General features: G+C 65.6%; 203 protein-coding genes. 94 read left to right on the forward strand and 109 right to left on the reverse strand.

The genetic code is table 11. The features are described from left to right. Window positions 1–240: 240 nt before the first annotated feature. Window positions 241–624 carry a cell division protein ZapA gene (locus tag ACQR10_RS24530; RefSeq protein ID WP_315804786.1) on the reverse strand — a complete coding sequence of 128 codons (384 nt, stop codon included), beginning with the start codon at window positions 622–624 and terminating at the stop codon, window positions 241–243. Continuing rightward, window positions 621–971, reverse strand: coding sequence for a DUF4164 domain-containing protein (locus ACQR10_RS24535; RefSeq protein WP_315804785.1), 351 nt, complete (start codon window positions 969–971; stop codon window positions 621–623). Before ACQR10_RS24535 ends, ACQR10_RS24530 begins: the two co-directional genes overlap by 4 nt. Window positions 972–1,239: 268 nt before the next feature. Between ACQR10_RS24535 and tkt the strand changes: the two genes are divergently transcribed. The 10 genes from tkt (at window position 1,240) to ACQR10_RS24585 (ending at window position 11,662) form a co-directional block, all read left to right on the forward strand. Beyond that, window positions 1,240–3,225 (forward strand): transketolase, encoded by a 1,986-nt coding sequence (gene tkt / locus ACQR10_RS24540; protein ID WP_316216509.1) that lies wholly within the window; start codon window positions 1,240–1,242, stop codon window positions 3,223–3,225. Window positions 3,226–3,470: 245 nt separating this feature from the next. After that, window positions 3,471–4,478: a type I glyceraldehyde-3-phosphate dehydrogenase gene (gene gap / locus ACQR10_RS24545; RefSeq protein ID WP_316216508.1), complete on the forward strand. Its 1,008-nt coding sequence runs from the start codon at window positions 3,471–3,473 to the stop codon at window positions 4,476–4,478. 103 nt (window positions 4,479–4,581) lie between these two features. Then, window positions 4,582–4,725 (forward strand): hypothetical protein, encoded by a 144-nt coding sequence (locus ACQR10_RS24550; RefSeq protein ID WP_316216507.1) that lies wholly within the window; start codon window positions 4,582–4,584, stop codon window positions 4,723–4,725. A 27-nt stretch (window positions 4,726–4,752) separates the two neighbouring features. Then, window positions 4,753–5,943, forward strand: coding sequence for a phosphoglycerate kinase (locus tag ACQR10_RS24555; protein ID WP_316177327.1), 1,191 nt, complete (start codon window positions 4,753–4,755; stop codon window positions 5,941–5,943). A gap of 45 nt (window positions 5,944–5,988) precedes the next feature. Continuing rightward, window positions 5,989–6,246, forward strand: a complete 258-nt coding sequence (locus ACQR10_RS24560) for a hypothetical protein (RefSeq protein ID WP_315804781.1) — start codon at window positions 5,989–5,991, stop codon at window positions 6,244–6,246. 194 nt (window positions 6,247–6,440) lie between these two features. Then, the gene (gene fba / locus ACQR10_RS24565; RefSeq protein ID WP_315804780.1) at window positions 6,441–7,508 is read left to right on the forward strand and encodes a class II fructose-bisphosphate aldolase; all 1,068 of its coding nucleotides are present in this window, start codon (window positions 6,441–6,443) and stop codon (window positions 7,506–7,508) included. Window positions 7,509–7,933: 425 nt separating this feature from the next. After that, window positions 7,934–8,956 (forward strand): class I fructose-bisphosphate aldolase, encoded by a 1,023-nt coding sequence (locus tag ACQR10_RS24570; protein ID WP_315804779.1) that lies wholly within the window; start codon window positions 7,934–7,936, stop codon window positions 8,954–8,956. After that, window positions 8,956–9,633 carry a thiamine phosphate synthase gene (locus ACQR10_RS24575; RefSeq protein ID WP_316216506.1) on the forward strand — a complete coding sequence of 226 codons (678 nt, stop codon included), beginning with the start codon at window positions 8,956–8,958 and terminating at the stop codon, window positions 9,631–9,633. The genes ACQR10_RS24570 and ACQR10_RS24575 overlap by 1 nt, the downstream gene beginning before the upstream one ends. 10 nt (window positions 9,634–9,643) lie before the next feature. Continuing rightward, window positions 9,644–10,741, forward strand: coding sequence for a tetratricopeptide repeat protein (locus ACQR10_RS24580; RefSeq protein ID WP_316216505.1), 1,098 nt, complete (start codon window positions 9,644–9,646; stop codon window positions 10,739–10,741). Window positions 10,742–10,870: 129 nt separating this feature from the next. After that, a complete protein-coding gene (locus tag ACQR10_RS24585) occupies window positions 10,871–11,662 on the forward strand; it encodes an inositol monophosphatase family protein (protein ID WP_315804776.1) in 792 nt (263 codons plus the stop codon). A 228-nt stretch (window positions 11,663–11,890) separates the two neighbouring features. On the opposite strand, the gene ACQR10_RS24590 is transcribed toward ACQR10_RS24585, so the two are convergent. The 5 genes from ACQR10_RS24590 to ACQR10_RS24610 form a co-directional block, all read right to left on the reverse strand. Continuing rightward, the gene (locus tag ACQR10_RS24590; protein WP_316216504.1) at window positions 11,891–12,481 is read right to left on the reverse strand and encodes an outer membrane protein; all 591 of its coding nucleotides are present in this window, start codon (window positions 12,479–12,481) and stop codon (window positions 11,891–11,893) included. Window positions 12,482–12,849: 368 nt separating this feature from the next. Next, window positions 12,850–16,005, reverse strand: coding sequence for a multidrug efflux RND transporter permease subunit (locus ACQR10_RS24595; protein ID WP_316216503.1), 3,156 nt, complete (start codon window positions 16,003–16,005; stop codon window positions 12,850–12,852). Window positions 16,006–16,011: 6 nt separating this feature from the next. Then, window positions 16,012–17,208 (reverse strand): efflux RND transporter periplasmic adaptor subunit, encoded by a 1,197-nt coding sequence (locus tag ACQR10_RS24600; RefSeq protein WP_315804844.1) that lies wholly within the window; start codon window positions 17,206–17,208, stop codon window positions 16,012–16,014. 283 nt (window positions 17,209–17,491) lie between these two features. Then, window positions 17,492–18,520 (reverse strand): SAM-dependent methyltransferase, encoded by a 1,029-nt coding sequence (locus ACQR10_RS24605; protein ID WP_316216502.1) that lies wholly within the window; start codon window positions 18,518–18,520, stop codon window positions 17,492–17,494. Next, window positions 18,517–19,332, reverse strand: coding sequence for a DUF1295 domain-containing protein (locus ACQR10_RS24610; protein ID WP_316216501.1), 816 nt, complete (start codon window positions 19,330–19,332; stop codon window positions 18,517–18,519). Before ACQR10_RS24610 ends, ACQR10_RS24605 begins: the two co-directional genes overlap by 4 nt. A 181-nt stretch (window positions 19,333–19,513) precedes the next feature. On the opposite strand from ACQR10_RS24610, the gene ACQR10_RS24615 reads away from it, so the two are divergent. Genes ACQR10_RS24615 through ACQR10_RS24625 form a run of 3 tightly spaced genes read left to right on the forward strand, consistent with a single transcriptional unit; the run spans window position 19,514 to window position 22,032 of the window. Beyond that, a complete protein-coding gene (locus ACQR10_RS24615; RefSeq protein ID WP_315804771.1) occupies window positions 19,514–20,503 on the forward strand; it encodes a flagellar motor protein MotA in 990 nt (329 codons plus the stop codon). 54 nt (window positions 20,504–20,557) lie between these two features. Beyond that, window positions 20,558–21,586 (forward strand): peptidoglycan -binding protein, encoded by a 1,029-nt coding sequence (locus tag ACQR10_RS24620; protein ID WP_315753304.1) that lies wholly within the window; start codon window positions 20,558–20,560, stop codon window positions 21,584–21,586. Continuing rightward, window positions 21,583–22,032: a GNAT family N-acetyltransferase gene (locus ACQR10_RS24625; protein ID WP_316216499.1), complete on the forward strand. Its 450-nt coding sequence runs from the start codon at window positions 21,583–21,585 to the stop codon at window positions 22,030–22,032. The genes ACQR10_RS24620 and ACQR10_RS24625 overlap by 4 nt, the downstream gene beginning before the upstream one ends. Before the next feature lie 200 nt (window positions 22,033–22,232). Here ACQR10_RS24625 and ACQR10_RS24630 read toward each other — a convergent pair whose 3' ends face one another. Both ACQR10_RS24630 and ACQR10_RS24635 read right to left on the reverse strand, forming a co-directional pair. Beyond that, a complete protein-coding gene (locus tag ACQR10_RS24630; RefSeq protein WP_006614616.1) occupies window positions 22,233–22,433 on the reverse strand; it encodes a hypothetical protein in 201 nt (66 codons plus the stop codon). Between the two features lie 143 nt (window positions 22,434–22,576). Continuing rightward, complete coding sequence (locus ACQR10_RS24635) at window positions 22,577–24,433, reverse strand: ABC transporter ATP-binding protein/permease (RefSeq protein WP_316216498.1); 1,857 nt, start codon at window positions 24,431–24,433, stop codon at window positions 22,577–22,579. A 223-nt stretch (window positions 24,434–24,656) separates the two neighbouring features. Between ACQR10_RS24635 and rpmE the strand changes: the two genes are divergently transcribed. Then, window positions 24,657–24,884 carry a 50S ribosomal protein L31 gene (gene rpmE / locus ACQR10_RS24640; protein WP_012046762.1) on the forward strand — a complete coding sequence of 76 codons (228 nt, stop codon included), beginning with the start codon at window positions 24,657–24,659 and terminating at the stop codon, window positions 24,882–24,884. A 158-nt stretch (window positions 24,885–25,042) separates the two neighbouring features. Here the strand turns inward: rpmE and ACQR10_RS24645 are convergent, their stop codons facing one another. Together ACQR10_RS24645 and ACQR10_RS24650 are read right to left on the reverse strand one after the other, a co-directional pair. Next, entirely contained in the window at window positions 25,043–25,555 is a 513-nt protein-coding gene (locus ACQR10_RS24645) for a DUF1465 family protein (RefSeq protein ID WP_315804767.1), read from the reverse strand. A 615-nt stretch (window positions 25,556–26,170) separates the two neighbouring features. Beyond that, window positions 26,171–26,362: a DUF1192 domain-containing protein gene (locus ACQR10_RS24650; RefSeq protein ID WP_315713892.1), complete on the reverse strand. Its 192-nt coding sequence runs from the start codon at window positions 26,360–26,362 to the stop codon at window positions 26,171–26,173. An 86-nt stretch (window positions 26,363–26,448) separates the two neighbouring features. Between ACQR10_RS24650 and ACQR10_RS24655 the strand changes: the two genes are divergently transcribed. After that, window positions 26,449–27,447 (forward strand): NAD(P)H-quinone oxidoreductase, encoded by a 999-nt coding sequence (locus ACQR10_RS24655; RefSeq protein ID WP_316216497.1) that lies wholly within the window; start codon window positions 26,449–26,451, stop codon window positions 27,445–27,447. 166 nt (window positions 27,448–27,613) lie between these two features. Further along, window positions 27,614–30,493 carry an EAL domain-containing protein gene (locus ACQR10_RS24660; protein WP_315804765.1) on the forward strand — a complete coding sequence of 960 codons (2,880 nt, stop codon included), beginning with the start codon at window positions 27,614–27,616 and terminating at the stop codon, window positions 30,491–30,493. 164 nt (window positions 30,494–30,657) lie between these two features. Here ACQR10_RS24660 and ACQR10_RS24665 read toward each other — a convergent pair whose 3' ends face one another. Continuing rightward, window positions 30,658–31,137 carry a MarR family winged helix-turn-helix transcriptional regulator gene (locus tag ACQR10_RS24665; RefSeq protein WP_316216496.1) on the reverse strand — a complete coding sequence of 160 codons (480 nt, stop codon included), beginning with the start codon at window positions 31,135–31,137 and terminating at the stop codon, window positions 30,658–30,660. 300 nt (window positions 31,138–31,437) lie between these two features. On the opposite strand from ACQR10_RS24665, the gene ACQR10_RS24670 reads away from it, so the two are divergent. Further along, window positions 31,438–33,294, forward strand: a complete 1,857-nt coding sequence (locus ACQR10_RS24670; protein WP_316216495.1) for a feruloyl-CoA synthase — start codon at window positions 31,438–31,440, stop codon at window positions 33,292–33,294. A gap of 165 nt (window positions 33,295–33,459) precedes the next feature. Then, window positions 33,460–35,445: a cache domain-containing protein gene (locus tag ACQR10_RS24675; protein ID WP_315804762.1), complete on the forward strand. Its 1,986-nt coding sequence runs from the start codon at window positions 33,460–33,462 to the stop codon at window positions 35,443–35,445. Window positions 35,446–35,461: 16 nt separating this feature from the next. On the opposite strand, the gene ACQR10_RS24680 is transcribed toward ACQR10_RS24675, so the two are convergent. The 7 genes from ACQR10_RS24680 to ACQR10_RS24710 all read right to left on the reverse strand — a co-directional run bounded on the left by ACQR10_RS24680 (window position 35,462) and on the right by ACQR10_RS24710 (window position 43,575). Next, entirely contained in the window at window positions 35,462–36,460 is a 999-nt protein-coding gene (locus tag ACQR10_RS24680) for an ABC transporter ATP-binding protein (RefSeq protein WP_315804761.1), read from the reverse strand. Next, the gene (locus ACQR10_RS24685; protein WP_315804760.1) at window positions 36,460–37,458 is read right to left on the reverse strand and encodes an ABC transporter ATP-binding protein; all 999 of its coding nucleotides are present in this window, start codon (window positions 37,456–37,458) and stop codon (window positions 36,460–36,462) included. Before ACQR10_RS24685 ends, ACQR10_RS24680 begins: the two co-directional genes overlap by 1 nt. After that, window positions 37,458–38,399 (reverse strand): ABC transporter permease, encoded by a 942-nt coding sequence (locus ACQR10_RS24690; RefSeq protein ID WP_316177309.1) that lies wholly within the window; start codon window positions 38,397–38,399, stop codon window positions 37,458–37,460. Before ACQR10_RS24690 ends, ACQR10_RS24685 begins: the two co-directional genes overlap by 1 nt. Then, window positions 38,365–39,324, reverse strand: a complete 960-nt coding sequence (locus ACQR10_RS24695; RefSeq protein WP_316177308.1) for an ABC transporter permease — start codon at window positions 39,322–39,324, stop codon at window positions 38,365–38,367. The genes ACQR10_RS24690 and ACQR10_RS24695 overlap by 35 nt, the downstream gene beginning before the upstream one ends. A 40-nt stretch (window positions 39,325–39,364) precedes the next feature. Further along, the gene (locus ACQR10_RS24700; protein ID WP_316216494.1) at window positions 39,365–41,158 is read right to left on the reverse strand and encodes a peptide ABC transporter substrate-binding protein; all 1,794 of its coding nucleotides are present in this window, start codon (window positions 41,156–41,158) and stop codon (window positions 39,365–39,367) included. A 246-nt stretch (window positions 41,159–41,404) separates the two neighbouring features. Next, window positions 41,405–43,198: a peptide ABC transporter substrate-binding protein gene (locus ACQR10_RS24705; RefSeq protein ID WP_316216493.1), complete on the reverse strand. Its 1,794-nt coding sequence runs from the start codon at window positions 43,196–43,198 to the stop codon at window positions 41,405–41,407. A gap of 119 nt (window positions 43,199–43,317) precedes the next feature. After that, window positions 43,318–43,575: a DUF7662 domain-containing protein gene (locus ACQR10_RS24710; protein WP_316177305.1), complete on the reverse strand. Its 258-nt coding sequence runs from the start codon at window positions 43,573–43,575 to the stop codon at window positions 43,318–43,320. A 142-nt stretch (window positions 43,576–43,717) separates the two neighbouring features. Here ACQR10_RS24710 and ACQR10_RS24715 point away from each other — a divergent pair, with 142 nt between their 5' ends. Beyond that, on the forward strand, window positions 43,718–45,226 hold the full coding sequence (locus ACQR10_RS24715) for a sensor domain-containing diguanylate cyclase (RefSeq protein WP_316216492.1): 1,509 nt from the start codon (window positions 43,718–43,720) through the stop codon (window positions 45,224–45,226). A 46-nt stretch (window positions 45,227–45,272) separates the two neighbouring features. On the opposite strand, the gene galU is transcribed toward ACQR10_RS24715, so the two are convergent. Further along, window positions 45,273–46,154: a UTP--glucose-1-phosphate uridylyltransferase GalU gene (gene galU / locus ACQR10_RS24720; protein ID WP_315804753.1), complete on the reverse strand. Its 882-nt coding sequence runs from the start codon at window positions 46,152–46,154 to the stop codon at window positions 45,273–45,275. Window positions 46,155–46,372: 218 nt separating this feature from the next. On the opposite strand from galU, the gene ACQR10_RS24725 reads away from it, so the two are divergent. After that, window positions 46,373–47,767, forward strand: coding sequence for a lytic murein transglycosylase (locus ACQR10_RS24725; protein WP_316216491.1), 1,395 nt, complete (start codon window positions 46,373–46,375; stop codon window positions 47,765–47,767). Window positions 47,768–47,906: 139 nt separating this feature from the next. Continuing rightward, window positions 47,907–49,649 carry a DUF459 domain-containing protein gene (locus ACQR10_RS24730; protein ID WP_316216490.1) on the forward strand — a complete coding sequence of 581 codons (1,743 nt, stop codon included), beginning with the start codon at window positions 47,907–47,909 and terminating at the stop codon, window positions 49,647–49,649. Window positions 49,650–49,779: 130 nt separating this feature from the next. Here the strand turns inward: ACQR10_RS24730 and ACQR10_RS24735 are convergent, their stop codons facing one another. From ACQR10_RS24735 to ACQR10_RS24745, 3 genes are all read right to left on the reverse strand, one after another. Beyond that, entirely contained in the window at window positions 49,780–50,151 is a 372-nt protein-coding gene (locus tag ACQR10_RS24735; RefSeq protein WP_315804750.1) for a CsbD family protein, read from the reverse strand. A gap of 74 nt (window positions 50,152–50,225) precedes the next feature. Next, window positions 50,226–50,960 (reverse strand): SDR family NAD(P)-dependent oxidoreductase, encoded by a 735-nt coding sequence (locus ACQR10_RS24740; protein ID WP_315804749.1) that lies wholly within the window; start codon window positions 50,958–50,960, stop codon window positions 50,226–50,228. Window positions 50,961–51,081: 121 nt separating this feature from the next. Continuing rightward, on the reverse strand, window positions 51,082–52,224 hold the full coding sequence (locus ACQR10_RS24745; RefSeq protein WP_316216489.1) for a PQQ-dependent sugar dehydrogenase: 1,143 nt from the start codon (window positions 52,222–52,224) through the stop codon (window positions 51,082–51,084). A 136-nt stretch (window positions 52,225–52,360) separates the two neighbouring features. Between ACQR10_RS24745 and ACQR10_RS24750 the strand changes: the two genes are divergently transcribed. After that, complete coding sequence (locus ACQR10_RS24750) at window positions 52,361–53,140, forward strand: SDR family NAD(P)-dependent oxidoreductase (protein WP_316216488.1); 780 nt, start codon at window positions 52,361–52,363, stop codon at window positions 53,138–53,140. Window positions 53,141–53,273: 133 nt separating this feature from the next. Next, window positions 53,274–54,161, forward strand: coding sequence for a TauD/TfdA dioxygenase family protein (locus ACQR10_RS24755; RefSeq protein WP_315804746.1), 888 nt, complete (start codon window positions 53,274–53,276; stop codon window positions 54,159–54,161). Window positions 54,162–54,347: 186 nt separating this feature from the next. Here the strand turns inward: ACQR10_RS24755 and ACQR10_RS24760 are convergent, their stop codons facing one another. Further along, window positions 54,348–54,998, reverse strand: coding sequence for a YqgE/AlgH family protein (locus tag ACQR10_RS24760; protein ID WP_315713870.1), 651 nt, complete (start codon window positions 54,996–54,998; stop codon window positions 54,348–54,350). Between the two features lie 136 nt (window positions 54,999–55,134). Here ACQR10_RS24760 and ACQR10_RS24765 point away from each other — a divergent pair, with 136 nt between their 5' ends. The 3 genes from ACQR10_RS24765 (at window position 55,135) to ACQR10_RS24775 (ending at window position 58,293) form a co-directional block, all read left to right on the forward strand. Then, window positions 55,135–55,980 carry a protein-disulfide reductase DsbD domain-containing protein gene (locus tag ACQR10_RS24765; protein ID WP_316216487.1) on the forward strand — a complete coding sequence of 282 codons (846 nt, stop codon included), beginning with the start codon at window positions 55,135–55,137 and terminating at the stop codon, window positions 55,978–55,980. Between the two features lie 112 nt (window positions 55,981–56,092). Beyond that, complete coding sequence (locus ACQR10_RS24770) at window positions 56,093–57,469, forward strand: lipopolysaccharide biosynthesis protein (RefSeq protein ID WP_315804744.1); 1,377 nt, start codon at window positions 56,093–56,095, stop codon at window positions 57,467–57,469. Window positions 57,470–57,633: 164 nt separating this feature from the next. After that, window positions 57,634–58,293, forward strand: a complete 660-nt coding sequence (locus tag ACQR10_RS24775; RefSeq protein ID WP_315804743.1) for a L,D-transpeptidase — start codon at window positions 57,634–57,636, stop codon at window positions 58,291–58,293. Window positions 58,294–58,308: 15 nt separating this feature from the next. Here ACQR10_RS24775 and ACQR10_RS24780 read toward each other — a convergent pair whose 3' ends face one another. From ACQR10_RS24780 to ACQR10_RS24815, 8 genes are all read right to left on the reverse strand, one after another. Next, window positions 58,309–58,560, reverse strand: coding sequence for a SemiSWEET transporter (locus ACQR10_RS24780; protein ID WP_006614646.1), 252 nt, complete (start codon window positions 58,558–58,560; stop codon window positions 58,309–58,311). A gap of 112 nt (window positions 58,561–58,672) precedes the next feature. Continuing rightward, the gene (locus ACQR10_RS24785; RefSeq protein ID WP_315804742.1) at window positions 58,673–59,464 is read right to left on the reverse strand and encodes a 3-hydroxybutyrate dehydrogenase; all 792 of its coding nucleotides are present in this window, start codon (window positions 59,462–59,464) and stop codon (window positions 58,673–58,675) included. A 4-nt stretch (window positions 59,465–59,468) separates the two neighbouring features. Then, window positions 59,469–60,644, reverse strand: coding sequence for a patatin-like phospholipase family protein (locus ACQR10_RS24790; RefSeq protein WP_316216486.1), 1,176 nt, complete (start codon window positions 60,642–60,644; stop codon window positions 59,469–59,471). Between the two features lie 145 nt (window positions 60,645–60,789). Continuing rightward, window positions 60,790–61,305, reverse strand: coding sequence for a CAP domain-containing protein (locus tag ACQR10_RS24795; protein WP_315804740.1), 516 nt, complete (start codon window positions 61,303–61,305; stop codon window positions 60,790–60,792). Window positions 61,306–61,750: 445 nt separating this feature from the next. Then, the gene (locus tag ACQR10_RS24800; protein ID WP_315804739.1) at window positions 61,751–62,788 is read right to left on the reverse strand and encodes a sulfate/molybdate ABC transporter ATP-binding protein; all 1,038 of its coding nucleotides are present in this window, start codon (window positions 62,786–62,788) and stop codon (window positions 61,751–61,753) included. After that, the gene (cysW, locus tag ACQR10_RS24805; RefSeq protein WP_315804738.1) at window positions 62,778–63,686 is read right to left on the reverse strand and encodes a sulfate ABC transporter permease subunit CysW; all 909 of its coding nucleotides are present in this window, start codon (window positions 63,684–63,686) and stop codon (window positions 62,778–62,780) included. Before cysW ends, ACQR10_RS24800 begins: the two co-directional genes overlap by 11 nt. Window positions 63,687–63,694: 8 nt before the next feature. Further along, entirely contained in the window at window positions 63,695–64,531 is an 837-nt protein-coding gene (cysT, locus tag ACQR10_RS24810) for a sulfate ABC transporter permease subunit CysT (RefSeq protein WP_315804737.1), read from the reverse strand. Between the two features lie 207 nt (window positions 64,532–64,738). Then, the gene (locus tag ACQR10_RS24815; RefSeq protein ID WP_434838584.1) at window positions 64,739–65,728 is read right to left on the reverse strand and encodes a sulfate ABC transporter substrate-binding protein; all 990 of its coding nucleotides are present in this window, start codon (window positions 65,726–65,728) and stop codon (window positions 64,739–64,741) included. Between the two features lie 293 nt (window positions 65,729–66,021). Here ACQR10_RS24815 and ACQR10_RS24820 point away from each other — a divergent pair, with 293 nt between their 5' ends. Then, complete coding sequence (locus ACQR10_RS24820; protein WP_434863942.1) at window positions 66,022–66,618, forward strand: hypothetical protein; 597 nt, start codon at window positions 66,022–66,024, stop codon at window positions 66,616–66,618. On the opposite strand, the gene ACQR10_RS24825 is transcribed toward ACQR10_RS24820, so the two are convergent. Genes ACQR10_RS24825 through cysG form a run of 5 tightly spaced genes read right to left on the reverse strand, consistent with a single transcriptional unit; the run spans window position 66,615 to window position 71,253 of the window. Continuing rightward, the gene (locus tag ACQR10_RS24825; protein WP_316177279.1) at window positions 66,615–67,340 is read right to left on the reverse strand and encodes a phosphoadenylyl-sulfate reductase; all 726 of its coding nucleotides are present in this window, start codon (window positions 67,338–67,340) and stop codon (window positions 66,615–66,617) included. The genes ACQR10_RS24820 and ACQR10_RS24825 overlap by 4 nt on opposite strands. Next, window positions 67,337–67,855, reverse strand: coding sequence for a DUF934 domain-containing protein (locus ACQR10_RS24830; protein WP_316177277.1), 519 nt, complete (start codon window positions 67,853–67,855; stop codon window positions 67,337–67,339). Before ACQR10_RS24830 ends, ACQR10_RS24825 begins: the two co-directional genes overlap by 4 nt. Then, the gene (locus ACQR10_RS24835) at window positions 67,842–69,497 is read right to left on the reverse strand and encodes a nitrite/sulfite reductase (protein ID WP_316177275.1); all 1,656 of its coding nucleotides are present in this window, start codon (window positions 69,495–69,497) and stop codon (window positions 67,842–67,844) included. The genes ACQR10_RS24830 and ACQR10_RS24835 overlap by 14 nt, the downstream gene beginning before the upstream one ends. Window positions 69,498–69,507: 10 nt before the next feature. After that, a complete protein-coding gene (locus tag ACQR10_RS24840) occupies window positions 69,508–69,822 on the reverse strand; it encodes a DUF2849 domain-containing protein (protein ID WP_316177273.1) in 315 nt (104 codons plus the stop codon). Then, window positions 69,823–71,253 carry a siroheme synthase CysG gene (gene cysG, locus ACQR10_RS24845; RefSeq protein WP_434848576.1) on the reverse strand — a complete coding sequence of 477 codons (1,431 nt, stop codon included), beginning with the start codon at window positions 71,251–71,253 and terminating at the stop codon, window positions 69,823–69,825. Between the two features lie 204 nt (window positions 71,254–71,457). Here cysG and cysD point away from each other — a divergent pair, with 204 nt between their 5' ends. Further along, complete coding sequence (gene cysD / locus ACQR10_RS24850; protein WP_316216480.1) at window positions 71,458–72,282, forward strand: sulfate adenylyltransferase subunit CysD; 825 nt, start codon at window positions 71,458–71,460, stop codon at window positions 72,280–72,282. Between the two features lie 15 nt (window positions 72,283–72,297). After that, entirely contained in the window at window positions 72,298–74,214 is a 1,917-nt protein-coding gene (gene cysC, locus ACQR10_RS24855) for an adenylyl-sulfate kinase (RefSeq protein ID WP_316216479.1), read from the forward strand. Between the two features lie 297 nt (window positions 74,215–74,511). Here cysC and ACQR10_RS24860 read toward each other — a convergent pair whose 3' ends face one another. Beyond that, complete coding sequence (locus ACQR10_RS24860) at window positions 74,512–75,495, reverse strand: cytochrome-c peroxidase (protein ID WP_316216478.1); 984 nt, start codon at window positions 75,493–75,495, stop codon at window positions 74,512–74,514. Window positions 75,496–75,868: 373 nt separating this feature from the next. On the opposite strand from ACQR10_RS24860, the gene ACQR10_RS24865 reads away from it, so the two are divergent. From ACQR10_RS24865 to ACQR10_RS24885, 5 genes are all read left to right on the forward strand, one after another. Then, on the forward strand, window positions 75,869–76,597 hold the full coding sequence (locus ACQR10_RS24865) for an MgtC/SapB family protein (RefSeq protein WP_316216477.1): 729 nt from the start codon (window positions 75,869–75,871) through the stop codon (window positions 76,595–76,597). 118 nt (window positions 76,598–76,715) lie between these two features. Continuing rightward, window positions 76,716–76,973, forward strand: coding sequence for a hypothetical protein (locus ACQR10_RS24870; protein WP_316216476.1), 258 nt, complete (start codon window positions 76,716–76,718; stop codon window positions 76,971–76,973). Then, the gene (locus tag ACQR10_RS24875) at window positions 76,970–77,224 is read left to right on the forward strand and encodes a ParE family toxin-like protein (RefSeq protein ID WP_316216475.1); all 255 of its coding nucleotides are present in this window, start codon (window positions 76,970–76,972) and stop codon (window positions 77,222–77,224) included. Before ACQR10_RS24870 ends, ACQR10_RS24875 begins: the two co-directional genes overlap by 4 nt. Window positions 77,225–77,370: 146 nt before the next feature. After that, on the forward strand, window positions 77,371–77,829 hold the full coding sequence (locus ACQR10_RS24880; RefSeq protein WP_316216474.1) for a DUF1493 family protein: 459 nt from the start codon (window positions 77,371–77,373) through the stop codon (window positions 77,827–77,829). Window positions 77,830–78,112: 283 nt separating this feature from the next. Further along, a complete protein-coding gene (locus tag ACQR10_RS24885) occupies window positions 78,113–78,568 on the forward strand; it encodes a hypothetical protein (RefSeq protein WP_316216473.1) in 456 nt (151 codons plus the stop codon). 160 nt (window positions 78,569–78,728) lie between these two features. Here the strand turns inward: ACQR10_RS24885 and ACQR10_RS24890 are convergent, their stop codons facing one another. After that, window positions 78,729–79,082 carry a hypothetical protein gene (locus tag ACQR10_RS24890; RefSeq protein WP_316216472.1) on the reverse strand — a complete coding sequence of 118 codons (354 nt, stop codon included), beginning with the start codon at window positions 79,080–79,082 and terminating at the stop codon, window positions 78,729–78,731. Between the two features lie 1,066 nt (window positions 79,083–80,148). On the opposite strand from ACQR10_RS24890, the gene ACQR10_RS24895 reads away from it, so the two are divergent. Continuing rightward, on the forward strand, window positions 80,149–82,311 hold the full coding sequence (locus ACQR10_RS24895; protein ID WP_316216471.1) for a malate synthase G: 2,163 nt from the start codon (window positions 80,149–80,151) through the stop codon (window positions 82,309–82,311). Between the two features lie 64 nt (window positions 82,312–82,375). On the opposite strand, the gene ACQR10_RS24900 is transcribed toward ACQR10_RS24895, so the two are convergent. Then, window positions 82,376–82,531: a Thivi_2564 family membrane protein gene (locus ACQR10_RS24900; RefSeq protein ID WP_315804721.1), complete on the reverse strand. Its 156-nt coding sequence runs from the start codon at window positions 82,529–82,531 to the stop codon at window positions 82,376–82,378. A 173-nt stretch (window positions 82,532–82,704) separates the two neighbouring features. On the opposite strand from ACQR10_RS24900, the gene ACQR10_RS24905 reads away from it, so the two are divergent. Then, window positions 82,705–84,798, forward strand: coding sequence for a methyl-accepting chemotaxis protein (locus tag ACQR10_RS24905; protein ID WP_316216470.1), 2,094 nt, complete (start codon window positions 82,705–82,707; stop codon window positions 84,796–84,798). Window positions 84,799–84,811: 13 nt separating this feature from the next. Here ACQR10_RS24905 and ACQR10_RS24910 read toward each other — a convergent pair whose 3' ends face one another. Together ACQR10_RS24910 and ACQR10_RS24915 are read right to left on the reverse strand one after the other, a co-directional pair. Then, window positions 84,812–85,471, reverse strand: a complete 660-nt coding sequence (locus ACQR10_RS24910) for a DUF2865 domain-containing protein (protein WP_315804719.1) — start codon at window positions 85,469–85,471, stop codon at window positions 84,812–84,814. A 15-nt stretch (window positions 85,472–85,486) separates the two neighbouring features. Then, window positions 85,487–86,239: a L,D-transpeptidase gene (locus tag ACQR10_RS24915; RefSeq protein WP_316216469.1), complete on the reverse strand. Its 753-nt coding sequence runs from the start codon at window positions 86,237–86,239 to the stop codon at window positions 85,487–85,489. 222 nt (window positions 86,240–86,461) lie between these two features. On the opposite strand from ACQR10_RS24915, the gene ACQR10_RS24920 reads away from it, so the two are divergent. From ACQR10_RS24920 to ACQR10_RS24930, 3 genes are all read left to right on the forward strand, one after another. Further along, complete coding sequence (locus tag ACQR10_RS24920) at window positions 86,462–87,580, forward strand: AI-2E family transporter (protein WP_316216468.1); 1,119 nt, start codon at window positions 86,462–86,464, stop codon at window positions 87,578–87,580. 80 nt (window positions 87,581–87,660) lie between these two features. After that, on the forward strand, window positions 87,661–88,032 hold the full coding sequence (locus ACQR10_RS24925; RefSeq protein ID WP_315804716.1) for a DUF883 family protein: 372 nt from the start codon (window positions 87,661–87,663) through the stop codon (window positions 88,030–88,032). 103 nt (window positions 88,033–88,135) lie between these two features. Continuing rightward, the gene (locus tag ACQR10_RS24930) at window positions 88,136–88,579 is read left to right on the forward strand and encodes a hypothetical protein (protein WP_315804715.1); all 444 of its coding nucleotides are present in this window, start codon (window positions 88,136–88,138) and stop codon (window positions 88,577–88,579) included. A gap of 57 nt (window positions 88,580–88,636) precedes the next feature. Here ACQR10_RS24930 and ACQR10_RS24935 read toward each other — a convergent pair whose 3' ends face one another. Beyond that, entirely contained in the window at window positions 88,637–89,077 is a 441-nt protein-coding gene (locus ACQR10_RS24935; protein ID WP_316216467.1) for a hypothetical protein, read from the reverse strand. 375 nt (window positions 89,078–89,452) lie between these two features. Between ACQR10_RS24935 and ACQR10_RS24940 the strand changes: the two genes are divergently transcribed. Further along, window positions 89,453–89,908 carry an energy transducer TonB family protein gene (locus tag ACQR10_RS24940; RefSeq protein ID WP_316177249.1) on the forward strand — a complete coding sequence of 152 codons (456 nt, stop codon included), beginning with the start codon at window positions 89,453–89,455 and terminating at the stop codon, window positions 89,906–89,908. Window positions 89,909–89,989: 81 nt separating this feature from the next. Here ACQR10_RS24940 and ACQR10_RS24945 read toward each other — a convergent pair whose 3' ends face one another. Then, window positions 89,990–90,793 carry a response regulator gene (locus ACQR10_RS24945; protein WP_315713838.1) on the reverse strand — a complete coding sequence of 268 codons (804 nt, stop codon included), beginning with the start codon at window positions 90,791–90,793 and terminating at the stop codon, window positions 89,990–89,992. 195 nt (window positions 90,794–90,988) lie between these two features. On the opposite strand from ACQR10_RS24945, the gene ACQR10_RS24950 reads away from it, so the two are divergent. Both ACQR10_RS24950 and ACQR10_RS24955 read left to right on the forward strand, forming a co-directional pair. Continuing rightward, entirely contained in the window at window positions 90,989–91,225 is a 237-nt protein-coding gene (locus ACQR10_RS24950; protein ID WP_315713837.1) for a NepR family anti-sigma factor, read from the forward strand. Beyond that, window positions 91,226–91,774, forward strand: coding sequence for a sigma-70 family RNA polymerase sigma factor (locus ACQR10_RS24955; RefSeq protein ID WP_006612137.1), 549 nt, complete (start codon window positions 91,226–91,228; stop codon window positions 91,772–91,774). 126 nt (window positions 91,775–91,900) lie between these two features. On the opposite strand, the gene ACQR10_RS24960 is transcribed toward ACQR10_RS24955, so the two are convergent. The 15 genes from ACQR10_RS24960 to urtA all read right to left on the reverse strand — a co-directional run bounded on the left by ACQR10_RS24960 (window position 91,901) and on the right by urtA (window position 105,891). Next, window positions 91,901–93,556: a CHASE domain-containing protein gene (locus tag ACQR10_RS24960; protein WP_316216466.1), complete on the reverse strand. Its 1,656-nt coding sequence runs from the start codon at window positions 93,554–93,556 to the stop codon at window positions 91,901–91,903. 293 nt (window positions 93,557–93,849) lie between these two features. Next, on the reverse strand, window positions 93,850–94,473 hold the full coding sequence (ureG, locus tag ACQR10_RS24965; protein WP_315804711.1) for an urease accessory protein UreG: 624 nt from the start codon (window positions 94,471–94,473) through the stop codon (window positions 93,850–93,852). Window positions 94,474–94,542: 69 nt separating this feature from the next. Next, the gene (locus ACQR10_RS24970) at window positions 94,543–95,265 is read right to left on the reverse strand and encodes an urease accessory protein UreF (protein ID WP_316216665.1); all 723 of its coding nucleotides are present in this window, start codon (window positions 95,263–95,265) and stop codon (window positions 94,543–94,545) included. Next, entirely contained in the window at window positions 95,252–95,863 is a 612-nt protein-coding gene (locus ACQR10_RS24975; protein WP_316216465.1) for an urease accessory protein UreE, read from the reverse strand. The genes ACQR10_RS24970 and ACQR10_RS24975 overlap by 14 nt, the downstream gene beginning before the upstream one ends. A 42-nt stretch (window positions 95,864–95,905) precedes the next feature. Continuing rightward, window positions 95,906–96,205 carry a putative quinol monooxygenase gene (locus ACQR10_RS24980; RefSeq protein WP_316216464.1) on the reverse strand — a complete coding sequence of 100 codons (300 nt, stop codon included), beginning with the start codon at window positions 96,203–96,205 and terminating at the stop codon, window positions 95,906–95,908. Window positions 96,206–96,252: 47 nt separating this feature from the next. Further along, window positions 96,253–97,968, reverse strand: coding sequence for an urease subunit alpha (gene ureC, locus ACQR10_RS24985; protein WP_316216463.1), 1,716 nt, complete (start codon window positions 97,966–97,968; stop codon window positions 96,253–96,255). A gap of 54 nt (window positions 97,969–98,022) precedes the next feature. Next, window positions 98,023–98,562: an HD domain-containing protein gene (locus ACQR10_RS24990; RefSeq protein ID WP_316216462.1), complete on the reverse strand. Its 540-nt coding sequence runs from the start codon at window positions 98,560–98,562 to the stop codon at window positions 98,023–98,025. 3 nt (window positions 98,563–98,565) lie between these two features. After that, a complete protein-coding gene (locus ACQR10_RS24995; protein WP_315804707.1) occupies window positions 98,566–98,871 on the reverse strand; it encodes an urease subunit beta in 306 nt (101 codons plus the stop codon). 124 nt (window positions 98,872–98,995) lie between these two features. Beyond that, on the reverse strand, window positions 98,996–99,298 hold the full coding sequence (locus ACQR10_RS25000) for an urease subunit gamma (RefSeq protein WP_015669637.1): 303 nt from the start codon (window positions 99,296–99,298) through the stop codon (window positions 98,996–98,998). Between the two features lie 48 nt (window positions 99,299–99,346). After that, window positions 99,347–100,183 carry an urease accessory protein UreD gene (locus tag ACQR10_RS25005; protein WP_315804706.1) on the reverse strand — a complete coding sequence of 279 codons (837 nt, stop codon included), beginning with the start codon at window positions 100,181–100,183 and terminating at the stop codon, window positions 99,347–99,349. A 58-nt stretch (window positions 100,184–100,241) separates the two neighbouring features. After that, window positions 100,242–100,937, reverse strand: a complete 696-nt coding sequence (urtE, locus tag ACQR10_RS25010; protein WP_315804705.1) for an urea ABC transporter ATP-binding subunit UrtE — start codon at window positions 100,935–100,937, stop codon at window positions 100,242–100,244. Window positions 100,938–100,940: 3 nt separating this feature from the next. Continuing rightward, complete coding sequence (gene urtD, locus ACQR10_RS25015) at window positions 100,941–101,702, reverse strand: urea ABC transporter ATP-binding protein UrtD (protein WP_315804704.1); 762 nt, start codon at window positions 101,700–101,702, stop codon at window positions 100,941–100,943. A 4-nt stretch (window positions 101,703–101,706) separates the two neighbouring features. After that, window positions 101,707–102,870: an urea ABC transporter permease subunit UrtC gene (gene urtC / locus ACQR10_RS25020; protein WP_315804703.1), complete on the reverse strand. Its 1,164-nt coding sequence runs from the start codon at window positions 102,868–102,870 to the stop codon at window positions 101,707–101,709. Continuing rightward, window positions 102,867–104,465, reverse strand: coding sequence for an urea ABC transporter permease subunit UrtB (gene urtB / locus ACQR10_RS25025; protein ID WP_434848598.1), 1,599 nt, complete (start codon window positions 104,463–104,465; stop codon window positions 102,867–102,869). Before urtB ends, urtC begins: the two co-directional genes overlap by 4 nt. A gap of 103 nt (window positions 104,466–104,568) precedes the next feature. Next, the gene (gene urtA, locus ACQR10_RS25030) at window positions 104,569–105,891 is read right to left on the reverse strand and encodes an urea ABC transporter substrate-binding protein (RefSeq protein ID WP_315804702.1); all 1,323 of its coding nucleotides are present in this window, start codon (window positions 105,889–105,891) and stop codon (window positions 104,569–104,571) included. Between the two features lie 508 nt (window positions 105,892–106,399). On the opposite strand from urtA, the gene ACQR10_RS25035 reads away from it, so the two are divergent. The 3 genes from ACQR10_RS25035 (at window position 106,400) to ACQR10_RS25045 (ending at window position 108,638) form a co-directional block, all read left to right on the forward strand. After that, on the forward strand, window positions 106,400–107,809 hold the full coding sequence (locus tag ACQR10_RS25035) for a DEAD/DEAH box helicase (protein ID WP_315804840.1): 1,410 nt from the start codon (window positions 106,400–106,402) through the stop codon (window positions 107,807–107,809). 24 nt (window positions 107,810–107,833) lie between these two features. Beyond that, window positions 107,834–108,124, forward strand: coding sequence for a translation initiation factor IF-1 (infA, locus tag ACQR10_RS25040; protein WP_315713821.1), 291 nt, complete (start codon window positions 107,834–107,836; stop codon window positions 108,122–108,124). A 301-nt stretch (window positions 108,125–108,425) separates the two neighbouring features. Further along, window positions 108,426–108,638 (forward strand): cold-shock protein, encoded by a 213-nt coding sequence (locus ACQR10_RS25045; RefSeq protein WP_006612155.1) that lies wholly within the window; start codon window positions 108,426–108,428, stop codon window positions 108,636–108,638. A gap of 172 nt (window positions 108,639–108,810) precedes the next feature. Here the strand turns inward: ACQR10_RS25045 and ACQR10_RS25050 are convergent, their stop codons facing one another. From ACQR10_RS25050 to ACQR10_RS25065, 4 genes are all read right to left on the reverse strand, one after another. Beyond that, a complete protein-coding gene (locus ACQR10_RS25050; RefSeq protein ID WP_315804700.1) occupies window positions 108,811–109,371 on the reverse strand; it encodes a TadE/TadG family type IV pilus assembly protein in 561 nt (186 codons plus the stop codon). 68 nt (window positions 109,372–109,439) lie between these two features. After that, a complete protein-coding gene (locus ACQR10_RS25055; protein WP_315804699.1) occupies window positions 109,440–109,985 on the reverse strand; it encodes a TadE/TadG family type IV pilus assembly protein in 546 nt (181 codons plus the stop codon). 530 nt (window positions 109,986–110,515) lie between these two features. Further along, window positions 110,516–111,016, reverse strand: a complete 501-nt coding sequence (locus ACQR10_RS25060) for a pilus assembly protein N-terminal domain-containing protein (protein WP_315804698.1) — start codon at window positions 111,014–111,016, stop codon at window positions 110,516–110,518. Between the two features lie 134 nt (window positions 111,017–111,150). Next, entirely contained in the window at window positions 111,151–111,978 is an 828-nt protein-coding gene (locus ACQR10_RS25065) for a sterol desaturase family protein (protein ID WP_315804697.1), read from the reverse strand. A 451-nt stretch (window positions 111,979–112,429) separates the two neighbouring features. On the opposite strand from ACQR10_RS25065, the gene ACQR10_RS25070 reads away from it, so the two are divergent. From ACQR10_RS25070 to ACQR10_RS25115, 10 genes are all read left to right on the forward strand, one after another. Further along, window positions 112,430–112,594 (forward strand): Flp family type IVb pilin, encoded by a 165-nt coding sequence (locus ACQR10_RS25070; RefSeq protein WP_231317342.1) that lies wholly within the window; start codon window positions 112,430–112,432, stop codon window positions 112,592–112,594. A 326-nt stretch (window positions 112,595–112,920) separates the two neighbouring features. Then, complete coding sequence (locus tag ACQR10_RS25075; protein WP_316216461.1) at window positions 112,921–113,445, forward strand: A24 family peptidase; 525 nt, start codon at window positions 112,921–112,923, stop codon at window positions 113,443–113,445. A 126-nt stretch (window positions 113,446–113,571) separates the two neighbouring features. Next, on the forward strand, window positions 113,572–114,372 hold the full coding sequence (gene cpaB, locus ACQR10_RS25080; protein ID WP_315713815.1) for a Flp pilus assembly protein CpaB: 801 nt from the start codon (window positions 113,572–113,574) through the stop codon (window positions 114,370–114,372). Between the two features lie 17 nt (window positions 114,373–114,389). Beyond that, window positions 114,390–115,871: a type II and III secretion system protein family protein gene (locus ACQR10_RS25085; protein WP_316177235.1), complete on the forward strand. Its 1,482-nt coding sequence runs from the start codon at window positions 114,390–114,392 to the stop codon at window positions 115,869–115,871. Between the two features lie 22 nt (window positions 115,872–115,893). Continuing rightward, complete coding sequence (locus ACQR10_RS25090) at window positions 115,894–116,634, forward strand: CpaD family pilus assembly protein (protein ID WP_316216460.1); 741 nt, start codon at window positions 115,894–115,896, stop codon at window positions 116,632–116,634. Beyond that, window positions 116,631–117,899: an AAA family ATPase gene (locus ACQR10_RS25095; RefSeq protein WP_315804695.1), complete on the forward strand. Its 1,269-nt coding sequence runs from the start codon at window positions 116,631–116,633 to the stop codon at window positions 117,897–117,899. The genes ACQR10_RS25090 and ACQR10_RS25095 overlap by 4 nt, the downstream gene beginning before the upstream one ends. A gap of 21 nt (window positions 117,900–117,920) precedes the next feature. Then, window positions 117,921–119,384 (forward strand): CpaF family protein, encoded by a 1,464-nt coding sequence (locus ACQR10_RS25100; RefSeq protein WP_316177231.1) that lies wholly within the window; start codon window positions 117,921–117,923, stop codon window positions 119,382–119,384. 11 nt (window positions 119,385–119,395) lie between these two features. Next, window positions 119,396–120,370 carry a type II secretion system F family protein gene (locus ACQR10_RS25105; RefSeq protein WP_315804693.1) on the forward strand — a complete coding sequence of 325 codons (975 nt, stop codon included), beginning with the start codon at window positions 119,396–119,398 and terminating at the stop codon, window positions 120,368–120,370. Between the two features lie 8 nt (window positions 120,371–120,378). After that, on the forward strand, window positions 120,379–121,353 hold the full coding sequence (locus tag ACQR10_RS25110) for a type II secretion system F family protein (RefSeq protein ID WP_315753445.1): 975 nt from the start codon (window positions 120,379–120,381) through the stop codon (window positions 121,351–121,353). Window positions 121,354–121,437: 84 nt separating this feature from the next. Beyond that, complete coding sequence (locus ACQR10_RS25115; protein ID WP_315804692.1) at window positions 121,438–122,679, forward strand: Zn-dependent hydrolase; 1,242 nt, start codon at window positions 121,438–121,440, stop codon at window positions 122,677–122,679. 25 nt (window positions 122,680–122,704) lie between these two features. Here ACQR10_RS25115 and ACQR10_RS25120 read toward each other — a convergent pair whose 3' ends face one another. After that, window positions 122,705–123,511, reverse strand: a complete 807-nt coding sequence (locus ACQR10_RS25120; protein ID WP_315804691.1) for a tetratricopeptide repeat protein — start codon at window positions 123,509–123,511, stop codon at window positions 122,705–122,707. Between the two features lie 193 nt (window positions 123,512–123,704). Here ACQR10_RS25120 and ACQR10_RS25125 point away from each other — a divergent pair, with 193 nt between their 5' ends. Both ACQR10_RS25125 and ACQR10_RS25130 read left to right on the forward strand, forming a co-directional pair. Beyond that, window positions 123,705–125,087: a leucyl aminopeptidase family protein gene (locus tag ACQR10_RS25125; RefSeq protein ID WP_316216459.1), complete on the forward strand. Its 1,383-nt coding sequence runs from the start codon at window positions 123,705–123,707 to the stop codon at window positions 125,085–125,087. Continuing rightward, complete coding sequence (locus ACQR10_RS25130) at window positions 125,080–125,919, forward strand: NlpC/P60 family protein (protein WP_316216458.1); 840 nt, start codon at window positions 125,080–125,082, stop codon at window positions 125,917–125,919. The genes ACQR10_RS25125 and ACQR10_RS25130 overlap by 8 nt, the downstream gene beginning before the upstream one ends. Before the next feature lie 909 nt (window positions 125,920–126,828). Here the strand turns inward: ACQR10_RS25130 and ACQR10_RS25135 are convergent. The 8 genes from ACQR10_RS25135 to ACQR10_RS25170 all read right to left on the reverse strand — a co-directional run bounded on the left by ACQR10_RS25135 (window position 126,829) and on the right by ACQR10_RS25170 (window position 136,286). Beyond that, the gene (locus tag ACQR10_RS25135; RefSeq protein ID WP_316177224.1) at window positions 126,829–127,122 is read right to left on the reverse strand and encodes a hypothetical protein; all 294 of its coding nucleotides are present in this window, start codon (window positions 127,120–127,122) and stop codon (window positions 126,829–126,831) included. Between the two features lie 244 nt (window positions 127,123–127,366). Then, window positions 127,367–127,669, reverse strand: coding sequence for a hypothetical protein (locus ACQR10_RS25140; protein ID WP_316177223.1), 303 nt, complete (start codon window positions 127,667–127,669; stop codon window positions 127,367–127,369). Window positions 127,670–127,708: 39 nt separating this feature from the next. After that, entirely contained in the window at window positions 127,709–129,346 is a 1,638-nt protein-coding gene (locus tag ACQR10_RS25145) for an ABC transporter ATP-binding protein (RefSeq protein WP_316216457.1), read from the reverse strand. A 5-nt stretch (window positions 129,347–129,351) separates the two neighbouring features. Beyond that, window positions 129,352–130,530 (reverse strand): ABC transporter permease, encoded by a 1,179-nt coding sequence (locus tag ACQR10_RS25150; RefSeq protein WP_316216456.1) that lies wholly within the window; start codon window positions 130,528–130,530, stop codon window positions 129,352–129,354. Next, a complete protein-coding gene (locus tag ACQR10_RS25155) occupies window positions 130,530–131,642 on the reverse strand; it encodes a microcin C ABC transporter permease YejB (RefSeq protein WP_315805766.1) in 1,113 nt (370 codons plus the stop codon). Before ACQR10_RS25155 ends, ACQR10_RS25150 begins: the two co-directional genes overlap by 1 nt. Before the next feature lie 3 nt (window positions 131,643–131,645). Beyond that, entirely contained in the window at window positions 131,646–133,523 is a 1,878-nt protein-coding gene (locus ACQR10_RS25160; protein ID WP_316216455.1) for an extracellular solute-binding protein, read from the reverse strand. Then, window positions 133,520–135,364 carry an extracellular solute-binding protein gene (locus ACQR10_RS25165; protein WP_316216663.1) on the reverse strand — a complete coding sequence of 615 codons (1,845 nt, stop codon included), beginning with the start codon at window positions 135,362–135,364 and terminating at the stop codon, window positions 133,520–133,522. The genes ACQR10_RS25160 and ACQR10_RS25165 overlap by 4 nt, the downstream gene beginning before the upstream one ends. A 373-nt stretch (window positions 135,365–135,737) precedes the next feature. Continuing rightward, window positions 135,738–136,286: a c-type cytochrome gene (locus ACQR10_RS25170; protein WP_315805764.1), complete on the reverse strand. Its 549-nt coding sequence runs from the start codon at window positions 136,284–136,286 to the stop codon at window positions 135,738–135,740. Between the two features lie 250 nt (window positions 136,287–136,536). On the opposite strand from ACQR10_RS25170, the gene ACQR10_RS25175 reads away from it, so the two are divergent. Both ACQR10_RS25175 and ACQR10_RS25180 read left to right on the forward strand, forming a co-directional pair. Beyond that, on the forward strand, window positions 136,537–137,277 hold the full coding sequence (locus ACQR10_RS25175) for a 3-deoxy-manno-octulosonate cytidylyltransferase (RefSeq protein ID WP_315805763.1): 741 nt from the start codon (window positions 136,537–136,539) through the stop codon (window positions 137,275–137,277). Between the two features lie 33 nt (window positions 137,278–137,310). Next, complete coding sequence (locus tag ACQR10_RS25180; RefSeq protein ID WP_316177211.1) at window positions 137,311–138,171, forward strand: prephenate dehydratase; 861 nt, start codon at window positions 137,311–137,313, stop codon at window positions 138,169–138,171. Window positions 138,172–138,178: 7 nt separating this feature from the next. Here ACQR10_RS25180 and ACQR10_RS25185 read toward each other — a convergent pair whose 3' ends face one another. Then, complete coding sequence (locus ACQR10_RS25185) at window positions 138,179–139,069, reverse strand: LysR family transcriptional regulator (RefSeq protein WP_316216454.1); 891 nt, start codon at window positions 139,067–139,069, stop codon at window positions 138,179–138,181. Between the two features lie 103 nt (window positions 139,070–139,172). Between ACQR10_RS25185 and ACQR10_RS25190 the strand changes: the two genes are divergently transcribed. Both ACQR10_RS25190 and ACQR10_RS25195 read left to right on the forward strand, forming a co-directional pair. Beyond that, window positions 139,173–140,042: an SDR family oxidoreductase gene (locus ACQR10_RS25190; protein ID WP_316216453.1), complete on the forward strand. Its 870-nt coding sequence runs from the start codon at window positions 139,173–139,175 to the stop codon at window positions 140,040–140,042. Between the two features lie 66 nt (window positions 140,043–140,108). Next, window positions 140,109–140,774, forward strand: coding sequence for an NAD(P)-dependent oxidoreductase (locus ACQR10_RS25195; RefSeq protein ID WP_316216452.1), 666 nt, complete (start codon window positions 140,109–140,111; stop codon window positions 140,772–140,774). A gap of 17 nt (window positions 140,775–140,791) precedes the next feature. On the opposite strand, the gene ACQR10_RS25200 is transcribed toward ACQR10_RS25195, so the two are convergent. Beyond that, window positions 140,792–141,811: an LLM class flavin-dependent oxidoreductase gene (locus ACQR10_RS25200; RefSeq protein WP_315805758.1), complete on the reverse strand. Its 1,020-nt coding sequence runs from the start codon at window positions 141,809–141,811 to the stop codon at window positions 140,792–140,794. A 372-nt stretch (window positions 141,812–142,183) separates the two neighbouring features. On the opposite strand from ACQR10_RS25200, the gene metF reads away from it, so the two are divergent. From metF to ACQR10_RS25225, 5 genes are all read left to right on the forward strand, one after another. Beyond that, on the forward strand, window positions 142,184–143,101 hold the full coding sequence (gene metF, locus ACQR10_RS25205; protein ID WP_315805757.1) for a methylenetetrahydrofolate reductase [NAD(P)H]: 918 nt from the start codon (window positions 142,184–142,186) through the stop codon (window positions 143,099–143,101). Then, window positions 143,101–146,970 carry a methionine synthase gene (metH, locus tag ACQR10_RS25210; RefSeq protein ID WP_316216451.1) on the forward strand — a complete coding sequence of 1,290 codons (3,870 nt, stop codon included), beginning with the start codon at window positions 143,101–143,103 and terminating at the stop codon, window positions 146,968–146,970. The genes metF and metH overlap by 1 nt, the downstream gene beginning before the upstream one ends. A gap of 337 nt (window positions 146,971–147,307) precedes the next feature. After that, window positions 147,308–148,441, forward strand: coding sequence for an ABC transporter permease (locus ACQR10_RS25215; RefSeq protein WP_316216450.1), 1,134 nt, complete (start codon window positions 147,308–147,310; stop codon window positions 148,439–148,441). Beyond that, a complete protein-coding gene (locus ACQR10_RS25220) occupies window positions 148,438–149,157 on the forward strand; it encodes an ABC transporter ATP-binding protein (RefSeq protein ID WP_315805754.1) in 720 nt (239 codons plus the stop codon). Before ACQR10_RS25215 ends, ACQR10_RS25220 begins: the two co-directional genes overlap by 4 nt. Beyond that, window positions 149,154–150,176, forward strand: coding sequence for an HlyD family secretion protein (locus ACQR10_RS25225; RefSeq protein WP_316216449.1), 1,023 nt, complete (start codon window positions 149,154–149,156; stop codon window positions 150,174–150,176). The genes ACQR10_RS25220 and ACQR10_RS25225 overlap by 4 nt, the downstream gene beginning before the upstream one ends. Before the next feature lie 255 nt (window positions 150,177–150,431). Here ACQR10_RS25225 and ACQR10_RS25230 read toward each other — a convergent pair whose 3' ends face one another. From ACQR10_RS25230 to ACQR10_RS25270, 9 genes are all read right to left on the reverse strand, one after another. After that, window positions 150,432–151,064 carry a glutathione S-transferase family protein gene (locus tag ACQR10_RS25230; protein WP_315805752.1) on the reverse strand — a complete coding sequence of 211 codons (633 nt, stop codon included), beginning with the start codon at window positions 151,062–151,064 and terminating at the stop codon, window positions 150,432–150,434. 60 nt (window positions 151,065–151,124) lie between these two features. After that, window positions 151,125–151,718: a GNAT family N-acetyltransferase gene (locus tag ACQR10_RS25235; RefSeq protein WP_315805751.1), complete on the reverse strand. Its 594-nt coding sequence runs from the start codon at window positions 151,716–151,718 to the stop codon at window positions 151,125–151,127. 9 nt (window positions 151,719–151,727) lie between these two features. Beyond that, window positions 151,728–153,230, reverse strand: a complete 1,503-nt coding sequence (gene glpK / locus ACQR10_RS25240) for a glycerol kinase GlpK (protein WP_316216448.1) — start codon at window positions 153,228–153,230, stop codon at window positions 151,728–151,730. A gap of 355 nt (window positions 153,231–153,585) precedes the next feature. Next, complete coding sequence (locus tag ACQR10_RS25245; protein ID WP_316216445.1) at window positions 153,586–154,359, reverse strand: SDR family NAD(P)-dependent oxidoreductase; 774 nt, start codon at window positions 154,357–154,359, stop codon at window positions 153,586–153,588. A 214-nt stretch (window positions 154,360–154,573) separates the two neighbouring features. Then, window positions 154,574–155,716: a pimeloyl-CoA dehydrogenase small subunit gene (pimD, locus tag ACQR10_RS25250; RefSeq protein ID WP_316216444.1), complete on the reverse strand. Its 1,143-nt coding sequence runs from the start codon at window positions 155,714–155,716 to the stop codon at window positions 154,574–154,576. 145 nt (window positions 155,717–155,861) lie between these two features. Further along, window positions 155,862–157,052: a pimeloyl-CoA dehydrogenase large subunit gene (gene pimC / locus ACQR10_RS25255; protein WP_316216443.1), complete on the reverse strand. Its 1,191-nt coding sequence runs from the start codon at window positions 157,050–157,052 to the stop codon at window positions 155,862–155,864. A 226-nt stretch (window positions 157,053–157,278) separates the two neighbouring features. After that, window positions 157,279–158,466 carry an acetyl-CoA C-acyltransferase gene (locus tag ACQR10_RS25260; RefSeq protein ID WP_315805746.1) on the reverse strand — a complete coding sequence of 396 codons (1,188 nt, stop codon included), beginning with the start codon at window positions 158,464–158,466 and terminating at the stop codon, window positions 157,279–157,281. Between the two features lie 19 nt (window positions 158,467–158,485). After that, the gene (gene pimA / locus ACQR10_RS25265; protein ID WP_316216442.1) at window positions 158,486–160,150 is read right to left on the reverse strand and encodes a dicarboxylate--CoA ligase PimA; all 1,665 of its coding nucleotides are present in this window, start codon (window positions 160,148–160,150) and stop codon (window positions 158,486–158,488) included. A 175-nt stretch (window positions 160,151–160,325) separates the two neighbouring features. Next, window positions 160,326–162,419 (reverse strand): 3-hydroxyacyl-CoA dehydrogenase NAD-binding domain-containing protein, encoded by a 2,094-nt coding sequence (locus ACQR10_RS25270; RefSeq protein ID WP_315805744.1) that lies wholly within the window; start codon window positions 162,417–162,419, stop codon window positions 160,326–160,328. 213 nt (window positions 162,420–162,632) lie between these two features. Between ACQR10_RS25270 and ACQR10_RS25275 the strand changes: the two genes are divergently transcribed. The 9 genes from ACQR10_RS25275 (at window position 162,633) to ACQR10_RS25315 (ending at window position 172,566) form a co-directional block, all read left to right on the forward strand. Further along, window positions 162,633–163,529 carry an IclR family transcriptional regulator gene (locus tag ACQR10_RS25275; protein WP_315805743.1) on the forward strand — a complete coding sequence of 299 codons (897 nt, stop codon included), beginning with the start codon at window positions 162,633–162,635 and terminating at the stop codon, window positions 163,527–163,529. Between the two features lie 66 nt (window positions 163,530–163,595). After that, window positions 163,596–164,393 carry an ABC transporter ATP-binding protein gene (locus ACQR10_RS25280; protein WP_316177188.1) on the forward strand — a complete coding sequence of 266 codons (798 nt, stop codon included), beginning with the start codon at window positions 163,596–163,598 and terminating at the stop codon, window positions 164,391–164,393. Continuing rightward, window positions 164,390–165,103, forward strand: a complete 714-nt coding sequence (locus ACQR10_RS25285) for an ABC transporter ATP-binding protein (protein ID WP_315805741.1) — start codon at window positions 164,390–164,392, stop codon at window positions 165,101–165,103. Before ACQR10_RS25280 ends, ACQR10_RS25285 begins: the two co-directional genes overlap by 4 nt. Window positions 165,104–165,116: 13 nt before the next feature. Continuing rightward, window positions 165,117–165,995 carry a branched-chain amino acid ABC transporter permease gene (locus ACQR10_RS25290; RefSeq protein WP_315805740.1) on the forward strand — a complete coding sequence of 293 codons (879 nt, stop codon included), beginning with the start codon at window positions 165,117–165,119 and terminating at the stop codon, window positions 165,993–165,995. Between the two features lie 2 nt (window positions 165,996–165,997). Next, window positions 165,998–167,014 carry a branched-chain amino acid ABC transporter permease gene (locus ACQR10_RS25295; protein ID WP_316216441.1) on the forward strand — a complete coding sequence of 339 codons (1,017 nt, stop codon included), beginning with the start codon at window positions 165,998–166,000 and terminating at the stop codon, window positions 167,012–167,014. 10 nt (window positions 167,015–167,024) lie between these two features. Beyond that, complete coding sequence (locus tag ACQR10_RS25300; protein ID WP_315805738.1) at window positions 167,025–168,248, forward strand: ABC transporter substrate-binding protein; 1,224 nt, start codon at window positions 167,025–167,027, stop codon at window positions 168,246–168,248. A 312-nt stretch (window positions 168,249–168,560) separates the two neighbouring features. Next, the gene (locus ACQR10_RS25305; protein WP_315805737.1) at window positions 168,561–169,784 is read left to right on the forward strand and encodes an ABC transporter substrate-binding protein; all 1,224 of its coding nucleotides are present in this window, start codon (window positions 168,561–168,563) and stop codon (window positions 169,782–169,784) included. 249 nt (window positions 169,785–170,033) lie between these two features. Further along, window positions 170,034–171,257, forward strand: coding sequence for an ABC transporter substrate-binding protein (locus ACQR10_RS25310; protein ID WP_316216440.1), 1,224 nt, complete (start codon window positions 170,034–170,036; stop codon window positions 171,255–171,257). Between the two features lie 28 nt (window positions 171,258–171,285). Then, complete coding sequence (locus ACQR10_RS25315) at window positions 171,286–172,566, forward strand: glycerate kinase type-2 family protein (RefSeq protein WP_316216439.1); 1,281 nt, start codon at window positions 171,286–171,288, stop codon at window positions 172,564–172,566. Window positions 172,567–172,584: 18 nt separating this feature from the next. Here the strand turns inward: ACQR10_RS25315 and ACQR10_RS25320 are convergent, their stop codons facing one another. After that, window positions 172,585–173,091: a MarR family winged helix-turn-helix transcriptional regulator gene (locus ACQR10_RS25320; protein ID WP_315713766.1), complete on the reverse strand. Its 507-nt coding sequence runs from the start codon at window positions 173,089–173,091 to the stop codon at window positions 172,585–172,587. Window positions 173,092–173,287: 196 nt separating this feature from the next. Between ACQR10_RS25320 and ACQR10_RS25325 the strand changes: the two genes are divergently transcribed. Genes ACQR10_RS25325 through ACQR10_RS25335 form a run of 3 tightly spaced genes read left to right on the forward strand, consistent with a single transcriptional unit; the run spans window position 173,288 to window position 176,823 of the window. Then, window positions 173,288–174,328, forward strand: a complete 1,041-nt coding sequence (locus tag ACQR10_RS25325; RefSeq protein WP_316216438.1) for a branched-chain amino acid ABC transporter permease — start codon at window positions 173,288–173,290, stop codon at window positions 174,326–174,328. Window positions 174,329–174,331: 3 nt separating this feature from the next. Further along, a complete protein-coding gene (locus ACQR10_RS25330) occupies window positions 174,332–176,101 on the forward strand; it encodes a branched-chain amino acid ABC transporter ATP-binding protein/permease (protein WP_316177175.1) in 1,770 nt (589 codons plus the stop codon). Next, entirely contained in the window at window positions 176,098–176,823 is a 726-nt protein-coding gene (locus ACQR10_RS25335; RefSeq protein ID WP_316216437.1) for an ABC transporter ATP-binding protein, read from the forward strand. Before ACQR10_RS25330 ends, ACQR10_RS25335 begins: the two co-directional genes overlap by 4 nt. 29 nt (window positions 176,824–176,852) lie before the next feature. Here the strand turns inward: ACQR10_RS25335 and ACQR10_RS25340 are convergent, their stop codons facing one another. From ACQR10_RS25340 to ACQR10_RS25365, 6 genes are all read right to left on the reverse strand, one after another. Beyond that, a complete protein-coding gene (locus ACQR10_RS25340; protein WP_434912102.1) occupies window positions 176,853–177,659 on the reverse strand; it encodes a shikimate dehydrogenase family protein in 807 nt (268 codons plus the stop codon). Window positions 177,660–177,758: 99 nt separating this feature from the next. Next, on the reverse strand, window positions 177,759–178,904 hold the full coding sequence (locus tag ACQR10_RS25345; RefSeq protein WP_315805730.1) for an ABC transporter substrate-binding protein: 1,146 nt from the start codon (window positions 178,902–178,904) through the stop codon (window positions 177,759–177,761). A 213-nt stretch (window positions 178,905–179,117) separates the two neighbouring features. Further along, complete coding sequence (locus ACQR10_RS25350) at window positions 179,118–179,537, reverse strand: acyl-CoA thioesterase (protein ID WP_316177169.1); 420 nt, start codon at window positions 179,535–179,537, stop codon at window positions 179,118–179,120. Window positions 179,538–179,687: 150 nt separating this feature from the next. After that, window positions 179,688–180,452, reverse strand: coding sequence for an SDR family NAD(P)-dependent oxidoreductase (locus ACQR10_RS25355; RefSeq protein ID WP_434846259.1), 765 nt, complete (start codon window positions 180,450–180,452; stop codon window positions 179,688–179,690). Window positions 180,453–180,478: 26 nt separating this feature from the next. Then, entirely contained in the window at window positions 180,479–182,380 is a 1,902-nt protein-coding gene (locus ACQR10_RS25360; RefSeq protein ID WP_434912103.1) for a feruloyl-CoA synthase, read from the reverse strand. Window position 182,381: 1 nt separating this feature from the next. After that, window positions 182,382–183,185 carry a crotonase/enoyl-CoA hydratase family protein gene (locus ACQR10_RS25365; RefSeq protein WP_315805726.1) on the reverse strand — a complete coding sequence of 268 codons (804 nt, stop codon included), beginning with the start codon at window positions 183,183–183,185 and terminating at the stop codon, window positions 182,382–182,384. A gap of 784 nt (window positions 183,186–183,969) precedes the next feature. On the opposite strand from ACQR10_RS25365, the gene ACQR10_RS25370 reads away from it, so the two are divergent. Next, window positions 183,970–184,299: a hypothetical protein gene (locus ACQR10_RS25370; protein ID WP_316216432.1), complete on the forward strand. Its 330-nt coding sequence runs from the start codon at window positions 183,970–183,972 to the stop codon at window positions 184,297–184,299. 201 nt (window positions 184,300–184,500) lie between these two features. Here ACQR10_RS25370 and ACQR10_RS25375 read toward each other — a convergent pair whose 3' ends face one another. The 4 genes from ACQR10_RS25375 to ACQR10_RS25390 all read right to left on the reverse strand — a co-directional run bounded on the left by ACQR10_RS25375 (window position 184,501) and on the right by ACQR10_RS25390 (window position 188,087). Beyond that, window positions 184,501–184,980, reverse strand: coding sequence for a DUF3237 domain-containing protein (locus ACQR10_RS25375; protein ID WP_316216431.1), 480 nt, complete (start codon window positions 184,978–184,980; stop codon window positions 184,501–184,503). Beyond that, window positions 184,980–186,299, reverse strand: coding sequence for a TRAP transporter large permease (locus tag ACQR10_RS25380; RefSeq protein WP_315805176.1), 1,320 nt, complete (start codon window positions 186,297–186,299; stop codon window positions 184,980–184,982). The genes ACQR10_RS25375 and ACQR10_RS25380 overlap by 1 nt, the downstream gene beginning before the upstream one ends. Before the next feature lie 6 nt (window positions 186,300–186,305). Further along, window positions 186,306–186,815, reverse strand: coding sequence for a TRAP transporter small permease (locus ACQR10_RS25385; protein ID WP_315805177.1), 510 nt, complete (start codon window positions 186,813–186,815; stop codon window positions 186,306–186,308). Between the two features lie 252 nt (window positions 186,816–187,067). Next, on the reverse strand, window positions 187,068–188,087 hold the full coding sequence (locus ACQR10_RS25390) for a TRAP transporter substrate-binding protein (RefSeq protein ID WP_316216430.1): 1,020 nt from the start codon (window positions 188,085–188,087) through the stop codon (window positions 187,068–187,070). 397 nt (window positions 188,088–188,484) lie between these two features. Here ACQR10_RS25390 and ACQR10_RS25395 point away from each other — a divergent pair, with 397 nt between their 5' ends. Then, window positions 188,485–188,898, forward strand: a complete 414-nt coding sequence (locus ACQR10_RS25395; protein WP_315805179.1) for a PaaI family thioesterase — start codon at window positions 188,485–188,487, stop codon at window positions 188,896–188,898. 5 nt (window positions 188,899–188,903) lie between these two features. Here ACQR10_RS25395 and ACQR10_RS25400 read toward each other — a convergent pair whose 3' ends face one another. Next, complete coding sequence (locus ACQR10_RS25400) at window positions 188,904–189,788, reverse strand: LysR family transcriptional regulator (RefSeq protein ID WP_316216429.1); 885 nt, start codon at window positions 189,786–189,788, stop codon at window positions 188,904–188,906. Window positions 189,789–189,908: 120 nt separating this feature from the next. Here ACQR10_RS25400 and ACQR10_RS25405 point away from each other — a divergent pair, with 120 nt between their 5' ends. After that, window positions 189,909–190,532, forward strand: a complete 624-nt coding sequence (locus ACQR10_RS25405; protein ID WP_316216428.1) for a pyridoxamine 5'-phosphate oxidase family protein — start codon at window positions 189,909–189,911, stop codon at window positions 190,530–190,532. A 189-nt stretch (window positions 190,533–190,721) separates the two neighbouring features. On the opposite strand, the gene ACQR10_RS25410 is transcribed toward ACQR10_RS25405, so the two are convergent. Continuing rightward, window positions 190,722–191,450 (reverse strand): glutathione S-transferase family protein, encoded by a 729-nt coding sequence (locus ACQR10_RS25410; RefSeq protein WP_316216427.1) that lies wholly within the window; start codon window positions 191,448–191,450, stop codon window positions 190,722–190,724. 219 nt (window positions 191,451–191,669) lie between these two features. Here ACQR10_RS25410 and ACQR10_RS25415 point away from each other — a divergent pair, with 219 nt between their 5' ends. Together ACQR10_RS25415 and ACQR10_RS25420 are read left to right on the forward strand one after the other, a co-directional pair. Further along, on the forward strand, window positions 191,670–192,368 hold the full coding sequence (locus ACQR10_RS25415; protein WP_315713748.1) for a helix-turn-helix transcriptional regulator: 699 nt from the start codon (window positions 191,670–191,672) through the stop codon (window positions 192,366–192,368). Beyond that, entirely contained in the window at window positions 192,361–192,681 is a 321-nt protein-coding gene (locus tag ACQR10_RS25420) for a YkgJ family cysteine cluster protein (RefSeq protein WP_316216426.1), read from the forward strand. Before ACQR10_RS25415 ends, ACQR10_RS25420 begins: the two co-directional genes overlap by 8 nt. A gap of 24 nt (window positions 192,682–192,705) precedes the next feature. Here ACQR10_RS25420 and ACQR10_RS25425 read toward each other — a convergent pair whose 3' ends face one another. The 4 genes from ACQR10_RS25425 to ACQR10_RS25440 form a co-directional block, all read right to left on the reverse strand. Then, window positions 192,706–193,098, reverse strand: coding sequence for a hypothetical protein (locus ACQR10_RS25425; protein WP_315805267.1), 393 nt, complete (start codon window positions 193,096–193,098; stop codon window positions 192,706–192,708). 139 nt (window positions 193,099–193,237) lie between these two features. Next, entirely contained in the window at window positions 193,238–193,588 is a 351-nt protein-coding gene (locus tag ACQR10_RS25430) for a DUF3307 domain-containing protein (protein WP_315805268.1), read from the reverse strand. A gap of 316 nt (window positions 193,589–193,904) precedes the next feature. Further along, window positions 193,905–194,786 carry a DUF6537 domain-containing protein gene (locus ACQR10_RS25435; protein ID WP_434912104.1) on the reverse strand — a complete coding sequence of 294 codons (882 nt, stop codon included), beginning with the start codon at window positions 194,784–194,786 and terminating at the stop codon, window positions 193,905–193,907. Between the two features lie 20 nt (window positions 194,787–194,806). Next, window positions 194,807–195,475, reverse strand: coding sequence for a Crp/Fnr family transcriptional regulator (locus tag ACQR10_RS25440; RefSeq protein ID WP_315713745.1), 669 nt, complete (start codon window positions 195,473–195,475; stop codon window positions 194,807–194,809). Window positions 195,476–195,768: 293 nt separating this feature from the next. Between ACQR10_RS25440 and ACQR10_RS25445 the strand changes: the two genes are divergently transcribed. The 4 genes from ACQR10_RS25445 (at window position 195,769) to ACQR10_RS25460 (ending at window position 199,331) form a co-directional block, all read left to right on the forward strand. Beyond that, window positions 195,769–196,881 carry an ion transporter gene (locus ACQR10_RS25445; RefSeq protein ID WP_316216425.1) on the forward strand — a complete coding sequence of 371 codons (1,113 nt, stop codon included), beginning with the start codon at window positions 195,769–195,771 and terminating at the stop codon, window positions 196,879–196,881. After that, a complete protein-coding gene (locus tag ACQR10_RS25450; protein WP_316216424.1) occupies window positions 196,878–197,672 on the forward strand; it encodes an enoyl-CoA hydratase/isomerase family protein in 795 nt (264 codons plus the stop codon). The genes ACQR10_RS25445 and ACQR10_RS25450 overlap by 4 nt, the downstream gene beginning before the upstream one ends. A gap of 158 nt (window positions 197,673–197,830) precedes the next feature. Then, entirely contained in the window at window positions 197,831–198,565 is a 735-nt protein-coding gene (locus tag ACQR10_RS25455) for a helix-turn-helix transcriptional regulator (protein ID WP_316216423.1), read from the forward strand. 82 nt (window positions 198,566–198,647) lie between these two features. Beyond that, complete coding sequence (locus tag ACQR10_RS25460) at window positions 198,648–199,331, forward strand: acyl-homoserine-lactone synthase (protein WP_316216422.1); 684 nt, start codon at window positions 198,648–198,650, stop codon at window positions 199,329–199,331. Between the two features lie 636 nt (window positions 199,332–199,967). On the opposite strand, the gene ACQR10_RS25465 is transcribed toward ACQR10_RS25460, so the two are convergent. The 8 genes from ACQR10_RS25465 to ACQR10_RS25500 form a co-directional block, all read right to left on the reverse strand. Then, complete coding sequence (locus ACQR10_RS25465; RefSeq protein ID WP_315805269.1) at window positions 199,968–200,615, reverse strand: nitroreductase; 648 nt, start codon at window positions 200,613–200,615, stop codon at window positions 199,968–199,970. 184 nt (window positions 200,616–200,799) lie between these two features. Next, window positions 200,800–202,047 carry an acyl-CoA dehydrogenase gene (locus ACQR10_RS25470; RefSeq protein WP_316216421.1) on the reverse strand — a complete coding sequence of 416 codons (1,248 nt, stop codon included), beginning with the start codon at window positions 202,045–202,047 and terminating at the stop codon, window positions 200,800–200,802. 122 nt (window positions 202,048–202,169) lie between these two features. Next, complete coding sequence (locus ACQR10_RS25475) at window positions 202,170–203,414, reverse strand: acyl-CoA dehydrogenase (RefSeq protein WP_316216420.1); 1,245 nt, start codon at window positions 203,412–203,414, stop codon at window positions 202,170–202,172. Window positions 203,415–203,569: 155 nt separating this feature from the next. Beyond that, on the reverse strand, window positions 203,570–204,697 hold the full coding sequence (locus tag ACQR10_RS25480) for an acyl-CoA dehydrogenase family protein (RefSeq protein WP_316216419.1): 1,128 nt from the start codon (window positions 204,695–204,697) through the stop codon (window positions 203,570–203,572). Window positions 204,698–204,832: 135 nt separating this feature from the next. Next, the gene (locus tag ACQR10_RS25485; RefSeq protein ID WP_434912105.1) at window positions 204,833–206,701 is read right to left on the reverse strand and encodes an AMP-binding protein; all 1,869 of its coding nucleotides are present in this window, start codon (window positions 206,699–206,701) and stop codon (window positions 204,833–204,835) included. 41 nt (window positions 206,702–206,742) lie between these two features. After that, entirely contained in the window at window positions 206,743–207,549 is an 807-nt protein-coding gene (locus tag ACQR10_RS25490) for an enoyl-CoA hydratase/isomerase family protein (RefSeq protein WP_316216417.1), read from the reverse strand. Between the two features lie 156 nt (window positions 207,550–207,705). Beyond that, on the reverse strand, window positions 207,706–208,464 hold the full coding sequence (locus ACQR10_RS25495) for an SDR family NAD(P)-dependent oxidoreductase (protein ID WP_434912106.1): 759 nt from the start codon (window positions 208,462–208,464) through the stop codon (window positions 207,706–207,708). A gap of 90 nt (window positions 208,465–208,554) precedes the next feature. Beyond that, window positions 208,555–209,214: a TetR family transcriptional regulator gene (locus tag ACQR10_RS25500; RefSeq protein ID WP_315805195.1), complete on the reverse strand. Its 660-nt coding sequence runs from the start codon at window positions 209,212–209,214 to the stop codon at window positions 208,555–208,557. Between the two features lie 138 nt (window positions 209,215–209,352). On the opposite strand from ACQR10_RS25500, the gene ACQR10_RS25505 reads away from it, so the two are divergent. The 4 genes from ACQR10_RS25505 (at window position 209,353) to ACQR10_RS25520 (ending at window position 214,018) form a co-directional block, all read left to right on the forward strand. Next, the gene (locus tag ACQR10_RS25505) at window positions 209,353–210,525 is read left to right on the forward strand and encodes an acetyl-CoA C-acetyltransferase (protein ID WP_315805196.1); all 1,173 of its coding nucleotides are present in this window, start codon (window positions 209,353–209,355) and stop codon (window positions 210,523–210,525) included. Between the two features lie 171 nt (window positions 210,526–210,696). Next, a complete protein-coding gene (locus ACQR10_RS25510; RefSeq protein WP_434912107.1) occupies window positions 210,697–212,235 on the forward strand; it encodes an acyl-CoA synthetase in 1,539 nt (512 codons plus the stop codon). 230 nt (window positions 212,236–212,465) lie between these two features. Then, entirely contained in the window at window positions 212,466–213,536 is a 1,071-nt protein-coding gene (locus tag ACQR10_RS25515; RefSeq protein ID WP_315805270.1) for an alpha/beta fold hydrolase, read from the forward strand. Window positions 213,537–213,631: 95 nt separating this feature from the next. Continuing rightward, window positions 213,632–214,018 (forward strand): hypothetical protein, encoded by a 387-nt coding sequence (locus ACQR10_RS25520; RefSeq protein ID WP_316216414.1) that lies wholly within the window; start codon window positions 213,632–213,634, stop codon window positions 214,016–214,018. A gap of 73 nt (window positions 214,019–214,091) precedes the next feature. On the opposite strand, the gene ACQR10_RS25525 is transcribed toward ACQR10_RS25520, so the two are convergent. After that, complete coding sequence (locus ACQR10_RS25525) at window positions 214,092–214,814, reverse strand: hypothetical protein (protein ID WP_315805199.1); 723 nt, start codon at window positions 214,812–214,814, stop codon at window positions 214,092–214,094. A gap of 201 nt (window positions 214,815–215,015) precedes the next feature. Between ACQR10_RS25525 and mbfA the strand changes: the two genes are divergently transcribed. From mbfA to ACQR10_RS25540, 3 genes are all read left to right on the forward strand, one after another. Continuing rightward, a complete protein-coding gene (mbfA, locus tag ACQR10_RS25530) occupies window positions 215,016–215,987 on the forward strand; it encodes an iron exporter MbfA (protein WP_315805200.1) in 972 nt (323 codons plus the stop codon). Between the two features lie 77 nt (window positions 215,988–216,064). Continuing rightward, window positions 216,065–216,595, forward strand: coding sequence for a cytochrome b (locus tag ACQR10_RS25535; RefSeq protein WP_315805201.1), 531 nt, complete (start codon window positions 216,065–216,067; stop codon window positions 216,593–216,595). A gap of 82 nt (window positions 216,596–216,677) precedes the next feature. Next, window positions 216,678–218,147 carry an amidase gene (locus ACQR10_RS25540; protein ID WP_434912108.1) on the forward strand — a complete coding sequence of 490 codons (1,470 nt, stop codon included), beginning with the start codon at window positions 216,678–216,680 and terminating at the stop codon, window positions 218,145–218,147. Window positions 218,148–218,278: the final 131 nt, after the last annotated feature.

Consider the following 218,278-nt stretch of genomic DNA (forward strand, 5'->3'; position numbering starts at 1 on the left):
AAAGCGATTCGTCAGTCACTCGACCGAGGAATCATCCATTTCCGGCAGCAAAATGGTAAGTTAGCGCCAATGGGGGTTTCTCTCCACGAACAACGCTCGCCGCGAGAGACCCCTCACCCAACCGCGCTCGCCGCACTGTCATACATGCCCTCTCCCACAAGGGGCGAGGGCACACTCATAAGCACCGCGAAATGAGGCGGTCCACGTTGACTGCACTAGGACTGACTTGTTAGTTCCGCCCTATCCGATCGCCACCCCGCCACCGATGGTCCGGTTGAGCACCTGCGTCGTGCGCTCGATGCGCTCGGCGGCGGCGTTCAGCGCCTTGGCCACCGCGACTTGCGTGGCGCGGGCGCGGTCGCTCGCCTGGTTGCGCACGTTGCGCAGGCCTTCCAGCTCCTGCTCCAGCATCTGCACGCGCTGATTGGCGTCGATCAGCTCATCGCACACGGTGAGCGCAGCCATCACGGTCAGGCGGGCGTCGCCGATCTCGCCGAACTTGCCGCGCAGATTGGTGATGCGCGATTCCAGACTCTCCGCGAGCTTCAGCAGCCTGAGCTCCTGGCCCTCCTCGCACGCCATGCGATATTGGCGGCCGTTGATGGTGACGTTGATGTGGCTCATTCCTCGTCCTCATCGTCTTCAGCGGCGCCCTGCCCGTCGCCGCCAGCGAGCACGGCGCGGATGGTGCCGATCGCGGTGTCCAGACGTTCGGCGATCTCGCGATTGGTGCGCTCGAGCCGGCGCGTCTTCATCAGGGAGCCGTCGAGCTCGTCGGCGAGACGCGAGCGGTCGGCGCCGAGCGCCTGGATGCGCGTCGCCAGCTCGTCCTCGTCACGATCCGCCTCACGCCGCCGCTCGACCGCGCTCTCCAGCGCGTCGAGTGCCGTCATCAGTCGCCGCGTCGCCGCCTCGAGATCGGCGGCGCCGGGTTCCACCTGGCCGGCAAGATTGGCAGGGTGATCGTTCATGGCGCGGATGCGAGGCCCTCGGAGCAAGCGGGACGCGACAAAAGCGCTGTCCGGCAAGCGGTTACGGGCAAAATCTTACGTGCTGGGCGAGCCAAGCGCAACGCTCGGCCGAAACTATGCACTACTAAGCAACTTTTGGGACGTCCGGGACGTTGCATTGCCTTTGATTCCCGGAACCGAGGTGCTAATCAGCCCGCAAAATCCCGGCCCGCCAGCAATACCGGCGGCGTCCCTGTCATCAGCATTTCACGTTTGGACGGATTCCAGCATGACGCAGGTCGATCATTCCCGCATGGCCAACGCCATCCGCGCGCTCGCAATGGATGCCGTCGAAAAGGCGAAATCGGGCCATCCCGGCCTGCCGATGGGCGCCGCCGACGTCGCCACCGTGCTGTTCACCCGCGTGCTGAAATTCGATGCCGCGGCGCCCGCCTGGCCGGACCGCGACCGCTTCGTGCTGTCGGCCGGCCACGGCTCGATGCTGCTCTACGCGCTGCTGTATCTGACCGGCAACGAGGAGATGACGCTCGACCAGATCAAGCGCTTCCGCCAGGTCGATTCGCTCACCCCCGGCCATCCGGAGAATTTCCGCACCAAGGGCATCGAGACCACCACCGGCCCGCTCGGCCAGGGCATCTCCACCGCGGTCGGCATGGCGCTGGCCGAGAAGATGCTCCAGGCCGAGTACGGCAAGAAGATCGTCGACCATCACACCTATGTGCTGGCCTCCGACGGCGACCTGATGGAGGGCATCTCCCAGGAAGCGATCGCGATGGCCGGGCATTGGAAGCTCAACAAGCTGATCGTGCTGTGGGACGACAACGGCATCTCGATCGACGGCCCGCTGTCGATCGCCGACTCGGTCGACCAGGTGAAGCGCTTCAAGTCTGCCGGCTGGGCCGCCGAGCTGATCGACGGCCATGATCCCGAGGCGATTGCCGCCGCGATCGCACGGGCGCAGAAGTCGTCGAAGCCGTCGCTGATCGCCTGCAAGACCACGATCGGCTATGGCGCGCCGACCAAGGCCGGCACCTCCAAGGTGCATGGCGAGGCGCTCGGGGCGGAGGAGCTGAAGGGCGCCAAGGAGAAGCTCGGCATTTCGCAGGAGCCGTTCTCGGTGCCCGACGACGTGCTCGCCGCCTGGCGCGAGGCCGGCCGCCGCGGCGCGGCTGCGCGCACGGAGTGGGAGACCCGGCTCGGCGAGATGGGCCCGCGCAAGCGCGCCGAGTTCGAGCGCCGGCTGCGCCACGAGCGCCCGGCGTCGCTGGCGAAGGCGCTGAAGGACCACAAGAAGGCGCTGCTGGAGACCCCGCTCAACGTCGCCACCCGCAAGTCCTCGGAGGCCGCGATCGAGGTGATCGCCGCAGCGATGCCGTTCGAGTTCGTGGCGGGCTCGGCCGACCTCACCGGCTCCAATAACAACAAGGCGAAGTCCGCGACCTCGTTCTCGGCCAAGACGCCGAAGGGCCGCTTCATCCATTACGGCATCCGTGAGCACGGCATGGCGGCGTGCATGAACGGCATCTTCCTGCATGGCGGCTTCGCGCCGAACGGCGCCACCTTCCTGGTGTTCTCGGACTACGCGCGCGGCGCAATGCGCCTGTCGGCGCTGATGGGCGCCGGCGTCGTCTACGTGCTGACTCACGACTCCATCGGCCTCGGCGAGGACGGCCCGACGCATCAGCCGGTCGAGCATCTCGCCGCGCTGCGCGCGATGCCGAACATGCGCGTCTTCCGCCCGGCCGACGCGGTCGAGACCGCCGAGTGCTGGGAGCTGGCGCTGAACCGCACCAACGGCCCGACCGTGCTGGCGCTGACGCGGCAGAACCTGCCGCAACTGCGCACGTCCGCGCCGGCTGACAATCCCTGCGGCCGCGGCGGCTACGAACTCGTGACCGCCCAGGGCGAAGCCAAGGTGTCGCTGTTCGCGACCGGCTCCGAGGTCGAGATCGCGGTCGCCGCGCAGAAGCAGCTCGCCGAGCGTGGCATCCCAGCCCGCGTCGTCTCGGTGCCGTCGCTCGAGCTGCTGCTGGAGCAGCCGGCCGAGACCCGGGCCGCGATCATCGGCAAGGCGCCGGTCAAGATCGCCATCGAGGCCGCGGTGCGCTGGGGCTGGGACGCGGTCATCGGCCAGGATGGCATCTTCATCGGCATGCATTCGTTCGGCGAGAGCGGCCCGGCCAAGGAGCTCTACAAGCATTTCGGCATCACCGCCGAGGCGGCTGTCGAGGCCGCCGTACAGCGGCTGGCGTAAGGCCTTCGGTCCCCCGCGCGGCCGTCCATCACGTCTGAGCGACCGGACAGCCGCGCTGGCGGATCCCTGATTCGCGACGGTTGAGCGAGCGCAAAAAAAGGACTACGAAAGGGCCATATCGTCCGCTCCCGCCCGGCAGAACCGGGCGTCAACAGGTCCAAACCCTCGTAGAGCCCTTGCCAGGGGCCGGCTACGAGGGACGAGAAAACGTTATCGAACGAGAAACGTCATTGAAGGAGACGAAAATGGCAATCCGGGTCGGGATCAACGGGTTTGGCCGCATCGGCCGCAACGTTCTGCGCGCCATCGCGGAATCGGGTCGCAAGGACATCGTGGTGGTCGGCATCAACGATCTCGGCCCGGTCGAGACCAATGCCCATCTGCTGCGCTTCGACAGCGTGCACGGCCGCTTTCCCCACACCGTGACCGTCGACGGCGACACCATCGATATCGGCAGCGGCAAGATCAAGGTCACCGCCGAGCGTGATCCGTCGAAGCTGCCGTGGAAGGATCTCGGCGTTGACATCGCGCTGGAATGCACCGGCATCTTCACCTCCAAGGACAAGGCCTCCGCGCATCTGACCGCCGGCGCCAAGCGCGTGCTGGTCTCGGCCCCGGCCGACGGCGCCGACGCCACCATCGTCTACGGCGTCAACCACACCTCGCTGACCAAGGATCACCTCGTCGTCTCCAACGGCTCCTGCACCACCAACTGCCTGGCGCCGGTCGCCAAGGTGCTGAACGACACGGTCGGCATCGAGACCGGGTTCATGACCACGATCCACGCCTACACCGGCGACCAGCCGACGCTGGACACCATGCACAAGGATCTCTATCGCGGCCGCGCCGCGGCGATGTCGATGATCCCGACCTCGACGGGCGCCGCCAAGGCGATCGGCCTGGTGCTGCCTGAGCTGAAGGGCAAGCTCGACGGCGTCGCGATCCGCGTGCCGACGCCGAACGTCTCGGTGGTCGACCTCAAGATCGTCGCCAAGCGCAACACCGAGCCGAAGGAGATCAACGAGGCGATCAAGCGCGCCGCCGAGCAGGAGCTCAAGGGCGTGCTCGGTTACACCAATTCGCCCAACGTCTCGATCGACTTCAACCACGACCCGCACTCGTCGACGTTCCACATGGACCAGACCAAGGTCATGAACGGCAACCTCGTGCGCGTGATGTCCTGGTACGACAACGAGTGGGGCTTCTCCAATCGCATGGCCGACACCGCCGTCGCGATGGGCAAGCTGCTGTAACTCTCTTCAGTCATTCCGGGACGATGCGCCGCATCGACCCCGGAATCTCGAGATTCCGGCTGCGTTCCTCGGACCGCTCCGGAATGACGGCTGAGGAAGCGCCATGACCCTTCCTAATTGGCTCGGAATCCCCGGGGCGCTGCTGCTGATTGGCTTGATTGCCTATGGCTTCCGCCAAGGCATGCGGGTGACGACGAAGCAGGAAGGCCATCCGCCGGAAAACACCGACGGATATAATCACCACTGATTAGTCCCTCGTTTTACGGTGGCTTCAATGAAACAATTCCGCACCCTCGACGACGTCGATCCCAAGAGCAAGCGCGTGCTGCTGCGCGTCGATCTCAACGTCCCCATGGAGAATGGCCACGTCACCGACGCCACGCGCCTGGAGCGCGTCGCGCCGACCATCAATGAGCTCGCCACCAAGGGCGGCAAGGTCATCCTGCTCGCGCATTTCGGCCGGCCGAAGGGCCGCGACGCCAAGGACTCGCTGAAGCCGGTCGCCGCCGCGCTCTCGCAAGTGATCAAGCGCCCGGTCGCCTTCGCCGACGACTGCATCGGCGAGCCGGCGGCGACCGCCATCGCCGCGATGAAGGACGGCGACGTGCTGTGCCTGGAGAACACGCGCTTCCACAAAGAGGAAGAGAAGAACGATCCGGCCTTCGTGGCCGAGCTCGCCAAGCTCGGCGACATCTGGGTCAACGACGCCTTCTCCGCCGCGCACCGCGCCCATGCCTCGACCGAGGGCCTCGGCCACAAGCTGCCGGCCTATGCCGGCCGCACCATGCAGGCCGAGCTCGACGCGCTCGACAAGGCGCTGGGCCGCCCGGCCAAGCCGGTGATCGCGATCGTCGGCGGCGCCAAGGTCTCGACCAAGATCGACCTGTTGGAGAACCTCGTCACCAAGGTCGATGCGCTGGTGATCGGCGGCGGCATGGCCAACACCTTCCTGCATGCCCAGGGCGTGCAGATCGGCAAGTCCCTGGCCGAGAAGGATCTGGCAGCGACCGCGCTCAGGATCATGGAGAAGGCGGAAGCCTCGAACTGCGCCATCATCCTGCCGGTGGACGCGACCGTCTCCTATCACTTCGCAGCCAACTCGCCGTCCTTCGCCTATGGCCTCGACGCGATCCCGCCGGACAGCATGATCCTCGATGTCGGCCCGCAATCGACCGCACGCATCCATGCCGCGATCGACGATGCCGCGACGCTGGTCTGGAACGGTCCGCTCGGCGCCTTCGAGCTGACGCCGTTCGACCGCGGCACGATGGTCGCCGCCAAGCACGCAGCGGAACGCACCAAGACCAAGAAGCTGGTCTCGGTGGCCGGCGGCGGCGATACCGTCGCGGCCCTCAACCAGGCCGGCGTGGCCGCCGACTTCAGCTACGTCTCGACCGCCGGCGGCGCCTTCCTGGAATGGATGGAAGGCAAGCCGCTGCCGGGCGTGGAAGTGCTGAAGGCCTGATCCTCAGAGCTTGTCGGCCATGGATGTTTCTGTTATGTTCCATTCATGGCTGACACTCCGACAGACGCCGTGCACTCGATCCTGATCAAGATTCAGGAGAGCATTGCTGCGTTCCGATCGGAGTTTGGACAGTTCAGACAATCGACCGAGACGCGGCTCGATAGCTTGGAAACCTTGATCCGCAAGCAGCGGCGTGATTCCGCCGGCATGCTGGTCATGATGCGCGCGGCCGCCAGCGACTTCGACGAGCGTGTCACCGAGGTCGAAGAGCGCATCGCGGCTCTCGAAGCCAGGAAGAGCTGAGCCAGCTCTTACGTGCTGTCCGTTGCGACGGATTTGGCTGATAACCTATGAATGGCCGCTGACAGCGCGGTCTGGTGGCCTGCGTCGCCCGCAACCCTTGGAATCTCCCGACCACCGCGTTATGCACGGTGCAGCAGTTTCGACACGTGCGCATCCTGCCGCACGGTCCAATTCTTAATCAGGGAGTTCCAGCCATGGCTCGTATCACGTTGCGTCAATTGCTCGATCACGCGGCGGAAAATGACTACGGCGTCCCGGCCTTCAACATCAACAACATGGAGCAGGCACTGGCGATCATGGAGGCGGCCAATGCGGTCGACGCTCCGGTGATCATCCAGGCCTCGCGCGGCGCCCGCTCCTATGCCAACGACGTCATGCTCAAGCACATGATGGACGCGGTCACCGAGATCTATCCGCACATTCCGGTGTGCGTGCATCTCGACCATGGCAACGGTCCCGACACCTGCATGACCGCGATCCAGTCCGGCTTCACCTCGGTGATGATGGACGGATCACTGAAGGCCGACGGCAAGACGCCGGCTGACTGGGACTACAATGTCGGCGTCACCAAGACGGTCGCCACCATGGCGCATCTCGGCGGCATCTCGGTCGAGGGTGAGCTCGGCGTGCTCGGCTCGCTCGAGACCGGCATGGGCGACAAGGAGGACGGCCACGGTGCCGAAGGCAAGCTGTCGCACGACCAGCTGCTGACCAACCCGGACGAGGCCGTGAAGTTCGTGCGTGAGACCCAGGTCGACGCGCTCGCGATCGCGATGGGCACCTCGCACGGCGCCTACAAATTCACGCGCAAGCCCGACGGCGACATCCTCGCCATGAACGTGATCGAGGAGATCCATCGCAAGCTGCCGAACACGCATCTCGTGATGCACGGCTCGTCCTCGGTGCCGCAGGACCTGCAGGAGATCATCAACGCCTATGGCGGCAGGATGAAGCCGACCTGGGGCGTGCCGGTCAGCGAGATTCAGCGCGGCATCAAGAACGGCGTGCGCAAGATCAACATCGACACCGACAACCGCATGGCGATGACCGGTCAGATCCGGAAAGTTCTGTCGGAGCACCCGGAGGAATTCGATCCGCGCAAGTACCTGAAGCCGGCGATGGAGGCGATGGCCAAGCTGTGCAAGCAGCGCCTGCAGGAGTTCAACACCGCCGGCCAGGCCTCCAAGATCAAGCGCGTGCTGACCACGGCCGAGATGGCCAAGCGCTACGCCAAGGGCGAGCTGGCTCCGAAGGTGGCGTGAGGCAGCTGCCGCCGCGCTGCGTTGAGCTTCTCGACCCCAGCAGCCGCCGCAACGGCGGTAAGCTCCCCTCCCCCTTGCGGGGAGGGGTCGGGGGGGTCCGGGGCGTACTATCAGTGATGAGATCGAAGGCGCATATCGACCATCGCGCTTGCGATTGAAGTGGCCGAACGCGTGCGCGCGACAGCGTTCACCACTTACGATCTCAACGCGTAACTCATTGAGTTCAGTGCGTGTGGACCCCCACCCCCAACCCCTCCCCGCAAGGGGGAGGGAAGCCGACCACCGGTGACGTGATCGCTTGCTCCGATCAGCAACCTCCCCTTCACCTCTTCGAGAGTCCGCCTCACCGGCGGCCAATGTTTGCTCGGCATCCGCCCGAGAACCGTCTATTTTGATGGGCAGGGCAGGTGCGTCTGGAGCCAAGCATGAATCTCTCCGCACTGAACACCACGGCCCTTGCCATGGTTGCACCGGGCAAGGGCATCCTCGCCGCCGATGAATCCACCGGGACGATCAAGAAGCGCTTCGATGCCATCAAGGTCGAATCGACCGAACAGAACCGCCGCGACTATCGCGAGATGCTGTTTCGCAGCGAGGGCATGTCGTTCATCTCCGGCGTCATCCTCTATGACGAAACCATCCGGCAGCATGCCGCCGACGGCACCCCGCTGGTGAAGCTGATCGAAGCGGCCGGCGCCATTCCCGGCATCAAGGTCGATGAGGGAACACAGCCGCTGTCCGGCTGCCCCGGCGAGCGGGTCACGGTCGGCCTCGACAGGCTTGCGGATCGGCTGGCGACGTACTACGCGCTGGGTGCGCGCTTCGCCAAATGGCGGGCCGTGATCGATATCGACAAGGACAACATCCCTTCGATGACAGCGATCCATGTCAACGCGCATGCGCTCGGCCGCTATGCCGCCCTGTGCCAGGCAGCGAACATCGTGCCGATTGTCGAACCGGAGGTGCTGATGGACGGCGATCATGACATCGGTCGCTGCTTCGACGTCACGCGCCGCGTGCTGAACGAGGTGTTTCGTGAATTGCGCATCCAGCGCGTCGCGTTGGAAGGCATGATCCTGAAGCCCAACATGGCGGTCGCGGGCAAGCAGTCGCCGGACCAGGCTGGGGTGCAGGAGGTCGCCGAAAGGACCGTCCAACTGTTGAAGGAATGCGTGCCTGCGGCGGTGCCCGGCATCGCCTTCCTGTCCGGCGGACAATCCGACGAGAGCGCGACCGCGCATCTCGACGCGATGAACCGGCTCGGACCGCTGCCCTGGAAGCTGACCTTCTCCTACGGCCGCGCGCTGCAGGCGGCGCCGCAGCAGGCATGGGCAGGCAGGGCGGCGAACATCCCCGCCGGCCAGCGCGCCTTCACCCACCGCGCCCGCATGAATGCGCTTGCCAGCCGCGGCCAGTGGACCGCAGCGCTCGAGAAAGAGGCCGCCTAGTGTCCGGCAAGACGACATCCGCGCGGCCCGCGCCGCGCCTCTATCTGGCAACGCCGGTCGTGACCGATGCGGCGGCGCTGGCCGCCGGCCTGCCCGAGATCCTCGCCAGCGCCGACATCGCTGCGGTGCTGGTGCGGCTGAAGGACAGCGATCCGCGCAGCATGATCACGATGGTCAAGACGCTGGCGCCGGCGATCCAGGGCGCCGGCGCAGCGCTGCTGATCGACGGCCATCCCGACATCGTCGCCCGCGCCGGCGCCGATGGCGCGCACCTGACCGGCATCGCCGCGCTGGAGGAGGCGCTGCCCGGCCTGAAGCCGGACCGCATCGCCGGCTGCGGCGGCCTGTCCACACGCCATGATTCGATGCGCGCCGGCGAGCTCGGCGCCGACTATGTGCTGTTCGGCGAGCGCGATGCGCAGGGACGGCGGCCCTCGCCGGATGCCGTCAACGAGCGCCTCGCCTGGTGGGCGGAGCTGTTCGAGCCGCCCTGCGTCGGCTATGCGATCTCGCTCAAGGAGGCCGCGGACTTCGTCGCGGCGGGAGCCGATTTCGTGCTGGTCGACGACCTCGTCTGGAACGACGCCCGCGGCCCGGCCGCGGCGCTTGCTGAGATCAGCACCGCGATCCGCAGCGCCCATACGGCCGCGCCAGCCGACGCGCCAGGACAGAGCTGAACGGCGGCCGATGACGATCCTGCGCCTGACATGTGTCGTTGCTGCGCTCGCCATGGCGATGCCGGGCGCACGCGCGCAGATCTCGTTGACGCCGCCGGCCCTGCAGCCGGCCCCGGCGGAAAAGCCCAAGCCGGTCGAACGGCCGGCGGAGAAGGCGGCCGAGAAGGCCAAGCCGCCGGCAACGTCCGCGGCCAAGAAGCCGGCCCCCGCCCCGTCGGCCAAGCCGGCCGCTCCAGCGCCGGCCGCGACGCCACCGCCCGCCACCAATGATCCCAATGTCGACCTGGTCTACGGCGCCTATCAGCGCGGCCAGTACAAGACCGCGTTCGATCTCGCCACGCCGCGGGCGCAGGCCGGCGATCCCAAGGCCATGGCGATGCTCGGCCAGCTCTACGAAAACGCCCAGGGCATCCGCCGCGATTACGAAAAGGCGGCGATCTGGTACAAGCGGGCCGCCGAGGCCGGCGACCGCGAGGCGATGTTCGCGCTGGCGATGATGCGGCTGGCCGGGCGCGGCGGCCCTGTCGACAAGCTCGAGGCGGTCAAGCTGCTGGCCTCCGCCGCCAAGCTCGGCGAGCCCAAGGCGGCCTACAATCTCGCGCTGCTCTATCTCGACGGCCAGACCTTGCCGCAGGACCTCAGGCGCTCGGCCGAGCTGCTGCGCCTGGCTGCGGATGCCGGCAATGCCGAGGCGCAATACGCGCTGGCGACCTTCTACAAGGAAGGAACCGGCGTGCCGAAAGACCTCGAAAAGGCCGCGCAATTGCTGAAGGCGGCCGCGATCGCCGACAATATCGACGCCGAGGTCGAATACGCCATCGCGCTGTTCAACGGCACCGGCGTGCCGAAGGACCAGCCCGCGGCCATCGCGCTGCTGCGCCGGGCCGCGCGGCAGAACAGCCCGGTCGCCCAGAACCGGCTGGCGTGGGTGCTGCTGTATGGAATCGCCACCCCGATGGACAAGGTCGAGGCCTACAAATGGCACCTGGTGGCCAAGACCGCCGGCAAGGGCGATCCCAAGCTCGACGAGAAATTCGCCGACATGCCCCCCGAAGACCGCGCCAAGGGCGAACAGGCCGCCAAGCACTGGCTGGGCACCATCAAGTGATCGGCCGCTGATCCGGCCTTGACGCGGCCGCCCCGGCAGGGCACCCACAGCCAGCCATTTCACCCGCCTTCGTCCGCTTCCGGGGAAGGCGCGCACCGCGAGGTGCGGTCAGCCCAGCGCATCGAGCTCATGATCCATTCCGCCCTCATCAACGTCATGGTCAAGGCCGCGCGCCGCGCCGGCCGCAACCTCAAGCGCGATCTCGGCGAGATCGAGCACCTGCAGGTGTCGCTGAAGGGGCCGGCCAATTTCGTCTCCCGCGCCGACAAGAAGGCCGAGGAGATGCTCTACGAGGATCTCTCCAAGGCCCGGCCCGGCTACGGCTTCCTCGGCGAGGAGGGCGGCAAGCGCGAAGGCAGCGACAAGTCGCACACCTGGATCGTCGACCCGCTCGACGGCACCACCAACTTCCTGCACGGCATCCCGCAATTCGCGATCTCGATCGCGCTGCAGCGCGAGGACACCGTGATCGCCGGCGTGATCTACAATCCCGCCAATGACGAGCTCTACATCGCCGAGCGCGGCAAGGGCGCGTTCCTCAACGACCAGCGGCTGCGCGTCGCCGCGCGCAAACAGCTGCATGAATGCGTCATCGCCTGCGGCCTGCCGCATATCGGCCGCGGCGATCACCAGCTGTTCCTGCGCGAGATGACCTCGCTGCAGGTCAAGGTCGCAGGGCTCCGCCGCTTCGGCGCCGCCTCGCTCGACCTCGCCTTCGTCGCCGCCGGCCGTTTCGACGCCTATTGGGAGCGCGACCTGCAGCCCTGGGACATCGCCGCCGGCATGATCCTGGTGCGCGAGGCCGGCGGCACCGTGTCCGGCATCGACGGCAAGGAGGACGCGCTGGCGACCGGGCACGTGGTGTGCGGCAACGAGGTCATCCACCGCGAGCTGGTGAAGGTGCTGAAGGCGGCGGCGTAGCTTCCGTTGTGGAGTGGCATTGCCACGGCGCTCGCCTCACATTCGGTGTCGTCCCGGCCTCGAGCCGGGACCATAGCCACAGGCCGTGCCGATTGACCGAGACGGCTCGACTGGCGTGCCCCGCAGATCTCCCTGGGGGTATGGGTCCCGAATCTGCGCGCGCGTGCCGCGCGCTTGTCCGGAACGACAGCGAAGCGGTGCGGCCGGCAGCGTCTCTTTTCGACGAAGCTACCGCCGTCCGCTGGTGAAGGCCTGCGGCGTGGCACCTGGCAGCGCCGGAGAGTTGATGTCGCTGTCGACGCGATCGGACGACTGGCCGGCGTAGCTGAAGCCGAGCGACAGGCTGACATTGGAGGTCGGCTTGAACTCGACGCCGCCATTGATCGCGTAGGCCGGCGTCGAGGTCGAGCGCCCGTCGAACGTCGCGAACGGGCCACCGAGGCCGGGATTGTATTTCAGCGTCTCGAAGCCGCCATAGAAGCTGACGCCGCTCTTGAAGGTGTAGCCGTATTGCGCGCCCTCGGTCGTGTACGACCCGAGCCCGCCGTAACGGTTGACGAGGTTCGAGCTCAGGCCGACGCCCGACAGCGCCGCCCAATTGTTCGTCACGCTGTAGCTCCGCGCGAAGAAGCCGCTGTCCCTGCCGCTGCCCGTGAAGCTCGGGTAGTCGCCGTAGGACTCGAGACTGCCGGAGTCGCTGAAGCCGACCGGCCAGCCCGGCAGCCAATATTTGACGGGACCGGATTGGGCGTGGGCGGCTGAGGCGCCGAGAGCAGCGAACACCAACGCGAGAACAGATTTGCGAGAGACCATCGACATGCCGTACCCGTCACGTGTCGTCGCAGCATACACGGACGGACCAAGAAACTCCAGTCGCGGGGATTGCAGCATCATGTCCCAGCGCCGGCGGTGCTCTCCCCTCCCCCTTGCGGGGAGGGGTCGGGGGTGGGGGTCCGCGAACTCCGAACGCCGATAAGGGAACATATCTTCGGGCGCCCACGAATGAGCAAGCGGCTTGCGTTTCTCGCTCAAGCAAATGAGCCGCGTCGTGGATGGGAGTAGATTTCATCACATTGAGCGGGACTGGTGGACCCCCACCCCCAACCCCTCCCCGCAAGGGGGAGGGGAGCGAACCGACGGCTTGGCGAGATTGCGGCTCGCTTGATCGAGCGAGGTAATTCGATCGCCTACGGCTTCGCCGGCGCCGGCGGCCCGTACACCTCGCGCCCCGCCGCGGGCTCCGTCTTCTCCCGATCGCCCGCGAGCACGCGCTGCACCGAGACGAAGAACACCGGCACCATCAGCAGCGCCAGGATCACCACCGCGATCATGCCGCCCATCACGTTGGTGCCGAGCGCCTGCTGGCTGGCACCGCCGGCGCCCGTCGCCATCGACATCGGCAGCACGCCGCAGACGAAGGCAAGGCCGGTCATGATGATCGGGCGGAAACGCAAGGAGCAGGCCTCGATCGTCGCCGCGACCAGCGGCTTGCCGTGGGCGCGCAGATCCTTGGCGAACTCGATGATCAGGATCGCGTCCTTTGCGGCGAGGCCGATGATGGTGATCAGCGCCACCGTGAAGTACACGTCGTTCGACAGGCCGCGCAGATTGGCGGCGACGACGGCGCCGAGGATGCCGAGCGGCACGGTCAGGAGCACCGCGAGCGGGATCGTCCAGCTCTCGTAGAGCGCAGCGAGACACAGGAACACGACCAGCGCCGAGAGACCGAGCAGCAGCGGCGCCTGCGAGCCCGACAGCTTCTCCTGCAGCGACTGTCCGGTCCATTCATAGCCGAAGCCGCGCGGCAGCTTGCCGGCGAGCCGCTCCATCTCCTTGAGCGCATCGCCCGAGGTGTAGCCCGGCTTGGCCTCGCCGGAGATGCGAATCGCCGGATAGTAGTTGAAGCCGGCGATCTGGGTCGGTCCCTTGGCCCATTGGATGGTCGCGAACGACGAGAACGGCACCAATTGTCCCTTGGCGTTCTTGACGCTGTAGTTGAGGATGTCGTCCGCGTTCATGCGGCTGATGCGGTCGGCCTGCACCACGACGCGCTGCATGCGGCCGCGGTTGGGGAAGTCGTTGACGTAGGTCGAGCCGAGATTGGTCGAGATCGTGTTGTTGATGTCCTCGAAGGTGACGCCGAAGGCACCGGCCTTCTCGCGGTCGATCATCAGATTGACCTGGGGACCCTGCGGCAGGCCTTCGATGAAGACCTTCTGCAGCACCTGGCTGGCATTGGCCTCGGCGATCAGCTGGTCGGCGGCCGCGGTCAGCGCGGCATAGCCCTTCTGGCCGCGGTCCTGCAGGCGGAAGCTGAAGCCCGAGGAGTTGCCGAGATTGTCGATCGGCGGCGGCTGCAGCGCGGTGATCTTGGCGTCGCGCAAGCCGGCGAGATCGCGGTTGATGTCGGCGACCAGCGCCGCGGCGCTGTCATGCTTGCCGCGCTCCGACCAGTCCTTCAGCGAGATGAAGGCCTGCGCGGTGTTGACGCCCTGGCCGGCATAGCTGAAGCCGGTCAGGAAGGTGACGTCCTCGATGCCCGCGCGCTTGGCGAGATACCTCTCGACCGCCTCCACCGCCGCCTGCGTCCGCGCGTAGGACGAGTCCGCCGGCGTCTGCACGTCCGTCGTGATGAAGCCCTGATCGTCGACCGGCAGGAAGCCGCCCGGCAACCGGATGAAGGCGAAGGTCAGCCCGACCAGGAAGATCGCATAGATCAGCATCAGCCGGCCGGTGCGCTTCAGCGCGCCGCCGACCACGCCGGTGTAGCGGTTGCGGCTGTTGTCCATGAAGCGGTTGAACCAGCCGAACAGGCCTTTCTTCGCGTGACCGTGACCGGCCGTGACCGGCTTGAGCAGGGTCGCGCACAGCGCCGGCGTCAGCGACAGCGCCAGCAGCGCCGAGAAGCCGATCGCCGCCACCATGGTAACCGAGAACTGCCGGTAGATGATGCCGACCGAGCCGGGGAAGAACGCCATCGGCACGAACACCGCCATCAGCACCAGCGTGATGCCGATGATCGCGCCGGTGATCTGGCCCATCGCCTTGCGCGTCGCCTCCTTCGGCGACAGCCCCTCCTCGGTCATGATGCGCTCGACGTTCTCGACCACGACGATGGCGTCGTCGACGAGGATGCCGACCGCGAGCACCATGCCGAACATCGTCAGCATGTTGATGGAGTAGCCGACCAGCATCAAGGTGGCGCAGGTGCCGAGCAGCGCCACGGGCACCACGATGGTCGGAATGATGGTGTAGCGGATGTTCTGCAGGAACAGGAACATCACCACGAACACCAGCACGACGGCTTCGACCAGGGTCATCAGCACCCGCTTGATCGAGGCCTTCACCACCGGGGTGATGTCGTAGGGAATCTCATAGGTGATGTTGGAGGGGAAGAAGCGCGACAGCTCCTTCATCTTGGCCTCGACCGCACCAGCGGTCGCCAGCGCATTGCCGGTCGGCGACAGCAGCACCGAGAGACCGGCGGTCGGCTTGCCGTTGAGGCGGGTGTTGAACTGATAGCTGAGGCCGCCGATCTCGACGCGCGCGACGTCGCGCAGCCGCACCGTCGAGCCGTCGGGGTTGGCGCGCAGGATGATCGCGCTGAACTCGTCGGGTGAATCGAGCTGGCCCTTGACCAGCACCAGCGCCGAGGTGCGCTGCGAGGTCGTCGCGGGCTCGGCGCCGATGCTGCCGGAGGCGACCTGCGCGTTCTGGGCGCCGATCGCCTTGGTGACGTCGTCGGCGGTCAGACCGTAGCCGATCAGCTTGGCCGGATCGAGCCAGACGCGCAGCGAGCGCTCGGTCGAATACAGCGTGGCACGGCCGACGCCGGGGATGCGCCGGATTTCGCCGAGCACGTTGCGGATCATGAAGTCGCCGAGGCCGACCTCGTCGAGGCTGCCGTCGGTCGACTGCAGGGTGATGATCTGCAGCACCGCGGCGGAGGCTTCCTCGACCAGGATGCCCTGCTGGATGACGGCGCGCGGCAGCCGCGCCTCGACACGCTTGAGGCGGTTCTGCACCTCGACCGAGGCATCGTTGGTCGACGTGCCCGGCACGAAGTTGGCGGTGATCTCGACCTGGCCGAGCGAGTCGCTGGTGGATTCGAAATTGAGGATGCCGGAGGCGCCGTTGAGCTCCTCCTCGATCAGCCGCGTTACGCTGTTGTAGAGGTTCTCCGGCGACGCGCCGGGATAGCTGGTCGAGATCGAGATCGAGGGCGGCGCGATGATCGGATATTGCGCCACCGCCAGCAGCGGGATCGCGATCGCGCCGATCAGGCAGATGAACAGCGCGACCACCCAGGCGAAGATCGGCCTGTCGATGAAGAAGCTCGGCATGGCGAATTACCGCGACGTCGACTTCGATTCGAGCTGCGTCGCGGCGCTGACCTCGGTCCAGACCTGCGGCGCGACCCTGTCGCCGGCGGCAAACTTCTGGAAGCCGTCGACCACGACCTTGTCGCCGGCGCGCAGACCGTCGGTGATCAGCACCAGGCCGTCCTGGATCGGACCGGTGCGGATCGGCCTCGCGATCGCGCGGTTGTCGTCGCGGATGACGTAGACCTCGGAGCCGCCGGCCGCATTGCGCTGCACCGCCTGCTGCGGCACGCCGACGGAGTCGCTGTCGATGCCCTGCTCGATGCGGACGCGGACATACATGCCCGGCAGCAGCTCGCGCTTGGGATTGGCGAACTCGCCGCGCAGGGTGACCTGACCAGTGGCGGCATCGACCTTGGCGTCGGAGAACAGCAGCTTGCCCGGGATCGAGTACGGCGTGCCGTCGTCGAGCACGAGACGGACCTTGATCGCGTCGGGCGAGATCTGGTCGAGATCGCCGGACTCGAACGCGCGGCGCAGGCGGTTCAGCTCGCTCACAGACTGGGTGAAGTCGGCATAGATCGGGTCGAGCTGCTGGATCGTGACCAGCGAGGTCTCGTTCTGGACCGCGATGGCGCCTTCGCTCACCTGGGCCGCACCGACGATACCGTCGATCGGCGCGCGCACGGTCGCGTAGTCGAGATTGAGCTGGGCGCGCGCGAGATCGGCCTTGCGGGCCTCGATATCGGCCGCAGCCTCGCGTTCCGACGAGATCGCCTTCTCGTTCTCGACGGCTGGCGCCGCGCGCTCCTTGAACAGCTGCGCGATGCGATTCGCCTGCTGCACGGCGCGCTCATGCACCGCTTCGGCCTTGGCCAGCGCCGCACGGCTCGACAGGATCTCGACCTCGAAGGGTCGCGGATCGATCCGATAGAGCGGATCACCCGCCTTGACCTCGCTGCCCTGACGGAACAGCCGCTCGACGACGATGCCCGAGACGCGCGGGCGCACGTCGGAGACGCGGGTCGGCGCGATGCGGCCGGGCAGCTCGCGCACGATCGCGCGCGCCTTCTGCTCGACGGTCACGATGCCGACCTCGGGGATGACGATCTGCTCATTGGCGGAGGCCTGAGCCTGGATGGGGTCGTTGCAGCCGGCCAGCAGCGGCGCGGCGGCCGCGAGCATCAATGCACTGCTGACCAGCGACGCGCGAAAACGAGACATGAGTGGAGGAGCCCCCTCGATGATGATGAAAACCAGTCGACCGGATGACCCAGTCATGGCGCCATTCTGGCGCTCGCCTCGCGTGCAACATAGAAAACAGCTGCTGCGACGCAACGCGGAACCTGGGCGGCTTGATGTCACACGAACTACGTAGCTGATAGATTTAGCTTTTTCGCGACTCACCTGATTGTGAGCGCTTTGTGGCAACAAGTTCCAGGCAGGTTCCGCAGAGCGAAACGCGAATCCCATGACGGCGCTGCGGCATCCCGCCGCAGCGAACAAATTAGTTGGCCGGCCGCAGACGGTAATGGCTGACGCCCCATTCGCGGCCTTCGTCATGGCCGAACAGACCCGCGGTGGCGAGGAAGAACCAGCGCCAGCGGCGCATCCACAGCGTCGCGTCGTCGCCATAGACGGGCTGCAGCACCTGCAGGATGCGGTCGCGGTCGGCGTCGAAATTGGCGAGCCAGTCCCGCGCCGTGCGCTGATAATGCGCGCCGCTCCAACGCCATTCTTTCTCGACCGCGAACAGATCGCCGTACTGCCGGATCAGCCCGTGGCTCGGCATGATGCCGCCGGTGAAGAAGTGCTGCGCGATCCAATCCTCGCGATCGTTGCGGTCGAACAGGTAGGATGCGGTGCGATGGGTGAAGATGTGCATGAACAGCCGGCCATCCGGCAGGAGCCATGCCCGGACCCGCGACAGCAGCTCGCGCCAGTTCATCATGTGCTCGAACATCTCCACCGAGACGATGCGATCGAACCGCGCGTCGGGAGCGAACCCGTTCATGTCGGCGGTGACGACCCGCAAATTGAGCAGGCCGCGCGCGGCCGCCATCTCCTCGATGGCGCGGCGCTGCGAATGTGAGTTGGAGACCGCCGTGATCTTCGCACGCGGGAACTGCCGGGCCATGAACAGCGACAGCGAGCCCCAGCCGCAGCCGAGCTCCAGAATGCTCTGGCCGTCCTGCAGATCGGCATTGGCCACCGTCTGGCGCAGCGCCTCCTCCTCCGCCTCCTGCAGGGTCGAGACCGGCTCCTTGTAGAAGCAGCAGGAATATTTGCGGTTCGGCCCTAGCACGCGGGCGAAGAACGCCGCCGGCACCTCGTAGTGCTGGCTGTTCGCCGCGTCGGTATGCTCGGCGATCGGCCGGGTCGTCAGCAGGCGGGCGAACTCTGCGTCGCCCATCGCATCGGCCCCGCCGAGCCGCGCCGCCGTGCGCGCGCACAATTCGGAGATCGCCGAGCGGACGACGGCATCGGGCAGCGGCACGCGCTCGGCGGCGCCGATGATGGTCGAGATGAAGCTCATGCTGTGGCTCCGTTGCGGGGCGGCAGGGGAAAGAACGCGCTGGTGCGCGCCTGGTAGGCCCGGTAGCGATCGCCGCGCGAGCGCAGCATCTGCTGCTCCAGCGGCGGGATGCCGGTGACGTGGACCAGGATCCAGTACATGAACAGCGGCGCGAGCAGGCTGGCGAAGCCCCACGGGTGGTCGAACGACAGCGCGATGACCGGGTAGGACAGCCAGCACACCCATTCGAAGAAATAGTTGGGATGGCGCGACCAGCGCCACAGGCCGACGTCGCACACCTTGCCCTTGTTGGCGGGATCGGCACGGAACGCCTTGAGCTGAGCGTCGGCGACGCCCTCGCCGGCGATCCCTGCGAACAGCACGAGGATGCCGAGATAGTCCTGCAGCCGCAGCTCGGCGGCCGGCGCATGGGCGGCGACGAACATCGCGAACACCAGCGGGATCGAGCCCCAGGCCTGCTGCTGCAGGAACAGGAACATCTTTCGCGGTGCGGCCGCGCCCCATTCCCGGGCAAACTCCGCGTAGCGCGGGTCGTCGGAGATGCCGCGGCTGCGCGCCGCCACATGGCCGCCGAGCCGCAGCGCCCAGACCGCCACCAGCACTGCGACCAGCCATTGTCGCGCGTTGGGGGCGGCACCGCCGGCGGGCCAGATCGCGCCGACAGCGCCGACCAGCCCGACGGAAAACGTCCAGATGGTGTCGACCCAGCCGGAGTTGCCGCTGCGCTGCTGCACGACCCAGGCGAGCCCCATCAGCACCGACATCGCCACGGCCATCGCCAGCAGCGCTTGCAGATATTCAACGACGGTCATGACAAAGCCAGGGCGTTCCCGCTAGATATGAGCCACGGGACTAACTACGCCGCGGGTGCCCGCCGGTTTCAGCCATAGTTCCGCGCAGGGGACGGGATTGCGCCGATCGCGGCTTTTTTCCCGCTGCTGCTGTGCCATAGTGGATTTCAGGGACCGGTCCCCGCAACGGATGTCATCGACAATGCCTCAAGGCTCCCCCTCCCGCTCCGCGATGGACGTCGAACGGACCAAGCTGTCCACGCCCCGGATCTTCCTGGTGCGGATGCTGGTCTTCCTGGTGCTGTGCGCCCTGGTCGGCGTCGTGCTCTACAAGCAGATCGTCATGGCGTTCTTCGCCAATCCCGGCCTCAACGCCCTGATCGGGGCCGTGCTGCTGATCGGCGTCATCCTGTCGTTCCGACAGGTGGTCCGGCTCTATCCGGAAGTGTCCTGGGTCAACAATTTCCGCATCGCCGATCCCGGCCTGGCGGTGCCTCGCCACCCGGTCCTGCTGGCGCCGATGGCGGCCATCCTCGGCCGCGAGCGCTCCGGGCGGATGTCGATCTCACAGCAGACCATGCGCCATCTGCTCGACTCGATCGCCACCCGGCTCGACGAGGCCCGCGACATCTCGCGCTACATGACCGGCCTCCTGGTGTTCCTCGGCCTGCTCGGCACGTTCTGGGGCCTGATCGAGACGGTCGGCTCGGTCGGCAAGGTGATCGAAGGGCTGAAGGTCGGCGGCGACGCCGGTGCGCTGTTCGACACGCTGAAGGGCGGCCTTGCCGCGCCGCTGGGCGGCATGGGCATCTCGTTCTCGTCCTCGCTGTTCGGCCTCGCCGGCTCGCTGATCCTCGGCTTCCTCGACCTGCAATCGAGCCAGGCGCAGAACCGCTTCTATACCGACCTGGAGGACTGGCTCGCCGGCACCGTGCGGGAATATGGCGGCAGCGGCGACACCGGTGCCGACCTCTCGGTTGCCATCGAGCGGCTGCGCACCGCCATGGAAGAAGGCTCCAACCGCGGCGCCACCGCGGCGATGGCCAACCTCGCCGAGGCGATCCAGGGCCTGGTCGGGCACATGCGCACCGAGCAGCAGATGATCCGCGAATGGGCCGACGGCCAGGGCGAGCAGAACCGCGAGATCAAGCGGCTGCTGGAGCGGCTGGCGCGGCAGACGGAGAAGAGTTGAGCTGCTCCGTCGGCCGGCCCAGGCCGAACTACTAGACGAGCTAGGAGACGCTGAATGGCGCTTGCCCGTACCCGCCGCGGAGATTCCGGCCTCAACTACTGGCCGGGCTTCGTTGACGCGCTGTCGACGCTGGTGCTGTCGATCGTGTTCCTGCTGACCGTGTTCCTGGTGGTGCAGTTCTTCCTGTCGCAGGAGGTCACCGGCAAGGACAAGGCGCTGGAGCAGCTCAACGCCAAGATCGCGCAGCTCAACGAGATGCTGTCCCTGGAAAAGCTCGGCAAGCTCTCGCTGGACGACCAGGTTGCGCAACTGCGCGCCGGGCTTGCAAGCGCCGAAGCGGAGCGCGATCGCGTCAAGGGCCTCTATGACGGGCTCGCCAATGCCGGCAGCAATGCCGCCGGCCGCGCCAACGAGCTCAACCGGGCGCTCGACTCCGAGAAGCAGGTCACGGCGCGGGCGCTGGCCCAGATCGAGGTGCTCAACCAGCAGATCAGCGCACTGCGCCGCCAGCTCGCCGCGCTCGAGGATGCGCTCGATGCCTCGGAGAAGCGCGACAAGGAATCGCAGAGCCGCATCGCCGATCTCGGCTCGCGCCTCAACGTCGCGCTGGCACAGCGGGTGCAGGAGCTGACCCGGTACCGCTCGGAGTTCTTCGGCCGGCTGCGCGCCATCCTCGGCAACCGTCCCGACATCCGCGTCGTCGGCGACCGCTTCGTGTTCCAGTCGGAGGTGTTCTTCGACACCGGACAGGCCACCCTGCTGCCCGAGGGCCAGCAGGAGCTGAACTCGGTGGCGACCGCGCTGGTCGACCTCGACAAGCAGATCCCCGCTGAGATCTCCTGGGTGCTGCGGGTCGACGGCCACACCGACGTTCGTCCGATCAACAGCCCGGTGTTCAAGTCGAACTGGGAATTGTCCTCGGCGCGCGCCATCTCGGTGGTGCAATATCTGATCTCGCTCGGCGTACCGGCCCAGCGCCTGGTCGCGGCGGGCTTCGCCGAATTCCAGCCGCTCGATCCTGCGAACACCGAGGAAGCGTTCCGCCGCAACCGGCGTATCGAGCTGAAGCTGACGGAGCGGTGACGTCGAACTCCACCCTGCGCCCCTATCGCGCCGAGGACGAGGACGCGGCGATCGCGCTGTGGCAGGAGACGTGGCAGCTCGCCTATCCCGCCATCGATTTTGCCGCGCGCGTGCCGTGGTGGCGCGAGCGCTGGCGCAATGAGCTGGTGCCGAAGGCAGAGGTGATCGTCGCCGAGACGGAGGGGACGCTCGCCGGCTTCGTGACGATCGACGCAACAGGCTATCTCGATCAGCTCGTGGTCTCGCCCCAACATTGGGGCTCGCCGCTCGCCACGCAGCTGGTCGATGCCGCCAAGCAGAAATCTCCTCGAGGCATCACGCTGCTGGTCAACAAGGATAACGCTCGCGCGATCAGCTTCTACAGGCGCAACGGCTTCGTCGATGCCGGCGAGGACGTCAACCCGACCTCGGGCCGTCCCGTGCTGCGGATGGCGTGGACGCCTTAGTCGCCGCGACGGGCCGCATCACGGTCACATCAACGCTGTCGTCCCGAACGACCGGGCGCAGCAAGGGCAGATCCGGCACCCATACTCCGCAGCAGACGTTTTGAAGGACGCGGCCACGGGCATTTGCCCGTCAAATATCGGGCTGGGGTTATGGGCCCCTGCTTTCGCAGGGGCGACACCGAGTGTGGGGTGGCCAGCAACTACACGCCGCGGAACAGCACGCCGATGGTCAGCACCACGAAGGCAATCGCCAGCGCATCGAAGGCGTGCGCTGCCGACAGCAGCGGCACCGACGCGTGCATGTAGTGCGCGAGCATCGCGACGAGCGCGAGCACCAGCGCGATCGCGAAGATGACGAACGAGGGTGGGGTGAGGGCAAAACTGCCACGACGATAAGGCATGCGCGTTGCTCCTGTGCGGTTGGGCGCGCAGCAGGACGGCGCGCCATCTGTTCCGGCAGGGAACGTATAAAGCGGGAGAAAGGTTGCAGGGTCGGGAACAAGAATTCCGAGAGTGTTGCCGCTCATCCACGGTGTGGCCGAAACTACACGCCCTCGAACTGCAGCCGGGCCAGCCGCGCATAGAGGCCGTTGGCCGCAACCAGCGACGTATGGGTGCCCTGCTCGACGATACGGCCGCGATCCATGACCAGGATGCGGTCGCAGGAGAGCACCGTCGCAAGGCGATGCGCGATCACCAGCGTGGTCCGGTCCTTCATCAGCCCCTCGAGCGCGGTCTGCACCAGCGTCTCGCTCTCGGCGTCGAGCGCCGATGTCGCCTCGTCCAGCAGCAGCAGCGGCGCATCGCGCAGGATGGCGCGCGCGATGGCGATGCGCTGGCGCTGGCCGCCCGAGAGCGTGACGCCGCGCTCGCCGAGCGAGGTGTCGAAGCCATCCGGCAGGCGGCGGATGAATTCGCTGGCATGAGCGAGATCGGCAGCGCGCTCGACCTCGGCGTCGGCCGCCTCGGGCCGGCCGAAGCGGATGTTCTCGCGCGCGCTTGTCGCGAACACCACGGATTCCTGCGGCACCAGCGCGATGCGCTCGCGCATCCTGCGCGGGTCGGCCGCGCGCACCGGCACACCGTCGAACGAGATCGAGCCGGAGGCGGGATCGTAGAAGCGCAGCAGAAGATGGAACAGCGTGCTCTTGCCGGCGCCGGAGGGGCCGACGATCGCGACCTTCTCGCCGGCGCGGATCGCAAACGAGACGTCATCGAGGACGCGGACGTCGGGGCGGCCCGGATAGGCGAAGCTGACGTGGTCGAAGCCGAGGTCGCCACGCGCCGGCTCCGGCATCGGGCGCGGCTGCGCGGGCGCCGTGATCTCCGGCTGCACATGCAACAGCTCGAACAGCCGCTCGGCCGCGCCGGACGCCGCCGACACTTCGCCCCAGACTTCCGAGAGCTGGCCGAGGCCGGCGGCGGCAAAGGCCGCGTAGAGCACGAACTGACCGAGCCGGCCGGCGCTGATCGCGCCGGTCAGCACGTCGTGCGAGCCGACCCAGAGGATCGCGACCACGCTGGAGAAGACGATGAAAATGATGATCGCGGTGAGCACGCCGCGCGCCTGGGTCGAGACCCGCGCCGCCTCGTAGGCCTGCTCGACCTCGCCGCCGAAACGCGCCGCGGCGAGCTTCTCGCTGGTATAGGCCTGCACGGTCCTGATCGAGCCGATCAGCTCGGACGCATAGGCCGAGGCGTCGGCGAGCGTGTCCTGGGCGTTTCGCGACAGCCGCCGGACCCAGCGCCCGAACGCCACCAGCGGCAGCACGATCAGCGGGATCGCCAGCAGCACGAAGCCGGACAGCTTCGGGCTCGTGATCACCATCATCGCGGTGGCGCCGATGAACAGCAGCAGATTGCGCAGCGCGATGGACACGGAGGCCCCCGCCGCCGATTTGATCTGGGTGGTGTCGGCGGTGAGCCGCGACACCAGCTCGCCGGAGCGGGCGGAATCGAAGAAGGACGGCGACAGCGACATCAGATGCGCGAACACGTCGCGCCGGAGATCGGCGACGATGCGCTCGCCGATCGTCATGACGAGGTAGTAGCGGGCCGCGCTTGCCAGCGCGAGCACCGCCACGACGGCGATCATGACGCTGAAATAGCTGTTGATCAGCTCGATGCCCTTCGGCGTGAAGCCGAAATCGATCATGCGGCGGACCGCGATCGGCACCAGCAGCGTGGTCAGGGCCGCGACCGTGAGCGCGATCAGCGCCAGGAGGGCGCGGCCGCGATAGCGCAGGACATAGGGAGACAGCGCCAGCAGCGGGCGCAGCTTCGAGCGCCGCACAGGGCTTGCCGGCTCGGCCAATGCCTCGACGGCCGCAACGGCATCTCCGACCGGATCCTGCCCTGGGGCAGCGCCCTGCCGTTCGTCAAGCCGTTCCACTGCGCTCATGGGCCACCTGAGAATTCTTCCAAATACCGATCTGCCGTCCTGATAGGCCTGCCGGGCCGGGCTTGGCAAATCCGGAAACGTACCAAGGTGTTCAACCGCGACCTTGGCTTGTTTTGGGCAGAACCTTGGGCTATAGAGCCGGCCAATTGTCCCCCTTCAGTGACGACAGGATCAGGCGCGGCCGCGCCGCATCATGTCCTCGCATCGTGCCGCAGGATCAGCCATGAAAGCCGACATTCACCCGAATTATCATACGATTACGGTCGTGATGACCGATGGCACCGAGTACCAGACCCGCTCGACCTGGGGCAAAGAGGGCGACAAGCTCAACCTCGACATCGACCCCAAGTCGCACCCGGCCTGGACCGGCGGCACCCAGCAGATCATGGATCGCGGCGGCCGCGTCTCGCGCTTCCAGAAGAAGTTCCAGGGCTTCCTCAAGAAGGATTGATCCTTCCTGGGCCCTCGGCACCGGCCATCCTGGCCTGCGCCCATGGACAGCTCACAGCAAAACGCCCCCGGACACGGGGGCGTTTTTGTTTCTGGGCTGGACGCAACGAGACCTCCGGGTGAGGCGAGCGGCCCGGCAGGGCCGCCCGATGCCGCGGCCTACTGCTCGAACGCAGCCTTCAGCCGGTTGAGATGCGGCACCAGCGGATTGCCGATCGCGCTCTGGTCCGGCGGCGGGGAATGAATGGTCGAGTCGAGGCGGCGGACCCGCACCTGCAGGCTCATCGAGCGCGAGATCAGGCTCTGCAGCTGCTGCGGCAGCTTCTCCAGCAGATCATCCGGCCCGGGATCTGCGGCGGTGAGCTTGACCTTGGTCTTCTCGCGGTTGGCCTGGCTCAGGGTCATCTCGCCTTCCTTCACCGCGCGGTGCAGGAGCAGCCAGGACGCCAGCTGCATCAGGCGGGTGGTGAGGCGCATGCTCTCGGTGGCGTAGGTCAGGCTGACGGCGCGGTCGAGCGCCTTGGCTTCGTTGCGGCCGTCGCCATCCAGATAGGCGGCGGTCTCCTCGACCAGATCCATGCCTTCCCGGAACAGCGCGCCGAATGCAGCAGAATTGGTGAGCCGCTCGTTGAACTGAACCAGAGCGCCATCGCTCAGCAAACGGTCCGACATGGTTAACGCCTCTTAAACGCGACTGTTTACGCAACCCGGCAACGGCGCCGGTATGATGAACAAATCATTGCGCGGCCGGTTTCGAGAGTCCAGCAGCAACGCCTTTTATGGTTTCCACGGCGTGGGCCATGCCGTGCCCTCGTACCACTTGCGACTGCCACACGGCCGTTTCAGGCCGAGTCGCACGATCAGCTCAACTAGCAACCATGATCACGGCAATAGTTTGCAGTGGTCGAACCAGGATCGTCACGCCTGCCGCGGCGCACAGGATTTTCGCGCGTGACCGGCTGGCGACCGAAGACCGGCACGGGCGCAATGAGCAGGTACGACAATCGTTCCACGATCGCCCGCCTGCGGATGGACGAGCGCGCCACGGGCGACCGCCCGGTTCGCCCGGCTCGGCGAGCGCGCAAAAAAAAGAGCCGCCGTTTCCGGCGGCTTTGAAGTTGATAACAGGGAGGCGTCAAACAGAGTGGACAGGAGCCACTCGGTGTCCAAACGAGGACGGTTCCGGTTGTAAACGCGAAAGCTTAATCAACCGTAAATGGCGAAAATTTTTCAATCTTCGTTAGCCATGTCGGCCACTGGCCGACCGTGTTTCCACGGCCGCGAGGCTCACGACTTGAAGATGCTGGCGGCGGCATCACGCGAGGCGCGCTTTTTCGCCACCGCCTGCTCGATGCGCTCGATCTCGGCGCGGAGCAGCGCCACCCGGCTGGTCAGCTCCTCGACCGACAGCATCGACAGATCCTGCCCGATCTCGTGCGAAACGGCCTTGCGCGGCCGGTCGTCGTCCTCGTTGGCCATCTCACCCTCCTCCCGGTTGCCAGCCATGCCCCGGCTGGCTTAAGCACGCGGCAGCATCGCTTTCAGCCCTCGCCGAAGGATTTCTCATGGAACAGCTGCCCGCGCAAATGACCGTGGTCGCCATCAGCCAGCCGGGCGGACCCGAGGTGCTCAAGCCGGAAACCCGGCACCTCCCCAAGCCGGGCCCCGGCGAGATCCTGATCAAGGTGAAGGCCGCAGGCGTTAACCGTCCCGACGTCGCCCAGCGCTCCGGCAGCTACCCGCCGCCGCCAGGCGCCAGCGACCTGCCCGGGCTGGAAGTGGCCGGGGAGGTCGTGGCGCTCGGCGAGGGCGCCGTCCGGCACAAGCTCGGCGACACCGTGATGTCCCTGGTCGCCGGCGGCGGCTATGCGCAATATTGCATCGCACAAGACGCGCAGGCGATGGCGGTCCCCTCCTCACTCTCCATTCTGGAGGCCGGCGCCCTGCCCGAGACCCTGATGACGGTCTGGCACAACGTATTCGAGCGCGGCGGTCTGAAGGCGGGTGAGACCCTGCTGATCCATGGCGGCTCTTCGGGCATCGGCACCATGGCGATCCAGCTCGCCACGGCATTCGGCGCCAAGGTGCTGGTCACCGTCGGCTCGCAGGACAAGGCCGACGCCTGCGTCAAGCTCGGCGCCATCAGAGCCATCAACTACAAGACGGAGGACTTCGTCGCCGTGGTCAAGGAGGCGACTGGCGGCAAGGGTGCCGACGTCATCCTGGACATGGTCGGCGGCGACTACATCGAGCGCAACTACGACGCCGCGGCGATCGATGGCCGTATCGTCCAGATCGCCTTCCTCGCCAGCCCCAAGGCGTCAGTCAATTTCGTCAAGCTGATGGTGAAGCGCCTGACCCATACCGGATCCACGCTGCGCCCGCGCAGCAACGCCGACAAGGCGGCGATGGTGGCGGCGATCGAGGCCAAGGTGATGCCGTTCCTGCGCGAGGGCCGCATCAAGCCGCTGATGGACTCGACCTTTCCCCTCGTGGACGCCGCGAAAGCGCATGCACGCATGGAGACCAGCCAACATATTGGCAAAATTGTGTTGGAAATCTAGGCGCAGTCTAAACAGAGCGTGTTTGGAAACTCTTTGATTCTCCTCGCTTTCGTGCCAATGATCGCGCACATCTGAACCGTGCCTGGAACGGCTCCAATTAGCCCGGCGACGACCTCTTTCGATTTGTGTTTCGCTTTGGATTGGTGTCGAACGCGGAGATTTGACATTGCGTCTGATCAGGTGCCTCGCGTCGTTGGCGGCGCTGGGCCTCGTGATGTGTGGTGCCGCTGCCCCCGCTCAGGCCGTTGACGCCGTCAGCGTTCGCAGCGACGCGCCTGCGATCGACCTCACGGGCATCCTCGATCATCAGCGCAGCGAGAACGACCGCATCCAGGTCTCGACCGCGCCCGGCACCGACGGCATCGTCCGCCGCATCGAGGTGCGGGCCCGCGAGGGCGGCCAGAACTGGATCGTGTTCGCGCTGGCCAACAACACCGACGACCAGCTCGACCGCCTGATCGTGGCACCGCACTACCGCGTGGTCGGCTCCGGCGTGTTGTGGCCCGATCTCGGCCTGTCGCGCATCGCCACCATCACGCCCTCGGTCGGCGATCTGCCGGAGCGGCAGGAGAGCCCAACCGCCGACGTCTTCCGCGTCACTCTCGATCCCGGCTCGGTCGTGACCTTCGTGGCCGAGCTGCGCACTGACAAGCTGCCGCAGCTCTATCTGTGGGAGCCCGAGGCCTACAAGGACAAGGTCAACTCGTTCACGCTGTACCAGGGCATCGTGATCGGCATCTCCGGACTTCTCGCCCTCGTTCTCACGATCCTGTTCGTGGTCAAGGGCAGCATCATGTTTCCGGCGGCCGCGGCGCTGGCCTGGGCGGTGCTGGTCTATATCGGCGTCGACTTCGGCTTCTGGGGCAAGGTCCTGGACATGTCGAACAATGCCGAGCGCGTCTGGCGCGCGGCGGGCGAGGCGATCCTCGCTGCGACCCTGCTGGTGTTCCTGTTCGCCTATCTCAACTTGTCGCGCTGGCACGTTCGCTACTCGCACATCACGCTGGGCTGGCTGTTCTTCTTAGGGTCCCTGGTCGCGGTGGCGCTGTTCGACCCGGCGGTGGCCTCGGGCATCGCGCGGATGTCGCTGCTCCTGATCGCCGTGCTCGGCTTTGCGCTGATCGTCTATCTCTCCAGCCACGGCTTCGACCGCGCGGTGCTGCTGATACCGACCTGGTTCCTGCTCACGGTGTGGGTCGCCGCCGCCGGCATGACGGTCGCGGGCCAGGTCACCAACGACATCGTCGGCCCCGCTCTGCTCGGCGGCCTCGTGCTGATCGTGATGCTGATCGGCTTCACGGTGATGCAGCATGCCTTCGCCGGCGGCGGCGCCACCACCGGCATCGTCTCCGACGTCGAACGCCGCGCGCTGGCGCTGGCCGGCTCCGGCGATTTGATCTGGGACTGGGATGTCTCCGCCGACAAGGTGTTCACCAGCCCGGAGACCGAGAGCCTGCTCGGCCTCAAGCGCGGCACGCTGGAAGGCCCGGCCGCCAAATGGCTCGAGGTGCTGCATCCGCTCGATCAGGACCGCTTCCGCGCCGCGCTCGACAGTGTCCTCGACCAGCGCCGCGGCCGCCTGGTGCAGGACTTCCGGCTGCGCACGCCCGACGGCCATTTCATGTGGTTCGCGCTGAAGGCGCGCCCCGTGGTCGGCTCCGACGGCGAGGTCTCGCGCGTGGTCGGCACCTTGACGGACGTGACCGAGTTCAAGAATGCCGAGGAGCGCCTGCTCCACGACAGCGTGCACGACAACCTGACCGGCCTGCCCAACCGCAAGCTGTTCATCGATCGTCTTGCCGCCGTCGCCAATTTCGCCAAGTCGATGCCGGCCATGCGGCCGACCCTGATGGTGATCGATCTCGACCGCTTCAAGCAGGTCAACGACTCCGTCGGCATCGCGGTCGGCGATTCCATCCTGCTGACCCTGGCGCGGCGGCTGTCGCGCATCCTCAAGCCCCAGGACACGCTGGCGCGGCTGGCCGGCGATCAGTTCGGCCTGATCCTCTTGTCGGAGCAGGACCCCGCCCGCATCACCGCGTTCGCCGAGACCATCCGCAAGACCATCCGCGCGCCGATCGCCTTCAACGAGCGCGAGATCTTCCTGACCGCCTCGATCGGGCTCGCACTGTCCGATCCGCAGACGCAGCTGTCGGAGGACATCATCAAGGATGCCGAGCTTGCGATGTATCACTCCAAGCGCATCGGCGGCGACCGCATCGACGTCTACAAGCCGGCGATGCGCGCGCGCAAGAACGACCGCCTGACGCTGGAGAGCGAGCTGCGCCGCTCGATCGAGCGCCAGGAGATCACGATCCTGTACCAGCCGATCGTGCGGCTGGAGGATCGCTCGGTCGCCGGCTTCGAGGCGCTCGCGCGCTGGGATCACCCCAAGCTCGGCCGGATGTCGCCGATCGAGTTCATCACCATCGCGGAAGAAATCGGCCTGATCGTCGATCTCGGCACCTTCGTGCTCGACCAGACCGCGCGGCAGCTCTCGGTGTGGCAGCGCGCAACGCGGCTGCGCGAGCCGATCTTCGCCAGCGTCAACGTCTCCTCGCGCCAGCTGCTCCGCCACGACCTGATCCACGACATCCGCTCGGTGCTGGCGCGCTCGTCGGTGGCACGCGGCTCGCTCAAGATCGAGCTGACGGAATCGCTCGTGATGGAAAACCCCGAGCACGCCGCGCAGATGCTGGCGCGCATCCGCGAGCTCGGCGTCGGCCTGTCGATCGACGATTTCGGCACCGGCCATTCGTCGCTGGCCTATCTGCAGCGCTTCCCGTTCGATACCTTGAAGATCGATCAGTCGTTCGTGCGCACCACGGCGCGCGGCACCCGTCCCGTGATCCTCAAATCGATCATCGCGCTGGCGCACGACCTCGGCATGGACGTGGTGGCCGAAGGCGCGGAGACCGACTCCGATGCCGTCGAGCTCTACCAGCTCGGCTGCGAATACGCCCAGGGCTACGCCTTCGGCGAGCCGATGGATGCCGATGCCGCGATGCGGCTGCTGACCGAAGAGCGGCTGGAAGCGGCGAGCTGAGGGCCGCAATGCATCCATGATGGCAACAGCCTCAGGATGCATCTTTCCTTTTGCCTCGTTTGAGGTAGAGTTACCACGGTACCGCGTAAAGGGTGCCGTGTGAGTGATGACCAATGCGTGCTTGCGGGGCAGAAGGCTCGCGACATGGCCCGTTCGCGACGAGCCTAGTCCGTCTCGAACTGCGACAGCGCGGTGAGCGCGCGGCGATAGTTGTCGGCACCGAGCCGGCGTGCCACCCGCTTCTCGTGCGCGGCGACGAGTGCATTGGCCTTCTTCAGGATCAGGCGGCCACGCGGCGTCAGGCCGAGCGCATGGGCCCTGCGGTCGTGCGCGGAGCGTTCGCGCACGATCAGGCCGGCCTGCTGCAGGTCGTCGAGCAGCGCGACCATGCGCGCGCGCTCGATGCCCAGCGCGCCGGCGATCGCGATCTGCGCGGCGCCGGGATTGGCGGCGATCGTCTCCAGGATCGAATAGAGGATGACGTCGAGGTCGATCGTTGCGAGCGCGGCGTTGACGTCGCGGAAGATCCAGTGCTGCAGGCGGCGGACGAAATAGCCGAGATGGTTCTCGAGCTCACCGAGACCGATCCCGGACTCCCGGCTGGTTGCGTCTCGCTGCGCTCCGGCGCTCGCGCTCTTGGGCATGCTGGCTCGCTGACATGAAGCATCCCTGCCTAGACCGATGCCGTCGCCAGGGCAAGCCGCCCCAATTGGTCACATCCACAATAATTGCAAAGTACAACCATTCTGTTAGTCTCGCGCTCAACGACTACACCATGGGAGGGAAACGCATGCCGTCAAAGACGACGACGGCTGCCTGCATTGCGACCGCAATGCGGCGGCAGATGGCACCCGATCGCGGCGCCTGCCGCGCGGCATCCTCCCTCCCCGCCTCCTCCCGCATTGCGGCTTCCGCGATCACGTCCCGCAGCCCGGAGACACGCCATGGCTGATGCAGAACGCCGCGCCTCCGAGCCTGCGATGTTCGCCGAGCCGTCGATCGAGGCTGTCAGGCGCGACGACGGCACGATCATCCTGCGCTCGCGCATGCCGCTGCAGCCGGCCGCGCGCTGCACCGGCGAATGGCTGGAGCATTGGGGCCGCCATTTCCCGGATCGCACGTTCCTGGCCGAACGCCGTGGCGACAACTGGACCTGGCTCACCTACGGCGAAACATTGATGCAGGTCCGCGCCGCCGCGGCCTGGATGCTCGCCCAGGGCCTGGGTCCCGAGCGTCCGCTCGCGATCCTCTCCGACAACAGCATCGCCCATGCCGTGCTGGCGCTCGCCGCGCAACATGTCGGTGTCCCCGTCTGCGCGATCTCGCCGGCCTATTCGCTGATGTCGACGGATCACGAAAAGCTGCGTGCGATGATCCGTCTGCTCGATCCAGGCGCCATCTCCGTCGCGCAGCGCGAGCCGTTCGCGCGCGCGCTCGCGGCCATCGACGGCCTGCACCGGGCAACGATCATCGCCGGCGATGGCGATGGAACGAGCGCGGTGCCGCTGCAGACCCTGCTCGCGACGAAGCCAGGCGCCGAGGTCGACCGCGCCTTTGCCGCCGTCACGCCGGACACGGTGGCCAAGCTGCTGTTCACCTCGGGCTCGACCGGGCAGCCGAAAGCGGTGATCAACACGCACCGGATGCTGACCATGAGCCAGCAGGCCAAGGCGCAGCTCTGGACGTTCCTGCGCGAGGTCGAGGGCGGCCCCGTCATCGTCGACTGGCTGCCATGGAGTCACACCTTCGGCGCCAACCACAATTTCAACCTGGTGCTGAGCCATGGCGGGTCGATCTACATCGACGGCGGCAAGCCGGCGCCCGGCCTGTTCGAGACGTCGCTCGCCAATCTGCGCAGCCTAGTGCCGACGATCTATTTCAACGTCCCGCGCGGCTTCGACATGCTGGTCGCCGCACTCAGGGCCGATGACGATCTGCGCCGCAGATTTTTCTCCGGCGTCAGGTGCATCCTCTATGCGGCCGCGGCCTTGCCGCAAAATCTGTGGGATGCGCTCAACGAGATGAGCCGCGCCACGATCGGCCGTCCTGCGCCGCTGGTGTCGGCGTGGGGCGCCACCGAGACATCGCCGCTCGCGACCGACTGCCACTTCTTCGCCGAGCGCGCCGGCAACATCGGCGTGCCCATCCCCGGCACAGAGCTCAAGCTGGTGCCGACCGGCGAGAAGCTGGAGGTCCGCGTGCGCGGGCCGAACGTGATGCCCGGCTATTGGAAGGCGCCCGAGATCACGACCGCGGCTTTCGACGAGGAGGGCTTCTACAGGATCGGCGACGCGGTGAAGCTCGCAGATCCCGAGCATCCGGAGCGCGGCCTGTTCTTCGACGGCCGCATCACCGAGGATTTCAAGCTCAGCTCCGGGACATGGGTGAACGTCGGCGCGCTACGCGTCGCCGGCATCGCGGCGCTGGCACCGTTGGCGCAGGATATCGTGATCGCCGGCCACGGCACCGACGAGGTGCACTTTCTCGTCGTGCCCAACATCGCAGCGTGCCGCAGCGCTGCTGGGCTGGCCGAGACGGTCCCGGCCAGCGACGTTCTGGCGCATCCGTCGGTGCGCACCGCCATCGCGCGAGGATTGGCCAGGCTTCGCACTGAGGCGGTCGGCTCGTCGCGCTATGCGAGCCGTGCGCTGTTGATGGCGGAGCCGCCCTTGCTCGATGCCGGCGAGATCACCGACAAGGGCTATATCAACCAGCGCGCGGTGCTCAGCCGCCGCGCCGATCTGGTCGCACGACTGAAGGATGAAACCGCGACCGAGCTGATCAGGCCCGACATGTCCTGATCCGGAACTACACGACTACTCGACTCACTCACAAAATGTCGCACGTATAATTACGGAAACGCCTCGCGAATACGGCAATTAGCTACCAGTCACACTTAACCGGGCATCAACTGCGAATCCTTAAAATGGCTTGCATCTAGCTCCCTCATTTGTCCGGACCGCCCCATGGCCAAGCCGCGTTTCTCTCTCGCCCTCCGCATCTACGCGATCATCGGCCTGTCATTCTGTGGACTGGTCGGGCTCGCCGCAACGCAGAGCCAGAACCTCGAGACCGCTCTCAAGGATCAGCGGCAGAGCGAGCTGAGCCATCTGGCACAGACGGCAGTCAGCATCGCCCGCGAGGAATATGACGCGATCGCGCGCGACAAGGTGGCGCCCGAGGTCGCGCAGAAGAAGGCGGCCGAGCGGATCGGCAAGCTGCGCTACGGCAGCGGCGACTATTTCTGGATCAACGACATGGGTCCGAAGATGGTCATGCATCCGATCAAGCCGGAGCTGAATGGCCAGAACCTCGCTGACAACAAGGACCCGACCGGCAAGCGGCTGTTCGTCGAAATGGTCGATGTCGTCAAGCGCCAGGGTGCCGGCGTCGTCGACTACATGTGGCCGAAGCCAGGCAAGGATGCGCCGCAGCCGAAGATGTCCTATGTCGCCGGCTTCGAGCCCTGGGGCTGGATCATCGGCACCGGCGTCTATGTCGACGATCTCGAAGCCCAGATGTGGGAGAGCAAGCGCAGCGTGTTCATTGCCGCCATGCTGGTGATGCTGATCATCGGATCGATCACGCTGATCATCGCGCGGCGGATGTCGTCGGCGCTGGCCGCGATGAGCGGCGCGCTGACCGAGCTCGGCAACGGAAACTTCGACATCAAGCTGCCGGGGCAGAACCGCAGCGACGAGCTCGGCGACATGGCGCGCTCGATCGAGCAGTTCAGGCAGAAGACCGAAGAGAAGGCGCGGCAGACCGCGATGCTCGAAGACGAGCAGCGCCAGGTCGCCGAGCGCATCAAGACCAGGGCGCTGCAGGAGATGGCCGAAGCCGTCGAGCAGGCCGCCAGCAACGCGGTCGGCGAGGTCGCGCAGGGCACCGGCCACATGGCCGACAATGCCAAGTCGATGACCGACAGTGCGCTGACGCTGGAGCGCAACTCGAGCAGCGTTGCGGCAGCGGCCGAGCAGGCTCTCGCTACCACCCAGACGGTCGCCAAGGCGTCCGCCCAGCTCGCCGCCTCGATCTCGCAGATCTCCAGCCAGGTCAGCTCGTCGCGCGAGCTCACGCGCAAGGCCGTCGCCGCCTCGTCCGATGCCCAGGCCACCATCGCGAAGCTGTCGGAGGCCGCCGACAAGGTCGGCGCCGTGACCAGTCTGATCAGCGAGATCGCCGGCCAGACCAATCTGCTGGCGCTGAACGCCACCATCGAGGCCGCCCGGGCCGGCGATGCCGGCCGTGGCTTTGCGGTCGTCGCCTCCGAGGTCAAATCGCTCGCCGAGCAGACCGCCAAGGCGACCAGCGAGATCGCGCAGCAGATTGCCGAGATTCAGGACTCGACGCGCGCCTCGGTGACCTCGATCGGGGCGATCGGCGAAGTCATCCGCAACGTCGAAGCCGTATCCTCCGGCATTGCCGATGCGATCCAGGCGCAGAACGGTGTGACCATCGAGATTTCGCGCACGGTCGAAGAGACGTCCGCCGCCGCGCGCGAGGTCGCGAGCCAGATCGCCGAGGTCTCGCGCGAGGCCAGCGAGGCCGGCCGGCGCTCGACCGACATCCGCGACGGCTCGACCGTTGTCGCCGACAAGGTACAGCGACTGCGCACCGAGCTGGTGCGGGTGATCCGGACCTCGACGGCCGACGTCGATCGCCGGCTGTCGACGCGGCTCAACATCAATCGCCCGGGCACGCTGCAGGTGAACGGCGAAGCGATCCCCGTCACCGTGCGCAACCTCTCGCTCGGCGGCGCCCTGCTCGAAGCCGTTCCGGTTCGTCTGACGATGAACACGTCGGTGACGCTTGCCATCACCGGCATGGTGTCCGATCTGCCGGGGACCGTGACCCGCGTCGGCGACCGCACCGCGCTGGTGCAGTTCGCACTGAACCCGGAGCAATCGGCGCGGCTGACGGCGCTGGTCTCGGACCGTCAGGCGGCGTAGCGCGCCGACCTCCGCCTCAACGGAAATGGCAGGCGACGAGATGCCCCTCGGCGCTCGCCTTCAATGGCGGCACTTCCTTGCTGCAGACGTCCTTGGCGATCGGGCAGCGGGTGTGAAAGTGACAGCCCGATGGTGGATTGATCGGGCTCGGCACCTCGCCCTTGAGCCGCACGCGCTTGCGCTTGATGCTCGGGTCCGGGATCGGCACTGCCGACAACAGCGCTTCCGTGTAGGGATGTTTCGGCGCCGAATAGAGCTGGCGTGACGGCGCGGTCTCGACGATGCGGCCGAGATACATCACCGCGACGCGGCGGCTGATGTGCTCGACGACCGAGAGGTCGTGCGCGACGAACAGATAGGCGATGCCGAACTTCTGCTGCAGGTCCTCGAGCAGGTTGATGACCTGGGCCTGGATCGAAACGTCGAGCGCCGACACCGGCTCGTCGCAGATGATCAGCTTGGGCTCGACCGCGATCGCACGCGCAATGCCGATGCGCTGGCGCTGGCCGCCGGAGAACTCGTGCGGATAGCGCGTCATGTGATCGGCCTGCAGGCCGACGGTCTCCAAGAGATGAACGATGCGCGCCTCGTATTGCTGGCGTGAAGTCGCCAGCCCGTGGATCGTCAGCGCCTCGCCGATGATGGCGCCGATGGTCATGCGCGGGTTGAGCGAGGCATAGGGGTCCTGGAAGATGATCTGGATGTCGCGGCGGAGCGCGCGCAGGCCTTCGCCGGACAGCGCGATGACGTCCTTGCCTTCGAAATTCAGCTCGCCCGAGCTTGGCTCGATCAGCCTGAGCACGCAGCGCCCGGTGGTCGACTTGCCGCAGCCGGACTCGCCGACGAGGCCGAAGGTCTCGCTCGGCTCGATGTGGAAGTTGACGCCGTCCACCGCGCGCACGCTGCCGATCTGGCGCTTCAAGAGCCCACCCCGGATCGGGAACGCCTTGGTCAGGTTGCGTACGCTGAGCAGCGGCGCGGGTGCGGCGGGCGTGGCAATGGCAGCTTCGGTCATCACAGCAACGTCTCTTCGGCGCGGATGCACGCCACCTTGTGGCCGGGCTCGATCTCGCGCAGCAGAGGCTGCGCGGTCCTGCAATCGGGAATGGCGAAGCGGCAGCGCGAGGCGAAGCGGCAGCCCTCCGGCGGATTGACCAGCTTCGGCACGCTGCCGGGAATGCTCTCCAGCCGGCTCTTCCTGACCGCGTCGAGATCGATGCGCGGGATCGAGCGGATCAGGCCCTGCGTGTAGGGATGGCGCGGATTGGCGAACAGACGATCGACCGGCGCCTCCTCGGCCACCCGGCCCGCATACATCACCACGACGCGCTGGGCGACCTCGGCGACGACGCCCATCGCGTGGGTGATCAGCATGATCGACATGCCGAGCCGCTCCTTCATGTCGAGCAGCAGATCGAGGATCTGCGCCTGGATCGTGACGTCGAGCGCGGTGGTCGGCTCGTCGGCGATCAGGAGCTTCGGGTTGCACGACAGCGCCATCGCGATCATCACCCGCTGGCGCATGCCGCCGGAGAAGTGATGCGGATAATCGTGCACGCGGGCTTTCGGATTGGGGATCTGCACCAGCGCCAGCATCTCCGCCGCCCGATCCATCGCCGCCTTCTTGGACAGGCCCTGATGCAGCCGGATCACCTCCGCGATCTGATCGCCGACGGTGTAGACCGGGTTGAGCGAGGTCATCGGCTCCTGGAACACGATCGCGATCTCGCTGGCGCGGATCTTGTTCATCTCGGACGAGCCGAGCGACACCAGGTCACGACCCTGCCACAGGATCTGGCCCCCGGCGATGCGGCCGGGCGGCATCGCGATCAGCTTCAGCACCGACATCGCGGTGACGGTCTTGCCGGAGCCGGACTCGCCGACCACGCACAGGGTCTCGCCGCTGCCGATCGAGATGTCGACGCCGTCGACGGCCTGGACCTCGCCCTCGTCGGTGTTGAAATAGGTCTTCAGCCCCTTGATCTCGAGCAGCGGAGCTACGCGCGCGTCCATCACATCACCTTCCGCGGATCGAGCGCATCGCGCAGGCCATCGCCGATGAAGTTGATCGCGATGACCGTGAGGAAGATCGCGCCGCCGGCGAACAGCGCCCAATGCGGCGCGATGTCGAGATAGTCCTTGGCGTCGAACAGCAGCCGGCCCCAGGTCGGAATGTCCGGCGGGAAGCCGAGACCGAGGAACGACAACGTCGATTCCGCGATGATCGCCGCCGCGACGTCGATGGTGCCGGCGACGATCACGGGTCCCAGCGCGTTCGGCAGGATGTGGCGGACGACGAGACGGGCGTTGGAGGCGCCGAGCGCGCGCGCCGCCTCGACGAACTCCTTCTCGCGCAGCGACAAGAACTGCGCGCGCACCAGCCGCGCCACCGGCATCCAGCGGAAGCCGCCGATCACGAGCACGATCAGGACGAAGGTGCCGCCCTCCGGCCCGACAAGGCCCTTCAGCAGGTCGCGGAACAGATAGATCACGAGCAGCAGCAGCGGCAGCTGCGGCAGCGACAGGAACAGGTCGGTCAGCCACATCAGCGCGGCATCGACCGGCCCCTTGGAGTTGCCGGCAATGGCGCCGATGACCACGCCGACGAACAGGCCGACCGCCATTGCCGCAAAGCCGACGGCGAGCGAGATGCGGCCGCCATAGATCATGCGCGCCAGGAGATCCTGCCCGAGATCATCGGTGCCAAACGGATGGTCCCAGGACGGCGCCGCGAGCCGCGCGGTGAAATCGATCTCGTTGATCGGCACGCGCCAGATCCACGGGCCAACGACGATCGCAAGCGCCAGTAGCGCCAGCACGACAATACTGACGGCCGCGAGGCGGTGACGCAGGAAGCGCCTGACCGCATCTCGTCCGGGCGAGAATCGGCGCTTCGTCGAAGCCGGCGCGAGCGGCGTCTCAACGGAAGGAGATGCGTGGGTCAAGCCAGCCATACAGGATATCGGCGATAAGGTTGAATAGGACGACGAGGCAGGCGAACACGAAGGTCACCGCCATGATGACGGGCGTATCGTTCGCGAGGATCGCGCTGATCAGGAGCGAGCCGATGCCGGGAATGCGGAAGATCTGCTCGGTGACGATGGCGCCGCCGAACACAGTCGGCATCTGCAGCGCCACCAGCGTCACCACCGGAATCAGCGCGTTGCGCACCACGTGCTTGACAATGACCTTGCTCTCGTCGAGCCCCTTGGAGCGCGCCGTCGTGACGTAATCGAGCTTGATGACGTCGAGCACGGCCGAACGCACGTAGCGCGTATACGACGCGGCCTGGTAGAGGCCGAGCACGGTAACCGGCATCACCGCCTGCTTGAAGTTCTCCCACCACCACATCCAGCCCGTGGCCTGGATGTCGGCACGATAGACGAATGGCAGCCAGCCGAGATTGACGCTGAAGATCAGGATCAGCAGCAGCCCGGTAAAAAAGGTGGGCAGCGAGAAGCCGATGAAGGCGAAGGTGTTGGCGATCTGGTCGAAGATCGAATAGGGCCGGCGTGCTGCAAGCACGCCGACCGGAATCGCCACGATCAGCGCGAGGAGCTGAGCGGTTCCGACCACGTAGAGCGTAGCCGGAATGCGCTGCAGGATCAGTGTGTCGACGTTGACGCGGCTGGCGAAGGAGAAGCCCCAGTCGCCATGCATCATCGCAATCAGCCAGTGGAAGTAGCGCACCATGATCGGGTCATCCATGCCGAACTTGACGCGCAGCGCCTCGCGGACCTCCGGGGGAATGTTCGGGTTGCTCGCGAGCTCGCCGAACGGATCGCCCGGTGCGAGCGCCAGCAGCACGAACAGGATGACGCTGATGCCGAGCAGGCTCGGCACCGCGACGATGAGGCGCCTGAGGAGGTAGTTTCCCATCGCTCAGCCTCTCGGATGTCTAATCATGCTGGTGGCGCAATCAGGTCTCGCGATACCAGTTGGCGATCTGCCAGAGATCGTTGTCCCAACCGCTCTTGTTAGCGACCATCCCGTTCTTCAACCCGATGCAGTTGCGGCGATTGATCTCGGGCAGGATGTAATTGTCCTGAACGACGAGATCGTTGAGCTTAATGAACAGCGCCGCGCGCTTGACCGGGTCGAGCTCGCTCGAGGCCTGCTTGTAGGTCTCGTCGTATTCCTTGTTCTGCCAGCGCGAGACATTGCGGCCCTGCCACTTGTTCTCCTTGTTCGAGACCTCCCATGAGGTGAACTGGTTCATGAAGAACTGCGGATCCGCCTGCGGCATGGTGGTCTGGTACATCTCCATGTCGCAGTAGAAATGGGTGTAGGTGTCGGGGTTGGCCGCGTCGGAGGAGAAGAACACCGACGCGACGACCGATTTCAGCTCGACCTCGATGCCCGCCTTCTGAAAAGCCTGCTTGATGATCGCCTGGTTCTTCTGGCGCGGCGCGTTGATCGACGTCTGGAATACCAGCTTGATCGGCTTGCCGTCCTTTTCGCGAATGCCGGACGAGTTCTTCTTCCAGCCCGCCTCCTCCAGGATCTGATTGGCCTTGTCGATGTTGAACTCGAACTTGTTGTTCGGCGAGCGGAAGCGCTCGGGATTGTTGAGGAAGTTCGGCGTCGCGACGCCAGCGCGCCCGTAGATGAACTTCTGCACCGAGGCGCGATCGATCAACAGGTTGATCGCCTTGCGGACGGCCGGATCGGAGAACACCGGATGCTTGGTCTTGATGCTCGCGCGCTCGCCGTCGACCTCGGTCCAGGGATCGGTGACGTTGAGCGCGATATATTCGATGTGACCGGTCACCGTGAGCTGCGCCTTGCCCTGGCCGCCGGTCTCCAGCTTGGTCAGGATCTCGTCCTCGACCTGGAGATTGTAGGCGTAGTCGTATTCACCGGTCTGCAGCACCGCGCGTGCCGCCGACACCGCGTCGCCGCCGCCCTTGACCTCGACCGTGTCGAAATACGGGCGGTTTTCCTGATGATAATCGGGGTTGCGCTTGGCGGAGATGGAATCGCCGGGCTTGAAATCGACGTAGACGTACGGGCCGGTGCCGACCGGCTTCAAATTTGCCGGCGCCTCACGCGACTTGCCGCCGATATAGTCGGCGAACAGATGCTTCGGAATCACCGGACCGTAGGCTGCGACGAAGGCATCCGCCCAGAACGGCGTCGGCTGCTTGAACGTCAGCTTGACAGTATGGTCGTCGATCTTCTCTGCCGATTTGATACCCCGGTAGCTGCCGATCGAAACCGCAGCGGTGTCGGGATTGACGGAATATTCCCAGTTGAAGATCACGTCGTCTGCGGTGAACGGCTTGCCGTCGTGCCATTTCACGCCCTGCTTCAGCTTCCAGGTGACCGACAGGCCGTCGGCGCCGAGCAGGCCGTTCTCCTTGCTCGGAATCTCGGCCGCGAGAATCGGCACGAGATTGCCGTCGGCGTCCCAGCCGGCGAGCGGCTCGTAGAACAGCCGGCAGGCCTCCTGATCCTTGGTGCCGTTGGCGAAGTGCGGGTTGAGCAAAGTCGGCGCCTGCCAGAACAGCAGCTTGAGCGGGCCGCCGCCGCCGGCCTTGGTCGGCTTGTATGCGATCGGCTCGGCGGCCATCGCAACGCCGGAATGGGCGAGCATCGCGCCGGCCATCGGCGCGGTCAGCCCCACGGCAATCATCCGCTGCACAAATTCGCGCCGTGACAGGCGTCCTGCTTTGACATCAGCGATCTGGCTACGGAGGTCACGCTCGTTCATTCATCGACTCCAAAGTGGTGCTGAATGCCAAAAACGCGTCCCCGTCATGCATCGATCGGGAACTGCACAAAATTGGATCAGCCTTCGAAGCGACTGTCAAAGCAGAATCCGGGCCAATTCCGCAATAAAGAATGGATCGATTGTCGCACTTCGCAGATGCGGGAAGAATGATTGCCAGAGCATCCCGGAAAATGGAACTACGTCGTCAACGACGGTCGCCCCGCACCGGGACGCCGTAAGGAGTGCTCAGCTCTCGCGATACCAGTTGGGCAGCTGCCAGAGGTCGTTGTCCCACCCCGAGGAATGGGTTTGCAGACCCTTGCGGATGCCGCTGACGCGCGGACGATTGAGCTCCGGCAGCACGTGACGACCGGCGCAGACCGTGTCGTTGAGCTTGATGTAGAGCGCCGCACGCTTCACCGGATCGAGCTCGCGCGTGAGCTCGTTGTAGAGATCGTCATACTCCTTGCTCTGCCAGCGCGAGATGTTGCGACCCTGCCATTTGTTGGCCTTGCTCGCCACTTCCCACGACACGTACTGAGTCATGAAGGCCTGCGGCTCGGGCGACGACATCGTGATCATCAGCATTTCCATGTCGCAATAGAAGTGCGTGTAGGTGTCGGGATTGGCGACGTCGCTGGAGAAGAACACCGAACCCACCACCGACTTCAGCTCGAGCTCGATGCCGGCCTTCTGGCAGGCCTGTTTGACGATCGCCTGGTTCTTTTGCCGCGGCCCGTTGGTGGAGGTCTGGAAGACGAGCTTCAGCGGCTTGCCGTCCTTCTCCCGAATCCCGCTCGTCCCCTTCTTCCAGCCGGCGTTCTCCAGGATCTCGTTCGCCTTGTCGATGTTGAACTCGAAGCGCGTGTTGGGCGAGCGATAGCGCGCGGGATTGTTGACGCAGTTCGCCGTGGCGATGCCGCCGCGGCCATAGACGAATTTCTGGATCGATGCGCGATCGATCAGGAGGTTGATGGCCTCGCGCACCGCCGGGTCCGAGAACAGCGGGTGCTTGGTCTTGAGGCTCGACCGCTCGCCGTCGACCTCGACATTGGGATCGGTGGCATTGAGCAGGATGAATTCGAGATTGCCGGTCGGCACGATCTCGGCGACCCCGGTCCCGCCGGTCTCCAGCTTGACGAGGATCTCGTCCTCGACCTGCAGATTCCAGGCGTAGTCATATTCGCCGGTCTGCAGCACCGCGCGTGCCGCCGATACCGCGTCGCCGCCGCCCTTGATCTCGAGCGTGTCGAAATGCGGCCGGTTCGGAACGTGGTAGTCGGGATTGAGCCTGCCGGTCAGGATGTCGCCCGGCTTGAAGTCGACGAACAGATAGGCACCGGTTCCGACCGGCTTGAGATTGTTCGGCGCCTCGCGCGACTTGGCGCCGATGTAGTCGCTGAACAGATGCTTCGGAATGATGGCACCCCGGCCGCCGACGAACGGCGTGAACCATTGCGGCGTCGGCCGGCTGAACACGAGGCGAACGGTGTGGTCGTCAAACTTCTCGATCGTCTTGAGGTCCCTGTAGTCGCCGATGGTGACTGCGGACGTCTCGGTATTGGTGGCATATTGCCAGTTGAAAATCACATCGTCCGCAGTGAACGGCTGGCCGTCGTGCCACTTCACGCCCTGCTTGAGCTTCCAGATGACCCAGGTGCCGTCGGCCGCGACGGTGCCGTTGGCCACGCTGGGAATCTCGCTCGCCAGCACCGGGACGAGATTGCCGTCGGCGTCCCAGCCGGCCAGCGGCTCGTAGAAGGCGCGCGCGGATTCCTGATCCTTGGAGCCGATGGCAAAATGCGGATTGAGCAGGGTTGGCGCCTGCCAGAACAGGAGCTTCAGCGCGCCGCCGCCACCCGCCTTGGTCGGCTTGTAGGGGAATTCCTGCGCCGCCATTGCCACTCCCGAATGCGCCAGCATCATGCCGGCCAGCGGCGCCGTCAGTCCGGCCGCCAGCATCCGCTGCACGAAGTCACGGCGCGATAGCCGCCCGTCCTTGACCGCGGCGATCTCGTGGCGCAGGTCCTGCCCGTTCATGTCCGTCTCTCCAGATCCTCGGTCACAATGCGGGCTCGATCGCGCTCTGAAAGCTCAACCACACTGCAGCACCGCCCGGAAAGCAGGATGTAGGCCAATTGCGCGGACACTGATGCAGCTCAGCGCTCCGGCTTCAGCTTGCGGAAGCGGACGCCCTTGCCATCGGGCAACCGGGTCGCGACATAGCCTGCCGCCAGGCAGGCCTCGCGCTGCGGCATCTTCTCCTGCGGACTCCGCAGGCTGTCCCACCACGAGGCGCGCTGCGCGGCGCGCGGCAGGCCGTCGCCGATCAGCTCCTCGATCTCCTCGAGGCTGAGCACCAGTTCGGGGCGGGTCTGCCGCTTGAGATAGTCTCGAAGCGCATCATAGTCCGGCAAGTCTCGACTCCCTCATACCAGCGCGTGTGCGGCCGCCTTGACGACAGGCGCAGCGAACGCAACCGCTCGTTAACCTAACATGCGTTACTTCGGCCTGATCCGTCAGTCTACGGACGGGGTTTCACGGGGACGGGACGAGCCGATGCGCTGGACACGCCGAACGGGCCGGGCGACGCAGCCTTGGCGGCTCTCGGCGCGCACGCTGATCACCTGCTCCATCTCGACCATCATCGGTTTCTCCGCCATCTGCGCCAGCGTCATGATCGACCTGCGCCGGAGCGAGGAGGTCCGCGCCCGGCAGGCGCTGGAGAACATGGCCGCCAGCATCGGCGCCGACATCAGCCGCAACGTCGAGCTCTACGATCTCTCGCTGCGGGCCGTGGCCAGCAACATGTTGCTGCCCGAAATCAACGAGGTCAGCAAGCCGGTCCGCCAATTGATCCTGTTCGACCGTTCGTCGACCGCGAAGAATTTCGGCATCATCCAGGTCTTTGACGCCCGCGGGCGGCTGTCGCTCGAATCGTCGACGCTCGACCCGCTGCCGGAGGACCGCAGCGACGCCGATTTCTTCCAGGTGCATCGCGACGGGCCCGACACCGGGCTCTATGTCGGGCGGCCCGCCCAGCATCATGGCCAATATTCCATCGTTCTCAGTCGCCGCATCTCGACGCCGGACGGACGCTTCGCCGGCGTCGTCGCCGGCTCGATCCGCCTCGGCTATTTCCGCGACCTGTTCGCGCGGCTCACGCTCGGAACGGGCGACAACATCACCGTGCTCCGGCGCGACGGCACCGTCATCGTCGGCGCGCCGTTCGATCCTGCCGCGATCGGACGCAACCTGGCGCGGGCGCCGGCCGTGACCCGCGCGCTCACCGAGCCGGCCGGCTGGTCGAGCAGCCATGGCGCGCTCGACGATCTGCCGCGGCTCCTGGTCTGGCGCAACGCCAATGAGCCGCTGGTCGTGATCGCCAGCAAGTCGTGGGACAGCGTCTATGCCTACTGGCGCCATGAGGCTGCGGAGATCGGGGCGATGATGCTGGCGCTGATCGTGTTCGTCCTGGCCGCGACGCAGGTCGCCGCGCGCGAGATCCAGCTCCGGGCGAAGGTCGAATCCAGACTGGAGCAGCTCGCGACCACGGATCCGCTGACCGGCCTGAAGAATCGGCGCAAGTTCGACGAGACCATCGAGCTCGAATGGCGGCGGGCGCAGCGCGCCGGCGCGCCGCTGGGGCTCTTGATGATCGATGCCGATCACTTCAAGAGCTACAACGACACCCACGGGCACCAGGCCGGCGACCAGGTGCTGGTCGGCATTGCCGTGTGCATTTCCGATTCGGTGCGGCGCGCCGGCGATTGCGCCGCGCGCTATGGCGGCGAGGAGTTCGCGGTGCTGCTGCCGGGGACCTCGGAAGCGGATGCGCTGCGCGTCGCGGAGACGATCCGCAGCAAGGTCAAGCTGTGGGCGGGAGAGGCGTGCACCACCTCGATCAGCATCGGTGCCGCCAGTGTCACGCCGTCGCGCGACACGGATTGGACCGGCCTGCTCAATGCCGCCGACCGCGCCCTCTACATGGCCAAGGCCGCAGGCCGCAACCGCTGCGCCAGCGCAGCGGTGCATAACCCGTCACCCGCGGCCTCGCTGGCGGCGTGATGCCACCAACTGTCTCGAAGGCGCGGCATTTCTCGTCGGCTTGGCCTCAGCCCTTGCCGTCGAGATAGCGCTTCATGTCCTCGCGCAGGCCATCGCGCAGGTCGGGCCGCGCCATGGCGAAGGCGATGTTGGCCTTCAGGAAGCCGGACTTCGAGCCGCAATCGTGCCGCTCGCCGTCGAAATCCACGCCGTAGAATTTCTGCGTCTTGGACAACCCGATCATCGCGTCGGTGAGCTGGATCTCGCCGCCGGCGCCGCGCTCCTGCGTCGCCAGGATCTTGAAGATCTCCGGCTGCAGGATGTAGCGGCCGGTGATCGAGAAGTTCGACGGCGCGGTGCCCTTGGCCGGCTTCTCGACCATGCCGTCGACCTCGAAGATCTTGCCGTCACGCTTGCCGACGCCGCAGATGCCGTATTGATGGGTCTGGTCGGCCGGCACCTCCTGCACCGCGAGCACATTGCTCTTCTCGGGCAGCTTGTTCGCGGCGGCGATCATCTGCGCCAGGCACCCCGGCGCGTTCAGCACCAGTTCGTCCGGCAGCACCACCGCGAACGGCTCGTCGCCGACGATGTCGCGCGCGCACCACACGGCATGGCCGAGCCCGAGCGGGGCCTGCTGGCGGGTGAAGCTGACGGCGCCAGCCTCCGGCTGGTCGCGCGCCAGGATTTCCATCTCGGTCTTCTTGCCGCGCGCCGCGAGCGTCGCGTCGAGCTCGTACATGCGGTCGAAATGATCCTCGATCGCGGTCTTGTTTCGCCCGGTCACGAACACGAAATGCTCGATGCCCGCCTCCTTGGCTTCATCGAAGACGTATTGGATGAGCGGCTTGTCGACGATCGTCAGCATTTCCTTCGGCATCGCCTTGGTGGCGGGAAGGACGCGGGTGCCGAGACCGGCGACCGGAAAAACGGCTTTGCGGATCTTCATGGGGATGACTAGACCTTGTGGCGATATGAATGCGAAATCGATCGCATTTTAGGTAGCTCGTTTGCAGCCGAGAACAAAGGCGGATGTTGGTCCGGTGTTCCGCTCGACATGGACCGAACGGCTAAATTTCGCTGCGGAAATCGTTAACCTTGTTAATCTCCCGTTAAGCAGGACCGGGCCTCGTGGAGGCCGATCTTCCATGCGATCTGGATCGAGACATGATGCGACGGAACGTGATGCTGACAGCTCTGAAGGCGGGTGCCGGCGCGGCGGTTGTGGTCACGGCGTTGACGGTGGTGTCCGGTTCCGCTGTCGCGCAATCCGGCGGCGGGCCGCTGAACTTTCTCGACGGCCTGTTCACGGGCACCTTGACCAAGGGCAACCCCGCCCCCACCCAGCCCCCTGCCGCCGGCGGGCCGCAGCCGTGGAGCGGCGAGGACGGCGCCTCCGGCCATCCGCTGATGACGGCGGCGGCGATCCGCGAGGCCGCCGGCAATTTCGACAATTGCGTCGCCGGCATGTGGCCAGATGCCGCAAGGCGCAACATCACGCAGGACAATTTCCAGCGCTTTACCGCCGGCCTGTCGCCGGACCTGCGCATCATGGACCTGCTCGACGCGCAGCCCGAATTCACCAAATCGATCTGGGACTATCTCGACATCCTGGTGAACGACAACCGGCTGGCGAAGGGCCGCGAGGTGCTGGCGAAGTACAAGCCGCAGTTCGATGCGGCCGAGCGCGCCTACGGCGTCGACCGTTACATCGTCGCTTCGATCTGGGGCATCGAGTCCAACTACTCGACCCAGATCGGTGACCGCAGCGTGCTGCAGTCGACCGCGACGCTCGCCTGCATCGGCCGCCGCCAGGCCTATTTCAAGGATGAGTTCCTCTCCGCCCTGGAAATCCTCAATCGCGGCGATCTGCGCCCCGAGCAGCTGCGCGGCTCCTGGGCAGGCGCCTTCGGCCCGACCCAGTTCATGCCGACCGCGTTCAAGCGCTTCGCCGTCGATGCCGATGGTGACGGCCGCCGCGACGTCGTCGACAATCCGGCCGACCTGATCGCCTCGACCGCCAACAATCTGAAGAAGGACGGCTGGCAGAGCGGCCAGAGCTGGGGCTACGAGGTCGTGGTGCCCCAGGGCTTCAACTACATGCTCGCCGACCGCGCCAAGAGCATGAGCTTCCGCCAGTGGGAACAGCTCGGCCTGCGACGGGCCAATGGTCGGCCGTTCCCGACTAGCGCCGAAAAGGCCTATCTGCTGGCGCCGGCCGGCGCCCAGGGCCCCGGCTTCCTGATGCTGCAGAACTTCCGCGTCATCATGAAATACAACCCTGCGGAAGCCTATGCGCTGGCGATCGGACACTTCGCCGACCGCCTGCGCGGCGCGCCGCCGTTCGTTCAGGCCTGGCCGCGCGAGGAGCGAACGCTGTCGCGCGGCGAGCGGCTCGAGCTGCAGCAATTGCTCGCCGAGCGCGGATTTTACCGCGGAACGCCGGACGGCCAGTTCGGTGGCCAGACGCGCGAGGCGCTGCGGAACTTCCAGGCCTCGATCGGGGCGCCGGCGGACGGATTTGCCACCTCGGACGTGCTCGAACGGCTGCGGGCGCGCTGATCGCAGCCCAACCTGCCCTGCCGGTAACCTTCTGGGGTGATTACCGGCGCCGTCAACACCATCCGGTGAATGCCCGTTTGCGGCCTGATTCGCGTCCTATTATATGGATCGTCAGGATCACGCCGCGCGACGGGTGCGCATGTCAAAGCTGAAGTCCATCCTCAAGCTGTTGAACGAGCCCGGCCCGCTGGTCGTGCTGGCGGTCGTCATCGCCATGCTCGTCGGCATCGCCGGCCCCGCCTCGGCCCAGTTCTTCAACTTCAACCCGTTCGCTTCGCCCCGCCCGGCCCCGCGCGGCGGTGGAGGTGGCGGAGGCTGGTTCGGCGGCGACTTCTTCGCTCCGTTCCCGCAGCAACAGCCCAAGCGGGTGATCCAGGACTATTCCAAGGCGCCGCCGCCGGAAAAGCGTGACGGCGCGCCGGACCGCTACGTGCTGGTGCTGGGCGACGCCATGGCCGACTGGCTCGCCTATGGCCTGGAAGAGGCCTATGCCGAGCAGCCCGACATGGGCGTGACCCGCAGGATCAGGACCACGTCGGGCCTCATCAAGTACCAGCCCAGGGGCGAGCCGGCCGACTGGGCCGCCGCCGCCAAGGGCATCCTGGCGACCGAGCGCGCCGACGCCATCGTCATCATGCTCGGCCTCAACGACCGCATCTCGCTGCGCGAGCCTGCGGTGGAGAAGACCGAGAAGCCGGACGACAAGAAGGGCGACAAGGCCAAAAAGGATGCCAAGGCCAAGCCCGGCGAGACAAAGCCCGGTGAGGCCAAGCCGGGCGAAGCCAAGCCGGACGGCAAGGCCGACACGGCGGCCAAGCCCGACGACAAGGCTGCCGATACCGATCTGCCGCAGGACGAGGTCGACAACGACACGCCCGCGGTCGCGGGACCGGAGAAGGCCGCCCGCTCGCCGGGCGGCCTCTATGAGTTCCGGGACGAGCGCTGGGTCGAGCTGTATGCGAAGAAGATCGAGGAGATGATCGCGATCGCCAAGAGCAAGGGCGTGCCCGTGCTCTGGGTCGGCCTGCCCGCGGTTCGCGGTCCCAAGGGCACGGCGGACACGCTGTTCCTCGACTCGCTGTATCGCGATGCCGCCGGCAAGGCCGGCATCACCTATGTCGATGTCTGGGACGGCTTCGTCGACGAGTCCGGCCGCTTCCTGCAGAAGGGCCCGGACTTCGAGGGCCAGATCCGCCAGTTGCGCTCCTATGACGGCGTCTATTTCACCAAGCCGGGCGCGCGCAAGCTCGCCCACTATGCCGAGCGAGAGATCAACCGGCTGCTCGCGGCCCGTTCTGCGCCGCTCGAGCTGCCAAACGAGCCGGCGACGCCGGACGCCAATGCCGTGCCCGGCCAGCCGGCGCCGCGGCCGGTCGCCGGCCCGATCCTGCCGCTGGTGGCGTCATCCGTCGGCACCGACCAGTTGCTGGGCGGCCCCGGCTCCCGACCTGCGGCGGTCGACGCGCTGGCGGCCCGAACCCTGGTCAAGGGCGAGGCCCTGAGCCCGCCGGCCGGCCGCGCCGACGATTTCGTCTGGCCCCGCCGCGAGGTCGGCCGCGAACAGGCCAAGGAGCCGCCGAAGGAGCTGACCCGGCCCGAAGCGCCGATGGCAGCGACCACGCCGGCGGAAGCAACGCCGGCCGCGCCGACACCGGCGCCACCGAGACAGAAGCGGCTGACCGCGCCGACGGCCCCCGGCCAGCAGCCGCCAGCCCAGGCACAGCAGCCGAATCAGCCAGGTCAGGGCGTCCGTGAATTCTTCGGCTTCGGCGCGCCTCAGCAGCCGGCACGGCCCCCTGCCGCGCGCAATCCGAACGTGCCGCCGCGGCCGCCAGCATCGGTCGGCCGCTCGGCGGCAGCGCTGGAGTCCCAGGGACGCTGATCGTGGCCGCGCCTGAGCGCCAGGGGTGATCGACGCGATCGTCCGAAACGAAATGCCCACAACAAGATCGGCCCGCATTCGCGGCGAATGCGGGCCGATTGTCATCTGATCGTCAGGGGGACTTACGGATTCAGTAGCGCCAGCGCTGCGGCGGCTGCGGCCGACTCGGCGAGCGCATCAGCATCGCCAGCAGGAAGCCGATGCCGCCGGCGACCAGGAGCGCGCCCATCGGATTGTCCTGAACCCGCTTGGTCAGGGCCTGCGTGCCGTCACGCAGCGTCTCGGAGCCGTTACCGAATTTATCCTTGGCGAAATCCATCGCCGCATCGCCGGCCTCGCGCGCCGCGTCCTTGGCCTGGCCATACATGTTCTGCACGACGCCCGCGGCCTCGCGTGCACGGCCCGAGGCCTGCGTGCTCTTGTCGCCCAACATCTCGCCGACGCCGCCCTCGATCTTGCCTGCGACATCCTTGGCCGTACCGGTCAGCCGATCCTGATCCATTGCCGCTCTCCTTCTCTGCACTGTGCGGGATTGCTGGCCTGCTAACCGGCCAGCGCGGCGCAGGTTCCGAACGACTACAAAATCAGGCCGCCGTCGACGACGAGGGTCTGGCCGATGATGTAGGACGACAGTGGCGAGGCCAGGAACAGCGCCGCACCGGCCATGTCCTGCGGCGTCCCCAGCCGCCGCAGCGGGATGCGCTGCAGCGCGCCCTCGAGGCGCTTCGGATTGGCGGTCGTCACTTTGGTCATCTTGGTGTCGACGAGCCCGGGCGCGATCCCGTTGACGCGGATGCCGTCTTCCGCCCACGCCTCAGCCAGGGTTCGCGTCAATCCCATCGCGCCGGTCTTCGAGGCGTTGTAGGCCGGATTGCCCATGGTCGAATGATAGGCCGCAGTCGACGAGACGATGATGAGCGCGCCCCTGGCATCGCGCAGCAGGCCGTGAAATTTCGTCGCACAGGCCATCAGGCTGATGAGGTTGACCTCGACCACCTTGCGGAAGCCCTCCATGGCGAATTCGCCGCGGCGGTACAACACCGCGCCCTGCGCCAGCACCAGCACATCGAGCCGATCGAGCCGCGGCGCGAAGCTTTCGATCGCGCCGGGATCGCTCACATCGAGCTGATGGTAGTTCACCCCTGCGAGATCGGAGCCCTCTCCTTCGGCATAATCGGCAGCGCTCGCCCGCGTGCCGCTGATGTCGACGCGCGCGCCCTGCGCGCGAAACGCCTGCGCGATGCCGTTGCCGATGCCGCTCGATCCGCCGATCACCAGCACCGAACGTCCCGTGAAATCGAGTGCGTTCATCTCCCCACTCCTTCCATTGTTGTTTGTCGGATGGTGTGGGGATCGGCGCAGGCCCTGTCAACGGCATCGCGGCTGTGGCGACACCGGCATCGGCACCTTTCGCATCAATGCTGCTGCGCAGCTAATTCATCGGCGTCAGCCGCAGCAGGCGGCCGGGCGAATCGTCCTCGATCACCCAGACAGCGCCATCCGGCGCCACGGCGACATCTCGGATACGCTCGCCCATGTCCCAGCGCTCGGCCTCGTCAGGCTGACCATCGGGCCGGAAGGCAACGCGGACCAGCGCCTGCGCCCGCAAGCCTCCAATCAATGCCGATCCCTTCCATTGCGGAAACATCGGACCATCATAGAAGACGAGGCCGGCCGGCGCGATCACGGGATCCCAATACAGCGGCGGCGGCGCGAGGTCGGGCCGCGTCGCATGCCGCGGGATCGGCGTGCCGTCGTAGTTGTCGCCGTTGGACACCAGCGGCCAGCCGTAGTTCTTGCCCGGCTCGATCAGGTTCAGCTCGTCGCCGCCGTGCGGTCCCATCTCGTGCAGCCAGAGCTTGCCATCTGATGCGAAGGCGAGCCCGTACGGATTGCGGTGGCCGCTGGTCCACGTCTGGGCCGGCACGCCCTTGTCCTCGGCCCTGGGATTGTCCGACGGAGTCGCGCCGTCGAGATTGAGCCTGAGCACCTTGCCGCGGGCCTGCCGTGGATCCTGGGCGCTGTTCGGCTGCATACGGTCGCCGACGGTCAGGAACAGATGCGTTCCCGACGGATCGAACGCGATGATGCCGCCGGGCTGGCCGCCGCCACCGGCCGGCGTCTGGCGCCAGATGACGACGGGGTCGGTCAGCGTGGCGCTGTCGTTTGCGAGCAACAGCACCGCGCGGGTCAGCACGAGCCGGCTGCCCTCGCTGCCCGGCTCGGTGTAGGTGAGATAGATCTGCGACGTCGCAGCGAAGCTCGGCGATACCGCAATGTCCAGCAGACCGTTCTGTCCGCGCGCCGCGACGGCGGGCACGTTGCCGATCTGGATCTTCTTTCCACCTTGCGTAACGAGAAAGATCCGGCCGGGCTTCTCCGTGATCAGCATCCGCCCGTCGGGCAGGAAGGCGATGGCCCAGGGCGTATCGAACTCGGCAACGCTCCGCGACTCGAACGGCCGCACCGCGCTTGCCTTGCGATCGCCGGCATTGATGCTCTCGGCTCGCGCGGCCGTGGTCGCAACGAGTCCCATCACCAATGCCAAGCGCATGAAGGTCGTGGAGAGCACCATGATCACTCCGGTTTGTTGATCCGTGTCGTCAGCAACGAGAATTCGGCCATGCCGGATCGGTGCCTACCGAATGCGTTCGATCAGTGATAATCTCAACGGCGCGCATGCGATGCGCATTTTTCCGTGAGCCGCAAATATGCACCAGCACAGGCAACTCAGCCGCTCGGTCAAGGGATTGATCGTCCTGATCACCGGCGCAGCGTCGGGGATGGGGCGCGCGACCGCGCGCGTGTTCGCCGATGAAGGCGCCAGGGTCGCAGTCACCGATGTCGATGAGGACGGGGCCCGCGCCGTGGCGGCGGATATCCTGGCCGGCGGCGGAACGGCGCGTGGCTGGAGGCTCGACCTCGCCGACCGCGACGCCATCAGCGCCGTCGTCGGCGACGCTGCCGCGCATTTCGGCGGACTCGACATCGTCGTCAACAATGCCGGCATCTCGGTGCGCGTCGCGATCGACGACGAAGCCTACGACGAGGCCTGGGCCAGAGGGCTTGCCATCATGCTGACGGCGCAGCAGCGCGTCATCCGTGCCGCGCTGCCACATCTGCGCCGCTCGAACAGCCCGCGCATCGTCAACATCGCCTCGACCGAGGCGCTCGGCGCAACTGCGCTGCACAGCGCCTATTCGGCTGCAAAGGCCGGGGTGACCGGATTGACGCGCGCGCTCGCGGTCGAGCTCGGCCGCGATGGCATCACCGTCAACTGCATCTGTCCGGGACCGATCACGACCGCCATGACCGCGCGCATTCCGGACGAGCAAAAGGCGGTCTATGCGCGGCGCCGCACCGCGCTTGGCCGCTATGGTGACCCCGAAGAAGTGGCGCACATGACCTTGAGCCTGAGCCTGCCGGCCGCCTCGTTCCTCACCGGAGCGGTGATCCCGGTGGATGGCGGGCTGATGGCCCGCAGTGCGTGATGTCTGCCGCCCCGGCATGACAGCCGTGCACGCGGCGCTCCGCGCCTTGCGTTGACTTCGCACATCGCCGGCGTAGCCTCCATCAGAAGAAGCGGACAGGAGTCCGCCCTCATGAGGACGCGAGGAGGACACCATGGCAATCGCCATCCGACAGCTGCACCCGCATTTCGTCGGCGAAGTGTCCGGTATCGATCTGCGCAAGCCTCTCGCCGGGGACGACGTCGCGCAGCTGCAGGCCGCGATCGATCACTACGCCGTTCTCGTATTTCATGATCAGGACCTCACCGACGCGCAGCAGCTCGGCTTTGCGCTCAGCTTCGGCGAGCGCGAGCAGGCGCGCGGCGGCACCGTCACCAAGAAGGAAGACTACCGCCTCACCACTGGCCTCAACGACGTCTCCAATCTCGGCAAGGATGGCAAGCCGCTGCCACCGGACCATCGCACGCATCTGTTCAATCTCGGCAACTGCCTGTGGCACTCCGACAGCTCGTTCCGGCCGATCCCGGCGAAATACTCGATTCTCTCCGCGCGCATCGTGAACCCGAAGGGCGGCAACACCGAATTCGCCGACATGCGCGCCGCCTATGACGCGCTCGACCAGGAGACCAGGGACGAGATCGAGGATCTCGTCTGCGAACATTCGCTGATGTATTCGCGCGGCGCGCTCGGCTTCCTCGACTACACCGATGAGGAGAAGGAGATGTTCAAGCCGGTCAGGCAGCGACTGGTGCGAACGCATCCCGCGCACGGCCGCAAGTCGCTGTATCTGTCATCGCATGCCGGCGCCATCATCGGCATGAGCATGCCGGAGGGCCGGCTCTTGCTGCGCGACCTCACCGAGCATGCGACACAGCCCGAGTTCGTCTACGTCCACAAATGGCGGCTGCACGACCTGATCATGTGGGACAACAGGCAGACCATGCACCGCGTGCGCCGCTATGACCAGTCGCAGCCGCGCGACATGCGCCGCGCCACGGTCGCCGGCACCGAACCGACGGTGGCGCAGCAGGCGGCGGAGTAGCGCCCTTTCACACACTGTCGTGAGAGATGCCGTCATTGCGAGGAGCGAAGCGACGAAGCAATCCAGAATCGCGGGCGGGACTCTGGATTGCTTCGCTCGCAATGACGGTTGGAGAAACAGGCGATACCTCGATAACGCGCTTCTTCGATCCTGGCGCGCGCCGGACCATCAGCAGGATGATCGCCTCTACGCGTGCCCGGCGGCGTTGGACAGCATGCCGGGATCGATGCCGATCTTGCGCAGCGCGAGATCGTATTTGGCGTCGACATTGTCGCCGAAGATCAGCTCCGGATCGGCGTCGCAATGCAGCCAGCCATTGTCCTGGATCTCTTCTTCCAACTGGCCGGCGCGCCAGCCGGCATAGCCGAGCGCGAGGATCGCGTGCTTCGGACCGTCGCCCTTGGCGATCGCCTTGAGAATGTCGATGGTCGTCGTCAGGCAGACGCCGTCGTTGATCTTCAAGGTCGCGTTGGCGATGAAGTAGTCGCTCGAATGCAGCACGAAGCCGCGGCCGGTATCGACCGGGCCGCCGCTCAGCACCTTCATCGTCTCGGCGCTGTCGGGCAGGCTGATCTGATCGCTCTTCTCGATGATATTCAGTTGCATCAGGAGCTGAGGGAAGTCGATGCTGCCCGCCGGCCGGTTCACCATGATACCCATGGCGCCCTCAGCCGAGTGCGCGCAGAGATAGATCACCGAACGCTCGAAACGGGAATCGCCCATCACGGGCATTGCAACCAGCAGCTGGCCGTCGAGGTAACCACCGTGAGAGGTGTGATCCCCGATCCCCGTCACTTTGCGGCGAATGTCGCCCAGCCTTTTTGCCTCAGGATTCATCCGCAAGGACTCTCATGATCATCGATATCCTGATATTGGGATGCGCATCTGTCAATCAAGGTTCAGGTCCTCGCGAGGAAATCTGCTCACAAGCATTTCAATGGTTTGCGCCCGAACCGCACTCTAAAGACGTCTCATGTCCGCCTTGGTTCCTCACCACTCTGCCACACTGCTGGTCGCGACCGTCGTATCATCCTGCCTTGCGTTCGGCGCGCAGGCGCAGGATTCCTCGCCCTGGCAGCGCGACAGCCACTCCGCGGTGCGCCTGCTCGCGGGCTCGCGCAGCGGTCCGGTCATGCTGGGCGGCATCGCCCTTGCGCTGCAGCCGGGATGGAAGACCTATTGGCGGACGCCCGGCGATTCCGGCGTGCCGCCACGGTTCGACTTTTCCAAGTCGGAGAACGTCGAAGCGGTGACGGTTCTGTGGCCCGCGCCGACAAAGTTCGATGACGGCGCCGGTGGACACTCGCTCGGCTATCATGATCAGGTCGTGCTGCCGCTGCGCATCGTCGCCAAGAACCCCGACAAGCCGATGACCCTGCGCGCCGACATCAGCTACGCGGTTTGCGAGAAGATCTGCATTCCCGTCGAGGCAAAGGCCGAGCTCGCCTTCACCAGCGTCGCCAGCACCGAAGATACGACGCTCTCGGCGGCCCTCGACACGGTGCCGAAGCCGGCCACTGTCGGCGATGCCAATCCCTTGACGATCCGCGACGTCAAGCGCGACGGCCAGAAGGACGTCGTCGTCGACGTCGCCGTCGCCGTCGCCGATCCGCGCAGCGTCCAGCTCTATGTCGAGGGTCCGACGCCCGACTGGGCGCTGCCGATCCCGACCGTGCGCGACAGCGGCATGCCGGGCATCAAGCGCTTCGCCTTCGAGCTCGACGGCGTTCCGCCGGGCGTGAAGCCGGACGGCGCGGCGCTGAAATTCACGCTGGTCGGCCCCGACAAGTCTTACGAGTTCAATTTCACTCTGCGGTGACGGCTGGTGCGCCGCGCGACCGACGCGGCGCCGGTCCAACTCAATCTTAACGTTGCGTTGATAGGGAGGACCATCGCCGCCATCCGCGCGGCCGTGGAGCCGGACCCCCGCCGTGGCCGTGATGGATGCCCGCAATGACCCCGCACCGACCGGCCTCGCGGCCCGCCTGAAGGCGCGCTTGGCCGCGCTCGGCGGCAGCGGCGAGGCTTCGCTGACGCGCCGCCTCGCCGGCACCATCTTCCTGATCCGCGTGCTCAGCGCCGGCCTGGCCTATCTCAGCCAGATCCTGCTCGCGCGCTGGATGGGCGGCTCGGACTACGGCACCTACGTCTATGTCTGGACCTGGGTGCTGCTGCTCGGCAGCATGCTCGATGTCGGCATCGCCTCCTCGGCGCAGAAGATCATTCCGGACTACCGCACCTCGGGCCAGCAGGCGCTGCTGCGCGGCTTCCTCTCCGGCGGACGCTGGCTGACCTTGGCGACCTCCACGGCTGCCGCGCTGCTGCTCGCCGGCCTGGTCGCGCTGCTGTCGCCCTGGATCGACGCCGGCGAGCGCATGCCGCTCTATATCGGCTGTCTCACCCTGCCCGCCTTCGTCGTCGCCAACACCCAGGACGGCATCGCCCGCTCGCACGACTGGATGACGCTCGGGCTGATGCCGCAATTCATCATCCGCCAGACGCTGATCATCGGCTTCACCGCCGGCGCCGTCGTGCTCGGTCTCGATCTCGGCGCCACCGCGGCGATGGCCGCGAGCGCGGCCGCGGTGTGGCTCGCGATGCTCGGCCAGATGCTGGTGCTGAACGACAGGCTCCGCCTCCACATCGAACCGGGACCGAAGCAATATGATCTGCGCGGCTGGCTCGCGATCTCGCTGCCGATCCTCTTGGTCGAGAGCTTCTATCTGCTGCTGTCCTACACCGACGTGCTGGTGCTGCAGCAGTTCCGCTCTTCCGAGGAGGTCGGCATCTATTTCGCAGTGGTGAAGACGCTCGCGCTGGTGTCGTTCATCCACTACGCGATGTCGGCGACGACGGCGCATCGCTTCGCCGAATATCACGCGCTCGGCGACAAGGTGCGGCTGTCGGCCTATGTCGCGCATGCCATCAAGTGGACGTTCTGGCCGTCGCTCGCGGCGACGCTGGTGCTGCTCGCGCTCGGCAAGCCGCTGCTGTTTCTGTTCGGCGCGCAGTTCACCGCCGGCTACGACATCATGTTCATCGCCGCGATCGGCCTCGTCGTGCGCGCCGCGATCGGGCCGGTCGAGCGGCTCTTGAACATGCTGGGCCAGCAGCGCGCCTGCGCCATGGCCTATGCGGCGGCCTTCGTCATGAACCTCGTGCTCTGCATTCTGCTGGTGCCGCAGTTCGGCGGCCACGGCGCCGCGGCGGCGACCTCGCTGTCGCTGGCCTTCGAGACCGTGCTGCTGTTCCGGATCGTCAAGCAGCGGTTGGGGCTGCATGTCCTCGCCTTCGGCAAGGCATCTTGAGGAAACCATGTTGACGCATCTGTTGCGTCATCTTGTCCTCGTCTTGTCGGAACTGCGAGCGCAGCGCGCCGCGCGCGGCGATCACGCAAGTGTTGGGTGCAACGCCTTGATATTGGCGCGATCCTCCAGGCACATGATTTGATCGCGCGCTGGGGGAGAATGAGATGTCGAGACTGGGGGTCGCACTCTCGCTGGCCGGAACCGTGATGCTGGCCGGCTGCATGGAAGCGACGCTGTCGCCGACGTCGGACGCGGCGTTGACGCCGCGCGACCGCCAGTTGCTGTCGCGCGCGCCTTATGCCGAGGCGCAGATCCCGCAACAGTTCCAGCGGCACATCGTCGACTACACAAGGCAGGAGCAGCCGGGCACGATCGTCGTCGATACCGATGCGCGCTTCCTGTACTACGTTCTGCCGGACCGCAAGGCGATCCGCTACGGCGTCGCCGTCGGCGAGGAGGCGATGGCGTTCTCCGGCGTCGCCACGGTCGGCAAGCTCGCCGAATGGCCGGACTGGGTTCCGACCGCCGACATCCAGGCGCGCCTCGGGCCGTATCCCAAGCGCGTCGCCGGCGGCCCGGCGAATCCGCTCGGCGCCCGCGCGATCTATCTGTACGAGGGCAACAAGGACACCCTGTACCGCATCCACGGCACCAACCAGCCCGAATATATCGGCCAGGCGATCTCGTCGGGCTGCATCCGCATGACCAACACCGACGTCGCCGACCTCTACACCCACGTCCAGCTCGGCTCGACCGTGGTCGTGCTGCCTCCGGGCCAGAGCGTCGCCTCCACCACCCCGAACGTCTTCGCGCGCCGTAGCTGATCGGCTGGCGTCCCGCTAGCCGTAGCGCAGCTTCAAGCCGAGGATCGCCGCCACCAGGCCGAGCGTGATGGCGTTGGCGACGACCAGCGGCAGATCGCTGATCAGCGCGCCGTACAGCAGCCACATCGAGTTGCCGGTGGTCTGCAGCACGAACATGCCCATCGAGATGTCATGGGTCGAGCGCGAGCGCCAGGCCTTGATGACCTGCGGCAGGAACGAGCATGTGGTGCAGGTGGCGGCGCCGAGGCCGATGATGGTGGTCAGCAAGGTGAGGTCCGTGGGCGTGCGTCCAAGAGAAGCACGCTTGTAGAACGGACCGCGCCGAAGCGAAACCCGCCTCGGCGCGAAACTGGCGCTTTGTCCGGCGCTTGCGCGGCGATCAAGCCGCGGTCCAGCCGCCGTCGATCGACAGATTGGTGCCGGTGATCTGAGCCGCATCGTCACCGCACAGGAACAGCGCCAGCGCCGCGACCTGCTCGGATGTCACGAACTCCTTGGTCGGCTGCGCCGCCAGCAGCACGTCGTTGATGACCTGCTCCTTGGTGAGGTTGCGCGCTTTCATCGTGTCCGGAATCTGCTTCTCGACCAGCGGCGTCCACACATAGCCCGGCGAGATGCAGTTGCAGGTGATCTTGAAGGTCGCGAGCTCGAGCGCCACGGTCTTGGTCAGGCCGGCAATGCCGTGCTTGGCCGAGACATAGGCCGACTTGAACGGCGAGGCGACCAGCGAGTGCGCGGACGCCGTGTTGATGATGCGGCCCCAGCCGCGCTTCTTCATGCCGGGCACCGCCGCGCGGATGCCGTAGAACGCCGAGGAGAGGTTGATCGCGATGATCTGCTCCCACTTCTCCGGCGGGAAGTCCTCGACCGGCGAGACGAACTGGATACCGGCATTGTTGACGAGGATGTCGACCGCGCCGAACGTGGTCTCGCCGAGCGCGATCATGCCGGCGATCTCGGCCGGCTTGCTCATGTCCGCCGGCGAGTGCACGGCCTTGACCTTGTAGTCGCTCTCGATCGCCGCCCGCTCCTTCTCGATATCGGCAGGCGCGCCGAAGCCGTTGAGCACGATGTTGGCGCCGGCGGAGGCGAAGGCGCGTGCATAGGCCAGCCCGATGCCGCTGGTCGAGCCGGTCACGACCGCGGTCTTGCCCTTCAGATTCGTCGTCATTGCTTCACTCCTTCTTGGCGGCAGCGGGACTGCCGTCCTGCGTGAGATCGTAGGTGACCATGGTCTCGCCGGACTGCGGCCGCTGCAGCCAGTCCTTGTGGCGCATCGACTGGTGGACGTCGCGCACGCCCGCCTCCCAATGCTCGACCATCGCGACATGGGAGAAGTCGTAGTCCTTCGATGAGCTCTCGTAGCTCTTGCTGCGATAGATCAGGTGCACCACCGTCACCGTGTTCTCCTGCGCCGCCTTGCACAGGATCTCGAGCGACGGATCGTTGCGCAGCTCGTCCGGCAGCCGGGCGTAGAGCTCGCGCAGCGCCTTGCGCGTGTTGTGGATCATGCGGTTCTTGTCGGTGTTCATCCGCGTCCGGCTGGAATAGCGAATGTCCTTCTCGCGCTCCGCGGCCTCCAGCAGCGTTCGCGGCAGATCGCCGCGCGCGGAGAACAGATCGACCTGGAAGATCAAGAGATCACGATCGGTCTCGGTGTCGAGCACGTAGTCGAGCGGCGTGTTGGAGGCGATGCCGCCGTCCCAATAGTGCTCGCCGTCGATCTCGACCGGCGGAAAGCCCGGCGGCAGCGCGCCCGAGGCCATGATGTGCTCGGGCCCGATCCGCTTGCCCTGTTTCCTGAATTCGACATTGTCGAAATAGCTGAAATTCCCGGTGGTGACGCCGACGGCGCCGACGGAGAGCCGCGTCTTCAGATCGTTGATGCGGTCGAAATCCACCAGCCGCTCCAGGGTCCGCTTCAGCGGCGAGGTGTCGTAATAGCTGACCGATTGCGGCGTGCCCGACGGCCACAGCGGCGCCGGCGGAAAGCGCGGCGTGAAGAAGCCGGGCACGCCGAACGCTGCGATCAGCCCGGCGCTGACCTCGTTGAAGGCCGAGCGATGATGATCGCCATTGAGCAGCGGCTTCCACGGCACCGGCGACGACACCATCTCCCAGAATTCCTTCAGACGACCGATGCGTTTCTCGCGGTCGTTGCCGGCGATGATTGCGGCGTTGATGGCGCCGATCGAGATACCGGCGATCCATTCGGGCTCGAAATCAAAATGACACAGCGCCTGATAGGCGCCGGCCTGATAGGAGCCGAGTGCGCCGCCGCCCTGCAGGACGAGGACGCGTTGCGATTCGGCGGGAGTTGCAGGCAGCGGGGGAAATGGATGTTGCGTCATTACTGCGGTCATTAGCAAAGCAAGGCGCCACCGTGGCGTCACTTCGCGGTGACGTCAATCCACCCCCAGGGATAGCACCCTGCACCGGGACGCGTGTCGGCGTCGAGCGCGCCTCCGCTGCACAGGCCCGGAGCGGGCCTGCCCGTTATGACGGCTTCTTGCCGTCCGGCGCGGCGAGGATCATGGTCCAGAACACCTTGTACTTGGTGTTCGGAGCATAGCTCGCGGCGATGCCTATTTTTGTGACACCGCTCTTGAGCATGTTGGCGCGGTGGGGCGGCGAGTCGCGCCAGCCGGAAAACGCTTCCGCCAGCGTGTGATAGCCGGCCGACACGTTCTCGACCGCGACGGTGGCGTCGTAGCCCGCGCCGTTCAGCCGCTTGGCCAGCGGGGCGCGCACGTCATGATCGAGCTTGTTCTTGTCGGCCATCGCCTGCGACTGCGACTCCGCCAGCCGCATCAGCTCGGGATCGACCTCGACCGTGCCGAGCCCGTTGTTCTGGCGGTATTGCGAGATCATCGTCGCGGCAGCGACAGCATCGAGCTTGGCGCCTGCGACCGCCATGTCGGCATACATCGTCGGCGCCTGCACGACCGGCGTCTCGGCCGCGCAGCCGGCGAGCAGGAATGCCAAGGAGAAAGCGAGTGCCCGATGCTTCAATGAACCAGTCCCTATGCCGATACGAGAGGCGGGTTGTTGCACATCAACCGTGGCTGAAAGGTGAATCGGCGGTAAGTTCCGTCGGTACAATTGCGGCCATTCCGGCCGGTTACGGTTCGTTGACCATAAGAGCGGCGCGGTCAAGCCTGCCGGGTGGGACAAAGCCTCTTTAGCCCTGCCAATCGTGTGACGAGCAAGGCGCCCCAAAGCCGGTGTCGTCCCGGCCTCCGCGCCGGGACCCATAACCCCAGGGAGTGGTTCGAGGCAGGCGGGACGACCAGCCGTTTCTAGCCGCGACATCACCCGGTATGGGGTCCCGGCGTTCGCCGGGACGACAGCGGAGGCTACGGCGCGCAGCTGCGCCAATTAGGACGTTGCCGGGCTTCCTGTTTGGCCGACTGTCTTGGACCAACTACCTATAGTCGGGGCTGAGCTCAGCGTGTCGTCACCCGCCCGCAAAAATCCGATAGTGCCGTGGCTTCAATCCGACCCGTTCGCCGATGCGGAGGTCGCGGTCGCGTGGCGCGTCGATCTCGATGGTGGATCCCTCCGTCAGCGCGATCTCGGCGCGCTGCACCGGGCCGAAGCTGCGGACGTGGGTCACGGCACCATGCAGCGTGCCGCTGTCAGCCGGACCGATCAGCATGTCGTGACGACGCACGAACAGAGTGGACGCGCCCGCGGCATCGCCAGGCGCAGCAATGTCCAGCGGCCGTCCGTTCAGATGCACGGCGCCGCCGGTGATCTCCACCGGCAGCATGATCGACTCGCCGATGAAGCCGTGGACGAAGGCGGTCGCCGGCGCGTCATAGACGTCGCTCGGCGAGCCGACCTGCTCGATGCGGCCCTTGTCCATCACCACCACGCGGTGCGCGACCTCGAGCGCCTCCTCCTGGTCGTGGGTGACGAAGATCGAGGTGACGTTGATGGAGTGATGCAGGGTGCGCAGCCATTGCCGCAGCTCCTTGCGTACCTTGGCATCGAGCGCGCCGAACGGCTCGTCGAGCAGGAGGATGCGCGGCTCGATCGCGAGCGCGCGCGCCAATGCGATGCGCTGGCGCTGGCCGCCGGAGAGCTGGCTCGGATAGCGGTCGGCGAGCCAGTCGAGCTGGACGAGATCGAGCAGCTCCTTCACGCGCGCGCGGATCTCGGCCTCGCTCTTGCGGATGCGGCGCGGCTGCACGCGCAGGCCGAAGGCGACGTTCTCGAACACGTTCATGTGCCGGAACAGCGCGTAGTGCTGAAACACGAAGCCGACGTGGCGCTCGCGCGCGCCGCGATCGAGCGCGCTCTCTCCGTCGAACAGGATCTCGCCGGAGTCGGGCCATTCCAGCCCCGCGATGATGCGCAGCAGGGTCGTCTTGCCCGATCCGGACGGTCCGAGCAGCGCCAGCAATTCGCCGTCAGCGACCTTGAGATCGACGCCGTCGAGCGCCTTGAAGGTGCCGAACGTCTTGACGACACCCCTGACTTCAATGGTCACGCGGACCTCCCTCATCGAGTTGCCGTTCGAGGACGGTTTTGACGACCAGCGTGATCAGCGCGAGCATCGCCAGCAGCGAGGCGATCGCGAACGAGGCGACCATCTGGTATTCGTTGTAGAGGATCTCGACCAGCAGCGGCATCGTGTTGGTCTCGCCGCGGATGTGGCCGGACACGACCGAGACGGCGCCGAACTCGCCCATCGCACGTGCGTTGCAGAGAAGCACGCCGTACAGCACGCCCCATTTGATGTTCGGTAAGGTGACGCGGAAGAAGGTCTGCAGGCCGGACGCGCCGAGCGAGACCGCCGCCTCCTCTTCCTGCGTGCCCTGCTCCTGCATCAGCGGAATCAGCGCGCGAGCGACGAACGGGAACGTCACGAACACGGTCGCGAGCGCGATGCCGGGAAAGGCGAACAGGATCTGCAGGCCATGGCGCTGCATCCATGGACCGAAGAAACCCTGCGCGCCGAACAACAGCACGAACACGAGGCCCGAGATCACCGGGCTCACCGAGAACGGCAGATCGATCAGGGTGATCAGGAACGTCTTGCCCGGGAAGTCGAACTTGGCGATCGCCCAGGCGGCGCACAGGCCGAACACGAGATTGGTCCCGACCGAGACCAGCGCCACCAGCAGGGTGAGGCGGATCGCGTCCCACGCCTCGGCATCGGCGAGCGCGCTGAAATAGGCCGCGATGCCCTTGCCGAACGCTTCCACGAACACGACGATCAGCGGCAGCACCACGAACACCGACAGGAACGCCAATGCCAGCGTCGTGATGACGATGCGGACCAGGCGCGGCTCGGTACGCGGATCGGGTCGGCCGGCCTGCGCGACGCGCCGGCTGGTCGCGGACGATGCCACGGACGGCGCCTGCAGGGTCATCTCCACGCTCATGTCGGGTCCTAGTTCAAGGGCGCCCGGCTCTGCGCCCAGCGCTGCAACCGGTTCACGGCAAAGATGATCAGGAACGCCACGACGAGCATCACCACCGCGATCGCGGTGGCATCGGCGTAGCGGAATTCGGACAGCCGGATCACGATCAGCAGCGGCGCGATCTCGGAGACGTTCGGCAGATTGCCGGCGATGAAGATCACCGATCCGTACTCGCCGACCGCGCGCGCAAAGGCGAGTGCGAAGCCAGTGAGCAGCGCCGGCGTCAAGCTCGGCAGGATCACGCGGGCCACGATCTGCCAGCGCCCGGCGCCGAGGCTCGCCGCCGCCTCCTCGATCTCCGGATCGAGATCGATCAGCACCGGCTGCACGGTGCGGACGACAAAGGGGATGCCGATGAAGATCATCGCAACGAAGATGCCGAGCGGCGTGAACGCCACCTTGATGCCCATTGCGGCGAGCGGCGCGCCGAGCCAGCCCTTCTGGGTGAACAGCGCCGTCAGCGCCACGCCCGCCACAGCGGTCGGCAGCGCAAAGGGAACGTCGACGATCGCATCGAACAGGCGGCGCCCCGGAAAGCGGTAGCGCACCAGCGCCCACACGACGATGGTGCCCATCACCAGGTTCACGCAGGCCGCGGCGAAGGCGAGTCCGAACGAGATCTTGAGCGCGCTCAAGGTGCGCCGGCTGGTGACGATGCCCCAGAACTGGTCGAGGCTGAGATCAGTCGAGCGGACGAACAGTCCCGCCAGAGGAATCAGAACGATCAGCGACAGCCAGGTCAGCGTCAGTCCCATGGTGAGACCAAAGCCCGGCAAGGTGCTGCGGCGTGGTGCAAGTACGTTCAAAAAAAGGCCTGGTCCGTTGATGATCAGTGTCGATAGTCGGTGTCCGCCCGCGGCCCCCCGTCTCGTCTTGTCGATCGAGACCGGGGACAGCGTCTCACGCGCAATGTCGCAGATTGCCGCAACACCAGCTTACTGCCTTCGTTTTTTCTGCCTTGCCGTCGAGGCCGTAGCAGACCGGCGGTCACCAACTCGTTCCCTATGATTCGATCAATTCTTGTAGATTTGATCGAAGATCCCGCCTTCCGCAAAGTGTTCCTTCTGAGCCTTGGTCCAGCCGCCGAACACCTCGTCGATGGTGAACAGCTCGACCTTGGCAAAGTCAGCCTCATGCTTCTTCGCGACCTCAGGATCGCGCGGACGGTAGGAGTTGCGTGCGGCAATTTCCTGACCTTCCTTTGTATACCAGTATTTCAGGTAGGATTCAGCCACACTTCGCGTGCCCTTCTTGTCGGCCACCGAGTCGACCACCGCAACTGGCGGTTCGGCCAGGATGGAGAGCTGCGGCGCGACGATCTCGAACTTGTCCTTGCCGAACTCACGCAGGGCCAGATGCGCCTCGTTCTCCCAGGCAAGCAGAACGTCGCCGACCCCGCGCTCCACGAAGGTCACGGTGGCGCCGCGGGCGCCGGTATCGAGCACAGGGACGTGCTGATAGAGGTCGCCGACGAACTGCTTGGCCTTGTCGGCCGAGCCGAACTTCTTCAGCGCATAGCCCCAGGCGGCCAGGTAGTTCCAGCGCGCGCCGCCGGATGTCTTCGGATTGGGCGTGATGACGTCGACGCCCTTCTTGAGCAGATCGTCCCAGTCCTTGATGCCCTTGGGATTGCCTTTGCGCACCAGGAAAACGATGGTCGAAGTGTAGGGCGATGCATTCTGCGGCAGCCGCTTCTGCCACTCCTTGTCGAGCAGCCCCCTGCCGGCGATCGCGTCGATGTCATAGGCAAGCGCCAGAGTCACGACATCGGCCTGCAGCCCGTCGATGACGCTGCGGGCCTGCGCGCCGGAGCCGCCATGCGACTGCTTGACCTCGACGCTCTTGCCGGTCTCCTTCTGGTAGGCGGCCGAAAATGCCTTGTTGAACTCGACATAGAGCTCACGGGTCGGGTCGTAGGAGACGTTGAGCAGGGTGATGTCGGCCGCATAGGCCGAGCCTGCCCATGCCAGTCCCGCGACCACAGCCAGAACACGCCGCATCATTCGAGCACTCCATTTCCAGGCCCCGCGATGTTGCAGGCGCGCACGCCAGATCGCCGGATGTGCACGTCAGAGTCAACGAAAGCGGATTTTCTTGTTTCCGGCAGGACATGGGCATTTTGCTATGAAGCGCCGCGCAACGGAATTGGCATTCTTTGCCGCGACACATTGCCGTCATCGGCGCGCTGGTGACCACGATAGGGCGCGATCTCGAAAAGATTGCAACAGGGCGAGGCTTGACATTGTTCACTTTATGTTCGCAAAATAGCCGGCAACCTCAGCAGGAGAACAGAGCGGTGGCAACGAGGGACGTGATCGACGGGAGCGCACTCGCACGCTGGCTGAAGCTGGCCATCATGACAATCGTGTTGCCCGCTTTCCCCGCTCTGCTGGTGATGTCCACGGTCGCCCGGGCCGACGATCGGACCGGCTTCCGGGTCGGCGAGATCGACGGCGGCCCGGTTGCCCGGATCGACGTTCGGCTAAAGACGAAGAAATATCCGGGAATGCTGCGCTGCCTCGATCAATCCATAGCGCTCTATATCGTCGACCGCGATGGTGCTGTCCCTCCGCCTCTCCGCAATCTCAAGGACAGGCCCGCGGAATTGCAGGATGCCAAGCAGCGCACGCTGAAAGCGTCTGCGACCTATCTGCCCGGCAAGACGGAGAAGGACGGCGTCATGCTGTTCAAGGTTGAGGGGCTTAAGGCCTCGTCTTTCGCAGGCACCGGATTGATGCTCTGGGATCTCGCGCCGCCTGACTCTGCAGATCTCAGCGCGACCGCCGACAAGATCATATGGGCGGACACTGTGACCAACTTCACCTTTGTGATCCGGGCCGACAACGGCGAACAAGTGTTACCGACGGTCCTGAAATCCTGTGGTGTCTCTTAGCTCGACGACGTCACCACCGTGTGGATGCCGCATTCCGTCTTGCCGCGGCCCCGCCAGCGTCCGGCGCGGTCGTCCTCGCCGGTGTCGGAGCGGCTGGTGCAGGGCATGCAGCCGATCGAACGGAAGCCGGCGGCCATGAGCGGATGCTGCGGCAGGTTCGCGGAGCGATAGATGTCCGCGATGTCTTCGCGGGTGACATTGGCGAACGGGTTGAACTTCGCCCGGGCGCCGTCCTGCTCGACGACTTGAATCGCGGCACGCAGGCCGCCCTGGAAACGCTTGCGGCCATTGATCCAGGCCGTAAACGGCGCCAGCGCGCGCGCCAGCGGCTCGACTTTGCGGATCCGGCAGCAGGCGTCGGGGTCGGAGAACCACAGCTCGTTGTCGGCGTCCTCGCGCTTCAGTGCTGCGGCATCCGGCTTGATCGAGCGCACGTCGCGCAGGCCGAGGAGCTCGATCAGCTGGTCGCGATAGGCGAGCGTCTCTGCGAACATGTGCCCGGTGTCGAGGAAGATCACCGGAATCGCCGGATCGACATCGGCCGTGACCTTCAGCAGCGCCGCCGACTCCGTGCCGAACGACGACACCACGGCGAGCCGCTCGCGCCCGATCGCCCCGAGAGCGGCAGCAATGATCTCCTGCGGCGCAGCGGTGCGCAACGCGGCGTCGAGCGCCGCGACTGGGATCTCCGCAACGGAAGGCGATGCAGCCAGCGTGCTCACAGCCCGGCACTCTCCGAATGGCGCAGTTGCAGGCGCTGATGCAGCGCGGAGATCCGGCCGTCGCCGGCCGGCTGGTAGAACACCGAATAGCGCTTCACGGTCTCGGTGAAGGCCTCGGCGTCGGCCTGCTTCTTGACCTCGAAGGCGTCGAAGCCGGCGCGCAGCATGAACACGAACTGGTCGCGCAGCACCTGGCCCGTCGCGCGCAGCTCGCCGCGATAGCCATAGCGCTCGCGCAACAGACGCGCCTGGGTATAGGCGCGGCCGTCGCGGAAGCTCGGAAACACCAGCGCGACCAGCGCAAGGCGATCGAGGTATGGCACGAGATCGTCGACATCGCGATTGTTCGGCCAGATCACGCCGAGCTTGCCGGGGGCGCGGCTGACCAGCGCGTCGGGGCCGGCGAGGAAGCGCGTCTCCGGGACGAGGATCGCACCCTCTGCCGGCAGCTCGGCATCGTCGGTGATGCGGACGAACGCGTCCGCGATGATGTGTCCGCCCTTAACGAGTGGCATAAACCCGCTCCCTGAATGGTTCGACCCCGAGCCGCTTCACCGTGTCGACGAACAGCTCCTCAGGGTGCGCGCGCAGCGCAAGATAGGCTTCGACGATGTCCTCGACGACATCGGCCACTTCGGCATAGGGCACCGCGGGTCCGATCAGGGTGCCGAGCGCGGCGCCCTCGTCGGCACGGCCGCCGATCGTGATCTGATAGAATTCCTCGTTGTTCTTCTCGACGCCGAGGATGCCGATATGGCCGACATGGTGGTGGCCGCAGGCATTGATGCAGCCGGAGATGTTGATGTGCAGCCGGCCGATCAGGTTCGCCGTGTCGTGGTTGGCGAAGCGCCGCGTGATCTCCTGCGCGATCGGAATCGAGCGGGCGTTCGCCAGCGAGCAGTAGTCGAGCCCAGGGCAAGCGATGATGTCGGAGACGAGATTGACGTTGGGGATGGCGAGCCCGATCGCCTCGAGCGCCTTCCACACCGCCGGCAGATCACGCTTGCGGACATGCGGCAGCGCCAGGTTCTGCTCATGGCCGACGCGGATCTCGCCGAACGAGTATTTGTCGGCGATGTCGGCCAGCGCATCCATCTGGTCGGCGGTCGCATCGCCCGGCGGCTTGCCGATCGGCTTCAGCGACACGGTGACGATCGCATAACCCTGCACCTTGTGCGAGACCACCGAGTTCTTGCGCCAGGCCTCGAACTTCTGATCATGCGCGGCCTGCCTGAGCTCGTCCGGCATTGCTGGCTGCGTCTCATAGGCCGGATAGAAGAAGCGCGAGCGGATGTCCTCGACGATGCCGTCGTCCAGCTTGAGCACGCCGTCACGGATCTGCTGCCACTCCTCCTCGACCTCGGCCGCGAACTTCTCGATGCCGAGCTCATGGACCAGGATCTTGATGCGCGCCTTGTAGATGTTGTCGCGGCGGCCGTACTGGTTGTAGACGCGCAGGATCGCCTCGACATAGCTCAGGATGTCATGGCCGTGCACGAACGGCTTGACCGTCTTGGCGATGAAGGGCGAGCGTCCCAGGCCGCCGCCGACCAGCACCTCGAAGCCGGTCTCGCCCTGCTCGTTCTTCAGAAGCCGCAGGCCGATGTCGTGGATCTTGATCGCGGCGCGGTCGTGCTCGGACGCCGTGATCGCGATCTTGAACTTGCGCGGCAGGAATGAGAATTCCGGATGAAGCGTCGTGAACTGGCGCAGCAGCTCGGCCCAGATCCTGGGATCCTCGATCTCGCCCGGCGCGACGCCGGCCCATTGGTCGGAGGTCACGTTGCGCATGTTGTTGCCGGAGGTCTGCATCGACTGGATGCCCACTTCCGCCAGATCGGCCATCGCATCCGGCAGCTCGGCGAGCTTGATCCAGTTGAACTGGATGTTCTGCCGCGTCGTGAAGTGGCCATAGCCGCGATCGTAGCGCCGCGCGACATGCGCCAGCCTGCGCAGCTGGTTCGACGCCAGCGTGCCATAGGGGATGGCGACACGGTACATGTAGGCGTGCAGCTGCAGATAGACGCCGTTCTGCAGCCGCAGCATCTTGAACTCGTCCTCGGACAATTCGCCCGAGAGGCGCCGCTTCACCTGGTCGCGGAATTCGGCGACGCGCTCGTTGACCAAAGTGCGGTCGATTTCGTCATAAGCATACATGACAGGGCCTTCAGGCTTGAGCCGGGAGCGCGATGGAGGCGCCCGTCAGCCGGATGTGTTCGCGCATGTTGCCGGGCTTGACCGCACCGTCGGCGCTCACCTCGACCGGGGCGATGTAGGGACCGATCGCACCGAGATCGTCGGCCACCGCTTCGGTCAGCAGGGCGCGCGCCTCGTCGGCGGTGCGCACGATGGCCGCATCGGAGAGCTCATCCGACCAGCTCTTGGCGCCGGTGCGGTAGATCACCGCGCCGTCCCAGGTCCGGTTCGCGGTGATGATCGAGGGACCGGCGATCTTGATCTTCTGTTGCAGCGGGGAGGTCATTCAGACGGGTTCCAGGAGTTGTGCGATCACGCCACTGAGAGTCTGCTGACGCCACGGCGCGGAGTGCGCCACGACGTCGCCGATGATGAGGATGGCCGGGCCGCCATCGATTTGGCCGACGAGATCCGGCAACTGATCGAGCATGCCGACCGCGGCCTGCGCATCGGGGCGCGTCACCTTGGCGAACACGCCGACCGGCGTCTGCGGCGAGCGGCCGGCGGCGAGGAGCCCCGCGCGCACCGCCGGCGCCGCGGTCATGCCCATATAGACGACGACGGTCATCTTGGTGTCGGTCAGCGCAGACCAGTCGACCGCCTCGGCATCGCGCTCCTTGTGCGCGGTGAGGAAGGTGATGCGCAGCGCTTTGCTGCGGAAGGTCAAGGGCACCTCGAACTGCGCGGCGGCGCCGAGGCCGGCGGTGATGCCGGGCACGATGGTGTAGGACACGCCCGCCTTGCGCAGCGCGTCGACCTCCTCGCCGCCACGGCCGAACACGAAGCAATCGCCGCCCTTCAGCCGGACCGCGCGCTTGCCCTCGCGCGCCGCCTCGATCAAGAGCTTGTTGACGGCATCCTGGCCGATGCCGGGCTTGCCGACCCTGCGGCCGACCGGCACGCGCGAAGCATCGCGGCGAATGCGGTCGAGAATCTCGGGTGTGACGAGCTCGTCGTAGTACACGACGTCGGCGTCCTGCAGCGCCCGCAGCGCCTTGATGGTCAGAAGATCGGGATCGCCCGGACCGGCGCCGACCAGGGTCACATGCCCGTTGCTGCGGCCGGCATGATCGGCGCCCGCAAAAGCACTGGGATCGGCAATGCCGTGCAGCGCCGCCTCGGCCTCCTGCTTGCGCCCCGCCAGCACCAGCGCGCCGATCGGGCCGTCGACGATGCGCTCCCAGAAGCGGCGGCGCAGCGGCATCTCCGCAATCAGCGGATTGATGGTCTTGCGGAAGTCGCCGATGAAGCCCGCGAGCTCGCCGATCCGCGCCGGCAGCAGCGCCTCGATGCGCTCGCGCACGCGGCGTGCCACGACGGGCGACGAGCCGCCGGTGCCGATCGCCACGACGACATCGCCGCGATCGACGATCGCCGGAAAGATGAAGCTGGAATGCGCGAGGTCGTCCATCACGTTGACGGGCAGACCGACGCTGCGTGCCTGCGCCGACATCGCCACGCCGATGTCGCCGGCGCCCGCGCACAGCACGGCGATGACGCCAGTGAGATCGGCGCTCAGCGGGTCGCCTTCGGCGCGCTCGATCTGGCCGTGCTCATCGCGCAGACCCGCGAGATCGAAGTCGCCGTCGGTGGCGAACCAACGAATCCGCGCGCCCGCGGACAGCAACACGCGAAGCTTGGCGCGCACGAGCTCGCCCGCGCCGATCAGCAGCACGGGGCCGGTCTTCAGGTCGAGAAACACCGGCAGATATTGCATTGCGTTCTTCAGCTTCGGCACTTCGGGGTTGACTGGAATTATTTTCTATATAAGTGTCTCGCCTACGACGTAAAGAGAAAATTATTCCTTGGCTTCGCCATAGAATTTTCTCCCAGGCAGGCGATGGCTGATAGCATGCACATTCTCACCAACGACGTTTCCAGAGATCGGTTGCCCTCCTCCGAGATCGAGCAAGCATCTTCCATGCCGCGCGTCCTCAACGCCGCGCCGACGATGGACCATCTCGATGAGCTGGAGGCGCAGAGCATCTACATCCTTCGCGAGGCCTTTGCACGGCTGAAGAAGCTGGCGCTGCTGTGGTCGCTGGGAAAAGATTCCAACGTGATGATCTGGCTGGCGCGCAAGGCGTTCTTCGGCCGCGTGCCGTTTCCGGCCATGCATGTCGATACGGCCAAGAAGTTTCCGGAGATGTACGCCTTCCGCGACACCTACGCGAAGGAATGGGGCCTGGACCTGAAGATCGAGCCGTGCCCGCCGATCGATGCCGTCGATCCGACCTTGCCGCCCGCGGCGCGCTCGGCTGCGCGCAAGACCGAAGGCCTGAAGATGGCGCTCGCCAAGCACGGCTTCGATGGCCTGATCGCCGGCATCCGCCGTGACGAAGAGGCGACGCGCGCCAAGGAGCGCGTGTTCTCGCCGCGCGGCGCCGAAGGCCATTGGGACGTGCGCGACCAGCCGCCGGAATTCTGGGATCACTTCAACGCCTCGCCGCCGCAGGGCGCCCACTTGCGCATCCATCCGATCCTGCATTGGACCGAGGCCGACATCTGGGCCTACACGGCGCGGGAGAACATCCCGATCATCCCGCTGTACCTGTCGAAGAACGGCAAGCGCTATCGCTCGCTCGGCGACCAGGACATCACCTTCCCCGTCGCGTCCAACGCCTCGAACATCCCCGAGATTCTCGCCGAGCTCGAAAGCACCAAGGTGCCCGAGCGCGCCGGACGCGCGCTCGACCACGAGACCGAGGACGCCTTCGAGCGGCTGCGCGTCGCCGGCTATCTGTGAGCGGAGCCTGAGGCAATGAACATGAGAGTCCCGGCCGCCGCTCCCGCCACACCGAACGGCACCACCCGTCCCCAGGTCCGCATCGTGATCGTCGGCCATGTCGATCACGGCAAGTCGACCCTGGTCGGACGCCTGCTGCACGAGACCGGCAGCCTGCCCGAGGGCAAGCTCGAAATGCTGCAGGCCGTCTCGGCCCGCCGCGGCATGCCGTTCGAATGGTCGTTCCTGCTCGACGCGCTGCAGACCGAGCGCGACCAGGGCATCACCATCGACACCACGCAGATCCGCTTCCGCACCAATGCGCGCGAGGTCGTGCTGATCGACGCGCCCGGCCATGCCGAATTCCTGCGCAACATGATCACCGGCGCCGCGCAGGCCGACGGCGCGGTGCTGATCATCGACGCGCTCGAGGGCGTGCGCGACCAGACCCGCCGCCATGGCTATCTGCTGCATCTGCTCGGCGTGAAGCAGGTGGCGGTCGTCGTCAACAAGATGGACCGTGTCGATTTCGGCGAGGACCGCTTCGATGCGATCAAAGCCGAGATCTCGGCGCATCTCGAAGGCCTCGGCGTCAAGCCGGTCGCCGTGATCCCGATTTCCGCGCGCGACGGTGATGGCGTCGCCGCGCTAACGTCGCGGATCGGCTGGTACGACGGCCCGACCGTGGTCGAGGCGCTCGATGGGCTGGAGCCGGCCAAGCCGCTGTCGAGCCTGCCGCTGCGCCTGCCGGTGCAGGCGATCTACAAGTTCGACGATCGCCGCATCGTCGCCGGCCGCGTCGAGGCCGGGGAATTGCGCGCCGGCGACGAGATCGTGATCATGCCGGCCGGCAAGATCGCCAAGATCAAGACCGTCGAGGGCTGGCCGCAGACCCCCGTGACCACGCCGCAAGGCGCAGGCCGCTCGGTCGGCATCACCCTCGACCGCGAGCTGTTCATCGAGCGCGGCGACGTCATCGCCCATGTCGGCCGCGAGCCGCAGGCGGCGCGCCGGCTGCACGCCCGCATCTTCTGGCTGCACGACCAGCCGCTCGCCAAGGGCGACAACATCCTGGTCCGGCTCGGCACCCGCGAGGCGCGCGGCAGCGTGGTCGCGATCGAGAAAGCCGTCGATCCGGGCTCGCTGTCCAACGAGCAGAACGCGTCGATCGCGCGCAACCATGTCGGCGAGATCGAGATCGCGCTGACCCAGCCGGTCGCCGTCGATCCCTACACCGAGAATGCGCGCACCGGCCGCCTCGTCATCGAGGTGCAGGGCCGCATCGCCGGCGGCGGACTGGTGCTGTCGATCGCAGCCGGCAAGCGCGCCGCGCCGGTCGACATCATGCCGGTGGAATCGGCCCTGCAGCCGCAGGAGCGCGCCGACCGCTATCGCCACAAGGGCGCGGTGGTCTGGATGACCGGCCTGCCCGGCGCCGGCAAGTCGACCTTGGCGCGTGCGCTGGAGCGGCGGCTGTTCAGCCGCGGCGGCGCGCCCGTGCTGCTCGACGGCGACACCGTGCGCGCCGGCCTCAACAAGGATCTCGGCTTCACGCCGGAGGACCGCGCCGAGAACATCCGCCGCCTCGCCGAGGTCGCGACCCATCTCGCCCGCAACGGCCACATCGCGATCGTCGCCGCGGTGTCGCCGGCGCGCGAGGACCGCGCGGCTGCGCGCCGCGTGGCCGGCGACCTGTTCCGTGAGGTCTACGTCGCCACCGCCGCCGAGATCTGCGAGAGCCGCGACCCCAAGGGCCACTACGCCAAGGCCCGCGCCGGGGCCTTGCAGAACTTCACCGGCATCGGCACCGACTACGAGCCGCCGCTCGATGCGGAGCTAGTGATCGACACTGCCACGCGCGGGATCGCCGACGCCACCGACGAGCTCGAGGCGCTGCTGTCGCGAACGGGAGTGCTGTTCGACGATATCGCCGATCTCGGCGCCAACATCTAACAGCCCCAACCGCCCAGGCGGTGCGCTCCCTCTCCCGCTTGCGGGGGTGTCTCCGCAATTAAGGCTGCCCGAGGGGAGGCAGCCCCCACCCGGCGCTTCGCGCCGGCCCCCACCGCTCGGGCGAAGCGAAGCTTCACTCGACGGGAGAGGTGAAGTGAGCCCGCAGCTCCGCCGATTCAACTACCGGACGGCGCGCTCCAGACCGACAAAGACGTGGATGGCCGGGACAAGCCCGGCCATGACGATGTGGAAACAGACGGGCGCTAAACTGAAATCGTTATATGATCGCCCTGCCCGCTACAGCGCGCCGACATAGGCGGTGAGATCGTCGAGCTCGGCCTCGGTCGGCAGCCGCGTCTCCATCTTCTTGGCATAGAACTCCCACATCAGCTTGACGGCGTCGCGCAGCGAGGCCGTGCGGCCGTCGTGGAAATACGGCGCGGTCGACGCGGCCGCGTGCAGGGTCGGCACCTTGAACTTGCCGCCGGTGCCGATGTCGTCCTTGCTCTTCTTGTCGAAGCTCGGCAGTTGATGGCAGGTACCGCAGCCGCCGTCGCCGATATAGAGCTCATAGCCGCGCTTGACGGCCGCGCTCGCATCCTCCCGCGGCGTGCCGTCCTCCCTGACCTGCCAGTTCGCCGGATAGTTCAGCGTGCGCACATAGGCGACCAGCGCCGCCAAGGTCTCCGGCGACGGCTCCGGCCCCTTCATGCGGTTGACGATGATGCCGCGGATGCTGTCCTCCAGCGTCGGCGCCTGGCCGGCCCAGCCGAACACCGCACGCTCGCCGACGCCCCACAGCGTCGGCGTATTGCGGCCGTTGGGATCGCCGTCGGCGACCACGTCGAGGCCGACATAGGTCTTGTTGTTGGTGTGCCCGGTCGAGAAGTGACAGGTGGCGCAGGATGCCTTGCCGCCGCCGGAGAGGCTTGCGTCGTTGAACAGCTCCAGCCCCTTGGCGGCGAGCTCCACTTCGGAGAGCTGCGCGGGTGCCGCCACGGCCGCACCGACCGTAGTGGGCGAGGCCACCGGCTCCTCGGTCACGACAGGTGCTGAGGCCTTCGGCCTCCTCTTCGCCGCGGCCTGGCGGAGTCTCGGCCTGTACTCGGGCACGGCCGGGTGCGCGGATTTCGGCCTCAGCGCCGACGCGAGCATTTGCAGCAAGGTCGGCTTTTCCGGAGCCGCCGCAAGGTATGGCGCCGTCGACATGTCGGCGGCGAGGGCGGGCACGGCGAGCAGACCGAGGCACAGGACGATCGACCGCAGCCCAGTGAACGACATGATGCGTCTCCCCACACCCCGCTAGATGCAATTAGTTATCGATAGCCTTTACGTCCGAAGTGGGACTGTGCGGGGGCAATGAATCGGCGCGGGCGGGATCGAGCGACAGCATCGCGCCGGCCTGCAAGCGCCTCGCCGCCGTGCCGTCCGCAGCGCGGCCCGAAGTCGGCCTCGTGACGTGACGCGCGACATCGGGGCAGAGAGCGATCGCCGCAGCCAAGCGCGGGCACAGCCTGACCGAAGAACTACGGACGAGTGCCCCGGCTTGCTTTTGGACGCCCGCCTGTCCATGAGGCCGCCACGCGATCTGCAAGCAGAAATTAGCACTTGATCCGCACAGTTCACGGCACGCGCAGCAACGCTGTCGAGGCGCATGATGGAGCATCTGGCGGCCTATTGGTCGAGGGCGGAGCTGGAGACGAACGGAATTCTGCTGCTGCACCTGATGGGTGCTGCAGCCGTCGGCCTGTTGCTGGGCTACGAGCGCACCTATCACGGACGCGCGGCCGGCATGCGGACCTACGCGCTGGTTTGCGTCGCATCGACCTTGCTGACGGCGATCAACGGCTTTCCCGGCAGCTGGTATGGCGGCATGGCGGTGTCGCCGACCGTGTCCGATCCGACGCGCGTGATCCAGGGCCTGATGACCGGCATCGGCTTCCTCGGCGCGGGCGTCATCATCAAGGACGGCTTCACCATCCGCGGCGTGTCGACCGCCGCCTCGATCTGGATGACGTCGGCGATCGGCATCATCATCGGCATCGGCCTCTACGGCACCGCGCTGTGCGCTACGGCCTTGTCTCTGGCCGCGATGACCCTGCTCGGCGCGGTCGAGCAATGGCTGCCGCACCAGACCACGCTGTCGCTGTCGGTCGTCTATCGCCACGGCCTGCAGCCGAGCGAGGCCGAATTGCGCGAATGCATGCGGGCCTATGGCTTCGACGTGCTGGACTGGTGCTACGAATACAGCGAGACGAAGCGCCAATTCCATTTCGAGCTGGTGCTGCAGGCCGCCGGCCGGTTCGAAACCGCGCAGATGGCGCGCGACCTCTCGGGCGCCGAAGACGTCGTCGAGTTCCGCCTGGCGCCGTCAAGGGCGTGAGGGTCGCGCGTAGCCGGGATGAGCTCGGCGACATCCGGGACCGGTCCCGCCGTATCGCGGCACGCTCAAGCAACACGCCTGCGTCACATTCGGCAATGCGATCCCTCGAGGCCGCTTCATGGTCCCATCGGGCCGCCACCTTTTCGGCTTCACTGTTCAGTGCTATATTTCAATTATGACAACCGCCGAAGAGATCGAAAAGGCCGTCCAAGAGCTCAATCCAGACGAACTCGCGCGCTTTCGCGCATGGTTCGAACGGTTCGATGCTGCGTCATTCGATGCTGCGATCGAGCGTGATGCTCGTACCGGAAAACTCGAAGCATTGGCGAACGAAGCTCTTGCGGCGCATCGAGCTGGCCGCTCCCGGCCATTGTGACCCATTTCGCGTCCCCAAAATTCTGGGCGGCCTATGAGCTGCTACCTGAAACCATCAAAGGGCTCGCCGATCAGAATTTCGAGCTTCTGAAACGCGATCCACGTCATCCTTCGCTCCAGTTCAAGAAGGTCGGACGGTTCTGGTCCGCTCGGGTCGGACTACGCTACCGAGCCCTCGCGACCGAGATCGATGACGGCTACTTATGGTTCTGGATCGGCTCGCATGCCGACTACGACAAGCTCGTTGGATAGCCTAGGCGCGGACAAAGGAAAGCGCCATGCGGATTGATGGTTTGCTATTCATTCAGCGACGCGCCTGCGATCTTTTGCGACCATCGGGTGGGCAAAGCGGCGCGGGCAGGCGGCGCGTGCCCACCATCTCAAACCGGTGAAGCATGGTGAGCACGGCGCTCCGCGCCTTTGCCCGGCCCACGAGCGACCTGCGCTTGCCTGCAGAGAAGGTGTCGGATAGTTGGATGATGTCGCAGACTTCAGACCAACTCCTTCAGAAGATCCTGGACTTCGTCAGGGCCGAGACCGGGACCCGCAAGCAAATTTCTGACGAGTCCGACATCGCCGGAGACCTCGGCGTCGACGGCGATGATGCGCGCGAATTCATGCTTGCATTCCAGCGGGCGTTCGACGTCGACCTGTCCGGCTTCGAATTCGACCGCCACTTTGGACCGGAGGGCCTGTCGCTGACCCGGCTTGTCCTGACCGTTCTTCGCCTGCGCCGCCCCCAGTTGCCGCTGACGATCGCCACACTCGTCGATGCCGCGAGACAGAAGCGCTGGCCCAATGAAGCGACATCGATCGCCGTCTCGCCGGAAGGCCGCACGGCACCGCCGGAGATGTGAGCCTGACCGCCGCGTTCCAATCCAAGTCTGCCCCTATTGCGGAACGAGGCTATCGACCCTGGTCAAACCGTCGACCCTCAGGGCGTTCCGCGCATTAGCGCAGGATCATGGGGCGGACGATTTTTGATAGGATTGAATCACGTCGTGCCCAGGCATTGCGCTACATCATCATGGAAGACTGAGGAGTCTTGCGACATCGCTGGACTGACAAAGCGACACCAAAGGCGGCGCGTGACCACAGTGCTAGAGCAAGCAAGCCCTGACGTCCAACAGGGGAGGCCAAATGAGCCAATCATCGCACGTGGCTGCTGATGCCGTGTCACCGCAGGCGAAGACCTTGATGACATTGCTCGCGAGCATCAACCGCGACATGGCGAAGCTGGCACACGATCTTCGCCAGCGTCCATCAGTCGCTGAGGTCAGGCACGGCTGCGATCTCCGCGAGTACAAGGATGCGTTTCGTTATGAGGATCAACCCTTTTGCGCGTTCGAAGTCTATGTTGAAGCCGATCTTGTGGACGGCACTGCCCGCTGGTGGCTCCTCGATGTCAACTGCACCCCAACGAGATGGGAACTCAGTCGCTCCATCACCCATGATAGCGCCGCGGGACAAGACACCGAAATGCTGAAGATGCTTTCCTCACCTCACTTCACCGAATTTGCTGCGCGAGCGCCCGTTGCGCTGTTCGAGCTGCTAGAACTCGCGCGGTCGGGTATCCCCGGCTCTGAGCAGGCATAGCACGGACGGCCCGGATCGACGCAGCGACCCGTCTGACGGTCACGAATGCTGGCATTTGGGAGCACGGAGGGGAGTCGCTAGCAAGTCAATTCCGGACGCCGCCATCGACCTGAGGAGCGGCCAAGCCCGCTTCCGGACCACGCCTACAGAGCACCCGCGCTCACGAGCGCGGTGCGGAGGTCGATCCGAGCAGCTTCCTCGCCTGTTCAGCGGCGCGATCCAATCTGATCCGGTCCTTGCCCTGGCCGATCTCATGGCGAAATTCCTTTAAGCTCTGAATTCTGACTTCTGTCAGAATCATCGGATCACGCCCGCGCGGCACATCGAAGCTCACGACAGAATGATCATCGACAAGGATGGTATAGACGTCTTCAGCCTGCTCGGGGATATGCCACAGCACATGATGGATTGATCCTCCCGGACAGAGGCGATCAATCAGTGTCAGGAGCTCCGCACGACGTGCATCTTCCGGCAGCAGCGCATTGAGTTCGTATCGATCTTTCAGGCGAGCCATCGACATGGGCTCCGTTGTGCGAACACTCTGCCGGCGCGGACGTCATATTCGAAGGTTCTCACAAAGCCAACAGGCAAGACCAGATGGAAGCTCGGTCGGCACTAGCTCGCCAGCTTGCCATGCCCCGAAGTCCGCAAAATCTGCCTGCGCCGAAAAGCCGAATTCTCGAACCGCATCAACCTGATTTGCCCTGTCCAGTCCCCGGCTCAAAAATATTCTTCTTTCTTTTTTCCCGAATTTATGCTTATCTCTCCACATCCCGTCCCACACGAGGGACAGTTCGCGACCGTCACGGACGTCGGGTGCGGGATGCGGTGGGCGCCTTGGGCTGCGGCGTGAGCAATCATGTCGACGGACAGTCCCGAGGCGCACGGCCAAGCCGTGGGGTCCTGGCATCCCGACGCTGATGCCACGCAAGCTGCGACGCCGACGCGTCGCGCGGGCAACGGTGACCAGAAAGCCCGGCGCACCGGGGAGACCACGGAGCAACCGTAAATCCATCGCGCGGGGAAGGCCGGCGTGTTCGGCTGAACCTGTGGTACCTGCCGCCTGCATTTTTTTCTGCAGGCGGGCCATGGGTGCAGCCTGCACCCGGCCTTCCCTGCGCCTCTCCTGATCGAGAGGCGACAACGTCAGCAAAGCTCGGACGCCAACAGGCGCCGCGAGACCGATGGCACTTGTCCGCAAATGCACATCCGGATGAGGAGCGAGATGCACACTCAAGCGTCATTGCGAGCGAAGCGAAGCAATCTAGACTGTCTCCGCGGCGGCAGCCTGGATTGCTTCGTCGCTTCGCTCCTCGCAATGACGGCGGTGCCTCGAGGAGCATGGTCCTCGGGACGGCGGATCGCCCCGCCCATTGCCCGCTCATGACCACCGCATCCGGAACCACCTTCACCCTCCCCCGACCAACAGCGATACCCCTCCCCCCTTTCGTGGCCCCCGCTTTGGCGCTAAATGCACTGCACACGCCGCCTTCGAGGCGGCCATTTCAGCATGCCCAAGACCCAAGACACCGACCCAAGACACGCGCAACGTCGCCCTTTTTCGAGAGAAACGTCTCATCATGACCCGTATCGACGCCCATGGACTGAAGATCGCCCCCGTTCTGTTCGACTTCATCGCCAAGGAGGCCGCGCCGAAGACCGGGATCGATCCGGACGCGTTCTGGGCCGGCCTTGCCGCGATCCTGCGCGATCTCGGCCCCCGGAATCGCGAGCTGCTCGCGGTCCGCGACGCCCTGCAGGACAAGATCGACGCCTGGCACCTCGCCAACAAGGGCAAGGCCTTCGACCTCGGCGCCTACACGGCGTTTTTGCAGGAGATCGGCTACCTCCTGCCGGAGCCGGCGACCCACAAGGTCGAGACCGCCAATATCGACGAGGAGATCGGCAAGATCTGCGGGCCGCAGCTGGTGGTGCCGCTGACCAACGCCCGCTACGCGCTGAACGCGGCGAATGCGCGCTGGGGCTCGCTGTATGACGCCTTCTACGGCACCGATGCCATCCCGCGCGATCCGAGCGAAGCGGGCAAGGGCTACAACAAGGCCCGCGGCGACAAGGTGATCGCCAAGGCCAAAGCCTTCCTCGATGCCGCCGTTCCGCTCGCCACCGGCAGCCACACCGACGTCACCGCCTACAGCGTCATCGCCGGCCAGCTCTCGGCCAAGTTGAAGAGCGGCAACGCCACTGCGCTGAAGAACGCCGACCAGTTCGCCGGCTATCAGGGCTCGGCCGATGCGCCCTCCGTCATCCTGCTCGCCAATAACGGCCTGCACGTCGAGGTCGTGATCGACCGCAGCCATGTCATCGGCAAGGACGATCCGGCCGGCGTTTCCGACATGATCCTGGAGGCCGCGGTCTCGACCATCCTCGACATGGAGGATTCGGTCGCCGCCGTCGACGCCGAGGACAAGGTGCTGGTCTACCGCAACACGCTCGGCCTGATGAACGGCACGCTGTCGGCCGATTTCGAGAAGGGCGGCAAGACGCTCACCCGCGCGCTGAACAGCGACCGCAGCTACACCACTCCGACCGGCGGCAGCCTCACGCTGCACGGCCGCAGCCTGCTGCTGATCCGCAACTGCGGGCATCACATGTTCACCGACGCCGTGCTCGACGCCAAGGGGGAGGAGGTGCCGGAAGGCATTCTCGACGCCGCCGTCACCGGCCTGCTCGCGATCCACGACCTCAAGGGCAACTCCAAGGTCAAGAACAGCCGCACCGGCTCGATCTACATCGTCAAGCCGAAGATGCACGGCCCGGACGAGGTCGCGCTCACGGTCGAGCTGTTCGCACGCGTCGAGACAATGCTCGGCCTGCCGGAGAACAGCATGAAGGTCGGCATCATGGACGAGGAGCGCCGCACCACGGTCAACCTCAAGGCCTGCATCCAGCAGGCGTCGAAACGCATCGTCTTCATCAACACCGGCTTCCTCGACCGCACCGGCGACGAGATCCACACCTCGATGGAAGCGGGTCCGATGATCCGCAAGAACGAGATGAAGGCGCAGCCCTGGATCAAGGCCTATGAGGACTGGAACGTCGACATGGGCCTGATCGACGGTCTCCCCGGCCACGCCCAGATCGGCAAGGGCATGTGGGCCGCGCCGGACAAGATGGCGGACATGCTGGCGCAGAAGATCGGCCACCCGCAGGCCGGCGCCACCACGGCGTGGGTGCCGTCGCCGACCGCAGCGACCCTGCACGCCCTGCATTATCACCAGGTCAACGTGCACGCCCGCCAGGCCGAGCTTGCCAAGGGCGGCCCGCGCGCCAAGCTCGGCGACATCCTCACCATCCCCGTGTCGAACTCGAACTGGGCGCCGGACGACGTCCGCCAGGAGATCGACAACAACTGCCAGGGCATTCTCGGCTACGTCGTGCGCTGGATCGACCAGGGCGTCGGCTGCTCCAAGGTGCCGGACATCCACGATGTCGGCCTGATGGAGGACCGCGCGACGTTGCGCATCTCCAGCCAGCATCTCGCGAACTGGCTGCACCACGGCGTGGTCAGCAAGGAGCAGGTGATGGACTCGCTGAAGCGCATGGCGGTTGTCGTCGACAAGCAGAATGCCGGCGATGCGCTGTATCAGCCGATGGCGCCGTCGTTCGACGGCGTGGCGTTCAAGGCGGCCTGCGACCTCGTGTTCGAAGGCCGCACCCAGCCCAACGGCTACACCGAATACATCCTCACGGCGCGGCGCCGCGAGGCGAAGGCAAACGCCTGATGCGAAAAGCCCCGGCCATCCGCCGGGGCTTTTTTTGATCAGTCAGAGGTAACATGATGCTGGATCATATCACCGCGATGAATCGGAGCAGCGAGATCACGCCGAGCACGATGACGATCACGCGGCAGATCTGCTTGGCGCGGCCGTCGATCGGCAGCAGGTTGATCAAATAGAGAATGAGGATGACGACGAGAAAGGTGACGAGTGCACTGATCAGCATGACGAGCCCCTTGGCGAGAAAGATGCGCTGGCGTTGGTCAGCTAACCCGCTCGCGGGCTGGTAGTTCCGCACCCGGAACCGGGAGCGCCCTGGGCCCTCCGTAGTTCCACGGAGCCACCCCTCATCCAGATTTTTACCGGTTTGCGGTCGAATGCGGTGAATCGGAGATCAACATGCTGAACCGCCTGACCATTTCCACGACTTTGAAGGCCATCATCCTGGTGACGGCATGCCTGTTTGTCGGCCTGTTCGCCTCGCGGGCCTATTTTTCGTGGCAGCAGCTCAAGCTCACTGCGCGCATCACCTCCATCGTCGATGCCTCCGAAAGCATGTTCAAGGCGATGGACAAGCTGCGGGCCGACCGCTCCACCTCGAACCGCATGGTGACCGTGGACGAGAAGGTCGAACCGGAGACCGAGCGGTACGTCCGCGGCCTGCGTGACGTTGCCATGCCGTCCATGGGCCGCGCGCTCGGCATCCTTCCGGGCATCGCGTTTGCCGACAAGGCGGCGCTGCTCTCGCAATTCCAGCAATTGCTGGCGACGCTGAGCGATCAGCAGAAGGAATTCTGGCTGGAGGTCGCCAAGCCGAAGGCGTCGCGCCGATTGGCGCTCGGCAAGGAATACATGCAGACCGAGGACAGGCTGCTGGAGACGCTGGAAAAGATCCAGGCCATTCTCGCAGCCGAGGTCAACCACGCGGACCCGACCATCGATCAGCTGCTGCAGATCAAGCAGATCGCATGGCTGCTGCGCAACACCGCCGGCGACGCCTCCTTCCTGGTGTCGAACGGGCTCGCCGCAGGCAAGATCACGCCCGAGGCGCGGCTGAACTATACCAAGGCGGTCGGCGGCGCCGAGGCCGCATGGAAGGCGCTCGAACTGGCGACCACCGGCGCAAAATGGCCGGCCGCGATGACGGCGGCGCTGGAGGCCACGCGCAAGGCCTATTTCGACGCGGAATACACCGCGTTGAGGGATCGCCTCGTCAACGCGGTCGCGAGCGGCGAGACGCCGGAGATGGTCGCCAACAAATGGAGCCCGTTCACGGTCGGGCGCCTCAATGCCGCGGTTGCGGTCGCCGAGACCGCGCTTGAAACCGCAAGGACCTATATCGAGGAGCAGCATGCGGCCGCCATGCGGACCCTCGGCATCGAACTCTGCCTCCTGATCGCGGCGACCGGGATCGGCGGCGCCGCGCTGATGCTGGTGAGCCGCCGGGTGATCCAGCCCCTCAACAGAATGCGCGATGCCATGCTGGCGGTTGCGGGCGGCGACCTCAGCGTCGAGACGGGCTACATGCAGCGCCAGGACGAGATCGGGGCGCTGGCGGGCGCGCTCGAAACGTTCAAGCAGCAGGCCAAGGACAAGCTCGCGATCGAGGCCCAGGAGCGCCAACGCAACGAAACGACGGTTGCGCGCCAGCGGGCGATCGAAAGCTATGTGAGCGAATTCGAGGGGCTGGTGCGCGATTCGCTCGAGCAGCTTGGCCGCGCCTCCACCGACATGCAGGCGACGTCCGCCGGCCTGACCAACGTATCGCGGCAGACCAACGCCCGCGCCGAGGAGGCCTCGAAGGCCTCCAGCGATGCCTCGATGAGCGTGCAGACGGTGGCCTCCGCCGCGGAGGAGCTGAATGCCTCGATCGCCGACATCAGCAAGCAGGCATCGCATGCGGCCGGGATCGCCAGCCGTGCGGTGGAGCAGGCCCGCATGACCGACGGCACCGTGCAGGGGCTGGCGCAGTCGGCGAACCGGATCGGCGAGGTGGTCGGGCTGATCAACAGCATCGCCTCGCAGACCAACCTGCTGGCGCTGAACGCCACCATCGAGGCGGCGCGCGCCGGCGAGGCCGGCAAGGGTTTCGCCGTCGTCGCCTCCGAGGTGAAGACGCTGGCGAGCCAGACCGCAAAGGCGACCGACGATATCTCGGAGCAGATCGCCGACATCCAGCGCGTCGCCAATGACGCGATCGACGCGATCAAGCGCATCGGCGGCATCATCGGCGAGGTCAACGAGGTGGCGACCGCGATCGCCGCGGCGGTGCAGGAGCAAGGGGCGGCGACGCAGGAAATCTCGCGCAGCACCCAGTTCGCGGCCGACGGCACCAAGCACGTCTCCGACAACATCACCGGCGTGAAGTCGGACGCCGATGCGGCTGCGGCGGCCGCCGACAACGTGCGCAATGCCTCAGAGACGCTGGAGAGCCAGAGCAGGAACCTCGGTCATCAGGTCACGGACTTCCTCGGCAAGATCCGCGCGGCCTGACGACCTCGCAGGATCAGTCGGACGCCATCACCGGCGCGCGCTCGTATTTCGCGCGCAGTGCCGCGGGCGCCGGCGAGAAGTTCAGCTCGGCACGCTTGCCGCTGCCGGTCCGGTTGGCGACCTTGAGGCCGTCGTCGCTCGCGACGACGTCGCCCTTGCGCAAGGTGGGGTCGTTGTCGATCGACACCTTGGCAAGGCCGAATTGGTCCTTGCCGTTGCAGGTGCAGCCGTCGACGATCTCGGTGCGATACTTGAAGGCGTTGGGCAGCGCCGAATATGGCTTGCCGCCATCCGTCTCGGCGGCGTCGATCGAGCTGCCATAGACGATCTCGGTCTTGGCCGCCGGGCAGAAGCTGTTGCAGGCGGCTTCCTTGCTCTGGTCGCCGGTGGCTCCGAGCGGGAAGTAGCGGCCATCACAGGTGCGGACACACCAGGCGACGCTGCTGCTGCCGCCGCGATAGCTGACATCGCCCCGCGGGGCCGGCCGTGGCGCCGGTGGCGCCTCGTCGGCGAACGGCATCCGGATGTAGGGCGCCTGGCGCTGCGGCGCGTTGAAGCCGCCGAACAGCGCGGAGAAGAAATCCTGCGCCCCCGCCGAGGTCGGCGCTGCCAACGCACCCGCGGTTGCCATGGTTGCCACTGCGATCGCGGCGAGTGCACGTCGACCTTTCATCGTCCCACTCCCAGATCAGTTGATGGCCGAGACCGGCAGCGACATCGCCTGACGCCCCGACGGCAGCGAGGTCACGCGCGGCGCCCGGTCGAAATTCGCGCGCGCCTGCAGCGATGCGGCCTTGGGCAGCACGACGACCTTCGTCCCCACCTGCACGCGGCTGAACAGGTCGCTCACGTCCTCATTGGTCAGGCGGATGCAGCCCGAGGACACGAACTTGCCGATCGTGGTCGGATCGTTGGTGCCGTGGATGCGATACTCGCTGGAGCCGAGATACATGGCCCGCGCGCCGAGCGGATTACCGGGACCGCCAGCCATGAAACGCGGCAGATAGGGCTGGCGCGCGATCATCTGCGCCGGCGGATGCCAGTCCGGCCATTCCGCCTTGCGGGTCACCGTCTGCACACCCGACCAGGTGAAGCCCTCGCGCCCGACGCCAACGCCATAGCGCAGCGCGCGACCGCCGCCGAGCACGTAGTACAGGTAAGTATTGGCGGTATCGATGATGATCGTCCCCGGCGCTTCCCGCGTATCCAGATTGACGATCGTGCGACGCAGCCGGTCCGGAAGCTGGCTGTCCTCGTCCTGCTCCACGGCGGGTGCAGTCGCCTGGTCGGGCGGGAACGCCTGCTGCTGCTCGACCGGCGCATAGCCGAGGCTCTGCGCGTGAGACGCGGCGGGACCCGCGACGAGAAGAACCGCGACGCCGACGATCAGCGAAGCGGTCCGCCGCGAAAGGTTGCGATGGCCGGAAACGAGCTGTGTCATGGAGTGCCCCTGTCAGACGAGCATCGCGGTGCGATGCGTGATTGCCTTCCAAACGCCGAACGGCTCGCCGCAGTTCCGGCTCCGCTGTGGTCGCCCTGCGTCAGTCAAGCATAGAGGCTGTCACGTTCTCGCGACGGAACCCGGCGCCGTCTCGCCAGTTAGGCGAAAGAAGAACGTCATCACGCGAACTGTGCGCGAACGACCCGATCGGGGGGACCTATGGTGCGTGTACTTCCCACCGAGCGGCTGCTCGCGAGCGGGAGCGAAGGCGCGGCGCTGAACGAAAGCCGCCACGAGCTTCCACCGGTGATCAGGCGGGCCGAAGTCGTCGCCATCGCGCTCGTGATTCTCACCGCGATCTGCGTCACCGGCGTTCTCTACGTCGCCCGCGGGTTCTTTCTGCCGATCGTGATGGCGTTCGTGGTCGGCACCATGCTGTCGCCGGCCGCCAACTTTCTCGAACGCCACCACGTGCCGCGCGGCGTCGGCGCCGTGCTGATCGTGATCGCCGTTGCCGCGGGACTGGCCTTCATCATCGGCCTGATCTCGGCGCCGGTCCTCGACTGGACCAATCGCCTTCCCGAGCTCGCCACGACGCTCAAGGCCAAGCTGCACGTCTTCGATCGGCCGCTGGCGCTGTGGCACGAAATGCAGGCGGCGATCGGCGGTGGAAGCGGGCAGGCCTCGACCAGCCTGGAGCTGCCCAAGTTCGATTGGGTTCAGCCGACGATCGAATTCCTGTCGCCGACCTTCACGGAATTCCTGCTGTTCTTCGCCACGCTGGTGCTGTTCATCGCGAGCTGGCGGGACCTGCGGCGCACCTTGATCATGACCTTCGGTGATCATGAGGCCCGGCTTCGGACGCTGCGCATCCTGAACGAGCTCGAACTGCACCTCGGCAACTATCTGCTGACGGTCACGCTCATCAACACCGGGGTCGGCATCGCCGCAGGCCTCGCCTGCGCCATCGCCGGCATGCCAAACCCCGCCGGGCTCGGCGCGCTCGCAGCGACGCTGAACTTCATCCCCATCATCGGCCCGATCGCAATGTTTGCGGTGCTCGTCCTGGTCGGCGCGGTCGCATTCCCGACCCTGAGCGCCGGCATGGTCGCGCCCGCCATCTTCGCCGTGATCACCTTCATGGAAGGCCATTTCGTCACGCCGACCATCATCGGCAGGCGGCTCGCGCTCAACGCACTCGCGGTGTTCATTGCGCTGGCATTCTGGACCTGGCTGTGGGGCCCGATGGGAGCCTTCCTCGCCTCGCCGCTGCTGATCGTCGCCCTCATCGTCAAAGAGCATCTGCTGCCGGACGATACGCCGCAACTGCCGGCGGACTAATTCGGTTTCCAGCGTCGGAACTTCGGCTGAGACCCCGCGTTTGTCGAGCAGACGCAATCACCTTGCTCCGGGAGCTTGCCATGCCACCGACTGACGGTGAGACCGCCCTGAAAGATCTCGTCGACAAAGCGAACTACGAACGCCTGCAGAAGGATGTCCACGCCGTGAAAAACGATATCGCAGCTCTCACCGAACAGATCACCGACGCGCTGAATGCTTTCGCCGGGCAGGCGAGCAAGCAGGCCCGCAGCGGCTATCGACAGGCGCGCGAGAACGCGGACCAGACGCTCGACGACATGTCCGAGCGCGGCACGGCCATGTTTGGTGCGGCCCAGGAGGCCGCGAACTCGCTGGAGGAGCGCCTCGAGGACGTGATCTCGCAGCGTCCGCTCGCCACCGTGGGTCTCGCGCTCGGACTTGGATTTCTCATCGGCGCCGCCTGGAGACGCTGAGGATTTGGCCCCTGAAATCCAGAGGCTTGTCTCGTTTCGGCGCCGCGTCTTCGGCGCCGATTTGAGTCTGTTGCGCAGATGAATGAGATCGGGAGGGAATGACATGCTGCAGCGCCTGATTGCGGACTTCCAGGAATCGACCGGGCATGCCGTTAGGCTCACGTCGCTCGCAATCGCTGCAGCGGTCGGACTGTTCGTAACCACGAGCTTTCTGTGCGCCGCCGCTTTCGTCGCCGTCCTGGATCGATACGGGCTCGTGGCCGCGTGCCTCACCGGTGCCGCCATCTTCTTCGTGGTGACGTTGATCGCCGCGATCAGCTACATGGCGCGCAAGCGCGCGATCGAGAGCCGTGCCGCGCGAAGCGCGGAAACGGCGCGGTCGGCAGTCCAATCGGCTTTTGCAGACCCGATGCTGCTGGCCAGCGGCTTGCAGATCGTCCGCATGATCGGCATCAAGCGGCTGATTCCCATTCTGGCCGTCGGCGGTCTGGCGCTCGGATTCATGGTCAGCCGCCCAGCGGCGGAGGAGCAAACGCCCGCAGAGTGAGGATCCAAGGCGTTGATCGAGTGCTTAGGCGGCGGATCGGGTGCAAGCTGCTATCAACTAAGTCACACACCGTCCCGGTTGCAGGCGCTTGGCGATCTCCGTCAGCACCGACACCGACGGCTCGCACGCCACCGGATGCTTGACGGCCTGCCGCTCGTTGCCGGTGGTGATGAGCTGCGATCCCTGCGGCGACGGCAACGAGCCCGCGCTCACAGCGGCGGGGTTGACGGGAAGCCGCACCAGGAAGGACGTCTCCGCGAAGGCTGCCAGCTTGATCGACACAGTTTGTGACGGCGCCACAGTACCGCTTTGTTGCGCGCGGTCAGACTTGGCGGCCCGGTTCACGTCGTTCGCAGTCGCGACGATCGTCTCGCGGGCGGAGTTCTGGAGCGGCAGGTTGGCGCCAAGATCATGGCCGGAGGCCAGTTGCATTGCACCCACGAGCATTGCGGAAGCCGCAAGCGAACCCAAAACGATAACCTTCCTGGTCTGCGACATGTCTCTGCTCCCCTCGCCGCAAGGCGATCGGCATACCAACGTAAGTCGCAGGAACTGGGTTCTCGGTCGGGCGAATCACTTAACCGTGTGTAAACTGCGGCGACATTCTTCAAATTCGTGGCGTCAAAAAATTCGATCTCACGCGGAACGACTTTTCGGGTCGCGCGTCATCTCGGCAGCCGGTTATTCCCCCTGCCCCATTGACCGGCGACGCGGGGCACCGCCGTGGTGATGCCGGCGGTGCCCCGCATTCTTTTCTGATCCATCTGCTCGATCGGATCCCAGCCCGACATTCCCGGCGCTTTATCCGCTTTTCCCCTGAGGTATATGTGGCAGTGGCGCGGCCACGTTCATCGTCCGCGCATGGGGGCGGAGATGCTGAGCTCGTTGGATGGCGTGCGGAAGGGGCTTGGGCTAGCGCTGGCTCTCCTGTGCCTGTTTCCCGCGATGGGAGCGGCTGAGAGCGCCAAGGATACCTGGATCAAGAATCTCGTCGCACAATTGAAGATTCAGCGCCGTTATCCGCTGCGGGCTTCGGATGAGGGCGGGACGGCCAAGGTCCTGTTCCACATCGACCGCGAGGGTCATCTCATCTCGGCGGTGCTGGCGGAAACGACCGGCGATCCCGCGCTTGACCAGGAGGCGCTCGCCATGGTCCGGCGCGCCCAGCCATTTGCCCCACCTCCGCCGGAGCTGGCGGATGGGGATCTGACGTTTCTCGTGCCGATCGTTTTCGCGCCCCGGCGGACGTCGCAAATCTTGCAGACGGACATCGATCCGAGTGACGCGGTCCTGAAGGCACGACTCGGCGGGGTGTGCCGCGGCTGCTGATCTCGCAATTCGATGCTGCAAAAGAAGCCGGCGCGCTCCACGAGGAACGCGCCGGAACAGGATCGTGCACGCGTGGCCTGATCAGGCTGCCGGCTTCGGCATCCGGTTGCGCGAATTGCGCTGGAAGAACAGCGCCTGACTCGCCACCGCCGACACCATGGCCGGCTGGAACGGCTTGGAGATGAGGAACGCCGGCTCGGGCCGCTCACCGGTGAGGAAGCGCTCCGGATAGGCGGTGATGAAGACCACCGGTACCTCGAAGGTGCGCAGTAGCTCGTTGACGGCGTCCAGACCGGACGAACCATCGGCGAGCTGAATATCAGCCAGGATCAGACCGGGCTTCTTGTTCTTTGCGAGAGCCACCGCATCGGCATGAGTGCGGGCCACGCCGATGACGTTGTGGCCGAGATTCTTGACGAGGCTCTCGAGGTCCATCGCGATAAAGGTCTCGTCCTCGATGATCAGCACATCGGTAGCGATTTCGGCGGCGAGCTCCCGTCCGGCAGCATCCGCCAGCCGGCGGGTTTCAGCGACGTCGATGTCGAGGATGAAGGCCACTTCCTCCTCGGGAAAACCCTCGAGCGAGAGCAGCAGGAAGGCCTGGCGTGGTAAGGGGGTGATATTCGAGAGCCGCCGTTCCGGCGGCATCGGCAGGGTCGCCACTTCTGCGTCGTCGTTGAGCGCTACCGAATTCCAGATCTGCGTGAACAGGCGGAACAGTGCCGCCCGCGGTCCATAGCGCTCGTCCAGCAGCGCCGGATCCTGAATCAGGGCCTCGAGCATCGCTCCGACATAGGCGTCTCCGGAACCCTGGCTGCCGGTGAGAGCCCTCGCATACCGGCGCAACAGCGGCAAATGTTCAGCAACAAGCTGTGATCGGCTCATCCCCACTCCATTCGGTCATCTGGGCTTCCGCCCGGGTTCCATAATGCGCTGATTACGCCTGAACCGACGAAAAGTTCCCCAAACGCGTGGAACTTTTATCGCCCCGTCGCATTAGTTCCCGACAGACCCTCTCGGTGGCGAGAATAATTCTTGAAGCTTCAGGGACTTAACTCTCGGGGAAACGTGGAAAAGGTCATGAAAGATGTAAAGTCTCAAGCCAGCAAGAATGCGGCACCGCGCAAGCCCGGCGGACTGAACGCGGAAATTCAATCCAGAATCGGTCATCAACTCCGCGCGATGTACGACGACGTCGTCCGTCAGGGAGTGCCGGACCGCTTCGCGGATCTGGTGCGGAAGCTTGATGCGCCGGCAGCACAGTCCCACGTGGAGAACGGCGGGGGATCCAACGACCAAACCGACGGGAGGGAGTGAATGCCTCTCACTGATTCCTTGCGGGACGATATCCTCGCGGCCGTCCCCAGCCTTCGCGCATTTGCGATTTCCTTGAGTGGTAACAGCGATCGTGCCGACGACCTCGTGCAGGAAACCCTGCTCCGGGCGCTGGCCAACATCGACTCGTTTCAACCGGGATCGAATCTGCCTGCCTGGCTGTTCACGATCCTGCGCAACCTGTTCCGATCCGACTACCGCAAACGCCGGCGCGAAGTGGAAGATGCCGAAGGCAACTACGCCAAGACGCTCAAGACACATCCCTCGCAGGGCGCGCATCTCGAGTTCGAGGAGTTCCGCGCGGCGCTCGAGAAGCTGCCTCAGGACCAGCGCGAGGCACTGATCCTGGTCGGTGCATCGGGCTTTTCCTACGAGGATGCGGCAGCGATCTGCGGCTGCGCGGTGGGCACCATCAAGAGCCGCGTGAACCGCGCGCGCTCGAAGCTGGCAGCGCTGCTCTACGTCGAAGGCGCCGAGGATTTCGGCCCGGACGAGACCGTGCGGGCGGTGATCGGCGGCAGCGGCGGCTGATAAGCCAAGCCGTCGCAAACGAACCAGCAAAGAGGCGGCTCCTCAGCGAGCCGCCTCTTCTTGTTGTTGATCTCTTGTGCCCGGGATCGTACGCCCCGGCAGCCTGTTCGCCGACCAGCGCTGCGGCTATCGCGCCGGATGCAGTGGTGCGGAGAACTGCTCGGTCCGATCGCGCTCGGTCATGTCGATGACCGTCTCCATCGGCGCGCTCAGCTCATAGACATAGCTCGCCTCGGTGAAGAAGCGCTTTGACGTGCCGCCGAGCGCCTCCGGCGCAACGCGATCGAGCAGGATCAGTCCGAAATCGCTGTCCGGCCGCCGCGTTGCTTCACTGGTGTTCAATTCCTCCCAACGGAAGTGGAAGACGGCATTCGGCTCCTCGCCAGTCACCTCCCATTTGGCGGTGATGTGCGGGTGCTTTCCCACCAGCGAGAGGCCTTCGTCCGAGTGCGAGGCGAGTTCGAAGAACAGCAGCGACAGGCTCTGCGCGGCACGCGCGCTCACGGTGATGTCGGGTCCGTTGACCGCAATCCTGTCGGCATGCGGGATGGCGCGAGCTTCGAACAGTCCGCGCAATTGCACGCCCTGCCATTGACTCTCGCTGAGCAGCGTGACGACGTTCGACATCGCATGGATCCGCCCGATCAGCAGCTCGCGCGCGACATCGATGTCGCTGCCATGACGCAGCGTGCGCGTCACGATGGACTGGATCACCGCCAGGATGTTCTTGACCCGGTGGTTCAGCTCGTCGATGACCGCCGTCAGTCGGCGCTCGAAGCCGATCCGCACCTGGATTTCGCGACTCAGGCGCAGATTATTGTAGGCGACGTAGCCGAACAGGCCGCAGATGATACCGGTCAGCGCCATCCCGATGACGCCGACGATCGCCGCGGTCTGTTGCGCACGCCGGACCGCATTGCTCTTGGCGTAATAGACCAGCGACCAGTCGTGATTGCCGAAGGCTACGGTGCGGGTCGACGACGGAGCAGGATCGTCCGGCCCCCGGGTCCGGCTCGTCACCGCGCCCTGATCATTGGCAACCAGCTCGTCCGAGGCGTTGCGCGGATCCTTCAACGCCACCGAGAACAACGACAGATCGTCATTGGTGAGCAGCAGCGGCCCGATCTCGTAGGAAAACGTCACGAAGCCCGCCGGCGCAGTGGCACCTTGCGGGACGACCGGGGCTGCCAGCACGATCCCGATCGGACCGTCGCTCCGCAGCAGCGGGGTGGGGTCGGAAGCGACCGGCTTGCCCTCGGCCATGGCGCGCGCAAGCATCGGTCCGACGATCGGCTGCCGGTCGAGTGCGATGCCGGGAAGCCTGGAGGTCTCGGCATTGCGTGGCTCGAGATCCATCAGAACGTCCAACGGACGATCGACGTTCGGCCCCAGCGGCGTGTCGTCGAAATTGCGAATGGTTGGATTCGGGAAGCCAGCCTGGCGCAGCTCGGCTTGCGCGATGGAGAGCTCATCCGGCCGCAGCCGCGCGATCCACGATGCCACCACGAAGTCGGTCTTGAACGCGTAGATCGACGATCGCAGCGGCTCCAGCATATTGGCCTTGATCACCGAGGGAGCGCGGAACAGCCCGGAGGCCACCCGGGCCAGCAGCTCACGTTCGGTCAGCCGGTCCTGGACGAGGCTGGCATGGACGTCGATGGCTCGGGCCAGCGCAATGCGATCGAGGGCCAGCTCCTGGTCGTGGACGCGATAGGCGGCCAAGCCGGACAGCGCCGTCCCGACCAGCGCGATCAAACCGATGATGACACCCAGCCGGAGCACTCGTTTACTCTGAAGTAAAGGGTTGGCGAAGGAGGAGACGAGTCATCCAATAACCGGGCCTGCAACTCAAGGACGCACCTCGGGGCGATCGGAAGTGATCGGAGCGATCAGTGGATAGCGATCCCAGGATACCGGCGCATCGGCGCCGAGACGCCTTGGGCAAGGCGCACCCCGGGTCGAGGAAACACCCGAGGGCTCAAGTTGTTCCGGCCGGATGAGGCTTTTTTGCGTCTGTCATTGCAGCAGACGCATCGGGCAACGAAGAACGCTGCGACGCAGATCAGTCCCGGCGCTCAGGCCGACGGCTTCAGACCGCCCTTGGCTTCGATGAAGCCGATGATCCGGTCAAGCCCCTGGCTCTTCTTCAGATTGGTCATGACGAAGGGCCGTGCGCCGCGCATGCGCTTGGCATCCGTCTCCATCTTCTCCAGAGAAGCGCCCACATGGGGTGCCAAGTCAATCTTGTTGATCACCAGAAGGTCGGAGCGGGTGATACCCGGTCCGCCCTTCGACGGGATCTTGTCGCCCGCCGCGACGTCGATGACGTAGATCGTGATATCGGCGAGTTCCGGCGAGAACGTTGCCGCGAGGTTGTCGCCGCCCGACTCGATCAACACCAGGTCGAGTCCGGGAAACTTGGCCCGCATGTCGGCCACTGCGGCGAGGTTCATGGAAGCGTCCTCGCGGATCGCAGTGTGCGGGCAGCCGCCGGTCTCCACGCCGGCGATACGATCCGGGGTGAGCGATCCCGAGCGAACGAGAAACTCCGCGTCCCACTTGGTGTAGATGTCGTTGGTGATCGCGGCGATGTCGTAGCGCTCCCGCATCGATTTGCACAGGAGATCCATCAGCGCAGTCTTGCCGGACCCGACCGGGCCACCGACGCCAACGCGGAGCGGACCGTGAGACGATGCCATGTCATTTACCCTTCTGTCGTACGCGTAACCGCGCGGGGCCGTGATCGGAGCAGCCGTTGCCCCGCTTCATCACGACCGAAACAGCCTTGTATATTGCGTCTCGTGATGAAGGCTTGCGAGATCGGCGCGGAATGTTGCGCCGCCGATGTCGTCGAGCGAGGCGAGCAGGGCGCGGTCCGCCGTCGCAGCGACGACAGGCTCCAACGCGGCGAGCACGCGCTGGCTGTCGGTCTGCCCCAACGGTACGAGACGACTGCCGGCGGAAATCCAGTTCGACGTCAGGGCGTGCAGGAAGCCGTGCAGCAGGGGTCCCAGAGGAACGCCGTGAACAGCGCCGACCAGCCCCACGGCGACCGGATAGACGATGCTCGCACATCGTGCCACCGCCTCGTCGAGGCCTGCGCAGTTCCAGGCGGACCGCGCGATCTCGATGAAGGCACGGCCCTGCGCCGTGGTTTCGAGCTGACGCTCGCGCGACGGTACGAAAGCAGCCGCAAGCTCGGCCACCTCGCGGAGGCTGGCCATATCGTCGAGCTCAACCGCGCGATAGGCGTGCGCGAGGAAAGCCGCGTCGCAGAAGCCGGAACCGTTCGTCAGCATCGTCGCGAGCCAGCCGCGCAGCGCCGCCGCATCGCCGATGTCGCCCGCCTCGACCGCCCATTCGATGCCGCTCGAATAGGAGAAGCCGCCGATCGGAAACGCCGGCGACAGCCACGTCAGCAGCCGATACAGCGCAGCCGGATCCGTGGCGCTGATCGCATCCGGCCGAGCCCCCTCCTCACTTGTGCTCATGAGCATGGGAATGACCGTGATCGTGATGGTCATGGCCGCAGTGCTCGTCATGCACGTGATGATCATGTGCATGGCCGTGGTCGTGATGCGCGTGATCGTGCCCGTCATGATCGTGATGATGATCGTGGCCGTGGTGATCATGATCATCATGGCCATGCGCATGGCTGGGCTCGGCGTACGCACCGCCCTCCGGATCGAACGGCGCCTCGATCTCGATCACGCGGGCGCCGAGGCCCTTGACCATGGCCTCGATCACGTGGTCGCGGCGAATGCGCAGGCTCTTGGGCATGAGCTGCGTCGGCAGGTGCCGGTTGCCGAGATGCCAGGCGAGCCGCACCAGATGATGCGGATCGGAAGCCCGGATCTCGAGCAGCGGCTCGGCCGCCGCCACGACCTCGATCAGCCGGCCGTCCTCCAGCACCAGGGCGTCGCCACCGCGCAATGCGGTAGCGTGCTCGAGGTCCAACAGAAACTCCAGCCCGCGCGTTCCGGTCATCACCAGCCGCCGCCGGTGCCGGTCATCGAAATCGAGCAGGACGGAATCGGCGGCGGCCTCTTTCCAACGATGCTGCCCGAGCACGCGTGTCGCGCGGATCATGCTGAAACTCTCATTCTCTTATTCCGCTCACTCTTATTCCGCTCAGCGGACATCGACCTTCTCAGGCGTAATGATCTCGATCTTCGGCGGCGCCGCCATGCATTTCACCGCGACGCGCCCGAACGTCTTCATGTGCTCGGTCGCGCGGTGCGGCACCAAGGCCTCGGCGTTCTCCCACTGCTCGACGAAGACCATCTTGCTCGGGTCGGTGACGCTCTCATGCAAATCATAGGCGATATTGCCGGGTTCTTTGCGGGTCCCTGCAATGCAGGCAGTCGCGGCGGCGATGAATTCCGCACGGGTTTCGGGCTTGATGGTCAAGGTGGCAACGACATAGATCACGCAGCAGTCCTCCCGGTACGTTTCTGGTTCTGGGTACCGGGCGGAGCTTAGAACATGAAGTAGCGCTGCGCCATGGGCAGCACCTCGGCCGGCTCGCAGGTCAGGAGCTCGCCATCGGCGCGGACCTCATAGGTCTCCGGATCGACCTCGATGTTCGGCGTCGCGTCGTTGTGGATCATGCTCTTCTTCGAGATCCTGCCGCGGGTGTTCTGCACGGCGTAGAGCTTCTTGGACAGGCCGAGCTTGCGCGCGAGCCCGCCGGTGACGGCAGCCTTCGAGGTGAAGATCACCGAGGAGGCCGTCAGCGACTTGCCGAACGCGCCGAACATCGGCTGGTAATGCACCGGCTGCGGCGTCGGGATCGAGGCGTTGGGATCGCCCATCGGAGCTGCGACGATGGTGCCGCCCTTGATGACGCAGTCGGGCTTGACGCCGAAGAAGGCGGGCGACCACAGCACGAGATCGGCGAGCTTGCCCTTCTCGACCGAGCCGATCAGCTTCGACACGCCATGCGCAATCGCCGGGTTGATCGTGTATTTGGCGATGTAGCGCTTGACGCGAAAATTGTCGTTGTCCTGGCCCTTGTCCTGCGGCAGCGCGCCGCGCTGCTTCTTCATCTTGTCGGCGGTCTGCCATGTGCGGATGATGACCTCGCCGAGCCGGCCCATCGCCTGCGAATCCGATGACATCATCGAGAGCGCGCCGAGATCGTGCAGGATGTCCTCGGCCGCGATCGTCTCCTTGCGGATGCGGCTTTCGGCAAAGGCGAGATCCTCGGCGATCGACGGATCGAGATGGTGACACACCATCAGCATGTCCAGATGCTCATCGATCGTGTTGCGCGTGAACGGCCGCGTCGGATTGGTCGACGACGGCAGCACGTTCTTCAGGCCCGCGACCTTGATGATATCAGGCGCGTGGCCACCGCCGGCGCCTTCGGTGTGGAAGGCGTGGATGGTGCGGCCCTTGAAGGCCTTGATGGTGTCCTCGACGAAGCCGGACTCGTTGAGCGTGTCGGAGTGCAGCATCACCTGCACGTCGTAATCATCGGCAACCGACAAGCAGTTGTCGATCGCAGCCGGCGTCGTGCCCCAATCCTCGTGCAGCTTGAGCGCGCAGGCGCCGGCCTTGATCATCTCGACCAGCGCGGCCGGGCGCGAGGCGTTGCCCTTGCCGGAAATGCCGAGGTTCACCGGAAAGGCGTCGAACGACTGCATCATCCGCCCGATGTGCCATGGGCCGGGCGTGCAGGTCGTCGCGAAGGTGCCGTGCGACGGACCGGTGCCGCCGCCGAGCAGCGAGGTGACGCCACTCATCAGCGCATGCTCGATCTGCTGCGGGCAGATGAAGTGGATGTGGCTGTCGAAGCCGCCGGCGGTGAGGATCTTGCCTTCGCCCGCGATCACGTCGGTACCCGGGCCGATCACGATGGTCACGCCGGGCTGGATGTCGGGATTGCCGGCCTTGCCGATCGCCGAGATCATGCCGTCCTTGATCGCGACGTCGGCCTTGACGACGCCCCAGTGGTCCACGATGAGCGCATTGGTGATGACGGTGTCGGCGGCGCCCTGCTTGTTGGTCGCCTGCGACTGGCCCATGCCGTCGCGGATGACCTTGCCGCCGCCGAACTTCACCTCCTCGCCATAGACGGTGAAGTCCTTCTCGACCTCGATGATCAGGTCGGTGTCGGCGAGCCGGACCTTGTCGCCGGTCGTGGGACCGAACATGTCGGCGTAGACGGAACGCTTGATCTTGACGGACATCGTTGGCCCCCAATTAGCTCTGCTTGCCTTGTTCTCGCAACGCCGACGGTCCGCTCACAGCGTCCCCCGCGCGTTCGCAACGGTCTCGTCGAACAGCGCGTCCAGCGCCACATTCACACCGCGGCAGCCTGCGACGACCTGCTCGGCCCAACTGAGATACTCCATCAGCTCGAGCTGCTGCTCGAGATCCGGCTCGAACACAATGCGGGCGCGGATGTTGCTGATCTTGTCGGCGATCTTGATCTGCTTGGCGCCATCGGACTTGCCGGGAGCCGCGATGACCTGGACCGCGCGCCGCTCGCTCTTCGGCAGGGTCATGTCGTCGGTGACCTCCTCGACCAGCCCAGCGACGCGCGAGCCGAAGCGCTGCGCCAGCTCGTCGTAGCTGGTGTCGGTGTCCTCGATGGTGTCGTGCAACCAGCCGGCCGCGACGAGTTCGGCGTCCTCGCCGGCGCAGGTGATCGCGAGGATGTTGGCGACCTCAGCGAGATGATTGATGTACGGCTCCTCGTCGCGGCCCTTGCGCTGCTGGCCGGCATGACGGCGCGCCGCCAGCTCGGCCGCTTCGGAGACGAGGCGCAATCCGGTCAGCATCGTCTACAGCTTGCCCATCACGTCGCCGCGGAAGCCGTAGACCGTGCGCTTGCCGCCGAGCGCGACCAGTTGCACCTCGCGGGTCTGGCCGGGCTCGAAGCGCACCGCCGTGCCGGCTGCGATGTCGAGGCGCATGCCCCTGGCTTTCTTGCGGTCGAACTTCAGCGCCGGATTGGTCTCGAAGAAATGGTAGTGCGAGCCGACCTGGATCGGCCGGTCGCCGGTGTTGGCGACCGACAGAGTCACGGTCTTGCGGCCGGCATTGAGCTCGATCTCGCCGTCCTGGATGAAAAATTCGCCGGGGATCATGTGTCTTTCTCCGTCATTCCGGGGCGGTCCGCAGGACCGAACCCGGAATCTCAAAATCGATTGCAGACAATCTCTGGATTCCGGATTCAGCCCTGCGGGCTGCCCCGGAATGACGTGCAAGAACTTAGCGGATCGGCTCGTGCACCGTGACCAGCTTGGTGCCGTCCGGAAACGTCGCCTCGACCTGGATGTCGTGGATCATCTCGGGGATGCCCGGCATCACCTGATCGCGGGTCAGGACCTGGGCGCCGGCCTGCATCAGCTCGGCCACGGTGCGGCCGTCACGCGCGCCTTCCAGAATGAAGTCGGAGATGATCGCGACCGCTTCGGGATGGTTCAGCTTGACGCCGCGCTCGAGCCTGCGGCGGGCCACGATGGCGGCCATCGAGATCAGGAGCTTGTCCTTTTCGCGGGGAGACAGGTTCATGCGGACTCTCTGGTGATCGTCTTCTAATGATCGTCAGTTGGTAAACGTCTAGTTGAGCCACAGCCGCGGCAGCGGTCCGGCCGATGCGCAGCCGAGCACCGCCATCATGTCGGCGCGCAGGCTCGCGGCATCTTGGGCACAGAAGCGCGCCATTGCAAATCCATTCCAGGCGGACAGTCCGGCCTCGCCCCGAAACGCCGGCAGGCTCTCCCTGATGCGCTCCACCAGCGCGGCGTCGCCGGGCACGATCAGCGCAGTCCCGATGGCCGCGGCGCCCTTGGCGATCGCGGGCTGCGCCAGCTTGTCGCCGATGTCGCCGTCGAGGCGGACCGTCTCGGCGAACACCAGCTTGCCGCCGCGCTTGAGCCGCCAGCGATCGACGAACTCGCCCTCGCGCATGCGCTCGCCCATGGCCGTGCGGCCGAACACGACGATCTCGCACAACAATAGCGAGGCGGTGTCGGCGAGGTCGATGTCGATGCGGCGATGAATGCGGGCGCGGTCGAACAGGATGGTCTCCTGCGGCAGCCACGAGATGTGCGCGCCGGCATGAGCCGTCAGCGCGATATCGAGCTCGGCTGGCTTGCCCGGCGCGCGATAGACCTTCTCGGCCGCGGCGCTCGACAGCGTGACGCGGCTGCCTTCGCCCGCCGCGACCTCGATCGCGAAATGGTCGCCGCCGGCGATTCCGCCTGCGGTGTTGACGAACATCGCCGACAGACCGTCGTCCTCGGGCGAGGGAAAGCGGACGCGCAGCGAGCCGGATTCATGCAGGTGATGGCGCCGCGTCACGTCGTCCTGCAGCCGCACGTCGAAGCGCACCGCGCCGCGGGCGCGGTTGGCCTCGAAGATGTCGGCAGCGGCGTTGGCGGGATCGGCCCGCATCGATCCCCTCCCCTGGGACCAGACGCGGGCGAGACCGCGTCGAGAAGCTACGTGATGATCACAGCGCCATCTGGCGGCTGATCTCGGCCTGGTCGAGATTGGCGCGGGTGCAGGTGAACTTCACCGCGCCGCGATCCATGACGGCGAAGTTGTCGCCGAGTTCGCAGGCAAAGTCGAGATATTGCTCGACCAGGACGATGGCGATGTTGCCGAGATTGCGGAGGTACGAAATCGCCCGGCCGATGTCCTTGATGATCGACGGCTGGATGCCCTCGGTCGGCTCGTCCAGCAGCAAGAGCTTCGGCCGCATCACCATGGCGCGGCCGATCGCAAGCTGCTGCTGCTGGCCGCCGGAAAGATCGCCGCCGCGGCGGCCGAGCATCGATTCCAGCACCGGAAACAGCGAGAATACGTCGTCCGGGATGCTGCGATCGGCCCGCTTCAGCGGCCCGAAGCCGGTCTTGAGATTCTCCTCGACCGTGAGCAGCGGGAAGATCTCGCGGCCCTGCGGCACGAAGCCGATGCCCTTGCGCGCCCGCTCATACGGCTTCAGGCGGGTGATGTCAGCGCCATCGAAGGTGATGCTGCCCGACGCCAGCGGATATTGCCCGACCAGCGCCCTCAGCAGCGAGGTCTTGCCCACGCCGTTGCGGCCGAGCACGCAGGTGACCTTGCCCGGCTCCGCCGCGATCGAGACGCCGCGCAGCGCCTGGGCGGCGCCGTAATAGAGGTTGATGTCCTTGACGTCCAACATCGCCTAGCGTCCCAGATACACTTCGATCACCCGATCGTTCGACGACACCTGGTCGATGGTGCCCTCGGCCAGCACCGTGCCTTCGTGCAGGCAAGTGACCTTGACGCCGAGCTCGCGAACGAAAGTCATGTCATGCTCGACGACCATGACGGTATGATCCTTGTTGATCTCTTTGAGCAGCTCAGCCGTCTGATGCGTCTCGACGTCGGTCATGCCGGCGACCGGCTCGTCGACCAGCAGCAGCTTCGGGTCCTGTGCCAGGAGCATGCCGATCTCCAGCCACTGCTTCTGGCCGTGCGAGAGGCTGCCGGCGAGCTTGCGTCGGGCATCCTTGAGCCGCACCGTCTCGAGCACCCGGTCGATCTGCTCGGCCTCGCCCCTCGAGCCGCGCCAGAACAGCGTGCCCTTGACGCTGTGGTCGACATTGAGCGCAAGCAGCAAATTGTCCTCGACCGACTGGCTCTCGAACACCGTCGGCTTCTGGAACTTGCGGCCGATGCCGAGCTCGGCGATCCGCGTTTCGTCGAGCCGGGTCAGGTCGGTCTTGCCGTCGAACAGCACCGTGCCCTCGTCGGGCTTGGTCTTGCCGGTGATGATGTCCATCATCGTGGTCTTGCCGGCACCGTTCGGGCCGATGATGGCGCGCATCTCGCCGGGCTCGAGCGTCAGCGAAAGATTGTTGATGGCGTGGAAGCCGTCGAACGAGACGTGCACGCCGTCGAGATAGAGTAGCGACGACGTCGCGCGGGTGTCCATCACGTTCATGCGCTCACTCCGCCATCTTGGGTTCGGTGACGCCGTCCTCGCGGGCGGCGCTCTCGGCGTTCAGCCTCCTGCTGCCGAGCTGATCCCACCAGGAATTGAAGGTGCCGATAATGCCTTTGGGCAACAGCAGAGTGACGAGCACGAACAATGCGCCGAGCATGAACAGCCAGTAGGGCGCCAGCACGCCCGAAGTGAAGAAGGTCTTGGCGTAGTTCACGACGACGGCGCCAAGCGCAGCCCCGACCAGCGTGCCGCGGCCGCCGACCGCGACCCAGATCACGGCCTCGATCGAATTGCCGGGCGCGAACTCGGAGGGGTTGATGATGCCGACCTGCGGGACGTAGAGCGCGCCGGCGACGCCGGCCATGCAGGCCGACAGCGTGAACACGAACAGCTTGTAGGACTCGACGCGGTAGCCGAGGAAGCGCGTCCGCGACTCGGCGTCGCGGATCGCGATCAGCACCTTGCCGAGCTTCGATGACACGACCGCCCGGCAGATCAGGAACGCCAGAATGAGCGCAAGGCAGCTCAGCGCGAACAGCGCGGCGCGGGTGCCTTCCGCCTGGACGTTGAAGCCGAGAATGTCCTTGAAGTCGGTCAGGCCGTTGTTGCCGCCGAAGCCGAAATCATTGCGGAAGAAGGCGAGCAGCAGCGCGTAGGTCATCGCCTGGGTGATGATCGACAGATACACGCCGGTGACGCGCGAGCGGAAGGCGAGCCAGCCGAAGCAGAAGGCGAGCAGGCCGGGCACCACGAGCACCATCAAAGCTGCAAACCAGAACATGTCGAAGCCGTGCCAGTACCAGGGCAGCTTGGAATAGTTCAGGAACACCATGAAGTCCGGCAGGATCGGGTTGCCATAGACGCCCCGGGTGCCGATCTGGCGCATCAGATACATGCCCATCGCGTAGCCGCCGAGCGCGAAGAACGCGCCATGGCCAAGCGAGAGAATGCCGCAATAGCCCCAGATCAGGTCGATCGAGAGCGCCAGGATCGCGTAGCAGACATATTTGCCCCACAGCGCGACCAGATAGGTCGGCACCTGCAAGGCCGAGCCGGCCGGCAGCAGCAGGTTGGACAGCGGGATCAGCACGCCGCAGGCGGCGACCACGAGCACGAAGATGGTTGCGGCGCGATCGAGCGACCGGGTGAGGACGTGCGGCATCATGCTTCCACCGCCCGGCCCTTGAGCGCGAACAAGCCGCGCGGGCGCTTCTGAATGAACAGGATGATCAGCACCAGGATCGCGATCTTGCCGAGCACGGCGCCGGCGACCGGCTCCAGGAACTTGTTGGCGATGCCCAGCGTGAAGGCGCCGACCAGCGTGCCCCAGAGATTGCCGACGCCGCCGAACACCACGACCATGAAGGAATCGATGATGTAGCTCTGGCCGAGGTTCGGGCTGACATTGTCGATCTGCGACAGCGCCACGCCGGCGATGCCGGCAATGCCTGAGCCGAGCCCGAAGGTGAGCGCATCGACCCGCGAGGTCGCGATGCCCATCGAGGCCGCCATGCGCCGGTTCTGTGTCACCGCGCGCATCTCCAGACCAAGCGCAGTGTAGCGCAGCATCGCCAGCAGGATGGCGAACACGGCCATCGTGAAGCAGAGGATCCAGAGCCGGTTGTAGGTGATGGTGATCTGGCCGAGCTCGAACGCACCGCTCATCCAGGAGGGATTGCCGACCTCGCGGTTGGTCGGACCGAACGCCGTGCGCACCGCCTGCTGCAGGATCAGCGACAGGCCCCAAGTCGCGAGCAAGGTTTCCAACGGACGCCCGTAGAGGAAGCGAATGATGGTGCGCTCGATCAGCACGCCGATCGCGCCGGCGACCAGGAAGGCGAGCGGGACGGCAATCAGCAGCGAATAGTCGAACAGCGCCGGGTACCGCGTGCGGATGACCTCCTGCACGACAAAGGTGGTGTAGGCGCCGAGCATCACCATCTCGCCATGGGCCATGTTGATGACGCCCATCACCCCGAAGGTGATGGCGAGGCCGATGGCGGCGAGCAGCAGCACCGAGCCGAGCGACAGGCCGTACCAGGCGTTCTGCACGCCGGACCAGATTGCGAGCGAGCTCTGGATCGATGAGATCGCGCTGGCAGCAGCCTTGGTGACGGTGGCCGGCTGGTCGCCGCCGCTGATCTCGGTCAGCAGCGCAAGCGCCTCCTGGTCGCCGCGCGACCTGATGGTGGCGACCGCTTCAAGCTTGTCCACCTCGCTCGCGTCGGACTTGAACAGGAGGATGGCAGCCCGCGCCTCGGTCAACGCCTGCTTGACCGCGCGATTGGTTTCCTTGGCGAGCGCCGATTCCACCGTCGGCAGCGTCGCCTCCTCATGCGACTTGAACACCGATTTGGCGGCGGTCAGGCGTGTGTTGGTATCCGGCGACAACAGCGTCAGGCCACCCAGCGCAGCATCCACGCTGCGCCGGAGCCGGTTGTTGAGGCTGACCGCCGCGGCATTGTCCGGAAGCTTGTCGACGGCAGCGCCGGTCGCGGCATCGATGATCTTGCCGTCGGTCTGCTTGACATAGACCTTCTTGGTTTCGGCATCGAACATCAGCCGCTCGTCCTGGAGCGCGCTGATGATCGGAAAAGCCAGCGGGTTGCCCGACACCGCGATCTCGCCGACGGCCTCGTTCGTGTCCGAGAAATCATCGTTCGCGAGCTTCGCGACCGACTCTTCGAAACTGGCTGCGAAGGCGGGAACGGAAACAGCGATCAGGGCGAGCAAAACAAGCAGACGGCGAATGATCGCCAGAAAAACAGCAGGCACTGGACAACCCCGGCAGGAGTTCAGGAGGTCAAGAGAAGGCGGCAACATCGCCGCCTTCTCCTGTCGTCATGGTCGCGTCAGGTCGGGATCAGGAGCCCGAGCCCAGGCACTTGTTGGTCTTGACGTTGAAGTTGCCGCACTTCTTGCCGACCCAATCGCCGATCAGGTCCTTCGAGCCCTCGAGCTCCTTCGACCAGGCGTCGCCCGGGACGAGATCCTTGGTCTTGTAGACGACGCTGAACTGGCCATCGCCCTTGATCTCGCCGATGAACACCGGCTTGGTGATGTGGTGGTTCGGCAGCATCTTCGACACGCCGCCGGTCAGGTTCGGCGCCTCGATGCCCGGGAGCGCGTCGATGACCTTGTCCGGATCGGTCGACTTCGCCTTCTCGACCGCCTTCACCCACATGTTGAAGCCGATATAGTGGGCCTCCATCGGGTCGTTGGTCACGCGCTTCGGGTTCTTGGTGTAGGCCTGCCACTCCTTGATGAACTTCTCGTTCGCCGGGGTCTTGATCGACTCGAAATAGTTCCAGGCAGCGAGATGGCCGACCAGCGGCTTGGTGTCGATGCCGGCGAGCTCTTCCTCACCCACCGAGAACGCGACCACCGGGATGTCCTTGGCCTTGATGCCCTGGTTGCCGAGCTCCTTGTAGAACGGAACGTTGGCGTCGCCGTTGATGGTCGAGACCACGGCGGTCTTCTTGCCGGCCGAGCCGAACTTCTTGATGTCGGCCACGATCGTCTGCCAGTCGGAGTGACCGAACGGCGTGTAGTTGATCATGATGTCGTCCTGAGCCACGCCCTTCGACTTCAGGTAGGCTTCGAGGATCTTGTTGGTGGTGCGCGGATAGACGTAGTCGGTGCCGGCCAGCACCCAGCGCTTCACCTTCTCTTCCTTCATCAGGTAGTCGACCGCCGGGATCGCCTGCTGGTTCGGCGCCGCACCGGTGTAGAACACGTTGCGCTCGCTCTCCTCGCCCTCGTACTGGACCGGGTAGAACAGGATGCTGTTGAGCTCCTTGAACACCGGCAGCACCGACTTGCGCGACACCGAGGTCCAGCAGCCGAACACGACCGCGACCTTGTCCTTGGTGATCAGCTCGCGCGCCTTCTCGGCGAACAGCGGCCAGTTCGAGGCGGGGTCGACGACGACGGCCTCGAGCTTCTTGCCGAGCACGCCGCCCTTCTTGTTCTGTTCGTCGATCAGGAACAAGATCGTATCCTTCAGCGTGGTCTCGCTGATGGCCATGGTGCCGGACAGAGAATGCAGAACGCCAATCTTGATGGTGTCGTCAGCGGCCTTGGCCGGGCCAAAGCCGGCTGCGCCGAGCGCCAGGCCGGCAGCAGCAGCCAGCCAGCGACGGCGGCTGAACGGCGCCGTTAATTCCTGAGTGAGTCGAGTAAGCATGAGGTAATATCTCCCTGACGCAGACGTGCTTCGCAGCCAAGGCGGCCGGCGGTCTGCGGCGGAAGAATCGCAAGAAGTGTGCCATGCCGTGCACATCTGGTAAGGCATTGACACAAAAGTGGAACTTCGCGCTCTCGTGGCGCGAGGTCGCTGCCTTCTGCTATCGAATTGAGCAAGCTCGATGATTAATCAGATAGCACATAGCGCAGGATTTGTGCACTTTGTTTTGAATGGCTAAATTTAAAGCAGCCGGGTACCACCCGGAAAGCCGATCCGTTGCGCAGCGGCCTTGCATGTGCCGTCCACCTGTTCCATATATCCGGTAGATCGAGGCGAATCGGCCGGATCTTTGCAAGCCGCGTGTTCTTTAGCTCGACCCGAGCTTCTGGCTTTGCATTCTCACCCATCCAATCTAGGCGCTCCAAACACGCGGGTGTCTCTCAACCACCCACCCGCGTCCGGCTGCCTGCCGACACGGGCCTTATCCTCTTATGGAAAGCCCAATCTTTTGACATCCTTCCAGGATTTTAACCTCGCCGACGCGCTGACGCGCGCGCTGAAGGAAGAGAACTACACCACCCCCACCCCGATCCAGGCCCAGACCATCCCGCTCGCGCTCGAAGGCCGCGACGTGATCGGCATCGCCCAGACGGGAACCGGCAAGACGGCTTCGTTTGCGCTGCCGATCCTTCACCGCCTGCTGCAGAACCGGATCAAGCCGCAGCCGAAGACGGCACGCGTGCTGGTGCTGAGCCCGACCCGCGAATTGTCGGGTCAGATCCTCGACAGCTTCAACACCTACGGCCGGCACATCCGCCTGAGCTCGGCGCTCGCGATCGGCGGCGTGCCGATGGGACGCCAGGTCCGCGCTGTGATGCCCGGCCTCGAAGTGCTGGTTGCCACCCCTGGCCGGCTGCTCGATCTGGTCCAGAGCAACGCTTTGAAGCTGACCCATGTCGAGTTCCTGGTGCTCGACGAAGCCGACCGCATGCTCGACATGGGCTTCATCAACGACATCCGGAAGATCGTGGCCAAGCTGCCGATCAAGCGGCAGACGCTGTTCTTCTCGGCCACCATGCCTAAGGACATCGCCGAGCTCGCGGACGCCATGCTGCGCGACCCCGCGCGGGTCGCGGTGACCCCCGTCTCCTCGACGGTCGAGCGCATTGCGCAGCGCGTGATCCACGTCGACCACTCGGCCAAGCCGAACCTTCTGGCTCAGTTGCTCAAGCAGGAGCCAGTCAACCGCGCGCTGGTGTTCACCCGGACCAAGCACGGCGCCGACAAGGTCGTGAAGAGCCTGGAAAAGGCCGGCATCCCGTCCCAGGCGATCCACGGCAACAAATCGCAAAATCACCGCGAGCGCACTCTGGCCGCCTTCCGCTCCGGCGAGATCCGCACCCTGGTCGCGACCGACATCGCGGCGCGCGGCATCGACGTCGACGGCGTCAGCCATGTCGTCAATTTCGACCTGCCGAACGTGCCCGAAACCTACGTCCACCGGATCGGCCGCACGGCGCGCGCCGGTGCCGAGGGCGTTGCGATTTCGCTCGTGGCGGGATCGGACGAGCTGTCCTATCTTCGCGACATCGAACGGCTGATCAAGATCTCGCTGCCGCGCGACGATCGCCGCACGCCCGGCCTCCGCGAAGCTGCAGCACCGGCTAAACCGCCTCAGCGCGGTGGCCGTCCTGGCATGCAGAATGCGCGGACCAACGAGGGTGGCACCGCCGCAAAAGGCCCTCGCCGTCGCCGTCGTTCCAATGCTAAGATGGCGTCTCTGCCAGGCAATCGTCAGGAGCCCCAGCGGCCGTCGCAAGGCGGCGGCAAGGCCGGGTCGATTCAAGGCGTTGCTTTCCTGCATCGCGAGGGCAGACCCAAAAACCACGCTCACAACCGCAACCAACGGCCAAACTAGACGTCTATCGATCTGGAGAAAGACATGGCTAAGGAAGAGCTGATCCAGTTCGAAGGGCTGGTCACCGAAATCCTTCCCGATGCACGCTATCGGGTACAACTCGACGCGGGGCACGAGATCGTTGCCTACACCGCCGGCAAGATGAAAAAGAATCGCATCAAGACGCTCGCGGGAGACCGCGTGACCGTCGAGATGTCGCCCTACGACCTCGAAAAGGGTCGGCTGATCTTCCGCCACAAGGACGAGCGTGCCAGCTCGCCCGGCGGTCCTCCGCGTGGCGCAGCGCAGCGCGGCGGCCAGTTCCGTCGGCGCTAGGGGGATTGGGCGGAGCAATGTTCCGCCCGGCCCGGCGGATTGATCAAGCCTTGCGCAATCAGCGACAATTCAGCGCGTCGGCATCGAGCCGGCGCGTCAAAAAATCATGCACTCTCGCGCAGCTCAGGATTGTTTTGCGCGGGCATTTCCAATAATATATCCCGCAATCGATTTTCGGCCGGACGAGATTAGCTATTACCGGTACAGCCGGTTCAGACGCTGACGACCCTTCCAAAAATTCGATCTAACCAGCCCAGGAGACTGGGTTACGCATTTGGTATCTGAGAAGGGAACTACCCCCGTGAGCATGGGAACCGTGAAGTGGTTTAACGCAACCAAGGGCTATGGCTTCATTCAGCCGGACGACGGCGGCAACGACGTGTTCGTGCACATCAGCGCCGTCGAGCGCGCTGGTCTCGGCACGCTGCGCGAAGGCCAGAAGATCTCCTACGAGATCGTGGCGGACCGCCGTTCGGGCAAGTCGTCGGCCGACAATCTCCGCGCCGCCAATTGAGCGACGCCAGGGCAATCGCCTACGATTGCCCACCTGGACAACGAAAGGCCGCCTTGTGCGGCCTTTTTTATTTGCCGGCTGTTCGCCGTCGGATTGTGATCGCCCTGGAACGCCGTCTGCTGCCCGCGCGCAAGCGGACCCGGCACCGCGCAGGATTAGTCCGGCGCTCAGCTCAGCAGGAGGTCGCCGGGCTATACATCACACAGGTCGACTGCCGCGGCCGGGTATAGGCGACGTCGCTGAGATTGACGCCCGTCTTGCCCATGACGTAGCCGATCGTCGGAACGTATTGGTAGTTCACCTCGCTGAAGATCAGATAGGTGCCGGACACCAGCAATTCAGCCGGCACGCCGACCGTCATGCCCACGGTCCGCGGCGTCGACCCCTTACTCCACTTCACCGTCGCCTGCATGGTGGTGGGATCGACATAGAGTTCGGTGATCGTCGCATTCACCGGCGTGGTCGAGTACGGATACATGATGCCGGTCGAGGCGGCGAAGAAGTTCGACATGTCGCTGTCGCCGACCGTGGTCGACTGCGACGTCAGATCGGACAGGGTGCGCGCCATCAAAGTGACCTTGCGGTCGACGGCGATGGCCGAGCAGAATTCGACCGTGCCGAAGAACATCACCAGCATCAGCGGCACGATGAATGCGAACTCGGTGGCCGCGACACCGCGACAATCGGCAGCGAAGGCGTCGATGCGACGCCACAGGCGCAGGCGCGAAGACATACCCGGCATTCTTCCCAACGGCATGATGAATTCCTGGTGTCCCTCAGAAGCAGCTCGCGAGGTCCGTGTTATGAATACGGCTCGTTCTTGAATGCGGCCGTACCCACCAGCAGCCGCTTGCTGCCGCTCAGGTTGGCGATGTTGTAGCCGAGGCCGGTCACGAAGATCGGCCACTGATAAAACAGCCTGACGACGACAATGTCTCCGGCGGCGCCCGGACTGTAGGTCATGTTGTTGACGAAGTTGCCGCTGTTGTCGATCTGGTTGCTGATCGAGACGCTCCCGAACGAGGAGTAGCTCTTCACATCGATATAGATCTTGTTGCAGTCGAACAGCGCGGGAACCTGGGTGCAGACGTAGCTCGCGAACTGCGACTGCGTATAGGAGCCCTGTTGCGCCTGTCCGGTCAGGATCATGCGCGCCGAGTCCTGCGTGATGGTCTCGAGCACCTGGCCGGCAAAGAACATCAGCGCCGTTTCGATGATCGCGAACAGCAGCGCAAAGAAGACCGGCGCGACCAGCGCGAATTCGAGCGCGGCCGATGCCCGCCTGTTGCGCCGGAAGCGGCGCAGCAGCCGGCGCATCGAAGCGGTCGAGGAGACGGAGGCTTGCATGGGGTCATCCGGACTGGAAAGGCACATCAACCTGAGTGAAACGAATAGCGGAAACTCCTTGGGAAAGAGTTTCCTACGATACGGACAGTATGGCCCGCCGCATCAACGTCCCGCTAACCATGCTTGGGCAGGGCGATCGCATATGGTGAAAAAGCTGGGCGCGCAGTCTTTTCGCGACCATCCTTCGAGACGCCCGCCTTCGGCGGGCTCCTCAGGATGAGGGCCTTTCTCCGCCGCAAAGCTGTTGATCCTCATGGTGAGGAGCGTCGCTCTTGCGACGCGTCTCGAACCACGAGGCCATGAAAGGTCCGCCCGGGAAAACCATATGCGATCGCCCTGCATGCTTGGGGGGTCGCTCGCAGTCAGCCCTTTGAGGCAGCGCCACCTGTCCGATCCGACCATCGAAACCAAACGAATCGGGCTATCGAGCCGCAGCGCCAGCGGCAAGGCTCACCGCATCGTCGGTGCGGACGCCCGTGGAAATGCGGTCAGACATCCATCGACCCGGCCAAGCATGGCCAAGCCAGCGCTCAGTTGGTCTTCGACGCCGCTGCCGCGTTGCCGCTCGCCGTGCTGGACATCGTTCCAGCCTGGTCGAGCACCGATTTGAAGTAGTTGTCGCCGTCGCCCAAGGTCACCCGGCGCTGGCAGATCGGCATGCAGCTATAGGTCTCACGATCGACGCCGCGATACACCGTGACGAGCTGGTCGGTGGGTCCGGCGACCTGGATCTGGCGATCGATCAGCACCTGTCCGCCGCGATCCATCGCAATGAAGTTGGTGGCACCGTAGCTCTTGCCGGTGACGACGATGATGCCGCCGCTCTGCAAGGTCACATCGGCGATCATCGGATTGCCGACGACGAGGGTCGCGACCCGGTCGGGCAACTTGACCAGCTTGGCCTGGTCGACATTCACGGCGATGGCAGGATCGGGTTCCGCCGAGGCGGCAGCCGGCCACAGCAGCACGGCGGCGACAGCCGCCCGCAATGCGAAGGAAACAGAAGGACGACGCGATACACAGAACGACATACTCAACCCCGGGACCTTGACGAGCCGTCTCAAGCGATACGCAGCGGTGACGGCGCCCGACGCGGCAAATCTGCGCTCAATTGGTGAACGTTCTGCAAACGCCGCCATCTCAGCTCGGGCGGTTGCAGAACACGTCATCTTCGGAACGGAAACGCGAGCTGACCGCCGAACTCACCGGGCATCGTCGCCTCGTCCTTGCCGTAGGCCATGGGCAACTGCCCCTCCGGCATCCGGAACGTGCCGAACAGGATGTCCCAGATCGGGAACGTGCCGGCGAAATTGGTGTTGCCGCCCTGCTCCATCGACGTGTGGTGCCAGCGATGGAAGACGGGCGTGGCGAGGACATATTTCAGCGGGCCCAGCGTCCAGTTGAGATTGGCGTGGACGAAGGCCGAATGGAACGTCGTGAACGGTCCAACCCAGATCATGACATTGGGCGAGATGCCGGCCATCAGGAGGATGACGTCGACCGCGATCGTGCCGAGGATCAGGTTGATGGGATGGAAGCGGGCCGCCGAAATCCACTCCAGATCTTCCGAGGAGTGGTGGACCGCGTGGTATTTCCAGAACTCGCCGCCATGGAACAGACGATGCGTCCAGTACAGCATGAAGTCGGAGAGCACGAGAAAGAGCAGCCCCTGCAGCCATTCCGGAAGCTGCGCCAGCGGGCCGTGCCCGTTCTCATAGAAGGCGATCAACTCGTCGGCGTCGCGGATCTTGAAGAGAACGCTGGCGCCGAGCACGAGAAAGCCGATGCGGAGCACCCGCGCGAACACCGGCACGAAGAACCAGTAGACCACGTCGGTGACGAGCTCGCGCTTCTGCCACCACGGCTTGCCGGGATTGCAGGCCCAGAAGTGGCTGAGCACCGAGAACACCACCGCCAGCACCAAGGTGATCGGCAGCACCTTCTCGATGGTCTGGCCGAGCATCAGCGCGACTTCCCATGGCAGACCGGACATCACATTCCTCATCTCATGAACTGTTCCGAGGGGTACTCCTTGGCGCTTAAGGAGCCGTGAACCTCGTGGCCGGCCGAGCTGGGCTGCCGATCGGTCCAGCACGATCAACGCGGAGCCAAGGGCTCGCCGGCCAGGTCGACGGGACGATATGCCTATGGTGCGGAATGCGGCGCAGGCTCCTGCGATGGAAACATTGGGCGCGGCAGTGGAAGCTCGCGCTCATCTTTTCAGCGAGATTGGCACGGCGCGTGCCGTGGATCATTTAGAATGATCACGGTCCGCTTCATCCTACGTTTACTCTGCACAATAACAGCCATTTGTCGCCGGGTTTCGGCGACCGAATTAACTACGCCGAAATTCCTGCCCCCTAGGGTGGCCGCATGGTCACGGTGCTGAGAACGCCGCAACGACCAGAGTTTGTTCGACCAGCCACGTGTACATGGAGTTACCTATGAAGAATCTTCTTGCTCGCTTCGTGAAGGATGAATCCGGCGCGACCGCGATCGAATACGGTCTGATCGCCGCCGGCATCTCGCTCGCGATCATTGCCGCAGTGAACGGTCTCGGCTCCAGCCTGAGCTCCAAGTTCGGCGCGATCAACACCTCGCTGAAGTAAGCGGTCGTCACGGCCGAGCAAAGAAGGCCCCGGACATCCGGGGCCTTTATCATTTCCACCTTCAGCTCCGCGGCGTTCAGTGATGCGTAACCACGTTTTGTCCGCAGCCGCGTCCCGGCCTCCGCCCAGCGGGACCGACGTCGCCTTGCGTTGGATCTGCGGCGGCCTCGGCCTGTCCATCCTCGCTCTGGCGGCCCGCATCGTCAGCGTCTGGTGAGATCGACAACCGGCCGGCCATTCCGGCCGTTTCCCGATCATTTATTTCTTGCAGCTAGACTCTGGCGCAGCGGCGCACCCATGCCCCGCGTCGATGCCATTGAGAGCCCATGACCCTCGATCTCGCGCGCCTCCTGCTGTTTCCGGCCCTGATGGCCTTTGCCGCGGCGAGCGACCTGTTCACGATGACCATTTCGAACCGGGTCTCCCTGGCGCTCGTCGCCGGCTTCCTGGTTCTGGCGCCGCTGAGCGGGATGAGCATGGCAGACATGCTGATGCATCTCGGTGCCGGCGCGACCTTGCTGGTGATTGCGTTCACGTGCTTTGCATTCGGCTGGATCGGCGGCGGTGACGCCAAGGTTGCATCCGCCGCCGCCCTGTGGTTCGGCTTCGCCCACCTGATGAACTACCTGTTGTACGCCTCGATCTTCGGCGGCGTGCTCACCCTCGCTCTCATGCAGTTCCGGCAATGGCCGTTGCCCTACATGCTGGCGGGGCAACCCTGGCTTGCACGCCTGCACGCCAAGGAGAGCGGCGTGCCCTATGGCATCGCGCTCGCCCTGGGCGCTCTGATGGTCTATCCGGAGACCGATTGGGTGAAGGCGATCGACGCTGCGCGTCTTGCATTTCTCTGAACACACCGTGTCAACGCGGTGTTAAGGCGATTTAGATACGCCTCATTAACCATGCTTTGACGAATAACTGCTCAACTCCCATCACGGCGGCGGAAACGTCGCGGCGTCATGTGGAAAGTGAAGCGTATGAATACCGCACGCATTGTGGTTCTGACCATCGCTGTAGGCGCTGGCGGCGTGGCCGCATATCTCGCGAGCGGGTCCGACGACCGGCCGGCTCAAGTCGCCGCGCCCGCGCCGCAGATGCCGACCGTCGACGTTCTCGTCGCCAAGGGCGACATCGCCCTCGGCCAATCCCTCAAGCCCGAAGATCTGCAGTGGCAGAGCTGGCCGGCGGCCACGGCCAGCGCCAGCTTCATCCGCCGCAACGAGCGGCCCGAAGGACAGACGCAGATCACCGGCACGATCGCGCGGGCGCCGTTCATTGCCGGCGAGCCCATCCGCGAACAGAAGCTCGTCAAGGCCGACGGCTCGGGCTTCATGGCCGCGATCCTGCCGGCCGGCATGCGCGCCGTGTCCACCGAGATTTCGCCGGAAACCGGCGCCGGCGGCTTCATCCTGCCGAACGACCGCGTCGACGTGATCCTGTCCAAGCGCGAACGCAATCCGGATCAGCCCAACGCGGGCGACGTCGTCAGCTCCGATATCATCCTGTCGAACATCCGCGTGCTGGCGATCGATCAGGCCCCCAAGGAAAAGGACGGCCAGACCACGGTGGTCGGCAAGACCGTCACGCTGGAGCTGAAGCCGGAACAGGCCGAGACGCTCGCGCGTGCCCGTCAAACCGGAACGCTGTCCCTGGCGCTCCGCAGCATCGCCGACGTCAACGTGGCCGAGCGCCGCACGGACGAGACCAGCCGCAAGCGCAGCGACAGCGTTGCCGTCGTCCGCTTCGGCATTCCCAGCACGATGACGACGCAGAAGTGAGCAAGAGGACCACCCAGATGACCTGCAGCGAAAATCAGCGGAAGATGCGGACCCTATTGGTCCGTGCGCTGTCGTTTTCGGCCGCCGCTGCGCTGACCCTCAATCCGGCGATCGCGCCGGTGATCGCGGCAGACTATCGCCCGGCGACTGCAGCCGCCGCCGCGGACGGCCAGAACAATGCACGTTTCCTTGCGCTCGGCATCGGCAAGTCCGTCGTCATCGATCTGCCGCGCGATATCAAGGACGTTCTTGTTGCCGATCCGAAGATCGCGAATGCCGTCGTGCGCTCCTCTCAGCGCGCCTACATCATCGGTGCGGCGATCGGTCAGACGAATATCGTCTTCTTCGACGCGCAGGGCCAGCAGATCGCGGCCTACGACATCGCGGTCAAGCGCGACCTGAACGGCGCGCGGGCGGCGCTGAAGCAGTTGCTGCCGAATGCCGATATCCAGATCGAGGGCCTCGCCGACAGCATCGTGCTGACCGGCTCGGCGTCGAGCCAGATCGAAGCCCAGCAGGCCGGCGAACTGGCCGCCCGGCTCGCCGGCGGCGCCGACAAGGTCGTCAACTCGATCACCGTGCGCGGCCGGGACCAGGTCATGCTGAAGGTGACTGTCGCCGAGGTACAGCGCTCGGTCGTCAAGCAGCTCGGCATCGATCTCTCCGGCCAGCTCAACTACGGAACGGCTGTTATCAAATACGCGAACTCCAATCCGTTCACCGCCTACGGCAGCAATCTCGTCTCCAACAACGCCGTGACCGCGTCGTTAGGCGGAGCGACCCCGACGGTGCAGGCGACACTGCGCGCGATGGAGAACGCGGGCGTGATCCGTACGCTCGCGGAACCCAATCTGACCGCCATCTCGGGCGAGTCCGCGACCTTCATCGCCGGTGGCGAGTTTCCGGTTCCCGCCGGTTACTCCTGCGATCCGACGACCCATGTCTGTACGACGCAGATCAGCTTCAAGAAGTTCGGCATCTCGCTCAACTTCACGCCCGTCGTGCTCAGCGAGGGCCGGATCTCGATGCGGGTGATGACCGAGGTCTCCGAGCTCTCAAACGAGAATTCGATCACGCTGTCGCAAGCCGTCAGCGCGTCGACGGTCAACTCGTTGACGGTTCCCTCGATCAAGACCCGCCGCGCCGAGACCACGCTGGAGATTCCTTCCGGCGGCGCCATGGCGATGGCCGGCCTGATCCAGCAGCAGACCAAGCAGGCGATCAGCGGCATGCCGGGCCTGATGCAGCTGCCGGTCCTCGGCGCGCTGTTCCGCAGCCGCGACTACGTCAACAACCAGACCGAGCTGATGGTTCTGGTGACGCCGTTCGTCGTCCGCGCCGTGGCACAGAAGGATCTCTCCCGCCCAGACGACGGCTTTGCGGCCGCCTCCGATCCCCAGGCCGATCTCCTGGGCAGCATCAACCGCATCTACGGCGTACCCGGCCGGGTCGAACCCGGACGCAACTATCGCGGCACCTATGGCTTCATCACGGACTGAGCCGGGACAAGGACCTGCAACGATGACCACGAAACCCAGCCCCGCTCGACACCGCCGACTGCAACTTGCCGTGGCCCTGGCCGGCGCAGCGGTCCTGCTCGGCGCTTGCAACTTCCGCAGAGATCCGTCCGTGACGGCCAGCATCCCCGACGACTACCGGCTGCGCCACCCGATCGCGATCCAGGAGGCCCCGGACTCCCTGGTCGTCTTCGTCGGCCAGGGCCGTGGCGGCCTGACGGCCGAGCAGCGCGCCGACGTGATGGGACTGGCCCAGAGCTGGATTCGCCAAGGCACGGGCGGGATCAGCGCCGACGTGCCGAGCGGCACCCCCAACGCACGGGCGGCCGCCGACTCGATGCGGGAGATCCACTCCCTGCTGGCCGCCGCCGGCGTCCCGCCGCACGGCATCACCGTCCGCAACTATCAGCCGAAGGACCCGCGCCAGATGGCCGCGATCCGGCTGAGCTATCCAAAACTGTCGGCCACGGCGGGGCCCTGCGGGATCTGGCCGGACGACCTCGGGCCGTCGATCAAGAACAAGAACTGGTTCGACAACAAGCCTGACTGGAACTACGGCTGCGCCTACCAGCGCAACATGGCGGCAATGGTTGCAAACCCGTCGGACCTCGTGCAGCCGCGATCCGAAACGCCGTCCTATACCACCCGGCGCACGGCGTTGTTCGACAAATATCGCAAGGGACAATCAACCGCGATCACGTATCCAGAGGCCGACAAGGCCAAACTCAGCGACACAGGCAAATGATCAGCTACGCCCGACAGACCCAAGAGGAGCAGCCTGACGTCGTGCCGCCGCCGGCCGACGATCACATCGCGCCCGCGCCGCGCGTGTCCGTGCAGGCGTTCTGTGAGACGGTGGAAACCGCCGCCACGGTTCAGGCCGCCGGTGAGGACCGGCGCCTCGGCAAGGCCCATCTGAAGGTTCAGATGGGCGGCATGGCGGCGGCGATCGAGGCCTACCGGTCTGCCCCGACCCCGAACGTCATCATCCTGGAGACGGATGCGCGCACCGACATCCTGGCCGGCCTGGATCAGCTCGCTACGGTTTGCGACCCCGGCACGCGCGTCGTCGTGATCGGCCGCGTCAACGACGTCACGCTGTATCGCGAGCTGGTTCGGCGCGGCGTCAGCGACTATGTGCTGTCGCCAGTGACGCCGATCGACGTCGTCCGCTCGATCTGCAACCTGTTCTCGGCGCCGGAAGCCAAGGCTGTCGGGCGGATCATTGCCGTCGTCGGCGCCAAGGGCGGCGTCGGAGCCTCGACCCTGGCCCATAACATCGCCTGGGCGATCGCGCGCGACCTGGCGATGGACTCCGTGGTGGCAGATCTTGATTTGGCGTTCGGCACCGCCGGCCTCGACTACAACCAGGATCCTGCGCAGGGCATCGCGGACGCCGTGTTCTCACCGGACCGGATCGACATCGCCTTCATGGACCGGCTGTTGTCGAAATGCACCGATCATCTGAGCCTGCTGGCCGCGCCTGCGACGCTCGACCGGGTCTATGATTTCGGCGCTGAGGCATTCGATGCGGTGTTCGACACGCTGCGGGCCTCGATGCCCTGCATCGTGCTCGATGTTCCGCATCAATGGGCAGGCTGGACCAAGCGGGCGCTGATCTCCGCGGACGACATCCTGATCGTCGCGGCGCCGGATCTCGCCTCGCTGCGCAACACCAAGAACATGTTCGATCTCCTCAAGGCCGCCCGGCCGAACGATCGCATGCCGCTCTACTGCTTGAACCAGGTCGGCGTTCCCAAGCGGCCCGAGATCAATGCGAGCGAGTTCGCCAAGGCGATCGAAAGCCCACCGATCGCAACGATCCCGTTCGAGCCGCAGATCTTCGGCGCGGCCGCCAACAACGGCCAGATGATTGCGGAAATGTCTCCCAGCCATCGGACGACGGAGATGTTTCTCCAGATCGCGCAGCGGCTCACCGGCCGCAGCGAGACAAAGAAGCCGAAAGGCTCCTTCCTGTCGCCTCTGCTGGACAAGCTGAGGGCGAAGTAAGCACGCGTGGAGTTCTAAGTCGTGTTTGGTAAGCGTAGCGGATTGGACAACGATACCAGAGCCCTCAGGCCGGCCGCGCCGGCGCCCGAGCCGGCGCCGGCTGCGCCACGCGCGGCGGCTCCGGCCGTGCCGTCGCCACCTCTGGCTCCGACCCGGCAGGCTCCGCCGCCGCCGCCACCGGTTGTCGAGGCCCGGCGCTCGGACAGTTACTATCAGGTCAAGGCGACGATCTTCGGAGCGCTGATCGAAGCGATCGATCTCGCTCAGCTGGCCAAGCTCGACGGCGAATCCGCGCGCGAGGAAATCCGCGACATCGTCAACGAGATCATCGCGATCAAGAATATCGTGATGTCGATCGCCGAGCAGGAAGAGCTGCTCGACGATATCTGCAACGACGTGCTCGGCTATGGCCCGCTGGAGCCGCTGCTGTCGCGCGACGACATCGCCGACATCATGGTCAACGGCGCCGGCACGGTCTTCATCGAAGTCAACGGCAAGATCCAGCGCACGGGCATCCGGTTCCGCGACAACCAGCAGCTCCTGAACATCTGCCAGCGCATCGTCAGCCAGGTCGGCCGCCGCGTCGACGAATCCTCGCCGATCTGCGACGCGCGTCTCGCCGACGGCTCGCGCGTCAACGCCATCGTTCCGCCGCTGGCGATCGACGGCCCCGCGCTCACCATTCGTAAGTTCAAGAAGGACAAGCTGACCCTCGATCAGCTGGTCAAGTTCGGCGCGATTTCGCCGGAGGGCGCGGAGATCCTGCAGATCATCGGTCGCGTCCGCTGCAACGTGCTGATCTCCGGCGGTACCGGTTCGGGCAAGACCACGTTGTTGAACTGTCTGACCAACTACATCGATCACGACGAGCGCGTCATCACCTGCGAGGACGCCGCCGAACTCCAACTGCAGCAGCCACACGTGGTTCGCCTCGAAACCCGCCCACCCAACATCGAAGGCGAAGGCCAGGTGACCATGCGTGAGCTGGTGAGAAACTGCCTGCGTATGCGGCCCGAGCGCATCATCGTCGGCGAGGTCCGCGGCCCCGAGGCATTCGACCTGCTGCAGGCCATGAACACCGGTCACGACGGATCGATGGGCACGCTGCACGCCAACAACCCGCGCGAAGCGTTGTCCCGCTGCGAATCCATGATCACAATGGGCGGCTTCTCGCTGCCGTCGCGGACCATCCGTGAGATGATCTGCGCCTCGATCGACGTCATCGTCCAGGCGGCGCGCCTGCGCGACGGCTCCCGCCGCATCACGCACATCACCGAGGTGATGGGCATGGAAGGCGACACCATCATCACCCAGGACATCTTCCTCTACGACATGATCGGCGAGGACGCGAACGGCAAGATCATCGGGCGCCACCGCTCGACCGGAATCGGCCGGCCGCGGTTCTGGGAGCGCGCGCGCTACTACGGCGAAGAGAAGCGGCTTGCGGCTGCGCTCGACGCCGCCGAAGTCGCGAGCAAGGACTGAGGAGAGACCCCATGAAGCTGCAGGCTCTCGCCCTTGCCTTCCTCGCCGCCACCGCGATCGGCGGCATCGCCTGGGTGTTCCTCTACCCCCTGCTGTCTGGCGAGCGGAAGGCCGAGCAACGGCGCAGCACCGTCGCCAAGTCCGAGCCGGTGGTCCGCCAGGCCGAACGCAGTCAGCGCTCGCGCCGCGAGCAGGTCGAATCCTCGCTGAAGGACCTCGAAGCGAAGGCCCAGAAGCAGAGCAAAGTCCCGCTGAACATGCGGATTTCGCAGGCTGGGCTCGACTGGACCGTGCAGAAATTCTGGATCGTTTCCGGTGTCCTCGGCTTCGTCGTCTGCGCCGTTGCCTTCTTCGCCGGCGGCGGCCCGCTCGGCGCGCTCGGGCTTGGCTTCGCCGCCGGTCTCGGTCTGCCGCGCTGGATCCTCGGCTACCTCAAGAAGCGGCGCGAGAAGAAATTCCTGGCGGCATTGCCGGACGCCGTCGACGTGATCGTGCGCGGCATCAAGGCCGGCCTGCCGCTGTTCGAATCCATCAAGGTCGTCGCCGCCGACGCGCCGGAGCCTTTGCGCAGCGAGTTCCTCGGGATCATCGAGACCCAGGCGATCGGCATGCCGCTCGGCGAGGCTTGTGCGCGGCTCTACGAACGGATGCCGCTTCCCGAAGCCAACTTCTTCGGCATCGTCATCGCGATCCAGCAGAAGTCGGGCGGCAATCTCTCCGAGGCGCTCGGCAACCTCTCGAAGGTGCTGCGCGACCGCAAGAAGATGAGCGAGAAGATCCAGGCGATGTCGATGGAGGCGAAGGCGTCCGCGGGCATCATCGGATCGCTGCCGCCGATCGTGATGCTGCTGGTCTATCTGAGCACGCCCGAGTACATCTCGTTGCTCTGGACCCATCCGACCGGCCAGCTGATGCTGGTCGGCTGCGTGATCTGGATGTCGATGGGCATCCTGGTCATGAAGAAGATGATCAATTTCGATTTCTGAGGTGGACCATGGTCGACATTCTGGTCTCCAAGCTGCACGACCCGCACTTCATGACGATGTTCTTCGCCGCCATCGCGGCGACGGCCACCGTCTATACGCTGATCATGCCGCTGTTCGCAGGCGAGAACCTGAACAAGCGCATGAAGGCGGTCGCCAGCGAACGCGAGCGGATCAAGCAGCGCGAGCGCGAGCGGTTGAACGCCGGCGAGAAGGTCTCGCTGCGGCAGACGCCGAAGCAGCTCATCTCTCGCGTGGTGGAGGATTTCAACCTCACCAAATGGCTCGCCCAGGAGGCGGCCCGCGAGAAGCTCATCATGGCGGGCTACCGCGGCCAGGCGCCCTACATCACCTTCCTGTTCGCGCGCCTGGTGACGCCGCTGGTGCTGTTCGTCGGGTCCGTGCTGTACGTCTTCGTGATCGCGCATCTGCAGAAGTCGATGCCGGTCAAGATCGGCATCTGCGTCGGCATGGCCTATCTCGGCCTGCAGGCGCCGATGCTGTTCCTCAGCAATGCGATCTCCAAGCGCCAGCTGTCGATCAAGCGCGCGTTTCCCGACGCGCTCGACCTGCTGCTGATCTGCATCGAATCCGGCATGTCCATCGAAGCCGCCTTCCGCAGGGTTGCCATCGAAATCTCGAGCCAGTCGATCGCATTGTCGGAGGAGTTCACGCTGACCACCGCGGAGCTCTCCTATCTGCAGGACCGCAAGGTCGCCTATGAGAACCTCGCCCGCCGCACCGGCCTCGAGGGCGTGAAGTCGGTCTGCCTCGCGCTCCAGCAATCGGAGCGCTACGGCACCCCGCTCGGGCAATCGCTGCGCGTGATGGCGCAGGAAAATCGCGACATGCGCATGAACGAGGCCGAGAAGAAGGCCGCGGCGCTGCCGCCGAAGCTGACGGTGCCGATGATCCTGTTCTTCCTGCCGGTGCTGTTCGTGGTCATTCTGGGACCGACCGGCATCAAGGTCGCGGCCATGCAGTAGACGTAGACCGCTCGCGAGAAATTTCGCTTGCGGTCAGGGCTCTACCCTGGAAGCTAGGCGGAGCATGATCGAGGTCTCCGCCTGATGTCCGACAAGCTCCGCCGCGCCGACGGCGCCCGCGTCCTGGCCGATCTGAACGCACTGCGCGCCTTCGGCACCTACAAGACCGGCGTGCACCGGCCGACCTTCTCCGACGCCCATCGTCAATCGCTCGCTTGGCTCGCCGAGCGCCTGCCCGATGCGCAGCTGACGCCTGATATCGACGGCATCGGCAACGTGCTGGGCACCAGCGCCAAGCCCGGCCCCAAGCTGCTGGCCGGATCGCATCTGGAGAGCCAGAATCAGGCTGGCTGGCTCGACGGCCCGCTCGGCGTCGTCTACGCGCTGGAGGCGGCGCGCGTGCTCAATCCCGATCCGTCTATTGTCGGTGCGGTGGAGATCGCCTCCTGGTGCGACGAGGAGGGCCATTTCGGCAGCATGCTCGGCAGCCGCTCCTATGTCGGCGACGTCAGCGAGGCCGAAATCGATGCTGCCCGCGACCGCAGCAGCCCGCGCACGCTGCGGGAGGCGCTTGCCGAGATGGGCCTTGCCGGACGGCCGCGCCTGCAGGCCGAGCCCGGCCGGCATATCGGCTATCTCGAAGCTCATATCGAGCAGGGCGACACGCTCGAGGCGGGCGAGCTCAAGATCGGCGTCGTCACCTCGATCGTCGGCATCTGGCAATACCGCATCACCTTCACCGGCGAGCAGAACCATGCCGGCACGACGCGGATGGCGGTGCGCAAGGATGCCGGGCTCGCGCTCGCCAAGTTCTGCGTCGCGATCGACGCGCGCTTTCCGGCCGCCTGCGGCCCGCGCACGGTGTGGACCACGGGACGCATCACGCTCGATCCGGGCGCACCGAGCATCATCCCCGGCCAGGCCGAGATGCTGTTCCAGATCCGCGACGACAATGCCGCCGTGGTCGACCGGCTCGAAGAGCTGCTGCGCGAGATGGCTGCGCAGGCGTCAGACGCAGGTCCCTGCCATGTCGCCGTCGAGCGCATCCGTACCGGCGCGCCAGCCATGATGGACGGCACGTTCCAGGATGCGGTCGAGGCCGCCAGCCGCGATCTCGCCGCCGGCAGGTCGCTGCGGATGCCGAGCGGCGCCGGACACGACGCGCAGGTGCTGGCCACCATCATGCCGGCGGGCATGCTGTTCGTGCCGTCGATCGGCGGCATCAGCCATCACTGGACCGAGAACACCGCCGATGCCGACATCGTCACCGGCGCCGACGTGTTCGTCGATACCTGCCGCCGCCTGCTGGCGGGCGCCACACGATAAGGCCCGCCATCAGCGAGGCACGTCGTCAGTCCGGCGGATTGAGCGCGGCCATCGGCGCCGCGTTGCGCGCCTTGCCCTTGCTTTGGCTCTGCCCCTGGATCATCTGCTTCAGGTAGGCGACGTTGGCGGCGGCCTCGTCCGGCGGCAGATCGGCCCGCGCGATCTGCTCGGCCTCCGCGAAGCGTCCCTGCAGGCCGACGACGAGCGCGAGGTTCTGACGCACCCGTGCGTCCGCCCGCTGCGAGCCGTAGGCCTGGCGCAGCACCTCCTCGGCCTTCGGCAGCTCCCGCGTCAGCATGTAGGACAGGCCGAGATTGGAGAGCACCGAGGGCTCGCCGGGCACGATCTTCAGCGCGCTGTCGTAATAGCGCCGCGCCTCCTCGTGGCGGCCCATCTGGTCCAGCGCGGTGCCCTGCACCGACAGCAGCTTCCAATCGGGATTGTCGGGCGAATGCGCGCGCGACAGCACGTCGAATGCGAGCTTGAAATTGCCGTTGTCGGCCAGCGCTCGGCCATAGGCCGCGAGCACGGTCTTGTTGCCCGCGTTGGCGAGCGTGGCCTGCTCCAGCACCGCAACCGCCTGCTCACGCTGGCCGTTGTTGCGCAGTGCCTGGCCATAGGCGACGGCAATGGCCGCATCCTTGGGATTGGCGCGGTAGCGCTCGCCATAGACCTCGACCGCGCGCTGCGGGGTCGCGGGCGGTGGCTCGGCGCGACTGCCTAGCGAGCCCGTGACGTCGGACATGGTCTGGCAGCCGCCGAGTCCCGCAGCGACGAGCGCGGCGAAGGCGACGGACGCGAGGAGCCGGGGAATGGAAGGCGGTTGACGCATGTCACTTGGACTCGACCGGGCGAATTGAACGCGCCAGCAATAAACTGTTAACGCTAACAGCCGGTTAATGGCGCGATCCCGGCGCAGCCGTCACATTTGCGTCGGCTTGCGGGCGAGGCGCCCGGCGCGATTGCGGCGGCCCTCAAACTCTGCGAAGTCTGGCTCAAGCGCGCCAGTTAGGGAACCATTAGGCATGCCGTCGATGTTCGAGACCGCCTCCACAACGTCCGCCATCCCGATCACCTTCGTGACAAAGGCGAGCTGGCCGGGGATCAAGGAGAGCCTGTCGGCTGAAGCGCGCAACTTCGCCGAGGCCAACGTCTACACCGCCAAGCCCGGCAGCTATCTGGCGCTGCCCGGCGCGGACGGGCGCATCGCTCAGGTGCTGTTCGGCATCGAGGACGACGACGCCAAGCACCGTGACCTGTTCCGGCCGGGCGCCCTGCCCGGCCTGCTGCCCGCCGGCACCTACCGCTTCGCCAATGCGCCGCATGATGCACGGCTCGCCGCGCTGGCGTTTGCGCTCGGCAGCTACCGCTTCGGCCGCTACCGCAAGGCCGAGACGCCGGAGGTCCGCCTCGTTCCGCCGGACGGCGTCGACGCCGCCGAGCTGAGCCGCCTGGCCGACGCGGCGACATTGGCGCGCGACCTCGTCAACACGCCGTCGAACGACATGGGACCCGAGGAGCTCGAGGCCGCCGCGAAGCAGGTTGCCGACCGCTTCGGCGCGCACGTCACCAGCATCGTCGGAGACGATCTGCTGCAGCAGAACCATCCGCTGATCCACGCCGTCGGCCGCGCCTCGACGCGCGCGCCGCGGCTGATCGAGCTGGTTTGGGGCGACGCATCGCATCCCAAGGTCACGCTGGTCGGCAAGGGCGTCTGCTTCGACACCGGCGGGCTCGACCTGAAGCCGTCGAGCAGCATGCTGCTGATGAAGAAGGACATGGGCGGCGCCGCCAATGTGCTGGCGCTGGCGCAGATGGTGATGGACGCCGGGCTCAAGCTGCATCTGCGCGTGCTGATTCCGGCGGTCGAGAACGCGGTCGCCGGCAACGCCTTCCGTCCGATGGACGTGTTTCCGTCGCGCAAGGGCATCACGGTCGAGATCGGCAACACCGATGCCGAGGGCCGGCTGGTCCTGGCCGATGCGCTGGCGCTCGCTGACGAAGACAAGCCCGATCTGCTGATCGACATGGGCACGCTGACGGGCGCGGCCCGGGTCGCGCTCGGTCCCGAGCTGCCGCCGTTCTACACCCAGGACGAGGCGCTCGCCGCCGATGTCGCGCGCTGCGCCGCCGCCGAGAACGATCCGCTGTGGCGCATGCCGCTGTGGGCGCCGTATGATAGTTGGCTCGACTCCAAGGTCGCGACCATCAACAACGCGCCGTCGGGCGGCTTCGCCGGCTCGATCACCTGCGCGCTGTTCCTGCAGCGCTTCGTCGAGCACGCCAGGAGCTGGCTGCATCTCGACATCTTCGCCTGGACGCCGTCGGCCAAGCCCGGCCGCCCCGAGGGCGGCGAGTGCCAGGCCGCGCGCGCGCTCTACAAGCTCTTGAGCGAGCGCTATGGCTGATCCGAGGCTCACGCCGGCACGCGGCGATATCGCGGCCAGGCATCTCCAGGGACAGGTGACGGCTGCGCGCTTCGTCGACGGCGAGACCCTCGTCGTCGTCGATCCGATCGCGCCACTGCGGCTGCAGCCGCATTCCGGCGCCGAGCAGGCGACGCAGGCGCTGAAGGGCGAGCGCGTCACGGTCTACGACCGCAATGGCGAAGGCTGGGCCTGGGGCCAGCTCGAAAGCGACGGCTATGTCGGCTGGCTGCCGGAGGCGGCGCTGGCGGCGCCCAGTGCTGCGCCGACGCACAAGATCAGCGCACTGCGCAGCTTCGCGTTTCCCGGACCGTCGATCAAGCTGCCGCCGCTCGAGACGCTGCTCATGGGAGCGACCATCGCGGTGACGCGTGAGGAAGCGAGCTTCGTCGTCACGCATGAAGGCTGGTTCGTGCCGAAACAGCACGTCGTGGCGCGCGATCAGCGCGAGCCCGATTACGTCGCCGTTGCCGAGCGCTTCGTCGGCACGCCCTATCTCTGGGGCGGCAAGAGCAGCCTCGGCATCGACTGCTCGGGGCTGGTGCAGGTGTCGCTGAATGCCGCCGGCGTGCCGTGCCCGCGCGACAGCGACATGCAGCTCGCGGCGCTGGGCCGCGTGCTCGACGGCGGCGAGCCGCTTCGCCGCGGCGATCTGATCTTCTGGAAGGGCCATGTTGCGATCGCCCGCGATGCCGATACGATGGTCCATGCCAACGCGTTTCATATGGCGACGGCGATCGAGTCGGTCAGCGCCGCGATTGCACGGATCAAGGCGAGCGGGAGTGACGTACTCGCCATTAAACGGCTCGTTTGAGAAGGCCGAAGCACCACACGTGATGACATCGACACATCAGCTTCAAGGTATGAGTCTTGCTGGGCTGCTCGTGAATGGGCCCTCTCCCCTTGTGGGAGAGGGCATGTAGGACGGAGCTGCAAGCGCGGTCGGGTGAGGGGTCCGTATCTACGAGTGCGATTGCGGAGAGATACCCCTCACCCGACCGAGTACGTAGATCCGCCGAACATGCCCTCTCCCACAAGCGGCGATGGCGCAGTCATGAGCAGCGTGCCGAGAACACCAGTATTGCTGTAATTGCGCGTGCAATGGCGCGTTGCCCGCCGATGCGAGCGTTGCGTCGGATTCACATCTCAAACAGCATGGCGACAAGCGTCAGCACTCTCGCGGCCTCACTGGCCCGAGCTCTGCGACATTCATCCGCCCTCGAACAATGAGAGGGCGCAGGGAAGGCCGGGTGCCGAGCGCACCCGTGGTTGCGTGCAAGAAAGCACGCGGTAGTCACCACAGGTACGGGCCGAACATCCGGCCTCCCCTGCGCGATGTTTTGCGACTTACTTCGTGCTCTCCCCAGGGACCGGCTTTTTTGCCCCTGTCACAGGCGCGATGCTCTCGCATCATCGCCGGCTTGACGCCAGCATCGGGGCGCCAGGACCACACGACTTCGCCGTCCGCATGATGCCGTTCGTCCGTGCGCCCATGCACACGCAGCATCACCGCGGCCACCGCATCCCGCACCGACGTCCGTGACGACGCGTACGCCCCTCTCGTGGGCAGGACCGGTGCAGTATGCACGAATTCCGAAAATAAGAAACAGGAATATTTTTCGACGGAGGGCTGGACAGCGCCTCGCAAACACGACCCGTCGGGCAAATCATGCCACACCCCCCGCCCTCAACGAGGGGCGTTCGCGGCCCGGCATCGACCGGATCACGACGTGTTCGTGTCCTGCGCAAATCGCTCGACGAGGTCAGACCAGAACGGAATGTGCTTGATCTGCGCCGGCCAGGGTTTGCTGCCCCAGCTCGTGAACTCCCGCTCGAAATAGTCGTTCAGATTGGCGCCGTAGTAGATTGCGTCGATCCCGTAGATCGAAAACACCGGGTTGCCCGATTCGCGCGGCTGCTCGGGCAGGTAGCGATGAGCAATCAGCGGGATGAGTTTGGGCGCCCGGGAAACGATGTCCCGAAGCTTCTCTTCCCGGGCGCTTGCCGTCGAAGGCAATCTTCCCCATTCCGACCACCACAATTGCCCGGTTTCGACGGCGCAGCAAAGGCTTTCGAACGGCCACTCGAGCGCGCGTCTGATCGCACGATCTCCGTCCAGTCGTGACCATCCACCGGGCGCCTTCGCCGCAGGAGCGCGATCAGATCGGGAGGAAAGGTCAGCCCGAATCGACGTTGCGTTCTGTCGAGCTCGGATTGCGTATAGCCCTTGGTCCAACGATCCGTGTCCCTGCCGGACATTGTCATCGCTTCCGCTTGTTACGGCTCGATCCGTCTGCATCGGCGACCTGGCTTCGATGGATCATCAAAGCCCTTGCAGCGATCCGATGATCGGCTTCAGGACGCCCCTTGAGTGACATTCTGTCCGTGACGACACGAGCGAGATAGTTCGCGATCGACACGACATCGGCACCGCCTTCAAGCATGTTGAAGACCTCGAGAGCGTAGCGATCATATTCGTCTTCGGCGCCCTCGCAGCCGGAAACGCCGATCGGGTCCCACTCGGATAGCAGAAGAGCTCTTATGAGGTCCAACTTGGACGGCATTGTCTCGCGACTACCCTGCCACTGTCGTTCGCGGTTCCGCTAGCTCGCTGCCGCCCCATTCCCCGCCGTCTCGTTCCTGAACGCCGCCGCGAACAGCGCGCGCGTGTAGTCGGTCTTCGGCGCCTTGAACAGCTCCACCGCCGGCCCCTCCTCCACCACCTTGCCATGGCGCATCACGATGAGATGGCTGGCGAGGGCGGCAACGACGCGGAGGTCGTGCGAGATGAACATGTAGGTCAGCTCGCGCTTGCGCTGCAGCTCGCGCAGCAGCTCAACCATCTGCGACTGGAACAGCATGTCGAGCGCCGAGGTCGGCTCGTCCAGCACGACGAAGCTCGGCTCCAGCACGACCGCGCGGGCCACTGAGATGCGCTGGCGCTGGCCGCCGGAGAACTCGTGCGGATAGCGGAAGCGCGTCTCCGGATCGAGCCCGACATCGGTGAGCGCCTTGACGACCTTCGCCTCGGACTGCTCCTCCGACAGGTCAGGCTGATGCACGCTCAGGCCTTCGGCGATGATGTCGCCGACCGACATGCGCGGACTGAGCGCGCCGAACGGGTCCTGAAAGACGATCTGCATGTCGCGGCGGAACGGGCGCACCTGCTTGAAGGTCAGCCCCTGGATCTCGTTGCCAAGAAACACGATCGGACCGTCGGAGGAGATCAGCCGCAGCAGCGCCAGCCCCAGCGTGGTCTTGCCGGAGCCGGACTCGCCGACCACGCCGAGCGTCTCGCCCTTGCGCACGGCGATGCTGACGCCATCGACCGCCTTGATGTGGCCGACGGTGGAGCGGAACAGGCCGCGCTTGATCGGAAACCAGACCTTGAGGTCTTTCGCCTGCATCACCACGGGCGCATCGGGCCGCGGCGGCGCCGGGTCCGGTTTCGGCTCGGCGGCGAGCAGCGCCCTGGTGTAGGGATGCGACGGCGCGGTGAACACCTGCTCGACCGGACCCTGCTCGACGATCTTGCCACCGTTCATGACGCAGACACGATCGGCGATGCGGCGGACGATGCCGAGGTCATGGGTGATGAACAGCAGGCTCATGCCCAGTCGCGCGCGGATGTCGGCGAGCAGCGCCAGGATCTGCGCCTGCACGGTGACGTCGAGCGCGGTGGTCGGCTCGTCGGCGATCAGCAGATCGGGCTCGTTGGCGAGCGCCATCGCGATCATCACGCGCTGGCGCTGGCCGCCGGAGAGCTGATGCGGATAGCTGCCGAGCCGCGTCTCCGGCTCGGGGATGCCGACCTGCGTCAGCAGCTCGAGCACGCGCGCCCGCGCCGCGCCGTTCGAGATCGGTCGGTGCAGATGCAGAATCTCGCTGATCTGCCGCTCGATCGTGTGCAGCGGATTGAGCGAGGTCATCGGCTCCTGGAAGATGATGGAGATGTCGCTGCCCCGGATGCCGCGCATCTCGCCTTCCGACAGCGGCAGCAGATCGCGGCCCTTGAAGCGGATGCTGCCCGACGGATGCGAGGCGACCGGATAGGGCAGCAGCTTCAGCACCGACAGCGCGCTGACCGACTTGCCCGAGCCGGACTCGCCGACCAGGGCGACGCACTCGCCGCGCTTGATGTCGAACGAGACGTGGTCGACGGCGGTCGACAGGCGGCCCTGCTGGTGGAAGGCCACCGAGAGATCGCTGACCGAAAGCAGCGGCTGGCTGATCGCATCCATGTCGGTCACCTGAACGTCTTGCGCGGATCGAACGCGTCGCGCACGGCCTCGCCGATGAAGATCAAGAGCGACAGCATGATCGCGACCGAGAAGAAGCCGGTGAGACCGAGCCACGGCGCCTGCACGTTGGACTTGGCCTGCGACAGCATCTCGCCCAGCGACGGCGATCCCGGCGGCAGGCCAAAGCCGAGGAAGTCGAGCGCGGTCAGGGTCATCACCGAGCTCGACACGATGAAGGGCAGGAAGGTCATGGTCGCGACCATCGCGTTCGGCAGGAGATGGCGGACCATGATGACGGCGTTGGAGACGCCGAGCGCGCGCGCCGCCTGGATGTACTCGAAATTGCGGCCGCGCAGGAATTCAGCGCGCACCAGGCCGACCAGCGAGACCCAAGAGAACAGCAGCATGATCCCGAGCAGCGTGAAGAAGCCGGGCACCAGCACCGCCGACAGGATCAGGAGCAGATAGAGATAGGGAATCGCGTTCCAGATCTCGATGAAGCGCTGGAACAACAGATCGACCCAGCCGCCGAAATAACCCTGCACGCCGCCGGCGGCGATGCCGATGATCGAGGAGAAGAACGTCAGCGACAGGCCGAACAAAACGGAGATGCGGAAGCCGTAGATCAGCCGTGCGACGACGTCGCGGCCCTGGTCGTCGGTGCCGAGCCAGTTGTATTCGAGATCCCGGCAGCTCTTCAGCCCCTTCTTCTCGACCACGGATTTGCACTGTGCCTCCGTCAGCATCCAGGTCGGCGGCGATGGCGCCGGCGTCGGCAGATCGAGATTGTGCGTGGCGTAGGAGTAGCGGACCAGCGGCCAGATCACCGTGCCGCCCTTGTCCGCAATCAGCTTCTGCAGATACGGATCACGATAGTCCGCGGCGGTCTCGAAGTCGCCACCGAATGCCGTTTCCGGATAGGTGACGAACGCCGGGAAGTACAGGTGGCCGTCGAACTTGATCAGGAACGGCCGATCATTGGCGATCAGCTCGGCGAACAGCGACACCACGAACAGGAACAGGAAGATCCACAGCGACCAGAAGCCGCGGCGGTTGGCCTTGAAGTTCTGCCAGCGGCGCTGATTGAGCGGCGACGGCCGGAAGCGGTGCCGCGTCGGCGGCACGGCCTCGCCGAGCGGGGCCTGCGCCTTGGTCTCGACCGGAGGGGTGGCTGTGATCGTCATCAGACCTCCCGCGCCTCGAAGTCGATCCGCGGATCGATCCACATGTAGGTCAGATCCGAGATCAGGTTGATCGCGAGGCCGAGCAGCGAAAAGATGAAGAGATTGCCGAACACAACGGGATAGTCCCGATTGAGAATGCTCTCGAACGACAACAGGCCAAGGCCGTCGAGCGAGAAGATGGTCTCGATCAGCAGCGAGCCGGAGAAGAAGGCGTTGATGAAGGTGCCTGGAAAGCCGGCGATCACGATCAGCATGGCGTTGCGGAACACGTGGCCGTACAGAACCTGGTTCTCGCTGCAGCCCTTGGCGCGCGCGGTCATGACATATTGCTTGCGGATCTCGTCGAGGAACGAGTTCTTGGTCAGCAGCGTCATGGTCGCGAAGGCGCCGAGCGCCATCGATACCAGCGGCAAAGTGAGATGCCAGAAATAGTCGATGATCTTCCAGTACCACGGGAAGTCCGACCAGCCATCCGACGTCAGCCCGCGCAGCGGGAAGATGTTGAGAAACGAGCCGCCAGCGAACAGGATGATGAGCAGGATCGCGAACAGGAAGCCCGGAATGGCGTAGCCGATGATGATCACGGCCGAGGTCCAGACGTCGAAGCGCGAGCCGTCCTGCACCGCCTTGCGGATCCCCAGCGGGATCGAGATCAGGTAGGTCAGCAGGGTCATCCAGATGCCGAGCGACATCGACACCGGCAGCTTCTCCTTGATGAGCTGCAGCACGCTCGTGTCGCGGAAATAGCTCTTGCCGAAATCGAAGCGCGCGAAATTCCACACCATCAGCGCGAACCGCTCCGGCGCCGGCTTGTCGAAGCCGAACTGCTTTTCGAGCTGCTTGATGAAGGCGGGATCGAGCCCCTGCGCACCGCGATATTTCGAGTTCAGCTCGCCGCCGGATCCCACCTGTCCCGGCGGCCGCGCGCCGAAATCCGAACCACTGCCGCCCGAGATGCGCGAGGTGCCGCCGGTGTCGGCGCCGGTCAGTTGCGCGATGACGCGCTCGACCGGGCCGCCCGGCGCGAACTGCACCACGACGAAGGAGATGAAGAGGATCCCGAGCAGGGTCGGGAGCATCAGCAGGATGCGACGGGCGATATAGGCGGCCATGAACTACTTCGCCTGCTCCAGCTTTGCGGCTTTGGCGGCATCGTACCACCAGATGTCGGGGGCGCCGACGCCCGAGGCGTATTTCGGCGGCTTCGGCGGGTGGCTGAACTGATCCCAATAGGCGATCGGGTGGGTCTGGCGATACCATTGCGGTATCCAGTAGTGGCCGGCGCGGAACACGCGATCAAGCGCCCGGCAGGCCAAGGTCAGCTCGATGCGGGTCTCCGCCGAAATCGCCTTGTTGACCAGCGCGTCGATCGCGGGATTGCTGATGCCGCCGAGATTGTAGGAGCCCTTGGTCTTGGCCGCGTCCGAGGTGAAATACGGCCGCAGGCTGTCGCCGGGGGTCGGCGACATCGACAACCGCTGCACCGTGATGTCGAAATCGAAATCCTCGACGCGGGCGCGATACTGCACAGCGTCGACGATGCGCAGATCGGCGTCGATGCCGAGCGTCTGCAGGTTCTTGATCAGGGTGCCGTGATGCGGCTTGAACGAGACCTCGTCGATCAGGAACTCGATCGCGAACACCTCGCCATTCGGTAGCAGCCGCTTGCCGTCCTTCACCGGCAGGCCGGCCTGCTGCAGCAGTTGCGTGGCCTTGCGCAGCAGCGTGCGATCCTGCCCCGAGCCATCGGAGACGGGAGGGACAAAAGGCTCGCCAAACACATCGTCGGGCACCTGGCCGCGGAACGGCTCGAGGAGCTTCAGCTCCTCCGGCGACGGCGGCCCGACCGCGACCATGTCGGAGTTCTGGAACGGCGACACGGTGCGCGCATAGGCGCCGTACATGATGGTCTTGTTGGTCCATTCGAAGTCGAACGCGTAGGTCAGCGCCTGGCGGACGCGCGGGTCCTTGAACTTGTCGCGGCGGGTGTTGATGAACCAGCCCTGTCCGCCGGACGGCGTCTCGTCCGGCAGCAGCTCGCGCTTGACGCGGCCGTCCTTGATCGCCGGGAAATCGTAGCGCGTCGCCCAGATGCGCGAGGTGAACTCCTCGCGGAACAGATAGCTCTTGGCGGTGAAGCCCTCGAAGGCGACGTCGCGGTCGCGATAGAACTCGTAGCGGACGATGTCGAAATTATACATGCCGCGGCTGACCGGCAGATCGGCGGCCCACCAGTCCTTGACGCGCTCGAATTCGACGTAGCGGTTGATCTCGTATTTGCCGACCTTGTAGGGGCCGGAGCCGAGCGGCACGTCGAGCGGATTCTCGTCGAAGGCGCGGTTGGCGTACCAGGCCTTGGAGAAGATCGGCAGGGTCACGACGTAGAGCGGCACGTCGCGTGCGCGCTTCTCGACGAAGCTCACCACGACGGTCGCATCGTCGAGCGCCTCGGCCTTCACGAAGTCGCGCAGCTGCACGACGATCAGCGGGTGGCCCTTTTCCTTCAAGGTGTTCAGCGAGAACGCGACGTCATGTGCCGTGATCTTCGTGCCGTCGTGGAAGCGCGCCTCGGGACGGAGCGTGAAACGATAGCTCAGCTTGTCCGCTGATATCGCGACGGACTTCGCGACCAGCCCATACACCGCGTCCGGCTCGTCGCTCGCGCGCACCATCAAGGTCGCGAACGTCATGTCCATGCCCTGGGCGCCCTCGCCCTTGAGGACATAGGCATTGAACGAGTTGAACGTCTGGTAGGACTGGTTGTAGGCGCGCACCGAGGGGATCAGCGAGAACAGCCCGCCCTTCGGCGCGTCGGGATTGACGTAGTCGAACTGCCGGAAGTCGGCGGGATATTTCAAATCGCCGAACGCCGACATGCCGTGGGCCTCGGCGCCGAACTCCGCGGCCTTGGCCGGCGTGAGCAACGGCGCCGTGAGCGCGCCGAGCCCAAGCCCGAGCACGCCGCGCCGCGACAAATGAGAAAGCCGGCTCAAGAGCGCTTCACCTTGGCGGCCTTGTCGGCATCGTACCACCACAGATTCGGCCAGCCGGACCGCGCATATTTCGGGAATGGCGTGAAATGGCTGAAGCGGTCCCAGCGCGCGCTGCGCGAAAACGGATAGGTGAACTGCGGGACGACGTAGAAATTCCACAGCAGCACCCGATCCAGCGCGTGCGTCGCGGCTTCGAGCGAGGCGCGATCCTTGGCGTAGATGATCTTCTCGATCAGCGCGTCGACGGCGGGATTCTTGATGCCAATCGTGTTCTTCGAGCCGGGTTCGTCGGCGGCCTTGGAGCCCCAGAAATCGCGCTGCTCGTTGCCGGGCGACAGCGACTGCCCCCAGACGTCGATGATCATGTCGTAGTCGAAGGTGCGCACCCGGTTCTCATACTGGACGTTATCGACCTGGCGGACCGTCACCGCGACGCCGAGGCGCTCCAGCGACGGCTTGTAGAACAGCACGATGCGCTCGGACGACGGGTCCTGGACCAGGAGTTCGACCGTGACCGGCTTGCCGGCGGGATCGACGAGCTTGCGGTCCTTGATCTCGAAGCCTGCGTCCTTCAGCAGCCTGGTGGCCTCTCGCAGATTGGCGCGAACGTTCTCGGGATTGCCGCCCACCGGGGCCTGGTAGACCGTAGTGAACACGTCCGGCGGCACCTTGTCGCGCAGCTCCTCGAGGATCTGCAGCTCCTGGCCCTGCGGCAGCCCGGAACAGGCCAGATCGGTGCCTTCGAAGTAGCTGTTGATCCGCTTGTACTGGCCGTAGAACAGCTGCTTGTTCATCTCCTCGAAATCGAAGGCGTAGTTGAAGGCGCGCCGCAGCCGCGCGTCCTGGAATTGCGGACGCCGCAGGTTGAAGGCGAAGCCCTGCATGCGGCCGGAATCGCTGATCGGGAATTCGTCCTTGACCACGCGCTTGTCGTTGATGGCCGGGAAGTCGTAGGCCGTCGCCCATTGCTTGGCGGAGTTCTCGTTGATCCAGTCGGCCTGGTCGGCCTTGAAGGCCTCGAGGGCGACGATGTTGTCGCGGAAATATTCGAACTGCAGCTCGTCGAAATTGTTCTGCCCGATCTGGACCGGCAGGTTGGCGCCCCAGTAATCCTTGACACGCTCCATCTTGATCGAGCGGCCGGGCACGAACTCCTTGACGCGATACGGGCTCGAGCCGAGCGGCGGCTCCAGGGTCGTCGCGGTGACGTCGCGCTTGCGGCCCTGCGCGTCGGTGCCTTCCCACCAGTGTTTCGGCAGCACCAGCAGCTCGCCGACGATGTGCGGCAGCTCGCGATTGCCCGGGCCGTCGAAGGTGAACTTGACCTCGAGATCGCCGGTCTTCTCGGCCTTCACGACATGACGATAATAGGACGAGTAGTGCGGGCTGTTCTTCTTCAGGACGTCCAGCGAGAAGATGACGTCCTCGGGCGTCACCGGCTTGCCGTCGTTCCAGCGCGCTTCCTTGCGCAGGCGGTAGATGACCCAGGAGTAGTCGTCCGGATACGCCGCCGACTCGGCGAGCAGGCCGTATTCGGTCGACACCTCGTCCTGCGACCGCGTCATCAGGGTCTCGTAGACCAGCCCCGCCGCGGAGGCGATGTTGCCCTTCACATACATCACGACGATGTTGAAATTATCGAAGGTGCCGAGCGAGATCATCCGCGCTGTGCCGCCCTTGGGCGCGTCGGGATTGACGTAGTCGAAGCGCTTGAAGTCGGCCGGGTACTTGATCTCGCCGAACAGCGACAGGCCGTGGCGCCAGACCAGTTGCTCGCCGGCCTGCGCCTGCGCGGCGTCGAGCGGGACGAGGCTGGCGGCGGTGCCGAGCGCCGGGGTCATCGCAGCGAAGACGCTGCTCTGCAGGAGCTGTCGTCGGGTAATCGTCAAATGAGACTTCCTCTGAATAAGACCGCTTGAAGCAGGTGGTCGGCCGTGGCCGCTGCTGCTCAAAGATCCAACGTTCGATCGTAACCCAATTCGCAAGGGCAGGTTTCGCCGGCCTCAGCCAGGGTGCTCCAGCCCGTGAACCCGTTCCATTCAGGGGACCAATATACGGCAAGGTTTCGACCAATAACCTTGCTTTTTCCTCATGATACCGGGTTGTGAACGAGGTGGATGCGACCAAAGGTCCCAAATGCGGCGAAATTCGCCCCGCAAAGCAAAACGGCCGGGCTTGGGGCCCGGCCGTCGGAAACTGGAGGTCTGCAGCGGATCACTTGGCTGCGGTCGGCAGCGGCGCCGGGTTGTCCGACAGCGAGTTCAGATAGGCCAGCACGTCGGCGCGCTCCGAGTCCTTCTGGATGCCGGCAAACCCCATCGCGGTGCCCGGGATGTAACCCTTCGGATTGGTGATGAAGTGGTTGAGTTCCTCGATCGTCCAGGTGCCGCCCTTGGCCGCCATCGCTGCCGAGAATTTGAAGCCGCGGCCTTCGCCGATCTTGTCGCCGACGATGCCGTAGAGGTTGGGGCCGACGGCATTCTTGCCGCCCTTGTCGAAGGTGTGGCAGGCCGCGCACTTCTTGGCAGCGGCGGCGCCCTTCTCGACCGAGGCGGTCTGCAGCAGCTTCTCGATCGGCTCGGCTGCGGCCGGCGCAGCGGCTTCCTTGCCTGCGCCCTCGGCCTCCTTCACCGCGATCTCGAAACCCGGCTTCTCCGGCATTTTCGGCGCGAACAGCGCGCCGGCGGAAAAGCTCGTGACCAGCACGACCAGACAGGCGGCCAGGACGGCGCCGAGGATTTTGTTCAGTTCGAAGGAGTCCATTTTGGAATCAGGCTCCGAGGGCGGATTTCATTGCTTGGGGGCCGCGGGGCCGCGACCGTGAGTCGCCCCAGGATTCGAGAAAGGACTCGTGAAGGCATCGAGCGGAATCGAGCCGTCGCGCCTCCCCCTGCGGCAGAAGTGAGATATCGGTTTGCCCGTGCTCTGGCAACCCGTATAAGCGGGCCGCTTTCGCTGTCCCCATCAAGCCCGGCCGCGCTGTTGCGACCGGCTCCGACCTGCCGTTTCCCGGATGACCAAGTCCAAAATCCTCGTGCTGATCCCGGCCCGCATGGCCTCGACCCGCCTGCCCGGCAAGCCGCTGCTCGACATCGCCGGCCAGCCGATGATCGTGCAGGTGCTCCGGCGCGCGCAGGAGGCGGGAATCGGCCGGGTGGCCGTGGCAACGGACACGCCGGAGATTGCTGCGGCTGTCGCTGCCGCGGGTGGCGAGGTGGTCATGACCAGGCCGGATCATCCCTCGGGGTCAGACCGCATCTACGAGGCCATGTGCAAGCTCGACCCTGCCCGCGAGGCCGAGATCGTGGTCAACCTGCAGGGCGATTTCCCGACCATCGACCCGCAGAACATCAGCGACGTGCTGCCGCCGCTGGAGGATCCCGCGGTCGACATCGCGACCCTTGCCGCGCAGATCCATACCGAGGAGGAGAGCCTCAATCCGAACGTCGTCAAGGCGGTCGGCTCGCCTGTCGGTGGACGGCGCCTGCGCGCGCTGTATTTCACCCGGGCCACGGCGCCGCATGGCGACGGACCGAGGTACCATCACATCGGCCTCTACGCCTACCGCAGGGCGGCGCTGGAGCGCTTCGTCAGCCTGCCGCCATCGCCGCTGGAGCAGCAGGAGAAGCTGGAACAGCTGCGGGCGCTGGAGGACGGCATGCGCATCGACGTGATGGTGGTCGACGCCGTGCCGCGCGGCGTCGACACCGCGGCCGACCTCGAAACCGCACGCCGGCTGCTGTCCAAGGCTTAATTGACAAAGGCTTGAGCTGCTAGAAGGCCCACCATGAGCAAGATCTTGAAAATCGCATTCCAGGGCGAGCCGGGAGCCAATTCCCACATCGCCATCTCCGAGGCCTATCCGACCGCCGAGGCCATGCCCTGCGCGACCTTCGAGGACGCGCTGAGCGCGATCTCCTCCGGCGAGGCCGATCTCGGCATGATCCCGATCGAGAATTCGGTCGCCGGCCGCGTCGCCGACATCCACCATCTGCTGCCAGCCTCGGGCCTCTACATCATCGGCGAATGGTTCCTGCCGGTGCGCCACCAGCTGATGGCGCTGAAGGGCACCAGGCTCGCCGACATCAAGACGGTCGAGAGCCACGTCCACGCGCTCGGCCAGTGCCGCCGCATCATCCGCCAGCTCGGCGTCCGGCCGATCGTCGCCGGCGACACCGCGGGCAGCGCGCGGGACGTCTCGCAGCGCGGCGACAAGAGCGTGGCGGCAATCGCCTCGCGGCTGGCCGCCGAGATCTACGGCCTCGACATCCTCGCCGAGGACATCGAGGACGAGGCCCACAACACCACCCGCTTCGTCGTGCTGGCGCGCCAGGAGCAGTGGGCCGAGCAGAATTCCGGGCCGCTGGTGACGAGCTTCGTGTTCCGCGTCCGCAACCTGCCGGCCGCGCTGTACAAGGCGCTCGGCGGCTTCGCCACCAACGGCGTCAACATGACCAAGCTCGAGAGCTACATGGTCGACGGCAACTTCTTCGCGACGCAGTTCTACGCCGACGTCGACGGCCATCCCAACGACAAGGGGCTGGCCTTCGCGCTGGAGGAGCTGAAGTTCTTCTCGCGCGAGCTGCGCATCGTCGGCGTCTATCCGGCGCATCCGTTCCGCGCGACGTTCAGCGAGCGGATGGAGTGATCGGGGCTCACGCTTCGATATAGGCCGCCAGCTCAGCGGGCGTTCCCGTCGGGAACGCCTCCTTCAGGAAGTCGAGGAAGGCGGAGACGCGCGCGCTCAGCAGCCGGCGCGATGGATAGAGCGTCCACAGCGCGATGGCGGGCGCGTCCAGATCGCCCCAATGCGCCAGCCGGCCGGCCGCCAGATCGTGGCTGACGAGCGACAGCGGCAGGCACGCGGCGCCGACGCCCGCGCGGACCGCATCGCGAACCATGATCAGCGACGACAGGCGAAGGATGGGGTCGAACGCGATGCGCGATCGTGCCGCCGGCGCTTTCACCTCCCAGACTGCGTTCTGATCGCTGCCGCGCACGACCGCTGGAACGACGGCGTGATCCGCCGGCCGCGTCAGGCCTGGGCTCGCCACGACCACCAGTCGGTCGCGCAGGAAGATGCGTCCAACCAGGCTTTCATCGGGATCGGGATTGACCCGGATCACCAGGTCATAGCCTTCCTCGACCATGTCGACGGTGCGGTCGTCGGTGGTCACGTCGAGACGGACCTCCGGATATCGAAGCGCAAACGCGGCGGCGAGCTTGCCCATCGCGGTCTGCGAGAACAGCAGCGGCGCACTGATCCGCAACCGGCCGCGCGGCTTGTCGCCGCCGGAGGAAATGGCGGCGACCGTCTCGTCGAGCTCGGTCAGCAGCACCCCCGCGCGCTCGAACAGCGCCCGCCCCTCCTCGGTCAGCTTCAGCGCGCGTCCGCCGCGCTCGATGAGCCTGAGATCCAGGCTCGCTTCCAGCTCGCCGACCCGGCGGGACAGCGTCGCCTTGGGACGACCGCTGGCGCGGGCGGCACGGCCGAAGCCGCCGTGGCGGGCGACGAGGTTGAAATCGGCGAGCGCAAGCAGATCCATCCGTTCCACCAGTGAGACGACCTGTCCAGATATAGCGTCTATTGGCTCGCGTGTGGATCAATATCTTCCGGGTGTCCCAACAAGCCAACCCGGAGTGATCCCCATGACCATCCTCGTGACCGGCGCCACTGGAAATGTCGGCCGCCGCGTCGTCGAACAGCTCGTCAAGCGCGGCGCCGATGTCCGCGCCCTCGTCCGCGATCCCGCCAAGGCCAACTTTCCAGCGGGCGTTCAGATCGCCCAAGGCGACCTGCTCGACATCGATTCGCTCCGCGGCGCGTTCTCTGGCGTCTCGACGCTGTTTCTGCTCAACGCCGTCACATCAGACGAATTCACCCAGGCGCTGGTCGCGCTCAACATCGCTCGCGAGGCCGGCATCGAGCGGATCGTCTATCTCTCGGTGATCCACAGCGACGTCTACGTCAACGTGCCGCACTTCGCCGGCAAATTCGCCGTCGAGCGGATGATCGAGCAGATGGGCCTCCACGCCACCATCCTGCGGCCGGCCTACTTCATGAACAACGATCTCACGATCAGGGACGTCGTGCGCGGCTACGGCGTGTACCCGATGCCGATCGGCAGCAAAGGCCTCGCCATGATCGATGCCCGTGACATCGGCGAGATCGCGGCCATCGATCTGATCCGCCGCGAGCAATCCTCGACGCCGCTGCCGCTGATGCGGATCAACCTTGTCGGCCCCGACACGCTGAACGGCGCCGATGCCGCCGCTGTCTGGTCCGAGGTGCTGGGGCGTCCGATCGGCTATGGCGGCGACAACACCGCGGGCTTCGAGACCAACCTGCGGCAGCTCATGCCGAGCTGGATGGCGTTCGACATGCGGCTGATGAGCGAGCGCTTTCAGACCGACGGCATGGTGCCGGACGATGGCGACGTCGCCCGCCTGACCGCGCTGCTCGGGCGCCCCTTGCGCTCCTATCGCGACTTCGTCGCCGAGATCGCGACCGTCGCCTGACGGCACACCCCATGCGTCTGCGGGACGTCTCCATGAGAGCGTCCCGCGCAATCCAAGGAGGTCATCATGACCAATCAAACGAACGATGGCGTCACCATGAAGCCCAACATCCTCGTGCTCGGCGCGACCGGCGGCACCGGACGGCTGATCGTGCGCGACGCGCTGGCGCGCGGCCATCACGTCACCGCGCTGGTGCGCTCGCCGGAGAGGGCCGGGGATCTGCAAGGCGCGCAATTGATCGTCGGCGATGCCCGCGACGAAGCTACGCTGCGCAAGGCGCTCAAGGGACAGAACGCCGTGATCAGCTCACTGGGCACACCGCTCAGTCCGTTCCGCGAGGTCACGACGCTCTCGACCTCGACGCGCGCGCTCGTCAAAGCGATGAAGGCCGAGCATGTCGCGCGTCTGGTCGCCATCACCGGCATCGGCGCCGGCGACAGCCGCGGCCATGGCGGCTTCGTCTACGACCGGCTGATCCTGCCGCTGCTGCTGCGCAACGTCTACGCGGACAAGAACCGGCAGGAGGCCGTCATTCGCGACAGCGGGCTCGATTGGCTCATCGTTCGCCCCGCCATGCTGAACGACAAGCCTGGCGGGCAGAAGCTGCGTGCACTGACGGATCTCGCCGGCTTTCACGGCGGCACGATCGCGCGGGCCGACGTCGCGCGCTTCGTGGTGGATCAGGTGAGCGACGACAGCTTCCTGCATCGCGCGCCGCTGATCACATGGTGAGACCAGCGCCGTCCTGCTTATGCCGCCGCCTTCCGCTCGAGGCCGAAGGCGTCGGCGAGCAGGCTGTAGGAGCGCTTGCGGGCGTCGTGATCGTAGATCGCGGTGATCACCATCAGCTCGTCGGCCTGGCTCGCTGCGATCATCGGATCGAGCTTGGCCCGCACCGTCGCCGGCGCGCCCACGAACAGCCGCGAGCGGTTGCGCGCGATCGAGGCCCGGTCCGCGTCTGTATACATGTACGCCGCCGCTTCCTCCGGGCTCGGCAGCGGCAGGAACTGGCCGCGGTCGCGCCGCAAGCGGTTGAGGTCCATCGACGACGCCAGCCGCTCGGCCTCGGCGTCGGTCTCGGCTGTCACCACTGCGACTGCCAGGATCGCATGCGGCTGCGAGCGCCAGCGCGACGGTGTGAAATGCGCGCGGTAGGTCCGCATCGCATCCACGGCATCGTGGCTCGCGAAATGATGCGCGAAGCCGAACCCCATGCCGAGCTGCGCCGCCAGCTCGCTGGAATAGTCGCTGGAGCCGAGCAGCCAGATCGGCGGCAGCGGCGCATCATCGGGCATGGCGATCACGTTGTTGTAGGGATGGCCGGCGGGGAACTCGCGGGTCTCCCACAGCATCAGCTCATGCAGCCGCTCCAGGAAGTCATCGCCCTCACGACGGTCGAGCCGGCTGCGCAGCGCATAGGCCGTGGTGCCGTCGGTGCCGGGCGCGCGGCCCAGGCCGAGATCGATCCGGCCGGGAAACAGTGCCTCCAGCATCTTGAAGCGCTCCGCGACCACCAGCGGCGCATGGTTGGGCAGCATCACGCCGCCGGAGCCGACGCGGATGTGCTGCGTCGCTGCCGCGATCTGCCCAATCATGATGTCGGGCGACGGGCTCGCCACCGACGGCAGGCTGTGGTGCTCGGCCAGCCAGTAGCGGACGTAGCCGAGCTGATCGACGTGACGGGCCAGGTCGATGCTGTTACGCAGCGCCACTGACGCCGGCGTGGCGGTGGTGGTGACGGAGAGGTCGAGGACTGAAATCGGGATCATGGCTTCAACCTAATGACTGCGAGGCGCGCCACAATGGGCTGGAAGCGATGGTGACCTGCCGGAAATGCAGTGGATGGCTGGACCTAATGTTGGGACAATACGATTGTATACATCAACGAAACCAAACTATCCCACATTCATAATTGATAAAAACCCCTTCGCCATAATCGATAACCTTTGATATTGTTTACCTTTATCGTCCCACTATGCATTTCCAATAGCTCCTCAAAAATCCGCTTCTTGCCATATCAGTGGGCCAAATCCCATTTCTGGTGGGCTGTTTATTGCAGCGCCCTTCCCTTATCTTGGCACATCCAGAGGCCGATCCCCTCTTGAGTTGAAATTTACGCCCCAGCCGGAACCTGCGTTGCCATGACCGACCTCGCCACCGCCATTGCCGACGGCCACACCGCGATTCCCCGGCCGAAGATCTCGTTCGAGTTCTTCCCGCCGAAGACCGAGGAGATGGACCGGACGCTGTGGGCCTCGATCGAGCGCCTCGCCCCGCTGGAGCCGAGCTTCGTCTCGGTGACCTATGGTGCCGGCGGCTCGACGCGCGAGCGCACCCACGCCACGATCGCGCGCATCCTGAAGGAAACCGCGCTGCTGCCGGCGGCGCATCTCACCTGCGTCGGCGCTTCGCGCCACGAGATCGACGAGGTCGTCGACCGCTATCACGAGGTCGGCGTCCGCCACATTGTGGCGCTGCGCGGCGATCCGCCCGGCGGCATCGGCACGCCCTACTACACCCATGCCGAAGGCTATCAGAGCTCGCCCGAGCTGATCGCCGGCATCAAGAAGCGCCATCCCGATATCGAGGTCTCGGTCTCGGCCTATCCGGAGAAGCACCCCGAGAGCCGCGACTTCGACGCCGACATCGACATGCTCAAGGCCAAGGTTGACGCCGGCGCCACCCGCGCCATCACCCAGGTGTTCTTCGACAACGATCTCTACTTCCGATACCTCGACCGTGTCCGCGCCCGCGGCATTACGATCCCGATCGTGCCCGGCATCATGCCGATGCACAATTTCAAGCAGGCGCGCGGCTTCGTGACCCGCGCCGGCACGACGGTGCCGGACTGGCTGGCCGAAAAATTCGACGGTCTCGACGACGATCCCGAGACCCGCAAGCTGGTCGCGGCGACCGTCGCCGCAGGCCAGGTGCAAAAGCTCGCCAAGCATGGCGTCGACACCTTCCATTTCTACACCATGAACCGCGCCGACCTCGTGTTCGCGATCAGCCATCTGCTCGGCATCCGTCCGAAGTCCGCCAACAAGGCTGCCGCCTGATGTCCGCCCCTGTATCTCCAGCGCGTACCGCCTTCCTTGACGCTGCCCGCGAGCGCATCCTGATTCTCGACGGCGCCATGGGCACGATGATCCAGGCGCTGCAGCTCGACGAGGCCGCCTTCCGCAGCGAGCGGTTCCGCGACTTCCATCGTGACCTCCGCGGCAACAACGACCTGCTGATCCTCACGCAGCCCGACGCCATCGAGGACATCCACGCGCAATATCTGCGCGCCGGGGCCGATATCGTCGCCACCAATACGTTCTCGGCGACCTCGATCGCGCAGGCCGATTACGACCTCTCCGACATCATCTACGAGCTCAACCGCGAGGGCGCCCGGCTCGCGCGCAATGCCGCGACCCGCGTCGCCGCCGAGGACGGCAAACAGCGCTTCGTTGCCGGCGCGATGGGTCCGACCAACCGCACCGCCTCGATCTCGCCTGACGTGTCGAACCCCGGCTACCGCGCCGTGACCTTCGACGATCTCCGGCTCGCCTATGGCGAGCAGGCGCGCGGGCTCTTGGATGGCGGCGCCGACATCCTGCTGCTCGAGACCATTTTCGACACGCTCAACGCCAAGGCGGCGCTGTACGCCATCGCCGAGCTCTGCGAGGAGCGCGGCATCGACGTGCCCGTGATGATCTCGGGCACCATCACCGACAAGTCCGGCCGCCTGCTCTCGGGCCAGATGCCGGAGGCGTTCTGGAATTCGGTCCGTCATGCCAAGCCGCTGACCATCGGCTTCAACTGTGCGCTCGGCGCCGAGGATCTGCGCGCGCATGTCGCCGACATCGGCCGCGTCGCCGACACGCTGGTCTGCGCCTATCCCAATGCCGGCCTGCCCAACGAGTTCGGCCAGTACGACGAGACGCCGGCCTACATGGCGCGACTGATCGGCGAGTTCGCGTCGGCCGGCCTCGTCAACATCGTCGGCGGCTGCTGCGGCACCACCCCCGACCATATCGCCGCGATCGCCGCCGCCGTTGCCCCGCACAAGCCGCGCGCCGTGCCCGAGATCGCGCCGCGGCTGCGGCTGTCGGGCCTGGAGCCGTTCGAGCTGACGCCCGCCATTCCCTTCGTCAATGTCGGCGAGCGCACCAACGTCACCGGCTCGGCGAAATTCCGCAAGCTGATCACCGCCGGCGACTACACCGCGGCGCTGCAGGTCGCGCGCGACCAGGTCGAGAACGGCGCCCAGGTCATCGACGTCAACATGGACGAGGGCCTGCTCGATTCGGAAGCCGCGATGCGGACCTTCCTCAACCTCGTCGCCGCCGAGCCGGACATCGCCCGCGTGCCGGTGATGGTCGACTCCTCGAAATTCCACGTCATCGAGGCCGGCCTGAAATGCGTGCAGGGCAAGCCGGTGGTGAACTCGATCTCGCTCAAGGAGGGCGAGGAGAAGTTCATTCACGAAGCGAAGATCGCGCGCCGGCACGGCGCCGCGGTCGTGGTGATGGCATTCGACGAGACCGGCCAGGCCGACACCTATCAGCGCAAGACCGAGATCTGCGCCCGCGCCTACAAGATCCTGGTCGAGACGGTCGGCTTCCCACCGGAAGACATCATCTTCGATCCGAACATCTTCGCGATCGCTACCGGGCTGGAAGAGCACAATAACTACGGCGTCGACTTCATCGAAGCGACACGCTGGATCCGCCATAACCTGCCGCATGCCCACATTTCCGGCGGCGTGTCCAATCTCTCCTTCTCGTTCCGCGGCAACGAGCCGGTGCGCGAAGCCATGCATTCGGTGTTCCTGTATCACGCCATCAAGGCGGGCATGGACATGGGCATCGTCAATGCCGGCCAGATGATCGTCTATGACGACATCGATCCGGAGCTGCGCCAGGTGTGCGAGGACGTCGTGCTCAACCGCGACCCCGGCGCGTCCGAGCGGCTGCTGGCGCTGGCAGAGAAGTTTCGCGGCCAGGGCAAGCAGACCAAGGAGGCCGATCTCGCGTGGCGCGAATGGCCGGTCGGCAAGCGGCTGAGCCACGCGCTGGTGCATGGGATCACCGAGTTCATCGATATGGACACCGAAGAGGCCCGCGCCGCCGCGACCCGGCCGCTCGACGTCATCGAAGGCCCGCTGATGGCCGGCATGAACGTGGTCGGCGACCTCTTCGGCGACGGCAAGATGTTCCTGCCGCAGGTGGTGAAGTCGGCGCGCGTGATGAAGCAGGCAGTCGCCTATCTGATGCCGTTCATGGAGGCGGAGAAGGCCGCCAACAAGGGCCGCGGCAATGAGCGCTCCAACGCCGGCAAGATCGTGCTCGCCACCGTCAAGGGCGACGTCCACGACATCGGCAAGAACATCGTCGGCATCGTGCTCCAGTGCAACAATTTCGAGGTCATCGACCTCGGCGTCATGGTGCCCGCGGCCAGGATCATCGAGACGGCGAAGGCCGAGAACGCCGACATCGTCGGCCTGTCCGGCCTGATCACGCCTTCGCTCGACGAGATGGCCTATCTGGCGTCCGAGCTGGAGCGCCAGGGTCTCAATGTGCCGCTGCTGATCGGCGGCGCCACAACGAGCCGCGTCCATACTGCGGTCAAGATCGATCCGAACTACCAGAATGGCCCGGTCGTTCACGTCAACGACGCCAGCCGCGCCGTCGGCGTCGCCTCCTCACTGCTGTCGCCGGAGCGCAAGGATGCCTACGCCACGGAGGTTCGCAGCGAGTATCAGAAGATCGCCGCGGCGCATCTGCGCGGCCAGGCCGACAAGAAGCGGCTGAAGCTCGCGGACGCCCGCGCCAACGCGCCGAAGATCGACTTCGCCAAGGCGAAGCCGGTGAAGCCGACCTTCCTCGGCACCAAGACGTTCGTCGACTATGACCTCGCCGAGCTCGTGCCCTATATCGACTGGACTCCGTTCTTCCAGACCTGGGAGCTCGCCGGTCGTTTTCCTGGCATCCTCGACGATGCCAAGGTCGGCGAGGCCGCGCGGGCGCTGTATGACGACGCGCTGAAGATGCTCGAGCGCATCGTCGACGAGAAGTGGTTCACGGCGCGCGCCGTGATCGGCTTCTGGCCGGCGAACGCCGTCGGCGACGACATCGTGCTCTATGCCGACGACGGCCGCACCCAGGAGATCGCGACGCTGCACACGCTGCGGCAGCAACTCGAGAAGCGCGAGGGCCGCTTCAACACCGCGTTGTCCGATTTCGTCGCGCCTGTGGATGCCGGCGTGCCGGACTATGTCGGCGGCTTCGTCGTCACGACGGGCCTCGGCGAGGACGCCGTCGCCGACCGCTTCAAGAACGCCAATGACGACTACTCCTCGATCCTGGTCAAGGCACTGGCCGACCGCCTCGCCGAAGCCTTTGCCGAACGCCTGCATGCCCGCGTCCGCCGCGAGTTCTGGGCCTACGCCCCGGACGAGGCGCTCTCCGCCGATGACCTGATCCTGGAGAAGTATCAGGGCATCCGCCCGGCCCCCGGCTATCCGGCGCAGCCCGACCACACCGAGAAGGCGACCTTGTTCGAGCTGCTCGATGCCGAGAAGAATGCCGGCGTCCGCTTGACCGAGAGCTTTGCGATGTGGCCGGGCTCGTCGGTCTCGGGCCTCTATTTCGCCTCGCCGGAGAGCTTCTATTTCGGCGTCGGCAAGATCGAGCGCGACCAGGTCGAGGACTACGCCGCGCGCAAGGGCATGACGGTGACCGAGGTCGAGCGCTGGCTGGCGCCGATCCTGAACTACATCCCGGCGAGGGGCGGCCAGCAGGCAGAGACGCCTCGCGCAACCGCTGCGCCCGCTCCCGCAGCAGCCAACGACGCCGCGCCCGCGGAGCTCGCCAGTCATCCGGCCGGCTGCACCTGCGCCGTGCATCTGGCCTGGCGCAAGAAGGCGGTCGGCGCGAAGTAGCCGGCGCAGTCACCACGCCCACAACTGTCGTCCCGGCGAACGCGGGGACCCATACCGCGTGATGTATCGGTCGTACGCGATCGCGGAGACCGAGCTCACCAACAACTTTCCGGGGTTATGGGTCCCTGCGTTCGCCGGGACGACACCTCGTGATGGCGGACGGCTCTCGCCTCTCATCGGCGTTCGCGACACCGAGGGTTGGAGCCATCCTCCGTGTCTCCAGCGCCACGACCGCTCCGAATGACAAAGCGCCACAGTCGCCGCCAGGCGATGCGGCGTGGACATCGCCGCCGTAACCGGCTGAAATAGGCCCGGGGCCTTCGGGTGGTTTTGGTTCATGTCGTTGCAGTTCAGGCTTGCGTCGCGAAACCTGTTCCATGACAGGCTGCGCTTCATCGCGACCATCATCGGCATCATCTTCTCGATCGTGCTGGTGACCGTGCAGATGGGTCTCTATGTCGGCTTCCGCCGGATGGTCACGACCATGATCGACCACTCCCCGGCCGAGCTGTGGATCATGCCAGTCGGCACCAAATGCTTCGAGGACCCCTCGCTGCTCGACGAGCGGCAGCGGTTTCGCGCGCTTGCGGTTCCCGGCGTGGCGGAGGCGACGCCGCTGGTGATCGGCTATGCGCAATGGCGGCTGCCGCAGGGCACGACGACGCCGGTCTTCGTGGTCGGCTCGGAGCTGCGCGGACTCGGGCTGCATCCCTGGAACGTGGTGGAGGGACGGCTGGACGACCTGTCGGTGCCGGGCGCGGTCGCGATCGACCGGACCTATTTCGAGCGGCTCGGCATCACCGGCGTCGAGCAGGCCGCGGAGCTGCGCGATCGCAAGGTGCAGGTGATGGCGGTGACCAAGGGCATCCGCTCGTTCACGACGACGCCTTACGTTTTTACCGACGTGGAGCGCGCGCGGACCTATACCGGCATCGCGCCGAACAAGGCGTCCTATCTGCTGGTGAAGCTGACGCCCGATGCCGATCCAGGCACGGTGCAGCAGGCGCTGCGCGGCAATCTCGGCAATGTCGATGTGCTCACCGCAGCCGAGTTCCGCAACCGCAGCCGCTCGTTCTGGCTGTTCGGCACCGGCGCCGGCGCGGCGCTGTTCGCCGGCGCGCTGCTGGGACTGATCGTCGGCACCGTGATCGTGGCGCAGACGCTCTATTCCAGCACAAAGGATCATATCAACGAGTTCGCGACGCTGCGCGCGATCGGCTCGACCAGCCGCTACATCTACACCGTCATCATCTGGCAGGCGCTGCTCAGCGCCATCGTCGGCTTCGCCGGTGCCGCCGGCATCGGCAAGATCGTGGCGGCGGCGACGGCGGAATCGGCGCTGCCGGTCATCATGACGCCGGCGCTGACGGTCGCGCTGTTCGTGCTGACGGTGACGATGTGCATCGGCTCGGCGATCGCGGCGATCCTCAAGGTCATGCGCATCGATCCGACGCTGGTGTTCTCGCGATGACCGAGACCGTGCTCGAGGCCACCGATCTCGTGCATCACCTCGGCCAGGGGGCCGGCCGGGTGCAGGCGCTGAAGGGCGTGAGCCTGTCGCTGAAGGGCGGCGAGCTGGCGCTGCTGATGGGTCCCTCGGGCAGCGGCAAGACGACGCTGCTGTCGATCCTGGGCTGCCTGATGACGCCGGATGGCGGAACCGTGCGGGTTGCCAGCCAGCCGGTCGCGGGGCTCGATCCCGAGGCGCTGGCGAAGCTGCGCCGCGAGCGCATCGGCTTCATCTTCCAATCCTATCATCTGTTTCCGACGCTGAACGCCGAGGACAACGTCCGGCTCGCGCTCGACGTCCGCGGCGAGCGCGCGCGGGCGGCGAAGAAGGCGGCGCGCGAGGTGCTCGACAGGGTCGGCCTCGGCCCGAAGAAGCGGTCGTTCCCGCGCCAGCTCTCGGGCGGCGAGCAGCAGCGCGTCGCGATCGCCCGCGCCATCGTCGGCAAGACGCAGGTCATTCTCGCCGACGAGCCGACCGGCGCACTCGATACCGCCAACGGCCAGGCGATCATGACCCTGCTCGCCGATATCGCCAGGGATCCGTCGCGCGCGGTGCTGGTGGTGACGCACGATCCGCGCATTCTGCCGTTTGCCAATCGCGTCATCCACATCGAGGACGGCCGCATCGTCCGCGAGGAGAGCGGCGGCGAGTCCATGAAGAAAGTCTCGCACGCATGATATCGGGAATTCCAGAACGCGCTCACCTGCTCGGGCTCGTCGCCGCGGCTGCATTGGCGATCATCGTCACGCCGACCTCGATTCCACCGACAGCGCGCGCCGCCAATGCCCAGGAGGAACGCTGGCTGGCCGTCGCACCCGGCCGGGTCGAGCCGGCATCCGGCCTGATCAAGCTTGGCGCGCCAGTGGTCGGGCCGATCCAGGAGGTGCTGGTCAAGCCGAACGAGACCGTGTTCGCCGGCCAGGCGCTGGTGCGGCTCGGCGACGCCGAAGCCCGCGCGCAGCTCGCCAGCGCCGAGGCGCAGGTCGCGATGCGCAAGCGCGTGCGCAACAAGGAGTCGACGCCGTCTGGCGCGGGTCCGCGGCGCCGCGCCGAAGACGGCCTCGCCGATGCGCAGGCGGCGGTGTTCGACGCGCGTGCTGCGCTCGACAAGGCCGTGGCCGAGCGGCGCGCCGGGCGCGGCGCCGATGCCGATGTCGACACCGCACGCACGCAACTGACAGCCGCGCAGGCGAAGCTGGAGCAGCAGGCCGACGAGCTGCGCAAGGTCACCGCGGATGCGCCGCTGCCGGTCAGCGCCGAGGGCCAGCTCAACGTCGCCCGCAGCGAACTGCAGGGCGCCCGCGCCACGTTGGAAAAGCTCACCATCCGCGCGCCGCTCGACGGCGCGGTGCTGCAGGTCAATGCGCGCACCGGCGAGATCGCTTCGCCGCAGACAACGCCACCGCTGGTGCTGCTCGGCGATACGTCCTCGCTGCGCGTGCGCGCCGAGCTCGACCAGCGCGACCTCGACAAGATCAAGGTCGGCCAGCAGGCCGTGGTCCGCTCCGACGCCTTCCGGGGCCGCGACGTCGCCGGCAAGGTCGCCGCCATCGCCCCGCTGGTCGAGAGCAGCCGCACGGCTGCGCTCAGCCAGCGCAACATGACCGATGTCGACGTGGTGGAAGTGCTGGTCGATCTCGCCGAGCCGGGTCCGTTCGCGGTGGGCATGAAGGTGGACGTGTATTTCAGGCCGTGAGGGCTGATGGCTCGACTGCGCTCCGCGCCTGGCTGCACAGCTTCTCCTGGCGGGCTGAGGTGAGAACATCTCTCGCCGCTGGCGCGGTGCACCTCGCCCCGCTTGCGGGGAGAGGTCGGATTGCATCGCCAGATGCAATCCGGGTGAGGGGGTGCAGGTCTTTCCGCTGACACTTCTCGTGCGGCTGCCCCTCTCCCCGTGAGGAACGGGAGAAGGAGCGCACCATCGCCGGGGCGACGGCTCGCTTCAACGAGCTCAATCCCCGCTCGGCGGCGCCAGTGGCTGGACGAAAGCCTGGAATGGCGACAGCGCCTCACAGCGGGCGGCGTGCGTAGCCAGCGCCGGGTAACGCGTCGCGTCGAACAGATGCGGATGCGCCTCGCGGGTGAAGCGCAGGACGCAGGCGACGGCGATGTCCGCGTGGCCGATGCGCTCGCCATACCAATAATCCGTCGTCGCGGCGGCGCGCTCCGCCTCCAGCATCGCCAGCACGCCGGAGATCTGCGTCTCGCAACGCGCGACCCACAGGGCCAGGCGGTCCTTGCGCAGCACGCGCTCATAGATCAGGCTGACGGCCTTGTCGCCGAGACCGGTCGCGAGCGCGATCGTATGCAGCTGCCTGCGGCGCGGCGCGCCGCTGCGCGCCAGCATCGCACGCTCGGGCCCGACGGCCTCATCGAGGTGATCGAGGATCGCCGCCGAATCGATCAGCGCCTCGCCGTCATCGAGCACCAGCACCGGCACCCGGAGCAGCGGATTGTACGGCGCGATCTTGTCGGCATCGCCGAAGGTCGACCACGGCTTGTGCTCGAACGGGATGCCGTAGAGCTCGAGTGCGATCGCGGTGCGGCGGACGAAAGGCGAGTCGTATTGGCCGATCAGGAACATCGGTTATCCTCCTGTGCGGCGCATTGAAGCGCCGTTCGGCGCCGTTGTCAGCTGCCACGTTCAGGCGAGCAGCGGCACATGCGCGGCGACAGAACGCGGCAGGGTACCGTCGAGGCGGGGATCGGGGGCGATCTCGATCTGGCGGCGATAGGGGCGGAAGCCGGAGCGCTGGTAGAAGGCCAGCGCGCGCGGATGATCGAAGCTGCAGGTGTGGACCCAGAGCCGCGTCAGCGGCTGCGCCCAGGCGCGGCGCAGCGCATGGTTCATCAGCAGGCGTCCGGCGCCGGTGCCGATCAGCCTGTCGGTGACGCCGAACAGCACCAGCTCGCAATCGGTCTTGTTGCGGAAGTCGAGCTCCAGCAGGGCTTCGTCACCGCCGTCATGCGCCAAGGTGTAGATCTCGACTCCGTCGGCGCGAACTGTCTTGGCAAGCTCCGCATCGCTCATCCGCGTGCGCTGCGACCACAGCCACTCCCAGCCGACGCGGGCATAGAGGTCGCGGTACCAATCGAGATCGGGCTGCGCGACGCGGCGAATGCTCCAGTCGCCGATCGGATCCGGCGGCAACACCGGCGGCGCCACCATTTCCAGCGAGGTCACCACGGCCGCGACCTTGCCGTGTGGAACGTCGTAGTGGCCGTCGGGGACCGACATGCCGTTCACCTACTCGCCCTCGTCGCTCGCCAGCACGCCCTTCACGGCGCGGGCCCAGCCGGCGAGCTTGCGCTCCCGCGTGGCCGCGCTCATCGCCGGCCGGAAGCGGTGCTCGAGCCGCCAATTGTCGGCGAACTTTTCCGGCTCCGGATAGACGCCGGCGTTGAGGCCGGCGAGATAAGCGGCGCCGAGCGCGGTGGTCTCCTGAATCATCGGACGGTCGACTGGTGCGTCGAGCAGGTCGGCGAGACGCTGCATGGTCCAGTCCGATGCGGTCATGCCGCCGTCGACGCGCAGCACGATCGTGGCTGCGGACGCATCGGGCCAGTCGGCGCGCATCGCGGCCCACAGATCGTAGGTCTGGTAGCACACGCTCTCCAGCGTGGCATGCGCGAGCTCGGCGGGGCCGGTGTTGCGGGTCAGGCCGAACAGCGCGCCGCGCACGCGCGGATTCCAATACGGTGCGCCGAGGCCGACGAAGGCCGGCACCAGATAGACCGACTGCATCGAGTCGGACTTGTCGGCGAGCGGACCGGTTTCGGCGGCATGCTTGATGATGCCGAGCCCATCGCGCAGCCATTGCACGGCCGAGCCGGCGACGAAGATCGAGCCTTCGAGCGCGTAGGTCCGGACGCCGTCGAGCTGATAGGCGATGGTCGTCAGCAGCTTGTTGTTCGATTTCACCGGCGTGGCACCGGTATTGAGCAGCGCGAAGCAGCCAGTGCCGTAAGTGGACTTCATCATGCCCGGCGTGAAGCAGGCCTGGCCGATGGTCGCCGCCTGCTGGTCGCCGGCGATGCCCGCGACCTTGATCGGACCGCCAAACAGGTCGGGCGTGGTGGTGCCGAACTCAGCCGAGGAATCTTTCACCTCCGGCAGCATCGAGCGCGGCACGCGCAAGAGCTTCAGCAGCGCATCGTCCCACTGCCCGGTGTGAATGTTGAACAGCAGCGTGCGCGAGGCGTTGGTGGCATCGGTGGCGTGCACCTTGCCGCCGGTCAGCCGCCACAGCAGGTAGCAGTCAACGGTGCCGAACATCAGCTCGCCACGCTCGGCGCGCTCGCGCGCGCCCGGCACGTGATCGAGGATCCATGCGACCTTCGTGCCGGAGAAATAGGGATCGATGATCAGGCCGGTCCTGGCGCTGACCTCGGGCTCGTGACCGTCGGCCTTGAGCTTGGCGCAGATGTCGGCCGTGCGGCGGTCCTGCCAGACGATGGCGCGGTGGACGGCCTGGCCGGTGGCGCGGTCCCACACCACGGTGGTCTCGCGCTGGTTGGTGATGCCGATCGCGGCGATGTCCTTGGCCGTCAGTCCCGCCTTCTCCAGCGCGTCGCGGCAGGTCATCACCGTCGAGGTCCAGATGTCCTCCGGCTCGTGCTCGACCCAGCCCGAGGCCGGGAAATGCTGCGGGAATTCCTGCTGCGCGACGGCGGCGATCGAGATGTCGGAGCGGAACACGATCGCGCGCGAGGACGTGGTGCCCTGATCGATGGCCAGCACGAAGGACATGGGGCTTCTTCCCGGGAGTTGACGACGTTGGGCCGACAAGCAAGCGGATTGGCGGGGGAAGGTCAAGGAGGTTGGGAGCGCGCGACGTCCTTCTGGAAAAAGTGGAGAGTTCGCACCTTACGAGCATCCAACCCCGTGTCCGAACTTGGCTGGGACCACTGCGCTGCGCATGGCTGGGCCCTCTCCCCTTGTGGGAGAGGGCCACACCGCCGACAGCCGCAAGCTCACTCGGGTGAGCGGTTGGCGCCACATGCGCGCTCTGAGTACGCGGAGAGAGACCCCTCACCCGGTTGCGCTTCGCGCAACCACCCTCTCCCACAAGGGGAGAGGGTGCGGCTATCGTGTGGAGAGATTTTTACACCGCCGCCGTCGTGACGCCGCCGTCGACCACGATGGTCTGCCCCGTCATGAAGGTCGAGGCATCCGACGCCAGATACGCCACCGCGCCGGCGATCTCGTGCGGCTCGCCGATGCGGCGGAGCGGGGTCGTCGCGCAGCGCTGTTTCAGGCGGACTTCGTCCTCCCACAGCGCGCGGGCGAAGTCGGTCTTGATCAGGCCCGGCGCGACGCAGTTGATGCGCACGCCTTGCGGGCCCCATTCGCCGGCGAGGCTGCGGCACAGCGCGAAGTCGGCGGCCTTGGAGATGCCGTAGGCGCCGATCACGGTCGAGCCGCGCAGTCCTCCGATCGAGGACACGATGACGACCGAGCCTTTGCCGCGCGCGGCCATCGGCGGGATCGCCTTGGCGCAGAGCCAGAGATTGCTCTTCACGTTGGAGGCCATGATCTTGTCGAAGGCCTCGTCGGTGATGTCGAGCAGCGGACCGTAATACGGGTTGACCGCAGCATTGCAGACGAGGATGTCGACCTGGCCGTATCGGTTGACGGCGCCGTCGATCAGCGCATCGACCTCGGCGCGGCGCGAGATGTTGCAGGGGATGACGTGGGCCTCGCCACCGCTCGCGCGGATGCCGCTTGCCACTTCCTCGCAGGCGTCGGCCTTGCGGCTGGAGATCACGACCTTGGCGCCGAGCTGCGCCAGCAGCTCCGCGGAAGCACGGCCGATGCCACGGCTCGAGCCGGTGATGACGGCGACCTGGCCGGAGAGGTTGAAGGGATTGGGGATCATATTCTGCTTCCTCCGAGTCATTGCGAGGAGCGAAGCGACGAAGCAATCCAGGGCGACGCGTGACGCCCTGGATTGCTTCGCTACGCTCGCAATGACGGCTCAAAACAACCGAGCCGGCGTAGGCTCTCACGCTCGTCATGCGCGGGCTTGACCCGCGCATCCATCATCAAGGAGCGATGGGTTGCCGGGTCAAGCCCGGCAACGACGGACCATCTCAGATCAACCCACCCGCCTCGCTGACGCGGCGCGTGTGGTAGTCGGTGTCACCGAAGGTGCTCTCGATCATGGTCAGGCGCTTGAAGTAGTGGCCGATCTTGGCCTCCATCGTCATGCCGATGCCGCCGTGGAGCTGGATCGCCTGCTGGCCGACGAACTTGGCCGACTTGCCGATCTGCACCTTGGCCGCGGCGATCGAGGTGGCGCGCTCCTTGGCGTCGTCGAAGTCGGCGGCCATGGTGGCGAACATCGACATCGAGCGGGCCTGCTCCAGCGCGACGAACATGTCGGAGGCGCGATGCTGCAGCGACTGGAACGAGCCGATCGCGACGCCGAACTGCTTGCGCGTCTTGATGTACTCGACCGTGGTCTTGAGCGACTCGTCCATCAGACCGACGGCTTCCGCGCACAGTGCGATGCGGGCTTCGTCCACGACGCGTTCGATCAGCGGCAGGGCGTTCGAAGGATCGCCGATCGCGGCGTCGGCACCGACTTCCACACCGGTGAAGGTGATGTCCGCGGCGTGCAGGCCGTCCTGGGTCGGATAGCCCTTGCGGGTGACGCCCTTCGCATCCGCCGGCACGAAGAACAGGCCGATGCCGGACTTGTCGCGCTGGCCGCCAGCCGTGCGCGCGGTGACGATCAGCGTGTCGGCGTTTTCGCCATTGAGCACGACGAACTTCTCGCCGTCGATGACCCAGCCGTCGCCCTTCTTCTTGGCGGAGGTGGCGACATCGAACAGGTCGTAGCGCGACTGCTTCTCGAGCTGGGCGAAGGCGAACGTCTTGCTGCCGTCGATGATCCCTGGCAGATGCGCGGCCTTCTGCGCCGCCGATCCGCCATGGCGGAGGAAGCCGCCGGCCAGCACGACCGTGGCGAGGTAAGGCTCGAGCACCAGCGCGCGGCCCATCGCCTCCATCACGATCATGGTCTCGACGCCGCCGGCGCCGAAGCCGCCGTCTTCCTCGGAGAACGGCAGACCGAGCAGGCCCTGCTCGGCGAGCTTGGACCACATCGCGCGGCTCCAGCCGCCCTTCTCCTTCATGTAGAGCTTGCGCTTGTCGAAATCATAGGCATCCGCCAGCAGGCCGTCGATGCTGTCCTTGAGGAGACGCTGCTCCTCGGTGAGATCAAAATCCATTGGTTGACTCTCCAGTATCCCCATTCTCCGTCATGCCCGCGCTTGTCGCGGGCATCCACGTCGTGCCCGGGCAGGGCTGCGCGTGGATGGCCGGGTCAAGCCCGGCCATGACGGCGTGCGTTGTCGAGGCGCCGCGGCTCACAGGTCAGAGCCCCAGCACCGCCTTGGCGATGATGTTGCGCTGGATCTCGTTGGAGCCGCCGTAGATCGAGACCTTGCGGTTGTTGAAGTAGCTCGGCGCGATCTGGGCGGTCCAATCCATGGTCTCGTTGCTGTCGTCGTCGCCATGGATGTCGTAGGGCGCGGCGAACGGGCCGATCACCTCCATCAGCAGCTCGGTGGTGGTCTGCTGGATCTCCGAGCCCTTGATCTTCAGCACCGAAGACGCCGGATTGGGCTTGCCCTTGCCGTGCTTGCCCTCGTCGGCGACGACGCGCAGCTGCGTCAGCTCGAGCGCCTTGAGCTCGACCTCGCATGCGGTGAGCTTCTCGCGGAACGACGGGTCTTCCAGCACCGGACGGCCACCGGACTCGATCTTGGCGGCGAGCTCCTTGATGCGGCGGATGCGCTCCTTGGAGACGCCGACACGGGCGATGCCGGTGCGCTCATTGCCGAGCAGGAATTTTGCGTAGTCCCAGCCCTTGTTCTCCTCGCCGATCAGGTTCTCGATGGGCACCTCGACGTCGTCGAAAAACACCTCGTTGACCTCGTGGCCGCCATCGATGGTCTGGATCGGACGCACCGTGACGCCCTTCGACTTCATGCTGAAGACGATGAAGGAAATGCCCATCTGCTTCTTCGCGGAAGGATCGGTGCGGCACAGGCAGAAGATCATGTCGGCGTGCTGGGCCAAGGTGGTCCAGGTCTTCTGGCCGTTGATGATCCACTTGTCGCCGCGGCGCTCGGCCTTGGTCTTCAGCGAGGCCAGGTCGGAGCCGGAGCCCGGCTCCGAGAAGCCCTGGCACCACCAGTCGTCGACATTGGCGATGCGCGGCAGATACTGCTTCTTCTGCGCCTCGTTGCCGAAGGTGTAGATCACCGGGCCGACCATGCTGACGCCGAAGGCGAGCGGCTGCGGCGCCGGATAGGCCTGCAGCTCCTCGTTGAAGATGTAGTGCTGCACCGAGGTCCAGCCGGTGCCGCCATATTCCGTCGGCCAGTGCGAGACGCCCCAACCCTTCTTGTTGAGGATGCGCCACCAGGTCACCATCTCGTCCTTCGACAGATGGCGGCCCTCGATCATCTTCCGCCGTGTCTCCGGCGGCACGTTGTCCTTGAAGAACTGCCGGACTTCCTCGCGGAACGCCTGCTCTTCCTTCGTGAATGCAAGATCCATCGGATCCTCCCGTGTGTAGTTTGAATCGCGTTCGTTCGTCTTGTTCCGCCGTCGTCCCGGCGAACGCCGGGACCCATAACCACCGACGGTCGTTTGAGAGCACAGGCATCTGCCGTCATGCCCCAAGCAACATCACGCGGTATGGGTCCCGGGTCTGCGCTTCGCTTGCCCGGGACGACACCGAGTGAAATCCCGCGCGAGTTGCGCGTGGGATTTCGGTCGTTCGTTACTGCAGCACCTCGAACAGGCCGGCGGCGCCCATGCCGCCGCCGACGCACATGGTGACGACGGCGTACTTGGCCTTGCGGCGGCGGCCTTCGATCAGGGCGTGGCCGGTGAGCCGCGCGCCCGACATGCCGTAGGGATGGCCGACCGCGATGGCGCCGCCATTGACGTTGATCTTGTCGGGGTCGATGCCGAGCTTGTCGCGGCAGTACAGCACCTGCACGGCGAACGCCTCGTTGAGCTCCCACAGGCCGATGTCGTCGACGGTCAGCCCGTGGCGCTTGAGCAGGCGCGGCACCGCGAACACCGGGCCGATCCCCATCTCGTCGGGCTCGCAGCCATGCGCGACGAAGCCGCGGAAGATGCCGAGCGGCTGCAGGCCGCGCTTCGCCGCAGTGGCGTCGCTCATGATGACGCAGGCCGAGGCGCCGTCGGAGAGCTGGCTGGCATTACCCGCGGTGATCGAGAAGCCGTCGCCGCGCACGGCCTTGAGGCCGGCAAGACCTTCGGCGGTCGTCTCGGGACGCGGCCCCTCGTCCTGCGACAAGGTGACGTCCTTGAACGAGACATTGCCGGTGGCCTTGTCGGTGACCGCCATCTTGGTGGTGATCGGCGCCAGCTCGTCGTTGAACTTGCCGCCCTGCTGCGCGGCCGCGGTGCGGCGCTGGCTCTCCAGCGCATATTCGTCCTGCCGTTCGCGGGAGATGCCGTAGCGCTTGGCGACGATCTCGGCGGTGTCGATCATCGGCATGTAGACGTCGCCCTTGATCTCGAGCAGCGCCGGATCGGTGGCCTGGAAGCTGTTCATCTTGTCGTTCTGGACCAGCGAGATCGATTCGCCGCCGCCGCCGACTGCGATCTCGACACCGTCGAAGATCACCGAGCGCGCCGCGAGCGCGATGGCCTGCAGGCCGGAGGCGCATTGGCGGTCGATCGTGGTGCCGCCGACCGACACCGGCAGGCCGGCACGCAGCAGCGCCTTTCGCGCGATGTTGCCGCCGGTCGAGCCCTGCTGCAGGGCGGCGCCCATCACGACATCCTCGACTTCGGCGGGATCGACTTTGGCGCGCTTGACCGCCTCGCCGATGGCGTGGCCGAGCAGCGTCGCGCCGCCGGTGGCGTTGAGCGCGCCGCGATAGGCCTTGCCGATCGGCGTGCGGGCGGTGGAAACGATGACGGCATCGGTCATGGGCGACCTCCTGTTGTTGTTACGGATGTTTGGTGTGAGACGCGGGTGATTGCTGCTGGCGCAATTCGTGACGCGACAGCTTGCCGACCGGAGTGCGCGGCAGCTCGTCGACGAACTCGACGGCCGCCGGCAGCTCGTGCTTGCCGAGCTTGCCGGTGAGGAAGGCGCGGAGATCCTCGACCGGGAACGGCGCAAAGCCGTCGCGCAGCTTGATGAAGGCCTTGGCCGCCTCGCCGCGATAGGCGTCGGGAATACCGATCACGATGACCTCCTGCACCGCCGGATGGGTGTAGATCGCCTGCTCGATCATCTGCGGATAGACGTTGAAGCCGCCGGAAATGATCATGTCCTTCTTGCGGTCGACCAGGAAGTAGAAGCCGTCGGCGTCGACATAGCCGATGTCGCCGGTCAGGAAATGATCGCCGACGAACGACTGCGCCGTTTCCTCCGGCCGGTTCCAATAGCCCTTGGTGACGTTCGGCCCCTTGATCCGGATCTCGCCGACCTCGTTCACGCCGAGCACCTTTGCGGGATCCTCGAGCGACACGACGTCCATCTCGATGCCGGGCAGCGTGATCCCGATCGAGCCGGGCTTGTCCGGGCCCCCCTTGGGATGGGCGGTGCCGGGCGAGCAGGTCTCGGTCATGCCCCAGCCGCTCTTCAGCTTCATGCCGACGCGTCGCTCCAGGATGCGCGCGACCTCGACCGGCAGCGGCGCGCCGCCGGAGCCGACGCTGGTCAGCGACGACAGATCACGCTTGTCGAGATCGGGCAGGTTGGCGATCGCGATCCACATCGTCGGCACGCCGGGAAAATAGGTCGCGCGCTTGACCTCGATGTCGCGCATCACGGCGTCGAGATCGAAGCGCTGGTGCAGCGAGATCAGGCTGCCGAGGCGCAGCGAGGTCAGCAGCACCACCGTCAGTGCATAGATGTGGAACAGCGGCAAGACGCAGATCACGCGGTCGGAGCCGTTACCGTTTGCACGCGTCGCGCGGCCCCAGACTTCGGCGATCGACACCGCGGAGGTGAGATTGCCATGGGTCAGCATCGCACCCTTGGGCAGGCCGGTGGTGCCGCCGGTATATTGCAGCAGGGCGATGTCGTCTGGCGAGATCGAAGGCCACGCCATAGGCGCAACGGCGCCTTCGACGAAGGCGCGGTGCGTAATCACCGCGGGATTGTCCGGCAGCGCCGTCTGCGGCGTGCCGACTTTGCCCCAATCATCATCCTCGCAGACGATCAGGCGATCGATCAGTCCCTTGGCGAGGAACTTCAACGCGGTCGGCAGCAGCGCTGATAGGTTCGACGTGACGAGAATGCGCGCGCCGGAATCGCTGAGCTTGTGCGACAAGGCGATCTCGCCATCGAGCGGCGACAGGTGCACCACGCGGGCGCCGGCCTTGAGCGCGCCGAAGAAGTTGATCGGATGATCCGGCGTATTGCCGAGGAACAGCGCGATCGACGCGCCCTTGCCGAAGCCGGCGCGCAGGAACGCCGCGGCGGCCTGGTCGACGAGCGCCGCGAGTTGCTTGAAAGTGATGGGGCGGTCGCGGAATTCCAGCGCGTCGCCATTGCCGAAGTCACTGACCGCCTTTGCCAGCAGATCCGGCAAGGTGCCACGCGCAAGCGGCGCATCCCAGCGGACACCTTCGGGATAGAACTGTTCGCCAGGATGGGTCATGCGAGCTCAATGTCCGTTGGCGTAAGACGGCCCCGCTGTCTCCGTTCCCTCCCCCCTTGTGGGGGAGGGTCAGGGAGGGGGGCGGCCCCGGGCGAGACTGCCCGTGTGGACCCCCAACCCCTCCCCGCAAGGGGGAGGGGAGCGCAGCCGGGCGCAGAGTGATAGTTGGGCCGCCTCAAGCGGCCTTCCCCTGCGCCAGCGAGGCGAAGGTCTTGCCTTCGTCGGCGAGCTTCTTCAGCAGCGGCGCTGGCTCCAGCGACGGGTCATTGGTCTCCTTGGCATAGAACGCCAGCCGCTCGGCAATGTGCTTCAGGCCGACGCTGTCGGCCCAGTACATCGGGCCGCCGCGATAGATCGGCCAGCCATAGCCGTAGAGCCAGACAACGTCGATGTCGGACGGACGCGCGGCGATGCCCTCGGCGAGGATCTTCGCGCCCTCGTTGATCATCGGATACATCATGCGCTCGAGGATCTCCTCGTCGCTGACCGCGCGGCGCTTGAGGCCGAGCTTGGCGAGCGTCTCGTCGATCAACTTCTCGACATCGGGATCCGGCAGCGGCGCACGCGAGCCGGCCTCGTATTTGTAGTAGCCCTTGCCGGTCTTCTGGCCGAAGCGGCCGGCTTCGCACAGCGCATCCGCGATCTCGCTCTTGATGCCGCGGTCCTTGCGCGAGCGCCAGCCGATGTCGAGGCCGGCGAGATCGCCCATCGCGAACGGGCCCATCGGCATGCCGAACTTGGTGACGACGGCATCGACCTGCTGCGGCAGCGCGCCTTCGAACAACAGCTTCTCGGCCTGCTTGCCACGCTGCGCCAGCATGCGGTTGCCGACGAAGCCGTCGCAGACGCCGACCACGGCCGGCACCTTGGCGATCTTGCGGGCGATCGACACGGCGGTGACGAGCGCGTCCGGCGCGGTCTTCTCCGCGCGCACGATCTCGCACAGCTTCATGACGTTGGCCGGCGAGAAGAAATGCATGCCGAGCACGTCCTGCGGACGGCTGGTCTCGGCGGCGATTGCGTCGATGTTCAGATACGAAGTGTTCGAGGCCAGCACCGCGCCCGGCTTGGCATATTGATCGAGCTTGCCGAACACTTCCTTCTTCACGGCCATGGTCTCGAACACCGCCTCGATGACGAGGTCGGCGTCCTTGACGTTCTCGAGACCGACCTTGCCGTCGATCAGCGCCATGCGCTTGGCCGGGGCGTCCGCCGGAATGCCGCCGCGCGCGGCGGTCGCCTCCCAGTTCTTCTGCATGATGCCCATGCCGCGCTTGAGCTGCTCCTCGGCGGTCTCGATCAGGGTGACCGGGATGCCGGCATTGGCGAACGACATCGCGATGCCGCCGCCCATGGTGCCGGCGCCGATGATGGCGACGCGCTCGACCTTGCGGCCCTTCGTGCCCTCGGGCACGCCGGCAATCTTGGCCGCCTCGCGCTCGGCGAAGAACGCGTAGCGCTGCGCCTTGGACTGGTCGCTGGTGAGCAGCTTGAGGAAGCCCTCGCGCTCCCGCTTCAAGCCCTCGTCGAACGGCAGATCGATCGCATAGCCGACCGCATCGGCCGCCGCGAACGGCGCCTCCAGCCCGCGCGACTTCTTGGTGATCGCAGCGACCGCATTGGTGAAGATCGAGCGATCGGCCTTGGCCGCGGCGATCTTGGAGTCATCGTCGCGCAGCTTGCGCAGCGGACGGTTCTCCGCCACCACCTTGCGCGCGAAGGCTTCGCCGCCCGATGCCGGCCCCTCGACGATCTCCTCGATCAGGCCCGCCTTCAGCGCTTCGGCTGCGCCGATCGGATCACCGGCGACGATCATCTTGACCGCGAGCTCCGGCCCCACCGCGCGCGGCAGGCGCTGCGTTCCGCCCGCGCCCGGCAGCAGGCCGAGCTTCACCTCGGGCAGGCCGAGCTTCGCCTCCTTGGTGGCGACACGATAATGACAGGCGAGCGCCACTTCGAGACCACCGCCCAGCGCCGTTCCATGAATCGCCGCGATGACCGGCTTGGGGCTGTTCTCGATCGTGCTCAGCACGTCGTTGAGCGCCGGCGGCTTCGGCGGCTTGCCGAACTCGGTGATATCGGCGCCGGCAATGAAGGTGCGTCCGCCGCAGGTCAGCACGATGGCCTTGATTGCGGGATCGTCGATCGCCGCCTTGACGTTGTCCAGGATGCCGCCGCGAACTGCGGCACTCAGCGCATTGACGGGCGGACTGTCGATGGTGACGATGCCGATGATGTCATGACGATCAAGCTTTGCCACTTCGCTCACGCGTAAGCTCCTTGGGATGTCGTTTCTTTGCGGCCGGTTAACGTTCCGACCCCTTCTTGGCTCTTCATTTGCGCAGAGGTTCAGCCTTGCTTGCGTCTACCCGCTGCCGGACATCAATTCCGCAGTGCGAAATCTAATTCCACATCTTGACAGCCAGGGTTATTTTGAAGCACGAGCGTTGTCAACGAGGCTCATCAATCAACAGCCGATGACATGAAACGCCCAGGGAAGAAAGCTGCGACCGATCGCAACTTCGTCGTTGCGCTGTCGCGCGGCCTCGAGGTGCTCAGGGCTTTCCGGCCCAATGACGGCCTGCTGGGCAACCAGGAGATCGCGGCGCGCACCAACCTGCCCAAGCCGACCGTGTCGCGCCTGACCTACACGCTGACCAAGCTCGGCTATCTCACGCCCGTTCCCCGCTTCGAGAAATATCAGCTGGCGCCGTCAGCGCTGCTGCTCGGCTACGCCGCGCTCGCCAATCTCGGCGTGCGCCAGCTCTCCGAGCCGTTCCGCGAGCAGCTGATGCGCGAGACCGGCGGTGCGGTGGCAATCGGCGGCCGCGACCGGCTCAGCATGATCTATATCGGCCAGAGCCGGCACGGCGTCGTCAACGTCGAGCTCGACGTGGGCTCGCGCATTCCGATTGCGACCACCGCGATGGGCCGGGCCTATCTCTGGGCGCTGCCCGAAGAGGAACGCGCCGTGCTGATGCGCGAGATGCGCGAGCATTACGGCAACCGCTGGCCCAAGATCCGTGACGGGATCGAGCGCGCCGGCGAAACCGTCGCCAAGTACGGCTTCACGATCTCGGCCGGCGAATGGCAGGATGACGTTCACGCCGTCGGCGCGGCGTTGAGGCTCAACGATGGAACGGGTCCTTACGCGATCAATTGCGGCGCGCCTGCATTCCGCTTCACGGAAGAGCGCCTGCTCACCGACATTGGACCTCGTCTCGTGGCGATGGTAAGGAAAATCGAAGCAGCGCTTGGCGGACTTGCGCCGCAAACTAATCAGACGAATGTTCATGCGAACAATTCGTCTCACAAAGAACTCAATAAAAAGCCGAAGCCAGGAGGAAAAGTTGCCCGTGTTGCCGAGGGTATCAGATAGCCTGCATCATCGCGGTCGGCTGGCGCCGCGTCCTGACCTGAACGATTTCGGGAGGGGCGAGACGAGATGACGCAGGCACAACTCGCCCAGACCAACGATCCGCTGCTCGCCGTCCGCGACGTCAGCGTCGTGTTCGGCGGCATCGTGGCGCTCAACGGCGTCTCGTTCGACATGCGCCAGGGCCAGATCCTCGGCCTCATCGGCCCGAACGGCGCCGGCAAGACCACGCTATTCAACTGCCTCAGCCGGCTCTACCAGCCGAGCTCCGGCGACATCCTGATGGAAGGCCACAGCATCCTGAAGCGGCCGCCACACCGCATCGCCGAGATCGGCATCGGCCGCACCTTCCAGAACGTGGCGCTGTTCCCGAACTTGTCGGTGCTCGACAACGTCCGCGTCGGCACGCATGCGCGGACCTCGAGCGACATCATCTCCGATTCGCTTCGTCTCGCCTGGATCCGCCGCAGCGAGACTTCGGTGAATACCAAGGTTCACGAGATTCTCGCCTATCTCAACCTCGAGGAGGTCGCGCACAAGACCGTGTCCGGGCTGCCGTTCGGCACCCAGAAGCGCGTCGAGCTGGCGCGCGCGCTCGCCGCTGACCCGAAGATCCTGCTACTTGACGAGCCCGCCGGCGGCCTCAATCACGAGGAAGTCTATGTGCTCGGCGACCTGATCCGTCGCATCCGCGACGAGCGCCATGTCACTGTGCTGCTGGTCGAGCATCACATGGGACTGGTGATGTCGATCGCCGACCACGTGGTGGCGCTGAATTTCGGCCGCAAGCTCGCCGAGGGCACGCCCGCGCAGGTGCAGGCCGATCCCGACGTCATCAAGGCCTATCTCGGGAGCAAGGATCAATGACGGCGCTGCTCAACGTCAAGGACCTGCGCGCCTATTACGGCCAGGTCCAGGCCCTGCACGGCCTCTCCTTCTCGCTCAACGAAGGCTCGCTGACGACCCTGCTCGGCGCCAATGGCGCCGGCAAGACCACCACCCTGCGCGCGATCTGCAACATGGTGCGCTCGACCGGTGCGATCGAGTTCGAGGGCAAGCCGCTCAACAACAAGTCGACCGAGAGCATCGTCCGCTTCGGCATCGCGCACGTCCCGCAGGGTCGCGGCACCTTCACCAACATGACGGTGGAGGAAAACCTGCAGCTCGGCGCCATCACCCGCTCCGACAAGGCGGGCATCGTCGCCGACATCGAGCGGATGTATTCCTACTTCCCCAAGCTGAAGGAGCGTCATACGCAGCAGGCCGGCACCCTGTCCGGCGGCGAGCAGCAGATGCTGGCCGTGGCGCGGGCGCTAATGCTGCGTCCCAGGTTGATGCTGCTCGACGAGCCGTCGTTCGGCCTCGCGCCGCTGGTGGTCCGCGACCTCTTCGGCATCCTCGGCAAGATCAACCGCGAGGAAAAGGTCTCGATCCTCGTCGTCGAGCAGAACGCGCAGCTCGCGCTGGAGCTCGCCGATCAGGCCTATGTGATCGAGACCGGCCGCATCGTCATGTCCGGCGCGGCCTCGGACATCGCGAACGACGAGAACGTCCGCAAATCCTATTTGGGCTACTAACGGAGGCGGGACAATGGAGCTGTTCACCAACCAGGTCCTGGCCGGCATTGCGACTGGCGCGATCTACGCCTGCATGGCGCTCGCGGTCGTGATGATCTACCAGGCGATCGACCATCTCAACTTCGCGCAAGGCGAGATGGCGATGTTCTCGACATTCATCTCCTGGCAGCTGATGCAATGGGGCCTGCCCTACTGGGTCGCCTTCGTGGCGACGCTGGCCTTGTCCTTTGCCGGCGGCATCGCGATCGAGCGCGTGCTGTTCAAGCCGCTTACCAAGGCACCGATCCTGACCCAGGTCGCCGGCTTCATCGCGCTGTACTCGATCATCAACTCCTTTGCCGGACTGACCTGGGACTTCACCATCAAGCAGTATCCGACGCCGTTCGGATCGTCGCCGTTCCTGGGCAGCCAGCTGATCTCGACGCACCAGGCCGGCATGATCGGCATCACCTTGCTGCTGCTGATCGGCCTGTACTTCTTCTTCCAGTACACCAGGGTCGGGCTTGCGATGCGTGCGGCGGCGGCGGTGCCCGAGTCGGCGCGGCTGGTCGGCATCAACACGTCGTGGATGATCGCGCTCGGCTGGGGCATGGCGGCGGCGATCGGCTCGATCGCCGGCATGCTGATCGCGCCGGTGGTCTTCCTCGAGCCGAACATGATGGGCGGCGTGCTGATCTACGGGTTCGCCGCCGCCGTGCTCGGCGGCCTGACCAGCCCGTTCGGCGCGGTGCTCGGCGGCTTCCTGGTCGGCATCTTCGAAAATCTCGCCGGAACCTACATCCCGCATGTCGGCAACGAGATGAAGCTGCCGATCGCGCTGGCCCTCATCATCTCCGTCCTGGTCATCAAGCCCGCCGGCCTGTTCGGCCGCAACATCGTGAAGCGAGTCTGATCATGAGCGCAATCGAGGACATCACATCCCAGGCGCCCGCGGTCGAGGCCGTTCCGAAGCGGGCAATGACCCTGAGCTCCGGCACCACCTTCGTGGTCGTGCTGCTGCTCCTGGTGGTGCCGCTGTTCGTCAAGAACTTCATCATCTTCCAGATGACGATGCTGCTGATCTACGGGCTGGCCGTGCTGGCGCTGAACATCCTGACCGGCGGATCCGGCCAGTTCTCGCTCGGCAACAGCGCCTTCTACGCCATCGGAGCCTATACGTCGGCGATCCTGATGGAGCAGTACAATGTCAACTACGCGCTGACCCTGCCGGTCGCCGGCGTGATCTGCTTCGGCGCCGGCTTCCTGTTCGGCCAGCCGGCGCTGCGGCTCTCGGGCGTGTATCTCGCGCTCGCCACCTTCGCGCTCGCCACCGCGATGCCGCAGATCCTCAAGCTCGGCTTCTTCGAGGAATGGACCGGCGGCGTGCAGGGCCTCGTCGTCACCAAGCCGGACGCGCCGTTCGGCCTGCCGATGTCGCAGGACATGTGGCTGTACTACTTCACGCTGGCGGTCACGATCGCGATCTACGTGTTCTCGGTGAACCTCCTGCGCTCGCGGTCGGGGCGGGCTTTCATGGCGATCCGCGACAACGAGATCGCGGCATCCGCCATGGGCATCGACGTCGCGACCTACAAGACGCTGGCGTTCGGCGTCAGCGCCGGCATCACCGGCGTCGCCGGCGGCCTCGGCGCCATCGCCGTGCAGTTCGTGGCACCTGACAGCTACACGATCGTGCTCGCGATCTCGCTGTTCCTCGGCATGGTCGTCGGCGGCGTCGGCTGGCTGCCCGGATCGTTCGTCGGCGCGGCCTTCATCATCTTCGTTCCCAACATCGCCGAAGGCATTTCGAAGGGCCTGTCCGGCGCGGTGTTCGGCGTGCTGCTGTTCCTCGTCATCTTCCTCGTGCCGCACGGCTCGCGGCAGGTGGCGATGGTGGCGCAGCAGCTGCTCGGCAAACTCAGAAAGAACTAAGGAGGAACTCTTGCAGGTCGTTCAACAACTACGAATCGCCGCGATCGCGACGGCGGTCATCGCCCTCACCTCGGGCGCAGCACTCGCCCAGAAGAAATACGATACCGGCGCGTCGGATACCGAGATCAAGATCGGCAACATCATGCCCTACAGCGGACCGGCGTCCGCCTACGGCGTGATCGGCAAGACCGAGGAGGCGTATTTCAAGAAGATCAACGCCGAGGGCGGCATCAACGGCCGCAAGATCAACTTCGTCAGCTATGACGACGCCTATTCGCCGCCCAAGGCGGTCGAGCAGGTGCGCAAGCTGGTCGAAAGCGACGAGGTCCTGTTCGTCTTCAACCCGCTCGGCACGCCCTCGAACTCGGCGATCCAGAAATATCTCAACGGCAAGAAGATCCCGCAACTGTTCGTCGCCACCGGCGCCACCAAGTGGAACGACCCGAAGAACTTCCCCTGGACCATGGGCTGGCAGCCGAGCTACCAGAGCGAGGGCCGCATCTACGCGAAGTACCTGCTCAAGGACAAGCCCGGCGCCAAGGTCGGCGTGCTGTTCCAGAACGACGATTTCGGCAAGGACTATCTGAAGGGCCTCAAGGACGGCCTCGGCGACAAGGCCGCGTCCATGATCGTCATGGAGGAGAGCTACGAGACGTCCGAACCCTCGATCGACGGCCACATCGTCAAGCTGAAGGCCTCCGGCGCCGACGTCTTCTTCAGCGTCACCACGCCCAAGTTCGCGGCGCAGGCGATCAAGAAGCTTGCCGAGATCGACTGGCATCCGACGCATCTGGTCGTCAACGTGTCGGCCTCGGTCGGCAGCGTGATCAAGCCGGCCGGCTTCGAGAACTCGCAAGGGATTCTTTCGGCCGCCTACGCCAAGGATGCTGCGGATCCGCAGTGGAACGATGATCCCGGCATGAAGAAGTTCTTCGACTTCCTCGCGCAGTACTATCCCGACGCCAACAAGCTCGACAGCTCGACCGTCTACGGCTACGGCGCCGCGCAGACGCTGGTGAAGGTGCTGCAGATGTGCGGTGACGACCTGACCCGCGCCAACGTGATGAAGCAGGCCGCGAGCCTGAAGGACTTCGCGCCCGACACGCTGCTGCCGGGCGTCAAGATCAACACCTCGGCTACCGACTTCGCGCCCATCGAGCAATTGCAGATGATGCGGTTCAAGGGCGAGAAGTGGGAGCTGTTCGGCGAGGCGATCAGCGGCGCCATCGAGTAATCGCGCATCGCCGCAGAAAGCGGTGCCGATCTCCACTGGCCCTCCGCGCCATCGGCGCGGAGGGCTTTTTCATATCTGGATCGGCGTCGAACTATTCATCTCAGGCTGTTCTTGCAGAGCACTCACCCGCCGAGATTGCGGAGACCTCTCGCAGTTGCACATGATATGGACCGCCAAGGCACCGCGAAAACACGGACCGTGCCGTGATGTCGCAACCACCCCGGTGCAGCTCTGCTATAGTTCCAGCCAGAACAAGAGCCGCCATCAAGGCGGCCGAGACACGTCAACCAAACCAACACGGGAGAAACGCACATGATGATCACGCGAAGGGCCGCCCTCGCCTCGGCTGCCGCCATCGTTCTCGCCTCGAGCTCCGCAATCGCCGCCGACAAGAAATACGATACCGGCGCCTCCGACACCGAGATCAAGATCGGCAACATCATGCCCTATAGCGGGCCGGCCTCGGCCTACGGCATCATCGGCAAGACGGAAGCGGCCTACTTCAAGAAGATCAACGCCGAGGGAGGCATCAACGGTCGCAAGATCAACTTCATCTCCTATGACGACGCCTATTCGCCGCCGAAGACGGTCGAACAGGCACGCAAGCTGGTCGAGAGCGATGAAGTGCTGTTCATCTTCAATTCGCTGGGCACGCCGCCGAACTCGGCGATCCACAAATACATGAACTCGAAGAAGGTCCCGCAACTGTTCGTCGCCACCGGCGCCACCAAATGGAACGATCCGAAGGACTTCCCCTGGACCATGGGCTGGCAGCCCAACTACCAGAGCGAATCCAGAATCTACGCAAAATATCTGCTGAAGGAAAAGCCGGACGCGAAGATCGCGGTGCTGTATCAGAACGATGATTACGGCAAGGACTATCTGAAAGGGCTGAAGGATGGGCTTGGAGCCAAGGCCGCCTCAATGATCGTCATGGAGGAGAGCTACGAGACCGCCGAACCCTCGATCGACAATCACATCGTCAAGCTCAAGTCCACCGGCGCCGACGTATTCGTGAACATCACCACGCCGAAATTTGCGGCGCAGGCAATTAAGAAGGTCAAGGAGATCGAGTGGAAGACGCTGCATATCCTCAACAACGTCTCCGCCTCCGTCGGCAGCGTGCTGAAACCGGCCGGCTATGAGAATTCACAGGACATTCTCTCGGCGGCCTATCTCAAGGACGTCTCCGATCCGCAATGGAAGGATGATGCCGGGATGAAACAGTTCCTCGACTTCATGGCGAAGGATTTCCCGGATGGCGACAAGCTCGATGGCGGCACCGTCGTCGGCTACAGCGTGGCCCAGACGCTTGTGCAGGTGCTGAAGCAGTGCGGCGACAACCTCACCCGCGAGAACGTCATGAAGCAGGCCGCATCCCTGCGCAACTTCCGCACCGAGATGCTGCTGCCTGGCATCACGATCAACACCTCGGCAACCGACTTCGCGCCCGTCAGCCAGTTGCAGCTGATGCGCTTCAAGGGCGAGAAGTGGGAGCTGTTCGGCGACGTGATTTCCGCCGACGTCGGCGGCTAACGACGGAACGCAATTGAAACCGCCTCCTGCGGCTTCGCGCCGCAGGAGGCGCTCTCTCCAGGCATCTTTGCTGTCTTTGCCAAGAATTTCTTAAGCTAGGAGTTGAAAGAGAGGCGGTCATGCAGCGGCGGCGGTTACGCCGAGCGCGCGGCTGCGCTATGGGGACTCGTCCGGAGTGAAACGAGTCGCCCGTGCTGCGGGCGAATCCAACAACAAGGCCAAGCTCCAAGGCCGAGAAGGAGTCCCCACGTGACCACTGCCCTCACCCGCCGCACGCTCTCCAGCCTGCTCGGCCTCGCCTTGGTTGGCGCCGCTGCCGGCAGCGCCTATGCCGACAAGAAATACGACACCGGCGCCAGCGACACCGAGATCAGGATCGGCAACATCGTGCCCTATAGCGGCCCGGCCTCGGCCTACGGCTCGGTCGGCAAGGCGATGTCGGCTGTGTTCAAGAAGGTCAATGATGAGGGCGGCATCAACGGCCGCAGGATCAATTTCATCTCGTACGACGACGCCTATTCGCCGCCGAAGACGGTGGAGCAGGCACGCAAGCTGGTGGAGAGCGACGAGGTGCTGTTCCTGTTCGGCGTGCTCGGCACTGCGCCCAACACGGCGATCCAGAAATACATGAACGCCAAGAAGGTGCCGCAGCTGTTCGTCGCGACCGGCGCCACCAAGTGGAACGAGCCCAAGACCAATCCGTGGACCATGGGCTGGCTGCCGAGCTATCAGTCGGAAGCCCGCATCTACGCCAAATACCTCACCGCGCAGCAGCCGACCGGCAAGATCGCGGTGCTCTACCAGAACGACGACATGGGCAAGGACTATCTGAAGGGTCTCAAGGACGGCCTTGGCGACACCTCCCGCGTCGTGCTGGAGGAGAGCTATGAGATCGCCGAACCCACGGTCGAGTCGCACATCGTCAAGATGAAGTCGGCCAATCCCGACATCGTCGTGCTGTTCACCACACCGAAGTCCGGCGCCCAGGCGATCAAGAAGCTCGGCGAGATGAACTGGAAGCCGCTGACCATCATCTCGAACGTCAGCGCCTCGACCGCGGCCGTGATGCGGCCGGCCGGCGTCGAGAACTCGCAAGGGGTGATCTCGGCCGCCTATGCCAAGGATGCCTCCGATCCGCAATGGGCCAACGACCCCGGTCTCGGCGCGTTCAGGGAACTGCTCGCCAAATATCTGCCGGAGATCAACCCCGTGGATTCGTCGGCGCTGACCGGTTACAACATCGCCACCACGATGGTCGAGGTGCTGAAGCGATGCGGCGACGAACTGACCCGCGCCAATGTCATGAAGCAGGCGGCAAGCCTGAAGCAGTTTGCGCAGGGCGGGCTGTTGCCCGGCATCACGCTGACCACCGGTCCGGACGACTTCCAGCCGATCGAGCAGCTGCAGCTGATGCAGTTCAAGGGCGAGCGCTGGCAGTTGTTCGGCGAGGTCATGAGCGGCGAACTGAAATAGGCTGCGCACGGCACGCGGGCGGCGCCGCATGACCAGCCGCCGTCCGTTGTTGCGCGCGATCTTCGATGCCGCGGTCGCCGCGGCGCATCCTGACATGGTGCTGCCGGCATTCCTGCCGGCGGCTCCCAAAGGACGAATCATCTGTCTCGCCGCCGGCAAGGGCGCGGCCGCGATGGCGGTCGCGGCCGAGCGCCACTACCTGGACACGCTGGGATTCGATCCCGCGAAGCTGACCGGCATCGCAACCACCCGCCATGGCCATGGCGTGCCGACCCGGCGGGTGAAGGTCATCGAGGCCGGACATCCGATGCCAGACGAGGCCGGGCTGAAGGCCGCCGACGAGACGCTGCAACTGGCGGCAACCGCCGAGCCCGGCGACCTGATGCTGGTGCTGCTCTCCGGTGGTGGGTCCGCCAATTGGGTCGCGCCGGTGAACGGCGTCAGCTTCGCGCAGAAGCAGCAACTGACCCGCGCGCTGCTCCGCTCGGGCGCACCGATCGGCGAAATGAATACGGTCCGCAAGCATCTGTCGCGGATCAAGGGCGGCCGGCTGGCGCGGGCCGGGCAGAAGGCCGAGATCGTGACCCTGGCGATCTCCGACGTGCCGCATGACGATCCCTCGGCGATCGCATCGGGTCCGACGGTGCCCGATCCGACCACGCTGGCCGATGCCCGCGGCATCGTCGCCAAATATAAGCTCGAGGTCGACCCGGCGATCAGCCGGGCGCTCGATGATGCCGCCAATGAGAGCTGCAAGCCCGGCGATGCCGCCTTCGCCCGCGCCTCGTTCGAGCTGATCGCGCGCCCCGCCAGCTCGCTCGAGGCCGCCGTGGCCAGCGTCAAGGCGGCGGGCTACGACGTGCTCGATCTCGGCGCCGATCTCGAGGGTGAGGCCCGCGATGTCGCGGCCGATCACGCCAAGCTGGCGCGCGAGGCCCGCGTGCTCGGCCGCCGCATGGCGATCATCTCCGGCGGCGAGCTCACCGTGACGGTGCGCGGCCAGGGCCGCGGCGGCCCGAACCAGGAATATGCCTTGGCGCTCGCCGACCTCCTCAAGGACATGGAGGGCATAGCGGCGCTCGCCGGCGACACCGACGGCGCCGATGGCGGCGGCGGCAGCGCCTCCGATCCGGCCGGTGCGCTTGTCGATGCCGAGGTCATCGCCGCGATGCGGGCGCAGGGGCTGGATCCGCAGGCCTATCTCGCCAACAACGACGCCACCGCATTTTTCGCCGCGACCGGCGGCCTGCTGCAGACCGGACCGACGCTCACCAACGTGAACGACGTCAGGGTCATCCTGGTCGATTGAGGGGCGCGCCTGCGTCCTTCAGAACTCCTCCGCGATCTTGGTGAGCATCGCCAGTAGCGCGTCGCGCCCATCCGGGCCCAGCAGCTCGTTGAGCCGCGCCTCGTGCTTCGACACCACCAGCTTCTTGGCGCGGGCCAGCACGGCGCGGCCCTTCTCGGTCAGCATCAGGATGTGCGAGCGCCGGTCGTTGGCCGAACGCACTCGCGCACACAGGTCGCGGCTCTCGAGGCTGTCCAGCAGGGACACGAAGTTCGGCCGCAGGATGCCCAGGGTGTTGGCGATCTCGGTCTGGTTCCGGCCCGGATTGGCGTCGAGCAGCAGCAGCACCGAGAACTGGGCCGGCGTCAGTTGCAGCGGCGCGACGCAGCGCAGGAAGTCCTCGAACACCTTCAACTGCGCCCGTTTCAGCACATAGCCAAGCAGATCCGACAGCTCGCCGAGCTGGACCGCTTGCGTCTCATCGGCCGCTACGGCAGCTTCCTTGCGGCTTTCCCTCTTGCTGACGGGCTTGGCGCTATCGGCCATCACGGTCCGCCAAATTCATCGCATTTGCTTCCATCCCTGGTCTCGAACGCCGCAGCCGGAACAGCGGCCTTGAGATTATAATCGATAATTGTTATCCACTATATCAAACACGGGCAGCCCAATTCAACTGCCCCGACCTGCGGACGGCGCATGGCGTCGCCCGCATCCGGTCACCACAGAGGGGGAGCGTCCGGTCTTGAACACAACGATCCTGCTGTTCCTGTTGCAGGACGGCATTACCAATGGCGCGATCTACGCGCTGCTCGGGCTGGCGCTCGTGCTGGTGTTTGCCGTCACCCGGGTGATCCTGATCCCGCAGGGCGAATTCGTCACCTACGGCGCCCTCACCTATGCCTCGCTCGCTGCCGGCCAAATGCCGGGCACGGCGAAGCTCGCCGTCGTGATCGGGCTCGCGGCCTTCGCCTTCGACCTTTACGCCATGCGCAAGACGCTGCACGCGCCGAAGATCGCGCGCACCTTCGGCCTCAACGTGGTCCTCCCGGTGGCCATTCTGCTCGCCAGCATGTGGGCGGCGAACCAGCGCATGCCCGCCGGCGTCAGCCTGGTGCTGTCGCTGCTGATCGTGGCCAGCATCGGCCTGTCGCTCTACCGCATCGTGTTCCAGCCGCTCGCGCACACCTCGGTGCTGGTGCTGCTGATCGCCTCGGTCGGCGTTCACCTGGCGCTCCAGGGCCTCGGTCTGCTGTTCTTCGGCGCCGAGGGCCAGCGTGGCCCGACCCTGCTCAATGCCACGGCGACACTCGGCTCGCTGCGCTTCACCGGGCAGGGCATGGCGGTCTACGGCATCACCATCGCCTTCATCGTCGGCCTCTGGCTGTTCTTCGGCCTGACCCTCTACGGCAAGGCGCTGCGCGCCACCGCCGTCAACCGGCTCGGCGCCCGCCTCGTGGGCATCCGCACCACGCTGTCCGGCCAGATCGCCTTCCTGCTGGCCTCCAGCATCGGCGCGCTCTCGGGCATCCTGATCGTCCCGATCACGACGCTCTATTACGACACCGGCTTCCTGATCGGCCTCAAAGGCTTCATCGCCGCGATCATCGGCGGCCTGATCAGCTATCCCCTGACCGCCGTCGCCGCGCTCGTCGTCGGCATCGTCGAGGCGTTCTCCTCGTTCTACGCCTCGAACTTCAAGGAAGTGATCGTCTTCACGCTGCTGATCCCGGTCCTGCTGCTGCGTTCGCTCGCCGCGCCCGCGGTCGAAGAAGAGAAGGATTGAGCCGTGCGCGAGCGTTGGCCTCTCATCATCTTTGCCGTCATCGTTGCGGCGATCCCGTTCATTCCGGGCATGCCGCCGTTCTGGATCGTGCTGCTCGACAATATCGGCCTGTCCGCGCTGGTCGCGATGGGCCTGGTGCTGTTGACCGGCGTCGGCGGCCTCACCTCGTTCGGCCAGGCCGCCTTCGTCGGCTTCGGCGCCTACACGACCGCGGTGCTCTCGGCGCAGTATGGCATCTCGCCCTGGCTGACCTTGCCATTGTCGCTGCTGGTCTCCGGCCTCGCCGCGGTGCTGCTCGGCCTCGTCACGGTCAGACTGTCCGGCCACTATCTGCCGCTCGGCACGCTCGCCTGGGGTCTCGGCCTGTACTACCTGTTCAGCAAGCTCGCCTTCCTCGGCCGCAATGACGGCATCTCCGGCATCCCGCCGCTGTCGATCGGCAGCCTCAAGATGCTCGATCCCGGCACGATCTATTTCGCGATCTGGGCCGCCGTTCTGATCTCTGCGCTGCTGACGATGAACCTGCTGGACTCCCGCACCGGCCGCGCCATTCGCGCCCTGCGCCGCGGCCACATCGCGGCGGAAGCGTTCGGCGTCTACGCACCCCGCGCCAAGCTGCTGGTGTTCATCTATGCCGCCGTGCTCGCCGGCCTCTCGGGCTGGCTCTATGCGCACTTCACCCGCGCCGTGAACCCGACGCCGTTCGGTGCCCAGGCCGGCATCGAATATCTGTTCGTCGCCGTCGTCGGCGGCGCCGGCTATGTCTGGGGCGGCGTGCTGGGTGCTGCGATCGTCGTTGTGCTGAAGGAGGTCCTGCAAAGCTACCTCCCGCTGCTGCTGCATGGCGAGGGCCAGCTCGAGACCATCGTGTTCGGCATCCTGCTCGTGACGCTCCTCCAGCTCGCTCCGACCGGCCTGTGGCCGTGGCTGACGGCGCGCCTGCCGTTCAAGCCGCTGGCGAAGAAGCCGGACACCACAATCAAGCTGCCGGCCCGCGAGCGGTCCGCGACGACGCCCAACGTCCTGCTGCAGGTCGACAACGCGCGAAAGCAGTTCGGCGGCGTGGTTGCGGTCAACAACGTCTCCTTCGACGTCCAGGCCCGCGAGATCGTCGCGCTGATCGGCCCGAACGGCGCCGGCAAGAGCACGACCTTCAACCTGATCACCGGCGTGCTGCCGCCGACCTCCGGCAACATCTCGGTGCTCGGCAAGGCCGTCGGCAACGCCCCGCCGCAGGACGTCGTCAAGCTCGGCATTTCCCGCACCTTCCAGCACGTCAAGCTGGTGCCGGACATGACGGTGCTGGAGAACGTCGCGATCGGCGCCCATCTGCGCGGCCATTCCAATGCGCTTACCAGCATGTTCCGGCTCGATCGCGCCGACGAGGCCAAGCTGCTCGCGGAAGCCGCGCGCCAGATCGAGCGCGTCGGGCTCGGCGACCAGATGCACCAGCTTGCTGGCTCGTTGTCTCTCGGCCAGCAGCGCATCGTCGAGATCGCCCGCGCGCTGTGCGTCGATCCGATGCTGCTCTTGCTCGACGAGCCGGCCGCGGGATTGCGCCACATGGAGAAGCAGCGCCTCGGCGCGCTGCTGCGCGACCTCCGCGCCGGCGGCATGTCGGTGCTGCTGGTCGAACACGACATGGGATTTGTCATGGATCTCGCCGACCGCATCGTGGTGCTCGATTTCGGCACCAAGATCGCCGAGGGCACACCAGCCGCGATCAAGACCAATCCCGAGGTGATCAAGGCATATCTCGGAGCCGCTGCATGAGCACCTTGCTGGAAGTCGCCGACGTCCACGTCTCCTACGGCAAGGTCGAGGCTGTCAGATCGGTCTCGCTGACCGTCGCCGAGAACGAGATCGTCACCATCATCGGCGCCAACGGCGCCGGCAAGACCACGCTGCTCAGTGCCATCATGGGCGTGTTTCCGCTGAAGGGCCGCGTCTCCTTCCTGGGCGAGGACCTGGCACGCTATGAGATCGAGGACCGCGTCGCGCGTGGACTGTGCCTGGTGCCGGAGCATCGCGAGCTGTTCGCCACCATGAACGTCGAGGACAATCTGCAGCTCGGCGCGTTCCGCATGAGCAAGGCGCACGCCGCGCGCGGCTTCGAGCACGTCTACACGCTGTTTCCGAAGCTCAAGGAGCGGCGCAAGCAGCTTGCCGGCACGCTCTCCGGCGGCGAGCAGCAGATGCTGGCGATGGGCCGGGCGCTGATGGGCGCGCCGAAGATGCTGATGCTGGACGAGCCCAGCCTCGGTCTGGCGCCGATCATCGTCGCCGGCATCTTCGAGATCGTCGCCAGGCTGCGCCAGGAAGGCGTCTCGGTGCTGCTGGTCGAGCAGAACGCCAAGGCCGCGCTCAAGGTCGCCGACCGCGCCTATGTGATGGAGCTCGGCGAGTTCGTGCTCAACGGCAAGGCCAGCGAGATCGCCACCGATGAGCGCGTGGCGGCGAGCTATCTCGGCTTTGCCGAGGCGGCTGCGAGCTGAGCCTGATGTCGATGGGGTGAGGCGCTGCTTCAGGAGGGCGCCTCCTTCGACAGCAGGAAATCGACCATCACGCGCTCCAGCGCCCGGTACATGTCGGTGCCGGTCGCCGTCAGGCAGCCGCGCTGGCGCGCAGCGGCGATGAACGGCGACACCTCCGGCCGGGTGATCACGCAGCCGCAATAGGCCGACGGGCTGACGGTCGCCATGTCGACCGGCAACGGATCGCCGGGCTGCATGCCCGCCGGCGTCGCATTCGCGACCAGGTCGAAGCCGCCGGCATCGGTGCCGCCGACAACGGCGCGGCCTTTCCCCCGCTCGTTGAGGCGCGCTATCAGCACATCGCGGCGTCCGGGATCGCTGTCGTGAATGGCAAGCTCGCGCACGCCGGCATCGATCAGCGCCAGCGCAATCGCCGAACCCGCTCCGCCCGCGCCGATCTGCAACGCCCGGCAGCCTGCGGGATCGAAGTCCTTGGCTTTCGCCGCGCCGACGAAGCCAAGGCCATCGACCATGTCGCCGTGCCACCCGCCGTTCGCACCACGCCGCATCAAGTTGACGGCACCGATGAACTGCGCACGCTCGGTGGCGGTCGCGCAGGCGCGGTAGCAGGCGAACTTGTGCGGGATCGTCGCGACGATGCCGTCGAGATTCCTGACCCGAGTCATTGCCGCCAGGAAGTCCGCGAGATCGCCTGGCGCGACCTGGACCGGGACGAGGATCGCATCGCTGCCCTGCTCGGCAAACGCCTGGCTCACGCCGGCCGGCGCACGCACCTGTGCGATCGGATCGCCGATGATGATGTGGAGCCTTGTGGCGCCGGTGGGGGCTGGGATCATGGCGGGCCTCTCGGAAAACTACAAAGATCCTCGTCCAAATGGCCGAAAGGCCGGCTCACGGAGCCGGCCTTTCTCAATCAGAAGCTATGGTCTCGCGGCTCACTTCGCCGGGACGTACTTCCCGTCCTTCACGGTCAGGATGATGCGGGAGCGGTCGTCGAGGCCCGAGCGATCCTTTTCGGTGAAGTTGTAGACGCCCTGCGAGGCCGCCATGTCCTTCTCGGTCATCAGCGCCTGGCGGATGGCTTCGCGGAACTCCGGCGTGCCGGGCTTGGCGGTCTTCAGCGCCACCGGGATGACGCGCTTGAGGATCTCGAACGCATCGAAGGAGTGACCGGCGAACTGGCTGCGGCTGTTCGGGCCATACTTGGCTTCATAGGCCTTGTTCAGCTCGAGGCCGGGCTTCTTGGTCAGCGCGCTGTCGTCCTGCGTCTCCGGCGACATCACCGGGCCGGAGGCCATGATCACGCCCTCCGCCGCCTTGCCGGCGATGCGGATGAAGTCCATGCTCGCGGCGCCGTGGGTCTGATAGATCAGGCCGGTGTAGCCGCGCTCGCGCAGCTCGGTCTGCGGCAGCGCCGCCGCGGTGCCGGAGGCGCCGACCAGGATCGCGTCCGGATTGGCGGCGACCAGCTTCAGCACCTGGCCGGTGACCGACGTATCGGGGCGCGCGAACCGCTCCTCGTCGGCAATCGTGATGCCCATCGGCACCGCCTGGTTCTTCAGATCGTTGAACCAGAGATCGCCGTAGGAGTCGGAGTAGCCGATGTAGCCGACGGTCTTGATGTTGTGCGCCTTCATGTGCTCGTACAGCACCTTGCCCATGATCGGCACCGGCTGCGGCATCACCACCGACCATTTCATCCGCTCAGGCGTGACCGGGAACGGCGCCAGGCCGAAATGCGGAATGCCGGCCTCGTTGGCGACGTTGGACACCGCGATGGTCGGCGGCGTCAGCGCCGAGCCCATGATGATGTCGGCTTTCGACTCCGTCACGAAGCGGCGCGCATTCGTCGTCGCCGTGGTCGGATCGCCGCCATCGTCGAGCACGATCACCTTGAGCGGCACGCCGCCGATCTCCTTCGGCACGAACTCGAGCGCATTGCGCTCGGGGATGCCGAGCGCCGCGCCCGGCCCCGTCGTGGTCGTGGTGATGCCGATGGTGATCTCGCTGGTCTGCGCCAGCGCAGGAGCAGCTGCGAGCATCGCGATGACGCCTGCCGCCGCCAGATAGGCCTTCCTCATAAAATCCTCCCTTAATCTTTTCGGTTCAGCTCGTGATCCGCCGATCCTGTTTGCAGTCCCGCCCCGTGTCCGGGGCACCTTCCAACACGGCCGGCCGATATGTGTCCAAACGTGATCATAGCATTGAACACGAGAAGATCACTCCTCACCAGTCGACCAAAGCATGACAGCTGAACATCCTTAAGACGGTCGCATGTCGCACCTATTCCAGCCTCATCCGCCGAGAAACTTGGCTCGCATCTCCTCCGGGAACGGCGCCGATTTCAGTCGGTCCGGGTCGGCCGGATCGCGGCCGACCAGCACCCGGGTCTCGAACCCTTCGATCGCCAGCGCCTCGCCCTTGAACACCTTGTGGATGACGTCGAAGGACGAACGCTTGATGCTCTCGACCCGGCTCTCGATCGTGATCCAGTCGCCATAGGTCGAGGGGATGTAGAACTTGGCGCGGGTGTCGACCATGGGGATGCCGACCAGGCCGTAGCGGCGGACGATGTCCTGCTTGGAGAACCCGGCCGCCTCGAACATGACGGAAGTCGCATCGTCGAACATCGCGAAGTAGCGCGGATAGTAGACGATGTTGGCGGGGTCGCAGTCGCCCCACTGGATCTGCACGTCGCGGCGGTTGACGAACATTTTTAGCCTCACTCCGTCGTCATTCCGGGGCGCGCGAAGCGCGAGCCCGGAATCCATTTCTCCATTTGCGCCAGACGCCAAATGGATTCCGGGGCCGACGCTTTCACGTCGTCCCGGAATGACAACCATGAAGACGTCCGCGGGCGGCACCTACTTCGGCGCCATGCGCAGCGAGCCGTCGAGGCGGACGACCTCGCCGTTGAGGTAGGCGTTCTCGACCATGTGCAGCGCCAGCGCGGCAAACTCGTCGGCGTGGCCGAGACGTCGCGGGAACGGGATCGCGGCGGCGAGCGAGTCCTGGGCCTCCTGCGGCAGGTTGGCGAGCAGCGGCGTCAGGAACAGGCCGGGCGCAATGGTCAGCACGCGGATGCCGAACTGTGCGAGCTCGCGCGCGATCGGCAGGGTCATGCCGACGATGCCGCCCTTGGAGGCCGAATAGGCCGACTGTCCGATCTGGCCGTCATAGGCGGCAACGGATGCGGTGTTGATGACGACGCCACGCTCGCCGGTCGCCTGCGGCTCCAGCTTGGTCATGCCGTTGGTGACCAGGCGCAGCATGTTGAACGAGCCGATCAGGTTGACCTTGATGACCTTCTCGAAATCGGCCAGCGGCATCGGGCCGTCGCGGCCGACGACGCGCTTGGCGACGCCGATGCCGGCGCAGTTCACCAGCACGCGCGGCTGCTGGCCGAGCGCCTTGACCGCCTCGGCGACGCCGGCTTCAGCGCCGGCGGCGTCGGACACGTCGCACACCACCGAAACACCTTTGATCTCAGCGGCAACCTCCGCCGCCAGCTTGGCGTTCAAATCGAACACCGCGACCTTGGCCCCCTGCGACGCGAGCTTGCGGGCGGTGGCGGCCCCGAGGCCGGAGGCGCCGCCGGTGACGATGGCGGCCTGATCCTTCAACAACATTGTCGTTTCTCCCTTGGATGCGTCGATCAGCCGGCGATGATGATGTCGCCGTCCGGCGTCGCGGCGTAGATGCGTTCGATCAGGTCCTTGCGGTTCTCCAGCACGGCGCGCTGGTTGATCGATCCCTTGTCGGTGACCTCGCCCTTGTCGATCGACAGCGGCTCGCCGAGCAGCACGGCGCGCGTGATCCGCGTCGACGAGCCGGTCGCGGTGCCCTGGAACTTGGCGAAGCGCTCGCGGAACGCCTGGACGATGAGCGGATCCGCCGCCGTCGCGGCGAGATCGTCCATCGGCAGGGTCGCATTGATGAGCCGGCAGCCGTCGAGATCGAGCACGACGATGGCCGCGATCTCGTCGCGGTTGATGCCTGCGATGATGACGTCGCGCGCCAGCGGCGCGCAGGCGGCGATGAAGCGCGCCCTGAGAGGACCGACCGAGACCCAGGTGCCCGACGCCAGCTTGAAGTCCTCGGCAACACGGCCGTCGAAATCGAAGCCGGCATTGAAGTCGTCGGGATCGACGGGCTTCAGCGCGTCGCCCATCTTGTAGTAGCCTTCGTCATCGAAGGCCGCGGCCGAGACCTCCGGCAGGCGCCAATAGCCCGGCGTCACGTTCGGCCCCTTGGCGCGCACTTCCATCTTGCCGTTGTTGGGAACGAGCTTGGCCTCATTGCCCGACACCGGCAGGCCGACATGGCCGGAGCGGCTAGTGCGCGGATTGACCGACATGAAGAACGGTGCGGTCTCGGTGGAGCCGAGGCCCGTCAGCATCGGCACGCGAGTGCCCGTCTCGGCCACTGAGAGCTCGTCGAGCTCGTTCCAGACATGTGGCGCGAGTGCGGCGCCGGAGAAGAACATCGCGTGCAGCCGCTGGAAGAAGGACTTCCGCAGCGCCGGGTCCTCGCGGAAATAGGGCAGCAGCGACTCGTAGCCCTTGGGGACGTTGAAATAGACCGTCGGCGAGATCTCGCGCAGGTTTCGCACGGTTTCCTCGATGCCGCCGGGCACCGGCTTGCCCTGGTCGAGATACATCGAGCCGCCGTTGAACAGGGTCAGGCCGATATTGTGGTTGCCGCCGAAGGTGTGATTCCAGGGCAGCCAGTCGATGATCACGGGCGGCTCGTCCTTGAGGAAGGCGAGTGTCTCGCGGATCATCACCTGGTTGGCGCAGATCATGCGCTGGGTATTGATCACGGCCTTCGGATTGCCGGTCGAGCCCGAGGTCAGCAGGAATTTCGCGATCGTGTCGGGGCCGATCTTGTCATGGGCGGCGTCGAGGCCAGGAAACAGCGGCGATGCGATGAGATCGGCGAGCATCGTGATCTTGCGGCCCGGCACCGAGCCGAACGACGCCACGATCTCGGTGCCGTCGGGCACGTTCGCGGCGAGCGCGTCGGCGAACTTGTCGGCGTCGTCGACGAAGACGAGGCCCGGCGTCAGCAGCTTCATCAGATAAGCGAGCTTGCCGTAGTCGCGCGACACCAGCGAGTAGGCCGGCGACACCGGGCAGAACGGCACGCCGGCATAGAGCGAGCCGAACGCGACCAGGGCATGATCGATCGAATTGCCCGACAGGATCATCACCGGGCGGCCCGGCGAGAGTCCGCGGGCGAGCAGCCCCGAGGCGATGTGCCGGCTCGCCGCCAGCAGTGTGGCATAGGTCAGCTCGCGCCAGCCCTCGGGCCCGACGCGCTCGGCCATGAACACGCGCTCTGGTGTGGCTTTGGCGAAGTGATGCAGCCGGTCCGTGATCCGCTGCGGATAGTCGCCGAGCGGCTGCTTCGGACGGAGATAGATGGTGCCGTCGTCGCGGCGATCGACGGTGACCGCGGGATCGTTGAACGAGATCGCGCGCAACGGATGAACACTGGCGGTGCGCGCCGTGTCGTCCGTTCCTCCCTGTGTGCTTCTTATTGTTTGTGTGGTCATGTCACGTCGGCTTCACTTTGGCGGTCTTGTGATCGAGGAAGGCGCGGATGCGACTCTTGGCCTCCTTGTCGCTCTGCGCGACGGTGGCCATCAGCGATTCCATCAGCAGACCGGTCTGCGGATTGGCCTCCGCGATCATCGGCAGCGCCTGCAGCACCGCGAAATTCGTCAGCGGCGCGTTGCCCGCGATCTTGGCGGCCAACTCCATGGCCTTGGTCATCGAGGCACCGGCCTCGACGAGATATTGGGCGAAGCCGTAGGACGAGCCTTCGGTCGCGGAATAGACGCGACCGGTCAGCATCATGTCCATCATGCGGGCGACGCCGATCAGGCGCGGCAGCCGCACCGAGCCACCGCCTCCGACGAAGATGCCGCGCTGGCCTTCGGGCAGCGCGAAGTAAGCCGACGGCTCGGCGACACGGATATGCGCGGCGCAGGCGAGCTCGAGACCGCCACCGATGACGGCCCCCTTCAGTGCGGCGATCACCGGCACGCGGCAATACTGGATGCGGTCGAACACGCGATGCCACATCTGCGAGTGCACCAGGCCCTCGGTCGCGTCGCGCTCGCGCAATTCGGAGAGATCGAGGCCGGAGGAGAAATTGTCGCCGAGGCCGTGGATCACGACGCAGCGGACGTCGTCGGGCAGGCTGGTGAAGCGCTCGCCGATGGCGAGGATGATGCCGTCATTCAGCGCGTTGCGCTTGGCCGGGCGGTTGAGCCCGATCGTCAGGACGGCGCCCTGCTGTTCGATCTGCAGCAGAGACGGATCGCCCGCTGGCGTGGCGGTGTCGGCGTTTCCCATCGCTTGATTGTGTCCTGTTCAGAATAGTTATGTTTTATAACGATCTTCGCGGGAGTCAATAAGCGGCGCCCGACATCATGTTGTGCGATGCAAAACAACAAGCCGCGGGGGGCGCGGCCAGACGCAGCATGGTAAGGCCCGCCTGCGCGCGAAGGCAAATGACATGATCCGGCATTCCCGCGGCGAAATCACGCCCGGGGCTTTGCTGATCGTGTTCACCCTCCGGTGCGGAGGGCGCAGGGAAGGCCAGGCGTCGGCTGACGCCTGCGGCCCGCCTGCGAAAAGAATGCAGGCGGCAGGTACCACAGGTGCAGCCGAGAACGCCCGGCCTTCCCTGCGCGATGGTCTTCACGCTTATACGCAGTCTCCCTGGTGCGCCGGGCTTTTTGGCCACCATCACCGCGCAGCGCCTCCGGCGCCATCACGGCTTGATACCAGCGTCGGGGTATCAGGACGCTGCGATTTCACGTCCACGAGACGTTCGTTCGTCCGCAGGCCCGGTCGAGCCTGCTGCGAAGTCTCGCGGCCATCGCTCCCCGCCCCGCGTGTCGTGACGATCGCGCGCTACGCCCCTCTGCGATGGGACGGGATGGCGGGAGAGAACCATAATTTCCGATAATACGCAAGTCATTTCTTTTTTTCGGTCTCCAGCAATGAATGCCCTCAGGCCGCAACTTCGGGGGCGTCGTCCGAAATGAACGGCCGACAACATCGCGTTCAGCACGACTTCAAAGCACGCGCTGTAGAACGTCTACCGTCACCACACTTCCCAATGGAGGGGACCATGGTTTCGCTGAAGACATCTCTCGCTGGCGGCGTTGCCGCGCTTGCCATGACCGCCACCCTGCTCGCCGGCGCCGCGCCCGCCCAGGCGCATGACGGCCGCAACGCGGCGCTGATCGGCGGCCTGGTGGCCGGGGCTCTCATCGGCGGCGCGCTGGCGTCGGCTTCGGAAGCGCAGGCGTATGAGCCTGCCCCGGTCTATCGTTCGCATTACCGCGACGCGGCGTATGACGGCTACGGCTACGAGCGCCAGCGCTACGTTCCGGCCTACCGCGACCGCAATTGCGACCACGGCTATGGCCGGGCGGCGGATTGGGACGACGAGGACTGATCGAACGTCTTCCTGGATTTCGACGCCGCCGCGCCGAACGATCCTGTCAGTTAGTTGCTCCGTCATTGCGAGGAGCCAACGGGTCCGCGCAAAGCGCGGCCCGATGACAGGCTCCGCGACGAAGCAATCCAGAGTCCCGCACACCACCCTGGATTGCTTCGCTGCGCTCGCAATGACGGCGTGTGTGGTCGGCCGCCGGGCCTACAGCACCATATGCACGTCGATGATGACGCGGTCCGCGTGCCTCGCGGCGGAGCCGACGAAGACGTGCTCCATCAGCCAGCGATATTTCTCGTGGCCGGTCTCGAAGCGCGGATGGGTGCGGAAGTAGATCAGCTTGGGGTCCACGGGCTCGCCGCGCTTGAGCTTCTGCAACAGGTCGACCGGTCCGAAGCGGATGCCGCGGTTCTCGACGTAGATCGTCGCGCCGTCGTCGGTCTCGAAGCCATATTTGGCTTCGAGGTCGATCAGCTCGTTCGGACGGATGATTTGGAAGTCGGCGCCGAAATTGCAGATCCTGCCCCTGATGCCCTCACCGGCGCGGCCGGGGCCCTTCACCTCGCCGCCATGGATCGGGATGATCCGGCGCACGCCGATGCCGGTCTCGCCGGCACTGGTGACGTCGCCGATCATCACGGTGAGGGTGAAGACGTAGCGGGTCTCGAGGATCGGGGTCGTCATCAGCGGGCCATCATCTGTTGCGGCAGCCAGGTGGCCAGCAGCGGGAAGGCGATCAGGATCACCAGGCGGATCAGGTCGGTGACGACGAAGGGCAGCACGCCCTTGAAGATCGTCGAGAACGACACGTCCTTCACCACGCTCTTGATGACGAAGACGTTCATGCCGACTGGCGGATGGATCAGGCCGAGCTCGACGGTCATCACGATGATGACGCCGAACCAGATCGGATCGAAGCCGAGATGGGAGATGACCGGGAAGATGATCGGCACGGTCAGGATGATCATCGCCATCGCATCCATCAGGCAGCCGAGCACGAGATACATCACCATGATCAGCGCCAGCACCCCGTAGGGGCCGAGGCCGAGGCCGGTGAGGAACTCCGTCACCTTCTGCGGCGTCTGCGTCACCGTCAGGAAGTAGCCGAAGATGAGCGCGCCGATCAGCACGGTGAACACCGCGGCCGCGGTGCGCGTGGCCTGCAGCAGCGAAGCCAGGATCTTGTCCTTGTCGAGCCGGCCGGTGAACACGCCGATCAGGAATGCGCCGGTGGCGCCGACGCCGCCGGCTTCCGTCGGCGTGAAGCGCGGCAGGAACGGCAGACCATAGAGACCGCCGATCACGAACAGGAACAGGAGCACCGGCGCCCAGATGCCTTTCAGGCCCGCGATGCGCTCGCGCCACGGCGGCGCCTCGCCCTTCGGGAGAAAATCCGGCCTGACACGGCCGATCACCGTGATGGTGATCATGTACATGGTCATCGCCAACAGGCCGGGGATGATGCCCGCGATGAACAGCTTGCCGATGTCCTGCTCGGTGATGATGCCGTAGACGGCGAGCACGGTCGACGGCGGCAGCATCGCGCCGAGCGTGCCGCCCGCGGCGATGACGCCGGTGGCGAAGGACTGCGGATAGCCGAAGCGGCGCATCTCGGGATAGGCCACCGCCGAGAACGTCGCGGCAGTCGCCACGGACGAGCCGCAGATCGCAGCGAAGCCGCCGCAGGCGGCGACGGTGGCGATGCCGAGCCCGCCGCGCAGATGGCCGACGAAGCCGTTGGCGGCGCGGAACAGCTCGCGGCTCATGCCGGAGTTGGACACGAACGTTCCCATCAGCAGGAACATCGGGATCACGCCGAACGTGTAGTCCGTGACCGTGCGCATCGAGGTCTGGCCGACCAGCTTCAACGCCGCCGTGCCGTTGACGAGATAGGCGAAGCCGGACACGCCGACGAGTCCCATCGCCATGCCGACGGGCACGCGCAGCAGCATCAGCGCAAACAGCGCAACAAAGCCGATGACGGCAACCGCATCCGTGCTCATGCGGCACTACTCCGTGGGCTTGACGTGAGGGTCATGAATCTCCTCGGGGTGGAAGATCAGGCGATAGGTCCGGATGGCGATCAGGAGCACCGCCGAAACGTCGCCGATCCAGGCGATGGCGAAGAACGGCCAGGTCGGCATGTGCAGATCGAAGGTGAGGACGTTGTCCTCATAGGTGCCGCGCACCTTGTCGAACAGGGTCCAGGTCTGCACCGTGACGACGAACAGCAGCACCAGCGTTGCGAAGATGTCGATCCAGCGCTGATAGCGCGGGCCGACATTGCCCCAGATCAGATCCACGGTGATGTGGGTGCCGCGATAGGATGTCGCAGCGATGCCCCAGAAGATCAGAATGCCGAGCAGCATGCGCCCGATGTCGAAGGAATCGGGGATCGAATAGTTCAGCGTGTTGCGGAGCAGCACCGACAGGAAGATGTCGAGCGCGACGATGCCGACGAAGAACGCCGCGATCCATTCGATCGCATCGATGATCCGGTCCATGTAGGCGCGCTGCATGGCGTCCCCGTTTGAAATCTGGTCGTAGGCTTGAAGATTGGAGCGCGCGCTGCCGCGCAGCAGGCGGTGGGCCCCCTCGCCCCGCCAGGGCGAAGCGAAGCTTCGCTAAGGCGGGGAGAGGGTTGGGGTGAGGGGGTACAGGTCTAACGGCTCGCACCACCCGTGCGGCTGCCCCTCACCCCGACCCTCTCTCCGTCAGAACGGGGAGAGGGAGCGCACCGTCTGCTGCGCAACAGCGCGATGTAAAGAGCGCTACTGCGCCAGCGCGTTGTACTTGGCGAGCGAGGCCTTCAGCTCGGTCATGGCGGCCTCGGCGTCGACGCCGGTCTTCTTGACGCCGTCGGCCCAGGTCTTGAACAGCGGCTCGGAGGCCTTCTTCCACAAAGCGGTCTGCTCCGGCGTCAGCTTGTAGACCTCCTGGCCGGACTCGGCCTTGATCTTGTCCACGCCGGCGTCCTCGAACTTGCCCCAGGGCTCGCCGACCTTGCCGGCGGTCTCCGTGTTGCAATTGTCGTCGATCGCCTTCTTCTGCATCGCCGACATCTGGTTGTACTTGTCCTTGTTCATGACGAACACGAAGGTCGTCACGTAGAACGGCGCGTCCATGTGGTACTTCGTGACCTTGTCGACTCCGAACAGCACCAGCGAGCCCGCCGGAAAGGTGACGCCGTCAGCGACACCGCGCTCGATGATGTCGCGCACTTCCGGCGCCGACGACTGCACATTGGTGCCGCCGAGCAGGGTGACGAAATTGGCGATCGTCGCATCCGCCGGGCGGATCTTCATGCCCTTGACGTCCTCGGGCACGACGACCTTCTTGGTGCGGGTGTGGAAAGCCGAGGGCGTGTGGACGAAGGCGAGGCAATACTTGACGTCCTTCATCTCCTTCTCGGCATATTTGCGGTACCACGCGTCCAGACCTTCCGAGCCGCCCTTGGCGTCGGAGACTAGGAACGGCAGCTCGCCGGCGCCGATGATCGGGAAACGGCCGGGCTGATAGCCGGGATTCACATAGGTGACATCGGCGATGCCGTCGCGCGCCATGTCGTAATGGTCGAAGGCCTTGCCGAGCTGCTGCGCCGGGAACACCTTGCCCTTGATGGTGCCGCCCGAGGCCTTTTCGACCGATGCGGCCCAATCCTCCAGCGCCTTCTGCAGCGGATGGCTGGCGGGCACCCAGTGCGAGATCTTCAGCTCGAACGTCTTGTCCTGCGCGAGCACGGGGGTGGTCACACCGGCAGCCAGCGCCAACGCCAGAAGCGTCTTCCTCATCGGGATCCTCTCCTTCCATCATGGGCCTTCGAGGGCCCTTTGCTTCATTGTTATAGCATATAACCATCATTGCAAGCGTGACGGCAGACCCGCCGTCGCGGCACGCGCGAGCCTGCCCCTATCGCGCCAGCCAGCGCAAGCCTGGCAGACGAAAGTTGCAGCCGCGCGACCAATTCATTAACACGTTAAGCATCTTGAGTGCACCCGAAATTGCACGGCTGCGTCGGCACACCGCGAAATTGCCAGGAGGGGTCGAGCGGCCCTGCGCCATCTCCGCCGGCGTCGGCGCGCACCGTTTCAAACATCGGCGCAAAACACGTTTGAAACTTTGTAGGCGGTGCAAAACGCGCGGAGACGTCGTTGACTGCGGACATCGCCAGCAATGATCGAGACACGTGTGAGCAGCATTCCCGCCGGCTTCGAGCCGCATTTCCGCAAGAGCCCGTTCACCGATCCCTGGGAGCCGCTCTACGCCAGGAGAACCGACAAGGCCGTCATCCTCGGCCTGCGGCTCGCCGTGCCGCACACCAATTCGCGCGGGCTGATCCATGGCGGCCTGATCGCATCGCTGGCCGACAATGCGATGGGCTATAGCTGCGCCCAGACGCTGGGCTGGGAGGCGTCGTTGGTGACGATCAACCTCGCAGTCGACTACATCGGCAGCGCCGGGATCGGGCAGTGGCTCAGCGTCGAGAGCGACGTCATCAAGAGCGGACGCACCGTCTGCTTCGTGCAGAGCCTGGTGCTGGCCGACGACGCCGTGATCGCGCGGGCGAACGCGACGTTTCGCGTGGTGCCGAAGAAGGAGTGACGTCGTCAGCCGAAGCGCCAGTCGCAGGTCGTGGCGATCAGGTCGATGAAGGCGCGGACCTTGGCTGATAGGAGCCGGGAGTTCGGGAACACGATGTGGATGGGAAGTGGCGGCGGCTCGTATTTCGCCAGCACCCGCTTGAGGCGGCCGCCACGCAGCGCGTCGGCGGCCTGATAGGCCATCACCCGTGTCACGCCGCCGGCCGCCTCGGCATACTGGATCGCGGCGTCGGCATTGTTGGTGACGAGCCGCGGGCTGACCGCAATCCGCAGTTCCCGGCCCTCCTTGACGAAGCGCCATTCGTCGGCCGGGCCGAACTGGATGGTCTGGTGCTTCGCCAGCGCATCGGGTGTCCGCGGCTCGCCTTGGCCTTTGAAGTAGGCGGGAGCCCCGACCACGATCCGGCGCATGCTGCCGACCTGGCGGGCCACGAGCGACGAATCGCCGAGATGGCCGATCCGAACGGCGCAGTCGACGCCGTCCTCCACCAGATTGATCTGGCGGTCCTCGAGGCGCAGCTCGGCCGCGACCTCGGCATAGCGGCTCAGATACGCGGCCATGACCGGACCGACATGGAGCCGGCCGAAGCCGACCGGCGCCGAGACCACCAGCCGCCCCACCGGCTGCAGGCGCTCGCTCTCCGCGGCGCGCTCCGCCTCCGCCAGATCGGCCAGGATGCGGCCAGCGCGTTCCAGATAGCGTCGTCCGGAATCGGTCAGCGTCACCGAGCGCGTCGTCCGCTGCAGCAGGCGGACGCCAAGATGCGCTTCGAGCGCGGCGACCAAACGGGTGACCGCCGATGGTGACAGCTTGAGCCGGCGCGCCGCCGGTGCGAAGCCGTTCAGCTCGGCGACGGTGACGAACGCCTGCATGGCATCGATGCGGTCCATGGGATTATTGCAACATCTGCAACGATCCAATGTCAACTGGTCAGATTATTTCCCTGGGGGATTGGGACCATATTGCCTTCACGGCGGCAGTCACGGCCGCAGCGACAAGGAGTCATTGCGATGACCCAGCCAACCATCCAGGCCCCCGGCGACGTCATGTTCTCACCCGCCGTCAAGGCGATCCAGGCCCGCAAGGGGTCGCGCGAGAGCTACGCGCATGTGGAGCAGAGCCGCGGCTTTCGCCACGAGGTCGACGACGATCTCGCCGGCCGCCTCGCCGAGGCCACGAGCTTCTATCTCGCGACCGCCTCGGCCGACGGCCAGCCCTATATCCAGCATCGCGGCGGACCGAAGGGCTTTCTCAAGGTGCTCGACAGCCACACGCTGGCGTTCGCCGACTTCAGCGGCAACCGGCAGTACATCACCCAGGGCAATCTGTCGGAGAACCCGCACGCCTACATCTTCGTCATGGACTACGCGCATCGCCGCCGGGTGAAGATCTGGGGGACGGCGCGGGTGGTCGAGGATGATGCCGCGCTGACGGCCTCGCTGATTCCGAGAGGCTACAAGGCGCGGCCCGAGCAGGTCATGCTGTTCACGATCAGCGCCTGGGACACCAACTGCCCGCAGCACATCCCGCAGAAGTTCGACTCGGCCGACGTCGCGGAAGCGCTGGCCGTGCGCGATGCGCGCATCGCGGAGCTGGAGGCGGAGGTGACGCGGTTGAAGGGCGAGGCCCTCTGACGAAGTCCTCTGCCTTCAGCACTGTGGACCTGTGCTTGGTCGTCATTCCGGGGCAATCGTTCGTGCGCGGTAGTGCACGGGCGATTGAACCCGGAATCTCGACATGAGTAGAGCGCAAAACAATCTCGAGATTCCGGGTTCAAGGCCTGCGGCCTTGCCCCCGGAATGACGTGGGTGGGGCTTAAGAACTCAGGCGGCCTCGGCCGCCCTGCCCCAATCGAACTCGGGATAGTACTGCGCCATCATGCGCTCGGCATAGGCGACGAGATTGCCGAAGCTTTCGGTCCTGCGGCGGAGCTCGGATTCGAAGAACGGCGTGAGAATGCCGGCGATGACGGCGAACGCGGTCGCGTCGGTGCCGCATGGACGATCACCCATCAGATAAGGCCGGTCGCCGAGCTGCACCGACAGCGCGCGTAGCGAGCGCGCGGCGAGATCGACGTCCTCGTCCGGCGCGTGCCGGCCGAGCCCGGAGATCAGATAGTTCTCGGCGACACGAAACTGCGCGTCCTCGCGCAGCTTCTCGCGCTTGTCGGCCGGCACGCCGTCGAAGAAATGCGCCGGCCCCTTGGCGAAGTTGACCGGATCGACCCAGCGTGCCCCGACCAGCGCGAAATACAGATGATGCTCGATCATGCGCTCGAACCCCCAGGCCTGCGCCCGCGCGCGCACGTCGAGTCCGGAATCGAAGTCGAAGCCGTATTTGCGCTCGATGTGGGCACGGATGAAGGTCGAATCGGCAATCAGCTCGCCGCCGTCGTCGATGAAGGGCAGTTGCCCCTTCGGCGACGCCGGCGGCATCGCCCGCTGCTTCCGAAAAGCGAGGCCCGCCATCTTCAATTGCACCTCCGTCTTGGTGACGAAGGGGCTGATCTCCGGCAGGCCGAAGCCCGCGCCCAAACCGAACAATGTGATCATGACAGCACTCCCGACTTCCTGAGCAGACGCCGGACGCTACGGACGTGCTGCTGCCACCATGGTGTCAGCAGCGGCAGTAGCGTGGTGGCCAGGCCCAGGCCATAAAACATCATCATCGACATCACCCCTTCAATCTCGTTGTTGGCCCGGTATAAGGACAGGCTGCTGCCAGCATCCTGTCAGCATCGGCGGGGGTGCTCGCCGCTCGCAGGACACACCATGAGACGCGCCGACCGGCTGTTCCAGATCATCCAGGTGCTGAGACGCACGCGCCGCCCATTGACGGCGGATGCGATCGCGGCCGAGCTCGAGACCTCGAAGCGCACGATCTATCGCGACATCGCCACCCTGATCGGGCAGCGCGTGCCGATCCGCGGCGAGGCCGGCATGGGCTACATCCTGGAGAAGGGTTTCGATCTGCCGCCCTTGATGCTGACGCCGGACGAGATCGAGGCGGCGGTGCTTGGCGCGCAATGGGTCGCGGTCAACGCCGACCCGGTGCTGGCGCGCGCGGCGGAAGACCTGATGGCCAAGATCGCCGACACCGTGCCGGAGCGCTTAAGGCCATTCGTACTGGAGCCGGCGAGCCGCGCGCCGCGGCCGTGGATGCGCGAGCCGGACCGCATCGACATGTCACGCACGCGTTCGCAGATCCACGAGGGACGCAAGATCCGCTTACGCTATCGCGACGAGCAGGGCCGCGACAGCGAGCGCGTGATCTGGCCGATCGCGATCGGCTATCATGACGCGGTGCGCATCCTCGCCGCCTGGTGCGAGCTGCGTCGCGACTTCCGCAGCTTCAGGACCGACCGTGTCGTCGAGGCGGATTATCTCGACGACAAATATCCTGAAAGGCGCGAAGCGCTGCGCGCCAAATGGCGGCGCAGCCTGGTGTGGGAGGTTCCCAAGGATGTCTGAACAGGTGTCTGGCGAGACTGACAGCAGCCCCTGTCAGAGCTGCGGCGCGTGCTGCGCCTATTCGTCGAACTGGCCGCGCTTCACGATCGAGGAGGATGAAGCCCTCGACCTGATCCCGGCCGAGCTGGTCAACGAGCGGCTGTCGGGCATGCGCTGCGACGGCGACCGCTGCTGTGGGCTCGATGGCGAGATCGCGCGCGCCGTCGCGTGCCGGATCTACGCGATCCGCCCCGAGGTGTGCCGCATTTGCATGCCGGGTGACGCCGAATGCGCGATGGCCCGGCGCAAGTTCGGGCTGCCGGTGCTCGCCTGAGCCAAAGGCTAGGAAGACGGGGAGTCAGGCCGTGACCGGCTCGGGGCTGTCGTCGAGATCGTCCTCGAACGGCTTCATCACCGAGAGCGGCTTGGTCGACAGCGAGATCGGCTTGCGGCTCGAGGTCGCGCTGGCCGGACCCGCCCGACCGCCGCGGGACTGCGCATACAGCGCCGATCCGACCCGGCCGCCGAACTGCGACAGGTCCTGCTCGCTGCAGGTGGATGCAATCGCAAGCGCCAGCGGGTGAAGATGCGTGCGCCTGTAACAGAACAGCGCCAGCATGGCCCTCACATCGGCGGAGACGCTCTCGACCAGCGCGGGCAGCCCGTTGGCGTCGGCACGGTAGAGCTCGCCGAGAAGCTCGTCGCCGACCGGGCACGAATCGCTGTCGAACGCATCGCGACTTTGAAGCATCTGTTTGATTGCCATGGCGCGACGATGCGGCGCGAATCGCTAACGTCCGGTTAACCAAACCGAACGGTCGTCCCACCCCCGGCTTGACACGGGGCTGCCGCCGTCGGCGCAGCTTCGCCGCGACGCACCGCGACCGGACTCAGCCGTTCGCGGCCATGAAGATCGAGAGCCCGAATCCGGTGAGGTGATGCAGCGCCTGATCGACGCCGATCAGGGTCCAGAACCATCGGTGCTCGGTGTTCATGCCGAACCGCGACGAGCAGATGCCCTTGATGCGATCGATGGTGATGTGAATGGCGAAGTCGATCACGGCGACGAACCAGAATCTCGGCGCGACGATCAGGATCAGAACCATGGCGACGGCGAGATGGATCAGGCAGTGCACCAACAGCGGCAGCGCCCAGCCCTTCCGTTGGTCCTTGCCATAGGCCATCCAGGCGTTCTGCAGAACGAAGTCGCCAATGATGTGCTTGAAGGTCAGCAGCAGCATCCAGCCGACCAGCGCACCAACCGGAACCTGCGACGACAAAGAAGGAAAAGACAAAGCTGACGCTCTCGCTACGACTAACCCTTGGAACCAACCCTGGGAACCAACCCTTGGACGCACGGGGAACTGGAGGCGTTCAGCGCAATCTGATGAGAATACCCGGCCAATTCGACGCGTATGCGACGCTTATGACATCTCCGGTAGCGAATTGCACGCGAAAGGGAACCTCAAATCACGCCCTGCTACCCTTCCCGGCAATTCCGCGGGGGTAAGGTTACCCGCCACCGTGCATCTGCGAACCGGCCGCAGTCGCGGTGTTTCATTCCGCGGCGTCGGTCTTCGGTGCTGACAGCGCCCTCGCCCGGATCTGCGCGATGGCCCGCTTCAGCGCGCCCTGTCCCGGCTCTGCCAGCGCAACGGCGCGCGCCTCGGCGATGGCGGAGGCGAGATCCGAGATCGGCAGCACGCCATCGAAGGTGGGCTTGGCCAGGCCATCGATGATGGCATGCCAATCGGCGAGACCCTGCCGGTAGCCGTCGCCCTGTCCCTGGATCATGGTCGCCGTGCCGATCACGGCGGACGCCGCCGCAGGCTGCTTGTCCAGCGCGCGCGCGATCATGTGCAGCCACCGTTCGGCCCAGGCGCGCTCCTCGCCATAGCGCACCGACTGCAGCCGCCAGCGCCGCAGGCCGGCCATCAGCTTGAGACGGCGAATGGCGAGCGGCGATCGAACCGAGAAGCGGACCTTGACCCGGCGCCGGCCCAGCCAGCCGACCTGCTCGAAGGCTGCCAGCAACGATTCCGCCACGGCCTGCGGCAGCGCACCGATCAGTTCGTCGAGGCGAAACCGCCGCACGTCATCGCTCTCGCGTCCCCCCGGGCGCTGCCCCATGTCGAGCCTGATCAATCTGAGCTGGGCGATCCGGATCGGATCCTCGTAGGCCATGCGGGCGGCCAGCAGCTGCGCGATCTGAGACAGCATGCCGGCATCGACGTTCGATCTGCGCACGAATCGCTTGATGCGATCGACGTAGAGCTGCGCATAGCTCGCGCCCTGATACTCCATCAGCAGATGGATGCCATCGCTCACCGTCGGCACGGCGGCGTCAGGCAGGCCCTGAGGCAGAAAAGGCGGCTCGCCATCGTCGTCGCCGATGACGTCGGCGAACAGATATCGCAGCGAGGACCGGACGCTTTCCACTGGGCTTCAGGCTCCCCGGATCACGCCGGCTTGGCGACGGGCGCCGGCGCGGTGGTCTGTTGCGCCAGCCGCCGCTCGAGCGTTTCGATGTTCTGGAACAGCCGGGCGCTGGCGAGGCGCAGGAAGTAGAAGGCGAAGGCGGGGTTCTGGACGTAGAGCTGCTCGACCTGGTCGTAGGACACCGACAGGATCAGCCCGCCCTCGACGCATTCCAAGGTCTGCGTGCGCGTATTGGACGGGGAAATCATGCCGAACTCGCCGACGATCGCGCCCACCGGCAGCTCGATGCCGGATTCGACCAGGCGGAAGCGGCCGCTGACGATGTAGTACATGCTGTCGGCCTTCTCGTCCTTGTAGAACAGCACCTCGCCGGGACCGCATTTGCGCTCGGTCATGAACGGCTTCAGCCATTCCATGGAGAGGTCGCTGTTGACCGACTGCTTCACGTCGCGGACCAGTTGCAGCATCTGGTGGAGCCGGTAACTGTTGAGCGGCAGCAGCACCCCGTGCAGGATCAGGACCGGATAGTTGTGCATCGGCACCGCGGTCGCGATCAGGACGATGTTGGTGAGGATGGCGAAAACCCGCAGCGGAATCATGGTCCGCATCGACAGCGTGGCGACCACGAAGATCGAGGCGAAGAGGCTGCCGGCGGCGCCCGCATGTTCGACCAGGTGTGAGGTATCCATTGGGATCAACCAGACTCTTGGGACGCAGGAGGGCGGACGCTCGGTTCCGGCCTCCTTTTGCCTAATTTAGCGTGTCCATGCCGACCTCTGATATACGGCGAACAGACGACGTTTGAACCGGTATTTGAGCCGACACTCAAAAATTCCCGCTCGAAGTAGGACGGCTTGGACCTGCCGGAGGCACCCGCGCAACCGACCGGCCCGCATCGTTGACGGGATTCCCCCGATCGGGGCACCTTGCCGCCGCCGCGATCTCCTGCGGCTCTGAGATCAGCGACCGACGCCCGCCAGCAATGACCAAACCGCAGCACCCTGCCCTGGCGGCATTCGTCACCGCGCTGGCCGGACGCAACATGACCAAGGCGGCCTTTGCGGCCGTGGCGCTCGGCATGAGCGCCATGGTGCTGTTGACGATGGACCCGGCCTACGAGGCCGGACGGCGCTGGATCATCGCCCTGCTGTGCGGATGCCTTGTCTTTTTCGTCGTCGAATGGGCGGTTCGGGTTCAGCAGGCGGCGCGGGCGCATCGCGTCGCCGCCTACCTCATGTCGGGCCGGGGACTGCTGGACACGATCTCCGCTCTCGCCGTGCCGACCGCGCTGGTCTCGGGCATGGAGGCACGCACCGCGTGGCTGCTGGCGGTCATCTGGGTGCTCAAGGTGATCCCCGGCGTGCCCGGCCTGCGCCGGCTCCGCCGGGTGCTGGTGTTGGAAGCGCGCCCGCTGCTGTCGGTGCTGGTGCTGTTCCTGGTGGTGCTGTTTGTCGGATCGGTCGCCGAATACGCGCTCGAACATGACGAGCAGCCGGCCACCTTCGGCACCATCCCGTCCGCGCTGTGGTGGGCGGTCGTGACCCTCACCACCACGGGCTATGGCGACGTGGTGCCGGTCACGCCGCTCGGGCGGGTGGTCGCCGCCACGGTGATGATCTCCGGCCTCGGCGTGTTCGGCCTATGGACCGGCATCCTGGCGACCGGCTTCGCCGCGGAAACCCGGCGCGACAACTTTCTCAAGACCTGGGAATCGGTCAGCAAGGTACCGTTCTTCGCCAGCCTCGGGCCCTCCACCATCGCCGACGTCACGCAGATGCTGCGCACCATCGACCTGCCGCCGCGTGCCACCGTGATCCGGAAGGGCGAGCCGGGCGACTGCATGTATTTCATCGCCTCCGGCGAGGTCGAGGTCGACCTTCCCAACAAGAAGGTCCGGCTCGGCGAGGGCGCGTTCTTCGGCGAGATGGCCTTGCTCGGGAACAACCTGCGCTCAGCCGACATCAGCACGACAGGGCTGTCGAAGCTGCTGGTCCTCGACCTCGTCGATTTCCGCGTGCTGATGGCACGCCACCCCGATCTGGCGCAGAGCATCGCTGCCGAGGCCAGGCGCCGAACCATGGAGAACAGGACATGACGACCAGACCGACCACCCAGGCCGATGACGCGCCGAGCATGCCACTCCTGACCATCGACGGCGCACGCGCCACCATTCGGCTCAATCGTCCGCACCATCTCAACCGGCTCCAGCCGGAGGATCTCGGCGAGCTGCTGGCGCTGTTCGACCGGGTCGAGGCCAACGCCGCCTTGCGCGTGCTGGTCTTGACCGGCACCGGGCGGGCATTCAGCGCCGGCTTCGACCTTGGCGCCATCGGCGCAACGCCGGCGGATAAGGCCGAGGCTTCCAGCCCGGCATTCGAGGAGGTCGTCGACCGGCTGGAGGACCTCGCTTTGCCGACGATCTGCCGGCTCAACGGCGGGGTCTATGGCGGCTCGACCGATCTGGCGCTGGCCTGCGATTTCCGGATCGGGGTCGATACGAGCGAGATGTTCATGCCGGCGGCGCGGCTCGGGCTGCACTACTACCCGAATGGCATCAAGCGCTACGTGTCCCGCCTTGGTATCGACAATGCCAAGCGTCTGTTCCTGACGGCGGAGAAGATCGACGCGGCCGAGATGCTGCACATCGGCTATCTCACCGGCGTGGCGACGGCCGATGCGCTCGACGCGGAGGTCGACCGGCTGGCGGCCATTCTGGCCGGCAACGCCCCGCAGGCCATGCGCGGCATGAAGCGGGCCATCAACGAGTTCGCACGCGGAGCCCTCGACGATGCGGCGGCTCGCCGCAGGCATCGGGACAGCATGAGCGGAGCCGAGATCCGCGAAGGTATGAAATCGTTTGCAGAGAAGAGAAGGCCGAAATTCTGAGCGCAGCCATGCTCCGAACTGATAAAATTTTGCATGCAAATTGCTGTATCCAGCCGGTGTTCTGACACACGCTCAACGAACTATCGACGTAAAGCCCCAATTTGCGGTTGACAGCTTTTTGTCCGTGGCTAGCTTGAACCACGGGCGGAGACTTTCACATGCAAGTGATGGACGCGTATTGGGGACGACGAGCTCTGGAGTACGTCGATGCGATCGAAGCGTCGAAGACCAGCGCGAGCGTGCTCTCCCAGTTCGAGAAGATGATCAGCGACCTGGGCTTTCACGCCTACATCATGGCCGGCGTGCCGACCTCGGGCCAATCGCTGCAGCAAACCATTCTCGCCAACGGCTGGCCGCGGGAATGGTTCGACATATATGCGCGCGAGCAGTTTCACCGCTGCGATCCTATTCCGCGGCACTGCATCTCGACATTGAATCCATTCGCGTGGTCGGAGGCTCCCTATGACCGCGAGGACGAGCCCGGCGCGCATGAGGTGATGATGCGCGCGAAGGACTTCCGATTGAACGAAGGCTTCTGCGTCCCCATCCACTACGACGATGCCGTGGGCGCCGTCAGCCTTGCAGGCGAAAATCCGAATCTCGCTCCGGACGCGCGGGGCGCGCTGCACCTGATCAGCATCTTCACCCACAGCCGGCTGCGCGCGCTGGCGCGCTCGGCCGCGAGCAACCAGGGCCGACGCCTGTCGCGGATCGAGGCCGAGGTGCTGGGCTGGGCGGCGCGCGGCAAGACCGCGTGGGAGACGGCGCGCATCCTCGGCGTCTCCGAACGCAACGTCCGGTGGCATCTGGAAGAAGCACAGCGCAAGCTAGCAACCAAGAACAAGACGGCGACGGTTGCGACCGCTCTTGTCAACGGCGAGATCTCGATCTGATCTGTCGTTTCTCCCACTGGATCAATTCGAGCGCATCGGCAATCTGCAAACCCCAATTTGATTCAGACGACCGGGGGTTTCGATGCCTGAGATTCATGTCGTTCGAAAAGATAATCGCGCTCTGTACGAGAAATATTTCGATTCGTATTACCGTCTGCGCCACGAGATCTACGTCAAGCAGCGCAAGTGGATGGCGCTCGATCGTCCGGACGGGCGCGAGATCGATCAGTTCGACACCGAGGATTCGGTCTATCTGTTCTGCATCGACAAGGGCCAGTTGATCGGCTCGATGCGCGCGGTGCCGACGCTGCTGCCGACGCTGATGAGCGACATCTTCCCGTATCTGAATCTGCGCGGCCCGATCCAGCGCCCCGACGTCTACGAACTGTCGCGCATCTTCGTGATCCCGGAGCGCCGCGGCGAGCACGCCGGCCCGCGGGTCGACATGCTGCTGCTCACTGCAATCATGGAATACGGCATCTCGATCGGGCTGACCGGCTTTTCGATCGTGCTCGAAACCTGGTGGCTGCCGCGGTTCGAGAAGTGCGGCTGGAAGGCGCGGCCGCTCGGCGTACCTCACATGATGGACGGGATGTCGGTGATGGCCGTACTCGTCGACTGCGATGAAACGACTTGGAAGTCACTCTGCAAGCAGATCGGCCTGACGCGGCCAACCCTCACGTGGCGGGGGCTCGAAGACGTCAGCCGCCAGGCCCTGCCGGATATCTTTCTTCATCTTCCACCAGCCGCTCAGCCAGCGCAATGAGCTGTTCCCGGTGCCGCTTCAGCCTGAGCTTATGGAAGGCCTTCAAGAGGCGGTGACCAAGGAGCGTCGCCTCATCCACCTCGAGGGCATAAAGGTTGGACGGCGTGTTCATGGAATCCATCGCTGACACTTCAGGTTTCGAGCCGTGACTGAACCTTCAATCGAGAAGATCATCGAGCGTCTGCAATTTTGCATCGTTGACGCTCGGGCGATGCAACTCAAAATGTTAGAGAGAATTTTGTCAATATCATTGCTTGAAGCCCACGAGCTGAAGGAAAAGTGCGCGCCCAATTCGACAAACAGCAGCCATTAGCGCTCCTGCACCGACTCTCGCAACACGTCTGGTCCCCGTAGCAACGCGTCTCGGTTGGCGCATCACAGACACAAACTGTTGATTTCAGGGCGGCTTTCGATGTGAAGGTCGGACAGGAGAGCGCGCGCATCGTTGCCGAAACGCGCTTGCCGAACTCGGACGACACCTCGGCAAAATCATGGCGCCGCCGCCCGAGTTGCTCCTTGTTCAGCAAACTCGGTTTACAAAAATGGACTCGCGGGTCGTCTCGTCCTCCTCCGGAGTCCCGGATAACGGAACTCCACCGGCAAACAATAGGCGCGCGCGACCCCACGGACGGGAAGTTATTTGTCGTGAAAGCGGACGGTCTCCGCGACCGTGGCGCGGCGGGTGCGGTAGGAGTTGGCCTTGTCACCGAGATCGGGATGGCCGAACGAGATGCCGCAGACCACCTTGCGGTCGGCGCCGAGCCCGAAGTGCTGCCGCACCACGTCGGAATGAAACGCGAGCGCCGCCTGCGGCACGGTGGCGATGCCGAGCGCCTGCGCCGCCAGCATGAAGCTCGTGACGTAGCCGCCGCAATCGATCGCGCCATAGGTGCCGAGCGCCTCGTCGCTGTGGATGATCGCCACATGCGGCGCGCCGAAGAAATTGTAGTTCTCCAGCGCCTGCCGGGCATAGCCCGCCTTGTCGCCGCGCGGGATGTCGAGCGCGTTGTAGAGCTGGAAACCGCTCTCGCGCCGCCGTTCGAGATAGACACCGGTGTATTCGCGCGGGAAAGGAAAGTCGCCTGACGCCGCCTTGCCGCTGGAGGCCGCCGCATACATCACCTTCCGGAACGCCTCGGTCGCCACACCGGAGGTGATCTCGACACGCCACGGCTGGCTGTTGCACCAGGACGCGGTTTTCTGCGCCGCCTCCAGGATGCGCTCGATGGTGGCGCGCGGCACGGGCTCGGGCAGGAACCTGCGACAGGAGAAGCGCGCGGCCATCAGCTCTTCGAGAACGGTGATGGGAGTGGCCTGTGCGGCTGCGGCGTCAGCTTTCATTTATGGTTCTCACTACAACGGAGAAACGTCCCTTCATGATGAGGCGCGCAGCGCCGTCTCGAACCATGAGGCCCGGATATCGGCCTCATCCTTCAAGACGCTGCTGCGCAGCTCCTCAGCATGAGGGTTAGCTACGTCCCTTGGTCGGCACCTTGTTGAACGGCACGTCCTTGTCGACCCGGATGTCACCGGGCAGGCCGAGCACGCGCTCGGCGATGATGTTGCGCAGGATCTCGTCGGTGCCGCCGGCGATGCGCATCGAGGGCGAGGTCAGCAGCATCTGCTGAAACTGGCCCTGCGTCACCGCCTCGTCCGCGCCGGTCAGCACGCCGGCGCCGCCTTCGAGATCCATCGCGTAGGTCGCGATATCCTGCAGCATGACGCCGGCGACCAGCTTGCCGATGGAATTCTCAGGTCCCGGCCGCTCGCCCTTGGACAGCGCCGAGATGGCGCGATAGCTCGTGTATTTCAGCCCGCTCGCCTTGACCGCCCACGACGCCAGTTTCGAGCGCGTGGCGCGATCGTCGATGGCGAGCCCGTTGTCGGTCATCAGGTTCGCGCAGAACTCGAACATTTCGGGGAAGCCGGTCGCCAGCCGCGCGCCGATCGACATGCGCTCGTTCATCAAGGTCGTGAGCGACACGTTCCAGCCGTCGCCGACGGCGCCGAGCCGCTGGCTGTCCGGGATCACCACGTCGGTGAAATAGACCTCGTTGAACTCCTGCATTCCGTTGGCCTGCTTGATCGGACGGACCTCGACGCCCGGGCTCTTCATGTCCAGGAAGAACATGGTGAGACCCTTGTGCTTCGGCACGGTGGGATCAGTGCGCGTGATCAGCAGGCCGTAGTCCGAGTAATGCGCACCCGATGTCCAGATCTTCTGGCCGTTGATGACCCAGTCGTCGCCGCGCTTCTCGGCGCGGGTGCGCAGGCCCGCGACATCCGAGCCGCCGGCGGGCTCGGAGAACAGCTGGCACCAGATCTCCTCGCCCGAGGCGAGCTTGGGCAGATAGCGCCGCTTATGCTCCTCGCTGCCATAGGCCATCACGGTCGGGCCGCACATGCCCTCGCCGATCTGGAACGGCTGCGTCAGCTTGCCATAGACGCCCTCCTCCTGCTGCCAGATCACGCGCTCGATCGGCGTCGCACCGCGGCCGCCATACGCTTTCGGCCAGTGCAGGCAGGCCCAGCCGGCATCGGACTTCTTCTTCTGCCAGGCCTTGCCGACCTCGACGATATCGGCGTGCTTGAGCCTGATGCGCCCGAGCGAGGAACTCGCGAGTTCGCCCTCCAGCTCCTTCGGCGCGTTGGCCGCGATCCAGGCGCGCGCGGTGTCGCGAAAGGCGGCTTCTTCAGGGGTATCGTCGAAGTTCATGATCTAACCTCGCTGCGTATGCGGAGGGCGGGTTGGCCGAAGGCGTAACCCGCCGCTTTGATCAGCATTGCACGAGCCAAGGGCGGGTTACGCTGCGCTAACCCGCCCTACGACTCCGCTTGCTAGGCACGTCCCTTGGTCGGCACCTGGTTGAACGGCACGTCCTTGTCGACACGGATGTCGCCGGGCAGGCCGAGCACGCGCTCGGCGATGATGTTGCGCATGATCTCGTCGGTGCCGCCTTCGACACGGGTGCCGGGCGCGCGCAGCAGCATCGCCTGGAATTTGCCCGCAAGCTCGGCCTCGGGACCGCTGAGCACGCCGGCCGCACCCTGCAGGTCGAGCGCGTAGGCTGCGACATCCTGGATCATCGGTCCGGCGACCAGCTTGCCGATCGAGTTCTCAGGTCCCGGCCGCTCGCCCTTCGACAGCGCCGAGATGGCGCGCATGCTGGTGTATTTCAGCCCGCTCGCCTTCACCGCCCAGTTCGCGAGCTTGGAGCGCACGTTGCGGTCCTCGATCGCGGGACGATCGTCCAGCATCAGGTTGGAGCAGAAGTCGAACAGCTCCGGGAAGCCGGTGGCGACGCCGGCGCCGATCGACATGCGCTCGTTCATCAAGGTGGTGAGCGCGACGTTCCAGCCGTCATCGACGGCGCCGAGCCGCTGCGAGTCCGGAATCACGACGTCGGTGAAATAGACCTCGTTGAAATCCGAGTGCCCGCTCGCCTGCTTGATCGGCCGGACCTCGACACCAGGGCTCTTCATGTCCAGGAAGAACATCGTCAGGCCCTTGTGCTTCGGCACGGTCGGATCGGTGCGCGTCAGCAGGATGCCGTAGTCGGAATAATGCGCCCCCGAGGTCCAGATCTTCTGGCCGTTGATCACCCAATCGTCGCCGCGCTTTTCGGCGCGGGTACGCAGGCCGGCGACGTCGGAGCCGCCGGCCGGCTCGGAGAACAGCTGGCACCAGACCTTTTCGCCGGAGGCGAGCGGCGGCAGATACCGCCGTTTATGATCTTCCGAGGCGTAGGCCATCATGGTCGGCCCGCACATGCCGTGGCCGATGATGAACAGGCCGGAGAGCTTGCCGTAGGGCCCCTCCTCCTGCTGCCAGATCACGCGCTCGATCGGCGAGGCGCCGCGTCCGCCATAGTCCTTCGGCCAGTGCAGGCAGGCCCAGCCGGCATCAGCCTTCTTTTTCTGCCACGCCTTGGCAACCTCGAGGATATTGGCGTCCTTCAGCGCGACGCGGCCGAGCGAGGTCGCGCGCAGCTCGTCTTCATACTGCTTCGGCGCGTTGGCAGCGATCCAGGCCCGCGCCTGGCTGCGAAACGCGGCTTCCTGCGGAGTGTCATCGAAGTTCATCGGCAAGCCTCTCATCTCGTAGGGTGGGCGAAGGCGCAACGCGCCGTGGCCACCGATTCAATCCTGCGCCACCGATGGTGGGCACGCTTCCGCCTTCGCCCTTTGGGCTTCGTCGGACAAGTCGCTTTGCCCACCCTACGGATTCCCATCGTGCGTCACGCCGCATTGCGCTTGCGCATGCGGTCGATCAGCTGGTCCTCCCAATAGGACAGGCTGCCGAGGCCGAGCGCGAGCGCATTGGCGCGGCGGTAGTACATGTGGCAGTCGAACTCCCAGGTGAAGCCCATGCCGCCATGGACCTGGATGTTGTTCTTGGCGCAGTGCTGGAACGCCTGCGTCGCGCTGATGCGCGCCGAGGCCGCGGCTTCAGGCAGCTCCGGGGCGTTGGTCGAGAGCGCCCACGCGCCGTAGTAGGAATTCGAGCGCGCCAGGGTCGCAGACACATACATGTCGGCCAGCATGTGCTTGACCGCCTGGAACGAGCCGATCGGACGGCCAAAGGCGATGCGATCGAGCGCGTAGTCGCGGCCCATCTCCAGCGCGCGGTCGGAGCCGCCGACCTGCTCGAACGCCGTCAGCACCGCGGCGCGGTCGAGCACCTGGGTGATGATGCTCCAGCCCTCGCCGGCGGCGCCGAGCGGCTCCGCCTTGCAGTTCTTGAAGGTGAGCTCGGCCTGGCCGCGCGTCGGATCGAGATTGGTCAGCGCCTTGGCTTCGACGCCGCCCGCCTTGGTGTCGACCAGGAACAGCGAGATGTCGCTGTCGCGGCCGGTCGAGCCGGTACGCGCGGCAACGATGACGAGATCGGCGATGGCGCCGTCGGCGACGGGCTTCTTGGTGCCGTTGAGCACGCCGTTGGCAGCCTCGAGCTTGATCGCCTTCGGCGACGGATTGCCGGTGCCCTCGAACAGCGCCAAGGTGCCGATCGTCTCGCCGCTCGCGATCTTCGGCAGCCAGGCCTGCTTCTGCGCATCGCTGCCGGCCAGCATCAGCGCCTCCGCGGCAAGATACACGGTCGATGAGAACGGCACCGGCGCCAGCGCGCGGCCGACCTCCTCGGCGATCACACAAAGCTCGAGATGGCCGGCGCCCGCACCGCCATACTCCTCCGGAATGGCGACGCCGAGGAAGCCCATCTCGGCAAAGCCTTTCCACAACGCGCGGTCATACGGCTCCTTGCCGTCGAGCACCACGCGCACCGCCTTGGGCGGGCACTTCTCGGCGAGGAATTTCCGCGCCTGGTCCCGCAACTGCTTCTGGTCGTCGGAGAAATCGAAGTTCATGGCCTCACCTGCTTCCTGATCGTCATTCCGGGGCGATGCGCAGCATCGAACCCGGAATCTCGATCTGATTCATCTTTGGATTCCGGGTTCACTCGCTTCGCGAGTGCCCCGGAATGACGGTTCTAAAATTCCGCATCACAGCACGATCACGTCGCTGTCGGGCTTGGCCGCATAAAGCCGCTCGACCAGCGCGGCGCGGCGCTCGAGGCCGGCGCGCTGGTTGATGTAGCCCTTGTCGGTCAGCTCGTGCCCGTCGATCGACGGCGGCTCGACCATCAGCATCGCGCGGCCGATGCGCCGGCTGCTCGCGCCTTCGCAGTCCTTGTTGTGCGCCTGAAGGCCGCGGCGGACGCAGTCGATGACCCCTGGATGCTTCACCACATCCTCGAACGTTGCGTTGGGATCGCCGACCAACTGGCGGCAGGCGTGCAGATTGGGCCAGGCAAGGAGACCAACATATTCGCGGTCCTGCCCGGTCACCAGTGCATCGTGGATCGCCGGTGTTGCGGCTGCGATCGCATCGGTGCGCAGCGAGCCGACATGGACGAAGGTGCCGGTCGTGAGCTTGAAATCCTCGACGACGCGGCCGGCGAAGATGATGCCTTGCGCCGGATCGTTGGGATCGACGAATACGCCGGCGTCGCCGATGCAGTAGAAGCCCTCCTCGTCGAACGCCTTCCTCGTCAGCTCGGGCTGACCGAAATAGCCGGGCATCACGTTGATGCCGCGCAGGCGCAGCTCGTATTTGTCGCCGACCGGCACCATCTTCAGCTCAACGCCGGGGAACGGCAGGCCGATCAGGCCGACCCGCTCGGTGTTCCAATAGGTGCCGGTCGAGGTCGGCGCGGTCTCGGTCGAGCCCCAGCCGGTGTAGAACACGATGCGCTCACCGGTGGTCTTCACCGCCAGCGCCTGCATCCGCTCATAGAGATCGTCCGGCAGCCGCGCGCCGCCATAGGCCATGATGCCCAGATCCTTGAAGAACGAGCGGCACAGCGCGTCGTCCTTCTCCATCGCCGCCGCCAGCGCCGCATAGCCGGCGGGCACGTTGGCATAATAGGTCGGCGACACCTCGCGCAGGTTACGGATGGTTTCGTCGAACATGCCGGGCATCGGCCGTCCGTCGTCGATGTAGAGCGTGCCGCCCTCGATCAGCAGCGGATTGAACAGCGCATTGCCGCCCATGGTGTGATTCCACGGCATCCAGTCGAGCACCGTGGAGATCGGCGCCTCCGGCCCGCGCGGCCGCGTCTGCATCATCATCGCCGCATTGGCGCACATCATGCGCTGGGTGTTGATGACCGCCTTGGGCATGCCGGTCGAGCCGGAGGTGAACAGCAGCTTGCCGACCGTGTCCGGTGTGATCTGCGCAATCGACGCGTCGACCGCGCCTGTGACCGGCGTGGCGGCAAGATCAGCGAAGCTGATGCTCGCAACGCCCTCGCACGGACGCGCGACATGAACGACGGTGACGCCGTCGAGATCGAGCGCCTTCAGCGCCTTCTCGAAGGTCGGGCCGTCCTGCACCATGACCACGCCCGGCTTCACCAGTCCGAACAGGTATTTCAGCTTGAGGTGATCGTGACTCATCAACGAGTAGGCCGGAGACACTGGCGCCGCCGGCGACCGTGCCTGCATGGCCGCGAACGTCATCAGCGCATGCTCGATCGAATTGCCGGAGAGGATCGCGACGGGCCGGCCGTCCAGCCTCAAATTGAGCAGGCCCTGCGTCAGCCCATCGACCGTGCGCTTGGCCTCGGCATAGGACAGTTTGCGCCATTGCCGCTCGGCCCCGCTGCGTTGCGCGAGCCAGGTCCGCGTCGGCGCCTCCTTGGCCCAGCGGGCGAGCGGCGCCGCCAGATGCGGCTCATAGGCCTGCAACGGAATGCGCGACTTGATGATGATCGTGCCGTCAGTGCGGCGCTCGACGTCGATGTCGCGCGCCAGCCAGTTTACCTTGCGGAATGCCGGCTTCTCCAACACCTTCGCTGCCGTCCCGTCCATTTTGCGTCTCCCGAAATATCGTCCTTTGCGGATCTTGATATCTAGCGGTTGGTATAGACCGGCTTTCGCTTCTCGAGGAAGGCTGTAATGCCTTCCTTGAAATCCTCCGAGCGGCTGCACAGCACCTGGTTGCGATCCTCCATCGCGATGACGGCTTCGATCGACGACGCATCGACGCTCATGTTGAGGCATTCCTTCGACAGTCGAAGTCCGACCGGCGAGGCCGTCATCATCGCGTCGACGAACGGCGCGGCCGCGTTCTCGAGCATATCGTCCTCGACGATCTCCGACACCAGGCCGACCATGAGCGCGCGCTCGGCGCCGATGAAGCGGCCGGTGAGAATCAGCTCCGATGCGACGGAGACGCCGACGAGGCGCGGCAGGAAGTAGCTGGTGCCGATGTCGCAGCCCCCCAGGCCGAGCTTGATGAAGGCACAGTTCATCCGCGCCGAGCGGGCGGCGATGCGGATATCGGCGGCGAGCGCCAGCGCGAAGCCGCCGCCGGCGGCCGCGCCCTGCACCAGCGCAATGATCGGCTGCGGGCAGCGCCGCATCAGCATCACGATGTCGGCGATGCGCCGCTGCGAATCCAAAGACTCAGTCACGCTTGGCGGCTCATTGGCGCCGCCGCGCCGCTGCATCGCGGCCTTCAGATCCAGCCCGGCGCAGAAATTCTTGCCGGCGCCCCTGAGCACGACGACCCGCGTGGTGCGATTGCGCTGCAGGCTTTCGAAATAGGAATTAAGCGCGTCGATCAAGGCCGGGTCGAGCGCATTCAGGCTCTCCGGACGATTGAGCGTCACCCGGTCGACACCATTGTCGTGTTCGATCAGCAGCGGTTGGGACATGGCGCGCGCTCCAGCCTCAGTGTCATCCCGGCGAACGCCGGGATCCATAGCCACCGGCCTGATTGGTTAGAGCGCGGCGTCTGCCAGAGTGCCTCTCACAGACGCCGCGGAGTATGGGTCCCGGCTCAAGGCCGGGACGACAGCGGAGAATGCCGCCTAGCGCGGGGCCATGCGGATGGCGCCGTCGAGGCGGATGGTCTCGCCGTTCAGCATCGGGTTCTCGACGATGTGGACGGCGAGGTTGCCGTACTCGGAGGCGTCGCCGAGCCGGGCCGGATGCGGCACCTGGGCGCCCAGGCTCTTGCGCGCTTCTTCGTTCAGGCCCATCAGCAACGGTGTCAGGAACAGGCCGGGCGCGATGGTGTTGACGCGGATCTTCTGGCTGGCGAGATCGCGCGCGGCAGGCAGGGTCAGGCCGACGACACCACCCTTCGACGCCGAATAGGCGATCTGGCCGATCTGGCCTTCATAGGCCGCGACGCTCGCAGTGTTGATGGCGACGCCGCGCTCCTCGCCGACCGGCTCGGCGGTGACGAGGCGCTCGGCAAACAGCCGCAGCACGTTGAAGGTGCCGATCAGGTTGACGTTGATGATGCGCGCGAACTTGGCGAGCGGATAGACGCCGTCCTTGCCGACGATGCGCTGCGAGCCGCCGATGCCGGCGCAGTTCACCAGCACGCGCGCGACGCCGTGGGCGGCTTCGGCCTTGGCGATACCGGCCTTGACCTGCTCCTCGTCGGTGACGTCGGCATGAATGGCGACGCCGTTGAGCTCGGCCGCCACATTGTCCGCGTTTTCCTTGCTCTGGTCGAGTACGGCGATCTTCGCGCCCTTGGCGGCCATGGCGCGCGCCGTGGCGGCGCCGAGGCCCGAGCCACCGCCGGTGATCAGAACGGCAACGTTGTTGAGTTGCATGGTGCGTTTCCTCCGTTTGTTTGTTGTTGGCGAATGGCGAGTAGGGAGTAGCGAACAGGGAAGGTAGGGCATCCCCCTATTCGCTACTCCCTATTCGCCATTCGCGCGTTTCAATATGCCGCCGCAGATCAGCGCCTCCATATGGGCGATGTACTGGCGGCAGACGTCATCGGTGACGGGGCCGACGCCGATCGCGCGCGACATGGCGTGGCGGCCGAAGAACAAATGATCGCAGGCGCCGATCAGGCTGGTGTAGAACAGCACCGGGTCGACGGCGCGGAAGTCGCCCTCGGCGACGCCCTGCTCGATCAGCCTGTGATGGAAATCGAGCAGCGGGGCCACGAAGAACTTCGACACCTCGTCGGCCGCTTCGGCGCTGCTCTCGTGCAGCAGATAATGGATCAGCCGGTTCATGTAGGGAAACCGGTGATAGGCGCGGATGATGCCGCTGATGTGCAGCTTCAGCTTGGCCGTCGGCGGCAGCGGCTGCGCCAGCAGATATTCGAGATTTGCGACCTCGGTCGCGGCGTCACGGGCGAGCAGCGCCAGCAGCAGGCCGTCCTTGTTGCCGAAATGGTATTTGACCAGCGCAGCGTTTGCCCCGGACTTCTGCGCGATGTCGCTGAGCGAGATCTCGATCGAGGACCTCGCGATCATCAGCTCGCTGGCGGCGTCCAGCAGCTTCTCTGCTGTCGCATTCCGCCCCGCGGGAAGTTTCTCCGGCACGCTGTTCTGAAGCTGGGGTCCCAAGACATGTCTCGCGCTTGATCGGGGCAGATAAGCCGAAGCCGGAGTTGATCTCAAGAGTTAATTGATCGATTGACTAAGGCTCGATCGGGCATTTAAATCGCGGCCAATCACGAACACCAAGTCTAGGGAGGATACGTCATGGCGGAAGCCTACATCGTCGCGGCGGCACGCACGGCCGGCGGCCGCAAGGGAGGCCGCTTGGCCGGCTGGCATCCGGCCGACCTCGCTGCGAAGGTGCTGGACGCGCTGGTCGAGCGCTCCGGCGCCGCGCCGGACCAGGTCGAGGACGTGATCATGGGCTGCGTGATGCAGACCGGCGAGCAGTCGAACAACATCGCGCGCAATGCGGTGATGGCCTCGAAGCTGCCGGAGAGCGTGCCTGGCACTTCGATCGACCGGCAGTGCGGCTCGTCGCAGCAGGCGCTGCATTTCGCCGCGCAGGCCGTGATGTCGGGCGCGATGGATGTCGTGATCGCCGCCGGCGTGGAGTCGATGACCCGGGTGCCGATGGGTCTCTCCTCCACGCTTCCGGCGAAGAACGGCTTCGGACACTACAAGAGCCCTGGCATCGAGAGCCGCTATCCGAACATCCAGTTCAGCCAGTTCACCGGCGCGGAAATGATGGCGGAGAAGTACGGTCTCTCCAAGGATGAGCTCGACGAATACGCCTATAACAGCCATCAGCGCGCGATTGCCGCCACGCAGGCAGGCCACTTCAAGGACGAGATCATCCCGCTCGAGATCGTCAGGGCCGACGGCTCGACCGACACCCATCACATCGACGAAGGCATCCGCTTCGATGTCACCCTCGACGGCATCAAGGGCGTCAAGCTGATCGCCGAGAACGGCAAGCTCAGCGCGGCGACCGCGAGCCAGATCTGCGACGGCGCCTCGGGCGTGATGGTCGTCAACGAGCGCGGCCTGAAGTCGCTCGGCGTCAAGCCAATTGCCCGCGTCCACCACATGACGATGATGGGCGGCGATCCCGTGATCATGCTGGAGGCGCCGCTGCCGGCCACGCAGCGCGCGCTGCAGAAGGCCGGCATGTCGATCGACGACATCGACCTCTACGAGGTCAATGAGGCATTCGCTTCCGTGCCGACCGCGTGGCTGAAGACCACTGGCGCCGATCCCAGCCGGCTCAACGTCAACGGCGGCGCGATCGCGCTCGGCCATCCGCTCGGCGGCTCCGGCACCAAGCTGATGACCACGCTGCTGCATGCGCTGAAGCAGCGCAACAAGCGCTACGGCCTGCAGACCATGTGCGAAGGCGGCGGCATGGCGAATGTGACGATCGTCGAGCGGCTGTAAGTCGCGCCCCAATAACGGTGTCGTCCCGGCGAACGCCGGGACCCATAGCCACCGAATTGAATGTCGGGCGAGCTGGAGCCACAGCTCGCTCTCACCACAGGCCCCTGTGGTTATGGGTCCCGGCTCAAGGCCGGGACGACACCTTTTCCTTTTATTCGCGGTGTGCCCGTCATGACCCACCCCTCCATTCACGCCCAGAGCCATCCGGACAAGATCGCCTATCAGATGGCTGGCACCGGCAAGGCCATCACCTATCGCGAGCTCGACGAGCTCTCCAACCAGGGCGCGCAGCTGTTCCGCGCGCTCGGCCTGAAAGCCGGCGATCACGTCGCCTTCCTGATGGAGAACCGGCTCGCCTTCATGGAGATCGCCTGGGCGGCGCAGCGCTCCGGCCTGTACTACACGGCGATCAGCCGTTATCTCACCAAGGACGAGATCGCCTACATCATCAGGGATTGCGGCGCCAAGGTCTTCATCACCTCGCCGAAATGCGCCGAGCAGGTGCGCGATCTCGCCACCGCCAAGGACGGCCCGCTGTTCTTCATGGTCGACGAGCCCGAGCCCGGCTTCCGCTCCTGGGACAAGGAGGCCGGCGCCCAGCCGAGGACGTCGATTGCCGACCAGGTCGCCGGCTACGACATGCTGTATTCGTCGGGCACGACCGGACGGCCGAAGGGCATCAAGAAGGACTTCGAAGGCAATCCGATCGACCAGCCCAACCAGTTCCTGCGCGTGCTCTGCGCCGACATGTGCGGCATGAACGCCGAGAGCATCTACCTGTCGCCGGCGCCGCTCTATCATGCAGCGCCCCTGCGCTTCAACATGATGGTCTCGGTGCTCGGCGGCACCTCCATCATCATGGAGCATTTCGACGCCGAGGAGTTCCTGAGGCTCGTCGAGAAGTACAAGATCACGCAGTCGCAGCTGGTGCCGACGATGTTCGTGCGCATGCTGAAGCTGCCGGAGGACGTCCGCAAGAGCTATGACGTCTCCACGCTCAAGGGCGCCATCCATGCCGCCGCGCCCTGCCCGGTCGACGTCAAGGCCAGGATGATCGAGTGGTGGGGCCCGATCCTGATCGAGTATTATGCGGGCTCCGAGGGCAACGGCGCCACCGTCTGCACCTCGAAGCAGTGGCTGGAGCATCGCGGCAGCGTCGGGCGTGCCGTGGTCGGCAAGATCAAGATCCTCGGCGAAGATGATCAGGAGATGCCGACCGGCGAGATCGGCACGGTGTATTTCGCCGACGCGCCGGTGTTCTCCTATCACAACGATCCGGAGAAGACGAAGCGCGCCTACAACGACAAGGGCTGGTCGACGCTCGGCGATGTCGGCTATCTCGATGCCGATGGCTTCCTCTATCTGACCGACCGCAAGTCCTACATGATCATCTCCGGCGGCGTGAACATCTACCCGCAGGAGACCGAGGACGTCCTCATCACGCATCCCGACGTCGCCGATGTCGCCGTGTTCGGCGTGCCGAACGAGGAGATGGGCGAGGAGGTCAAGGCGGTGGTGCAGCCACACGACATGGCGCGCGCCGGCAAGGAGCTCGAGCAGCAATTGATGCTGTTCTGCCGCCAGCATCTGTCACCGATCAAATGCCCGCGCTCGATCGACTTCGAGCCGGAGCTGCCGCGCACACCGACGGGCAAGCTGGTCAAGCGGCATCTGCGCGAGCGCTATTGGCCGAAGAAGGGCGCGGCTTAGCCCCACCAACGGTGTCGTCCCGGCCTTGAGCCGGGACCTATAGTCACCGTCTTGAGTTTTGCGAAGGCTGGAGCTGCCAGTCAGCCTCACCACATTGTCCTGTGGTTATGGGTCCCGGCGTTCGCCGGGACGACGTGAGGAGAGTACACGACGTGTCTCAGTCTCTTCCCCCGCTCCCCCTTCCGCCCACCATCCGCTCGCGCTTCGTCGACGGCATCAACGGCCTGCGCATGCATGTGCTGGAAGCCGGGTTCGAGACGCCCGGCCGTCCCTGCGTGCTGCTGCTGCACGGCTTTCCCGAGCTCGCCTATAGCTGGCGCAAGGTGATGCCGGCGCTGGCGGCGGCCGGCTATCACGTGCTGGCGCCGGACCAGCGCGGCTATGGCCGCACCACGGGTTGGAGCGCGGACTATGACGGTGATCTCGCGCCGTTTCGATTCACCAATCTGGTCCGTGATGCGCTCGGCGTGGTCTATGCCTTCGGCCATCGCCATGTCGCTTCCGTCATCGGCCACGACTTCGGCAGCCCCGTCGCGGCGTGGTGCGCTGTGATCCGCCCCGATGTCTTCCGGTCGGTCGTGATGATGAGCGCACCGTTTCCCGGGCCACCCGCAGCGCCGTTCGACATCGCCAGCCAGCCCCTCGCGCCGCAATCGGATCCGGTGCATCGCGAACTGGCGGCGCTGCCGCGGCCGCGCAAGCACTATCAATGGTACTACGCGACGCGGCAGGCCAGTACGGACATGCATCGCGCGCCGCAGGGGCTACATGATTTCCTGCGCGCCTATTATCATCACAAGAGTGCGGACTGGGCAGGCAACGTCCCTTACCCCCTGCAGGCCTGGGACGCGACCGAGCTCGCCAAGCTGCCGACCTACTACGTAATGGACCTCGGCAAGACGATGGCCGAGACCGCCGCCGAGGAGATGCCTGACGCGGCGGCGATCGCGGCCAATCGCTGGCTGCCTGACAGCGAGCTCGCGGTCTATACCGCCGAATATGAACGGACCGGCTTCCAGGGCGCGCTGCAATGGTATCGCTGCGGCACGTCAGGCCTGTTCGAAGCGGAATTGCAGACGTGGTCGGATCGCACCATCGACGTTCCGTCTGCATTCATCTCCGGCCTGCAAGACTGGGGCATCTACCAACGGCCCGGCGTGTTCGAATCGATGCAATCCCGAGTGTGCACCAACATGATGCTGTGCGAGCTGATCGATCGCGCCGGTCATTGGGTGCAGCAGGAGCAACATGAACGAGTCCATGAGCTCCTGTTAACGTTCCTGAACAGATCGACAGCCTGATTTCGGACGCCGTTCCGACGTATTAGGCGAATCGAGGAACGAACATTCGGGGTTGACGTTTCCGCATCCGGGCAATGCGCATCAGGAGATGATTTATGGATAAGAAGATCGCAGGCTTGTTGGGCGCCGTCGCCGCTGTCGGCGCGCTCGGCACGGTGCAGGCGTCGGCGGCTCCGGCCCCGACCGATGTCCTGAAGGCCAATTCCTACGCCGACCTGCTCGAGCCGATCCCCGATGCCGCCAGGGTGCTGCAGGCGCTCGACGAGCAGGGACCGCCGGCGGCCGAGCCGAAGGTGCAGCTCGCGCAGTGGTACCATCACCACCATCATCATCACCATCACCACCATGGCTACTGGCGCGGCTATGGCTACGGCCCCGGCTATGGGTACGGCTACGGCCCCCGGGTCTATGTGGTGCCGCGCCGGTACTACCATCACCACCACCATCATCACCATCACCACTGGTATTACGATCGCTATTGATCGTTGAGAGGTGACAGCTCGGGGGGCGCCGACCGTGAGGTCGGCGCTCTTTCGTTTGAGGAAGACGGAAGGGTCAGGCCTTGCGCGCCTTGTCCTTTGCCGCGCGATGCAGATGGCGATAGGTGCCGTCGAACACGGTATCGGTGCTGGACACCCATTCGGTCTCCTTGGCGAGCACGGGCCGGCTGGCGTGGATGCGGCGTGACTGCAGCTCGCGCTCGGCTGCCTCGTCCGGGCTCATCGGCTCCACCGTGAAGTTCGCCTCCTCCGGAATCACGATCACCTGCGCGAAGGGCTCGCCCGGACGGAAGATATGCGTCCGCCCTTCCGCGGGCGCCTTGAAGACGCAGAAGAACAGCATGGGCCAGAAATTGCGCACCAGCGCCGGCACCGCGATCGGGCAGGTATCGCTGCGATCGGTGTAGAAGCGCGGATGCGGCTCGGTCCGGATCGCGAAACCCTTGGGCACCTTGAGATCGAGCAGGATCTGGTAGGTGTAGAAGGCATCGCCGAAATTGCGGAATGGCGGCCATTGCAAGCTCGGGCTCGGCGGCTCGCCCCAGTCGCCGGACAGTTCGAGCTTGCCGTCGCGCGTGGTGACCTGCAGCTCGAAGTCGTAGGGATAAAACAGCTCGATGCCATATTGCGCACCTTCCGAGAATGGTACGCAATGCCAGACCTGCTCATGCGAGCCATTCGCGCGTGGTTGGCGTTCGCCTGCCCAGCCCGGAATATCCATCCGGGTGCGGCGCGGCGCCAATCCAGGATCGTTGAGCCGGTATTTGACGCTGTCCATTGGAACTCCTTAGGTGGCTGAGCGGAACGCGAACGACGGACTATCCTCGCAGTTCCATGACTGGAGCTTGAATGCGGGGTCACGAAAGCGTTCGCGACCACTCGGCGGCCGGAGTTTGACCGCGATGCGGCAAGTCCATATAGACTTTAGAAACGTTCTAAACAGCCGAATGTTGAGAGCGACAGATCCGGGGACCTTGGAATGAAGAACTTCGCCGACCTCACCGAGCGCGAGATCCTGGCAATCGCGATCTCGGCCGAAGAGGAAGACGGCCGCATCTACATGAGCTTCGCGGAGGATCTGGCGGAACGTTATCCGGACTCGGCCAAGCTGTTCGAGCAGATGGCCGAGGAGGAGAAGGGCCACCGCCACATGCTGCTCGAGCTCTATGAGGAGCGCTTCGGCAAGAACCTGCCGCCGATCCGGCGCGAGAACGTCAAGGGCTTCCTGCAGCGCCGGCCGATCTGGCTGACCAAGAACCTGTCGCTCGACGCCATCCGCCGCGAGGTCGGCACGATGGAGTTCGAGGCCGAGCGCTTCTACGCCAAGGCCGCCGAGCAGGCCAAGGATGTCGGCGTGCGCCGGCTGCTCGGCGATCTCGCCGAGGCCGAGAAGGGCCACGAGAAGGTTGCGGCGAAACTGACCGACAAGATCCTCAGTCCGGACGTCCGGCACAAGGAGGATGAGACGCGGCGGCGCGTGTTCGTGCTGCAATATGTCCAGCCCGGTCTCGCCGGCCTGATGGACGGCTCGGTGTCGACCTTGGCGCCGCTGTTCGCCGCCGCCTTCGCCACGCATCAGAACTTCCAGACCTTCCTGGTCGGCCTTGCCGCCTCGATCGGCGCCGGCATCAGCATGGGCTTTGCCGAGGCGCTGTCCGACGACGGCTCACTGACGGGACGCGGCTCGCCGTGGCTGCGCGGCGCCGTCTGCGGCGCGATGACGACGCTCGGCGGACTGGGGCACACGATGCCCTATCTCGTCCCGGACTCCTGGACCAACGCGTTCTGGATCGCGACCGCGATCGCGAGCCTCGTGGTGTTCTTCGAGCTGTGGGCGATCGCCTATATCCGCGCGCGCTACATGGACACGCCGTTCCTGCAGGCGGTGTTCCAGATCGTGCTCGGCGGCATCATCGTGCTCGGCGTCGGAATTCTCATAGGAGCGGCCTAGCCTCCGCACCCCGGCGTCTTGCAAAACGTCCAGCCGCGAGGCTGATGGCGCCGGACCGATCACAACGGAAAATCGTCATGACGCCACGCTTGCATTACGGCACGCCCGCTAAGATCCTGCACTGGCTGGTGGTGGCGCTGCTCGCCATCCAGTATCCGATCGGCTGGCTGATGCCGGACCTGCATGCCAACACGCCCCCCGGCGCGCCGATGATCCTGCACATTTCGTTCGGCCTCACCATTCTGGCATTGATCGCCGTGCGCTTCGTCTGGCGGCTCACCCATCCGGTCGCGCCGGAGAGTTCGCTGCCGCCCTGGCAGCGGCTGAGCTCGGAGGTCGTGCACTGGATGCTCTATGTGATGGTGATGGCGAGCACCATCACCGGCTGGCTGTTCGCCTCCTTCCGCGGCTGGAGCGTGTCGTTCTTCTACCTGCTTCCGTTGCCGATGCTGGCGGCGCGCAACCCGGCCGGTAACCGCGCCATCGACGGGCTGCACCAGGCATCCGAATGGCTGCTGCTGATCCTGATCGTCGCTCACGTCGCCGCCGCAATCGCGCACGTCTTCATCTATCGCGACCGGGTCATGCAGCGGATGCTGCCGGGCTAGAGGATAGTCCGCAATTTTGGTCAAGTGATCGCCATCCGCATCGGTTAGACTCCCGGCAAACATCGCACCGGGAGGATTGACATTGGCCGCACCGCAATGGACGTTCGCAACCGCCGTCGACACGGCGAAGGCATTGGCAGACCGTCAGATCTCGTCGGTGGAGCTGACCAGGCTCGCCATCGATCGCATCGAACGTCATGACTCCGAGATCAACGCCGTCTGCGTGCGCGATTTCGAGCGCGCGCTCGCTGCCGCTGACGTCGCCGACGCGGCGCTGGCGCGCGGCGAACGGCGGCCTTTGCTCGGCCTTCCGCTCACGGTGAAGGAATCCTACAACGTCGCCGGCCTGCCGACGACCTGGGGTTTTCCGCAGCACAGGGATTTCATCGCGGCCGAGGATGCGCTGACGGTGACGCGCGTGAAGGATGCCGGCGGCATCGTGCTCGGCAAGACCAACGTGCCGCTCGGGCTCGGCGACTGGCAGAGCTACAACGACATCTACGGCATCACCAACAATCCCTACGATCTCGGCCGCACGCCAGGCGGTTCGTCAGGCGGATCGGCCGCGGCCCTGGCCGCCGGCTACGGCTCGCTGTCGCTCGGGTCCGATATCGGCGGCTCGCTGCGGGTCCCCGCGTTTCACTGCGGCGTCACCGCGCACAAGCCGAGCTACGGCCTGGTGGCCTCGCGCGGCCACACGCCGCCGCCATTTCAGCCGCTGCCCGGCGAGGCCGACCTCGCCGTCGTCGGCCCGATGGCCCGTTCGGCCGCCGATCTGTCGCTGCTGCTCGATGTGATCGCAGGCCCCGACCCGCTCGAGGCCGGCAAGGCGTATCGCCTCGACCTGCCGCCGGCACGTCACGGTCGCCTGCAGGATTTCCGCGTGCTGGTGGTTGCGAGCGATCCGCTGCTGCCGACCGACAGCGCCGTGCGCGGCGCGATCGAGCGGCTGGCGGCCGACCTGGCACGGGCCGGCGTCAGCGTCACGACGGAGAGCCCGCTGCTGCCGGACTTCGCCGCATCGAGCCGGCTCTACATGCGCCTGCTGCTCGGCTTCATCGGCGCCACCATGCCCGCGGAGGTCCACGCCGGAGCCAGCCACGCGGCCGCGCAATTGCCGAAGGAGGCGGCGAGCCTCGCGGCCGAGCGACTGCGCGGCATCGCGCTCAGCCATCGCGACTGGGTTCAGGCCGGCGGGGCACGGGCGCGGCTGCGCGCGCAATGGCGAACGCTGTTCGAGCAGTTCGACGCCGTGATCTGCCCGATCATGCCGACTCCGGCCTATCCGCACGACCATTCGCCCGACCAGGAGCAGCGCCGCATCAGCATCGACGGCGTCGAGCATTGCTACGCCGATCAGCTCGCTTGGCCGGGCATCGCCACCTTGCCCGGACTGCCGGCGACCGCGATCCCGCTCGGCCTCGCCAACGGCTTGCCGGTGGGCGTGCAGATCGTCGGCCCATTTCTCGAAGACCGCACGCCGCTCAAGCTCGCCGACCTGGTCGAGCGCGAGTTCGGCGGCTTCGTTCCGCCGCCACGGTTCGCGAATTAGTTAGTGCTTCGACTTCTTCAACAACGCCTCACCAAATTCCGCCGTCGTCCTACATCGTCATGGCCGGGCTTGACCCACGGCTGTCCGGTTCAGCTTCCGCATATTGCGAGGCTCAACTGTTGTGGGTTTTT

It is taken from the genome of Bradyrhizobium sp. HKCCYLRH2060 (assembly GCF_051168135.1).
Classification (GTDB): domain Bacteria; phylum Pseudomonadota; class Alphaproteobacteria; order Rhizobiales; family Xanthobacteraceae; genus Bradyrhizobium.

Coding starts and splice junctions, on each gene's coding strand:
- ACQR10_RS24530 (WP_315804786.1), bottom strand. CDS start 624: ATGAGCCACATCAACGTCACCATCAACGGCCGCCAATATCGCATGGCG.
- ACQR10_RS24535 (WP_315804785.1), bottom strand. CDS start 971: ATGAACGATCACCCTGCCAATCTTGCCGGCCAGGTGGAACCCGGCGCC.
- tkt (WP_316216509.1), top strand. CDS start 1,240: ATGACGCAGGTCGATCATTCCCGCATGGCCAACGCCATCCGCGCGCTC.
- gap (WP_316216508.1), top strand. CDS start 3,471: ATGGCAATCCGGGTCGGGATCAACGGGTTTGGCCGCATCGGCCGCAAC.
- ACQR10_RS24550 (WP_316216507.1), top strand. CDS start 4,582: ATGACCCTTCCTAATTGGCTCGGAATCCCCGGGGCGCTGCTGCTGATT.
- ACQR10_RS24555 (WP_316177327.1), top strand. CDS start 4,753: ATGAAACAATTCCGCACCCTCGACGACGTCGATCCCAAGAGCAAGCGC.
- ACQR10_RS24560 (WP_315804781.1), top strand. CDS start 5,989: ATGGCTGACACTCCGACAGACGCCGTGCACTCGATCCTGATCAAGATT.
- fba (WP_315804780.1), top strand. CDS start 6,441: ATGGCTCGTATCACGTTGCGTCAATTGCTCGATCACGCGGCGGAAAAT.
- ACQR10_RS24570 (WP_315804779.1), top strand. CDS start 7,934: ATGAATCTCTCCGCACTGAACACCACGGCCCTTGCCATGGTTGCACCG.
- ACQR10_RS24580 (WP_316216505.1), top strand. CDS start 9,644: ATGACGATCCTGCGCCTGACATGTGTCGTTGCTGCGCTCGCCATGGCG.
- ACQR10_RS24585 (WP_315804776.1), top strand. CDS start 10,871: ATGATCCATTCCGCCCTCATCAACGTCATGGTCAAGGCCGCGCGCCGC.
- ACQR10_RS24590 (WP_316216504.1), bottom strand. CDS start 12,481: ATGTCGATGGTCTCTCGCAAATCTGTTCTCGCGTTGGTGTTCGCTGCT.
- ACQR10_RS24595 (WP_316216503.1), bottom strand. CDS start 16,005: ATGCCGAGCTTCTTCATCGACAGGCCGATCTTCGCCTGGGTGGTCGCG.
- ACQR10_RS24600 (WP_315804844.1), bottom strand. CDS start 17,208: ATGTCTCGTTTTCGCGCGTCGCTGGTCAGCAGTGCATTGATGCTCGCG.
- ACQR10_RS24605 (WP_316216502.1), bottom strand. CDS start 18,520: ATGAGCTTCATCTCGACCATCATCGGCGCCGCCGAGCGCGTGCCGCTG.
- ACQR10_RS24610 (WP_316216501.1), bottom strand. CDS start 19,332: ATGACCGTCGTTGAATATCTGCAAGCGCTGCTGGCGATGGCCGTGGCG.
- ACQR10_RS24615 (WP_315804771.1), top strand. CDS start 19,514: ATGCCTCAAGGCTCCCCCTCCCGCTCCGCGATGGACGTCGAACGGACC.
- ACQR10_RS24620 (WP_315753304.1), top strand. CDS start 20,558: ATGGCGCTTGCCCGTACCCGCCGCGGAGATTCCGGCCTCAACTACTGG.
- ACQR10_RS24630 (WP_006614616.1), bottom strand. CDS start 22,433: ATGCCTTATCGTCGTGGCAGTTTTGCCCTCACCCCACCCTCGTTCGTC.
- ACQR10_RS24635 (WP_316216498.1), bottom strand. CDS start 24,433: ATGAGCGCAGTGGAACGGCTTGACGAACGGCAGGGCGCTGCCCCAGGG.
- rpmE (WP_012046762.1), top strand. CDS start 24,657: ATGAAAGCCGACATTCACCCGAATTATCATACGATTACGGTCGTGATG.
- ACQR10_RS24645 (WP_315804767.1), bottom strand. CDS start 25,555: ATGTCGGACCGTTTGCTGAGCGATGGCGCTCTGGTTCAGTTCAACGAG.
- ACQR10_RS24650 (WP_315713892.1), bottom strand. CDS start 26,362: ATGGCCAACGAGGACGACGACCGGCCGCGCAAGGCCGTTTCGCACGAG.
- ACQR10_RS24655 (WP_316216497.1), top strand. CDS start 26,449: ATGGAACAGCTGCCCGCGCAAATGACCGTGGTCGCCATCAGCCAGCCG.
- ACQR10_RS24665 (WP_316216496.1), bottom strand. CDS start 31,137: ATGCCCAAGAGCGCGAGCGCCGGAGCGCAGCGAGACGCAACCAGCCGG.
- ACQR10_RS24670 (WP_316216495.1), top strand. CDS start 31,438: ATGGCTGATGCAGAACGCCGCGCCTCCGAGCCTGCGATGTTCGCCGAG.
- ACQR10_RS24675 (WP_315804762.1), top strand. CDS start 33,460: ATGGCCAAGCCGCGTTTCTCTCTCGCCCTCCGCATCTACGCGATCATC.
- ACQR10_RS24680 (WP_315804761.1), bottom strand. CDS start 36,460: ATGACCGAAGCTGCCATTGCCACGCCCGCCGCACCCGCGCCGCTGCTC.
- ACQR10_RS24685 (WP_315804760.1), bottom strand. CDS start 37,458: ATGGACGCGCGCGTAGCTCCGCTGCTCGAGATCAAGGGGCTGAAGACC.
- ACQR10_RS24690 (WP_316177309.1), bottom strand. CDS start 38,399: ATGGCTGGCTTGACCCACGCATCTCCTTCCGTTGAGACGCCGCTCGCG.
- ACQR10_RS24695 (WP_316177308.1), bottom strand. CDS start 39,324: ATGGGAAACTACCTCCTCAGGCGCCTCATCGTCGCGGTGCCGAGCCTG.
- ACQR10_RS24700 (WP_316216494.1), bottom strand. CDS start 41,158: ATGAACGAGCGTGACCTCCGTAGCCAGATCGCTGATGTCAAAGCAGGA.
- ACQR10_RS24705 (WP_316216493.1), bottom strand. CDS start 43,198: ATGAACGGGCAGGACCTGCGCCACGAGATCGCCGCGGTCAAGGACGGG.
- ACQR10_RS24715 (WP_316216492.1), top strand. CDS start 43,718: ATGCGCTGGACACGCCGAACGGGCCGGGCGACGCAGCCTTGGCGGCTC.
- galU (WP_315804753.1), bottom strand. CDS start 46,154: ATGAAGATCCGCAAAGCCGTTTTTCCGGTCGCCGGTCTCGGCACCCGC.
- ACQR10_RS24725 (WP_316216491.1), top strand. CDS start 46,373: ATGATGCGACGGAACGTGATGCTGACAGCTCTGAAGGCGGGTGCCGGC.
- ACQR10_RS24730 (WP_316216490.1), top strand. CDS start 47,907: ATGTCAAAGCTGAAGTCCATCCTCAAGCTGTTGAACGAGCCCGGCCCG.
- ACQR10_RS24735 (WP_315804750.1), bottom strand. CDS start 50,151: ATGGATCAGGATCGGCTGACCGGTACGGCCAAGGATGTCGCAGGCAAG.
- ACQR10_RS24740 (WP_315804749.1), bottom strand. CDS start 50,960: ATGAACGCACTCGATTTCACGGGACGTTCGGTGCTGGTGATCGGCGGA.
- ACQR10_RS24745 (WP_316216489.1), bottom strand. CDS start 52,224: ATGGTGCTCTCCACGACCTTCATGCGCTTGGCATTGGTGATGGGACTC.
- ACQR10_RS24750 (WP_316216488.1), top strand. CDS start 52,361: ATGCACCAGCACAGGCAACTCAGCCGCTCGGTCAAGGGATTGATCGTC.
- ACQR10_RS24755 (WP_315804746.1), top strand. CDS start 53,274: ATGGCAATCGCCATCCGACAGCTGCACCCGCATTTCGTCGGCGAAGTG.
- ACQR10_RS24760 (WP_315713870.1), bottom strand. CDS start 54,998: ATGAATCCTGAGGCAAAAAGGCTGGGCGACATTCGCCGCAAAGTGACG.
- ACQR10_RS24765 (WP_316216487.1), top strand. CDS start 55,135: ATGTCCGCCTTGGTTCCTCACCACTCTGCCACACTGCTGGTCGCGACC.
- ACQR10_RS24775 (WP_315804743.1), top strand. CDS start 57,634: ATGTCGAGACTGGGGGTCGCACTCTCGCTGGCCGGAACCGTGATGCTG.
- ACQR10_RS24785 (WP_315804742.1), bottom strand. CDS start 59,464: ATGACGACGAATCTGAAGGGCAAGACCGCGGTCGTGACCGGCTCGACC.
- ACQR10_RS24790 (WP_316216486.1), bottom strand. CDS start 60,644: ATGACGCAACATCCATTTCCCCCGCTGCCTGCAACTCCCGCCGAATCG.
- cysW (WP_315804738.1), bottom strand. CDS start 63,686: ATGAGCGTGGAGATGACCCTGCAGGCGCCGTCCGTGGCATCGTCCGCG.
- ACQR10_RS24815 (WP_434838584.1), bottom strand. CDS start 65,728: ATGATGCGGCGTGTTCTGGCTGTGGTCGCGGGACTGGCATGGGCAGGC.
- ACQR10_RS24830 (WP_316177277.1), bottom strand. CDS start 67,855: ATGCCACTCGTTAAGGGCGGACACATCATCGCGGACGCGTTCGTCCGC.
- ACQR10_RS24835 (WP_316177275.1), bottom strand. CDS start 69,497: ATGTATGCTTATGACGAAATCGACCGCACTTTGGTCAACGAGCGCGTC.
- ACQR10_RS24840 (WP_316177273.1), bottom strand. CDS start 69,822: ATGACCTCCCCGCTGCAACAGAAGATCAAGATCGCCGGTCCCTCGATC.
- cysG (WP_434848576.1), bottom strand. CDS start 71,253: ATGCAATATCTGCCGGTGTTTCTCGACCTGAAGACCGGCCCCGTGCTG.
- cysD (WP_316216480.1), top strand. CDS start 71,458: ATGCCGCGCGTCCTCAACGCCGCGCCGACGATGGACCATCTCGATGAG.
- cysC (WP_316216479.1), top strand. CDS start 72,298: ATGAACATGAGAGTCCCGGCCGCCGCTCCCGCCACACCGAACGGCACC.
- ACQR10_RS24860 (WP_316216478.1), bottom strand. CDS start 75,495: ATGTCGTTCACTGGGCTGCGGTCGATCGTCCTGTGCCTCGGTCTGCTC.
- ACQR10_RS24865 (WP_316216477.1), top strand. CDS start 75,869: ATGATGGAGCATCTGGCGGCCTATTGGTCGAGGGCGGAGCTGGAGACG.
- ACQR10_RS24870 (WP_316216476.1), top strand. CDS start 76,716: ATGGTCCCATCGGGCCGCCACCTTTTCGGCTTCACTGTTCAGTGCTAT.
- ACQR10_RS24885 (WP_316216473.1), top strand. CDS start 78,113: ATGAGCCAATCATCGCACGTGGCTGCTGATGCCGTGTCACCGCAGGCG.
- ACQR10_RS24890 (WP_316216472.1), bottom strand. CDS start 79,082: ATGGCTCGCCTGAAAGATCGATACGAACTCAATGCGCTGCTGCCGGAA.
- ACQR10_RS24895 (WP_316216471.1), top strand. CDS start 80,149: ATGACCCGTATCGACGCCCATGGACTGAAGATCGCCCCCGTTCTGTTC.
- ACQR10_RS24900 (WP_315804721.1), bottom strand. CDS start 82,531: ATGCTGATCAGTGCACTCGTCACCTTTCTCGTCGTCATCCTCATTCTC.
- ACQR10_RS24905 (WP_316216470.1), top strand. CDS start 82,705: ATGCTGAACCGCCTGACCATTTCCACGACTTTGAAGGCCATCATCCTG.
- ACQR10_RS24910 (WP_315804719.1), bottom strand. CDS start 85,471: ATGAAAGGTCGACGTGCACTCGCCGCGATCGCAGTGGCAACCATGGCA.
- ACQR10_RS24915 (WP_316216469.1), bottom strand. CDS start 86,239: ATGACACAGCTCGTTTCCGGCCATCGCAACCTTTCGCGGCGGACCGCT.
- ACQR10_RS24925 (WP_315804716.1), top strand. CDS start 87,661: ATGCCACCGACTGACGGTGAGACCGCCCTGAAAGATCTCGTCGACAAA.
- ACQR10_RS24930 (WP_315804715.1), top strand. CDS start 88,136: ATGCTGCAGCGCCTGATTGCGGACTTCCAGGAATCGACCGGGCATGCC.
- ACQR10_RS24935 (WP_316216467.1), bottom strand. CDS start 89,077: ATGTCGCAGACCAGGAAGGTTATCGTTTTGGGTTCGCTTGCGGCTTCC.
- ACQR10_RS24940 (WP_316177249.1), top strand. CDS start 89,453: ATGCTGAGCTCGTTGGATGGCGTGCGGAAGGGGCTTGGGCTAGCGCTG.
- ACQR10_RS24945 (WP_315713838.1), bottom strand. CDS start 90,793: ATGAGCCGATCACAGCTTGTTGCTGAACATTTGCCGCTGTTGCGCCGG.
- ACQR10_RS24950 (WP_315713837.1), top strand. CDS start 90,989: ATGAAAGATGTAAAGTCTCAAGCCAGCAAGAATGCGGCACCGCGCAAG.
- ACQR10_RS24955 (WP_006612137.1), top strand. CDS start 91,226: ATGCCTCTCACTGATTCCTTGCGGGACGATATCCTCGCGGCCGTCCCC.
- ureG (WP_315804711.1), bottom strand. CDS start 94,473: ATGGCATCGTCTCACGGTCCGCTCCGCGTTGGCGTCGGTGGCCCGGTC.
- ACQR10_RS24970 (WP_316216665.1), bottom strand. CDS start 95,265: ATGAGCACAAGTGAGGAGGGGGCTCGGCCGGATGCGATCAGCGCCACG.
- ACQR10_RS24975 (WP_316216465.1), bottom strand. CDS start 95,863: ATGATCCGCGCGACACGCGTGCTCGGGCAGCATCGTTGGAAAGAGGCC.
- ureC (WP_316216463.1), bottom strand. CDS start 97,968: ATGTCCGTCAAGATCAAGCGTTCCGTCTACGCCGACATGTTCGGTCCC.
- ACQR10_RS24990 (WP_316216462.1), bottom strand. CDS start 98,562: ATGCTGACCGGATTGCGCCTCGTCTCCGAAGCGGCCGAGCTGGCGGCG.
- ACQR10_RS24995 (WP_315804707.1), bottom strand. CDS start 98,871: ATGATCCCCGGCGAATTTTTCATCCAGGACGGCGAGATCGAGCTCAAT.
- ACQR10_RS25000 (WP_015669637.1), bottom strand. CDS start 99,298: ATGAACCTGTCTCCCCGCGAAAAGGACAAGCTCCTGATCTCGATGGCC.
- ACQR10_RS25005 (WP_315804706.1), bottom strand. CDS start 100,183: ATGCGGGCCGATCCCGCCAACGCCGCTGCCGACATCTTCGAGGCCAAC.
- urtE (WP_315804705.1), bottom strand. CDS start 100,937: ATGTTGGACGTCAAGGACATCAACCTCTATTACGGCGCCGCCCAGGCG.
- urtD (WP_315804704.1), bottom strand. CDS start 101,702: ATGAACGTGATGGACACCCGCGCGACGTCGTCGCTACTCTATCTCGAC.
- urtC (WP_315804703.1), bottom strand. CDS start 102,870: ATGATGCCGCACGTCCTCACCCGGTCGCTCGATCGCGCCGCAACCATC.
- urtA (WP_315804702.1), bottom strand. CDS start 105,891: ATGCTTACTCGACTCACTCAGGAATTAACGGCGCCGTTCAGCCGCCGT.
- infA (WP_315713821.1), top strand. CDS start 107,834: ATGGCTAAGGAAGAGCTGATCCAGTTCGAAGGGCTGGTCACCGAAATC.
- ACQR10_RS25050 (WP_315804700.1), bottom strand. CDS start 109,371: ATGTCTTCGCGCCTGCGCCTGTGGCGTCGCATCGACGCCTTCGCTGCC.
- ACQR10_RS25055 (WP_315804699.1), bottom strand. CDS start 109,985: ATGCAAGCCTCCGTCTCCTCGACCGCTTCGATGCGCCGGCTGCTGCGC.
- ACQR10_RS25060 (WP_315804698.1), bottom strand. CDS start 111,016: ATGTCGTTCTGTGTATCGCGTCGTCCTTCTGTTTCCTTCGCATTGCGG.
- ACQR10_RS25065 (WP_315804697.1), bottom strand. CDS start 111,978: ATGTCCGGTCTGCCATGGGAAGTCGCGCTGATGCTCGGCCAGACCATC.
- ACQR10_RS25070 (WP_231317342.1), top strand. CDS start 112,430: ATGAAGAATCTTCTTGCTCGCTTCGTGAAGGATGAATCCGGCGCGACC.
- ACQR10_RS25075 (WP_316216461.1), top strand. CDS start 112,921: ATGACCCTCGATCTCGCGCGCCTCCTGCTGTTTCCGGCCCTGATGGCC.
- cpaB (WP_315713815.1), top strand. CDS start 113,572: ATGAATACCGCACGCATTGTGGTTCTGACCATCGCTGTAGGCGCTGGC.
- ACQR10_RS25085 (WP_316177235.1), top strand. CDS start 114,390: ATGACCTGCAGCGAAAATCAGCGGAAGATGCGGACCCTATTGGTCCGT.
- ACQR10_RS25090 (WP_316216460.1), top strand. CDS start 115,894: ATGACCACGAAACCCAGCCCCGCTCGACACCGCCGACTGCAACTTGCC.
- ACQR10_RS25095 (WP_315804695.1), top strand. CDS start 116,631: ATGATCAGCTACGCCCGACAGACCCAAGAGGAGCAGCCTGACGTCGTG.
- ACQR10_RS25105 (WP_315804693.1), top strand. CDS start 119,396: ATGAAGCTGCAGGCTCTCGCCCTTGCCTTCCTCGCCGCCACCGCGATC.
- ACQR10_RS25110 (WP_315753445.1), top strand. CDS start 120,379: ATGGTCGACATTCTGGTCTCCAAGCTGCACGACCCGCACTTCATGACG.
- ACQR10_RS25115 (WP_315804692.1), top strand. CDS start 121,438: ATGTCCGACAAGCTCCGCCGCGCCGACGGCGCCCGCGTCCTGGCCGAT.
- ACQR10_RS25120 (WP_315804691.1), bottom strand. CDS start 123,511: ATGCGTCAACCGCCTTCCATTCCCCGGCTCCTCGCGTCCGTCGCCTTC.
- ACQR10_RS25125 (WP_316216459.1), top strand. CDS start 123,705: ATGCCGTCGATGTTCGAGACCGCCTCCACAACGTCCGCCATCCCGATC.
- ACQR10_RS25130 (WP_316216458.1), top strand. CDS start 125,080: ATGGCTGATCCGAGGCTCACGCCGGCACGCGGCGATATCGCGGCCAGG.
- ACQR10_RS25140 (WP_316177223.1), bottom strand. CDS start 127,669: ATGCCGTCCAAGTTGGACCTCATAAGAGCTCTTCTGCTATCCGAGTGG.
- ACQR10_RS25145 (WP_316216457.1), bottom strand. CDS start 129,346: ATGGATGCGATCAGCCAGCCGCTGCTTTCGGTCAGCGATCTCTCGGTG.
- ACQR10_RS25150 (WP_316216456.1), bottom strand. CDS start 130,530: ATGACGATCACAGCCACCCCTCCGGTCGAGACCAAGGCGCAGGCCCCG.
- ACQR10_RS25155 (WP_315805766.1), bottom strand. CDS start 131,642: ATGGCCGCCTATATCGCCCGTCGCATCCTGCTGATGCTCCCGACCCTG.
- ACQR10_RS25165 (WP_316216663.1), bottom strand. CDS start 135,364: ATGACCCCGGCGCTCGGCACCGCCGCCAGCCTCGTCCCGCTCGACGCC.
- ACQR10_RS25170 (WP_315805764.1), bottom strand. CDS start 136,286: ATGGACTCCTTCGAACTGAACAAAATCCTCGGCGCCGTCCTGGCCGCC.
- ACQR10_RS25175 (WP_315805763.1), top strand. CDS start 136,537: ATGACCAAGTCCAAAATCCTCGTGCTGATCCCGGCCCGCATGGCCTCG.
- ACQR10_RS25180 (WP_316177211.1), top strand. CDS start 137,311: ATGAGCAAGATCTTGAAAATCGCATTCCAGGGCGAGCCGGGAGCCAAT.
- ACQR10_RS25185 (WP_316216454.1), bottom strand. CDS start 139,069: ATGGATCTGCTTGCGCTCGCCGATTTCAACCTCGTCGCCCGCCACGGC.
- ACQR10_RS25190 (WP_316216453.1), top strand. CDS start 139,173: ATGACCATCCTCGTGACCGGCGCCACTGGAAATGTCGGCCGCCGCGTC.
- ACQR10_RS25195 (WP_316216452.1), top strand. CDS start 140,109: ATGACCAATCAAACGAACGATGGCGTCACCATGAAGCCCAACATCCTC.
- ACQR10_RS25200 (WP_315805758.1), bottom strand. CDS start 141,811: ATGATCCCGATTTCAGTCCTCGACCTCTCCGTCACCACCACCGCCACG.
- metF (WP_315805757.1), top strand. CDS start 142,184: ATGACCGACCTCGCCACCGCCATTGCCGACGGCCACACCGCGATTCCC.
- metH (WP_316216451.1), top strand. CDS start 143,101: ATGTCCGCCCCTGTATCTCCAGCGCGTACCGCCTTCCTTGACGCTGCC.
- ACQR10_RS25215 (WP_316216450.1), top strand. CDS start 147,308: ATGTCGTTGCAGTTCAGGCTTGCGTCGCGAAACCTGTTCCATGACAGG.
- ACQR10_RS25220 (WP_315805754.1), top strand. CDS start 148,438: ATGACCGAGACCGTGCTCGAGGCCACCGATCTCGTGCATCACCTCGGC.
- ACQR10_RS25225 (WP_316216449.1), top strand. CDS start 149,154: ATGATATCGGGAATTCCAGAACGCGCTCACCTGCTCGGGCTCGTCGCC.
- ACQR10_RS25230 (WP_315805752.1), bottom strand. CDS start 151,064: ATGTTCCTGATCGGCCAATACGACTCGCCTTTCGTCCGCCGCACCGCG.
- ACQR10_RS25235 (WP_315805751.1), bottom strand. CDS start 151,718: ATGTCGGTCCCCGACGGCCACTACGACGTTCCACACGGCAAGGTCGCG.
- glpK (WP_316216448.1), bottom strand. CDS start 153,230: ATGTCCTTCGTGCTGGCCATCGATCAGGGCACCACGTCCTCGCGCGCG.
- ACQR10_RS25245 (WP_316216445.1), bottom strand. CDS start 154,359: ATGATCCCCAATCCCTTCAACCTCTCCGGCCAGGTCGCCGTCATCACC.
- pimD (WP_316216444.1), bottom strand. CDS start 155,716: ATGGATTTTGATCTCACCGAGGAGCAGCGTCTCCTCAAGGACAGCATC.
- pimC (WP_316216443.1), bottom strand. CDS start 157,052: ATGGATCTTGCATTCACGAAGGAAGAGCAGGCGTTCCGCGAGGAAGTC.
- ACQR10_RS25260 (WP_315805746.1), bottom strand. CDS start 158,466: ATGACCGATGCCGTCATCGTTTCCACCGCCCGCACGCCGATCGGCAAG.
- pimA (WP_316216442.1), bottom strand. CDS start 160,150: ATGACCCATCCTGGCGAACAGTTCTATCCCGAAGGTGTCCGCTGGGAT.
- ACQR10_RS25275 (WP_315805743.1), top strand. CDS start 162,633: ATGAAACGCCCAGGGAAGAAAGCTGCGACCGATCGCAACTTCGTCGTT.
- ACQR10_RS25280 (WP_316177188.1), top strand. CDS start 163,596: ATGACGCAGGCACAACTCGCCCAGACCAACGATCCGCTGCTCGCCGTC.
- ACQR10_RS25285 (WP_315805741.1), top strand. CDS start 164,390: ATGACGGCGCTGCTCAACGTCAAGGACCTGCGCGCCTATTACGGCCAG.
- ACQR10_RS25290 (WP_315805740.1), top strand. CDS start 165,117: ATGGAGCTGTTCACCAACCAGGTCCTGGCCGGCATTGCGACTGGCGCG.
- ACQR10_RS25295 (WP_316216441.1), top strand. CDS start 165,998: ATGAGCGCAATCGAGGACATCACATCCCAGGCGCCCGCGGTCGAGGCC.
- ACQR10_RS25305 (WP_315805737.1), top strand. CDS start 168,561: ATGATGATCACGCGAAGGGCCGCCCTCGCCTCGGCTGCCGCCATCGTT.
- ACQR10_RS25315 (WP_316216439.1), top strand. CDS start 171,286: ATGACCAGCCGCCGTCCGTTGTTGCGCGCGATCTTCGATGCCGCGGTC.
- ACQR10_RS25320 (WP_315713766.1), bottom strand. CDS start 173,091: ATGGCCGATAGCGCCAAGCCCGTCAGCAAGAGGGAAAGCCGCAAGGAA.
- ACQR10_RS25335 (WP_316216437.1), top strand. CDS start 176,098: ATGAGCACCTTGCTGGAAGTCGCCGACGTCCACGTCTCCTACGGCAAG.
- ACQR10_RS25340 (WP_434912102.1), bottom strand. CDS start 177,659: ATGATCCCAGCCCCCACCGGCGCCACAAGGCTCCACATCATCATCGGC.
- ACQR10_RS25345 (WP_315805730.1), bottom strand. CDS start 178,904: ATGAGGAAGGCCTATCTGGCGGCGGCAGGCGTCATCGCGATGCTCGCA.
- ACQR10_RS25350 (WP_316177169.1), bottom strand. CDS start 179,537: ATGTTCGTCAACCGCCGCGACGTGCAGATCCAGTGGGGCGACTGCGAC.
- ACQR10_RS25355 (WP_434846259.1), bottom strand. CDS start 180,452: ATGTTGTTGAAGGATCAGGCCGCCATCGTCACCGGCGGCGCCTCCGGC.
- ACQR10_RS25360 (WP_434912103.1), bottom strand. CDS start 182,380: ATGACCACACAAACAATAAGAAGCACACAGGGAGGAACGGACGACACG.
- ACQR10_RS25365 (WP_315805726.1), bottom strand. CDS start 183,185: ATGGGAAACGCCGACACCGCCACGCCAGCGGGCGATCCGTCTCTGCTG.
- ACQR10_RS25370 (WP_316216432.1), top strand. CDS start 183,970: ATGGTTTCGCTGAAGACATCTCTCGCTGGCGGCGTTGCCGCGCTTGCC.
- ACQR10_RS25375 (WP_316216431.1), bottom strand. CDS start 184,980: ATGACGACCCCGATCCTCGAGACCCGCTACGTCTTCACCCTCACCGTG.
- ACQR10_RS25380 (WP_315805176.1), bottom strand. CDS start 186,299: ATGAGCACGGATGCGGTTGCCGTCATCGGCTTTGTTGCGCTGTTTGCG.
- ACQR10_RS25385 (WP_315805177.1), bottom strand. CDS start 186,815: ATGCAGCGCGCCTACATGGACCGGATCATCGATGCGATCGAATGGATC.
- ACQR10_RS25390 (WP_316216430.1), bottom strand. CDS start 188,087: ATGAGGAAGACGCTTCTGGCGTTGGCGCTGGCTGCCGGTGTGACCACC.
- ACQR10_RS25400 (WP_316216429.1), bottom strand. CDS start 189,788: ATGGACCGCATCGATGCCATGCAGGCGTTCGTCACCGTCGCCGAGCTG.
- ACQR10_RS25405 (WP_316216428.1), top strand. CDS start 189,909: ATGACCCAGCCAACCATCCAGGCCCCCGGCGACGTCATGTTCTCACCC.
- ACQR10_RS25410 (WP_316216427.1), bottom strand. CDS start 191,450: ATGATCACATTGTTCGGTTTGGGCGCGGGCTTCGGCCTGCCGGAGATC.
- ACQR10_RS25415 (WP_315713748.1), top strand. CDS start 191,670: ATGAGACGCGCCGACCGGCTGTTCCAGATCATCCAGGTGCTGAGACGC.
- ACQR10_RS25420 (WP_316216426.1), top strand. CDS start 192,361: ATGTCTGAACAGGTGTCTGGCGAGACTGACAGCAGCCCCTGTCAGAGC.
- ACQR10_RS25425 (WP_315805267.1), bottom strand. CDS start 193,098: ATGCTTCAAAGTCGCGATGCGTTCGACAGCGATTCGTGCCCGGTCGGC.
- ACQR10_RS25430 (WP_315805268.1), bottom strand. CDS start 193,588: ATGCTGCTGCTGACCTTCAAGCACATCATTGGCGACTTCGTTCTGCAG.
- ACQR10_RS25440 (WP_315713745.1), bottom strand. CDS start 195,475: ATGGATACCTCACACCTGGTCGAACATGCGGGCGCCGCCGGCAGCCTC.
- ACQR10_RS25445 (WP_316216425.1), top strand. CDS start 195,769: ATGACCAAACCGCAGCACCCTGCCCTGGCGGCATTCGTCACCGCGCTG.
- ACQR10_RS25450 (WP_316216424.1), top strand. CDS start 196,878: ATGACGACCAGACCGACCACCCAGGCCGATGACGCGCCGAGCATGCCA.
- ACQR10_RS25455 (WP_316216423.1), top strand. CDS start 197,831: ATGCAAGTGATGGACGCGTATTGGGGACGACGAGCTCTGGAGTACGTC.
- ACQR10_RS25460 (WP_316216422.1), top strand. CDS start 198,648: ATGCCTGAGATTCATGTCGTTCGAAAAGATAATCGCGCTCTGTACGAG.
- ACQR10_RS25465 (WP_315805269.1), bottom strand. CDS start 200,615: ATGGCCGCGCGCTTCTCCTGTCGCAGGTTCCTGCCCGAGCCCGTGCCG.
- ACQR10_RS25470 (WP_316216421.1), bottom strand. CDS start 202,047: ATGAACTTCGACGATACCCCTGAAGAAGCCGCCTTTCGCGACACCGCG.
- ACQR10_RS25475 (WP_316216420.1), bottom strand. CDS start 203,414: ATGAACTTCGATGACACTCCGCAGGAAGCCGCGTTTCGCAGCCAGGCG.
- ACQR10_RS25480 (WP_316216419.1), bottom strand. CDS start 204,697: ATGAACTTCGATTTCTCCGACGACCAGAAGCAGTTGCGGGACCAGGCG.
- ACQR10_RS25485 (WP_434912105.1), bottom strand. CDS start 206,701: ATGGACGGGACGGCAGCGAAGGTGTTGGAGAAGCCGGCATTCCGCAAG.
- ACQR10_RS25490 (WP_316216417.1), bottom strand. CDS start 207,549: ATGTCCCAACCGCTGCTGATCGAACACGACAATGGTGTCGACCGGGTG.
- ACQR10_RS25495 (WP_434912106.1), bottom strand. CDS start 208,464: ATGCAACTCAACAACGTTGCCGTTCTGATCACCGGCGGTGGCTCGGGC.
- ACQR10_RS25505 (WP_315805196.1), top strand. CDS start 209,353: ATGGCGGAAGCCTACATCGTCGCGGCGGCACGCACGGCCGGCGGCCGC.
- ACQR10_RS25510 (WP_434912107.1), top strand. CDS start 210,697: ATGACCCACCCCTCCATTCACGCCCAGAGCCATCCGGACAAGATCGCC.
- ACQR10_RS25515 (WP_315805270.1), top strand. CDS start 212,466: ATGCATGTGCTGGAAGCCGGGTTCGAGACGCCCGGCCGTCCCTGCGTG.
- ACQR10_RS25520 (WP_316216414.1), top strand. CDS start 213,632: ATGGATAAGAAGATCGCAGGCTTGTTGGGCGCCGTCGCCGCTGTCGGC.
- ACQR10_RS25525 (WP_315805199.1), bottom strand. CDS start 214,814: ATGGACAGCGTCAAATACCGGCTCAACGATCCTGGATTGGCGCCGCGC.
- mbfA (WP_315805200.1), top strand. CDS start 215,016: ATGAAGAACTTCGCCGACCTCACCGAGCGCGAGATCCTGGCAATCGCG.
- ACQR10_RS25535 (WP_315805201.1), top strand. CDS start 216,065: ATGACGCCACGCTTGCATTACGGCACGCCCGCTAAGATCCTGCACTGG.